This window comes from Namhaeicola litoreus (assembly GCF_042679565.1).
In the GTDB taxonomy this organism is placed as follows: domain Bacteria; phylum Bacteroidota; class Bacteroidia; order Flavobacteriales; family Flavobacteriaceae; genus Namhaeicola; species Namhaeicola litoreus.
In genome coordinates this window covers 288,358-519,043 of the sequence record NZ_JBHTMY010000003.1, presented here as the reverse complement: position 1 = coordinate 519,043, position 230,686 = coordinate 288,358, and the positions used below count along the sequence as shown (strand labels likewise).

Below are 230,686 nucleotides of genomic sequence, written 5' to 3'. Positions count from 1 at the left end.
AGTAAAGACTGATATAAGTTTGATCGGAGATTTTTCTGGTATTCAAGTACCACCCCTCATCCTCCTTACATTTGTTGAAAATTGTTTTAAACATGGGGCAAGAAACAGTGATAAGCTCAAAATAAGTATCACTTTTGAATCAAAAAAAGATACCATTTATTTTAATGTTGCTAATACAATTGATGGAACCCCAAAAAAGAAAACAAACCATGGTATTGGTCTTGAAAATGTGAAGAGAAGATTGGATCTAATTTACGGTAAAAAGTATAATTTATCGACAAAAATAGAAAATCATAAGTATATTGTAAATCTAGAATTATCTGTCATATGATTATTAAATGTATTTCGATTGATGACGAATACTTGGCAACCAAAGTATTAGAATCGCATCTCAATGAAATTCCGGATTTTAAACTGATTGCTAGTTTTAGCAATCCGTTAGAAGCGATATCAACTATTGAAAATGAAGATATTAATGTCATTTTTATTGATATCAACATGCCTAAAATGAATGGCTTAGATTTTATTAAAAGCATAAATACAAAAGCACACTTTGTAATAACCACTGCACACAGAGAGTTTGCCGCAGAAAGCTATGATTTAAATGTGGTAGATTATTTATTAAAACCGATCGCTTTTAGTCGGTTTTTGAAAGCGACCCAAAAAATAAAGAATCTATTTAAACCTGATTTCCCTCAAGATTATGGGAATTCAGAAAAAACATCCATTTTTATCAAGGTGGATAAAAAACACGTTAAGGTAAAGTTTGATGATATATTTTATGTGGAAAGCTTAAAAGACTATGTGAAAATTTTCACTAAAACAGGTAATTACCTGGTGCACAAATCACTAACAAGTCTCGAGGAAGAATTACCAACCGAAAAATTTTTAAGGATTCATAGATCTTTTCTTATTTCCCTTAATGAAGTTGAATTTATTGAAGGAAATTCTATTCAGATTAATAAGAAAAGAATTCCTATCGGTAGAAAATATGCAGAAACTACAAAGAATATTTTACTCGATATGAATGAATAAGGTTCTCTTCCGTCCTATCAAAAAAAAGTCGCTATTCTAAGAATTAGCGACTTTAATTTGCTATATTTTATTGGAATAAATAAAGTTTTTATCGAGATAAATTCTGTTCTTCTCGCGTATTTCTTACACTACCACCACTGCTTATATCAGTAATTAATCCATCTTTTACATTTACAGAAATATTTCCTCCACTTGAAGCTTTTGCATCACATTTTTCGACCTCGAACCGACTTGCCTGTATATTTCCTCCACTTGAAGCATTTACCATAAAATTATCACATTCTCCTCTTAATAAAACAGATCCACCACTGCTAGCATCTCCATTTACCTCTTTTGCAACTATTACTAAATTTAAATTACCTCCGCTTGAAGCTTTTAATTCAAGTTCTTTTGATCGTATTTCATCTTGTGTTTTAATAGCTGCCCCGCTATGTGCCATCAAGCCATTTACACCGGGCATTGAAACATAAACATTTTTTGCAGATGAACTTCTGATAAAACTTTTTACACTAAGATACAAAACACCATTTTTAACGTGGGTAGTTATAAGCTCTTGCAAGTTTTCATCTGTTTCCACTTTTACAGAAGTTCTATCTTCAATTTTGAGTATAACATTAAGGCCAGCACTGGCATCTATCTTAATAAAATCTTTTGGAATATCTCTTTGGGTGATCACAACATCTCCGTTTCCTTTTGCCCCATTTAAAAAACAGGAAATTGAAAGTTGACTCACAACGAGCAATACAATAATTTTTGATAGGGTCTTCATTAGATTCTAGATTTTAAGGTTTGGTTAAAAGTATTTTGAGATTTTCATTTTGAAAAAATCAATTGCTTGAATTGTCGAATTCTCATGTTGAATGGTAAATCTTTAAATGGAATCCTTCTCACCTTCTATTTTGATTCCATTTTTATCAATTTTGACAGTAGCCTTGCTCTCGGTATCGTCTACTATATCTATATGAACACCTTCATCATCAATTTTCATATTAAAAGATTCTGGCCGAACTGTACCATCACCGTTATCATTACCATCGCTACTCCATTCTAAATCACAATCTGTACATTTCAATCCATCTTGATGCATGACAAAGAAATGCCTCGCCATATCCTTATCATATATGTCGTAGAAATTATCAACATCATAAAGGTAGGACTCTGTTGATTTATCCAAATATATCATTTGATTTTCAGGTAAATACAAGTCTATATACAACTTTTGCTCCTTAAATTTATTCGATAAATCGGTAAGAAAATAACCGTTCAATTCTATTTTTGTTGAGTCAATCATAAATCTATAGTCAATCATTTCTGCGAATTCTCGCGCTGACTCACGGCTATTTCCCTTAGACTTTTTTCTAATCTTCATGTAAGCAGTTTCTCCATCTGCTTGATGAATATCAAACCGAATATTGGTAGAATAAACCCTATCCTCATTGTTGTAATCCGTAACCACATCATAACCCCAACTTCTGCGCAATTCACTATTTCCCAACTTCTCATGGTCGACAAATTTGATGGTCAAAGTATCGGCTGTTGAGACGAACAATTCCTTATTTTCATTCACAACACCGTCAAAAGCAGTTTGCATTACTTGCTTAGTACCAAAGAAGATACTGGTTACCAAAGCTACCAACCAAATCCCAAGTAAAGATAGATTTCCGGTTTTACCCATCGTTTTAGCCTTGCTCGAAAGAATTCTTAACCCCAGTAAAAAAAGCCAAAAAACAGGTATACCTATTAATAAAAATGATAAGATTGAAATCAACCAGATAGGCAAGCCCGAGTTATTAAAAAACAAGGAGTGATCAAAGACCCAGCCATCATGCACAAAATCAATAGAACCTAAGGTAAATACACCTATGACCAATGCCACTAAAAGAGATAATGAAACGATAATTAACAAAATACCTATAAGTTTTCCGATGACCATGAAAATAGTTCCAAAAATATTGCCAATGGCGTCAACTAGTTCTTGGGCACCAGATTTAGCCTTGTTGCCATACTTTTGGTAATCTGCGTTCTTTACTTTTTGACTAGCATCCGAAAAACCAGCTTTTATGCGCTCTCCAGCCTCATTTAATTCTTCTTTAATTTTTTTTTCGATGTTTGATATATTAACCGCTTCACCCATCATTTCAAGCTTTTCGGCAGTTGTATTCGCCTGTGGGAGCAAAATCCATAAAATAGGATATACAATAAAACCAAAACCAAATCCAAAAGCAGCAATTAACCAGGCCAATCTAATCCATATCACATCTATATTGAAATAATGTGCCATCCCAGACGAAACACCTCCAAGAAATTTATCATCTGCATCCCGATATAATTTTTTAGATTTTTTATGTGTATACGTTGTACTGTAATCCATAAAAACATCTTCATCTACAGAGTAATCTTCTGGTTTCCCCATAACTTCGATGATCTCATTTATGTCGTTCTCATTTACAACCTGCCGCACATCTTTTATTTTTTCACTGAGCAATTCACCAATGCGTGACTCTATATCAGCCAAAATTTCATCTCGCCCCTTCGGATCATCGCTTAATGAAGCTTTAACAGATTCTAAGTATTTTTTCAAAGTGAAATAGGCACTCTCGTCTATATGAAAAAAACTTCCTCCTAAATTAATATTTATAGTCTTGTTCATTTTTTGGTCGTTTTAGATTTTTTATTCTTTTTAGTTACTAGTTCAACAGCGGCAACTAAGTCTGCCCATGTTTTGTTTAATTCTTCAAGAAATATTTTCCCGTTTTCAGTCAAACCATAATACTTTCTTGGTGGTCCTGAAGTTGATTCTTCCCATCTATAACTGAGTAAGCCGGCATTTTTCAACCTGGTCAAAAGCGGGTACACTGTACCTTCGACCACTAATAATTTGGCCTCTTTTAACTGATCCAGGATTTCTGAGGTGTATGCATCTTCATCTTGTAAGATGGATAAAATGCAATACTCCAAAACCCCTTTGCGCATTTGCGCTTTTGTATTTTCTATCTTCATTTGTTCATTTTTTAGATGTGAATTAACTCATCATTGATTGAATTTGTTGGGTGATCACGATAATCACTGCAATTAAAATGGTAATCATTTTTTTAAGGTTTTTAGTTGATAAATTTTATTGTTCCGGGGTAATGAAAATCCTCCCCTTTATTTGCACTCATCACACCCAGAATAATTAATATAAACTTCGCGATGGATAAGATGACTAAAAAAACAACTAAACAAATGATGGAGAATAGTAAAAAATGATTCGCTTCATGTGCTGCCATAAAGATGGCCAATGAAATGATCATCAAAACACCGATAGTAAAATATAATGCATAACTTAAATTAAAATTCACTACACTTTTACCCTCTTTGTTCATAGATTCACTTTTCTCCTTTTGTAATTCCCAAACCACCAATGGCACTACGATTCCACCTAATGGAAAAATATAGGCACAAAGACTGCTTAAATGCATCAATAGAGAATTGTTTTTTTCGTTTGTGTTTTTCATTTTTATTTTTGTAAAATACTATCTTATACAAATATATATCTTATCTACACTACTATGCAATACAAAGTACTATAATTAACATTTTTTTAACATTTAACACCAAACATAATTATTTTATAAAATCTTACTATTGCAATAAAGAAGCTATAAAATGGTGTTTACAGTTAGTAAGGTGAATAAATTTATTATGATTAAACTGCCCTCGGCATTTTTATCAGGAGTAAGGTTGAAAGAGATCTCTGATGGGAAAGCAGTGGCATCTGTGAAATTCCAATGGATCAATCAAAATCCATTTAAGTCGATGTATTGGGCAACTCAAGGAATGGCTTCAGAACTTGCTACCGGAATTTTATTGATGAAAGGCGTTGATAATTCTCAGCAAAAATTGTCTACTTTGGTTACAGCTCAAACAGGAGAATTCTATAAGAAAGCAATCGGAAGAATAAATTTTATCTGTGATGACGGTGATAAAATAAATTCAATTATCTCAAAAGCTATTGAAACAAAAGAAGGTCAAAAAGTATTGCTAACTGCTACCGGCTATAATGAAGATCAAGAAGTTGTTTCCTATTTTACTTATACCTGGAGCATTAAACTTAAAACTTAAGTACCTCCTACTCTTCTGCTACTTTAATTTTAATGATGAAATTTTTAAGTTCCTCACCGTATTTTGAGGTTTTAATTTCAGGATTTAATGAATTATAGATACTATCCAACCATACCGTATTGGCATTAACCAAATCGGTTAGAGCAATATAGGGTGACACTTCTTTGTCTTTATGATTGATGGCGTAATTAATTGCGTATAAATATTTTCTTTTTTCTAGTGCCTTTTGTTGATTTTCAATTAAAGTAACAGAATCTGTATTCTGGCTCATTTGTGCCTGCCAATAAGCTTTTTGAAGATCTAGGTTTTGACCGTTGAACTTTTGTATAAAGTCGTAATAATCATCTAATAGATCCTGATTCTCAGATCCATCTATCAAATATTTAAAATTAAATTTTTCTAAACTTGATTTGATATAAACAGTATCTTTTTCACCAAAGAATGGGATTTTTTTATCAGATTTATCCATAGCCAAGTAATACATCTCAGGACTTTCTACAATATCTTTTAAAATAAAATTACTTTCCCCATTTACTTCTACAGAATCTACACTTACAACTAAGGAGTCTATTTGTTTTTGTAAGTAGAACTTACCTTTTCTCAAACCGGTAATATTCCCTTTAACGATCATCAGATTTTCTTCTTCTTTTGCGCAGGAATAAACGATTAATCCCATTAAAACAAGCGCTATTAACTTTTTCATATCTGTTTGTAAATTTGAGCGCAAATATCTAAATTATTTTTAAAAAATATCATCCTTGTATAGAAACTATTCGCATAAGTTCTGCGCATAAAATGGCACCATAGGTTCCTACAACATAACCAAAAACAGCCAAAAGAACTCCAACAGTTGCTAAAGATGGATGAAATGCAGCCGCAACAACAGGTGCCGACGCAGCACCACCAACATTTGCCTGACTTCCTACGGCCAAAAAGAAATAAGGTGCTTTGATGATTTTTGCCACCAAAAAAAGTAAAATCACATGAATAAGCATCCAAACAATCCCTATTAAAATAAGTCCTGGATTGTCTAAAACCATAGTCAAATCCATTTTCATACCAATGGTGGCAACTAGTATATAGATAAAAACGGATCCTATTTTACTAGCCCCTGCCCCTTCATAATTCTTGGCTTTGGTGTAAGACAATACAATTCCCAAAAAAGTAGCAATTGAAATCATCCAGAAAAATTGAGAGCCGAATGAGGAAAAAGCAGAACGACTATCTTTTACTGCTTCAAAATTATTCGTAAGAAAATCAGAAATATAATTTGCCCAAAAATGCGCTAATGCAACAGTAACAAATGCTAATGAGGCAATAATCATATAATCTGTCAGCGTCGGTATTCTTTTTACACTTTCGGAGAATTGCGATACTTTTTTTACCAATTCGTCAATGGCAGAATTATCTGCCTTTAACCATTTATCAATTTTGTCAGACTTACCAATTCCCATCAATAAAGCCGCCATTAGTATATTTGCAACGACAATATCAACCAAGACCATTCCGCCGTATAATTTAGGATTGTATTGGTAAATTTCTAGCATCGCCGCTTGATTTGCGCCACCGCCAATCCAGCTTCCTGCCAGAGTTGCTAGCCCCCGCCATGTAGCATCAAATCCAGCTCCGCCAACTGTTTCTGGTGAAAAAATTGAAATCAATAAAATCGCAATCGGTCCACCAATCACAATTCCAATCGTACCTGTAAAAAACATGATTAAGGCTTTTGGCCCAAGATTAAAGATCGCTTTTAAATCTATACTTAAAGTCATTAAAACCAAAGCAGCTGGCAACAAATATCTACTTGCAACGAAATACAAATTAGAATGAGCATCAGAAATTATTCCTAAAGAATTAAAAATAGCCGGAAGTAAATAGGCCATTAGTAGTGCGGGAACAATTTTGTAAAACTTTTGCCAAAAACCCTCTTTTTTTGAGGAGGTAAAAAAAACAAAGCCCAAACAGAGCATGATTATTCCGAAAACAATGGTATCATCAGTAATTAAAGGTACTTTCTCCATTTCAAAAAAATTTTGGCTAATATATAAATTTATGAATGCTTCGTTTATAAAAGTTAGAAAAGTATTCTTTTAATCTTTGTAAATATTCTTTGGTTTCACCTATTTTTGAATACTATTACAATTTTATGTACAAGTATTTTTTCACAATAATCTTTATTCCTCTGTGGTTACAGGGTCAGAATTTCGATCGACGATTTTCTAAAGATTTTATTGAAGAAATGACCAACACGCTTAATGTAAGATTTGGCCTTGATAATGATATAGAATCATTTGATTTTGATGAGAATGAGCTGAGCTATTCTATTGTACCTAATTTGAATTATAAAATGCGCCTTGCGGTAAATTACAGGTTTCTCTCCTTTAAATTGGGTTATACACCAACATTTTTTGCAAATGCAGACAGCGACAAGAAAGGAAAAACAAAAGTATTTAAAATAGGAGGAGATGTTTTTTTAAACAATTGGTTACAGACATTGGAATACAGTAAAACACAGGGATACTATATTTCTGATATTAAAATCGGGAATGATTATTTGCCGGGTTATGATGACTACATCATCTTACCTAAGCTTAAATCAGTGATAGTAGGATCTATTACCCGCTACAGATTTAATGAAAAGTATTCATTAAAATCACTTATTAACCAAACAGAAATTCAGCGAAAAAGTGCCGGTACTTTTATGCCGAGTTTTATTTTAAAATACAATAAGATCTCAGATTCATCAATTAATGAAACCTTTAATATTTTTGATGCGGCTATTACGGCCGGATACTATTACAATTTTGTCATCAATCAAAGGTGGTTTGTGAATGCAGGTTTTGCTCCTGGTTTGGGTTATGAATATAGCAGAAGAATAAGCGAAGCAGATATGGTAAATAAAACTACCGAAAATTCGGCATTGGTAACTATTTTACTATTAGATTTTGGCATGGGATACAACTCGAAAGATTTTTTTGGTGGATTTAATTTTAACGGGAATTTTTTGAACAGAGATGAAAATCCATTGGTTGATTTCAATACTTCTCGTTCATTCTTTCAAATGTATATCGGATATCGATTTAAAGCCCCAAATTTTTTAAAAAATGCCGTAGATAGCATCGAATATAATACACCATAATAAAAATAGATAGTTAAAAATGAAAAAAATTACTTTACTCTTTATGCTTCTAACCTCTTTGATTTTTGCACAGCAAGGTGGTATGTGGATTCCTTCCTTACTCGAAGGAATGAATGAAAAAGAAATAAATCAATTAGGCGGTAAACTTTCTGCGAAAGATATTTATGATGTGAACAATGCCAGTTTAAAAGATGCAGTTATTCATTTTAATGGAGGCTGTACAGGTGAAATAATTTCACCCCAAGGACTTATTCTCACCAATCACCATTGTGGTTATGGGGCAATTCAATCACATTCTACGGTAGAAAAAGATTTTCTAACTGATGGATTTTGGGCTGAAAAATTATCCGATGAATTACCAAACCCAGGAATGTATGTAACATTTATTAAAAGCATTGAAGATGTTAGCAGTGCTGCCTTACATGGCGTGAGTAATGATATGAATCCATCAGAAAAACAATCTCAAATTGATCAAAATATCAACCAGATTCTAGCTGATGCGAATAAAGAAGAGTGGCAAGAAGCTATGGTCAAACCCATGTATAAAGGCAATCAGTACATGCTTTTTATAACAGAAAAATTCAAAGATATTAGGATGGTGGGGGCTCCACCCTCATCCATCGGCAAATTTGGTTCTGATACAGATAATTGGATGTGGCCCAGACATACAGGAGATTTTTCGCTTTTCCGTATTTATGCAGATAAAAACAATCGTCCGGCAGAATATAGTCAAGAAAATCAACCTTATGTTCCTTTACACTTCTTACCTATTTCATTAGACGGAGTTGAGGAAGGTGATTTTACTATGGTTTTTGGATTTCCAGGAAGCACAGATGAGTATTTACCCTCCTTTGCTATTGATCAACTTGTAAAAACGATCAATCCTGCAAAAATAGAAATCAGAGATAATGCCCTAAAAATTATCGACAAATATATGCGTGCCGATAATAAAATTAAAATTCAATACGCTGCTAAATATGCTAGTACAGCAAATTATTGGAAAAAATGGATTGGCGAAACCCAAGGTCTTACAAAAACCGATGCCGTAGCCAAAAAGCAGAAACTAGAAAGTGAATTTCAAAAAAAAGTAGCCAATAACAGGTCGTATTCAGAGATCATACCGACATTTAACAATTACTATACCGAGTTAGAAGAAATTGCTCTTGCGCAAGCTTATTGGGGCGAGGTTGTAAATAGAAATATAGAATTGTTAAGGCAAACAACCCAACTTTATCAATTTGAAGAAAAAGTAACAAAGAATCCCGAATTATTTGAAATGGAGAGAGAGAAACTTCTGAATAGTTTAAAGGGTTTTTACAAAAACTACAGCGCCCAAGTTGATCAGGAGGTTTTTAAAAAAATAATGGAAATTTATGTATCGAAAAGCCCTAAAAAATATGTAATAGACGAATTAAATACTAACAGTATTGAAGAACTTACAACGCAAATTTATAGTCAATCAAATCTGTTAGATCAAAATAAAGCAACTGAATTGCTAACAGGAAATTTCGATGAAGTTTTAAAAAAATTAAATAATGATGTGGCCTATGCTTTTGGTAAGAAACTTTGTATTGAATACTATCAAAACATTCAACCTCAGTATCAAGCCATTCAACTAAAAATAAATGATTTGCAAAAAGATTATATGAAAGGTTTGATGGAAACCTTTCCTAAGGAACGTTTTTTTCCTGATGCAAATAGTACACTTAGGGTAACCTATGGACAAGTGAAAGGTTATCAGCCCAAAGATGCTGTTTATTACGAACCTGTAACCTATTTAGAAGGAGTGATGGAAAAATATGTGCCAGGAGATTATGAATTTGATCTACCAGAAAAACTGATGTCACTTTATGAGTCTAAAAACTACGGTTCCTATGCTGAAAATGGCAAGTTACCCATTAATTTCATTGGCACAAATCATACGACAGGAGGAAATTCAGGAAGTCCGGCTTTAGATGCCCAGGGAAATCTAATTGGATTAAACTTTGATCGGGTGTGGGAAGGAACAATGAGTGACTATTTTTACGATCCTTCTATTTGTAGAAATATTATGGTTGATGTTCGCTATATTTTATTTATCATAGATAAGTATGCGGGAAACCAGCGATTAATGAAAGAAATGAAATTGGTTCATCCAAAGAGTAAAAAAGGCGGAAATTAATCCGCCTTTTTTTTATTCGGAAAACGGTTCGCATCTTTCAAAACTTTGGACAACATCCACTCAATTTGACCATTGGTAGATCTAAACTCATCAGAAGCCCATTTCTCGATTGCATTTAGAACATTTTCATCAATCCGCAAAGCAAAAGCCTTTTTCTTCATTTTGTCTGTATTACAGCTTATCTTAATGATTTAATGTACCTGCATTCACAATAGGTGTAGCATCTTTATCAGAACACAAAATCACCATTAAATTACTCACCATCGCTGCTTTTCGCTCTTCATCCAGTTCTACAATTTGCTTTTTACTCAATTCGTCCAAGGCCATTTCTACCATGCTCACAGCACCTTCCACAATTTTATGACGAGCAGCGATGATAGCAGTCGCTTGTTGCCTTTTTAGCATAGCATTAGCAATTTCTTGCGCATAAGCCAAATAACCTATTCTAGCTTCTAACACCTCAATTCCTGCCATATCTAATCGTTCTGACAATTCTTTCTCCAAAGCTTCGCTTACCTCATTTACACTTGCCCTTAAAGTAATTTCCTCCTCTGCCCCATCATCCTCAAAATTATCATAAGGGTATAGACTTGCTAATTTCCTAACTGCAGCATCAGACTGAACTCTTACGAAATTTTCATAATTATCTACTTCAAAAGCTGCTTTGTATGTGTTTTTCACACGCCATACCAAAATCGTACTAATCATAATGGGATTACCTAATTTATCATTTACCTTAACTCTTTCACTATCAAAATTGCTCGCTCTTAAAGAGATGTTCTTTTTGGTATAAAAAGGATTTGCCCAAAAGAAACCATTCTCTTTTACAGTACCTATATATTTACCAAATAAAAGTAAGACTTTGGAGGTATTAGGATTTACCAAAAAGAACCCAGGCAACATAAAAAATCCAAAAACAAATAGCAGGGCTGAGAGCATCATTCCTCGAGTTATGCCAAAAACACCAATAGCAATAGCAAAAATAGTTATAGCTAAAAACATATAACCATTCTGAACTTTTATAATTTTTTCGTCTTCCATAATAAGTCTATTTATATTATTTTGATATTATAAATATATCATTTTAATTAAAAAGAAACAAAAAAAATAGCCGCTTAATTGCGGCTACCTCTTATTTATCTTCTATTTCCCTTACCAAGAGTGCTTTGATAATCCCCCGATGCGTAAAACAATTCACTACCTCCCATCTCATTTTTGCATAACTATTAATAAGATCTTCGAAATCCTGTTGCGACTTTACTGCTGTACCGATCTGTTTAATTATTTTATATTCTTTCATTTAATTTAGAATTTAATATTTCGCTAGCTCAAAGATGTGCTAAAAACAAATATAATGATACTTTCGAATGTGCATAATAAATAATTAAATAAGTTCGACTTTATACAAGAGAACATTTCAATATGCATAAAAGATCATTTTAAGGTTAATTACGACTTCTATTTTTTATAAAAAATCAAATTACAAGAAAATACAACTAGTAATTTGATTTTTTTTACTTTCATTTTTTATTCACCCTTCATTTTTAATGGGTTGTTTTTTTTAAAATAATAATAATTACACTCGTACCCCTATTTTTTTTGGGGGTTATATGATTTATTTTACTTTTACCACGACATTTTAAACAATTACTAACAAATATTTAATCTTTATGAAAAAATTATTATTCATTCTCACCGTATTAAGTACTACACTGATTAGTGCCCAAGAAGTAGATTCTACAGAGGTAAGTACAATGGAAAAAATTAAGAAGAATTTTTCTTTTTCGGGAAGTGTAGATGCCTATTTCAGACAGAACCTGAATGCACCCAACGGAGGAGAAAATTCTCAATCCCCCAATACTTCATTTGCCAACCTAAACGGATTTGCATTAGGAATGGTAAATACGATCATTTCTTATGAAGGAGAAAAAGTAGGGGCAGTTGCAGATCTAGTCTTTGGCCCTCGGGGAGCAGATGCCGTATTTTTATCTGAACCAAGTGCGAACATCGTAAATCAGTTATATGTTTATTGGAATGTTAGCGACAAGTTGACTTTTACTTTTGGTAATTTCAACACTTTTTTGGGTTATGAGGTCATCTCTCCAGTACCCAATTTCAATTACAGCACTTCATACATGTTCTCTTACGGACCCTTTTCTCATACAGGTATAAAAGCTGATTATGCTATTTCTGATAAATGGTCTGCCATGGTGGCATTCATGAATGACAATGATTGGACAGAGTACAATCCAACAAATAACTACACTTTTGGAGCTCAATTGGGCTATGACGGAACTTATTTAAATTTCTTGTTTGGACCACAGTTTCAAATTGACTTAACCACAGGTTTCGATCTAACAGACAATTTCTTTTTAGGTTTAAACAGCACTTATTACGATGATGATTTTGGAAGTTTTTATGGTGTTGCTTTGTACCCTCAACTTCAAGCAACAGACAATTTTGCAATCGGTCTAAGAGGTGAATATTTTGCTGAATCTGATGGAGGCGTAGGAGCTATTGGAGGTTACGACGAAGATGGAGATGGATCTGTATTCGCTTTTACACTTACAGGAAGTTATACTGTTGGCGACTTGATCATTAAACCAGAATTTAGATTAGATTCTACAAGTGAAGACACATTTTTAGATAGAGATCTAGATCCAACCAGCTCTTTAAGTTCATTTTTAGTAGCGGCTATTTATAAATTTTAATACAAAACTCTTATGAAAAAAATTGATGCAATTATCCGAAAGTCAAAATATTCGGAAGTGAAAAATGCCTTACATGCAAAAGGAATCACATTCTTTACCTATTGGGATGTAACCGGTGTAGGAAATGAAAAGCAAGGACACGTTTACCGCGGTATCGCATATAGTACATCCGATATCCAAAGGAGATACATCTCTATTGTTGTGAATGATGACTTTGAAGAAGTTACTATTGACACCATTTTAAAAGTAGCCTATACAGGTGAAGTAGGAGATGGAAAAATATTTGTCTCAGATGTTAAGGAAACATACAGAATTAGAACAGGAGAAAAAGGAGGAGCAACTTTAAAATAACAAAAAACATGGAAAATATATTTACAATAAATAATGTCTGGATGATGGTATCAATTTTTTTGGTCTTCGCCATGCATTTAGGCTTTGCAACATTAGAAGCAGGTCTTACGAGATCAAAAAATACTATTAATATCCTATTCAAAAATGTCATGGTTTTGTCTATTGGCTTACTGACCTATACATTTATTGGATTCAATCTAATGTACCCTGGTGAAGATTTTGCCGGAGGGTTTTTCGGATTTGCCGGATTTGGCTTAAGTCTTCCCGAAAACGGGCTTACCGCAGATTATAATCCCGGTTACACCTATTATACAGACTTTTTGTTCCAAGCTATGTTCGCTGCTACTGCCGCAACTATAGTTTCGGGAGCTGTGGCTGAACGTATCAAATTAAACGCATTTTTAATCTTTTCTGTAATCTATGTAGGCTTAGTTTACCCAATCGTTGGGATGTGGAAATGGGGCGGTGGATTTTTAGACGAACTTGGATTTTACGACTTTGCCGGCTCAACACTAGTACACTCCGTTGGAGGCTGGGCAGCCCTTGTCGCTGTTATATTATTAGGCCCTAGAATTGGCAAATACAATGGAGATACAAAAGCCATAGAAGGTCATAATATTCCACTTGTCTTAATTGGTGTTTTCCTTTTATGGTTCGGATGGTTTGGCTTTAACGGAGGATCAGTTCTTAGTGCAGATCCCGGACTAGTGTCACTCGTATTAGTCACAACTTGTATCGCCGCTGCCGCAGGTGCGGTTGGAGCATTCTTTACATCATATGCAATTTTCAAATCTTATGATATCACAATGGTTTTAAACGGTATTTTAGCCGGATTAGTAGGTATCACAGCAGGAGCGGATCTGATGAGTGTAACTGACTCATTAATAATTGGGCTAATAGCAGGTGTAATTATTGTATTAGGAGTAATCCTGCTAGATAAACTTAAACTTGATGATCCGGTTGGAGCGATTGCAGTGCACTTGGTCTGTGGCATTTGGGGAACTTTAGCGGTAGGAATTTTTGGTGATAAAGCAGGAGTGGGTCAATTTTTGGATCAATTAATCGGTGTGGCTGCTGTAGGAGCATTTTGCCTGGTTACTTCATTTATCATTCTTTTCACCATCAAAAAAACAATAGGCCTAAGAGTTTCTGAAAAAGAAGAAATTGAAGGTTTAGATTTACATGAACACGGAATGAGTGCATATCCTGATTTCCGAATGAATGAGCATTAATTTTTAGTACTTGAGTGAAGAGGGAGTCGAAAGGCTCCCTTTTTTTATTATTTTTGATCAAAATTTCTCACAAATGCAAAGATCAATTTTCACATTTTTAGTGATCTTCTTTATTCTCACCACTGTTGTTCTTGGCAAAAATGGAGATTGGGGGCCAACCGGACATAGAACAGTGGGCGAAATTGCACAAAAACATCTAAATAAAAAAGCTGAAAAAAAAGTACGAAAACTGCTAAATGGAAAAAGTTTAGCCTATGTCTCGAATTATATGGATGAGATAAAGTCAGACCGCAAATATGATCAATACAAACCTTGGCATTACGTTAATTATCCTTTTGACCAGAATTATGCTCAATCACAAAAAAGTAAAAATGGAGACATCATTGTAGCCATTGAAACCTCTATAGCAAAATTAAAAAACCCTAAAACTAGTATTGATGAACAGATCATGTATCTTAAATTTTTGATTCATTTAATTGGAGACCTACATCAACCTTTACATATTGGTCTTGAAAGCGACAAAGGTGGAAATGATTTTCAAGTTCGTTGGTTTAATAATGGAAGTAATTTACATCGCGTTTGGGATAGTGATATGATAGAATCTTTCAACATGAGTTATACAGAATTGTCTACAAATATTTTAGATGGAAAAATTTATGATAAAACCCTTGTTTTAGGCACTGCAGCCGAATGGGCGGACTCCACCCATTTATTTACTGCCACACTATATAAAGACATTCAAATTGGGGATAAACTAGGTTATAATTATAGTTATGATCACTTTCATGAAGTTCAAATGCAACTTTATTTATCGGGTATCCGATTAGCTAATATTCTTAACGAAATATACGGATAAAGTTAGTTTTATTTTTTCCCTTCTTTAATCGATTAATTGAATTGCCTCCAGACCAAGGATTATTGTCCGTGAAGTTTTTGATAATTCGTCCATATTTTCTCTTTTTTTATGATTGCTTTTAATCAATAAACAATGATATTATAAATTTAGATGAGTTGATCTTCTCTTTCATCCTAAAGATGAACTATTTATAAGTTTATTGATTTTTTATTAAAACGACCTATTAAGAATAAAATATTTAAGAAAAAACTGCGTTATTAAGTTTACTTTAACAATGCTATATGAAAATTAGGAAGTTTTTTAAATTATTAGTCTTACTTATCTTTATGAGTTTTACGACTAAAACGGAAGTGAAGAGTTTTGGACCTCCTCCATTACATAAAGATTTTGTTTATGTGGAAGATTTAATGCCCAATATCAAGATTGATTTGCGCTATTTTGGATCAAATAATTTTGTAGGCAAACCCATTGCAGGTTACAACCAACCCAGATGTATCCTTTCAAAAGAGGCGGCCGATGCACTATTAAAAGTCCAAGAAGGGCTTGAAAGACTTGGCTTCGGGTTAAAAATTTATGACGCATATCGACCTCAGTCTGCTGTAGATGAATTAGTTGAATGGGCCGATGACGAATCTGATACAGTCATGAAATCTGCTTATTATCCAAATGTAAACAAAAGTGATCTAATTCCTAAAGGATACATCGCTTCGAAATCGGGTCATAGTAGAGGAAGCACCATAGATTGCACAATTGTTTCATTAACAACAGGTAAAGAATTAAATATGGGTAGTTCATACGATCTTTTTGATGAAAAATCTCATATTGAATATCAATATATCACAAAAAATCAAAGGGCCTTAAGACTTTTATTGAGAAGAAGAATGGAGGCACAAGGTTTTAAAGGATACGACAATGAATGGTGGCATTTCACATTGGCAGATGAACCATTTCCAGATACTTATTTTGATTTCCCGATAGAGTAACCAAATTACATTATACATCAAACAAATTAGAAAGTAAAAAGGTCAAGATTAATCTTGACCTTTTTTATTTAAAACCTCTAGTAATAAAGTTTTTTTTGTTTAGCTCATCAATTCAAAGCTTCTTTTAATAAACTGTGTAAGGTCCTTACCCTGAAGCAAGTTTTGTGAAAGTTTCGCAAGATCCAAAGCCTGATTTACATATTCGGTTCGTTTAGATTTTGCACTTAAAATCTTCTTCATCAAATCATTATTGGTATTAACAACAAGATTAAACATTTCAGGGAAATTACTCATTCCCATAAAACCACCTCCACCGGTTTTCTGCATATCTTTCATTCTTCTCAGAAACTCAGGTTGTGTAATTATAAAAGGATTCGATTTTGAATCAAGCGCCTCTAATTGAACAGAATATTTTTCTTTCGGCACAATTCCTTCAATAATTTCTTTTAACTTATTCTGCTCATCCTCAGTTAATTTAGAAATTTGATTTTCTTCCTTCTGAATCAGCTTATCAATAGAATCCGCATCTACGCGACTAAATTTTACCTTTTCATTTTCTCCTTCTAATTTTTGCATTAAATGCGCTACAATCGGAGAATCCATCAACAGAACTTCATAACCTTTGGCCTGAGCCTCTTCAATAAAACTGTGTTGTTCATCTGCATCGCTTGCATAAAGTAAAACTAAATTCCCATCCTTATCTGTTTGTGCAGGTTTTAATTTTTCCTGCAGCTCATCAAACGTAAAATACTTGCCATCTACCGTTGGATAAAGGGCAAAAGACTTAGCCTTATCGAAGAATTTCTCCTCAGAAAGCATTCCGTATTCGATAACAATTTTAATATCGTTCCACTTCTTTTCGAATTCTTCTCTATTATTTTTAAATAGTGATGATAATTTTTCACCAACTTTTTTAGTGATATAAGAAGAAATCTTCTTTACAGCTCCATCGGCTTGCAAGTAACTCCGTGAAACATTCAATGGAATATCAGGTGAATCTATCACTCCTCTTAACATTTGCAAGAAGTCAGGCACAATTCCTTCCACATTATCCGTTACATATACCTGATTTTGATACAATTGAATCTTGTCTTTTTGAATATCAATATTCTGAGTTAATTTAGGGAAAAACAAAATCCCGGTTAAGTTAAAAGGATAATCCACATTTAAATGAATATTAAATAAGGGATCCTCAAATTGCATTGGATACAACTCTCTGTAAAAATCCTGATAGTCTTTTTCTTTTAACTCGCTAGGTTGCTTTGTCCAAGCTGGCGTCGTATTATTAATTATATTATCAACAGTAATCTTTTCAGGTTTAGCATCTTTGTCTGCACCTTCAGGTAACGGAAGCTCTTCCTCTCTTGTGCCGAATTTAATCGGTACAGGCATAAATTTATTGTATTTATGCAACAAATCCCCAATTCTGGCTTTTTCTAAGAACTCTAGAGAATCATCAGCGATATGAAGAATTATTTCTGTACCTCTCTCTTTCTTTTCAACGGGTTCTAATGTGAATTCTGGAGAACCATCACAGGTCCATTTTACCGCCTCATCCTCTTCTCTAAAAGATTTAGTAATAAGTTCAACTTTATCGGCTACCATAAAAGCAGAGTAAAAACCTAAGCCAAAATGACCGATAATACCAGTTTGATTTTTCTCATCCTTATACTTATCAAGGAATTCTTCTGCACCAGAAAAAGCGACATCGTTGATGTATTTTTTAACTTCCTCCTCACTCATTCCAATCCCCTGATCAATGATATGAATTTTCTTTCCTTCCTTATCTATTTTTACCTCTATTTTAACATCGTCGGTATTTCCTTTAAATTCACCCACAGATGCTAGATGCTTTAGTTTTAAAGTAGCATCTGTAGCATTAGAAATCAATTCACGCAAGAAAATCTCGTGATCAGAATACAAGAACTTCTTGATTAGGGGAAATATATTTTCCACCGAAACATTTATTTTTCCTTTTGACATAATCTTAATTTTATAATGGTTCGGGGTGCCTATTGCAAAATGAGTACCAAAAAAAACAGTTCTGTCAAGTTGTCAGAAAATGAAAATTTAAAATCCTTTCGACATTTAAAATAAACCAATTCAATATTTAACGATTTCACTATTTCTAATTGATAAAAAAATTGTTTTGATAAAAATTTCGGTCGCACTTATTTTATTGATGTTAAAATATACAGAAATGCCGCTTTGTTCGTACTTTTGCCCTGAATATCAAACACAAAACAATTCAATTATGTCTATCAAAAAACAATTTCTAAAATCAAAACCCGTTTGCAAAGTTTCTTTCAAATTAACTTCAGAAGAAGCAAAGAAAGCAGATAAAGTTCAAATCTTAGGTGATTTTAACAAATGGAAAACCTCTACGAAAGGGATGAACAAACTAAAATCAGGAGATTTCTCACAGGTAATTGAACTTGAGGCCGGTAAGGAATTTCAATTCAGATATCTAATTGACGGTGAAATTTGGGCTAATGAGCCAGAAGCCGATGGTCTTGCGCCGAATGAATTTAGCTCACATAATAGCATTATTTCTACAAAACAATAATTTAAAAAGGATTTTCGTATGAAAATCCTTTTTTGTATCACTAATCAGGGTGTTTAACAATCACTCAATATTTTGCTATCTTTGATTTATCAATAGACTTCTATTGAAAACAAATTTTTACAGCTAAACCCAAAGAAGTATGTATAACTCAAAGATAACAGGATTAGGCTTTTTTGTGCCCGATAACAAAGTAACAAACCATGATTTGACAAAAATCATGGATACCAGCGATGAATGGATTCAGGAACGCACTGGAATCAAAGAAAGACGGTGGATTGCTGAAGGCAGTGATGAAACTAGTGCAACAATGGGTGCTAAAGCTGCCAAAATCGCAATAGAGAGAGCTGGATTAACAAAAGACGATATTGATTTTATAGTTTTTGCCACACTAAGTCCTGATTATTATTTCCCTGGTTGCGGGGTTCAAATTCAGGATATGCTGGACATGCCAACTGTAGGCGCAATAGATGTTAGAAATCAATGTTCGGGATTTATTTACAGTTTAGCTACTGCTGATCAATTTATCAAAACAGGAATGTATAAAAATATTCTTGTGATCGGTTCAGAATACCACTCAAATGGCCTTGACAAAACAACGCGCGGAAGAGGTGTGTCTGTTATTTTCGGAGATGGTGCCGGGGCTTGCGTATTATCAAGATCTGAAGAGAAGGGTAAAGGAATTTTATCATCTCACTTACACAGCGAAGGGAAACATGCCGAAGAACTAACAGTAATTTCTCCAAGTATCAAACACTGGGTCCCTGAAATTATAGATTCCAAAGGAGAAGATATTAGTTATTTTCCTTACATGAATGGTACTTTTGTTTTTAAAAATGCAGTTGTGAGATTTAGCGAAGTGATTATGGAAGGATTAAAAGCAAACAATCTTCAAACTACAGATATTAATTTATTAATTCCACATCAGGCTAACTTAAGAATTTCTCAGTTTGTACAGCAGAAATTCAAACTTTCCGATGACCAGGTCTATAATAATATTATGCAATACGGGAACACAACAGCAGCGTCAATAATAATTGCACTCACAGAAGCCTGGGAAAAAGGATTGGTAAAAGACAATGATATAATTGTTTTAGCTGCTTTTGGAAGCGGCTTTACTTGGGGTAGTACGATAATTAGGTGGTAATTTAACTCCTTTTATAGGAATCATTCCAGTCAACTATATGTGGGTCCCCTAATTTGTCTTCAGATTTAGCGATCACCATAGAAACAGTTGCATCGCCAGTCACATTTACGACTGTTCTACACATATCTAACGGTCTGTCTACCGCAAAAATCAATGCCAGACCAGCTTCGGGAATTCCTGCTTGCGCGAGTACAATCACTAACATCACCATTCCGGCACCCGGAACTGCTGCAGATCCAATACTAGCTAGCGTTGCTGTAGCCACAATACCTAACTGTGTCCCAAATGAAAGATCCATACCAAAAGCCTGGGCGATAAAGACAGCAGCAACGGCTTGATATAGACTCGTACCATCCATATTGATTGTTGCACCGATGGGTAACACAAAACTTGAAACCTCCTTCTCTACTCCTAAATGCTCTGTTACTCGTTCCATTGTAACGGGCAATGTAGCTGCACTTGAACTAGTAGAAAAAGCAAGGAGTTGTGCAGGAGAAATTCCATTGATAAAAAATTTAGCAGATTTACCAGTAAATATCTTCACTAATACCATGTAGAAGATAATCATTATCACTAAACCTGTCAATACAGTTATAGAATACATACCGAGGGCTTTAAATAAATCTGCACTTGGCGCCTCGGCTACAAGTGAGCAAAGCAATGCAAAAACACCATAGGGAGCAGCCAACATAATTAAATCCACCATCTTTAAAATGACCTCATTAAATCCATCGAAAAAATCTTTTACCGGTTTCGATTTTTCATCTGGTATCAATATTAAACCTACTCCAAAAAAAATTGAAAAAAATATAACCTGAAGCATATTCTTATTGGCACTTGCGGCATCAAATATGTTTTCCGGTACTAGATCAATCAAGGCTTGTAGTGGTCCGGAAGCCTGCTGATTTGCTGCTTCATCTTTATATTGCTGGGTACTATCTGTGTAATTACTAACTAGTTCTGTCCTTGTTTCTTCGGTAATAGTATTCCCGGGCTTAATTATATTTACTAAAAAAAGACCAATGCTTACAGCGACAACGGTAGTAAATAAATACATTAACACTGTCTTGCCTCCCATTTTTGACAATTTGGCAATATCCTGCAAATCACTTACACCTTTAATTAAAGAACCCAGGATCAACGGAACCGCAATTAATTTTAGCGCGTTTATAAATATCGTTCCGAATGGTTTGATCCAGTTCTGAACAATTTCCTTTCCTCCCTCAAAATAAGTGAATATGAAGCCAGCTAAAACCCCTAAGACCATACCCAATAATATCTGCCAATGCAATGCCATTTTCTTCATACCCAAAAATTAATTTAAAACAATTTATCAAAATTAACAGTCCCAATGATTTATTCACAAAAAATTGAACGAAACGAAAATAACAAAATTAAGTCGTATTTTTAGTCAACTAACCATTAATCTAAAATTATGAGTTTATTAAACGAATTATTAAGCGGACCGATTGGCAAAGAACTAATAGAAGGTTCAAGCAAACAATTAGGTCTTAACAAAGCAAGTACTGCAGCCGCTTTTGGTGCAGCACTTCCGATGATCATGGGAGCAATGAAAAATAATGCTACAAAAAGTGAAGGAGCAGCAGGCTTATTAAAAGCACTTGCAAATAGCAATCACAGTTCCGGCGCGTTACTAGAAAATCTTTCCAGCGTTTTGGGAGGAAGCAATATAGATGATAACGTTCTTCAAGACGGAGGAAATATTTTAAATCATGTTTTTGGCGGACAGACAAATAATGCCGCAGAAGTTTTAGGAAAAACAAGTAATATCGACCCTGCTATGGCTAGCCAGATTATGAAAATGGCTGCACCGGTTGTGATGGGATATCTTGGAAAAAATGCCATGTCGAATAAAGTTTCTGATGAAAATAGTTTAAGCGGCTTATTGGGAAGTTTACTAGATGATGATGATGAATACGTTCAAACAGCGGCAAAGATTCAAGATTTTGATCATAATGACGACACAATTGATGATTTAGCAAATAAATTTAAACAAAAAGGAAACAGTCAAGGTATAATAGGGAATCTATTAAATAACCTTTTATCGTAATAAAAAAGTGAAAAATTGTATTGTCCTCAAATAGTGTCCAGCTATTTGAGGACATTTTTTTTAATTGGCAAAGTGATTTTTTTTAATCAGATAGCATTCTTACTTTTGTCAAAAATTTTGATTTGAAAAAATTTAAAGAACGCTGGAATATTCAATCGGACTTTCAGTTAGCCATAATCATTTTAGTTTTTTCCTTAAACGGTTCTCTAGCCGTTTATGTAGCGAAGCCACTATTAAATTTTATTGGACTTAACCAAGAAACAACCCATCCATTAATTTTTTGGCCTCTGCGAGTACTAATCGTTTTTTTTGTTTATCAATTTACTCTGATTATTATCGGTACCTTGTTTGGTCAAAAAGAGTTTTTCTGGAATTTTTCTAAAAAAATGTGGAGTAGATTCAATTTTATCAAATCGTAATCATGTCTTTTTACTTCTTGAAATAAAATTTATACATCCAAACCAAGGTAAAAGAAGGTATAAAATCAAAAGGTAAAATTTCTTCTACAAAAGAAAAGATACCCCCAATTTTACCCAAATTCCCTTTGTGTAATTTTGTCATCAACCAGGCTGAAAGTGGCGCCCAAACTATATCTATGGGTGGAAAAACATAGGAAATCATTCCAATTAAATCAAAAAACAAGCCCATGAAAAGAAGTTGCCGCTTAGAAAATTCTTTATCAAAATAGCCCATTTTTATTTTAATTTTGACTGATATTTTTTGACGAATTTATCCAGTTTTGGATTAATCACTGCTCTGCAATATGGTTGATCCTTATTGTTGTTATAATAATTCTGATGATAATCTTCAGCAGGGTAAAAGACATCGAAAGCGGTGATTTCAGTCACAATTTTATTATCATAAACATCTTCAGATTCTAGCTGTTTAATTATTTTTTCAGCTTCGGCCTTTTGATTTTGACTTTTGTAAAAAATTGCTGATCTATACTGAGTGCCAACATCATTTCCTTGTCTGTTCAGTGTTGTTGGATCATGCGTATAAAAAAACACTTCTAACAGTTCTCTAAAACTAATGATTTTAGGATCAAAAGTAATTTGAATTACCTCTGCGTGGCCTGTATTACCTGTACACACCTCCTTATAACTGGGGTTTTTAATTTTCCCACCAGAATAACCGGGCAGTACAGATTCAACCCCCTTTAATTGCATAAAAATAGCTTCTGTACACCAAAAGCATCCATTTCCAAAAATTGCGACTTCTTTATTATTCATAATGTTTTTATTTGTTTTCTGTGCTGTCAAATTAACTGAAATTACATAACACAGTAAAAGAAAAATTATTTTTTTCATATACATTCGTTTTGTGTCCTTGGTCGTAAACCAGCCAAAACATTACAAACTAGTTCCCCGGAAAAACTACGACACTTTCTGCTCCGTTTTCTGCTACACTTGCCACACCAAATAAATAGTTATCAATCACTAGATTTTTAAATTCATATGAAGATACTTTGCCAACATACTTACTATTCTGCCAAGTAGCATCTGTCGTTTTCCTCCAATAAACCTTATAACCTTTTAAATGTTTATCGCTGCTCATATCCCAATTGAGTTGAGCCGATGACTCTACAGCTCCTTTTATTTTTACATTTTTGGGTTGCTCTGCAGCACTTGCCAATGCAGCAAGAGTTATCGCATTTACACCTGTTAATTTCGCGGCATAATCAAAATTCACACCTTCAATAACATCGCCATAAGAAATACCATTTTCTACTCGAATATCTTGGTGTTGACGATTGTAATTCTCATGAGTTTCCATAATTCTTACCCCCGGAAAACCAATGTCATTAAAAGGTTTGTGATGCCCTCCTCTCCCAAATCTGTCTAATCTATACACCATGATTGGCTCTAGGTTTGTCATATATTTCTGGGTTAAAGAGGCGATGTAACGTGCCAATTGTCTCGAAGGCCCATCTACTTCCCCACCGTAAAATCGCATTGCACTTTTTTGTTGTTCGGTTAAATTCATAGAGATCGCTTCAGAAAAAATTCTGAAACTATTATTTTCAATAACACCATCAACGCCTTCAATATTACTAATCATATCGTTATTAAGAACCCCTATTATATCATACCCTTTCTCCTTAAAAGTTTCTGCCAGAAATTTTCCGCCGTAAAGACCCTGCTCCTCACCTGATAATCCGACAAAAATGACAGAAACAGGAAATTTATACTTAGATAAAACCCTTGCTGCTTCAATAGTTCCGGCCATACCAGAAGCATTGTCATTCGCACCCGGAGAATCGCTTGTGAAATTATTGGGATCACTTACTCTTGAATCAATATCACCCGACATAATAACATACCGATTCGGATAAAGCGTTCCTTTTTGAACAGCAAGGACGTTCACGATCCAGGTGTCTTTGGTGATTCTTCTATTATCTGCTTTTGCCAATTCTTTGTGGTAAGATACATCTAAACAATTCCCGCAATCTTTTGAAATCTGATCAAAACTCGCTTTTATAGATCTTCTCGCTGCACCAATACCACGCGTGTTTGACACGGTATCAGAAAGTGTATGTCTTGTACCAAAACTTACCAATTTCACAATATCTTTTTCAATGTTATCTGCCGAGGGTGAATTTGCGATGTCGTATAAATATTCATCTACGTTGATCTTTTGGCTATCTATTTGTGCTACCATTTCAACAACTATAAAAAATAGCAGAAATGTGAATAGGATTCTTACCGTTTTTTTATTTATCATTTTATTTATTTTAAACCTTAAATTTTTTCAATACCTGTTCCAATTTATCTAACATTTTATCAGTAAAATCTAAATGTGTAACCAACCTTAATTTCCCTTCACCCATACTTATCAGATAAATACTATGTTTATTTAAGAATTCAATAAATTCATTTTCTGAAACTGATTTATCGAGATTAAAGATAAGAATATTGGTCTCTATCTTTTCAATATTTGATACATAACTTAAACCAGATAATATCTCGCCAATTTTTTTAGCTCTTAAATGATCTTCTTTTAATCTCATAATATGGTGATCTAAGGCATAAATTCCGGCAGCGGCTAAATAACCGCATTGCCTCATGGCACCTCCAAAAAGTTTTCTAATTCTGAGCGCCTTTTTGATGTGTTCTTTAGATCCCAAAAGAACTGAACCTACAGGAGCACCCAAACCTTTTGAAAGACAAATAGAAATGGTATCAAATAATTTACCGTAGTCTTTGGGAGTTTCATTTTTTTCAACCATTGCATTAAACAAACGAGCCCCATCTAAATGATAGGCCATATTGTATTCATTACAAACATTTTTGATCTTAATCAATTCATTATAATCCCAACAAGCACCACCACCCTTATTGGTTGTATTTTCAACTGCCACCAAAGTTGTTTCAGGAATATGGATATTTTCAGGATCATGAACAGCATATTTTACTTGTTCTGCCCGAAACATCCCTCTACTCCCATCAATTAAACTACATGAAACACCAGAATTAAAAGCTGCTCCACCACCCTCATAGTTGTACACATGAGCCCATTTATCACATATTAATTGATCTGCGGGTTTGGTATGCAATTTTATGGCAGTTTGGTTGGCCATTGTTCCCGAAGGAAAAAATAAAGCATCTTGCATTCCAAACATCTTTGCCAATTTTTCTTGTAATTTGATCACAGTAGGATCTGCCATAAACACATCGTCTCCAACCTCTGCCTCCATCATAAATGAAAGCATTTCTCTGGTTGGTTTCGTGACAGTATCACTTATTAAATTTATTTCCATAACTATAATATTATTCAAATGAACCTATTGGGGAGCCATCTGGTATTTTAGGAATTTCTGTTTTGATATATTTTGATGGATCTTTTTGATATTGATTGATCATCCGTTGAAACTCTTTATAAACTTCTGCCTGATCTCCTTTAGTTTTAGTATTGCCTAAAATTCTCGAAATTTCGCCAATTTTTTGATTTACAATCGACCGTGCTCCTATGTATAAATCTTCATTTGTTGAAAGACTAAACAATTCCTCCAAGAAAACTGTATTAACAATATTTTGCAATTCATTCTCATATCCAGGATTAAAACGTTTTTTAAAACTTTCATTTATAACCTCATCTATGACATCACCCAAGCCTACTTGGTTCTCATCTAAACTTTTTTGTAAAATTAATCGATTTATACGTTCTGGATGTAATAACAAAGAGAAAGTGAAATGAGCATTCGTTGCCATTGCACCATAGGGGTCAAAGGCCAAACCTACATTACTTTTAAAGGTTTCCCTATTTCTGTTAAATCCCATTGCACGTGGAGGAAATAACTCGAGTAATTTTTTAGGTATACCCATCTCCTCAACATTTATCGTTTTTAAAATTTCTTGCAAAGCCTTTACTTGAGTTGCGGTTGGAAGAAATACTGTTCTTTCCTGCTGATTGTTTTTTACAGCATAACTATAATCCATTCCACCAATCATTTTAGCAACTGCCTCTGTTTGATATCGGTGATAAAAATATACAGGAACAAAAACATCTTCTAACAAAGAATAAGGTTGTCCGTCCCTTATATTATCCAAAGAAAACCTATCAATCGCTATTTTGCGCACTTCCAATACATTTTTCAACTCATAAACCGGGTCGCTTCCATTATCCCACAAATGGGCATATCCATGTGCACTTCCTTGAGGACGGGCATCGCTATCTGAAATGTATCTAAATCCGTTTTCAAATGCATCCTCTAATATTTTTTGTAATTGCCCCTCTTCATTATTCTCAAAAGATTGATAGGCATAAGCAACCGTCACTTTATCCCAATCCCCTATTCCTGAAGCATAGGCCTCGGTAAAATCCAGTTGATTATTTTTTACTTTGATCCAGGGATGAGGATAATCCATCACCGAGGATCTATTATTTGTACTTGCTGCAAAATTGTGTGCAAAACCAAGTGTATGCCCCACTTCATGTGCAGACAATTGACGAATTCTGGCCAATGCCATTTCCATTGCGAAATCATCATTTGTCCCATTTCCAAAAGGTGCTTGCAATCCTTGGGCAATTAGATAATCTTGACGCACCCGCAATGACCCTAAACTTACATGCCCTTTAATAATCTCACCGGTCCGAGGATCAACAATAGAACCTCCATAGCTCCATCCCCGAGTTGAGCGATGGACCCATTGTATTACGTTGTAACGTAAATCTAAAGGATCTACACCTTCAGGTAGAACCTTAACCTGAAAGGCATTTTTATAACCTATTGCTTCAAAAGCTTGATTCCACCAACTTGCTCCCTCTATCAGTGCATTTTTGATTAATTCTGGTGCACCTCTATCAACATAATAAATAATAGGCTCAACAGCCTCTGATATTGTAGAATTTGGATTTTTCTTTTCCAATCTATGTCTAGTTATAAACATTTGATTGATGGGTTCGTTAATTGGAGTTGCATAATCGAAATAAGAAATATCCCAAGAACCACATCTAGGTTCGTATTTTCGAGGTTTATAATTGTTATCCGGTAATTCTACAAAAGAATGGTGTTGAAATACCGTTATTGCTTCGGCATCAGGGCTAACGCTCCGAATTTCGTAAGATTTTGGTTTGCCTTTAAGCGTGATCATCGACTCAAACTCAACGTTTTTGGGAAAAGCTTTTGTTCTCTCTAAATTAATTGCAGACCGGCTCTTGTCTAGACTATAACTCCCTTGTTTATTTGATTCTAATCTATCTGCAACGCCGTGTGCATCTCTGATAATAAATTCCGTCAAATCGATGATCACATCTTCCTCTCTTTCCTCCAAGACCGTTGTGCCAAATAAAACAGATTTGGCAAATGCTTCTTCTACAGAATTTCTTTCCGCTTCATTTTGTGAAATCGCACGATAATTTAAATTTGGTTGCGATAACAAAACTTTATTTCCCTTTCTTATCCATTTAACCAATACGCCTCCACCGAGTTGTCCTCGATCTAAACCAATATCATTAGAACCCAATCCTTGGGCTAATGCACTGACATATAAAAATTCTTTTTCAAATTGATCTTCCTTAATGGTCAATAATACCTGATCATCATTTTCATTGTATTGAAAATCAAAGAAACCCTGAAATTGTTTTTTTTGATCTCCAGAAGATTGAGCTGTTAAGATTCCGATAGACAGAAGATAGTACAAAAATAATTTTATGTTGTGCATGCCTTATAATTTGTATAAAACTAACAAATAAGCCCAAGATTTTAAATTTGAATTCATTTTTTTTAGATTAATTTTGTGCACCTATGATCACACAAGAAAACATAAGAGATATTGCCGAAAGGGTTGATAAACTAAAAGGTTATTTACAAATCGACCAGAAAAAGATCGAAATAAGTAATGATGAAGAAAAAGCAGCCGATCCTGAATTTTGGAATAATCCAAGAGAAGCAGAATCATTTATGCGTGTATTGAGAGGGAAAAAGAAATGGGTGGAAGATTACGAAGAATTGGTTTCGCTCTCTGAAGAACTTAATATTTTTTATGAATTCTTCAAAGAGGGTGAGTCATCTGAGGTAGAAATAGAAAAGGCATACGATAAAACTTTTGATTTATTAGAAGACCTCGAGTTTAGAAATATGCTATCTGATGAAGGTGATAATCTTAGCGCCGTTATTCAGATCACTTCAGGTGCCGGAGGAACTGAAAGTTGCGATTGGGCACAAATGCTAATGAGAATGTATATCATGTGGGCAGAAAAGCACGGTTATAAAATTAAAGAACTCAATTACCAGGAAGGCGATGTGGCAGGAATTAAAACAGTTACCTTAGAAATTGATGGCGAATATGCTTTCGGATATCTCAAAAGTGAAAATGGGGTACATCGATTAGTAAGAATTTCACCTTTTGACAGTAATGCCAAACGACATACAAGTTTTGCTTCTGTCTATGTTTATCCGTTGGCCGATGATTCCATCGAAATTACGATCAACCCCGGAGATATTACTTGGGATTTTGCCCGTTCTAGTGGAGCTGGTGGACAAAATGTAAACAAAGTAGAAACAAAAGCCATCCTTAGACATAAGCCTACAGGAATCATGGTGGTGAATTCAGAAACCCGTTCTCAACTTGAAAATAGAGAAAAAGCCATGCAAATGCTTAAATCTCAATTGTATGAAATTGAATTACAAAAGCAGAGAGAAAAAAGAGATTCTATAGAGGCCAATAAAATGAAAATTGATTTTGGATCACAAATTAGAAATTATGTGATGCATCCCTATAAATTAGTCAAAGATGTGCGCACTTCCTATGAAACTGCCAATGTAGATGCCGTAATGGATGGTGGAATTGACGGATTTATCAAAGCCTTTTTGATGCAAAGTAGTGAACCCGCAGAAGACGAATTATAAAAATTCCGAGATGAGTAATACAACAATCAATACCATTGTTTTTGATTTAGGAGGAGTATTAATAGATTGGAGTCCAAGGTATTTGTATGACAAAGTTTTTAATGGAGACATTGAAAAATCTAAATGGTTTTTAGAGAACATATGTACTCCTGAATGGAATGTGGAACAGGATGCCGGAAAGCCCTTGGATCTCGCTACTTCAGAACTCATTAAAAAACACCCTGATCAAGCAGAATACATTCAAATGTATTACGATCGTTGGCAAGAAATGTTGGGAAAACCAATCAAGGAAATTGTTCATTTACTCGAACGATTTAAGTTCCAAGAAATTTATAAGTTATATGCCTTAACCAATTGGAGTGATGAGACATTTCCTGTAGCGTTAGAAAGATTTGATTTTCTCAATCTTTTTGAAGGGATTGTAGTCTCTGGTCAAGAATTGACAAGAAAACCCTTTCCAAAAATTTATCAAATTTTAATGGATCGATACGAGGTAGTTCCCCATCAATCTGTATTTATTGATGACAATTTAGAAAATGTTCTTGGTGCAAAAGACATGGGATTTCATGCATTTCAGTTTAAAAATCCAGAAAAACTTTTTAGGGATCTAAAACAATTGGGTATTCAATTTTAAGGTTTACCAATTTTGCCTAGCAAAGAATCAACAGCTTTTCTTAACTGAGGATCATCACCTTTTGCTTGACTATCAGGAAAGTCTTCAACAATAATATCCGGAACTGCCGGCGTGTATTCCATATTTCCACCACTTTCTTTTACAAACCAACCCCTAAAAGGAATGCGAACATAAGAACCATCGATCAAAGTTCTTCCTCCTGTACTGATAACAGCTCCAAATGTAGGTACCCCAACTAAATCACCTAAGTCAAGTGATTTGTAGGCATGTGAAAATATTTCGGCATTTGAATAACTAGCTTGATTACAAATGGCGACAGATGGTTTAGTCCATGAACTAAGAGGCAATCTTTCGTGAAATGGATAATGATCTCTGAATTTTTGATGATCTTTCTTTACATTTTCGGCAGCTCCACGGGGGATCGTATAAGCATGCTGTTTTACATTTAACACAGCCATCAAATAATCTGTAGTCCAACCACCACCATTGTAACGCACATCGATCACAATTCCCTCTTTCCCTTCACCTGCCACAGCTAATTCTTGCTCGAATACCTCAAAACTCTCCCAATTCATTCCTTGTATATGGATATAACCTAGTTTCCCATTTGAATAATTATCTGTCAATCGCTTTCTTTCATTTACCCAATCGAGGTATTTTTCATCTCTATCGCTTGATGTCGGCCTGATTACCACCTCTCTTTTACCGTTTTTACCAATTACATCTAAATATATTTTCTGATTATCTAAATGATTAAACAACTCATAAAAATTTTTCCCGCTTACCAATTCTATGCCATTAACGTGGGTGATGATATCACCAACAAAAAGTTTACTTGTGGTTTTATCTGCAGGCATAAGATCAGTAACTTTTTCAACTTTAACTGTACCATTTTCGAGTTGACGAACCGTGATTCCTAGTTTACCTGTAAGGTCTTTCTGAAGATCTGTTCTTTCTTCTTCACGGTACATCCCCATATGACTAGCATTTATCTGTCCAAGCATTCTATTAAAAACCTGCATAAAATCTCTTCTTGTGGAAGCTTTCATTGCTAGAGCCTTATACACTTCCTTAAGACGATTCCAATCTTGACCATGAAAGTCGGGATCATAAAATGAATGATTGATGGCAGACCAAGCTTCTTCAAAAATCTGATCCGTTTCGAGAATGTAATTGATATCCATATAACCCGAAACCGGCAATGATTCTGACTTTTGATCTTTAAGCTTTAAACTATTCAATTTACCTTTTGATGTATAAAAAAGGTAAGTATACTTATCATTTACTTTTACATTTCTCGGTTCCTTATCGCCCGAGGTCAACTCTTTTTTATCCTTTCCATCCCATTTTATTTCAAATAAATCAGAATCAATTTTAATGTTTCCCCTTGTACCATTTTCAGAATTATAATAGAATTTTTTACCATCCTGTGAGATAGCTCTTAAAAATTCGCCACCGGCAAATCCAGTTACCTGCTCTTTCCTTTCATGGATTTTTTCCAAATCAATTTGAAGTGGCATAACTGTTTCCGCTTTATCTTTCGATTCTTTATCATCATCGGCATTATCATCGGTAGATTCCATTTCCTCCCAATCTTCCTTGGTCCTTTCCCAATCTTCTTTTTTAAGCCAAATAAACCAAACGTCAAAATCTCCATTATTTCTATTTGAAGTAAAACCCAACTTAGATCCGTCATTACTCCAAATTGGGAGCATATCATTTTTTGGATGAAATGAGACATTGATAGGTTTAGAATCTGGAGCAATTTTTTGAATAAATATTTCTTCATTAAAATCCAAATTATCAGCAGAATACGCTATCCAATTTGAATCAGGAGACCAGCTCAGGCCACTGGGTTTTGACCACCCATCCAAAAGAACTAATTCATTAGAAATTTGTCCAACAGAAGATATATTTGCCACCACCAGTTTACCATTCCCTCTAATAAATGCAATTCTTTTCTTATCAGGAGAAATAATAGGATCACCTTCTTCTTCCGCGGTATTTGTTAATTGTTTCTTTTTCCTTTTTAATGTTTTAAATAAATTCTTCTCACCTGCATCATCAGAACTCAGCGCATAAATTTCATTATTTCCGCTTACATCAGAAACATAAATGAGCACTTCATCATTTAACCAAAATGGCATTCTGTCTCTGTATGCCGACTGAGTAACATTAATGGCTCTGGACTTGTCTTTATCATTCTCTGTAATAAAAATCTCGCCCCTATGCACAAATGCAGTATAATCTCCATTTGGAGAAACTGCCAATTCTTCGATATCTCCTGATACACTTTTTCGTTCAATAGGATAACTTGTAAAATCTCCTTGAATTTCAGTCTTGACTTGCTGTTTATTCTTTGAAATAGGGTCAATCAACCATACTTCATCCCCTTTAGTTAAAATAATTTTTTTGCCGTTTCCACTTAGATCAAAGGAAAAAATTCCCATATCCTGAAAGTCAGTTATCAGCTCTGAACCACCGACCTTATTACCATTTGCATCGATTTTTAATTTTCTGACATTGTACTTACCACTTTCAGAAGACTGGTAATAGATTGTTGAATTGTCAGCCCATTGAGGGTGAAAATCATTTCCCTGAAAATCAGTTAATTTTTTGTAAGTATTATTTTTAAAATGATAAATCCAAATATCTCTATTTGCCGAACCTCTGTAGGCTTCTCGCTCAATCCTGCAATGACCTTTTACAAAGGCTATCATAGATTTATCAGGGGACAATACCGCGTCGAAACCTAGCGAATTTATTCTATCCACAGGAGTGCCTCCTGCTATCGGTAAGGTTTGAATTTGGGGCTCCCTTTCAACTCGTACATTATTTCTTGAAGAATTGAATATAATCTCATTACCAACAAAATCCGTTATCAAGTCATTCGCAGAATGAAAAGTTAGTCGCTTTGGAACTCCTCCCTCAGAAGAAACAACAAAGATATCCTCATTATCATATCGATCACTTTGGAAGGCAATTAAACTTCCGTCCTCACTCCACAATGGGTTTCCATCATAACTTTCGTGTACCGTTAGTCTTTTCAAATCATTACCAGCAAGATCTGAAACCCAAATATCACCATACAAACCAAATGCAATTTTGGTCCCGTCATAATTTAGAGAAGGATTCTGGATTAAACTATTCTGCGAAAAGACAAAAGAAACAACTGATAAACAAAATAAAATGCTGTAAAAATGCTTCATAATAAAACTGAGTTTGAAGATTATTTTTCTAAAGTACAACATTTGGGAGAAGACCGAAAGAAATAAATTAATTCATTACTTAACGAGAATAAATCAGCAATTTAATAGAAAATCATGTGAAATATTTGTTATAGATAAAATCTATTTAAAATATTTTTATTGCTTATTATCAACATATTAAAATCTTTATCTAAAGTATTAGTTTATAAATAAAAAATAAATATTTTTAAACCTGTCATAAAAGAAATTAATAATGAAAAATAAAAAAACCGTCTCATAAAACATGTTGAGACGGCTTCCTAATATATATCAATACAATATTTTAGAGACCATTGATAAGCAAATCTGCAGTAGCGGGGTTAGTTGCTAAGGGAACATTATATACATCACACAAACGCATTAACATTAAAATATCTGGCTCATGAGGGTGTTTATCCAGTGGATCCCTAAAAAAGAACACCATATCTGTTTTGCCTTCTGCCACTCTTGCCGCAATTTGTGCATCACCACCTAGCGGTCCGGAAAGCAATTTTTTCACTTCAAGCCCTGCCTTTTGAACTTTTGAACCCGTGGTACCAGTAGCGATGATATTAATATTCTTAGATTCCAAAATCGCTTTATGATCCATTAAAAATTGAACCATTTCGGCTTTCTTTCCATCATGTGCGATAATGGCTATTTCCATCTATAAATTTTTTAAATGATACTCTGCCACACTATTTATTGGGTGGCGAACTATTTTACCTAATATCAAATTATACTCTTTGAGCACCTCTTCTACCTCTTCTTTTAAATAATGAGCAATGGAACCAACGAACGAAACAGGGATGACCTTACTTTCATCAAATTGCAAAATTTGATTTTCAACAAAAGTTCGTAATCCGGTTTTTATTACCCTTTGAGCGTATTCACTTTTCTTATTTTCGATAATAAACCTTCCTATATCTGCTAAGTAAGTGTTAGGATTCTCGTATTTATATAGATGTTCTTTTATAATATCAGGACTCAGATCATAGGCATCGGCGAACATTTTAGCTAAATCCTTAGGCATTTTATGAAAATAATAATCTCGAAGTAATTGTCTACCATAATAATTACCACTTGCATCATCCATTACAATATATCCCAGAGAAATTATTTTTTGATGCGTTTCTTTTCCATCGAAAAAACTACAATTAGACCCGGTTCCTAAGATACACACAATGGCAGGATCTTCAGATTGTAATGCCTTTACTGCCGCTAAGGTATCTTCCTTGATATCAATATTTGCATTGGTAAAAATCAATTGAAAGACATCTTCCAAGTATTTTACGGCCGTTTTCGTTCCACAACCCGCTCCGTAAAAAAAGACATTCGTAATCTTATCTTTGTATTCAGAAAGATCTTTATCACTCATTACTCGGTCATGTAAGGTCTGCTTTGGAAATACAGCCGGGTTTAAACCTTTTGTTTCCGATTTAAAAACTTGATTCCCCTTATTATCTAAACAAATCCAACTCGTTTTGGTTGATCCACTATCTGCAACTAGTAACATAAATTCAAAAAATTATTGATAAAAATATAAAATAAAATAGCTATTAAGGGGGAAAACAAAGGTAATTCACGAAATCGTTTACATGAATATCTTCCTAAATTAAGAAAGATTGAATTGCCAAATCGTAGCTTTTTAAGCCAAATCCGGCTATGATGCCTTTTGCATTTGGAGCAATATATGATTGATGCCTAAAACTTTCCCGTGCATGGATATTAGATATATGTACTTCGACTACTGGCGCTGGCACTGCTTTAACGGCATCGCCAATTCCTACAGAAGTATGGGTGTATGCCGCTGCATTGAGCACTATACCGTCAAAGTCAAATCCAACTTCTTGTATTTTACCTATAATCTCACCTTCTATATTCGATTGAAAATACACGAAATCAATTTGTGGATACCTTTTCTGTAACTGCTCAAAAAACTGTTCAAATGTTTCATCACCATAGATAGACGGCTCTCTCTTTCCCAAAAGATTTAAATTGGGACCGTTTAATATCAATATCTTCATAAAAAAATGGATTTTCCCCTTGTAAAGCAGATCAAATGTAACAAATTTTTATGATAACTTTGCTCTAGCAAATGACAACGAATTGGTCTCCATATCTAAAAAATTATACCGATTATCTCAAACTTGAGAGATCGATGTCAGACCATACTATTTCGAGTTATCTACACGATCTCAAAAACCTGATGAAATTCCTGACCTCTAACGAAATTGATGTTAGCCCATTAACTATTTCAGATGAAATTGTACAGCAATTCATCTATGAATCTTCAAAATTTGTAAATCCGAGAACCCAGGCCAGATCAATCTCAGGTTTAAGAAATTTTTTTGAATACTTGATTTTTGACAAAAAAAGAAAAGACAATCCAACTGATTTACTCGAATCTCCAAAAATTGGAAGAAAGCTACCTGATTTTTTAAGTTTACAAGAAATTGACCAAATTATCTCACAAATAGATTTGAGCACAATCGAAGGTGAAAGAAACAAGGTAATGATTGAAACACTTTACAGTTGCGGACTAAGAGTTTCTGAATTAATTACACTACAAATTTCTGATCTTTTTTTTGAGGAAGGATTTGTGAGAGTCATCGGAAAGGGAAATAAGCAACGATTTGTTCCGATCAGTGAAGCTACCATTAGATTGATTAACAATTACCTAAATCACGTGAGGAATAGTTTTGTGATCCAAAAAGGTTATGAAGATACTTTATTTTTAAACCGTCGTGGAAAGGGAATTTCGAGAAATATGATCTTTATGATTACCAAAGACTTAACTCAAAAGGCAGGTATAAAAAAGAATATTAGTCCGCATACTTTCAGACATTCTTTTGCCACCCATTTATTAGAAAACGGTGCTGATTTAAGAGCGATTCAACAAATGCTTGGACACGAAAGCATAACAACCACAGAGATTTACATGCATTTAGATAAAACCTTTCTCAAAGATGTGGTTGAAAAATATCATCCCAGAAAATAGTCTTACATGCTGTGAAATTGCACCAAAGTAGCTTCAAAATATTGCGGACCTAACTTATTCAATAAACCTTTAATTTCTCTTGGATCGCCTTCTACTGCCAAAGCAGAATAACCGTATTTATGCCAATTCCCTAACCTCAAGTCGACAATATTAATATTTTTTGAGGCAAGTGCAGACAATAAAATGAGTAGGACACCGGGTTGATTATTGTGTTTTGTAAGAATAACTTGATCACTTAAAGGTAGATAAAGTTGAACCCCATCCATTTCATACAAATAAACTCCTTCTCTGTAATAATTGGGCAAAGTTGTATTCTCTTGATATGAAATATTTAAGAATATATCCTGATCGGTACCCTTGATGAAATCCATGGCATTGTCAATATGCTCCTTCTCTCCTGTAATTGTTAAAAAAGCGACAGCAGTTCCATCATTATTTGATTTAAGTCTGGCTGTTTCTACATTTATTCCTTCAGAGGCCAATGAATTAAAAATAGAAGACAAAACACCTGGCTGATCTCTATGTTCAGAAAAAAGACCTTTTACTTTTTCGTTTTCGATTTTCGGAATTTGATTGCTTACGGTAATTGATTTTTCATTTTTTCTAATTCTAATGGCATTATAACTGCCCATTCCTGTTGCATTTTTATAAATATCCAGAAAATCAATGAATTTACCACCAAAAGAAAATTCGGGAATTATATTTCTGTTTACAGAATTGAGACGTTGGTTCAATAATTCAATTCCTTTATTAAGGATGGTGTATTTTACTTTTAAATCGTGGTCATCAAATACAGTTCTTTTTTCAGGAATCAATTTTGAGTAGCTCACATATTGCTGATAACCAGCCTCATAAATATATGCCAAACTCTCCTCAAAATTTTCTCCATAATATCTTACATGATGCAAATCTGTTCCCAAACACACCGGAATTTGGAGCTTATGTGCCCTTCTAAGAATAGCTTGTGTTGGATAAACTCCACAACCTTTAACTTTACCCGCCATATTTACGTCTAATGACAAATTTCTATCGGCAATGATTTCTAAAAGAGTTCTAAATTTATTTGCTAAAGGATGATCGCTGGTTTCAAAGTTTTCTAATACTTCCGGAACATCAACATTCAATTTAGGAAGGTCAATATGGCCTATAATTTGGATCATTTCTCCAAAACCCTCGATCATTTCAATCATTTCATCAAAATAACCTTCCCAATAAGCTTCTAGACTTCCTCTTAGCTTAAGGAGTTCTTGCGCCTCTTCCACAGTACCATCATATGGTAAACCTTCGGGTGCAAAATGAACAGAACCAATCACAAAATCTGCCTCTTCTGCCTGAAATATTTTAGAACGACTCCATTCCAAACCCAAACCGGATCCCATCCATTCCAATTCTACACCATATTTTATGTTGATTTTACCCGCATATTTCTCTCTCAAATTGGCAATTCTTTTTGGATAATTTAAATAAGATCGATTTCCTCTTATAAATTTAATATCGGTCTCTCTTTCGGCTGTATACCTGAAGTTTGTCAACCGAGGAGAGTGAATGATGAATGTTATGCTTGGATGATTGTGTTCAATGGCTTTATCTACAACATCCTCCAAACGGTCAATCCCGTGCTTCACATGATCTTGCTCCGTTCCTGCATGGATTCCATGTGTTTCCCAAATAAATTTGTTAAAAGGTCTCATTTATTTCTCAATATTTTTGAGGTGCAAACTTAACAATTGATTTTATGAAAATTTATCAAAAATGATACTTTTTATATCAAAACATAACAATTATTCTATTTTTATAAAAAAGCATTTACAAAACAATAAAAAACTTAACAATGATATTTACTGTTCTAACTTCATACAACTAACCCAATCGTTTTTAGTTGTGAGATATTTCTTCATTAAATCTATTGTCATACATGAATGTATCGGCAAAACATAAATTAAATCGCCCACATTAAAGTCATCAATTATTCTCTCCGGACAATAAACGATTCCGTGCTCTTGGGACAGGCTTTTCACAAACATACCATCTATTTCATCTCCCCATTTTAATCCGGAATTTTTAACTATTTTACCAAAAATCAACTGACTATTCTCTTCAATTCTGTCTTTAGATAAATGAATGCCTCCGCCATAAATTACAATCTCATTTCGATCTTTGTGAATAGCTACAACTGGGCAAGCAAGCGCAACTGCGACATCTTTTGATTCACATGAACCAATTAAACATTGTGTCACATCGTAAAAGACAAAATTACCAGGTCTAATCTCATCAAAAGCGGAAAAATCGTCTAATACACTACAACTGGGTGTATCTCCAAAGGAAAGAATCAAATTTGGAAATCTATTTAAATATCTCTTTTTTAAACCGCTCAATTCGTTTACTGCGACCATATAAATTGACTCTATTTCTTCTTTAGACCGACATGAATAGGTGTGTCCGGTATGAGTCAAAAAACCTTTGAATTGGATTTTGTCTGAAGCTGATATACAATTTAAAAGATCGTCTAAAAGTTCAATCTTTGAAACGGGTATGCCCGTTCTATGATATCCGGTATCAATTTTGACAAAACACCCAACTTTATCAAGTAATTGATTATTCAGAAATTGGACTGTTTCGACAGATTCTACCAATAAAGTTAAATGAATTTTTGTCGCTAAATCATTGATAAGGTCAATCTCCCTTAAATTTACTGGAAAAGCTACAGTAATGTCATCCCACTCTTCCGAAAAATATTGTGCCATACGAAGAGATGAAACCGTAATACAATTTACGCCAACCTCTTTAAACCATTTTCCAATTTCTAAGGATTGGTGTGTTTTAAAATGAGGACGAAAAATAACCTTTGATTCTTTGGCTTTTTTAGCCATTCTTTGAATATTCCTTTTGCAGCGATCTACATCCAATACCAAAGTCGGGCAGCTTACACTTGTTTTCATATCGAAATTTTATTTCGATTGAAAATAGTAAAAACATAATAAATGGTGCGTATTTAAAAAAGAAAAAGAAACCTTAGACTTACTACTTCATTCATCAACTAAAATAACCTTTTCCCCCGAATGATTACTTTAACAACTAAATTGTCTTAGGTTTCTTTTTAAGTGTTCTTTATTCAGAACATATGTGTTGAAAAAATCATGATCTCCTATTTCAACCTTTCCCCCGAATCATAAAACAGGAAATGATCATGATTTTTATTCAAATTAATTACTCTGCAAATTTACAATGTCAACTCTTTAATTATCATGACATTACCTGTCATATTTTAATAAATAAAAGTTAAAACATTTACAAAAAAAAACAAATCATTAATAACAAACAGACACAAGAAATCTTGGAAAATCTTCTTCATTTTCTCTCAAAAATCTAACGTTTCCCCCGATTATTAGATTTACGATATATCCAAGATTTCTTGTGCACAATTTGTGCTTGCTATTCCATTACCTGATTGTGTCTAACCAATACTTGTGCAAGCATTTCCTTTTCCTTTTCACTAAGCACTTCTCCCTTTAAACTCTCAGCAAGATTTTTCAACCTCACGAGATCCTTAACGACTATTAATTCTGAGTTAAAATCAATTTGCTCAAAAATTTTGAGTAAACTTCTAATCGCATCAAGCGCTAACTCATCCTTTATTATCGCAGACTTTATCTTTTCTTCTATCCCCAAAAGTATGTCGATAATCATGGTTGTTTCTTTTTCGAGTACAAAACTACACACAAGCCCAAGGTAATTTCACGACAGTGAATGTCCTACTAAGCCATAAGTTTGTTAATTTTTGTTATTTTTACATAACCCCCAATTAAATCGAATGAAAAAGTACGATCATTTCGGAGAGCTTTTGCTTGATTACCGATCGTTTATGCAAATTTCGCAGGCTGACTTTGCTGCACAGCTTCAAGTAGATCCCCGTACAATTCAACGATGGGAAAGAAATGAAACTTTAATAAAACCAAATAAAGAACCTGACATTGCCGAAGTAACGCTTTTTCCTTATCAGGTAATCCGAAATCTGAATTCTCCTGATCCAATACCTACTTATTACGATCTTCATTTAAGAAAATATGCCTTAAACGAGATTGGGGTAGAAATGCCAGATGCAGATTGGTTTAGAGATCAATTGGACAAAAAAACCGAAAGACTCGTTAAAATCAATTTTGAAAAAGATTTTGATTACTTACTCAGATTTATGGAGATGCACAGAACATTGACAAATACCATGAAAACTGTTATAGAAGAAGGAATCAAAATAGCGCCAGAAATCAACAATATTTTAAACGATGACTCAGGATATTATGCCGCACACAGTATTGTTCTACCTATTACACAAGAGGCTTATTTAAAACTGCGCACTAAACAAATGAAGGATGTCGATTTACAAACTTCAGATTTAGCCAATTATAAATCACAAGAATTGCCTATTTTTTTTGCTTTTGACATTACTGCAGATTGCAATGAAAATTTTTATCATATTATTAACCCAGTCATTCATTTTTTACAATCACTACCTAATCAAGAATACACCTATTGTTCAATTCCTTATCGGCACGATAATTATGAACTGTCCGAAAAAGCAGGATTGAAAATTATTTGGGAAGATGAAAAGAAAAATGTAGAGAAGAAAGGAAATTTTTCGAGACGTTTTATTGAGGGCAATTTCACTGAATTTCTCCTTTCAGGTGATTAATTATGGAACTGGATCATATCCCTTGCCACCCCAAGGATGGCAGCGAGAAATTCTTTTGATTGTTAACCAACCACCTCTTAGTAATCCATGTTTTTTGAGTGCCTCAATGCCATAATGAGAGCAAGTGGGAGAATATCTACAAGTAGAAGGAAAATAGGGAGAAATTGCTGCCTGGTAGAACCTAATTAATAAAATAAAAGGGAAAATCAATATTTTTTTAAAATCGCTCAAAGCTTTAGTTCAACGAAAAAGTTGTGCCATCTTTTCCATCTTTTAGTTGAATACCCACAGCAGCCAAATCATCTCTTACTTTATCTGACAGAGCCCAATCTTTATTGGCTCGAGCCTCTTCTCTTATCTCAATTAACATTTGAACTGTTGCTTTTATTTTGTCAGAAAAATCACCCTGCTGCTCTTTAACCCTAAGGCCCAGAACCTCAATAATAAAGCTATTCATAGTTGTCTTCAGCATTTCAAGGTCTTCCGCAAGTAGCGATAGTTTACCATCTTTTATTCCGTTAATCACTCTTACAGCATCAAAAAGGTGTGCAATTAAAATCGGGCTATTAAAATCATCATTCATAGCCTCAAAACACAAATTTCTCCATTCTGATACATCAAAATCTGAAGAACTACCAGCTCTTAATTTTTCCAATTCAACAACTGCTGACATTAAACGTTGGTATCCCTTTTCGGCAGATAAAATGGCTTCATCAGAGAAATCCAGAATACTTCTATAATGTGCCTGAAGCATAAAAAACCTAACCACATCGGCATGATAAGCCTTGCTTAAAAACGGACTATCACCTGTAAGTAACTGGCTTGGAAGTATATTATTTCCTGTTGATTTTGCCATTTTTTTACCATTTAGGGTTAACATGTTTCCATGCATCCAAAAACGAACTGGCGCAATATGATTACAGGCCTGGGCTTGTGCGATTTCACATTCGTGGTGTGGAAATTTCAGATCCATCCCACCTCCATGAATATCAAACTGCTCTCCTAAATATTTAGTACTCATTACCGTGCATTCTAAATGCCAGCCGGGAAAACCAATACCCCACGGAGAAGGCCAACGCTGAATGTGTTCTGGCTCCGCTTTTTTCCAAAGGGCAAAATCTTGCGGATTCTTTTTGTCTGATTGCCCATCTAAATCTCTGGTATTTTCTATGGTTTCTTCCAATTTTCTTTTTGAAAGAATACCATAATGCTCATTTTCATTATACTTAAGGACATCAAAATATACTGATCCATTAATTTCATAGGCTAAACCTGCATCTAAAATAGTTTTAATGGCCTCTATCTGCTCTACAATATGACCTGTAGCTGTAGGCTCTATACTTGGTGGTAAAAAATTGAATTCTGCCAAGGTCTCATGAAAATCAACCGTATATCGCTGAACTATTTCCATTGGCTCAACTTTTTCTAAACGAGCTTTAGTGGAAATTTTATCCTCGGATTGGTCATCTGTTAAATGACCGGCATCAGTAATATTCCTTACATATCTCACTTTAAAACCCAAAAACTGCAAATAACGAAATACAAGATCAAAAGACATAAATGTTCTCACATTACCCAAATGAACATTGCTATAAACCGTTGGTCCACAAACATACATACCCACATACCCTTTTTGAATGGGTGTAAATAATTCCTTTTTATTGGTGAGTGAATTATAAATATGGAGTTCTTGCATTTTTATCCTATTTTTTACTCTCCAAATATAATAACTTAAAAATAACTGAAGACTTCAATAATCCTTAATTCGTCGATTAAAAAAGGAGATTCGAAAAATTAAAAATGAAAAGCCCACCAAACTTGGTGGGCCTACAAAAAAATTAACCTGTAATTATTTGGAATATTCTTCGATGGCTTTGCGCACACTTTGATGTTTCATCAAGAGTTCTAATGCAAGATCTTCATCTATTTTTAATTCATTTTTAATCATCATCGTACCACGTTTAACCAATTTTTTATTGGTCAATTGCATATCAACCATTTTATTACCTTTTACTCTTCCCAATTTTACCATTAAAGAAGTTGTAATCATATTTAGAATCAATTTTTGTGCTGTTCCAGATTTCATTCTTGTACTGCCGGTAACAAACTCGGGTCCAACAATTGCCTCGATAGGATATTTAGCATTGGCTGCCACTTCAGATCCAGGGTTACATGTTACACAACCAGTAACAATCCCATTCTCATTCGCCTTTTGCAGTCCCCCAATCACATAAGGCGTAGTTCCTGAAGCGGCAATTCCAACTAATACGTCATTTGAATTAATATTAAACTTTAGTAAATCTTTCCATGCCTGTTCTATGTCATCTTCAGCATTTTCAACCGCCTTTCTAAATGCCTTATCTCCACCAGCTATTAACCCTATTACCCAATCATGCGGTACGCCAAAAGTTGGAGGACATTCAGAAGCATCCAGTACACCAAGTCTACCACTTGTACCAGCTCCTATATAAAAAAGTCTCCCACCCATCTCAAATTTTTCAATGATCTGCTCTACTAAAGCTTCAATTTGTGGAATTGTTTCTTCAACTGCAATTGGCACATTTTTATCCTCATGGTTAATATTGACCAATAAGTCGTGAACACTCATTTCTTCTAAGTAATCATAATTTGAGGGTTCTTCAGTTATTTTCTTTACCGACATAGTAAAAACATTTACTTTTTAATTAATAATAATCCTAGCACTGTTAAAAAAGCGTTTACAGCAATATTGATAAAACCAAAATCAAAATTAAACGCAGATGCAGTCCAAATATTTAAAATATACGTTAAAATTGGTGCCACTATACATATTAAGGGTACATATTTATCTTTAATCTGTACATGGGTAAACATACCGAATAAATATAGCCCAAGTAAGGGACCATAAGTGTATCCTGCAACCTTAAAAATTGTGCTTATCACATCTCCCCGACTTCCCGAAAATGCCATAATAATCAAGAACACGACCAAAGAGAAGCCGAAAAGAACACGGTTCTTAAGTTTTCTCCTTTGTACCCCACTTTTACTTTCCATTTCCATAAAATCATAAGTAAAAGAAGTAGTCAAGGCGGTGAGAGCAGAATCAACACTAGAAAAAGAGGCTGCAATAATCCCCAATAGAAAACTAATTCCTGCAATAACTCCAAGGTAATTAATGGCTAAATTTGGAAATAGTGTGTCTGTATCTAAAAATACACCGTTTTCTCCCATTGGTAATGATATATTATTTCTTTCGGCGTATAAATACAGCATTATCCCCAAGCCCAAAAATAAGAACTGAGTTATGGCCAAGATTAAACTAAATGTCAATGTGTTTTTTTGAGCATCCTTCAAGTTTTTGCAAGTAAGTGTTTTTTGCATCATATTCTGGTCTAATCCCATCATTGCAATTGCAATTAAAACACCTGAAATAAACTGTTTAAAAAAATTATTTCCCGATTTAGGATCCCAATTAAAAACATCAAAATACTTGTGTTTAGTGACTTCTTTTACTGACTCAACGAGATTTAAATCTAAAGAACTTATTATAGCATAAATTGTAATAATTGCAGCAAGTATTAGAAAAAAAGTTTGCAATGTGTCTGTCCAAACGATCGTCTTAATTCCGGATTTATTGGTATAAAGCCAAACCAGTGAAAGTATTATAATTACCGTAAGAAAAAAGGGAATATTCAAAGCATCAAAAAAGGCAAACTGTAAAATCTTTGCTGCTAACAATAGTCTTAGGGATGCACCAAAAGACTGAGAAATAATAAAAAATAAAGAACCGGTTTTGTAAGTCTTAAAGCCAAATCTATCTTTTAGATAAGCATAAATCGAAACTAGATTCAATTTGTAATACAGCGGAATTAATACAAAAGTGATAAATAGATATCCCACTACGTTTCCCAGGATAAACTGAAAAAAATAGAAACTGTTATTTCCAACCATACCTGGTACGGAGACAAAGGTCACTCCTGAGAGCGCTGCTCCTACCATACCAAAAGCCACTAAAAACCAAGGTGATTTTCTGTCACCAGTAAAAAAAGTATCATCACTCTGTTTCCTTGAAGTCATGTAGGATATAAACATGATCAAAGAAAAATAGGCAACTATGATGATAAAGATTAAAAGTGTACTCAAAGGTTATTTTTTTGGTGTTTTGAAATTGGCATAGACAGGGAATGGTTTCTCAAGCCATTCCCTTTGTACTACACCATCAAATAAAAACATCTGAAACAAACTATATTTTTAAATATTTCTTAAAGTGAAATAATCTGATTATTCATGTTTATGAGGCGAATATAACTGATAAATTTAAAACATGCAAATTAACGCATATTTTTTTGCGCTTTTATGCATATATAATAAAGGGTGGCAAATTTAGCCACCCTTTTCGATATATTATTACATTAACAAAGAACCTTTACACGCTATAGTACATCAAGCCCTTTTCTCATAAAGGGATAAAGCAGTGGGTCATCCGGAGATAATTCAGTGATAATTTTATGGATTTCATTTAAATCACACACAGGATAACGTTGTGTTGTATTTAATTTATCCGATGTTACTAAAGTAACTGCCATTTGTGAAGAAGCGATCATCACTCTTTTAATAAAAGAAACTTCGTAACCTACTTCTGTAATCCCCTCTTCAACATCCAAACCACTTGTACCCAAAAAGCAAATATCTGCTTTGATTTTTGACAAAACTTTTACCACATTTACTCCAACTGTTACCAATGCATCTTTATTCAATTTTCCGCCAATAATAATCACCTCTGCATTTGGATGTTCAGTTAGTTGCATCGCAATTGTCAAACTATATGTATAGATCGTAATTTTTAGATCATGAGGTATTAAGCGGGCTAGTTCAAGATTTGTAGTACCGCCACTAATAATAATTGTTTGTCCTTCTTTTATTAGGGAAATGGCCTTTTCTGCAATTGCAATTTTATTTTCCCTATTAAATACAGAACTTTCATTGTAGGAATATAGTTTCTGGTGGGTTGAAAGTGCACCACCATGTACTTTTAGAATCAAACCATTATGTGCCAATTGATTTAGATCTCTACGAATTGTATCTTCAGAAACATCTAACTCAATAGCTAATTCGTTTGATTTTACGCGGTTTAACTCCCTTAATTTCTCTAAAATATAGTTCTGTCTTTCTTCTTTAAGCATAATACTAATGATTCCAAAATTTGTAGATTATTACCGTCAACCTTGATAGAGGATTAATCTCCTTACCATTTCTTAATTTTATAGCCTTTTGTTGCGTAAAGCAATATAATCAAATAACTTGGAATCATAATCCAATATGCTTCTCTTGGCGATGATAAATCGGCAATCTTACCCCAAAGTAATGGAATAATTGCACCCCCGGAAATTGCCATGATCAACAATGCAGACCCAGTATTGATAAATTTTCCAAGTCCATGAATGGCCAATGGCCAGATAGCCGGCCAAACCAATGCATTAGCCAAACCTAATATCGCGATAAAAAACACTGAAGTAAATCCATCCGTAAAGATAGCTCCAAATGAAAAAATGATTCCTAAAATAGCAGAAGCTTGCAATGCCTTTCTTTGACTGATATATTTAGGAATGAGTATGATACCCAAAATATATCCAACTAGCATTGCCGTCAAGGTATAGGTTGTAAATACTTTCGCCACATTCAACTCGATGCCTAATGATTCTCCATAACGAATGATTGTATCACCTGCAATTACCTCAACACCAACATAAAAAAACAAGGCTATTACCCCTAAGATCAAATAGGGGAATTGAAAAACACTTGTCTTTACAATCTCTCCGGATTTTTCATTTTTAGTGTCATCATCTTCCGACTTTAGATCAGGTAAATGAATAAATCTAATTGCTAAAGCTAGTAAGAACAATACAGCAGCCATTACCATGTAAGGAACAATCACGCGCTCGGCCATTTCGTCAAGCAGTCTCAATTTCTCATCTAAAGCAATGGTTTCTAAAGTTTTAATCATTTCATCATCTCCCTCACGCACAATAAAATAGGCAAGAATTAAAGGCGCAAGTGCACCTGCAACTTTATTACAAATACCCATGATACTAATTCTCTTTGCGGCAGAATCTATTGGCCCAAGAATGGTAACATATGGATTTACAGCTGTTTGCAGCAAAGCAATCCCTGTTCCCAATATAAACAAACCTGTAAGAAAAAAAGTGTAATCTCTTGTATTGGCAGCCGGTATAAAAACTAAGGCTCCTAAAGACATGATAAACAATCCTAAACTCATTCCACTTTTGAAACCAATCTTCTTTAATATCCAAGAGGAAGGTAAGGCCATGAGTGTGAATGAAATATAAAAAGCAAAGGCTACAAACAATGCTTGGAAATTAGTCAATTCACAGGCCGTCTTTAAATAAGGTATTAAGAGTCCGTTAAGCCAAGTAATAAAACCTAAAATAAAGAAAAGTGCACCTACTATGAGAAGTGGAAAAAAGTTCGAAGATTTATTCATTTTGAAATGTATTTAATTTAAAAGTGCTGTTATTGAAACAAAAAAAAATTATTACCTAAATGTAAGATAACCTCAAGTTTTATTTTTAAAAAATTCGCTAAACAGCAAAAATTGGCATATCAATTACAAAAAAAAGTAATTTTTATGATATTTTTACATTTCATCTTGTTTTTTAGCTTGTTTAATTTCCTTTTTTTCATTTTTCGCAGTTTTTTCACTCACTTTTATGCTGTCTTTTTGCTTTTTTGTGAGTGATTTTTCTGATTCACTCTTTTTTAAACCAATTTTCTCCATAAACTCCGTAGTATTGTCAAAGTCGAATCGATAGGAAATACCAGCTCCTTGAGTATACCCTTCGCTATCTAGGTCGAATTGAATTTCATTCTGACGATTATACACCTTACCCATCAAGGTCTCTGCTTCGTTTAAGGGGACAAGTAATTCCACTTCCCCCACAACACTTGATTGCGTATTTGCCCCTACTGGGACCCCAACTTTGCCATTAACGATTACCTTATTTCCAATTCTACCCGATACCAGTATTCCCAATTGATCATCTGTTACAACATTTTCAACCCTATTTTGAGCACCTACCTCGTAATCTACACCTATTTGGAAAATATCATTTGAAGAACTGAGTACATTCGACAATATTGACGAAGCCTGCTCTGCCACAGTACCGGCAATAACAGCACCGCTGTTAAATTCTCCCTTTCTCTGATCCGTATTAAAAAACGATCCTGTGGCAAGTAATGAAAAGAACTGTGTCAGTTTTTCATCTTTATTGGCTAAAACAAAATTTAACTCAGTTGTGACATCAGAACTTGCAGTTGGTATTTCTATATCAAAATCAAATTGGGGTTGGGATAATGACCCACTTAAAGTGGTTATAAGGTTGACATCAATTTTTCTAGAGCTCGATATATCCTCCAACAATACCGATGGATTCGCTTTGGTTTTATATAATGCCTCAATATTAATGTTTGCATCTAGCGGATCTCCATTCCAAATAATCGTTCCACCATTTTGCACAGCAAAATTCTTACTCACTATGTTTTTGAACAAATACTCTCCGTTATTAATAAGCAATTCTCCATACATTTCAAATCTGCCATTCATATCAATTCCTAATCTTAGATTCCCGTCTCCACTTCCTTTAAGTAAACTTCCTGTTTTTTTGTCTATTACAATTTCTGCCACCGCATCTTTGGTAACATTCAAATTAAAATTTAAGTTTAAACCTTTCATTTTTTCTAAAGCAAATGGAATTGTCTTATCGTTTTCATCGTCCTCTTCATCTGGGTTTACAAAATGAATTAAGTTAGAGTTTCCAACCGTACTTACATCACTTAGTGGAATAACGAATTTGGTTCCAGGATTAGTTGTTGCCTCAACATCTATCAAGAGATCATCAACAGGACCATAAATAGTTGTTTCCCCTTCAATTAAAGCGGTTCCGTAGTATAAAGCTCCTTCCTGGTCTTCCGTATTTAAAGCCAATAAATTTTCGCCGGAAATGAATAAGTCAAGAAACCATTTTTTAAATCCTTCATGTTTAATTTTGCCAGAAAGCGTACCTTCAGTACCCATTTCTGTATCAGTTAAGGTTATCGATTGAAAATCGAAAGTTTGTTTGTTCAACACAATTTTAGATTGATCTGAAAAATTATAATCGACATTCAAATATGGAAAACCCATTCCGGCATTAGATAAATCAATTTCACCAGTAAAATCCGGATTATTGAGATTGCCTGTAATCATCACATTTCCAGTAGCTATTCCACGTATATTTGACAAAACATCTTTACCCAATGGGCTAAATGCTTCTAATTTAATTCTGTCCAAAAGTACTTCCGCTAAAATTACTGGTGGTTTTTGATTAAAATCTATGTTTCCTTTTGAGTTAAAAGAAACGAGGTCGTTATTTAATAACTTAATATCAAAATTATATTCTGTCAAATTTTCATCACCACTTGCAAACAGTGATAGATCTCCATAATACAAATCATTAATACTGAAATAATTAATCATTAGATCTGCCAAAGGAACAAATTTCTTATCCTTTCTTTGCAAACTGATTTGCCCATTTACTTTACCATCAAAATTTAGGCTATCAATATCAGGAGTGATGGCATCTAGGTTTACATATTCCAAGTTCATATCGATACTGGAACCTTCTCCTCCAAAAGCACCAGCTAGTTCAACTTTCTGAGTACCAGAGGCCATTGTAATCTTATCTATGGCAAAAGTTTCAAAATTATTAGAAAAGACAAGTTTATTTAGATCGTTATTATTTTCATTAATGAACCATTGATTATTTTTGAAATTGATCTCCGATTTTTTTATCCCAACAACGGAATTACCTCTTTCATCAATTGTGTGATAAAAACTTAAATCGTAATTCTCAAGTTTATTAGGGCCCCCAATAAAATCTGTGCGAACATAAAGTGTATCGTTGAGGGTTACATTAACCAAATTGAAATTAGAAGCCTCATATATACCTGTAGTGATGTTATCTATACTGAGGATCGTATTGTAGAGCGGACTTTTGCTATTAATCTGCAACTTGACCTGGTCGAATTCATTTTCGGAGATTTTTACTTTTGGTGATTTTAAAAGGAGATCTATTTTATCCTCATTTGAAATTATTTGACCTTTGACAAAAGTGTTGGCTGCCAAATTTACTTTTGGATAAAATACTTCAATTATTTTATTATAAATATTGAAATTAAAATCGAGCGTCTGATTTGGTCGAACATCTATACGCTTGTAATTTGCATACATACTACCTAAAGAATTCTGAGCAATCTTAAGAAGATCTTTATAATTGAAACGACCCTCCATTTGACCTTCTATGATATCTGTAGAATTAATGTCGATAGTTCGAATTGAATCTTTTTCAGAAGCAACGATACTGAAATTCGTAAAAATATACTCATCATTCTCATTGGTATAAGATGCATCTTCAAATTTAATTTCACCTATTAAATTATCAAATGTATTACCAGTAAAAGCGAGATCAATTTTCCCTTTTAAAATAGACTTTTCGTACTTATTATAAAGATTGAGTTGTTTAAAATCAGAATAAACTACATCTGCACTGAAATCAAATTTATTTATTTCTCCAACAAAATCTCCTATTCCCGAGAATTTCATCTGCAAATTTGGATCATTCACATTCAATTCTCCATTGAAAAGCTTATTTTCAAAAATACCGTTGACATCAATATTCTTATAAGTATAATCATTGTATTCATATTTGGAAATATTACCAACAACAGTCGTATTGATCGTATTAATCGTAAAACCGCTACCATTTACCTCTCCTTGCAAAGAAATTTTACCCATTTTAGGATCTTTTGCGAACTCTCCAATCTTAAAATTCTTAAGTTCTACAGTTCCTCTGTATCTCATCTTCTCTTTTTGAGTAAGATTTACCAATGAAATATCTGTATTTAAAATACCAAAATTCGAAGTTGTACTTAAATTCGCATTCAGTTCGTTTTTAGTAAGGTTTAAATCACCTGCAGCTTTTATAGTACCCATTTCACTCAAACTTTCGGGTAAATTTTTACCCAAAAGGTTTGGCAAAAGTCTCTTTAGATTATCATAATTTACCGCAATTTTATCTATATCTCCCTGTAATGCAAAATTTTCAGCGTCCAATACATTTTGAATACTGATGTCTCCAATAAGTTCAGATTTTCTTTCGGTATATAATTCGAGATTGTTCAATTGAAAATCGTTAATCGTACCTGTTGCTCGCGTTTTAAAATGAATAATATCTTTGGTGCCAAATTCATCGTATAATATATTTAGATCTACCAAGGCTAAATTGGCTTCAGTAAAATCTGCTATTATTTTAACTCTATTATTAAAATCAGACATATCTCCTTCACCATATTCAAAAATAATATCTGCTTCAATATTCGAATTTTCCGAATTGAAAGATGTATTCAGACACTCCATTCTTTGATCAGAATACAAAAAGTCAGTTTTAAAAAAAGTTACTGGTATCAAATGGTTTTTTGGAATCTTTACTTTTCGGATTTTCGCCTTCACTTCTGAACCAAAAATTGAGAATTCATTTAATTCTCCCGTAATTCCATAATAAAAAACAATAGGTTCATTATTTTTATTTTCGTCAATCAGAGTATATTCAATATTCTCCAACAAAAGATTTGGCGAACTCAGTTTAAAAGTAGTCTCTGATTCTTCATCAGAATGAAATGAATTAGCGAAATATGTCAGGTTGTTTATTGAATCTCCTTTATATGTTTTCATTCTTAAAAAACCTTCTGAAAGCGAGATCTTCTGCAAGGCAAATTCGCTGTGAAGAACTGCTTTTATATCTTTAAAAGCACTTTTTAAAGAATTTACATAAATCATAGAGTCTTTCCGATGGTCTAATATTAAAACATCCGTCAACTCAAATCTTTTTAGTGATGAAAGGTCTATTTTACCTATATGAATTTCCGTTCCATAACTATCATTAATTTTGGAAGTAATTTTTTTGGCTAGAAAAGTTTGGACCGAAGAAAGTGATAGCAAAAACATTAACAGCCCAATAAAAAGCGCTGCAAACAATATAAATCTTATGAATATTTTTTTGAACCGTACGATAATTAAATTCCTATTTTTGCATGTTAAAAGTACAATAATTGTAAGTACATTTTATTGATATGGATAAAAATACTATAAATATTCTAGCCATAGAATCTTCTTGCGATGACACTTCTGCTGCGGTTTTGCAGAACGATAGAGTATTGGCAAATGTTATAGCAAATCAAAAAGTACATGCCGAATATGGCGGAGTAGTTCCTGAGTTGGCCTCAAGGGCACATCAACAGAATATTGTACCGGTTATTGAAACTGCATTAAAAAGGTCTGGAATAGATAAAAGTAACCTAGATGGCATTGCATTTACAAAAGGTCCTGGCTTATTGGGGTCGTTGTTAGTGGGTACATCTTTTGCAAAATCTTTATCGTTAGGGCTGAAAATACCTCTTATTGGTGTAAATCATATGCAAGCACATGTATTGGCCCATTTTATTGATGATGAAGAGCAGAAGAAACCTCCTTTCCCTTTTATTTGTTTAACCATTAGTGGAGGTCATACGCAAATTTTAAATGTAAAAGGTCATTTCGATTTTGAAATCTTAGGCGAAACCATAGATGATGCAGTTGGCGAAACATTTGATAAAGCTGCTAAAATTATGGGGTTACCCTATCCCGGAGGACCGTTTATAGACAAGTTAGCGGCTGCAGGAAATCCTGATCGTTTTAGTTTTCCTCAACCAAAAACTCAAAATGAACTGGATTTTAGTTTTAGCGGTCTAAAAACTTCAGTTTTGTATTTTTTACAGAAAAATCAAAAAGAAAACCAAAATTTCATAGAAGAGAACAAAGAGGATATCTGTGCTTCTTTACAGAAAACAATTATTGATATCCTAATGGCAAAACTTAAACACGCTTCGAAAGTTACCGGCATCGAGCACATTGCAATCGCCGGTGGTGTTTCTGCTAATTCAGGTATTCGCCAAGCACTTAAAAATGCGGAAAAAGATTTAGGATGGACAACCTATATCCCTAAATTTGAATACACGACAGACAATGCTGCAATGATAGGTATTGTTGGTTACTTTAAATATTTAGATCAGAATTTTTCAGATCAAAAAATAAAAGCTAAAGCTAGGTTATCCGTAGAAAAGGAATAAAAAAACCGTCTGAAGACGGTTTTTTTTAGGTTAATGCTGCAGCAATTTGTTTATAAACTCCTGTTTCTAACTTTTCTCTAATTGATGAAAAAGCTTCGATGGTTTCCCTCACATTGTCTAATGTATGTGCCGCTGTCGGGATTAATCTTAACAAAATCATTCCCTTAGGAATTACAGGATAAACAACAATACTACAGAATATTTTATAATTCTCTCGTAAATCTTGAACCAATGCCATTGCCTCAGGTATTTCTCCTTCTAAAAATACTGGGGTTACACAAGTGTTTGTATTTCCAATATTGAACCCTTTTTCTACAAGACCTTCCTGTAAGGCTCGCACATTTTCCCAAAGTTTTTCGCGTAACTCCGGCATGGTTCTTATCATATCCAATCGCTTTAATGCCCCTTTAACCATTGCCATTGGAAGTGATTTGGCAAACATTTGAGAACGCATGTTGTATTGTAGATACTGAATTATATCTTTATCTGCCGCAAAAAAAGCGCCGAATCCGGCCATAGATTTAGCGAAGGTTGCAAAATACACATCAATTTCATCTTGTACGCCTTGCTCCTCTCCTGCTCCGGCACCAGTTTTTCCAAGTGTTCCAAAACCATGCGCATCATCTACCAAAAGTCTAAAGTTGTACTTTTTCTTAAGCTCAACAATTTCTTTTAGTTTTCCTTGCTCACCACGCATTCCAAACACACCTTCACTAATTACTAAAATACCACCATTTAACTCTGTTGCCATTTTAGTTGCTCTTATCAAGTTTTTTTCAAAACTCTCCATATCGTTATGACGGTAAGTAAATCTTTTACCTTGATGTAAACGCACACCATCAATGATACAAGCATGCGAATCTACGTCATATACAATAACATCATTTTTTGTAACCAGCGCATCGATAGCCGACACCATTCCTTGATATCCAAAATTCACTAAATAAGCAGCTTCCTTATTAACAAATTCTGCACATTCTTTTTCTAGCTGTTCGTGAAAAACAGTATGACCACTCATCATTCTTGCTCCCATAGGGTAAGCCATACCGTGTTCCTGAGCGGCTTCGGCATCAGCTTTTCTTACTTCAGGATGATTGGCTAATCCTAGATAATCATTTATACTCCAGGTGACTACCTCTTTACCGTTAAAATTCATCCTGTTGGCAATAGGTCCCTCCAACTTTGGAAAAACATAATAACCTTCTGCTTGTTTCGCCCATTTCCCTAAAGGACCCTTATCATTATTTATTCTTTCAAATAGATCTTTCATCTAGTTCAAATTAATTAAAACTTTTGCAAAATTACTCAAATTCTTCTTGTACACTAAATTAGTTAGGTTTTTTTAGTTTTAAAATAAAAAGGCCGATTGTTATAACAATCAGCCTAATGATGTATTATTTTATGTTTGTTAAACGTATTCAACTTCTCCTGAAGAAACTTTTTGCGAATCAAAAAATCCTTGTTCTTGCATCCACTCATCACTGTAAATTTTCTCCATATAACGAGATCCATGATCGGGCAAAACCAAAACGACCATACTATCTTTATCAAAATAGCCCTTATCTGCATATTGCATGGTAGCTTGTAAAACTGCCCCACTTGTATAGCCTGTAAATAATCCCTCCGAAACTGCCAATTCTCTCGCTCTATGGGCTGCATCTTCGTCTTTTACTTTTTCAAAAACATCGATTACTTCAAAATTTGTTGCACTAGGAATCAGATTTTTACCTAATCCTTCGATGCGATAAGGATAAAGCTCATTGGTGTCCAATTCCTTTGTTTCATGAAATTTTTTCAATAATGACCCATAGGCATCTACTCCAAGAACTTTGATATTTGGATTCTTTTCTTTCAAATATTTTCCAACACCAGAAATTGTCCCTCCTGTACCACTTGCGACTACCACATGTGTAACTTTTCCTTCAGTCTGTTCCCAAATTTCAGGCCCAGTAGATAAATAATGTGATTCTGAATTTAAGCTATTAAAATATTGATTGATATAAACAGAATCAGCTGTTTCTGCATGTAAACGTTTAGCAACTTCATAATAAGACCTAGGATCATCTGCACTAACATGAGCAGGACAAACATAAACCTTTGCACCCATTGCTTTTAACATACCAATTTTTCCCTCTGAAGCTTTAGAATTAACTGCAAGAATGCAATTGTAACCCTTAATCAAACAAACCATCGCTACACTAAAACCTGTGTTTCCCGATGTAGTTTCGATCACCGTACTTCCCTTTTTCAAAACACCGCGTCTTTCTGCCTCTTCCACAATATGTAACGCAATCCTATCCTTCATTGAATGACCAGGATTATAGCCTTCATATTTTACCAAAAATTGACCTGATAAATGTTGGGTGATTTTGTTTAATCTGATAAGCGGTGTATCTCCAATTAACTCTAGAACATTGTTAACTATCCTTTGATGCTTTTCCATAAACCTAGAACTCTTTTATAAAATTCCGTGGCAAAGTTAATTATTTTTACCTATTTCACTTATTAAAGTAACATTTTTTACACAATTATTATTAACAAAAGTTAATCTTTTAGCGGATAATTATTTGTAATACCCTCTAAATCAAGCATAAAAGCGTAGTCTTTTGCTACATCCTTTAAAGCATCAAATCTACCTGAAGCACCCCCATGTCCTGCCTCCATATCTGTATACATCAATAATAAATTGTCATCTGTTTTCATATCTCGCAATTTTGCCACCCATTTTGCAGGTTCAAAATATTGTACCTGAGAATCATGCAATCCTGTAGTAACAAATAAATTTGGATAATCCTTGGCTTCAATATTATCATAAGGTGAGTAAGAAAGCATGTATTCATAGGAATCTTTATTATTTGGATTCCCCCATTCGTCATATTCTCCTGTCGTAAGTGGGATACTATCATCTAGCATCGTAGTAACTACATCAACAAAGGGTACAGCGGCAATAATTCCATTGAATAACTCCGGACTTTGATTCATTATTGCTCCCATCAATAATCCCCCAGCAGAACCTCCTTCTGCGTATAAATGTTCTGGTGAAGTATAATTCTTAACTATCAAATGCTTGGCACAATCAATGAAATCGTTAAATGTATTTTTCTTATTAAACATTTTACCGTCTTCATACCATTCTCTACCAAGGTATTCACTACCTCGGATATGAGCGGTGGCATATACAAATCCTCTGTCTAATAAAGACAACCTCGTTGTGCTGAATCTGTCTTCTATGGTATGTCCGTAAGAACCATAACCATAGAGCAATAAAGGAGTTTCTGCACTAAGTTTTGTTTTTTTATGATAAACCAATGAAATTGGAATCAATTTACCGTCTCTCGCTTTGGCCCAAATCCGTTCACTTTTGTAATTGTTTTTGTCAAATCTCCCTCCAAGAACTTCTTGCTCCTTTTTTATTTCCTTTTCCTTCGTTTTCATATTAAAATCGATAACAGAATTTGGAGTTGTGAGTGAATTATAGCTGAACCGAATGATATCTGTATCGAATTCAGGATTTGACCATACATTCACAGAGTAAGTTTCTTCCTGAATCGGCAAATAATAGTCTTCGCTTTCATCCCATTTCTTAATTCTTATTTGAGACAAACCGTTTGTTCTTTCTTCTAAGACCAGAAAATCTTTAAAAATGGAAACATCTTCTAGTAAAGTTTCTTTTCTGTGCGGAATTACATCAACCCAATTCTCTTTAGTTGTTTGACCTACAGGAGTTTTCATCAATTTGAAATTTTTAGCCTTGTCCTTATTCGTCAAGATATAGAAGTAATCTCCATAATGATATAAGGTATATTCCAATTCTCTTTCTCTAGGCTGAATAATCTTAAACTCCTCATTTGGTTTATGTGCAGAAACTACACGATACTCGGTAGACAAAGTATTATAACATGCAATAATGATATATTCTTTTGATTTTGATTTATAAACTGATGTACCGAAAGTTTCATCTTTTTCTTCAAAAACTAACACATCTTCAGAAACATCAGTTCCTAAAACGTGCCTAAAAATTTGATTACTTCTTAGCGTTACAGGATCTTTCTTCGTATAAAAAACAGTTTTATTGTCGTTTGCCCAAGCAGAGCCACCCGTTGTATTTGGTATATTTTCGCTCAAAATCTCACCTGAGACCAAATTCTTAAAATGAAGGTTATACTGCCTTCTGCTAATTGTGTCCACACCAAAAGCGACCATCTTATTATCATCACTTACATTTAAACCTACCAATGCATAATAATCATGGCCCATTGCCATTTCATTTACATTAAATATAATTTCATCCGGCGCTTCGAGTCTTTCTTTCCTTCGAGTATGAATAGGGTATTGTTCTCCAATATTGTATTTCGTAATATAAAAATATCCGTTATCCTTGTAAGGAACTGACTCATCATCTTCCTTGATCCTTCCCTTCATTTCTTGAAATAATTCTTCTTGAAATTGCTTGGTATGGACCGTTATCTGATCGTAATATTCATTTTCGGCTTTCAGATAATCTATAACTTTTGGATTATCTCTATCATTTAACCAATAATAGGGATCTATACGCGTATCACCATGAATTTCCAACTTCTTTTCAATTTTCTCAGCTATTGGGGCCAGAACCATTTTTTTTTCTTCCATTAATTCCTTTTTACAAGATGTGGCAAAAATAAGAGGAATTAATAAAGTGGCGACTATATTCTTTTTCATTTGGTTTAATTTTGATCGTTGGATTTTATTTAAATTTGTCCAAAGTTAAAAATAGTTGAGATATGTTTGGAGATATGCAAGGAATGATGGCCAAATTAAAAGAGGCACAGGCGAAAATTGAAGAAACAAAAAAAAGATTAGACACCGTATTGGTAAATAGCGAAAGTGGTAATGGCGCCGTAAAAATGACAATGACAGCCAATAGAACAGTAAAATCGATCGAAATTTCTGATGAAGTTTTAGAGGATACTGAGGTATTGGAAGATTATTTAATTTTGGCGTTCAATAAAGCATTAGAAAAAGCGAACAGCATCAACGAATTTGAAATGGCTAAGGCAGCAAAAGACGGGATGCCAAATATTCCTGGTTTAGACATGTTTAAATAAGTACCAACTCCTCGACTTTGTCTTTCAAATATAAATAAATATAGTATTGTGCGATGACGTAAGTTATCATAATCAAACTTGGAAAAAACTCATTAGGTTGATGAAAATTTTGAAATGCTATTAAACTATCTGATAGGATAAATAGCAAAGCACCTATAAATAAAACCAAACTCAACTTACTTCTTTTTTGCAAATAGGTTAGAAATGCGGTTATGCCAAAAAGGGAGATTACAGAGCCGTAAATCATAACCGGAATTAGAAATTCACCTAAATTTTGTTTTAATATTGTTATCAAGGCAAAATAGTACAGCACAAAAGGCAATACAGCAATTAGCTTTTGTTTTGAATTAGTTTTCGTCAACTCTTTTGACAAAATATATACAAACAGTATTTGCGTGACTAAAAATGCAGCGATTCCTTGTAAAAACATATCATTTTTATCCAATAAAAAAACATCCCCTAAAAAGGAAAAAGACAAGGCTAACAAATACCAATTGTTCGGCTTTTCTGTGCCAAAAAAATAGGCTGCCATCAAACTTAAAATGATCATAGGTTTAAATATGGCTTGCATTAGGGCATTATTCAAAATTACCCCTATAATATCTAAGATTGAAACCAAAAAGAATACTGTTATAAAGAGTTTTGCCGGGAGAATATTTTTCATCATTTCGATTTAAAGGGTAAAATACATCTTTCATCTAAATTTTTCAAAGAATTTTTAAGACCATTTTTAAGTAGACCCTTTATTTGCTCTGTTTCCGGTTGGTGACATTGCAAACAAGCTCCAACAGTTAACAAACTTTTTTGTTCATCAACAGAGAATGGCTTAAAATCTGTTCTTGTAGAAAATGTTTTTGCTGACGGATTTTTCAAAAATGGAATCCAGGCATCTTCGGGTAGACCATCATTTTCATTCAATGCATACGCAGGATCAAAGTGCCAATTTCCTTTGCCATTTGTTACATTATAAGTTAATTTTCCTTTACCATAGCCCAAGGCAACCGGATTGGCATGACAAGAAATACACGATCTAGATTTTGCGCTGGTTGTATGGGGCGAGTTTGGTGCATAAAGTCGGTGAAAAGAATTTATCTTTTCGTCATCAAAACTTTGATGATCAATCGTCATAATCATACCAGGAATAGCCGGTTCAATTTTTCTTTCATCTATCGTTGTTCTCACACCCAAGGCGGGCATGTCGGTTTCAAACTCAAAAACATGCTCAATCCATTGTCCTTTGACAAATTTTTTATCCAATAAATCATATCCTTGAGGATCATTTGGATCAAAGGAATTATGACAGCCTATACACTTCGGTGCCCACTGTGCATGGCAAGTACTGCAACTCATATTTTGATGCGATAGGTCATTGGCACATATGGAAGGTTGTTTGTTTATTGGAAATAGTTTTCCATTTTCTTTTCCTATCAAAAAAGCCTTTTTCTCATCATCTAAAAATGTATTGATCAAAGGCTCGCCTCCTTTTCTTTTCTTAAGCATTTTTTTATCCTTGTGCTGGTATTCTCTGTGCATCCAAACAAAATAAGACTCCGTGTCTAACTCTGCATAAGTGACAGTTTGTGGTTCATCTTTAAAATGACAATCGGCACATTCTATTTTTACTGCATTTTCTTCGTGTAAATAGGTTTTCCCATCTCCCATTACCTCATGTGAGGTATGACAGTCTATACAAAGCATACCTCCCTTGTGATGCACATCCTCTCCTTGAAATGAATATATTCGCCCATCTTGATTTCTCTTGAAATTTTGATTTTCTATTTGTGGTATATTCTCCAATAAAGTCTCATGCCAGCCTTCATAATTTGTTGAAATTCTGCTTGAGCGACTATGGCAACCATAGCAGTGGTTGTTAGACATTTTTACATCGATAGAAGGGTGAATTTTCGGTAAATTTTCACTATTACTTAAATAGTTGTCTAAGGCTTTTTCTGCTTCTTGACTATAATTTAAATGACATGCAACGCAGCCTCCTCCTCTACTCAATTGATCAATTTTACCAAATTCAGATTTTGGAGCACCCAAATGGCAATTGGCGCACAAGTCTCTCAAATGTTTATCAGCTGCAGAAAACTGAAGTTCTTTAATATGGTAAGTTAAATCGGGACTATCTGCTTCACCAAAAATAAATTTATCTACCGCAACGATACCACTATTGGTTGTCATCAAAGATTGATTTACTTTTTCCATTTCCTTTACATGACATTTTCCACAAGTGTTTTCTACATCACTTAAATTTCCGGGTATCAAAACCATATTTTGATGAGCAATATCTTTGTCCGCGCTTTCGATGTTCCCTAAATGACAACTCGCACAACCTATTTTTTTAGGATCATGAAATGGTGAAAACCCCGTCATTACATTATGACAATTCAGACAACTTTCCTTTACTTCTAATTGAGAGTATTCTGAATTGTCAGGATCAACAATCACCGAATTTTGTGTAATAAAATAAATGAAAACTAACCCTACCAAAAATATAAATACGGCAAAAAGCAGTGAAAAATAGGATTTTACAGTTCTTTTCATAAGAAAGAAATTCTTAACAAAGCTAATTTTTTTAACCTGTTAAACAACCTTTAGATAATTAAATAAGATCGCTAAAATTCAAATGGTAACCCAGGTAACATAGGTAATATTTCATGATTTAAATCAGGATTCCATTGAAATGACCAGTCTAACTTTGTCCGTAAATATGTCTAAAATTAAAAATTTCATTTCATAAAAATTCGAAAAATATGCGCAGTTCAAGAAGGTCTTTTATAAAAATATCGGCGTTTACTGCTGGCGGACTCGCTTTATATAATCCTCTTCAAACGATCGGATCATCTTTAACCCAAAATAATGTTTTGGCGAATTCAGCAAAAAAGTTAAATCGCACTGCAACCTATTGTGAAGTTTGTTTTTGGAAGTGTGCCGCTTGGGCTTATACCGATGAAGATAACCAGATTATAAAACTAATCGGGAATTCAGAAGATCCACATTGTTATGGTCGACTATGCCCAAGAGGAACTGGTGGGGTTGGCATGTATGCAGACGAGGACAGACTTAAAACCCCTTTGATTAGAACCAAAATAGAGGGAGAAGATGTTTTCCGTGAAGCGACTTGGGACGAAGCGCTCAACTTGATTGCAGAAAAAATGACTACAATCAAAGAGCAATATGGCCCCGAGAGTTTTGCCCTACTTAAGCACGGATCCCCTGGAAGTCATTTTGAACATTTATTCAGATCCTATGGTTCTGATACAGTTGGCGAACCAGCCTATGCGCAATGTCGCGGACCAAGGGAAACTGGGTTTGGACTCACTTTTGGCTCTTGGGTTGGCTCTCCTGAACCAACTGATATTAGAGATACAAAATGCCTCGTTCTGATTGGATCTCATATTGGTGAAAACATGCATAATTCTCAGGTCCAGGAAATGTCGGATTGTATTGACAATGGTGCTACCATTATTACAGTAGACCCCCGATTTTCGACGGCAGCCAGCAAATCACAACATTGGCTTGCCATAAAACCAGCAACAGACATTGCATTATTGCTCGCTTGGATGAATGTTTTAATCTATGAAAATTTGTACGATACAGCATATGTTGATCTTTATGGAAAAGGGTTTGAAGAACTAAAGGAACATGTCCAATCTTTTACTCCCGAATGGGCCTATGGAATTACAACCATTAAACCCGAGGAAATTAGAAAAACCGCCAGAATTATGGCAGCGGCAGCTCCTTCAGTTATTGTTCACCCAGGCAGGCATGTCACTTGGTATGGTGATGACTCTCAAAGAGCTAGAGCCGTGGCTATTTTAAACGGACTTTTAGGTTCTTGGGGAAGAAGAGGTGGTTTTTATTTCAAAGAATCAATTAAAGTTCCTACTTATCCTCATCCTGAGTTTCCAGAACCAAAATGGAGTTGGAAAGAAATTGGCGAGAAATATCCATTTGCTCAAATGGGTATTACGAATGAATTAATTAGAGCAACCATTCCTTCTGAAGAAAATAAGCATCAAATTAAAGCTTGGCTGGTAGCAGGAACAAATTTAACCTCCACAATTCCTCAAAAAGAATTGCTAGAAAAAGCGATGGAAAGCTTAGACTTCATGGTTGTTGTAGACACAATGCCCATGGAAATAACAGGATTTGCCGATGTTGTTTTACCTGAATGCACCTATTTGGAAAGATATGATGGTATAAGGTCTGCAACAAACAGAGAACCATCAATTGCCTTAAGAGCTCCTGCAGCTCCACCGAAATACGAATCAAAACCTGCTTGGTGGATTGCAAAAGAAATAGGAGAAAGACTTGGGCTGTATGACTATTTTAAATACAACGATTTTGAGGAAGTAATTGCTTGGCAGCTAGAACAAATGGGAACTTCTTTGGATGAAATGAAAAAAATAGGTGTAAAAATGTTCCCAAGAAAATCAGGTTCACTTTATCTAAAAGAAGGTCAATCTTATGAATTTGGCACTCCAAGTGGTAAAATAGAATTCTTTTCAGATGCCTTATTAGCCAAAGGATTTGACCCAATGCCGGTCTACAAAACACATAGTGAACCGAATCAAGGATTTTACCGATTAAATTACGGAAGATCTCCAATGCATACTTTTAGCAGAACCATCAACAATCCAAATTTAAATGATCTAAAAGATGAAAATAAATTGTGGGTTAATCCAAAAGTGGCAAAAATTGAAGGTTTGAGAACCAATCAAGAAGTTTGGCTAGAAAATCAAGATGGAATTATCTCAACTTTCTCAATTAAAGTGAGAGTAACCGAAAGAATTCGTTGGGATTCTGTCTATATGTATCATGGCTTCGGACACAACAATAAGAAACTTTCAAGAGCTTTCGGTAAGGGAATCAGTGATACAGAGTTAATTACAAAAGTTTCGATAGATCCACTTATGGGTGGAACTGGAATGAGAGGAAATTTTGTAAAAATATTAAAAGAAAATCCACGTAAAGAAGCTGTTTTATGAGATATGCAATGGTTATAGACACATTAAAATGTGTTGGTTGTAGTGATTGTGTTGTTGCCTGTCAAACAGAAAACAATGTTCCAATTGGTTATTGTAGAGATTGGATTACTGAAACAGTAAACGGTGCCTATCCTCAAGTAGAACTAGAGTTAAAATCTGAGCGATGTAACCATTGCGAGAACGCACCATGCGTAAGATGTTGCCCAACAGGTGCAAGTCATATGGTAGAGGGAGGAATTGTTTTGGTAACACCCAATGAATGCATTGGTTGCGGCGCATGTATAGAATCTTGCCCTTATGACGCTAGATTCCAACATCCTGATGGATATGTTGATAAATGTACATTCTGCCATCATCGATTAAAGAAAGGAGAACAACCTGCGTGTGTTGAAGTATGCCCAACAAAATGCATGTATTTTGGAGATTTAGATGACCCTACAAGTCATGTGTCTAAACTTTTAGAGACCCGAAAATATAAAGTATTGGCTCCGGAAGCCGGTACAAAACCTCATGTTTATTATCTAATTAAATAAAGTATCCCATGCAAGAAGAAATTTTCATCAGCGGTAGAGATATTCCCAAAATAGATCCAAATTTAGAAATCTGGCATTTTCCAATATCACTCTACTTATTTTTAGGAGGCCTTGCTGCCGGAATCATATTTTTCGCTGCATTATTTACCTTATTAAATAAAGACAAAGAGTATCCGGCTGTAGTAAAATATGCCATGCTTATCCCGCCCGTAGCTTTAACAGTTGGTTTAATTGCACTTTTTTACGATTTAACGCACAAATTATATGTTTGGCAATTGTATACAACAGTTCGAATAGAATCTCCAATGTCATGGGGGGCGTGGGTTTTACTGATCATTACCCCTCTTACTTTTTTATGGGTTTTCAGTTATTTGACGGAGTTCTTTCCCAATTTAAACTGGAAATGGAATTGGGTTGAAAAATTTGATCAATTTGTGAAAAACAATCGACGAAACATTGCGATTGTTCTATTACCTCTATCTATTATTTTAGGTATTTATACCGGAATTTTACTTTCAGCATTTAACGCTAGACCCCTTTGGAATAACGCAATTTTAGGCCCGCTGTTCCTAACTTCCGGATTATCTACAGGAGCCGCAGCAATCTTGTTAATGTCTAAATCACATACAGAAAAAGCACTCTTTAGTAAAATTGATTTGGCTCTTATTACTATAGAAATATTCCTAATCATCCATATGATTATGGGTATGTATGCCGGTTCAGCTGTTCAACTCGAGGCCCTTGAAATTTTGATGAATGGTGAATTTACAGTAATGTTTTTTGTTTTTGTGATATTCCTTGGATTATTAGTGCCAGCCATTTTAGAGACTATCGAAGTACTTGGACATAAAGTACCTGTTGTTGTACCTGCTGTTTTGGTTTTAATCGGTGGTCTAATCTTCAGAATGGTAATGGTTGAAGCTGGTCAATTAACTCGTTATTTATACTAATAAAATGAAAAAAGAAGATCAATTTAAGTCGAGAATTTATTGGAATCCGTATTTCGGAGGTTTCCTATTGGGGCTTCTGATTATATTCACTTTTTATATCACAGGAAGAGGTTTGGGTGCAAGTGGTGCTTTGAAAAGCGTTGTCGTAACGGCAACAGATACTTTTGCACCAGAACATGCACATAGCAATGCTTATTATTCCCAATTTTTGGATGATGAAGATTCTCCAATGAATAACTGGTTAGTTTACGAAGCCCTTGGAATGCTATTGGGCGCATTTATTTCCGGGGCCATAGCAGGCAGATTAAAATTGAAGGTAGAACATTCTCCAAAAATAACTAGCAAAAGACGATTGCTATTTGCGCTTATTGGAGGTACCCTGTTTGGATTAGGTGCACAGATCGCCAGAGGCTGTACAAGTGGAGCGGCTTTAAGTGGCATAAGCGTTTTATCTACAGGTGGTTTTATTACCATGCTTTCCATTTTTGGTACGGGCTTTTTAGCGGCATATTTCTTTAAAAAAAATTGGATATAAAAATTTAAACTATGGGACCATTAATTCCTAACGGACTAATTCCAACAGAATGGAATTTTGTAATCGCAATACTCATCGGATTTGCTTTTGGCTATATATTAGAAGCTTCAGGATTTTCTTCATCTCGAAAATTAGTCGGAGTTTTTTACGGATATGATTTTGCTGTATTAAAAGTGTTTTTTACTGCCGCTGCTGTAGCCGTCATTGGATTGTATTATATGGATTATTTGAATTGGTTAGATGTTTCACAACTATATGTTCAGCCAACCTATGTTTGGGCCGCTATCATCGGTGGAATTATTATGGGTACGGGATTTGTATCTGGAGGCTATTGCCCGGGGACAAGTATCACAGGAGTAGCGATAGGAAAAATTGATGCTATTGTTTTTACCATTGGTCTGATGATCGGAATTTTTGGATTTTCTGAGTTTTATGAAACCTTAGAACCTCTATTCGCACGAACCTATTTAGGCGATCCAACCCTTACGGAATCACTAGGAATATCACCTAATATGATCATACTAGTTTTTTCAATTATTGCTGTTATTGCCTTTTATATCTCAGATAAGGTTCGCGCAAAAGTTAAAAAGGTTATTTATTAAAAAGTTTAAGAAATGTCTACAGATTATAAATTTAAAAAATTCCTAACAAGAAGATATCAACTATTGGCCGGAGTGTTGGTGTTATTAGCAGCGGGACTCGTTCTATTGCCAGAACATCCAAAAAATGAAGGAATATCTCCAGAACTATTTGTAAATAATGTACTTAGTGATGAACGATTTATTTCAAGCGATGAATTGGTAGATCGGATCATCAACAAAGACCCCTCTATGATTCTCGTAGATGTTCGTACAGATAGTGAATTTAAAAAATTCACTTTACCTGGTTCGGTTAACATACCCCTCGAAAGTTTTTTGAATGAAGAATATGCCTCTTATTTTGATCAAAACATTTACGATATTATTCTTTTTTCTAATGATAATTTTATGGCCAACGAAGCTTGGTTGTTAGGTAATAGAATGGGATTTAATAATTTATACGTTTTAAAAGGTGGTCTAAACGATTGGTTTGAAACAATTTTTAATCCAACCATGCCACCTGAAACTGCCAGTAAAGAAGCTTTTGATCTTTATGACTTTAGAAAAGCCGCAGCCTTGTATTTTGGGATTGGTGGATATGAAAAAGAAATAAAACCAGTGGTAAAGAAAATTTCCCAGACACCAAAAAAAGTAAGCCCGGCTCCGAAAAAGAAAAAAGCAGTACCCGAAGGCGGTTGTTAAGCCTCAAGAAAAAATTGTTCCGATAAAAATATTTAAAAATGAAAGAGCTAGAAAAAACAAAGAGAATCTCAATTTCAGCAGTAATTTTTCTTTTAGTTTTAGTTATTGCCCTCCTTACCTATAAAAAGCCAAAATATACCTTCCTAAAAAGTTCTCACGAAACTTTACAAGAAATGGTACAAAAAAATTACCTGTTGGATCAACAAGATTTAGTGAAAGACACGGCTGGATATGCGCTTATAGATACCAGAGACTTATATGAATTCAATAAAAGTCATCTACTAAACGCTGAAAATATTCCTTTAAAAGATGTTTTTGAAGATAGTTCTTTAGATTACTTTGAAATGTTAAATAGACAACAAAAAACAGCTGTCTTATACGGCAGTAATCCTTCTGAAGTTGTTTCAATATGGATGACTTTGTATCAAATGGGTTACGAAAATGTAAGTGTATTATCCATTTCTGCTACTAATGAACGAAACAATCTACTGGTTAAAGATTATACATTAGAAAAAGCTAACGTAGATTACAGAAAAACCTTAGATTCTTTACGCTCGCTAAAAACAAAAATAGAAACAGTAAAACCAAAAACTGAAAAGAAACCTGCACCAAAAAAAGTTGTTCCGGCTCCAAAAAAGAAAAAAGCGGTTCCAGAGGGTGGCTGCTAGATCAAATTGTAATATTATTTTTCTCTGGTGATATTTTTCTACTTTTGGATTTAAAATCCAATCTATGAAAATATCACCTTTCCTATTTCTATTCTTTCTATCTTTTATTTCTTTTTCTCAAAACCAAACGCGTACTAAATATCAAATTTCATTTGAAAATGCCAAACATCATGAAGCGCATATACAAATAGAATTTGACCAAATCACAGATTCTATTTTTGAATTAAGAATGAGCAGAACGTCTCCGGGAAGATATGCTATACATGAATTTGCAAAAAATGTTTATGATGTGTTTGCCTTCAATGAAAATGGCGACACTTTAAAAATTGTAAGACCCAACCCGCATCAATGGAATATTTTAAATCCTTCTAAAAAAATACTTGTTCATTATAAGCTTTTTGCAGATAGAGCCGATGGCACTTTTAGTCAGATAAACGAAGGCCATGCCCATCTTAATATTCCTGCTACTTTTATGTTTGCCCCGAAAAGAATGAGTGAACCCCTAAAGGTCGATATAGTGCCACGAGTTGATCTGAAATGGCAAATTGCCACACAGCTAAAGCCAATTGCTGAAAATTTATTTTTCGCTCCAAATGTGCAGTACTTTATGGATAGCCCTATCGAGCTCAGCAATTTTACTAAAAGAAGTTTTGAAATAGATTCAAACGGCAAAGATTACACAATCAACTTTATCCTACATCACAACGGAACAGAAATTGAAACAGATACATATTTTGAACAGGTCAAAAAAATTGTAGCGCAGGAAATGCTTGTCTTTGGTGAATTACCCAACTTTGATTTTAATGAATATTATTTTTTGGCTTGTTATTTGCCTTACGTCTCTGGTGACGGCATGGAACACAGAAATTCAACTATCTTGACAGATATTGAAAGTCTGAGCGAAGGTGGAATGAAAAATAATATTGGCACTGTAGCTCATGAGTTTTTTCATTCTTGGAATGTAGAAAGAATTAGACCTAGATCATTGGAGCCTTTTGATTTTACCGATGCAAATATGAGCGGCGAATTGTGGTTTGCAGAAGGATTTACTACATACTACACAAATTTGATTTTATGCAGAGCAGGAATTATTACTGACAAACAATATGTTGAGGGATTGGCAAGAACATTTAATTATGTTTGGAATTCTCCCGGTACAGATTTTTTTAATCCAATCGAAATGAGTTATCAAGCATCATTTGTTGACGCTGCTACTTTTTTGGATCCTACTAGTAGGCACAACACCTTTATTTCTTATTATTCTTATGGCAGTGTATTAGGATTAGCCTTAGATCTCTCGCTACGAGAAACATTTAAAGAAAAAAATTTAGATGGATTTATGGCTTTGACCTATCAAAAATATGGTAAAAAAGAAATCCCATATACAATTACTGATTTAGAAGAAACTTTATGTGAATATACAAATGAGGATTTTGGCAAATCATTTTTCAAGCATTTTATTTATGACTCCAAAATGCCAGATTATAAGACCTTATTCCGATCTGTTGGAGTAAATTTAAGTCAAGATAACTCAGAAAAAATATTTTTGGGTGCAGATCTTGAATGGAAAAACGGTAAACTAATTCTATCTTCTTATCCTGTAAAAAACAGCCCATTCTATAATGCCGGGCTTACAAATGGAGATATTTTAATTTCAATAAATAGAAAGGATGTTTTCAAGGATTTTTTTGATAAGTATCAATTCAAACCTCAAGATAAATTAAACATTGTTTTCAAACGTTATGGAGTTCGAAAAGAAACTGAGATTATAACCGCCTCTGATCCAAGTTATACAACGAAATTATCAGATTCAAGCAACGAAAAAATACTAAAAAACAGAAAAGATTGGTTAGGTGCCAAATAAAAAAGTCACGTAAAATTTACGTGACTTTTCAATCAAAGGATATTTATGAAAAACTAAAGTGTTTTAGAATTCAAGATCTACAACTAAATCAAATTCGTCGTAAATTACTTTATCTTTTAAATCATCGAAAAAACTGGCAGATCCATATTTTACATTGTATGCAGATCTATCTATTTTAACGGTGGCATTTGCCTTACTTCCGTAAATTGCCATATCAAAAGTTACAGATTTAGTAATACCTTTTACAGTAAGATCTCCGGTAACCTCATATGAATTTTTTCCAACTGGCTTCACCTTAGTAAACACTAATGTTGCTGTAGGAAATTTTTCTACTCCAAAAAAGTCATCAGATTTTAAGTGTCCTTCTAGCTTACCTTTATATTCTCCTTCTAAGTCTTCACTTGTAATGGATGTTAAATCGGCAACAAACTCACCTCCTACTAAAGCATCGTTGTCAAAAACTAAATTTCCAGATTTAATGTCAACAGATCCATAGTGAGATCCAGTCATTTTATATCCTTTCCAGGTAATCTTACTTTTATCTGTCTTGACAGTTTTTACCTCTTTTTCTATGCCGGTAAAAGATAGCATTCCAACAGCCAAAAAGGCTATCATCACGTTTAAAGCTAATTTTCTCATTTTAATCGTTATTTAAGGGTTATAATATAATTTTTCTTTAATAATTTTTCCTTCTTTCCATTCTTGAACCGCTACATATGTTTCCCTTCTATCTCCGTCAGTTTTGTGTTTAAAATCATATAACCATTCAACCATGGTTATACCTTCACCAATAGAAACTTTGAGAGGTTGGGCCGAACGCCATTCTGATATTCCGTCAAGGAAATGTTCCTTATTTTTTCTGTTTTCTGTTTTACCTTGAATGGCAAAATCTTGAGTGAACTGGATGTGCACTTCATCGTGGTAATATGCATCAAAAGCTTCTAAAACTTTACCCTGAATAATTAAATCATTCAAGTCTCCTATTTTTTCAATTAATGTCGAATACATTTTTTCCATTTCTGATGGTACAAAGATGCAACAGAAGATAGATTTTTAACGATGAAGTAGTTTATAAAAGAATATTAAACTAGTTTAACATTATTGCTCTAGAATAAGCTGACTCTTAATTTTACTAAGAAATTCTTTGGTAATACCTAGGTAGGAAGCAATCATGTATTGTGGAATACGACTGTCAATTTCCGGATAGAGGCTTTTAAAAGCCAAATATCTTTCCTTTGCAGTCAGACTAAAATTTCTAATAATTCTTTTTTGAGCCGCTACAAGGGCTTTCTCTAAAAGAATTCTAAAAAAGACATTTAATTTTGGCACTTCTTGATAAAGAAGTTGAAGATTTTCATAAGTAAATTGTATGACTTCAGTTGGTTCCATACACTGAATATGATAGTCTGCCGGATTTCGCGAAACAAAACTACCTAAGTCTGATGTCCACCAGTTTTCTATTGAAAACATGATGATATGCTCTTGCCCCTCTTCGTCAATAACGAATGTCTTGGTACACCCTGAAATAATAAAATTTGTAGTATTACAAAAGTCACCCTGTTGCACGATATACTGACCTTTCAAGTATTTTCTCAATACAGTGCGCCTATCTATCAGAGATATTTCATCTTCTGTTAAATCAATTGTACTTCGAAAACTTTTTAATAATGGTTCTATATGTAACATCGCCTATTTATGTATCAGCGAAAATAATAAAAACTCAGTCTACTGAACAACGAAACTAGAAGAATTAAGCGGAATTTTTTACCTCTAATCGCAAAGTTTTTTTCTTGTAAAATCAATAAAATGGTAAAATAAACTGCCTTACTTAATCTTTAATTGTGATAAAAAATTACCCCACACTTAAAACCTTGTAAGTCTGTAGGTTATAAATTTTTTACTCTGTTACAAAAGTTACATTTAACTGTTAAAATGGATACTGAATAGAATAAAAACATATTAGACAAACTTGATAAATGTCATAAAAATCAATCTTTTCTGCTTTTACTTTTACGTCAATATTTAATCTCAAATTATTGTTTATTAAACAGTTATAACATGAAAAATCTATTTTTATACACAGTTTTATTCTTTTTACCCCTGGCGATTTTGACATCTAGTTTTACAGGTAAAAACGAAACACCACTCCCACAGGATTTTAGTGATAATTTCGAAACTGAACAACTCATTCAGTATTTAGAATCAAACGGAAACTTTATTAATTCTACAGCTTCTGGAGCAATTATTTCTGCTGATGAGGTTAAAAAGAACTTGAAAAATGAAAAATATCATTTGATTGATATTAGAACAGACACTTGGTTTGCATATGGACATATCAAAGGTGCAAATAATGTTTTGGCACCAGATCTACTGGATTATTTTCAAAATAAAATCAATCCTAGTGATTTTGATAAAGTAATTCTTATTTGTTATTCTGGTCAATCAGCTGCCTTTTACACTTCTTATTTAAGATTGGCAGGATATGGCAATGTTTATTCTATGAAATGGGGTATGAGCTCTTGGAGACAAGATTTTGCCGAGAACTCATGGCTAAAAAATATTTCAGATGACCATGTAAGTGATTTGGAAACTACAGCAAATAATAAACCAGCCAAAGGCTCCTTGCCTATTATTTCAACAGGAAAAAGTAGTCCTGAAGAAATTCTAAAAGAACGTCTTCAAGTTGCTTTTGAAAAACCATATAAAGATTTCGCAGTTACTGCTGCAGATGTATTTGCAAATCCGCAACAGTATTTCATTTTGAACTATAGCTCAGCAAAGAATTACGAATTGGGTCATATCAAAGGTGCAGTCCAATACGAACCTTTCGGCTCTTTATCAACTGCAACAGAATTAACAACCTTACCAACGGATAAAAAAATTGTAGTCTATGATGAGAACGGTCAAACTGCAGCAGCTGTTGCTGCATACCTAAATATCATCGGATACGACGCAGCAAATTTAGCCTATGGCAGCAATGGTTTTATGAACAAAGAAATGAGCAAAAAAGGTTTAGACGCCTTTACTGCTAAAGAAATAAACATGTTCCCAGTGGTAGAATAAAATTTGAATTAGAAAACTTAAAAACTCAGTATTATGAAAAAAGTATTTTATATTGTTTATTTATTGCTCTTCGTCCCAGCACTATTGTTACAGTCTTGTGACAGAGGAGATGATCCGGGGGAAGAAATAGCAACACCTGCATTTAGTTTGATGAAAGATTATATGGTTTCCAATAACTTGGATATTGATAAAATTCTTACTAGTCCTAGTGGGGCCAAATTTGTTGCTCCTCCTCCAGCTGATGCAGACCTAGCTTCCTTTTTAGTTAAATATTATATGATGGACATCAGATCGGCTGCAGATTTTGCTAAGGGTCATATTGAAGGGGCTAAAAATGTTGCTTTTGGCAATATTCTTACAGAAGCAGCTAATTCTAACGGAAAACCCATTTTAATGATTTGTTATACCGGACAAACTGCTTGTTATGGAACTGCCCTACTTAGATTATATGGTTATAGTGAAGCTCAAGCTTTGAAATGGGGAATGTCTGGATGGAATTCTACAACCGCCGGATCTTGGAATAATAACATAGGAAATGAGGCCAACGGCCATGCAAACTGGTCATACAGTGCTGCACCAGCTAATCAAGTTTATAAAGACCCTATCATCAATAGTTTTTCACAAGATGGTGCTGCTATTTTAAAAGCTCGTGTTGAACAAGTTGTAAGTGAAGGATTTAAAACAGTAAAGGGTACTGATGTATTAAATTCACCCAGTAACTATTTTATCAACAATTATTTTAGTGATGCAGATTATAGCGCATTCGGTCATATTGCCGACGCTAATAAAATATTACCGTGGGTTCTCGCGGATAATTCCTATTTAGCCTTTGATCCTGATACGAATGCAAAAATTGCCACCTATTGTTATACCGGTCAAACATCGGCTGTTCTCACTGCTTGTATGAGAGTCCTTGGTTATGATGCATATAGTTTGACTTTCGGAATGAATGGTTTGTACAATAGCAATTCGGCATGGACATCTAATAAGTGGTCAGAATCAGTTCCCAAAAACTTACCATTAGTAAACTAAATAGCTATGAAAAAAATAATTTTAGTAATAATTGTAATGTTTACATTACAAATGGGAGTCTCGTATGCCCAAGGTTGTGATGCCGATATGCCAGGAGCCACAAGTGATTCTACGAATGCTGCCATTAAAATATTTGGATATATTCAACCTGAATACGACTACACTTTTTCAGATCCCTCTGTAAATACTTTCACATTCAGACGTGCTCGAATTGGTGTAAGAGGAAAAGTTCTAAACGATTTTTCATACTACATGATGATTGAAGCAAGTCCGTTTATTGGAGGGGAAGGAAAAGCATATCTTATGGATGCATTTGTAGCATGGGAAAAATATAACTGGGCCAGAATTGCGATGGGCTCTTACAAGCAACCTTTCAGTTTGGAATTATATACTCCTTGTTTTGCCTTGACTACCATTGATCGATCTATCGTTGTCGATCAATTGGTAGCCCCCCAACGTGATTACGGAATCATGCTTTTGGGTGGTAATCAATATAACAGACTCAATTATTGGGTTGCCGTCATGAATGGTAGGGGTTTATTGGTAAAAGATAACAATGCAAAAAAAGATATCATTACAAGAGTTACCTATAAGCCATTTCAATTTATGCAAATTGGAGGTAGCTTTAGATACGGATATCCAAATAATGATGATGACACAAGAACTACCTATGGTGGTGAAGTGCTTTTTAATTTCGGAAACTGGCATATTCAAGGCGAATATATTTATGACGAAGGAGAATACAACCGAGCTGCAGGAGGTGGTTGTGGTTCTGAACCGGTAGAACTAGGAGAAGAAAGAGATGGTGCTTATGGAATGATTTGGTATGATCTTAAAGGAGGTTTTCAACCAGTGTTTAAATATGAATTCTTTGATCCTAGCCATGAAGTAAAGGAAATCGGTTACCAAGAAAGAATGACAATTGGTCTAAACTATTTCTTTAATGATTACATCAGAGTTCAATTGAACTATCAAGCAAATATCGAAACTTACATCAACCAAGACAACGACAGATTCTTAGCACAAATTCAAGTTAAGTTTTAAATCATTTTTCATTTGAATTAGTAGTTAGATTAATTGGAAAAAACTCTCTATGCTTTTTTTAGAGAGTTTTTTTAGTTTTCACTACATTTACCCTAAAATACGAGTAAAATGACTACACAAGAATTGATGATTAGAGAAAAATTAGATGAATATTTTACTGGAATTTTCGAAAAAGAATTAATTGATGAAATTGTTCAGGTAGGCTTTGCTGATAAATTCAAAAGTGGTGATATAATGGTTGATATTGGGGAAAAAATGACTCATATCCCGCTAATTTTATCAGGTGCCGTAAAGATCATCAGGCAAGAGAAAAAAGGAGAGGAATTGGTTGTATACCATCTAGAAAAAGGAGACACCTGTGCCATTTCATTTATTAATTGCATCAATAGGAAGGAAAGTATTTTTAGAGGCGAAGTAGAAATGGATACTGAGGCAATTTTCTTACCTGTTGATAAAATTGATGATTGGTTGGCTAATTATAAGTCATGGAGGAATTATATCATAGACAGCTATCATTTTAGACTTTTGGAATTGGTAGAATCTATAGATGGTCTCGCCTTCATGAATATGACTGAGCGGATTTACAAATACCTTTATGATTTATCCAAAATTAAACGAAATGAGGAGCTCGAAATTACCCATCAAGAACTTGCAAACGACTTAAACACCTCCCGCGTTGTGGTAACAAGAATTATCAAACAATTACACGATAATGGAAAAATTTATTCTACAAGAAATAAAATTCGAGTTTTAGAAGAATCTTAATTCTCTTGTACCATTTTAATATAATCCTGTTCAGAAATTATAGGTACCCCAAGAGAATTGGCTTTTTCAAATTTCGCAGGCCCCATATTGGCTCCAGCAACAACATAATTTGTTTTTTTAGAAATAGAACTTCCAACTTTTCCACCGTTTGCTTCAATAGATTGTTTGAGCTCTTCTCTCGAAAAAATCTCAAACACACCAGAAACAACAAAAATTTTATCCTTTAATTTTTCAGATATCTTTTCCTCTTCTTCAATTTCAAATTGAAGACCGTATTCTATTAATCTACCAACGAGTGAACGATTGTATGTGTTATTAAAAAAATCAATAATACTCGCTGCAATTCTTTCTCCTATTTCGTCTACCCCTATTAAATCTTCGTAGGATGCCGTCATAAGATGATCAATATTTTTAAAGTGCTGAGCCAATTTCTTGGCAACTGTTTCTCCCACATATCTTATTCCCAAAGCAAAGAGAACTTTTTCAAATGGAACATTTTTAGAGGCCTCTATTCCTTTAATCATATTTTCTGCAGATTTCTGAGCCATCCTTTCCAACGGAATAATTTGCGCCACGTTTAAATCATATAAATCCGCATAATTTTCGATTAAACCTTCTCTATATAACAATTCGACTGTTTCGACACCCAATCCATCAATATCCATTGCTTTTCTACTAATAAAGTGAATAATCTTACCCGTAATTTGTGTAGGACATCCAAAATCATTAGGACAATAATGCTTAGCATCCCCCTCATTTCTTACCAGTTCTGTATTGCAATCCGGACAATGGGTAATATAAGTTGTCGCCACAGAATTATTTGGTCTTAAACTCAATTCCACACCAACAATCTTAGGGATTATTTCTCCTCCTTTTTCTACATAAACAGCGTCTCCAACACGTACATCTAATTTTTCTATCTGATCGGCATTGTGTAAAGAAGCTCGTTTTACGGTGGTTCCCGCAAGTTCCACAGGTTCTAAGTTAGCCACGGGTGTAATCGCTCCCGTCCTACCAACTTGATAAGTAATTTTGTTCAAAACAGTTAGGGCCTGCTCTGCTTTAAACTTATAGGCCAATGCCCACCTTGGCGATTTTGAAGTAAACCCTAATTCATCCTGAAACCTCAATTCGTTTACTTTAATCACAATCCCATCGGTTTCATACGGTAAGGTATGTCTGTTTTTATCCCAATAATTGATGAAATCTATAATATCATTTACGTTTTCACAAACTTTTATTGTTTTAGGGATTTTAAAACCAATCTTTGAAGCGAATTGCAGCGCCTCCTGATGCGTAGAAAACGGCATTCTCTCTGACACGACCTGATAGAGCAAACAGTCTAAAGGTCTTGCGGCCACCTCACTGCTATCCTGCAATTTTAGACTACCACTAGCCGTATTCCTAGGATTTCTGTATGGATCCTCTCCGGCACCAATTCTTTCCCTATTCATTTTTTCAAATCCCTCAAGGGGAAGTATAACTTCTCCTCTAATTTCAAATTCGGGTAAATCTTGAGCATCAACAATTAGTGGAATAGATTTGATCGTTTTGATATTCGCTGTGACTTCATCTCCCTGAATTCCATCTCCTCTTGTAGTCGCCGACAACAATTTTCCATTTGCATATAAAAGATTGATTGAAGCGCCATCGTACTTTAATTCACATGTGTAACTGATCTCATCTTCTCCAAGAATTTTATGATTTCTCTTTTCCCAATCTATAATGTCTTCTTTCGAATACGAATTATCCAAAGAATACATCGGAAATTTATGCTTTCTAGCTTCAAAAACTTTCGTAACCTCCCCGCCCACTCTTTTCGAGGGTGAATTAGGGTCATCATACGCTGGATTTTCTTTTTCTAGACGCAAAAGTTCTTGAAGTAATTTGTCAAATTCATAATCACTTATAATAGGCTCATCTAGAACATAGTAGTTATGATTATGTTCCCTAATTAGCTCCCTTAATTCAAGGATTCTTTGTAAAATATTATTCATAAATAAATTCTAAATGTAACTTAAGTTACTGAAAATAGACACTTTACACACAATAACATGATTAATATCACCTTCTATAGATAATCGGTGTCCTAACTTTGTCCATATCTAATAACGCATAAAAATAGTAAATTAATCATGAAAAAATTAGTCATATTAGGAGCGGGAACAGCGGGAACGATGATGCTCAACAAACTATATAAAGTGCTAGACAGGGAAGAATGGGAATTGACCATTGTCGACCAATATAAAACACATTATTATCAACCAGGTTTTTTATTCATTCCATTTGGTATTTATAAAAAGGATGATGTAATTAAACCTAAAAGCAATTTTTTTCCTCCAGGCACCAATGTGATCTTTTCACCCATCGATAGAATTGTTGCTAAAGAAAACAAAGTCTTATTAGAAGGAGGCAAAGTTTTAAACTACGATTATTTAATTGTGGCTACAGGAACCGAAACAAGACCAAGTGAAACCGAAGGGTTAAAAGACAAATTATGGTATAAAGATATTTTTGATTTCTATACGATAGAAGGTGCACTAGAATTACACAAACGATTTAAAGACTGGGAAGGTGGTGATTTAGTGATGTGTATTCCCGAATTACCATATAAATGCCCTGTAGCTCCGTTAGAATTTGTATTTCTTGCAGATGATTACTTTACTAAGAAAGGAATAAGAGACAAAGTAAATATTAAGTATGTCACTTTAATGTCTGGAGCATTTACAAAGCCCGTTGCTTCAAAAATGCTAGGGGAATTATTGGCAGAAAAGAATATTGAAGTAATACCTGATTTTTATTTAAGTAGTGTAGATAACGATGAGAAAAAGATTGTTTCTTATGACGAACGAGAAATCCCGTTTGATATTCTCACCATTGTACCCGTAAACATGGGATCCGATATGATAGAAAGAAGTGGTTTAGGTGATGATATGAATTACATTCCTACAAACAAACACACCCTACAATCAGATGCTTTCGAAAACATTTTTGTAATTGGAGATGCAGCTAATATTCCAACGTCAAAAGCTGGTTCTGTTGCGCATTTTGCCGCAGAAATACTTACTGAAAATCTATTATCTGCCATAGAAGGAAGACCCTTAGATGCGAAATTCGACGGACATGCCAATTGTTATATTGAAACAGGACAGGGAAAAGGTGCATTAATTGATTTCAATTACGAAACAGAGCCCCTTCCTGGAACATTCCCACTTCCGGGGATAGGTCCTTTTGGATTGTTGAAAAACACAAAAATTAATCATTACGGAAAAGTAATGTTTAGATGGATTTATTGGCATATTCTATTAAAAGGTAGAGAATTACCGATTGAAGCAGATATGTCTATGGCAGGAAAATACAGAGTTTAATTTTTAAAAGTGCATATCATGCAAGAAGAAATTCTAAATAAAAGAATAGACGCGCTAGATAGAAAGTTAGACTTGCTTCTCGCCCATGTCCAGGAACAAAAACTAAATACTGAAATGGTAAGTGATTTGGTAAGTGATTTTCAAATTATCGGAAAAGATGCTTATGATTCTACTGTAGCAGAATTAGACAAAAGACAGATCGAGTTACACCCAAATGAAATGACAGATTTGGCTGTTACTTTTCTAAGAAATATCGGCAATATCCGAAAAGTAATGGAAATGTTAGAAATGGGTATGGACTTTGCCAATGACATAGGCCCAATCGCCAATGAGACCATCATTGATTTTACCAAAAAAATGTCAGAATTCGAGCAAAAGGGATATTTCGAGTTTGCCAAAGAAATAATACCTATCGCCGACAATATTGTCAAAGGATTTAAACCGGAAGATGTAAGAGAACTGGCAAACAGTATTGTTTCTATTTTAACTACATTAAAACAAATGACTCAACCGGATGTTTTAAATACCATGAACAATGCCGTAAAAGTTTTCAATAGCATTGAAACAGAGAATGTACCCTCCTATTCATTATGGAAATTTATGAGAGAAATGAATAGTCCGGAAATGAGAAAATCATTGGGAGTTGCTGTAACATTCCTCAAAAATTTATCAAAAACAAGTTAATTATATATCGAACAACTAAAATTTTATATTATGCCAGTAAAAACAATCGCAGGAAAACAAGTAAATGTTTCTGATGATGGATATCTAGAAGATATGAACCAGTGGAACGAAGAAATTGCAAAAGAAATTGCAAAAGAAGTTGGGATAGAATTAAGTCCAAAGCATTTTGAGGTATTAAACTATTTAAGAGAAAAGCAATCTGCCGGAGAAGCTTTGACTATAAGAAAAGTTGGAAAATCAGGTATTGTCGACATCAAAGAGTTATATGTCCTATTTCCAAAAGGTCCATTAAAATTCTCATCCCAAATCGCAGGAATTCCAAAACCAACAAGTTGTGTTTAATTCACAAATTTAAACCAAATAATTATGGAGAAAACAGAGAAAAAACCTTTAGAAAAGGTATGCATAATCTGCGCCAAGGGTAGCTTAGAAGATGTTTATGCCACATTGGTTATGGCAAATGGTGCTGTAATGGAAGGAATCGAAACTAATGTATTCTTTACTTTTTTCGGATTGGACGGAATTACAAAGGAAAGAATGAATCATTTGCACACCGCGACAACTGGAAACCCTGCAATGAGAATGCCCGGAGGAATTCCATTTCCAACTATGTTAGGTGGATTACCCGGAGTTGAAACAGCAGTTTCAAGTATGATGAGAAAACAAATGGAGGAATTAGATATGCCTCCAGTAGATGAGTTTTTAGAAATGATTACTGCAGGTGGGGGTATGATTTACGCGTGTAAATTAGCCGTTGACATGTTCAAGTTAGAAATGAAAGATTTATCTGATGAAGTTTCTGATATCATCACCATTGGTCAATTTTATGAATTGTGCGATGGAGACCGAACACAAATCATTTTCACTTAAAAACATTTAGAAATAAAAAAAGGCTGTTTAACAGCCTTTTTTTATTATTTATTTTTTCTTTCCTCACGTTCTAATTTCCGCTGTAACTTTTTTTCCTCTTTTCTAAGCTGAATTTCTTCTTTGGTTAAGTAAAGGTCAGGAATTTGACCCGTATAAACAGCTTCTTGACTTTCTACAACTGCTGATTCTAAACCCTCTCTTTCCGCCTTTTGAATGGCGTATCTTTCTTTTTCATTTCGAGTGATCCAACCACCACCCAAAACTTTGTACAAATTAATATATGAACGCAATACAAGATTATAGTTTTGTGAATAGCCCAATTTTGCCTCAAATTCTTGTCTTTGAGTTTCAAGTACCTCCAGATAACTGGTAACACCTTTATCATATCTCATTTCAGATAATTCCCTAGCACTTTGGGCAGCCACAACACCTTCTTCTCTAGCTTTCAACTCTTCTTTATAAGTCTGAATGGAAATCAACCCATCCTGAACTTCTCTGAACGCATTGATCACAGAGAATTCATATTGATATAAACTCTGCTTTGCTTTCTCTCTTTCAATATCAACACGCCTTACATTCTTTCCCCATTCAAATAATGGACCCATCAAGGATACTCCCGCTCCCCAACCTAATCCATTGGAAACCACATCAGATAATTCCGTACTTCCTATACCTAATAACCCGGTTAAACTAATCGCCGGTAATCTCATCGCCTGTGCCACACCTATTCTAGCATTTTGGGCTTTATACAATTCTTCATATCCTGCAATATCTGGTCTTCGCCTTAAGAGCTGTGAAGGAATTCCTACAGGTATAGAATCAGGTATCGACTGATTTAATAAATTAGTCTGTATATCTATCACATCAGGGTTCTTTCCAAGTAATACACTTAAATTATGTTCTGATTGTGCAATTAATCGCTTGTATTGTGGTATGGCGGCTTGAGCAATACTTCTTTGAACTTGAGATTGATTGACATCTATTAAAGGTATAATCCCCTTCTCATATCTCAATTCAATAATGGTAAGTGCACTATCTCTTGAAGCAAAAGTTTGTTCTGATATATTTAACCTAGCTCTGTAATCTAGAATGTCAAAATAATTTGAAGCTATTTCGCTGATTAAACTTAGCTCTATTGCCCTTTTGGCATAAAAAGTAGAAAGTAATTCGGCTCTAGCCGCCTCGTTAGCTCTTCTTATCTTACCCCAAAAATCGAGCTCCCAATACAAATTTGTGTTTCCAGAATACAAACTAACTGCTTCTTCTTGCTTTAAACCCTGAAAAAAATTAGTGTTTCCAGCCACACCTTCCACCCCAATTTTGGGTCCAAAATCAGCCTTATTAAAGCCAACATTGGCTCTAGCTTGCTCAATTCTACTAAGCGCAACTAAAACATTTTTATTATTTGATAAACCCTCATGAATCAAAGATTCTAAAACTGGATCATTAAAAATTGTCCACCATACAAGGTTTACTAAAGTATCTTGATTCTCATTTTGATATCTAAATATTTCTGGGTTCTCTACAATTGGTTTTTGATATTTGGGACCAACCGCACAAGAAAGCAAACTTGTTGCGACAATAACAGAAGCTAGGTAGTATAAATATCTTTTCATTCTTCTGATACTTTATTAGGTTCTGATCCGATTGATTGCAATTTATCTCTTTTCTTTTCGTAACCCGCGATTTTACCAATAAACACAAATAACAAAGGATATAGAAAAACGCCTAAAAAAGTGGCCAATGTCATCCCACCAAGCAAAGCCATACCCATCACTTTCCTTGATTCTGCTCCAGAACCTGAGGCAACTACTAATGGGAACACTCCCAAAATAAAGGAAAATGCTGTCATTAAGATAGGTCTGAATCGTGATTGTGCTGCTGTAAGAGCAGCATCAATCAGGCTTTTTCCATTATTAAATTCATCATTGGCAAATTCCACTATTAAAATGGCATTTTTTGCTGCCATACCAATCAACATAACAAAAGATACTTGTGCAAAAATGTTATTCTCGAAAGTAGGACTAAATAACCTTGCTATCCATAATGAAAAAAGGGCACCAAAAATAGCAAATGGAGTACCTAACAAAATACTGAATGGTAAGGACCAACTTTCGTATTGCGCAGAAAGTATCAAAAAAACAAATATTAAAGAAAAACTCAATATTATCATTAAAGATCCTGAGGCCTTATCTTCCTGAAAAGACATGGCATTCCATGAATAGCTCATATCCTGTGGCAATACTTCATTTGCAACTTCAACCAATGCCTTTCTCGCTTCCTCTGAAGTAAAACCGGGGGCCGGGCTACCAGTAACCTCAACAGATCTGTAAAGATTGAATCTATTGGTAAAATCAGGACCTGAAATAGGTCTTATCGTTGCCAATGTAGCCAATGGAACCATTTGATTAGAGCTGTTTTTTAAAAAGAAATTGCTTATCTGCGATTCATCGGCTCTATATTCTGGCTCCGCCTGAATATAGGTTTTATACAATCTTCCAAATCTTGTAAAATCATTGACATATGCCCCGCCCATAAAAGCTCCAACAGTTGTGTACAAATCATTTAGCTTGACACCCATTTTCAATGCTTTTTCCTTATCGATGTCCAAAAATCTTTGTGGAACATTTGCCTGAAATGAAGAAAATGCTCCTTGTATTTCCTCCCTATCATTAACGGCTTTAATAAATTTCATTGTATTGTTGGCTAAATAATTTGCATCGTTACCTCCTTTATCTTGGATCATGATACTAAATCCAGCTCCATTGCCTAAACCTGGAAGGGCTGGTGGACCAAATGCAAAGGCCTGAGCATCTTTAACTTGCCTGATTAATTCAATGTTGACCTTTTGAATAATTTCTTCAGCTGTAAGGTCCCTTTCAGCCCAATCTTTTAAAGAAATAAACAAAAAGCCCGTATTTGAGGTCATGGCACCTGAAAGAATACTATATCCTGTAGCTGTTGTAACATATTCAATCTCTTCAAAACCCAACATAATTTCCTCAATCTGTTTCGTAACCACATCAGATCTTTGAAGAGAAGCTGCATTGGGTAACTGAACATTAACGAAAAAATAACCCATGTCCTCCTCGGGTATAAATCCACCCGGTACAAGTTTACCAAAGAGTGCAGATCCCAAAGCCATAATTAGGATAAAAATGATTCCTCTCTTTAATTTTCTAGTGACAATTCTTGTGAAACTCATGTAACCTGCTGTGCTCTTGTCAATAAAACTATTAAACGTGTCAAAAAATATACCCAAAAAACCACTGTAGGGTTTTGGCTCTTTTAAAAGAAGGGAACACAATGCAGGACTGAGCGAAAGTGCATTTACTGATGATACGATCACCGAAACAACAATAGTTATAGCGAACTGTTGATATAACAATCCAGTAATTCCTGCCATTCTTGCAACTGGAATAAAAACACCAATCAGAACCAATGTTGTTGCTATTACCGGAGCTGTTACCTTTGTCATAGCATCGACAGTGGCTTCTTTAGCATTCATTCCTTTGGCAATATTTACCTGTACTGCCTCTACTACAACAATCGCATCATCCACAACAATCCCTATAGCCAAAACAAGTCCCAGCAGAGATAAAACATTGATTGTAAAACCGAGCATCGGAAAGAAGATAAATGCTCCTATTAAAGAAACAGGTATAGCTAATGTTGGAATTAAAGTCGCTCTCCAGTCTTGGATAAAAATAAAAACCACCAAAACAACCAAGACAAGGGCAATAACCAATGTGACAACTATATCCTTTAAGCCGGCCTTAATTGGTGCAGTAGAGTCTAGTGATACTTCGTACTTCATGCTTTCAGGAAAACTTTTCGACAGTCTATCCATTTCAGCAATCACATTTTCTGCTAATTCAACTGCATTTGATCCCGGTGCCTGATAGAGGGCTACAATTGCCGATGTTTCTCCATTTACTCTGGGAATCATACTATACGTCTCAACGCCAAGATCAATTGTTGAGATATCTTTCAGCTTTATTTGTGAACCATCAGAAAGGGTTCGCACAACAATTTCACCAAATGCTTCCGGAGAATTAAATCGATCTGGTAAACGAACAGTATACGTGAATTCTGTACCTATCGGAGCCGGTTCTGCCCCAAATTTACCTCCAGGGACAATTAAATTTTGTTCATTTATCGCATTATTTATTTCAGGTATGGTTAAACCCATATGAGCTAACTTGTCTGGTTTTATCCAAATTCGCATGGAATAATCCGACGCGCCAAGGACATCTACCCTACCGATCCCTTTAATCCTCGCAAGTTGATCCTTGATATTGATCAAGCCATAATTACCTAAAAAATCCTGGTCATACCGACCATCAGAGGTCAGAGCTACGAGCATTAAGATATTTGGCAAAGATTTTTTTGTAGTTACACCTAGTTTTGTGACTGCTGGAGGTAATTTTGCTGAAGCTGCCGAAACCCTATTTTGCGTTAAAACAGTATTCATGTCCGGATCTGTTCCAACATCAAATGACACCTCAATTACCATTGAACCATCATTGGCATTGGTAGATTTCATATAAATCATATTATCAACACCATTGATCTCTTGTTCCAATGGTGTAGCAACTGATTCTTCTACACTTATTGCATTAGCTCCTGTATAGTTGGCCCTTACTTCAACGACAGGAGGAGTTAAATTTGGATATTGCTCAATGGGCAAGCCGATCATTGAAATTGTTCCTATAATAACAATTACTATCGCTATTACAATTGCTACAATGGGTCGATGAACAAAAAAATTACCTCTATTATCAGCCATTTTCGAAAATTAAAATTTTTTCTGATTTTCAAATTCGACAATAACAGGTTCTATTACCATACCGGCTCCTACTTTTTGCAATCCTTCCAAGATTACTTTTTCATTTTCTTTCAATCCCTTTTTGACGACAAAATAATCGTCATATTTATTCCCTATTTCAATTTGTCTGGCTTCAATCTTATTTTCCTTGTTAACGATAAATACCGAATAATTTCCCTGTAATTCAGACACGCAACGCTGAGGCACAATTAATTCATTCATATCATCACTGCTTTTTATTCTTACACGTGCAAACTGACCTGGTCTTAAAATCATTTCTGTATTAGGAAAAGTAGCCTCCACCAAAATAGTTCCTGTAGCGGGATCTACACCTCTATCAATAAAATTGAGAAGACCCTTGTGGTTATGCTCAGAACCATCAGATAATATTAGAGATAATTCTAATTTTTTATTCGGCTTATTAGATTGATCCGTATCTAAATACTTTTTTGCTGCAGCGAGATACTCCGACTCTGTCAAAAAAAACTGCACCCTAATCGTTTCTATCTGAGAAATCGTAGTTAAAATGACCGGATTAGGACTTCTTCCCACATACTCTCCTTCTCGCGCCATCGTTTTACCAATTATACCTGAAATAGGTGCGTAAATTTTACAATAATCTAAATCAATTTGAGCTATTTTTAAACTTGCTTCTGCGGCACTAACTTCGGCCTCAGATGCTTTCTTTCTTGCAATTGCACCGTCTAGATCGCTTTTACTGACAGCATTCATTTCTGCCAAGGGCTTTATCCTGTCGTATTCACTACTTGCAAATGCCAATCCTGTATTAGCTTCAGAGACTATGCTTCTTTTTAGTGCTAAATTTGCTTCAAATGGCTGAGGATCTATTGAGTATAACAGTGTGCCCTTTTCTATTTGTCTGCCTTCCTTAAAATATACTCCCTGCAAAAATCCATCAACTCGCGCTCTAATGGGGATATCACGAATACCATAAATTTGCCCAACATAATCTGAAAATGTGGGTACATTTTCGGATCTTACTTTAATTACGTTGATTTTTGGAATATTTGTACTATTTTGATTTTTATCTTCCCCACAAGAAAAAACAAAAATTAGGGATAACATGAAGATGTAACAAGTTCTCATTCACTTCTCTATTTATTAGCTAAAATAAAAAAACCAAATGGATTCATTTGGTTTTTTTTAACAATTTAATGCTTATTCATGGGCTGTTTTGTCACTATTCCCTGAGTCGGACATATCCATATGTTCCGTTTTGTTTTAGGATCAAAACATTGATATATTCTTTACTTTGGTAATAGCGCAAGAGCTCTTCCACCTCCTCTTCAGATTGAATTTTTTGATCTTCAATTGCCAAAATCATATCTCCATTTTCAATGCCATATTTAGAATAAAGAGTTTTGTTATTCAGTGAGGTAATCTCCATGCCGTAATCCAAATCAAATTTCTGGGCATTCTTTGAACTCAACGGTTTTAAATCACCTATTAAACTTTTTGAAAAATCATTAGCACCGAAACTTTCCTTGCCAAATTGATTTTTGAGGACTAAGTCTACTTGCTTATTCTGATTATCTCTTAAAACAGTCACTTTGACTTTATCCCCTGGTCTTTTAGATCCTAAAAAACCCTGTAAATCAGCGAATTTATTAATTTTTACATTGTCCATTTTCACGATCACGTCGTTGTCCTTAAGTCCGGCTTCACTTGCTGCACCTTTGTCTGCAACTCTCGTAATAATAACACCTTGGGACGTAGAAACACCATATTTTTCTGCCTTTTCACTATCCAATTCATCATAATTAATACCTAAATAAGCCCTCTGAACATTACCAAATTCTAAAATATCTTCAATTACTTTTTTAGCAATATTTGAAGGTACGGCAAAGCTGTACCCAACATAACTTCCTGTTTGTGAAGATATTGCTGTGTTTATACCGATTAACTCACCTCTAACATTTACAAGTGCACCCCCGCTATTTCCTGGATTAACAGCTGCATCTGTTTGAATAAATGATTCTATTTGACTGTTATTTCCATTCATTCTAATATCTCTAGCTTTGGCACTAACGATTCCGGCTGTAACAGTGGAGGTCAAATTATAGGGATTCCCTACTGCCAAAACCCACTCGCCTACTTTAAGATTATCAGAATCTCCAAAACCCAATGAGGGAAGTTCTCCTGCATTAATTTTCAATAAGGCAATATCTGTTGTTTTGTCAACGCCAACAATTTCAGCGTCATATGTTTTTTTATTGTTTAAAGTAACCTCAACTTTTTTTGCACCATTAATCACATGATTGTTTGTGATGATATATCCATCTGGAGATATAATTACCCCGGAACCTGTACCAACAATCATTTGTCCACCTTGCGCTGAACTACCATAAAAGAATTCCATCAAAGGATTTGTAGGTGCTATTGATACATTTTTTACGTGGACTACAGCATTTACACTTGATTCTGCTATAACCGTGAAATCTGTTTCTTCAGCGGCCTCTGCCCTCGGCAAATTTGAATATACAGCAGGAATTACATCTACATTTTTATTTGAAGAAAGGCCATTATTATCATCCAACATTTCTTTCTGAGGAAAGATTAAAAAATAACAACCTAAAGTGAACATTCCCCCTAAAACTGAGGCGAGTAATAATTGAAATGTGTTTCTCATCATTTTATATTTTAAACAAATTTAATTTTTTAAATTTTACCATATCTGCATTTAACTTTACTTTAACGGCGATTTGAAACGACTTAATAGTTAAATTTGCACCATGGAAATTAATTTTTACAAATACCAAGGAACTGGAAATGATTTCATTCTGATAGACAATCGGGAATTACAATTTCCATCCACTGATTATGACTTAGTTCAAAAGTTATGCCACCGACAATTTGGCATAGGTGCTGATGGATTAATGCTTTTAGAACGTTCAGATAGAGCAGATTTTAAAATGATTTATTATAATGCAGATGGAAAAATTGGTAGTATGTGTGGCAACGGAGGAAGGTGTATTGTTGCTTTTGCCCATCAACTTGGCTTAATTGAGAATAACACCTGTTTTGAAGCGCCGGATGGGCTACACCAAGCACAGATAAAAAATAATTGGGTCACTCTAGAAATGTCTGATGTAGATGAAATTAAGGTCTTTAATGATTACGTTTTTTTGGATACAGGTTCCCCGCATCATGTATGCTTTAAAATGAATTTGGAAGAGACCGATGTATATCAGGAAGGAAAACTAATAAGAAATGGTGCTCCTTATTTTGAAAAAGGGACAAATGTTAATTTTGTAGAAATTATTAGCGAGAATGAATTAAAAGTGCGCACCTATGAGCGAGGTGTCGAAAACGAAACTTTAAGTTGTGGCACGGGAGTTACAGCTTCCGCCATTTCGGCGGCACATCTCAATCATACCAAAAAACTCCCCTTAAAAATTCAAACCTTGGGTGGCAATTTGGAAATCAACTTTTTCCAAGATAAAGAGCAAAGTCTGTATAAAAATATAACCCTTTCCGGACCTGCCACTTTTGTGTTTAAAGGAGTTTATTCTTTATAAAATGATGAAATTAGAAAATGACACTGTTTATTTAAGAGCCTTAGAACCAGAGGATTTGGATTTCTTATTCGAAGTAGAGAATGATATTAGTCTTTGGGAGATAAGCACTACTCAAAAACCGTTTTCAAGAAAAGATTTAAAAGACTATTTGGCGAATTCTGATAGAGATATTTATGAAGTCAAGCAATTAAGACTAGTGATTGAGAGAAAATCTGACAATGCCCCAATAGGCCTCATTGATCTCTTTGACTTTGATCCATTCAACAAAAGAGCCGGTTTAGGAATTTTAATTAAAAAAGAATATCAAAACAAGGGTTTTGGATCGAGTTCAATAAAATTATTGAATGAATATGCCTTCCGGTATTTAGATCTCAATCAGCTTTATGCACATGTACCTTCAAACAATAAAGCGAGCATTTCACTGTTTGATCATTTGGGTTTTCTAAAAACCGGAAACCTCAAACATTGGCTTAAAACAGAAAAGGGTTTTACCGATGTGTTGGTTTATCAAATTTTTAAAAATCAATGAAAAAAACATATATCATAGGGCTTCTAGTTTTAGCATTACTGCTTGGTCTATCTATAACCGGTTATCGATATTACAGCAAAATAAAAAAACCTAATGTGGAGGTTACTTCAGACTTATACATTCCAACGGGAGCTGATTTTGAACATGTTAAAGAATTGATCACTCCTTATCTCAATGACCTAGATGGTTTTATCTGGGTAGCAAATAAAAAGAATTATCCGAATAAAATACGGTCCGGAAAATTTAAGATTGAAGAAGGAATGAGTAATGAAGCACTTGTAAATTATTTGAGAGGTGGAGAACCTGAAACAATTCTATTGACTTTTAACAATCAAGATTCTTACGAAAAATTAGCGGGTAGAATTTCGCTGCAAATTGAAGCTGATTCCATTACCCTAGTAAAGACCATGACTGAAAAGCAATTTTTAGAACTGAATGGTTTAGATGAAAATACAGGTTTATCTATTTATATACCTAATACTTACGAATTTTACTGGAATACTACAGCGGAAGAATTTCGGGAAAGAATGTTAGCTGAGTATAAAAAGTTTTGGACAGCAGAACGCATCGAAAAAGCAAAAAATCAGGGTCTCAACCCAATTCAGGCCACTACATTGGCTTCTATTGTTCAAAAAGAAACCAGTACCATAAATGAAAGGCCAATTGTTGCTGGCCTGTATTTAAATAGATTAAAAGATAACTGGCCACTTCAAGCAGACCCCACGGTTATATATGCCTTACATCAAAAATACGGACAAGATAGTATTATAAAAAGAGTATTGAGCAAAGATCTTCAGATAAATTCTCCCTATAATACCTATAAGATTTTAGGATTACCTCCAGGCCCTATCGGAATGCCAGACATATCTTCATTAGAAGCTGTTTTAAACCCCGCTAAGCACAATTACTACTATATGTGCGCAAGCGTCGATAGAATAGGTGAACATGAGTTTACCCATAGTTTAAGACAGCACAATATAAATGCGCGAAAATACCAACAATGGGTTAACGAACAAGGTATTTTGAGATGATTTCTACTGCGATCAAAAAAAGACTAAACTGCAGTTTTATTCTGTTGTTCTTTTCATGGTTGTTGATCGCCCAACAAAAAAATGATTTTTTTAAGGCGTCAGATACTTTAAATATAAAAAGAAGAAATGCTGTTTATATAACAGAGGGAGCTGGTGCCGGTATAGCACTTCTCGGGTTAAATCAGTTGTGGTATGCTGATTATGAAAGATCTAGTTTTCATTTTTTTAACGATAATAGCGCATGGCTACAAATGGATAAATTCGGTCATACTTTTAGCAGTTATTATATTGGAAAAATGGGTATGGATGCGCTTTCATGGGCCGGTGAAACACAAAAAAATCAACTTTTATATGGCTCGACACTCGGCTTTACCTTTTTAACAGCCGTCGAAATATTGGATGGATTTTCTGAAGAATGGGGCTTTTCTGTGGGTGATATGGCTGCCAATGCCTTAGGTACAGGACTTTTAGTGGGACAAGAATTATTGTGGAATGAACAGCGTTTTCAGATGAAATTTTCCTTTCAAACCACAAATTATCCAGACCTCGATCCTAACCTTGGCACGAATACTTTAGAACAAATACTGAAAGATTATAATGGACAAACCTATTGGTTATCTGCCAATATTTGGTCATTTTTTAAAGATAGCAAGATACCAAAATGGTTAAATATTTCTTTTGGATATGGTGCAGAAGACCTTCCAAAAGAGGTCGAAACTTCGTCCGGAGAAGTGATTTTGCAAAATCCTTATAGGCAATTTTATACTAGTTTAGACATAGATTTAACAAAAATTAACACAAAATCATCTTTTTTAAAGACCACATTTAACGTGCTTAATTTTATTAAAATTCCTTCTCCAACCCTTGAAATTACTAGTAAGGGCGACATCATTTTTCATCCCATATTTTTTTAAAAACCTGCTTTTCAAAGTATTAATTAATTGTTAATTGTTAATGGAAACGATTTTTTGCCTTATCTTTGCCCGGCAAATTAAAAGGTTTAGTATTTCATCAACCAATGAAACCTAAATCAGAAATGAAAAAGATGAAAAGTTACTTTATTACGATTTCCGTATTTGTAACATTTTGCTTTGTGCTTTTTGAGCAAGTGAGATATGAGCAAAAGAACCATTACAGCGATTGGCAGGATTATTTTAATGAAACGGCCATCACCACGGTAAAAAAGGATATTCAACCATTCAAAGTTGTTTACACTCCAACAATTGACAAGTCATTTATCGGTTTTAGAGAAGCTTTAGCTTTTAAAGAATCTCAAGGGAAGTATCAGGTAGTGAATGAATTAGGCTACATGGGAAAATACCAATTCGGAAAATCTACCCTTCAGAGACTAAAAATTAATGACACAAATGAGTTTATGGAGAATCCAGAACTACAAGAAAAGGCATTCATTGCTTTGTGTTCTTTGAATAAGTGGATATTAAAAAGAGATATTGACAGAAGCGTTGGTAAAAAAATCAATGGCGTTGTGATTACTGAATCTGGGATTTTAGCAGCCGCACACCTTGCTGGTGCCGGAAATGTTAAAAAATTCTTGAGGAGTAATGGAACCGATGTTTTTAGTGATGCTAATGGAGTGAATGTTCAATTTTATATGAAAAAGTTCTCCGGATATGATACTTCATTTATAAAACCTGATAAAAGCCCACAAATCGTTTAATTACATTTGGTGAAAAATAAAGATGGCTGGACGTTTGTGCAAATCTATAGGCACAGATTTCCAGTCTTTTACTTTTAGTGTTTTTATAAATTCTGTTCCCAAAGTAATATCAGCAGCAATACACAAATAAGTTTCAGGATGTAAACTTTGTTTTAAATCATCGAATAAACCATTGTTTCTGTATGGTGTTTCGATAAATATCTGACTTTGATTTTTTGCTTTTGACAATCTTTCAAAATCTTTTATTGCAAATTTCTTTTCGGATTTATCAACAGGTAAATAACCGTTAAATGCAAAATTTTGACCGTTCAAACCAGAACTCATCATCGCTAAAATAACAGAGGACGGTCCAACAAGCGGAACTACCTTAATCCCTTTTCTATGCGCTAATAGCACAACATTGGCTCCTGGATCAGCTATGCCGGGTACTCCAGCTTCAGAAATTAATCCGATAGAAGTCCCTTGTTCACAAATATCTAAAAAAGAATTAGATTCTTGTTCAGTTGTACGTTTATCCAAAGTATAGAGAATTAACTCACTTTGAACTTTTTCAGGGCAAATATTTTTAATAAATCTTCTGGCCGTTTTATTATTCTCAACAATAAAATGATCTAATTTTTCAATGATCGACTTTACCGTAACAGGTAAAACGAGATCAGGTTGAATATCGCCAAGTGTGGTTGGAATTAAATATAAAGTGCCGTTATTTTTCATTTAAAAGATTGTTGGCAATTTGATCACATGCCTCATTAAGCAATTGAAATACAAAATCAAAACCTTGTTCACCTCCGTAATACGGATCCGGTACTTCTCTGTATTTGGTACCCTTTACAACATCAAGGATTAAATGAACCTTATCTCGCTGTTCTTTGGTCAAAGCCATCGATTGAACCGCCTTTAAATTCTCTTTATCCATTACATAAATCAGATCAAATGAATCAAAATCGTCCTCAGAAAATTGTCTTGCTCTTTGATAGGTAATATCAATTCCATTCCTTTTTGCAACCTCAATCGATCTTTTATCAGGTAAATGTCCAACATGCCATGCCCCTGTTCCGGCCGAATCCAAAAAAATCTTATCAGAATCTACTTTAGAGCGCAAAATACCTTCGGCCAATGGCGACCTACAAATATTTCCTAGGCAAACCATTAAGACTTTAATCATAAGAATCTATTAAAAAGTAAGTTTCTTTGTAATTTCTTCTACGTATTTTTTAAATTGTTTGTCTGTTTCCAAAAGGTTATCTACTGTTTTACAAGCATGTAGTACTGTTGCATGGTCACGACTTCCAATTTGTGAGCCAATACTCGCCAATGAAGCTTTCGTCATTCTTTTAGAAAAATACATAGCCAATTGCCTTGCCTGAACGATATGACGCTTACGTGTTTTGGACTGAAGAGTGGTCACATCCATTTCAAAATATTTTGAAATCACTTTTTGGATGTAATCAATAGAAACTTCTTTCTTGGTGTTTTTAACAAATTTATCTACAATCTGTTTAGTGAGTTGCAAAGTAAATTCTTTGTGATTAAAAGAAGCTTGGGCGATAAGAGAGATTAAAACCCCTTCTAATTCTCTTACGTTTGTTTTTATATTTTTAGCGATATATTCTACTATTTCATCGGGAATATCTACGCCATCTCTAAACATTTTATTCTTGAGTATCGAAACTCTGGTTTCGAATTCAGGTGATACCAATTCGGCAGAAAGCCCCCATTTAAATCTCGATAAAAGCCTTTGTTCAATGTCTTGCATATCAACCGGTGCTTTATCACTTGTTAAAATAACTTGTTTACCGTTTTGATGAAGGTGATTAAAAATGTGGAAAAATACATCTTGGGTTCCTGCTTTTCCCGATAAAAACTGAACGTCATCCACAATTAAAACATCTATCATTTGATAAAAATGAATAAAATCATTTCGGGTGTTTCCTTTAATAGAATCTATAAATTGTTGCGTAAATTTTTCGGCTGAAATATATAATACAGTTCTTTCTGGATACTTATCTTTTATTCTAACACCAATAGCTTGTGCCAAATGTGTTTTTCCTAAACCAACTCCTCCATAAATTAATAAAGGGTTAAATGAAGTTCCACCGGGCTTATTAGACACAGCTAATCCTGCAGATCTCGCCAATCGATTTGATTCTCCTTCAATAAAATTATCGAAACTGTAATTGGGATTTAACTGAGATTCTATTTTTACTTTTTGGATTCCTGGTATGACGAATGGATTTTTCAATTCGTGTTTATCAATTTCCAAAGGAACAGTAACTCCTTGTGAATTAAACGGTTTTCTGTTTGAACTTGGAAACTTTACGGTATGTGGCTTTTTACTACTGTAAGAATTTTCCATTTTAACATCATAAACAAGTTTGGCATTTTCTCCAAGTTCCTTAACCAAGGCAACCCTTAATAATTTGATATAATGTTCTTCTAACCATTCAAAGAAAAATTTACTTGGAACCTGTATAGTCAACACGTCATTCGTAACCTTCATTGGTTTGATAGGTTCAAACCACGTCTTATATGCCTGTGGTTTTATGTTATCCTTAATAAATAATAGACAATTGCTCCAGACAGATTCTGCTGTTTGTTTCATTAAATTAATTAGATTTCAAAATTTTACTTTAACTCTTTTTCAAAGAATTTTTCCCCCTTAATCTCATGTACAAAAGTGTGAATAAAGTTTATTATAAAAAAACCAAATGGGTATTGATTTTTATTTTTTTTTTCACTACACTCCTCTGCAAATTACAAAAAAATGTTGAACCACAAAACAAAAATTAGAGTGAGATATGGAGAAACCGATCAGATGGGTTATGTCTATTACGGTAACTACGCACAATATCTCGAAGTGGGCAGAGTAGAATGGCTTAGAAACCTTGGAGTTAGCTACAAAAGCCTTGAAGAATCAGGAATTATGCTGCCTGTACTCGAGATGAAAATTCGCTACTTTAATCCGGCAAAATATGATGACCTACTTACCATAGAGACTATCTTAACTAAGATTCCAAGCGCAAAAATTGAATTTGATTTTAACGTTTATAACGAAAATGAACAACTTTTATCTCGGGCAACAGTTCAACTTGTATTTGTCGACATGAAAAAAAATCGGCCAACAAAAGCACCGTCCTTTATTTTGGAAAAAATTAATTCCCTTATTCAATCATCCTAATTTGACCAATTCTCAAGTCCGAAAAATTTTCAATTATTTCTTGGGTAAGACTTTTACGTACTTCAAGTAAAAATACACACGACAGTTGCATGTCTTGTTTAAGAATAGAGAGTTGGTAATCCTTGATCATTTTCATCACTTTATTCAAATCTGCATAATCAAATTTTAATTCAATTATATCATCTATCGTTTTTTCAACTTTTTCAGAAGATTCTAAGGCCATATTCGCCGCCGATCTATAAGCACTAATTAATCCCCCAACACCTAATTTTACTCCCCCAAAATACCTCACCACAACTACGAGAACATTCGTAAGGTTGTGAGACAAAATTTGTCCATAAATAGGCATACCGGCACTATTCGATGGTTCTCCGTCATCATTAACCCGATAAACAAAAGGCTCACCACCTATTTTATAGGCATAACAGTAATGTCTTGCTTTATGATGGATTGCTTTTATTTTTTGAATTTCAACATCAATCTCATCTTCATGCGAAACCGGAATAGCATAGCCATAAAATTTGCTCCCTTTATCTTTAAAAAGAACCTCAACTGTAGGATATGCGATGGTTTGAAAAGTATCGTTCTGTTCTAAAGGACTCAAACTGTTTTATTTTGCGATGTAATTACTCTTATTTTTAAGCACTAAAACATCATCATCCATAATGTTAAAAGATAATACCAAGTCACCTAAAATTTTAGGAGCTTCAGTACCCTTACCAAAAATTGATTTTCCCTTTATCATAATTGCCTCATCCCATAGACTTTTTTGAATAAATCCACCTAAAGTTTGTGCTCCACCTTCTATGATTAAAGATTGAATGCCTTTTTGATATAACTCCTTCAAAACTTGCTCTTCCAAAGGCTCTTTAAAATCTAGCTCTACATATTCAATATTAGTTAAATGCTCATTCTTCTTAAAAAAAGAATCACAAAAAACCAAGGTATTCACTTCACCATTATATATATGAGAATCTTTAGATAGCGATAAATCGCGATCGATTAAAACTCGGAGCGGATTATTCCCAGCGTAGCTTCTCACATCTAGTTTGGGATTATCCAAAATGGCTGTCCTTACGCCAACTAAAATACTTTGCTCCTCAGCCCTTAATTTATGCACAAAACTTCTAGAATATACATTTGAAATCCAATAGGGTTTCCTGTGCTTTATTTTTTCATTATCAACCTCATCAAAGCGATCAGGACTTAAATAGCCATCAAATGATTCAGCCCATTTCAAAACCACAAATGGTCTCCTTTTTAAATGAAAAGTAAAAAACCGTTTGTTTAATTCTTTGCATCTCTCTTCTAATAAACCCACAACAACCTCACAACCGGCCAACTTCAATTTTTCAATGCCACGACCACAAACCTTTTCATTAAAATCAAGAGATCCAACTACCACTTTTTTAATTCCCTTTTCAATAATCAAATCTGCACAAGGTGGCGTTTTACCAAAATGTGAACAAGGCTCAAGATTGACATAAAGGGTAGCGTTTTTTAATAAACTTTGGTCTTTTACCGATTGAATGGCCAATACCTCTGCATGCGCTTCGCCTGATTTTCTGTGCCATCCTTCGCCTATAATTAAATCGTCGTGAACCACCACAGAACCGACCAATGGATTAGGATAGGTTGTTCCTAAACCATTTGCTGCCAATTGCAAACATCTGTTCATATAAAATTCATCCCGGCTCATGCTTTTTAACAAAAGTTTTATCGATTATATTTACTTTTAACCAATTTTTAAGGAACAAAGATATGAATGATACCTTAATAATAAGACGCATTTTACCTACAGACAACACAGAGGTCTCCAGAATCATAAAGTCCGTTCTTGTGGAGCATGATGCCGCAAGAGAAGGTACAGCCTATATGGATAAAGAAACTGATGCCATGTATCAAGCGTATCAAGATAATAATGAGGCCTATTTTGTAGCCATCTTAGATAATAAAATTGTTGGGGGAGCCGGGATTAAACATTTGAGCCAAAGTGAAGATAATATTTGTGAATTGCAAAAGATGTATATTTTACCTGAGGCAAGAAACAGGAAAGTGGGAAAAGAACTGATCTTAAAATGTCTCGAATTTGCAAAATACTGCAACTACGAAAAATGTTATTTGGAAACTTTTCCACAGATGCAAGCAGCCATCAATTTGTATGTGAGAAATGGTTTTACACAGATCAATCAGGCACTGGGTAACACGTCTCACTATGCATGCAATGTATGGATGATTAAGAATTTAGAACAAACTAAATGACCTTTAAACAAAATCAACTTCGCTTTTTAAGAGATTTAGAATCAAAATATACCAAAGAAGAAATTCTTTTCTTTTTTAGAGTTTTATGTGAGGATTTTTTTGATTTGCCCAGACATAAATTAGCCCTTCAATTAGAACAAGAACTTCTAACAGAGCAACAAACTAAACTCAATAATGCCCTTCTAAAATTACAACAAGAGTATCCTCTGCAATATATCATTGGTCATACCGAGTTTTATGGATTGAAATTCGAGGTCAACTCCAGCATATTAATTCCAAGGCCAGAAACGGAAGAATTGGTGAATTGGATCATCTCCTCAACAGACAAAAATAATAGAACAAAAATTTTAGATATAGGCACAGGTTCTGGTTGCATCGCCATTTCATTGGCCAAAAATCTACCAAAATCCAAGGTTTCCGCATTAGACATATCAGTTGAGGCACTGCATACAGCGAAAAAGAATGCCTTAATCAATAATGTTTCGGTAGAATTTATTGAAGGTGACGTTTTAAAGGGTTTGGATATAAATGAAACTTTTGACATCATCGTTTCCAACCCGCCCTATGTTCTTGAATCAGAGAAAGAAAGGATGAAAAAAAACGTACTGGATTTTGAACCTGAAACAGCCTTGTTTGTAAAAGATCATGATGCACTGCTATTTTATCGAAAAATTATATCGCTTTCTGAGACAAAATTGAGTTCTGATGGATTTTTATTTTTTGAAATCAATGAAACAAAAGGAAATCAAACCAAAGAACTTCTTGAGCAGTACGATTATACCCATATTGAAATCAAAAAAGACTACCAACAGAAAGATCGAATGATCAAAGCACAAAAGACCCACAGTTTAAATGAGAAATAAACTTTAATTTTGCGCCATGCGAATCGATATTATTTCTGTTTCTCCTGAATTAATCAAAAGTCCTTTTGAACATTCTATTTTAAAAAGGGCCATTGACAAAAAGATTACTGAAATTCATTTTCACAATTTACGTGATTATGCCCTTAATCGCTATGGTAAAATTGATGATTATCAATTTGGTGGAGGTGCAGGTATGGTATTGATGATTGAACCCATAGATAAATGCCTCTCAGAGCTTTTTGCAGAAAGAGTTTACGACGAGGTAATTTATATGACACCAGATGCGCCCACCTTAAATCAGCAGACAGCAAATCAGCTATCATCTTGTCAAAATATAATTATTATTACGGGTCATTATAAAGGAATAGACCAAAGAATTAGAGATAAATTTGTTACAAAAGAAATATCGATTGGCGATTATGTATTATCAGGAGGTGAACTCGCTGCTGCAGTTCTGTGCGATGCGGTAATCCGATTGATACCAGGAGTTCTAGGCGATGAAACTTCTGCTCTCACCGATTCATTTCAAGATAATTTATTAGCGCCACCGGTTTTTACCCGACCAGCAGAATATAAAGGTATGAAAGTACCCGACATACTTTTGTCTGGTAATTTTCCAAAAATAGATGAATGGAGACATGAGCAGGCTATAGAAAGAACGAAACGAATCCGACCAGACCTTTTAAATAAAGAAAGAAATCGTGAAGGTTAAAGCTTTAATTATCGCACTACTAGTTGTATTCAAACTAAATGCTCAAATAGATTCTACTGCTGTTTATTTGCCAAAAACTGATCAAAAAAATTCTTTTTTAAAAAGTTCGATCATACCCTTTTCCATCATTGGAGTAGGTTTATATGTGAATTATTCCAATGGAAACCTCGGCAAGGTAAACCTTCAAAATGAAATTCAAAATGGATTAAATGATTTTGAAACAAGTTTAGATGATTTTTTGTTCGTGACTCCGTCTTTAGTTATGTATGGAGCTGATCTTCTAAAAATTGAAAGTAAAAATGATGCATTTACTCAAACTAAATTTTTGGGCATTGCACTATTGGCCAATGGAGCGATAACGTATACACTTAAAAAAATAACGAATGAGGTAAGACCAAATGGTGAAGCGGATAGCTTCCCCTCCGGACATACGTCAATGGCTTTTGTGATGGCCACAGTTTTGCATCGTGAATTCAATGATACGAATAAATGGGTGGCATATTCTGGATATTTTTTAGCAACAGGAACAGCTGTCTTGCGCGTTTTGAATAATGAACATTGGGTATCGGATGTATTGGTTGGCGCCGGGATTGGAATGATTGTGGCAGATCTGGTTTATCGAATTGAACCGCTAAAAAATTGGCAACCACTTAAAAAGAAGCAATGGAAAGTAATGCTAAGCCCAACCTTTGAGAATAACACGATGGGAATCTATGCTAACTTACAGTTTTAAAGGCATTTACAAACATAAAAAAGGCAGAATTATTTATTCTTTCTTCTTTTATTTATCAAAAAAATATTTCTAAATTTGCAATCTCAAAATTAACCTCTGACGAAAATCGTGAATGTTGATTGTTGAATAACAATTTATTATTGAAAAATGGAAAATTTAGTAAAGTTTGTTCAAGACGAATTTGTGAACAAAAATGAATTACCTTCATTCTCTACAGGAGATACAATTACTGTTTATTATGAAATTACGGAAGGTAAAAAAACACGTACTCAGTTTTTTAGAGGTGTGGTAATCCAAAAAAGAGGTTCAGGAGCTACTGAAACTTTTACAATCAGAAAAATGTCTGGTACTGTTGGCGTTGAGCGTATCTTCCCAATGAATTTGCCCGCTATCTCAAAAATCGAGGTTAACAAACGAGGTAAAGTAAGAAGAGCAAGAATTTTCTATTATAGAGAATTGACTGGTAAAAAAGCTCAAATTAAAGAAAAAAGAGTTTAGTAAAAATAGAAGTTTTAGCTTTCAAAAGTCCTGTATTTTACAGGACTTTTTTTATCCCCAATTGTTCATATCTCGTGAGGATAAGTTGTGCATAATATAAATTTGATTTTTTTGGCTTAAACTGTTATCTAGAGTATATTTATAAAACAATTTTAGAAGGAAATTTTTAAACACTTGTTTTACTCGGGGATAAAAATTGAGTTTTAAAGTTGTATGAGTTGGTTCTTTTAGAGTTAACTTTAGGTTTAGGAAATTTTGCTGAGTATTTAGCACGAATCATTTGGTAAAAACATTTTCCGAAAACCTCAGTTCACAGAAAACAATAAAGCAATAGTTTTAGAATTTGAAGTGAACTTGACGAAACTGTTATAAATGATTTGAATTTTATTCGAACAATTTGTAAAAGTTTCTGAAAAGGCCATAAAAAGGTTAAAATCTTTTTATGGCTTTTGTTTTTTTATGATTTTATACACAATTGTTTATAAGATTTGTTTACAAACTGTTTGTAAAATAAAATTTCTAAAACAGTTTAACTGATTGACAAAGATTAAATTTGATCGAGTCTTTTCATTAAGAGATGCATTCCCTTGCTATTGTTATGAAATTGGATGTATCGCAATCAATTGACTCAAAATAGTTTTTCAACTTTATTTCAAAGTGTTTAGCGCATAAAGAGAAATGGAAATGAAAAACATCATGGAGTTATCTCCCTAAAAAGTCACACAATTCATTGTGTAAACTTTCTCAATTGAAGCCATACATTTTTGTATGGCTTCTTTGTTTTTAAAGGGAGTTTTTATTATTCCTGTTTTAATTCGTTTTTAATAGTGAAACTTTTAATTGTTTTTTATATTTGCAACATTTTAAACTAAAGTAAACAATAATGACCAAAATTAATGTTGCAAATCCTGTTGTTGAGCTTGATGGCGATGAGATGACAAGAATCATATGGAAATTCATCAAAGAGCAGTTGATTTTACCGTATTTAAATGTAGATATCAAATATTTCGATTTAGGTGTAGAACATCGAGATGAAACCAGCGACCAGGTAACAATAGATGCTGCTGAGGCAATAAAAAAATACAATGTTGGTATTAAATGTGCTACGATTACTCCGGATGAAGACCGAGTAAAAGAATTTAGCTTGAAGAAAATGTGGAGATCTCCAAATGGCACAATCAGAAACATCGTAGGTGGAACTATTTTTAGAGAGCCAATCATCATGAAAAATGTACCTAGGTATGTTCAAGGTTGGACCAAACCAATTTGTATTGGTAGACATGCTTTTGGAGATCAATATAAAGCAACTGATTTTGTAACGAAAGGAAAAGGGAAACTGACATTGACTTTCAAACCTGAAAACGGAGATCCGGAACAGACTTTTGAAGTGTATAATTTTCAAGAGGATGGAGTAGCATTGGCCATGTACAATATAGATTCTTCTATCTATGGGTTTGCAAGATCAAGTTTTAATCAGGCATTGACAAAAGGTTGGCCATTGTATATGAGTACGAAAAACACGATCCTAAAAGCTTATGACGGAAGATTCAAAGATATTTTTGAAGAAGTGTATCAGAATGAATTCAAAGATAAATTTGAGAAAGCCGGTATTACTTATGAGCATAGATTGATTGATGATATGGTGGCTTCTGCAATGAAATGGTCTGGTGGTTTTGTTTGGGCTTGTAAAAATTATGATGGTGATGTTCAGTCAGATACTGTTGCCCAAGGATTTGGTTCTTTAGGATTAATGACCTCAGTTCTTGTTACTCCAGATGGAAAAACAGTTGAAGCAGAGGCGGCGCATGGTACAGTAACACGTCATTATAGACAACATCAATTAGGCAAAAAAACATCTACTAATCCAATTGCATCAATTTTTGCATGGACAAGAGGTTTGGAACACAGAGGGAAATTAGATAACAATCAAGATTTGATCAACTTCTGTCATCAATTGGAAAAAGTTTGTATCGATACAGTGGAAAGCGGTAAAATGACCAAAGACCTTGCTCTTTTAATCCACGGAGATAAATTGACTTCAAAAGATTACCTCAACACTGAGGACTTTTTGGAAATTTTAAAAGTAAATTTAGAAAAGGCCTTAGCTTAATTTTAATTTTCAGTGTAAAACTCCAATATTTTTACCAAGATATTGGAGTTTTTTTATACCCTTACTTTGAAAATGATTATTTTAGTCTAAACCTTTGATCATGTCCAAATCAAGAAAATTGAAATCCAATCCATTATTAATGAAAGGGTTCAAATATTTGGCGGTTGCCTTGCCGCTGTTATTCCTATCCCCTATCATCATTACGATGGGTTTCAAATTAATCAATAAAAACGGTTCGGTATTCCTGCTAATTTTGGGAATAGTATTGGCCATATTTACAATTTTGTTAGTTACTCAGGGCATCAGAGTACTCCTCAAAGCACTTTTTGAACATGGGTCTTAAAACATTTTTTATTAAGACAACCCAATGGGAATATTGGCCCAGCTATTTATATTATCTACCTCTTTTTCCTTTCTTTCTAAAAAAAACAATCGCAGCTAAAAGTTTGGTGTATTTTTCTGCTACAAATCCTGGTATTTTTTATTCGGGCAACGGTACAGAGAGTAAATACCAAACCCTCATGCTACTGCCCAAGGAGTATAGACCGAAAAGTATATTCATAAAAAAAAATGAAAATCTAGACAAAGTTTTAATCGAATGCAAAGCTGAGAACATTAACTTTCCGTGTATTTTAAAACCCGACATTGGTTTTAGAGGTTATATGGTTAAAAAAATAGAAAATGAAAAGATGTTCAAAAATTATCTGTCTACATTTCCATTTGATGTCATACTTCAAGATTTTATTGATTATAAAAATGAAATTGGTGTTTTTTACTATAGAATGCCTACCTCTCAAAAAGGAAAAATCACTTCCATTACCATTAAAAAATATTTAAAAATTTTTGGAGATGGCCAAAGCACGCTTGAAGAACTAATTTTAAAAGATTCGAGAGCATCTTTATATTTAGATTTGCTCAAAAACATCCAACACCAAAATCTTCAAAAAATTTATCCAAAAAACGAAGAGATTCTATTGTCAGAAATCGGAAATCATTCAAAGGGAACACAATTTCTTAATGGAAATCATTTGATTAACGAAAAACTAACGGCCTTAATAGACAAAATCAGCTTTCAAACAGAAGGTTGGTATTATGGCAGATTGGATTTGAAATATGATAATTTTGACGATCTTCTAAATGGCAAAAATTTTAAAATAATTGAAATAAATGGAATTATTTCTGAACCCACTCATATTTATGATGCCACACATCCGGAAGCCAGCTATCTAGAAGCCATTGAAACAATCAAACAACACTGGTTAATTATTGATGAAATTGCGAAGATGAATACCGCCAATAATGAAATTAAATTACCTACTTTAAAGGAATACATAAACAATTTAAAGTTCTTACGTAACTACTCGAAAGAACTCAAGCGTATTAATCAAATTAATTTAAATTTTTAGAATTTACTTCTGCTCTTGGCGTAGTTGGATTATAACCAAAATCAGCATCGGGTAAGGAAATACCCAATTGATGAATGATATAGCCGATACTGGCAAAATGATGTATGGCATGGCTATGGGCCTGAATTAAAATCGCAGCGAGAGTATATTGAGCCTCTAATTTACCTAAACCTAAATCATCATGAACAGAAACCATTACTTCCAATTCTTGATCTGAAAGATCAGACAATTTATCATGGATACGGTTAAAATAACTAATGCAAAGTTCTTTATCCTGTTCTACCAAAACATTGCGTTTTCTATGGGTTAGATCAATATTTCCGGAAGGTAAACCGTCAAAAATACAGTCAAAAACATCTAATACATGTCGCATATGGATGCCGATACTCGAAAAATACGGAGCCACAGAATTATCATTAAATTGTGCATCGTCTACTTCTACCACAAGCTTCTTTCCTCTTTCAAGATTTTGTAAAATGGCATCAATCATTCCAAACTTTTAATATTTTCGTGAATTTAATAATTAATTATTGAATATATTAATCAAAGTAAAAATTGCTAAAAAAAAGAATAATATACTCAACAAGTAATTCAAATTTCTGGCAATATATTTTGCTCTTTTTATTAAGACATCTGAAAGTAATACGAATAAAGTAAATAGGGCAAATGCGCCAAAAAATGCGCCAAAAACAAAGAATAAAATATAATTTCTCTCTAAGATCAATATATCTCTTGATTCTAATAATGTACTATAAACCAAGTAATAGGGAATTGCAAGCATGTTTAATGCAGACATAATCATTCCCATAAAAAAGAAATTGCTACTTTGAATTTTACTTTCCTTCGAATTCTTTTTTCTAGCCAACCAAAAGAAAAAACCACTCAATAAAAACAGTACAATAACACCCAAAAAAGAGATGTTTTCGATGATTTCAGGATGCTTTGCAAAATAATTGGCAAAATATAGCGCAATAAAAGCCTGCGGAATAACAATAAGTGCGGCCCCCAAGGAGAATAAAAAACCTGCCTTCTTATCTACTGCTACGGCGGTTTTCATTGCTGTCATATTTAGCATACCCGGTGGAAGTAAACCTGCAAAAGCCATTATAAAACCAATGACAAAATGTTGAAAAAAATCCAAATTAGGTTCTTTTTAAAAGATGTCTAAACCATTTCTCAAATTCAAGAGACAGTTTAAATTTAAGTATTAAAACACTATAAACTAACACAATAAAAATAGATTTAAATGCAATATTAAAAAAAGGATTTTCAAAAACCTCAACCCTTTCAAATATAAAATATAATATAGCTAAAAAAAGAATGAGTAATACAATCTTAAGGTCAAAAGGCTGCATTTTCATTTTAATCTGAACATAGATCACTCTAAGTAAACTAAAAACAGCCACAACAATTAAAGTAGAAATGGCTGCCCCATTGATTCCCATTTTTTCTATAAGTATTTTATTCAGAAAAATAACACTTACTGCCATGCCAATAGAGAAGTAAAAAAAACTTTTGTAATACTTCGAATTTGTTAAAATTGCACCATTTGTACCAATAGATAGTTTAATCATTTCTGCTATAGAAACAATCAATACAACCAAAATACCCGCACTAAATTGAGGCTTATTTATAATTCGATATAAATCTTCAACATTGCAATTAATGAGTAAAAACAGTAACCCGCCAAAAACCAATAATGTGGATGCGCTTTTCTTATACAAACTACTCACTTCCTGTAGATTATTATTTTGAATTTCCTTTGCTGTTATAGGGTTTATGATTTGCTGCATAGCTCTGGAAGGTATACTAATAACTGAAGCGATATAAACCCCAACCGAATAATATGCAACCTTGGCTATTTGCTCCATTTGAGGAATCATAAACTTATCTATTTCCAATAAAATCGTACCTGCAGAACCGGCTAAAATAATGTAAAAAGAAAAAGAGAGTATTTCTTTTACGTTATAAGGCCACGCCCACTTAAAACTTTTGGGCTTATAAACATGAAAGGCATAAATCATCATAATGATCATTCTAATGAAATAAACAAGAACGACAGCCAAAATAAATTGTTCCTCATCTATGACTTTTAAATACACTAGAAATAATAAAATCATGACGGCCAAGCGCGCAAATATTTCTTTGATAAAATTTCCATAAACCGATTTTAAATGAACCCTACACCAAGAATAGAATACTTCAAAATAACCCATACAGACCGCCACAATAAAAATAAGCACTGTATAATCTCTGATAATCGCATTTTCTTTACTAATCCATTCAGCAATTTTATCATAAAATACAGAAGCGAAAAAACCTAAAGGAAGTATTATAAACAGAGGAAGTACAAGGGTCATTAATAAAAACTGATCTCGGTCTTTCTCCTTATCATAACTATAAAAAAATTTAACAATGGTATTTTGCATACCCAGCACCAATACAGGCATTAACAAGTTTGCAGTAGAAAGTAAAAATGTTACTAAGCCGTAGTAATCATCACTCAAAAAATGGGTAAATAGAAAAAGTACGTTAATCCCACCAATAAAAAACCCCAAGAATATAATGAGCGTATTTTTATATGTTTGATTGAGTACTACACCCATAAATTCTCAAGAATTTTGATGAATTAATTTCTTCGAAAGGTAGTTAAATCGCAAAAATAAAAAAACTGCTGAAGCTGTTAATCCTACCAATAAACCTATCCAGATTCCTTGGGAACCAAAATCCAATTTTTTACCTAATAAATAACTAACTGGTAGTCCGATAACCCAATAGGCAATAAATGTAATGTAAGTCGGAATTTTAACATCTTGCATCCCCCTAAGTGCGCCTAAAACAACAACTTGTATACCATCCGATAATTGAAACAAACCTGCAATAAGTAATAGGGAAGCTGCAGTTTCAATCACTTCCTTATTTTCGATGTAGGCCACAGGCAAAATATTCTTAAGTAGAAAAAACAAGATGGCAAATATAAATTCAATGATAAAAATTTGAAGAAAAATAGAAAAGCTAATTCTTCTCAAATTATTGAAATCTTTAAGTCCCTTTTGATTTCCCACACGAATTGTGGCTGTGACACCCAATCCAACGGCAATCATAAATGTCATGGAAGCTAAATTTAATGCTATCTGATTTGCCGCCTGATCTATTGTACCTAAAGTTCCAGCCAGCCATATGGCCGCTGTAAAAATTCCAACCTCAAATAACATTTGCATGGCCGAAGGAAATCCTAAATTAATAATCTTACTCATAGCGGGTTTGGAGATCTTAATTTTCCTCAAGTTATCAATATAGGGTCGAAACTTTATTTTTGAATGAACAATATACATCATGAAGAACATCATTGCGAACCTTGAAAAAAGAGTTCCCAATGCAGCACCATTTACCTCCATTCTTGGAAAAATCCAAAAACCATAAATCAGCACAAAATTCAACACTACATTCACAACATTCGAAACCAAGGTTGCATTCATACCATGCTTGGTTTGGGACAAGCCATCAGTAAACTGCTTGTATGCTTGAAAGACCATCAATGGGATCATCGAAAAAGCCACAATATACAGATAAGGCACGGCTAATTCTACAACTTCGGGCGGTTGATCCATATACCTGAGCAATGGTGCTGACATAATTAACAATAGAAACATCACGACCCCTAAGATCAAGCACATGATCAAACCATTTTGAAAATAAAGTCGAGCCCTCAAAGTATTTTTTTCACCATCCGCTTCGGCAATCAAGGGGGTTATAGCCAAAGAAAATCCAATTCCAAGGGCAAAGGCAACAAAAACAAAACTGTTACCCAAAGATACTGCGGCCAAAGGTGCAGGACCCAGCCTACCCACCATCACATTATCTGCCAAACCCACTAGAATATGACCTAAATGACCAAGCATAACCGGATAAGCTAATTTTAAATTATATCTGAATTCTGATGTATATGACTTTAGATTCAATTAGTTAGTTGTTATAACGCTTTTTCGACATGAACAAAGTAAGTAATTTAATTACTAATCAATTATGGATAGCCAAATATTTGAAAAAATTCAATCCTATTGACGCTGATTAAAAAAATAAAAATTGTTTATCTTTGGTACGATTCATGTTCTAACCAAAACATATCTTATTACTTTATGAAAATATTTCAAAAATTCTTATTCCCTATCCTACTTTTTTGCTTTGTATCTGTTTCTGGACAGGACGTAACGACTATCGAAGCGGCAAACGCAGATATTAGCGACAATTTAGATTTGGAAGCAGTAGCTTCAATATTTGGTGAGTCAAAAGATATTGAGGATTTTGAGCGACGTTTGAACGATCCTAAAATACAAATTAATAACCTCGACTTAAACAATGATGGAGAGGTAGATTACCTTAGGGTCATGGAAACTGCGAGTGGTAATGTTCATACTTTGTCTATAGAATCTGTGTTGGCAAAAGACCAGTACCAACAAGTAGCAACAATTGATGTGGTAAAAGATAAAAGTAATAAAACCCAAGTTCAGGTTGTGGGAAATGTAGATATGTACGGTCCTAATTATTATATCAACCCTGTTTATCCTGTGGTTCCCGTATTTTTTACTTTTTTTTGGATGGCAACTTATAGGCCGTGGTATTCTCCTTGGTATTGGGGCTACCATCCTCCCTATTGGAATCCATGGAGACCTTATTCTCCCTATGCTTATCGCAGTAATGTGCATGTCCATATCAATATTCACAATACCTACAATTATAATAATGTTCGAATAAATAATTCTAGAAATACGATCAATAACAATAATAATTCTTACTTCAGAAATAATCCGAACCAGAGCTTTGATAAACGTAATCCGGGTGTTTCCAATAGAGCGGCATTAGCAGACAACAGAAAACAAGCCGCCAATAGGGCAGGAATTAATAACAAGTCAGACCTGGAACGAGTAGCGAGGGATAAAGGCGTTACGAGTAGAGATGACTTAAAGACAAGAGATTATCAAAGTACAGGTAGACCTGTTACAAAACCAAATAATCCTTCTTCCCAACCTGCAACGAGACCCTCAACAAGTCAACCGTCTGCTCGTCCAAGTACTGGGAAACCCACAACAAATCAACCTTCGGCTAGACCAGCAACGAGACCTAGTACCAATCAACCAAGTGCAAGGCCTAGTACTCCATCATATCAGAAACCGACAAGCTCAAGACCGAGTTATTCAAGGCCAAAGTCTGCGCAGGCTAGGCCTGCTCCCCGACCTCAAACCACAAGAGCTGCAACACCTAAAGGATCTTATAGAAGAAGATAATATCAAAATAATCATTTACCTATGAATATTGAAAATTTAATGACCGAGTTAAGTCATTTTGTAATAACCTATGGCCCAAAATTAATTGGGGCAATACTTGTTTGGTTTATTGGTTCATTTGTGATTCGTAAAATAACTCGGGCACTTCATACAATAATGGATAAGAGAGATCTTGATGCATCTTTAAAACCATTTTTAAAGAGTTTATCCGGAATCATCTTAAAACTTTTACTCATTATTACGGTATTGAGTATGTTAGGAGTAGAAATGACCTCATTTATTGCTATTCTTGGAGCAGCAGGTTTAGCAGTTGGATTGGCTTTACAGGGATCTCTTCAAAACTTTGCCGGCGGAGTGATCATTTTACTTTTCAAACCATATAAAGTTGGAGATTTTATAGAAACCCAAGGTTATCTTGGAACGGTTAAAGAAATACTGATTTTTCACACAACACTAAAAACAGCAGATAACAAAATTGTCATCATCCCAAACGGTAATCTGTCTAATGGATCTTTAATTAATTATTCGAAAGAGGAAAACAGGAGAGTTGATTTTACATTTGGTATAGCTTATGGTGAAAGTGTAGAACAGGCGAGAAAATTAATCATTGATATTTTTAATCAAGATGATAGAATACTTCATGAGCCGGCAGAACCCTTTGTCGCTCTTTCGACCTTGGCCGACAGCTCTGTAAACTTGACAGCGAGGGTATGGGTAAAAGGAGAAAACTATTGGCCTGTTTTTTTTGAGACCAACGAAAAGGTTTACAAGGCAATGAACGAAGCGGGAATTAGTATTCCATTCCCACAAATGGATGTTCATTTAATTGGAAATAAGAAGTAAAAAAAGACACACAATTTAGGAAAGGTCTTTTCTTTTGATAAAACTCAGAACAATTAGGCTGACAAAAAAGAATAGGGTAATTAGTAAAATAGATACTCTCATTGATTCTGTGATCGCCAGAACCAAACCAAATACAAAAGTTCCCCACACGATAGCCAGTTTTTCTGTCACGTCAAAAAAACTAAAATAGGTGGTATTGTCTTTAGTTTCAGGAAGTAATTTAGAATAGGTAGATCTTGAAAGAGTTTGAATAGCTCCTAAAACCAAACCAATAAAAAAACCTAAACCAAAAAATTTATACGTTACAAAGGGATCTTCAGGCTGGAGTAAATAGGCTCCATAACATGTTGCACACCAAATAAGTATAGTAATTTTTAGTGTAGAAACATTCCCTATTTTTCCTGATAATCTCGAAAATAAATACGCTCCGGCAATCCCTACAATTTGAATCATGATGATGGTGAGTATCAAACTACTGGTACTCAAACCTATTTCTGTTTTACCGTAAATAGTTGCTACCAAAATTACAGTTTGCACACCAATGCTATACAAAAAGAAGGAGGCCAAAAAATTGAGTAAGACAGGTTGATCATACAATTCATTTACAACTTTTCGAAGCTCTCTATACCCTTTAAAAACCAAATTTTTATCATTTCGTTTTGCATTATAATTCCCTTCAGGTAAATTTTTAAACGTGACTTGAGCAAATCCTATCCACCAAAGTCCTACAAGCAAAAAGGAAATTCTTGGGGCTAAAGTGCTACTTGTAATTCCATACCACTCGGGTTTCATGACCATCGACAAATTGAAAATCAATAAGAGTACAGATCCTAAATAACCATAGATAAAGCCCTTTGCACTTACCTTATCTTGCTGATCCTTGTAGGCAATTTCGGGTAAATAAGCGTTGTAAAAAACCAAACTTCCCCAAAAGCCAATACTCGCCAAAATAGAGAACAAAAGTCCCACCCAAAGTGTATCCAAACTATTAAAAAAGTACAACATCATCACAGAAATACTTCCCAAATAGCAAAACCCTTTTAAGTAACTCTTTTTATTGCCAACATAATCAGCAATTCCTGATAACAGCGGTGAAATCAAAGCAACAATCAAAAAGGAAATTGATAAAGAATAGGTATAAAGTGTTGTATTATTAAATTGAGTTCCAAAAAAATTGACCAACCCACTTTCAGTTTGTGTGACACTTTCGTAATAAATTGGAAAGATTGCGGTACTTATAACTAAAGAATAGACAGAATTAGCCCAATCATAAAAAGCCCAACTATTAAGTAGTTTTTTATCTCCTTTTTCTAAATTCACTTTTGTTTTTGCGGTGAAATTACAAATTTCCTAAAGATAATAATAACTTTACCCCTATTTCGAAGAAATACCCTTAAGTAATCAAATAAACATGAATCAAAAAAATGTCGATAAAATAAAAAATCAAGCGTTCAAAATACCTAAACCATTGATTTACATCGGAAAAACCTTAGAGTTGATCTCCCCAAAACTATCTGCCTTTTATTTATCTAAGATTTTTGAAACGCCACCAAAATTTAAAGTTCCTGAGCGCGAATTGATATTTAGGAAAAGTGCCAAAAATGAAATTGTACAAATACCGGGTACAGGGCAAGAAATAATGGTTTATTCCTATGGTTTTTCTAAGACAAAGGTACTCTTGCTTCACGGTTGGGCCGGTAGGGGAAGTCAGCTGCATCATTTAGCAGATAAATTACTCGAAAATCGTATGATGGTGATAAGCCCGGATGCACCCGCACATGGTTTATCTAGCGGTAAAATAACAAATATGCTCGAGTATGTGGATACAATAAATGCATTAGATAAAAAATATGGACCTTTTGATTTTGCGATTGGGCACTCATGGGGTGCCATGGCTTTATTGAATAGCATTTCACGAGGTTTAAAGGTAAAAAAGGCCGTAACCATTGGTGCTGACGATCGGATTATTGATGTACTTACAAGCTTCGTTCAGAAATTTGAAGTGAAAGATGAAATAGCTGAGATTATCTTGAACTATTATGCTAAGAAATTCAACATTGGCATTCACGATTTTGATTCAACTGTAGCTGCGACTGAAATAAAAATTCCTATCCTGGTTATTCATGATACAGCAGATGCTTTTGTACCTGTAAGGAGTGCAATTACATTGCGTCAAAAACTTGAAAAAGGTTCTTTACTTATTACGAATAACTTAGGACATCATAAAATTTTTAAAGATCCTTTTGTGTTAAAACGTATCATACAATTTATTCAAGAAAAATGACAAAAGTATATGTAGTAGGATTATTCATTATCCTTCAAAGTCTAACCCTTTCAGCACAAAATAACATGGAAAACAAACAACGTAAAGTAAACAAAACAGAGGATGAATGGAAAAAAATCCTCACTCCGGAGCAATATTATATTTTAAGGGAGAAAGGGACCGACAGACCAGGAGATTACGGTTACACCAATCATTTTGAAAAAGGAACCTATTTTTGCACGGCCTGCAATGCACAATTGTTCGAGTCTAATTCTAAATTTCAGAGTCATTGTGGTTGGCCTAGTTTTGACGATGCAATAGAAGGAGCTGTGGAATATAAAATCGATAAAAGTCACGGAATGATTAGAACTGAAATTCTTTGTAATTCTTGCGGAGGGCATCTCGGACATATCTTTGACGATGGACCTCAAGACACTACGGGCAAAAGGTATTGTGTTAATAGTACCTCCATTACATTTAAAAAAGGCTCATAGTCTTTCGTTTTTGTAGAAAACATCTTTTTTCGGGGTTTGAAGCTTCCTCATTATTGTTATCTTTGCAGCCTAAATATAATTTACAGGTATGTTTAATAATTTAAGCGACAAACTTGACAAGGCGTTTCATGTTTTAAAAGGACATGGGAGCATTACTGAAATTAATGTAGCAGAAACGCTTAAAGAAGTCCGTAGAGCACTTCTCGATGCCGATGTTAACTACAAAATTGCCAAAGATTTTACTGCGAAAGTAAAGGACGAAGCCATTGGTCAGGATGTATTGACAACCCTTAATCCTGGACAATTAATGGTGAAAATTGTCAAGGATGAATTAGCTCAATTGATGGGCGGTGAGGCTTCAGGTATTAATTTATCTGGCAACCCTTCAATTATTTTGATGTCGGGTTTACAAGGTTCTGGTAAAACGACTTTCTCTGGCAAACTTGCACTCTTCTTAAAGAATAAAAAATCAAAACAACCTTTACTCGTTGCCTGTGATGTATATCGTCCTGCCGCGATCAACCAGTTGAAAGTTGTCGGTGAGCAAATTGGTGTTGAGGTATATACCGAAGAAGACAATAAAAATCCGGTAGAAATTGCTCAAAACGCAATCAAATATGCCAAGGCAAACGGAAAAAATACGGTCATTATAGATACTGCAGGTCGTTTAGCCGTGGATGAAGAAATGATGAATGAAATTTCTAATATCCACAAGGCCATTCAACCTCAAGAAACCCTATTTGTAGTTGACTCGATGACGGGGCAGGATGCCGTTAATACAGCAAAAGCTTTTAATGACATACTAAATTTCGACGGAGTAATTCTCACAAAATTAGACGGTGATACCCGTGGTGGAGCTGCTTTATCTATCAAATCTGTCGTCAATAAACCGATTAAATTTATTGGTACTGGAGAAAAAATGGAAGCCATCGATATCTTCTATCCAGAAAGGATGGCAGAAAGGATCCTAGGGATGGGTGATGTGATTTCTTTGGTTGAAAGAGCGCAAGAACAATACGATGAAGAAGAGGCCAGAAAATTACAAAAGAAAATTGCCAAAGATGAATTTGGTTTTGATGATTTCTTAAAGCAAATTCAGCAGATCAAAAAAATGGGTAATATGAAAGACCTGGTTGGAATGATTCCAGGAGCTGGGAAAATGATGAAAGATGTTGATATTGATGATGATGCCTTTAAAGGAATCGAAGCGATGATCCATTCTATGACACCCCAAGAAAGATCCAATCCGGCTTTGATAAATGGCTCCAGAAAGAAAAGAATTGCCAAAGGTTCCGGAAACCAAGTACAAGAAGTAAATCAATTGCTCAAACAATTTTCTCAAATGAGCAAGATGATGAAAATGATGCAAGGCGGAGGTGCAAAAAAAATGATGCAGATGATGAAAGGAATGAGATAATCGCCATAAAAATTCTATACAATGATATTACTCGACGGGAAAAAGACTTCAGAAGATATTAAAAGTGAAATAGCAGAAGCCGTTGCTCAAAGAAAAACTGATGGAAAAAAAATCCCCCATTTGGCTGCTATTATTGTGGGGAATGACGGGGCAAGTATGACTTATGTAAGTAGTAAAGTAAAAGCTTGTGCCAGAGTTGGGTTTAATTCTACTTTGATCGATTTGCCCGAAGATACGACCGAAGAACAATTGTTAGACGAAATCGCTATTTTAAATAAAGACCAAGATATAGACGGTTTTATAGTTCAATTACCCCTACCAAAACATATAGATGAAGACAAGATATTGTTGGCTGTAGATCCAAATAAAGATGTAGATGGGTTTCATCCTGTAAACGTGGGTAAAATGTGTTTGGAGTTACCTACTTTTTTACCTGCCACACCTTTCGGAATTATGGAATTATTAGAGCGGTATAATATTGAAACATCGGGCAAAAATGTAGTTGTCTTAGGCAGAAGTAATATTGTTGGAAGACCCATGAGTATTTTGTTAAGTCAAAAACGCAAATGTGGTAATGCAACGGTTACACTCGCCCATAGTAGAACTAAAAATCTAAAAGAAATTACCAGTCAGGCTGATATCATTGTTGCGGCCATTGGGATTCCAGAATTTCTCACAGGTGATATGGTCAAAGATGGTGTTTCAGTGATTGATGTGGGTATCACAAGATTACCTGATGCCTCGAAAAAGAATGGATTTAGATTGGCCGGTGATGTTCATTTTGAGTCGGTAAAAGAAAAATCTTCCTTTATCACACCGGTTCCTGGCGGCGTTGGACCAATGACCATTGCCATGTTGCTTAAAAATACTTTATTGGCTTGTTCTAGAAAAGATTGAACTAATTATTGTATTTTGTAATGAGTTTTTGAACTCTGGGACTCGCATAAAAATCAGGAAACAGTTCTTGTAAAATAACCTGATAAGCATAATTGATAGAAAGGGCTCTTTCCAGATAATAAAAAGACCTTTCTTTATTTCCCAATAAAAAATGTAGTCCCGCTATCCTGAAGAGGATTTCTGCATCCGACTTAAAAATTTCTTTTGCCTCTTTTAATACGAGTAAAGCTTCACTCTCCTCTTTTGAGATCAGTAAAACATCAGCAAGTGAGAGATGCACTTCTAATTGTTCAGGATCTAAAGTGATACTCTTTTGAAATGATCCTGCAGCAGCTTCCAACTGATTCAAACGAACATAAATCTCACCGAGTTTATTCCAATAATCTGGCACTTCCTCATCAATCCCTAATGCTTTTTTAATATTCTTTAAGGCTTGGTCTAGTTTACCCTTTTTCATGTAAATATCGGTTAATGCCAACCAGCCTTTATCCAATAAAGGATCTTCATTTACCGTTTTGTTATAATATTCTAACGCCTGATTTAAGTCGCCCAATCCTTCATAACACTTCCCTATGCGGAGAAATGCAAAAGGGGTTTCGGTATCCAACTCCATGGTGAGCCTATAATATTCAATTGCCTCCTCTAACCTATTCAGTTCTTCAAGTGTTTTGGCCTTTTCGAGATGTGCACCTATAAATATATCATCAATTAAAATGGCATATTCAAAAGCCTCCAAGGCCTTTTCATAATTCTCTAAGACGAAATACTGCCTGCCCAATTGATGCCATGCAACTTCGCTATATGGATCTTTGTCTATATAATTTTTGAGATAATCAACTGCTTCTTGATGTTGGTCTGTCATGTCAAAACAATAAATGACATTATATAGGGTAGAGTAATTATCAAATTCTACATCCAAGCATTTTGCAAAGTTCTCTCGGGCAGTTTCAAATTCATCTAAATAGAGGTACTCCATACCGATCATGGAGTAAATCTCACTTGGATCTTCGCTGTATTCTAAGGCAATTTTCAAATAGGCAATCGCCTTCTTATGAACACCTTTTTTTGAATAAATAGTCGCTTTTTGAATGTAGATATCTTCGTTTGCAGGCTCTATTTCTTGAAGTTCATTCAAGATTTTTTCTGCATTCTCCAATTTTTCCTCGAGTACCAATAATTCTGCATGAACCAACTTGAGATCTACCGACAAGGGGTGTTGTCTTAAACCAAGTTGAACTGCTTTATTCGCGAGAGAGAACTTTCCATTATCTATATAGTATAGGATGATTTCTTCAAATTCATTTGCATCAAAAAAATAAACGCTATTGGTTTTCAGCATGAACTCAAATTTCGATAACGGTAATCCCCCAAAGTCGTCGAAAAATTGTTGATTCATATTCACAATTTCTTTCAAACTAAATTACAATTTCATCTTTCCAACTCACATCCATGTGCTTATTTTTCTTAACAATTTAATTAACATAAAATATTTTTCTATTCGCACACAAAAAAATGTAAATTTGCTAAACACTTATGCACTGTGCCCGGTATGACAAAAAAGACCTTACTTAATGCAAAAGAGATAGAAATCATCCTCCACCGTTTGGCTTGTCAACTTATCGAAAACCATTTAGATTTTTCAGAAACCATCTTGGTTGGCTTGCAACCCAGAGGTGTTTTTCTTTGCAATCGATTGGTCAACATTTTGGAAGAAGAGTACAATATCAAAAAGATCTTAAAGGGAAAATTAGACATCACTTTTTATAGAGACGATTTTAGAAGAAGAGATGCTCCCATTGAAGCCAACAGAACAGAAATCGACTTTTTAGTTGAAGATAAAAAGATCGTTTTTATTGATGATGTGCTCTATTCAGGCAGAAGTACCCGCGCTGCTCTCACAGCGATCCAGGCCTTTGGCAGGCCCAAGAAGATTGAATTATTGGTGTTGATCGATAGGCGTTTTAGCAGACATTTGCCTATTCAACCCGATTACCGAGGACGACAAGTAGATGTGATAAACAATGAACAAGTACGGGTAGACTGGAAAGAAAATGGACAAACAGATGCTGTTTATTTGGAAGAAAAATTGTCAATTATTAAATAGAAAAAGTAGAACCCGAAAAAAATGAATAAGCTTAGCGTAGACCATCTTTTGGGAATTAAACACCTCAACAAAAACGACATCGATCTTATCTTTAAAACAGCAGATCATTTCAAATCAGTCATTAACCGTCCCATTAAAAAAGTACCGTCTTTACGCGATATTACCATTGCGAATTTATTTTTCGAGAATAGTACAAGAACGCGTTTGTCATTCGAGTTGGCAGAAAAAAGACTTTCTGCAGACGTCGTGAATTTTTCTGCAGCGCAATCCAGTGTAAAAAAAGGAGAAACATTAATAGATACGGCAAATAATATTCTATCCATGAAAGTGGATATGATCGTAATGCGTCATCCTAATGAAGGGGCTGCCTATTTTTTATCTAAAAACGTCAATGCCAAAATCATCAACGCAGGTGATGGCGCACACGAACACCCTACCCAGGCATTGTTAGATTCTTATTCCATACGTGGAAAATTGGGAGGTGTTGAAGGTAAAAAAGTGGTCATCATTGGCGATATCTTACACTCAAGGGTAGCCCTATCCAATATTTATGCGCTCAAATTACAAGGAGCTGAAGTGATGTTATGTGGTCCAACTACCCTTATTCCAAAACACATTAGCGCCTTGGGCGTTAGCTATGAAAAATCTTTGATCAAAGCTTTGGAGTGGTGCGATGTTGCCAACGTACTCAGGGTACAACACGAAAGAATGGATATAAAATATTTCCCTTCCATTAGAGAGTATGTGCAACTTTTTGGAATCAATAAAAAGATTTTGGATTCATTAAACAAAGAAATTGTCATTATGCACCCCGGTCCCATCAATCGAGGAGTTGAATTGACAAGTGATGTGGCAGACTCAAAACAATCTATTATATTAAATCAGGTAGAAAATGGTGTGGCCATAAGAATGGCCGTAATTTATTTATTGGCAGAACAAATTAAACATGAATAAATGATGGGTTCAGAAATGGTGATAAAAAGAGCAAAAGGTATTTGCACAATTAAACCAAAATCAGCAAAATGGTTGAAAGATTCTAATAACAAATTATCTTTCTTTGAAGATTTTTTTCTAAATTATCCCAAGATTAAGGATGAAAATATCATTTTAGATATTTCAGGACAAGAAAATATTGATGTTCAAGAAATCTTGTTATTTTCGTCGCTGATTAAAGAACACAGAAAAAATAAAAAATCATTTGTGATTGTATCTGATCTAATAGAAACGGAAGACTTGGTGGAAGATATCTTTATTACACCTACTTGGAAGGAAGCGAAAGATGTAATCGAATTTGAAGAAATTGAAAGAGATCTAGGATTTTAAAGCGTATATATGGTAAAAAAACTACTCGTAATTTTCTTTTTAACTTTTCTCTTCTCTCAAACGACCATTGCACAAAGCGATGATATTCGTGATAAGGAAATTTTGGAAGCTGCGGAGACAGTTATTCACGATGTGATGGCTTCTCCCAATCCATTTAGTGTTTCTACCCGAATAAGGTTTTTTGCTGATGAGGAAATTGAACTGGAATTCTTTGTTAAAGATCTTCTGGGAAATACCATATTTGTACAAAAATTGAAATCGAAAAAGGGCGCAAATACCATTACTTTTTATCGGGATGATCTCGCACCCGGAATTTACATCTATTCGATTAAAACCGAAAACAAGATTATTTCCAAAAGAATAGTGATCAAATGAGTATCCAGCTCACCATATTGGGCTGCCATTCTGCTACCCCAAGAAGTGATGCACACCCTACATCTCAATACTTAGAAATAAATAACAGACATTTTTTGATCGATTGCGGCGAGGGAACGCAAATGCAACTCCGCAAAAACAAAATAAAGTTTTCGCGGATCAAACATGTCTTTATATCCCATTTGCACGGTGACCATTTCTTTGGCTTAATTGGGTTGATCTCTACTTTTGGTTTATTGAACCGTCCTCACGAATTACATATTTACGGACCAAAAGATCTTAAAGTAATCATAGAAACACAGTTACGGCTCACCAAATCTTGGGTAGATTTCCCATTACATTTTCATTTACTTTCGAGCGACAAGAGCGAATTGATCTTTGAAGATAAACAGGTATCTGTGTATACCATTCCGCTCAACCACAGAATTTACACCAATGGGTTTTTGTTTAAGGAAAAAAGAAAAGACAGAAAATTGGCCTTGGATAAAATAAAATCCTATCCCGATATTTACATTTGTGATTACCACAAAATAAAGAAAGGATTTGATTTTGTTCGTGAAAATGGAGAGATCATATCCAATGACTTACTGACAGAGAGCCCGCATGAACCTTTGAGTTATGCTTTTTGCAGCGATACATCTTATCACGAATCTATTATACCTATCATAAAGGAGGTTGATTTGCTTTACCACGAAGCTACTTTTTTAGAAGACAACAAAGAATTGGCGGAAAAAACCAAACATAGCACGGCCAAAGAGGCGGCAACCATTGCAAAGAAAGCCATGGTAAAACGACTCATTATCGGTCATTTCTCAAATCGCTATAAAGATGAACAAAGGTTCTTAAAAGAAGCCTCTGAAGTTTTTGCAGAAGTAAAACTAGCAGAAACCGATAAGGTGTTCACGATCATCAACAAGGATTAGTTATCCGTGCACTAGCGCCTGTTTGCCTTGAAGTTTCATGTATTCAGCTTCATAATCCAAAAAGTCAGACCATTTTTTATCCACAATCTCTCTGTCCTCAAATTTCCGTGCAAAACCTAAGAACAAAGTATAATGTCCTGCCTCAGATGCCAAAAGGTCTTTAAAGAAATCAGCGAGTTCTTTGTCTTCTAAGTTTTCCGACAATACTTTAAATCGTTCACAGCTTCTTGCTTCGATCACTGCAGAGATCAACAACCGATTAATTAAATTGGTCTTTCTGTCTTTTCCTTTAGGGAAGAATTTTATCAAATGCTTTGCATATGCACTATTTTGATCTATGCCCAAGACCATTCCGCGAGAAACCATGATCTCATGTACCCGTTGGAAATGCTCCAATTCTTCGATTGCAATTTCTGTCATGGCCTTTACCAATTCAGTCTCTTCAGAAAAATTAATGATCAAAGAAACAGCCGAAGCCGAAGCTTTCTGCTCTGCAAATGCGTGATCTGTTAACAACTGTGGTAAATTCTGTTCAGCAATCTTGGCCCATGAGGCTGGCGTGTCAAATTTTAATCCGAGCATAACATCTAATTTTCGGCAAAGTTCGCAAAATGTAGAACGAATAAAAAATCATTGTCATAGAAAAAACATTTCATGTTGAATTGTCTTGAAAATCAGGCATAAACTGACAGCCTGACATAAGAATATAGAAAAACATGCCAAAACCCCACTAATTTCCGAATGGCACAAAGATTGACTTAAGCAGAGAAAATAATTTTGAACAACTAATAAAAAATATATAATTATGAGTAAAATAATTGGAATAGACTTAGGAACAACCAACTCATGTGTTTCTGTGATGGAAGGAAGTGAACCGGTAGTAATTCCTAACGCTGAAGGAAAAAGAACTACACCCTCTATCGTAGCATTTGTAGAAGGTGGAGAACGCAAGGTTGGTGATCCTGCAAAACGTCAGGCTGTTACCAATCCAAAAAAGACTATATACTCTATCAAAAGATTCATGGGTAATAAATACTCAGAATGTAAAAAAGAAGCTGAAAGAGTACCTTATACTGTTGTAAAAGGAGATAATGATACACCAAGGGTAGATATTGACGGTCGTTTGTACACGCCTCAAGAGATATCTGCCATGATCTTGCAGAAAATGAAAAAGACTGCTGAAGATTATTTGGGCCACGAAGTAAAAGAAGCTGTTGTTACTGTTCCGGCATACTTTAATGATGCACAAAGACAAGCAACAAAAGAAGCCGGAGAAATTGCCGGATTAAAAATTAGCAGGATCATCAATGAGCCTACTGCTGCTGCCTTAGCTTATGGTTTAGACAAATCTGGTCACGACAAGAAAATTGCCGTATACGATTTAGGTGGAGGTACTTTTGATATCTCTATCTTAGAAATTGGCGACGGTGTTTTTGAAGTACTTTCTACAAACGGAGATACACACTTAGGTGGTGATGACTTTGACCAAGTAATTATAGACTGGTTAGCTGAAGAATTCAATAAAGAAGAAGGTATCGACTTGAGAAAAGATCCGATGGCTTTACAAAGATTGAAAGAAGCTGCTGAAAAGGCAAAAATTGAATTGTCTTCTAGTACACAAACAGAAATCAATTTACCTTATGTGACTGCAACCGCTTCAGGTCCTAAGCACTTGGTAAAAACATTGACCAGATCTCATTTCGAAAAACTATCTGATTCTTTGATCAAAAGATCGATGGCTCCGGTAAGCGCCGCATTAAAAGATGCTGATTTGAGTACTTCTGATATAGACGAAGTAATCTTGGTGGGTGGTTCTACACGTATGCCTAGAATCCAGGAAGAAGTAGAAAAATTCTTTGGTAAAAAACCTTCAAAAGGTGTAAACCCGGATGAAGTTGTAGCGATTGGTGCTGCCATTCAAGGAGGTGTATTAACCGGAGATGTAAAAGATGTTCTTTTATTAGACGTTACTCCTCTTTCTTTAGGTATCGAAACCATGGGTAATGTGATGACCAAATTAATTGAGTCTAACACAACCATCCCGACTAAAAAATCACAGGTATTCTCTACGGCTGCCGACAACCAGCCTTCTGTAGAAATTCATGTGTTGCAAGGTGAAAGAGCCATGGCCGCAGATAACAAGACCATTGGTAGATTCCATTTAGACGGTATTCCACCTGCACCGAGAGGCGTACCTCAGATCGAAGTTACTTTTGACATTGACGCGAACGGTATCATCAATGTATCGGCCAAAGATAAAGGAACAGGCAAAGAACACAACATCAGAATTGAAGCTTCATCAGGATTGTCTGAAGATGAGATCAAGAAAATGAAAGCTGATGCTGAGGCAAATGCTGAATCTGATAAGAAAGCCAGAGAAATTGCTGATAAGATCAACGGAGCTGACTCTATGATCTTCCAAACTGAGAGTCAGTTAAAAGAATTCGGCGATAAATTATCTGCAGATAAAAAAGAGCCTATCGAAGCTGCCTTGGCAGAGTTGAAAAAGGCACATGAGTCTAAAGACATCGCGCAGATAGACACAGCCATGGAGAAAATTAATGAGGCTTGGAAAGTAGCTTCTGAAGAAATGTACAAAGCACAACAAGGAGCCGGTGAACCAACAGGTGCACCTCAAGAAGAACCCGCTAATGCAGGTGGCCAAGATGATGTGGAAGATGTAGATTTTGAAGAAGTAAAATAAGCATCAAAATAGATATCATGAAAAACGCTCGGGTTTACCTGAGCGTTTTTTTTTTGTTAATTGTTATCAATTGTCTCTTCAACTATTTTCTCGTATTTTTACCGTAGCAGCTTATACCACAACTTATTGCTTATGAGACTTTTTATACTATGGATTTCAATACTTTTTTTTCTGCACACTGCTGTAGCCCAAACAGAGGAAAAACCGCTAGACTCCGTGGAACTGACCATCATACCTTATGGTAGCTTTAGAGGGCATTTTGCCTTTTATAATAAGGAGGTAGAGTTTCAGGAAAATGCATCGCGCATAGGTTTTCAGATGAGGGTTAACAAAAATGGATATGCATTTTTCACGGGCATAGAATTAGGTATGAATTTGTTTAAGAGCAATTCACAGTTCAATGCGGATGGAAATTCTGCAGGCGGATTTATCATTGCTGAAAGAGATCAGGTCAACCAAGTCTTTTCTTCCAGATTGGGATATTTAGGAGTTGATTTTGGCAAGTGGGGAACGCTTTCTTTCGGAAAACAATGGAGTGTTTATTATGACGTAACTTCGTACACAGATAATTTTAATGTATTTGGAGGGCAGGGTTCGGCTACCTATACGGCCGGGACAGATGGAGGCGGTCTGGGAACAGGACGAGCAGATCAATCTGTGATTTATAGGAATATCATCGGCAATTTTGCCTTTGGAATTCAGGCTCAGGCAAGAACAACCTTGAACAATGAGTGGGTAGATGGTATTGGCTTGAGTGCACAATATGAAATTTTAAAAGGTCTTAAAGTCGGCGCAGCCTTCAATAAGTCGTTTTTTAATGATAGACTTATTGAACAAAGTAATGTATTAGGCCTTGATGACAATCCCACTTTTTATAGCGGAGGTATATCCTATCGGTCAAAGAATTTAGATCTCGGTATTGTCTTTTCTAACCAAAGCAATGGTGATCTGACCGAGGGGTTTATTATTGTTCCTGATGCCGGGGAGGTTTTTCCTACGGTTGTTTTTGATGCCAAGGGATTCGAAATTTTCAGCAAATATAGATGGGAAGAGTTTGCTTTTTTGGCAGGCTATAACTACTACGATCCAGACACAGAAGATATTCGCGGACCCTATGACAAGAAGGTGATCAGTGATAAATTTGGTGTGAAAAATTTTATTCTTGGCATGGAATATAAACCCTTCCATATCGCTTACTTTTATGCCGAGGTAAGACTTGCCGAGGGCTATAATTCTTTGGGTATTAAAAATGACGATGTAGTTACCATGGGTCTCAGAATTCAATTAGATCATCGTTTTAATAAAACAATTCGATTTTAATTATCAAGCAATTTCAAAGATGAAATTGACATACCTATCTCAAATTTTTGACAAAGGTATCTCGAATATTTGACCAAGGTATCTCGATTTACCGACAAAGGTATCTCAATCAACTTTTGTTATTATAATAGGTTGTGCTATATAATAAGTAGCATTGCAACTTACTTCATCAGCGCTCGATATTATTCAATGTTTGGCATCACTCGAGCTGACAAGGACGCTTCTGCCAACAGTCTGTTTGTGAATTTTTTCAATTCGAGTGGATTTTACGCATAACAAATAAGTGAAATTTGTATCGAGAATCAAATATTTTTTAACTTCATGACCTTTTGTTATGTATACATGAATAAGTTAAATCATATATATCCGCCTACGTATATCTTTTTTCGGGTGTTCTCTTAATATTGTTCAATAGGTTAAAAAAAAGTAGATGAACCTGTAATTTCTTAGTATTCTCATGATTGGATCGTTTTTTTTATCGCTGCATTTGTAAAGTACCTTAGAAGTACATAAAAACTTTATCTCTTTTAGGCTTTTAAGAATTTCTCAGACGAATAGAAAGGCAAGCTAAAATTTACGTAATTTCGAAACTTAGAAAAACCTCATGGAAAACAACCTAAACCTTGCTGTCTTAATTGATGGCGATAACATCCCTTCTGATTGTATCAAAGAAATGATGGAAGAAATTGCCAAATACGGTAATCCCACCATCAAAAGAATTTATGGAGACTGGACCAAGCCGCATTTATCTAAATGGAAACAACTTTTGTTAGAAAATGCCATTACTCCCATTCAACAATACGGTTACACCTCCGGAAAGAACGCCACAGACTCTGCCATGATCATTGATGCGATGGACATTCTGTATTCTGAAAAAGTAAACGGCTTTTGTATTGTGTCTAGCGATAGCGATTTTACAAGGCTGGCCACCCGACTGAGAGAAGCCGGAATGCAAGTGATCGGCATAGGAGAAAAGAAAACACCCAACCCTTTTATTGTGGCCTGCGATAAATTTATTTATGTGGAGATCTTGCGAAATCAATCGAAGGTGAGTGAATCGGGAGGTCAAAAAGAATCCGACAAAAACACGGTGGATAAGATCACCCAAAAAGACATCAACTTGATTGCGACTTCTATCAACGACCTGTCGGATGATGACGGCTGGGCTTTTTTAGGCGATGTAGGTAGTTTATTGCAAAAGAAGCAACCCAACTTTGATCCCAGGAATTTTGGTTTTCAAAAGCTTACACCGCTTATCAAATCTATAGATCAATTTGACATAGAGCAAAGAGAAAGTGCCAAAAGCAGGCATAAATTGATTTATGTTCGAAATAAAGAAAAACAAGCAAAGGGCAGAAATACTCAGCCTAGAAAGTAATTTATAAGCCACTATGTTCTATTCTAAACGATAATTCATTACTTTCATTAAGTTAGTAAAACAATGGATTTAATAAGCGAACTAGTAAATTTCTATTTTCACCAAATATGAATCATATTTTTATACACCACATAATTTACAGGGGTTGCCATTAATTATTTAGCATTTATTTGTTTACACCCCCTATTTTTAGTTATTCAATCATAATTTATATATAAAAAACGATATTTTTATACATTATTTCCAAAGATAATAGTTCAAATTATTTAAGCATATGAATGAGAAAAGTAAAAAAATATTAGATCTATATAGGATGGATGTGGGACATTTTGATGAGGTCTTCAAAATGGAACATGAACCATTTTCTCATTATGAAAATGTTTTGGATCGATTTAAGAAATTTAGTCTTGTTGATTTTGAAAGAATTAATAACGAGGTTAAAACTGCATTTTTTAATCAAGGTATCACATTTGCTGTATACAACGAAAACAAAAAAGCTGATGAACGCATTTTCCCTTTTGACCTCTTCCCTAGGATCATACCAAATGAAGAATGGAATAAACTTGAAACAGGAGTGATTCAAAGAAACAAAGCGATCAACCTTTTTTTAGACGATATCTATCACGATAAAAAGATTTTAAAAGATAAAATTGTCCCTGCCGACCTTATTTTTTCATCAAAGAATTATTTGAAAGAAATGGAAGGTTTTAGACCAGAGGGAGGAATATACACACATATTTCTGGCACAGACCTTATTAAACACTCAGATGGCGAGTATTATATTTTAGAGGATAATTTAAGATGCCCATCTGGTGTGAGTTATGTTCTATCTAACAGAATGGCATTAAAAAAATCGTTCTTTGATCTGTTTAACAAGTTAAAAACGAAAACAGTCTATCAATATCCGGAAGAGTTATTGGAAATACTAAAAACCGTAAAACCAAAGAATACAGATAATCCTACGGTAGTAGTTGTTACACCGGGCATGTACAATTCTGCTTATTTCGAACATTCCTTTCTGGCTCAAAAAATGGGCGTTACCCTGGTAGAAGGAAGAGATCTTTTTGTAGAAAAAGACATCGTCTATATGAAAACGATTTATGGTCCTAAAAAAGTAGATGTGATCTACCGTCGTGTTGACGATGAATTTATTGATCCTTTGGTATTCAGAAAAGATTCTATGCTAGGCATTCCTGGTGTCATGAGTGCTTATCGTGCCGGAAATGTAACGTTGGCTAACGCACCGGGTACAGGGGTAGCCGATGACAAAGCTGTGTATCACTATGTACCCGATATCATTAAATATTATCTGGGAGAAGAACCTATTTTGAATAACGTGCAAACCTATCATTGCGAAAAAGACAGTGATTTTAAATATGTACTCGAAAACGTAAATAAACTAGTGGTAAAACCTGTAGATGAATCCGGAGGCTATGGGATTTCTATTGGAACCAGATTGACCAAAGAGGAAATAGAAGAAGTTAAAACCAGAATAAAATCTGATCGACGAAAATATATTGCCCAACCAATCATGAGTCTTTCGGTGCATCCTACATTCGTAGAAGAAACAAAAGAATTTGAACCCCGGCATATAGATTTGAGAACTTTTAGTTTAATGGGGAAAAATAAAAACTACACATTAAAAGGAGGTTTAACAAGGGTCGCACTAAAAAGAGGAAACCTCATTGTCAATTCTTCGCAAGGTGGAGGGTCAAAAGACACTTGGGTATTAGATTAGCAATTTTATTTCAAAAAGAAAACTATGTTATCAAGAGTAGCAAATAATTTATATTGGATGGGGCGCTATATTGAAAGAGCCGAACATATTGCAAGATACAGTCGCGAGATCTATTTTTCCTCATTGGACGCACCCATTCTGGAAACGTATGATAGAAAATTCGTTCTAGATTCTATGCTTTATATGGCCGGTATCTTTGATATGGAATATAAAAAAGAAGAAGATGTCTTATATAAAGTAGGTCTGGATCCCGATAATTCTAACTCGATATTGAGTAATATTACTTTTGCAAGAGAAAATGCAAGGGGGGCAAGAAATGCCATTTCAACAGGATTATGGGAAAATCTCAATAGATTTTACCACCTCGTGAATGATTATCCCGTTGAAAAGTATCTAACTACGGGCTTTTATGAATTCTCGCAGATGGTTTTAGATCAGGCTTCTATTTTACGTGTTAAAATTTATGATTCACTCTTACATGATGAAGAATGGGCTGTAATTCTTTTAGGTATGTACATCGAAAGAGTTTTACAAATTATTAGGATCATCAATGCGAAGTTACATGATATATACAAAATAGAGCAATCTGGCATTGCGGTTACCGAACTCAGTTTTGAATGGACAACCCTACTTCGCTGTACCGAATCATTTGATATGAATAGGAAGTTATATGCCAAAACACCTAATTGTAAACAGGTGCTTGAATTTTTAATTGTCAACCCTAATTGCCCAAGATCCATCGCTTTTTCATTAAACGGAATAAGAAAGTACATCAAAAAGCTCAGCCGAAATGAAAGTGCAAATCCGAATTCTATCAGTTTTAAAATTGGTAAAATTAATGAGCAGTACAACTATCTTACTTACGATGATTATAAAGATGATATTTACGGACTACTCAACGATACACAAGAAAAAATAACCATTATTAGTTCTGAAATTGAAAAGAAATACCTTAGCTACTAATGGAAGTATATAAGCTTGTCTACCAAATTAAAACTACTTATAACGCTCCTGTAAAAAAAGCAAATTTTCAGTTATTAGTGATTCCCTTTTCGAATGCTGAACAAATCGTTGAAGACTTAGAAATAGAATGTTCCATTGATCAAGATGCACATATCTCAAAAAATTCTTTCGGTTTTGATCTGATTCATTACTACGCCAAACAATCTGTTTCTGAATTTTGGTTTCATCTATCTGCTGTTGTAAAAAAAGAAAAAAAGAATCCATTTCCTATTAGCAGTTTGACTTCAGAACAAGAGTTTGAATTATTGAATTCTTTAGATTTTAAAATTGATCATCACAGATTTTTGCTTGCCACAGACCTAACCAAAATGCCAGTCCATTCTCCTATTTCGTTTCCTGTATATTCAAGTGAAAAAATATTACTCGAATATCTTTTGGAACTAAATATGTTTATATTTGAGCTCTTAGAATATTCACCCAATAGCACAGATGTGAATACGGCTATAGAACAGGTACTCTACCTTAAAAAAGGAGTGTGCCAGGATTACGCTCATCTTTTCATTTCAGTTTGTCGTCAAAATAAGATTCCTGCGAGATATGTAAGTGGATATCTGGACCAAGGTGAAGGGTCTATTGACACGAGTCAGTTACATGCCTGGGTAGAAGCATTTATTCCGGAGGCAGGATGGGTAGGGTTTGATGCAACTAATCATTTGCTAGCAGACCATCATTATATAAAAATTGCACATGGTTGTGATTTCCGGGATTGTAGTCCAATCGTTGGAATCTTAGAAACAATCGGAATGCAAAAAAGTATTCATGCAGTGACAATAACGAATCAGTAAATATGACATTTTGTGTAGCTATTAAAAGTAAGGCGGGAGTAGTTGCCTTATCAGATACGCGTATCAGCAGTGGTTTAGGGGTATCGACTTCGAAAAAAATTCAGACCTTCCAGAATGGAAAATATTCCTTTTTTATTATGTCGTCTGGTCTGCGATCGATCAGAGATAAAGTAATCCATTTATTTGAAGACGAACTCGCCTCTCAGAAGGTAGATAAATTATATCAGGTTGCCAATCTCCTCGGAAAAATGGTCAAGCAAGTGAGGGCCGAAGATCTGGAGTCGTTGCAAGAAAGTAAATTTATTTTCGATGCACATTTTATTATTGGCGGTCAATGTATAAAAGATAAGCGTTCCAGCATATTTTTAATTTTTCCAGAAGGGAATTGGGTAGAAGCTTCGGATGAATCTCCGTATACGGTGATTGGAAATACCGGTTTTGGAAAATCTATTTTGAGACGGCTTTTACATGAAGAAATAACCTTTGATTTAGCTATTAAAGTGGCCTTTCTATCATTCGATGCTACCTTTAAAAATGCTAGTGATGTAGATTTTCCTCTAGATTTTGCTTTATACCGCAATGGTACTTTTGAAATCCAGGAGTTTCGAAAAGTAGAAGACGAATTAAAAACGACCTCAGTTCAATGGAACCAAATGTTAATTGATGCTGCGAATGATCTTCCCGACTTTTTACATGTAGAGGAAGAATAAGTGCTATTTTTTCAACTTGTATTTTCTGATATCAAAAGTATGTGGGTATTCAGGATCAGGCTCTATAAACTTTGGAGTTAGGACAACGCGCTCACCTGTATTCACTTCCTTTTCAAGTATATATCGCTTTACCTCCGTGCTCATATCTGCCGGAACATATACACTCTGTGTATGATTCTCACTGTAAAAACGAGACTCTCGCCTACCCTCCGCTTCAAAACTATTGACAGGGAAGGAATCATAAGCTCTTCCGCCCGGATGGAAAACGTGATAGGTACATCCGGCAACAGATTTACCCACCCAAAGGTCAAAAATATCGAACACCAAGGGTGTATCCACTTCCAAATTAGGATGCAATGCAGAAGGTGGCTGCCAGGCTCTATACCTCACTGAAGCAACAAATTCTCCTTTAGTGCCAGTATTCGTCATTGGAATACGCATACCATTGCAAAGAATCACATATCGTTCACTTGTAAGTCCCGTAGCTTTTACTTCTATGCGTTCAACGGATGAATCCACAAATCTGGCCGTACCGGAGCTCGACATCTCTTCTCCTAATACATTCCATGGCTCAATTGCGGTACGTAAACTAAGTTCTACTTCTTTAAATTTCACCCTTCCTACATGTGGAAAACGAAATTCAAAGAAAGGTTCTAACCAATTGATATCAAAAGGATAGCCAGCTTCATTTAACTGATCTACAACGTCTTTGAGATCTTCACGAACAAAATGATGTGTCATAAACTTATCGTGCAGTTCTGTTCCCCATCTCACAAGTTTTCCTTTGTATGGTTTTTCCCAAAACCATGACACAAGCGTCCTGATTAGCAATAACTGAACAAGACACATCTGTTTATTGGGTGGCATATCAAAACCGCGCAATTCCAGTATACCCAATCTTCCCGTTGATGAATCCGGAGAATATAGTTTATCAATACAAAATTCAGCTCTATGAGTATTACCAGTAAGGTCGATAAGTAAATTTCTCAATAATCTATCTACCAGCCAAAAAGGAATCTCTCCTTCTCCTGGTTCTGGAATTTGATCAAAGGCAATTTCGAGTTCGTATAACATTTCCTGTCGACCTTCATCAACCCTTGGACTTTGACTTGTAGGACCAATAAAGGCCGTTGAGAATAAATAACTTAAACCGGGATGATGCTGCCAAAAAGTAATCATACTTCTCAAAAGATCGGGTCTGCGCAACAAAGGTGAATCTGAAGGTGATTCTCCACCTATTGTAATATGATTTCCACCACCAGTTCCTGTATGTTTTCCATCTAACATAAACTTTTCGGAACCCAGTCTACTTTGCAGAGCTGATTCAAATAATTGATTATAATTATACTCGATTTCTTTCCAAGATTTAGCAGGATGGACATTCACTTCTATTACTCCGGGATCTGGTGTGACCATCAATTTTTCTATGCGATTATCTTTGGGCGGAGCATATCCTTCAATCACTATTGACAGTTGTAATTCCTCCGCTGTTAATTCAATAGCAGCCAACATGTCCAAGTAATGTTCAATATAATCTACAGGAGGCAGAAACAAATGAATTTTTCCGTTTCTAATTTCTGAAACAAGTGCTGTTTTTATCGTAAAAGACTCAAATTCAGGCTCAAAATCGTCCTTTTCTTTTTCTTTCTCCTGAAACGGTAAACGTTTTTCTTTTTTTTCCTCTTCTAAGGGTGCTTCAAACACTGTTGGCGACAACATCTCATCAGGAATGGAGTAATCTGTTTTTCCTTGCGACCTACTATTTACCAACTGATGAAAATCTCCTAGAGGAGCTTCTTTCTCAAACAGACTTCGCTCAACAGGTTTTGGTCTTTTCTTTTCTGGGATATAAGGAAGTGACTCTAATGGTAAACGATATCCCATTTGAGAATTCCCCGGAATCAACATTAATTTTTCTCCTCTAAATTCCCATGGATAACTGATCCATCCTTCTTTTTGATAGGCCCATTCTATAGGTAAGACAAAACCTGCAGGATCCTGTAAACCGCGATCTAACTGCTCCATTAAGGTCCTTCGTTCTAGAGAATCATTTAGATTGATGCGCAAAGGATCAATATTTTTAGGCAGCTTTCTTTCTGTCCATAAATAGTAAAAAGCATCTTCGTATCCGGGCATCACATTATTCTCATCCACACCGAGCTTTTTGGTAAGTCGAACCATAAAACGCTGTGCATCTTTATAATTTAATTTGCCCTCCTCACTAAAGTCAGCAAGTAAATCTTTGTTTTTCCAAATAGGCTTACCATCCTTTCTCCAGTACAATGCCATTTGCCATCGCGGTGTAGGTTCTCCCGGATACCATTTTCCCTGTCCGTAATGAAACAATCCACCATCACCAAAACTTTTACTTAAATGATGGATTAGGCGATTAGATAGTTTTTGTTTTTCCTTTCCATCTGCAGCTGTATTCCACTGTTCAGATTCCATATCATCAATCGACACAAAAGTTGGTTCACCACCCATGGTAAGTCTAACATCTCCTTCTTCCAATTTCCTATCAACCAATTCGCCTAAGCCCATGATTTCTGCCCATTGCTGATCACTGTAGGGTTTAGTAACCCTAGGATCCTCATGGATACGAATCACCTCATTCTGATGAAAAAATTCCACCTCACAAGGATCAAGTGTTCCAGAAATTGGTGCAGCACTTGAAGGAGAAGGTGTACAGCAAAGTGGGATGTGTCCTTCACCGGCCAACAATCCCGATGTAGGATCGAGACCTATCCACCCCGCTCCCGGCACATATACTTCACACCAGGCGTGTAAATCAGTAAAATCTTTATCGGTTCCGGAAGGACCGTCGAGTGCCTTTTGGTCGGCTTTTAACTGAACGAGATATCCCGAAACAAACCTCGCTGCCAAACCTAAATGGCGCATCGTCTGTACCAATAGCCAAGAAGAGTCTCTACAAGAACCCAATTGTTTTTTGAGCGATTCTTCGCAAGTAAAAACGCCGGGTTCCATTCTCACGGTATAGTTAACTTCTTTATTCAATTCTCGATTGATGGAAACAAGAAAATCTACAATCGAACTCCCCTTAAACCGTTCCATTTTTTTAACCCATTCCTTTAGCAGAGGACCGTCTTCGACAATTTCCAAATAAGGCGCTAACTCTTTTCTATCTTGGGTTGTATATTGAAAGGGAAATTTCTCTGCATATTCTTCAACAAAAAAATCAAAAGGATTGATTACCGTCATTTCTGCAACAACCTCTACCTCTACCTTAAATTCTTTTACCTTCTCTTGCATAACAACCCTGGCCAAATAGTTTCCAAATGAATCTTGTTGCCAATTGATGAAATGCTCTTTGGGCTCAATATTTAGAGAATAGGAGTGAATCTTGGTTCTGCTATGTGGCGCCGGCTTTAACCTGATCACATGGGAACCCATGTTGATCAAACGATCATAACGATAATAAGTATCGTGTTTAATTGCTACGATAATTGCCATACTATACTTTTAAGGAATCAATCAAAATAAATAGTGGTAATAAGAACACCAAAAGTAAAGGTTTGTCCTCAGACTTGACCAAGCCGGACTCATTTATACGGATAAATCAATAATTGACACGAATTCTTATGAAAATTGATTTTTTACAATCTAATTTATCAGAATTTAACGGAAACAAATGTACCGAACAAACGAAAAAGGTATTATTGAGGGAACAAAGCTATTACATTTAACCTTATTCCCCAATCTGGATTAAAGGAATTGTTACCATAATATACTTTTGGTCCGCCACCTACTTGTAACATCTGTTTACCAACATTAACTACTTTTGCATAATACGCTCCGATAAAACCTCCAAAAATATCATTACTCCAGTTTTGAGAATTTTCTGATGCTATGGTATATGAAGCGCCCTGAGGCGTTGCAAAGGTAACAAAAGGTTGAAAAAAGCTCGTATTGATATTTGTATCACCGCTCCCTGCAAAATCCCACATATGATTTGCCAAACCACCATATGTCCAGGGTCCTGCAATTTTTAAAACAACAGCGTTTGGTCCAACAGCCCATTTATCAGCTCCCAAACGATTCTCAGTAGCCGTTGGCAACAAAAATATAGGTCCAGCCCCCCAAATTAAACCACCTTTGGTTGGAGCTTTTGGAGAAAAGAAAACACTTTGTGCGATATCACCTAATCCTGTCTCACTTGAGCCATCATAAAAAACATCATTTTGAGAAATTATGGGTACAATCGTCCTACTGATCATGTTCCAATTTTCATTTAACGAAATTGGAATTACCGGTTGAATATTGAGGTTATATCGAGATCCATCACCATCGGGTCCCAATCCAAAATCAAAATTATTCTGAAACGGTACACTGATTAATGATGCCACAGGATTTGCCAATGCCATTGCCATTTCTTCTGCAGATCGGGAAGTTCCTTCCTGGGCTCTTAAACCAAAGCCCACTAAAAATAAGATCAAAATTAATTTACTAGTATGCCTCATAATTTATTCTCTAAAAGAGTTTTGCAATGCCCAAACCTAAATTAAAACTATTATAGGCATCGATGTTAAAATCAAAATTAGCAGTGGCAAATGCTTCCCATCCAAACTTTTCTATAATAGGAACATCCACCCCCAAGCGTATGAGCGCAAAGTTTTCTTCACTTGAAAATTCACCTCCAGCTCCAAATAATAAAATCAAATGATGATGAACTTCATACATGCCCATTAATGCCAAAGAAAATGGTTTATTTCTTTCTATCGTTTCAATGGATAGTTCTTCCACATCCTCCAAGCTTCTTGGGGCAGCTATTTCAAAAACTTCCAAGAGTAGTTCAGAATGGATGCCTAAACCCCATTTTTCATTAATAGCATAATTATAATGCAAACCAAAAGAAGGAATAGTAATCCATTCATTATCTTTTCCATCTTTTACCGCGGTACTGATATGGGCATGTCCCATAACAAAAGAAACAGAATGTTTGGATTCTTCTTCCTCTTTATGATACTTTTCAAATTTTGAGTTGTGAAGTTCTTCCTCTTTTAATTGTTCATTTTCCTGTGCCAGCAAATAATTAGTAGAGGAAAACAAGAAAACAAAAAGACAAATAATGCCATAATTTTTCATAATAGATTGGATAGGTTAAGTTGATAAATTTATATTTTACATTGGTTTTTGTTTACTATTCGAAGATAATCAATAATTTAATTAAATCCATCATGAACAAAAAATCAAAATATTTACTCTAAAAATCACATAATATTAGGTATTCATTTTATCCGTAAAAGGAATTCTATTTATCTCTGTTTTTAATTATTAAATATTATTTTTGCGGATGCAACACAAAGTACTTATTTTAGATTTTGGCTCTCAGTATACACAACTGATAGCACGTAGAGTGAGAGAACTCAACATTTTCTGTGAAATTTTTCCTTACAACCATATTCCCGAAGATGTAGCCGATTTTAAAGCGGTTATATTATCTGGAAGTCCTTTTTCTGTGCATCAAGAAGATGCGCCACATCCTGATCTGTCACAAATCAAAGGTAAAATTCCCTTATTGGGCGTCTGCTATGGAGCGCAGTATATGGCACAGAATTTTGGTGGAAAAGTGGAACCCTCAAAAGTGAGAGAATACGGACGTGCCAACTTGTCCTATATTAAAGAAAATGAAACCCTTTTTGAAGATATTCACGAAGGTTCTCAAGTTTGGATGAGTCATGGTGATACCATTACTTCTTTGCCAAATCATTTTCAAAAGATCGCAAGTACACATGATGTACTCAATGCTGCTTATAAAATTGATGGAGAAACAACCTATGCCATACAGTTTCATCCGGAAGTTTATCACAGCAGTGACGGTATGAAATTGCTAAAAAACTTTTTGGTAAGCATCGCTAAAGTTGAACAAGACTGGACACCTGATTCGTTTGTAGAATCGACGGTTGCTGAGTTAAAAGAAAAACTTGGTAATGACAAAGTTGTTTTAGGTTTGAGTGGCGGCGTCGACTCAACCGTTGCAGCCGTTTTGTTAGATAAGGCCATTGGAGATAATCTCTATTGTATTTTTGTAAATAACGGTTTATTGCGCAAGCACGAATTTGAAAATGTTTTAGACCAATACAAGCATATGGGCCTAAATGTAAAAGGTGTGGATGCTGGTGATAGATTTTTAGATAAACTTAAAGGAAAATCAGATCCTGAAGAAAAAAGAAAGGCCATTGGAAATACGTTTATTGATGTTTTTGACGATGAAGCCCATCGGATAGAAAATGTAACATGGTTAGGACAAGGAACCATTTACCCAGATGTGATTGAGTCTGTTTCTGTTAAAGGCCCATCGGCGACAATTAAATCTCATCATAATGTAGGTGGACTGCCGGACTTCATGAAATTAAAAATTGTGGAACCACTTCGTATGCTTTTTAAAGATGAGGTGCGAAGAGTAGGTAGATCCATGGGTATTGATGATGAATTGTTAGGGAGACATCCCTTCCCAGGCCCAGGTTTGGCCATAAGAATCTTAGGCGATATCACTGCTGAAAAAGTTCGAATTTTGCAAGAAGTCGATTTTATTTTTATAGAGGGTTTAAAAAAATGGGGGTTATACAACGATGTATGGCAAGCTGGAGCGATTTTGTTGCCTGTAAATTCGGTAGGTGTGATGGGAGATGAAAGAACTTATGAAAAAGTGGTTGCCTTGCGCGCAGTTAGCTCAACTGATGGTATGACAGCAGACTGGGTAGATTTACCTTATAAATTCTTGCAAGAAACATCAAATAAAATAATTAATCAGGTGAAAGGTGTAAATAGAGTAGTCTATGATATCAGCTCAAAACCACCTGCCACTATTGAATGGGAATAATAAACCAATTTAAATCTTAAAGTCAAATATGAAATTTTTTCGCATCATTCTTCTTTTTACCCTCTTAACGAGTACCCTTTTTGCACAACAGAAAAAGTTTACAACCTATAAGGTAAAGAACGGAGAATCTATTGAAAGTATTTCCAAAACGTTGGGTATAGATAAAGCTGAGATATTAAATCTAAATCCTGATGTAACGGGTAAACTCGTCACAAATCAGGTACTGGTTGTGCCGAATAAGGCCTACAATGCCCAAAAAGATGTGCGGAATTTTGACACAGAGGTAGTTACGCAAAAAGACATTGTAGTTGATGGTTTTGTCTATCATGAGGTTTTACCCAAAGAAACCCTCTACGGTATAAGTAGTCAGTTTAAAATATCGACAAGTTCTTTAAAAAACAACAATCCTTTTCTTATTTCAGAAGGATTGCAAATTGGGCAAATTTTAAAAATTCCTTTAGCAAAAGTAGAGAACCCAGTTGCTGTAGAAAGTTCTAAGCCTTATTTAGTGAGACCAAAAGATACAAAGTTTAGTATCGCCAAACAGAACAATATAAGTATAGAGGAATTAGAAAAACTCAATCCAAATATTGTCGATGGGCTAAAAATAGACGACATCATTTATATACCGTCCAGTTTACAAGGTGATGATATAGATGGTTTTGCAGTTCATGAAGTGAAAAAAGGAGAAACTATTTTCAGCATTTCTAAACTTTATGGTATTCCGCAAGCAACATTATTAAATGAAAATCCAGAGTTGGCTGAGGGCTTAAAAGAAGGCATCCTGATTAAAATTACGCCCATGACCCGTGTGGTCAATAGCAATCAGTTTGTAGAACCTGATTTAAATGGAAAAAAGAAGAAAATTGCCTTTTTATTCCCTTTTATGCATAAAAAAGATAGTCTGAGCTTTGAAACAGACCGATTGATGAATGCCACGACCGATTTTTATTTCGGTGCATTACTTGCCTTAGATTCTCTTAAAAGTAAAGGAATGAACATTGAGGCCTTTGCATTTGATACAGAAAAGAGTGTACCTGTGAGCAAAAAAATTGTAGAGAGAAATAATTTGAAAAGTTTTGACCTATTAATTGGCCCCATGTATCTGAATGTTATGGAGGCCGTTGCCAATGAGATGAATGGTGACAGTGTTTGGTTGGCATCTCCTTTGTCAGAAAAAAGTCATGCACATATAAAAAATTCGCACCTCATTCAAGCCACTCCGCAAATTGAACAGTTTGAAAAGGAAATGATCGATTTTATCAAACAAAAATATTCGGGGCAAAAAGTAGTTTTAATTCATGATGAAACCAATACAGAGCATTTGAATTATGTTGTTAATCAACTTCGCGGTAAAATTCCTCAGGATAAAATAAAGATAATTCAATCTCAAAAAGGATATATTACGAGCCAGAGATTGAAGGAAGGCATAGTTCCAGAAGAAGAAGTTTGGTTTGTCTTAGTAACGCAAAATGAAGTATTAACTGCAGATGTTGTTCAAAACATTGGCGTATTGCCTGAAGAAATCAATCTTACTTTTTTTGCTTTTGATAAAGGGAAAGTATATGAGAAAATAGACAATAAAAAGTTAGCAAGAATTAAATTTCATTACCCATCCTATGCCTATCAAAATTACGATGACGGCTTGTTTAAAATATTTTCTAAAAAATACCTGGAAAAATATAAAGGACTACCGACCGAATTTAGCATTAAAGGTTTTGACATCACATACGACTTATTGGTCAGATTATCTGAAGACTTTTTAGAAATAAAAGACCAAGGATATTCTGAAAGGATTTGGAATAAATTTAATTATGCCAACAATCCAAGTGGTGGTATCGAAAATCATGGCATATTTATACTTGCCTACGATGGTTTAAGTTTGAAAAATGTCTCGAACTAAAACAGAAATGATTATAAATACTTAACTCATAAAAAAAAGCCTGACAAAATTGTCAGGCTTTTTTTATTGAAAATTATACTTCATCACAATAACATTGTAATTGGGTTTTCAATATATCCTTTAAGTGTTTGTAAAAACAATGCGCCCGTTGCCCCATCTACCGTTCTGTGATCACAGGCCAAAGTTAACTTCATCGTATTACCCACTACTATTTTTCCTTCTTTTACTACAGGTTTTTCTACAATAGCACCTACAGAAAGAATTGCCGAATTAGGCTGATTTATGATGGAAGTAAAATCTGTGATACCAAACATACCCAAATTCGAAATTGTGAAAGTACTTCCTTCCATCTCATTCGGAGCGAGCTTCTTATTTCTTGCTCTTCCCGCAAAGTCTTTTACAGAAGATCCTATTTGAGTTAATGATTGTTCATCTGCAAATTTCAAAACAGGCACTAAAAGGCCATCTTCTACGGCTACAGCCACACCAATATGTACGTGGTGATTAATCTTCATTCTATCATCAAACCACTGAGAATTTACTTGCGGATGTTGTTTTAAAGCCATCGCTGTCGCCTTAATTACAATATCATTAAATGAGATTTTGGTATCAGGCAATGAGTTGTACTGATTTCTAAATGAAATGGCATTATCCATATCAAATTCTACATTCAAATAATAATGCGGTGCCGTAAATTTAGATTCTGCTAATCTTCTGGCGATTACCTTACGCATTTGAGAATTGGTAATTTCTTCAAAACTCTCCTGCCCTCTTGGAACAAATGGTTTGTTGGATACCGGAGAACCTGTCTCGACATAATTCTCTACATCTCTTTTAATAATTCGACCACCTTCGCCACTACCTTGTACTCTTTCGAGATTGATATTTTTTTCTAGGGCTAATTTTTTCGCCAAAGGAGAAGCAACAACTCTACCATTAGATTCCTTCTTAACCACAGTTTGCATTTCTACCGGGCTTAGCTGAGTACTTGAAATAACTTTATCCGAAGTTGATTTTGAGTTTTCTTTTTGCGCTTTTGGTTTCACGCTTGTTGCAGCAGGACGTTTAAAAGATTCGATCAATCCACTAATATCCGTACCTTCCTTACCAATAACAGCTAAAACACTATCTACCTTAGCCGATTCACCTTCGGAAATACCAATATACAATAATGAACCTTGATAGAATGATTCAAACTCCATTGTCGCTTTGTCTGATTCGATCTCGGCCAAAATATCTCCTTCAGAAACTTTATCTCCAACTTTCTTTAACCACTTAGCCACGGTGCCTTCAGTCATGGTATCACTCAGCTTTGGCATGGTAATTACCTCAACACCCTCTGGAGTTTCTACTTGAATAGCCTCTTCTTCTATAACCACCTCTACCGGAGCTTCAGCTCTTTCTTCTTCCTTCTTTTCTTCTTCTACTATCTTCTGTTCCAAAAGTGATTTATACTCTTCACCTGATTCCCCAATAATAGCGATAATTGAATCGACCGGAGCAGTTTTTCCTTCCTCTATTCCTATATATAGTAACTCACCATTATGGAAAGATTCAAATTCCATCGTTGCTTTATCCGTTTCTATTTCGGCTAAGATATCTCCTTCACTTACTTTATCACCCACTTTTTTAAGCCATTTTGCAACAACTCCTTCGGTCATTGTATCGCTTAAACGGGGCATGGTTATAATTTCGGCCATAATTGAATTTTCTTAATTATTTTGATCTGCTTAGCTATATTGTTAGAGTCTATGTTTCAAAAAAGGATAATCCTTTTGCTCATAAACCATATCATACATTTGTTGCTTTTCGGGATAGGGAGATTCCTCAGCAAATTTTTCACATTCATTGACTAAATCTCTCACTTCGTCATCAATTGCTTTGATTTCCTTATCTGTCAGGTATTTTTTCTCTTTAATAACATCTAAAACCTGTGTAATTGGATCTATCTTTTTGTATTCTGCAACTTCGTCTTTTGTACGATATTTCTGCGCATCACTCATAGAGTGTCCGCGATAACGATAAGTTTTCATTTCTAAGAAACTTGGGCCATTTCCTTTTCTCGCATGAGAAATAGCTTTATCCATCGCTTCTGCCACTTTTACAGGATTCATACCGTCAACAGGTTCACTTGGCATTTCATAGGCCAAACCTAATTTCCAAATATCAGGGTGGTTAGCAGTTCTGCTTACTGAAGTACCCATGGCATAACCATTGTTTTCTACAACAAATACAACAGGAAGTTTCCAGGCCATTGCCATGTTAAACGTTTCATGTAATGAGCCTTGGCGAGCAGCACCGTCACCAAAATAAGTAATTGTCACTCCATCTCTACCAAAATATTTATCAGCAAAGGCAATTCCCGCACCTAGTGGAATTTGCCCTCCAACTATACCGTGACCACCATAAAACCCTTTTTCTTTTGAGAAAATATGCATAGAACCTCCCATACCATATGAAGTACCTGTTGCTTTACCATACAGCTCAGCCATAATTCTTTTAGGATCTACGCCCATACCGATAGGTTGAACGTGATTTCTATAAGCGGTAATCATTTTATCTTTTGACAAATCCATTACATGCAAGGCTCCGGCCAAAACCGCTTCTTGACCGTTATATAAATGCAAAAACCCTCTTACCTTTTGTTGGATATAAACTGCTGCTAATTTATCTTCAAATTTCCTCCAAAAAAGCATGTCTTTATACCAATTGATATAAGTTTCTTTTGTTATTTTCTTCATCAGATGTAAGTGTTTTAAAAGAGATGCAAAAATACAATTTTCACCCTAATCAAAATATAAAATTTGCCAAAATTTTATAAATGTTAGGTCCAATTATTTTATTTTGTTTAAAGAATTACTCAAAAAAGTTCTAAATTTCTTAAAATCAATCATATCTGTTACGATTAGAACAACCAACAAACAGTTATTCCGCTAAAATTCATAAAAAAAGCGAGTTTCCTCGCTTTTAAAAATCAATATATTTTTGTTAAACTGTTTCCTCCATATAGTCCTCTATAGGATTACAAGTACAGATTAAATTTCTATCGCCATGGGCCTCATTTGCTCTTCTCACTCTTGGCCAATATTTATTTAGAGAAACAAAGTCAAGCGGATAAGCTGCTTCTTTTCTCGAATAACTGTAAGGCCATTCATCTGACGTAATCATTTGAAGCGTATGTGGTGCATTTTTCAAAACAGAATCACCTTCCTCATAGTCATCGATTTCTTTTCTAATCTGAATCATTGAGGCAACAAATTTATCCAGCTCCATTTTATTCTCGCTCTCGGTAGGCTCAATCATCAAAGTACCTGCAACAGGAAAAGAAACAGTTGGGGCATGAAAACCGAAATCCATTAAACGTTTGGCTACATCGGTCACTTCAATTCCCTTTTCTTTGAATTGTCTTAAATCTATAATCATTTCATGTGCGGCAAATCCATTTTCACCCGTGTACAAAATAGGATAATATTTTTCTAACCGAGCTTTTAAATAATTTGCATTTAATATCGCTGTTTCTGTTGCTCTCTGCAAACCATCTCTTCCTAACATTTTGATATATCCGTAAGAGATTAAGTCAACCAGAGCAGAACCAAAAGGTGCAGATGAAATAGCAGTTATCGCATTCTTACCGCCAGTCTTGACAATTGGATTCGAAGGTAAAAATTCTGCCAAATGGGCTGCCACACAAATTGGACCAACGCCAGGACCACCACCTCCGTGAGGTATAGCAAACGTTTTATGTAAATTTAAGTGGCAAACATCCGCCCCAATACGTGCAGGATTAGTTAACCCAACCTGAGCATTCATATTTGCCCCATCCATATAAACCTGTCCGCCATTTTCGTGGATCATTGCCGTAATTTGTCTAATTTCAGATTCAAATACACCATGGGTAGATGGATAGGTCACCATAAGGGCAGCCAAATTATCTTTATACTTTTCTGCTTTTAGCTTGAGATCTTCAAGATCTATATTTCCGTTTTCAGATGTCTTAGTGACAACAACTTCCATACCGGCCATCACCGCAGAAGCAGGATTTGTTCCGTGAGCCGACGCAGGAATTAAACAAATATTTCTATGAGAATCTCCCCTTGATTCATGATAAGCTCTGATCACCATTAAGCCGGCATATTCACCTTGTGCACCACTGTTTGGTTGTAAAGAAGTTGCAGCAAAACCGGTGATTACATTCAATTGTTTTTCTAAAGCCAGTAACATTTCTCTATAGCCATTCGCTTGATCTACAGGTACAAATGGATGAATAGCATTCCAATTGGGCATACTTAAAGGCAACATTTCTGTGGCAGCGTTTAACTTCATAGTACAAGAACCCAATGAAATCATTGAATCTGTCAAGGAAATATCTTTGCGTTCTAACCTTTTGATATAGCGCATCATTTCCGTTTCTGAATGATAGGTATTAAAAACCTCATTCTCCAAAAAAGATGAATTTCTTATTAAATTGTCAGGAAGTGTCACTTTTACAGGACAATCATTTACGGCAAAATCATAAATATTTTCTGCATGTGCCAAGATAGAGATTACCTGATTGATATCTTGTAAATCCGTATTTTCATTAATAGATATACTCAAAGTGTTTTCATCAATATAATTGAAGTTCACACCATTTTCTTCTGCAATTTCTTTTACCTTAACCGTACTACTCACTTTGATACAAAGTGTATCAAAGAAGTACTCATTTTCTTGTTTCAACCCTAATTTAGAAAGCGCTTCATTCAAACTGTTTGTCAAGGAATGAATTTTTTTTGCGATATACTCAATCCCCTTGGGTCCGTGATAAACAGCATACATCCCAGCCATCACAGCCAATAATACCTGCGCTGTACAAATATTTGAAGTAGCTTTTTCTCTTTTGATATGTTGCTCTCTAGTCTGAAGTGCCATTCTCAATGCACGATTCCCATCCATATCAATGGTAACACCAATAATTCGCCCTGGTATATTTCTTTTGAATTCGTCTATGGTAGCGAAGAAACCTGCATGAGGGCCACCGAAGCCTAATGGAATTCCAAAACGTTGACTGGTACCTACAGCGACATCAGCTCCCATTTCGCCTGGAGATTTAAGCATGGTAAGGCTCAATAAATCCGCTGCTACCACTACTTTTATATCCTTCTGGTGAGCATTTTTTATAAACTCAGTGTAATCATAAATCATCCCGTGTTTTGCAGGGTACTGTACAATAGCACCAAAATAAGATGAATCAAATTCTATTTTTTCGTGATTCCCTACAACAAGTTCAATATGTAAAGGGGTAGATCTCGTTTTTAATATATCCAGTGTTTGTGGTAAAATTTCTTCTGACACAAAAAATTTAAGCGCATTGCTCCTTTTTTGTTCACGCGTTCTACCACTATACAGCATCAACATCGCTTCACCCGCAGCGGTCCCCTCGTCTAGTAAAGACGAATTAGCAATAGGCAAACCGGTTAAATCAGAAATAACTGTTTGAAAATTAAGAAGTGCTTCCAGCCTACCCTGAGATATTTCTGCCTGATAAGGGGTATAGGATGTATACCAACTTGGATTTTCAAAGATATTTCTTTGAATAACCGCAGGAAGAGATGTAGGATGGTAACCTAAACCAATATAAGATTTATACAATTTATTTTTATTTCCTAATTCTCTAATATGAGATGAAAACTCATTTTCAGAAATCCCCTCAGGCAAATTCAATGCTTGTGAAAGTCTTATATCAGCAGGAATGGTTTTATTGATTAATTCAGAAAGACTTTCAACACCAATGGTTTCTAGCATTTCTTTTGTCTGCTCCTCATTAGGACCAATGTGGCGTAAAACAAATGAATCTGTTTGCATATGTCGTTTTATTTGAAGTGCAAAAATAAATATTTGTGCGCTCTTTATTCACCTGAATATCATTTAATTTTGACAAATTTAACAGTCTAATCAATCAAAATATTTTTATCTAAACATCATATTTCATTTACTGAAATTCTTCTAATAAACACATTAAAAAGCTTCTATTTAATTCACTTTTTTAACATAAAAATTAATGCAACTGTTTTACATTGTGTGATTAAAAAAAGAATTGAACTTTGCTTAGATCATTAAAATAGCCATTGACTCAGACAAAAAACATACTTGACTTTTATATTCGTTCAAATATTCATGTGGGAATTTCTGCCGGAAGTCTAGCATGGATTACTTTACAAAATTTTGAATTAAGCAATCTAAAACTCATTATTTTCGTCATCGCTAGCACCATATTAGCGTACCATTTTATTCGAATAAAAAGAAAAAGCGAATTAGAAATTACATACCAAAATTGGATGGATCATCATCGGAGGTCCTTATTTTTTGTCAATCTTTTCTGTGCTGTTCTGGTGGTAACTATATCCTTTCATTTAAGACTAAATGCGTTTTTGATTCTAATCCCCTCTGCCATAATCACCTATTTCTATGTGTCAAAAATATCAGGAAAATACGGATTCTCACTTCGGGAGGTTTCAGGAATTAAAATAGTAACAATCGCCTTGATATGGGCTGTAGTGACAGTCATTTTCCCATTAATACAAGAAGGATTTGAGCTCAATTGCATTGTTTGGATCATTTTTTTTCAACGGGTATTATTTGTATTTTCGATAACAATTCCATTCGATATTAGAGATTTACATATTGATAATGAAAAGATTAGAACCATACCCTCTTTTTTTGGCGTTACAACATCAAAAAGAATTGGTCAAATTGCGCTACTTTTTTTTGTTGTGCTTGAATTTTTCAAATCAAATGATTTCAGACAACCCATCTTAATTCTATCAATAGCAATTCTAGCAATCATACTTTTAGAAAAAAGCAGAATTGACAGCAAGCCCTTCTTTATCTCATTCTGGATTGAAGGAATTCCCATTTTATGGTTATTACTAGAAATTGCTTTTTAGAATAATTTATTTTCAAGAATTAAAAGATCTGTGTTTTTCTCTCTCCAATGGTCTGTCATATTTTTGGGTACAGGCGTAAATGTATAGGTAAAAGAGCTTAATATAATATCTAGATCTCCATCTTTATCAATATCTCCTTTGTCTAACAGGAACCACCTGCTATCTATTGATTCTTGGATAATCGCAGGTGAAAAAGTAAATGTATTGCTATCCGTATTTTCCAGGTATACAAAAGAATATTCAGGATATTTTTCGTAATCAGGAAAAGTGGAAATGATTCCAAAATCAAAATCACCGTCTTGATCAAAATCGTCTACAGTGAACCTTGTGGCGCCATTGAGTGGATAAAAATATTTTTCTTCAAAATGATTATTTCCATCATTGAGGTGAATCCTCAATCCGTGATAGGGTTTATGTACAAAAGTTTTATCAGCATTGTCTCCATTCACGGTAACAATATCTAAATCACCATCTTTATCATAATCTATCAGTTCAAACCAACTACTGCCGTAAATCGGACTAAACCGAAGTACCTTTTCAGGAATAAAAGAATGATCCTCTTGTTGATATAGCACCGTAATTGTTTCATCTCCTTGCGAAGTAAGCGCAACAATATCTAGTCTATTATCTCGATTCAAATCAACTACTTCAACCTTAATGGTACCTGGCTGCGGCAATAAGGTTGTTTTTTTAAACTGCTCATCAAAAGGATGCTCTACCAATGACAATTGACCGGTCAGGTTTCCAAACTCACTGATGATGAACTCGGGTTCGTTGTCACCAGTCAGGTCTTTGACATACATATTAACGGGTCTATGAAACAACTCTTTAGCAGGTCTCAAAGAATCATTCTCCAACAAAATGATCTGTCCGGAGGCAATATCTGAGGGATCTAATTTACCAACTGCAGTGATATATGACTTTCCATCATACTGATAAAAATCTACAACAGCAGAATTCGCTTGAAGCCTCGTTTTTGGTTTTATATCGCCATACATAAAAGAAAACAAATTACCCTGCAAATCTCCTATCCACATTGTATCATTTCTACATTCAAAATAAGTGACAAAATTACCAGGGTTTTCATCTAATGAAATGGATACTGCTCTAAACTGCTGCAATGTACTAGCACTATGTGGCTCATTAATTGAAGGTAGAGAATCCGGTGCCATTTCCAAAATATAGGACTTCAACAAACTCCAGTCTTCGCTACTCATAATTGGTGCAGCCGGATATATTCCAGATTTTATAATGGACTCAGCTTCTTTAAAAGGAAGGCCTTTTAGTGGATTATATCCATTGTCTACTATTCCCATCCTTGCCGCCATATCTGGCAACAATTTTTCTTCCCAAATCTGTCTGGGTAAAACATCCGGACTTGGTAAAATATGACAACTGGCGCAATAGGATTCGTATAACCTTACCTGCTTTTCACGTTTAGACTCTGCACATCCTAAAAATAAAAAAATGGATGGTAAACATAATACCATCCATTTTAAATATTGTTTTGTTCTATTTTTTAACCTCACTTTAATCCTTTTGGTATTGAGGGCTCAAATTACAACAAATCTCTATGTTAAGAAATCAAATTATCTATTTTTTGTTTTTCTTCAGCGGCCAATTCTGCATCTATTAAAATTCTTCCGCTATGCTCATCCGTAATGATCTTTTTGCGCGAAGCAATTTCTACCTGACGCTGAGGTGGAATTGTAAAGAAAGATCCTCCTGAAGCACCTCTATCGATAGCTACTACAGCCAAACCATTTCTAACGCTTGACCTGATTTTCTTATAAGCTTTTAATAGACGCTCATCGATTAGTTCGCTAAATTCAATTGATTTTTTAGCCAAAAGTTTTTCTTCTTTCTCTGTTTCAGCCAAAAGACCATCCAATTCTGCCTTTTTATGTTTAAGGTGATTCTCTTTTTCTGCCAATCGCTCTTTAGCAGTAGCAATGATTTCCTTTTTCTGTTCAATTTTAACTTTAGCCTCTCCAATTTTCTTTTCAGCTAACTGAATTTCAAGGCCTTGGTATTCAATTTCTTTTGTTAAAGAGTCATATTCGCGATTATTTCGCACGTTTTTTTGTTGCTCTTCATATTTTTTCATCAACGCCTTTGCATCATCAATAGCATTTTTCTTATTGGCAATACTCGTTTCATGATTTTCGATGTCGGTATTGAGATTTTCTAACCTCGTTTTAAGTCCTTCAACCTCGTCTTCAAGATCTTTCACTTCTAAGGGTAATTCACCGCGCATGTTTGCGATTTCATCAATTCTTGAATCAATTAATTGAAGGTCGTATAAAGTTCTCAATTTAGATTCAACAGTCACTTCTTTATTTGCCATTGCTAATAATAGTTGATTGGATTTGTATTATTTTCTGATAAAATGATTGCAAAATTAGTGATTTTTTTTGATAAGAGCTCAACCAAAAGATTTTTTGTAAACTGTTCACTTTCATAATGCCCAATATCGGCCAATACAATTTTACCTTCTGCCTGAAAAAAGTCGTGGTATTTTAGATCCGCCGTGACATATATATCTGCTCCTGCAGAAATAGCATTCTTGATCGCAAAACTACCTGATCCACCTAAAACAGCAACTTTTTTTATCTTTTTTTGTAGTGAATCAGAATGTCTGACCATCTTTAAATGAAAGGTTTCTTTTAATTGATTTAAAAAATCAGGAACCGTTTTTTCTTCGTCCAACTCACCTATTATTCCCATACCAATCTTTTGATGAACATTGTCTAGGGTTACTACTTCATAAGCTACTTCTTCATATGGATGATTTTCTCTCATGGCTTGAAGAATTTTATTCTCCAAATGGTGTTCAAAAATAACCTGTATGCACATTTCTTCCTCCATATGATCTTGTCCTATTTCTCCTATTGCAGGATTGGATACATCATTACCTCTAAAAGTACCTACTCCCTGCCAATTAAAACTGCAATGATCATAATTTCCTATCTGCCCGGCTCCCACTTCAAAAAGTGCATTTCTCAACTCCTCTCCATACTTTACAGGTACATAGGTTGTAAGTTTTTTGATCTGACCACTTTTGGGTATCAAAATTTTTGTTTTGTTTAAACCTAATTTTTCTGCCATTTTTGCTGAAACTCCCATCGAATGATTATCCAGTGCAGTGTGTATGGCATAGATATGAATATCGTGCTTAATAGCTTTTAGGACGACTTTTTCTACATAACTCTTTCCAACAATCTTAGTTAATCCTTTAAAAATAATGGGATGGAAGCTGACAATTAAATTACAGTTTTTCTCTATGGCCTCATCAACGGTAGTTTCCAATGTGTCTAAGGAAACCAAAACACCTTTCACCTCTGCCTCTGCATTCCCTACAATCAAACCTACATTATCAAAACTTTCTGCATAATGCAATGGGGCAAAGTCTTCAATAATTTTTATAACTTCTTTTACTTTCATTTCTTCAATTCAATTTTTATCTTCCTGCAGTATGGGAATGTATCGTTCAATTTCATCCATTGATTTCACCACAGTTTTAGGTGGTTTAAAGCGATACCCTATAAACAACATAACAGAGGTATAATTATTTCGAATCGTTAGATCATCTCTGTTCGCGGTTCTCGCTCCGTTAGAGGATAGATTTACTCCGCCGTAATACTTCGGACCCGAATACCCTGCAGTTATACCCATTTTCAAATTTACGATGAGGTCTGTACCTTTTTGCTGTTCTTTTATTCCAGAATCAAATTCATTCAATCGGTAAAAGTCAATCCCCGCACCGGGTTGAACAAAACCACTCGCATACCAATATTTTTGATAGACATAAGTATAATAATAACCACCTATAAACCCTGTATAGAAACCTGAGTTATCTTTATATGCATCCCTCTTAATTTCATTTCCTTCCCTATCTATTAATGTATGTGCACCGGTATAACTGTAAAATGTATAGTCGATTCCTGCCATAAAAGTACCGGCACTTTTAATCTGAATCTCTGTTTGTGTTTCAATTGCTCTTAAGGAAAAATTAGGGTTAAATTTATACAATGACTCTCCGGTTAAAAAACTCGATTTGAGATCCGGAAATTGGATATATTTTCCATTAACTGCCCTCGCTAAATCAATATTTTGTGAATTTTCGGCATAGAAACCTTTGAAATAAAAATAATCTATATAATGTGCCCAATTATTGTAAAGGAACTTGAACTTTAAAGTAAAAACATCTGATTCTCCTTTTTTAGCTGCACTATTCTCAGAAACAGAGGGTCTAAAGCCAATTCGAACCGACCCAAATCGGTAGTTTAATCCAATTCCATAACGGTAAGTTAGATTGGGAACGATCTTGGCAAAGGAATCTTCATAAGAAATTTTAAGTTTTTCATTTTGATTTTGCATTTCTAATCGAACATTGAGTTGGTGGTGATAGTTTTCTATATACTCCGACTGAATCAAAGAGTCCTTTTCATTGTTTTGAGCAAAAAGAAAACATGAAAATAGTAACTGCAAGAGTATAAGAGATTTAGATTTACTCCACCACTTTGTTCTTTTCATAAAACTCTATAATTAAAGGTTCAGAAGCGCTTGTCTTATATCCTCTGTACATTCCTGCAGAGTTAAATTCCCAGGCAATTTTTCCTTTTTTATCTATACCAATCATTCCTCCATCTCCGCCCAAACTATCTATCGCCTGATGGATAACCTGATTCATAGCGCTTTCAATATCCAATCCTTTGTACAGCATCAAACTTGACACTTGATTTGCCGCCACGGTTCTAATAAAAAATTCACCCCAACCTGTACAAGAAATCCCGCAAGAGGCATTGTTGGCGTAAGTTCCGGCACCAATAATTGGCACATCGCCAATTCTACCAAATTTTTTATTGGTCATACCGCCAGTTGAAGTTCCTGCTGCCAGGTTGCCGAATTTATCTAGGGCAACTGCTCCAACGGTTCCTTTTTTATGCTCATCAATAAATGTTTCTAGATTGATCATAGCAGACTGCTTTGGCAGAATACCTTTTTCCTCTTCTTGGGCTTTTAGTAAACTATTGTACCTGTTTTCGTCGTAGAAATAATCCTCATTTTCTAAGACAATACCAAAAGGCTTAACAAAATCTTCTGCCCTGTCTCCAGAAAGCATAACATGACCGATACTATCCATTACTAACCGTGCTGCATTGATTGGATTTTTTATATGATGAACTCCTGCAATGGCACCTGCATTTAAAGTCTTTCCGTCCATGATAGAGGCATCCATTTCTTGTTTTCCTTCACTATTAAAAACAGAACCCTTGCCGGCATTAAATAAAGGTGAGTCCTCTAAAATATTAATAGCGGCTTGTATTGCATCTAATGAGGTACCTCCTTTTTCAAGAATACTATATCCAGTCTGAATAGATTCTTGCATTTTTTCTTTATAGGCTTTCTCACGTTCAGGAGTCATGTACTCCTTCTTGATCGTTCCTGCCCCGCCATGAACCACAATGGCAAAAGGGGTCTCCTCTACTACCGTTTCAATCGATTCAACAACATCTTTCTTTTCAACCTTCTGACAAGAGATGAGTAACAGACAAAAAACAAAGCCTAAAACAATTTTCATAATATAAATTTAGGCTAAAAATAAAAAATAAGACTGGTCTAAAGAAATATATGCTTATTTCTTTTGAAGTTGAATTATTTAAAATTCTTTTTAGATGCCTCCCAGTAAACATCCATTTCGGCAAGGCTCATTTCAGAAAGTGATTTTCCTTCTTTTTTTGCTTCTTCTTCGAGAAATTGAAAGCGTTTAATAAACTTTTGATTGGTCCTTTCCAAAGCGCTTTCAGGATCCACATCAATAAATCTGGCATAGTTTACCAATGAAAATAACACATCACCAAACTCTTTTTCAGTATTAATTTTATCACCAGAAAGAACCTCAACTTGTAATTCAAGGATTTCTTCTTTCACTTTTTCAAAAACCTGCTCAGATTTTTCCCAGTCAAAACCGGCAGAAGAAGCCTTATCCTGAATTCGGGAAGATTTGACCAAAGCTGGTAAAGATTGGGGTACTCCTTCTAAAATAGATTTTTTGCCTTCCTTTAGTTTGAGTTTCTCCCAATTTTTCGCTACTTCTTCTTCGCTTTGAACTTTTACATCACCAAATACATGAGGATGTCTATGAATCAGTTTTTCATTGATTCCTTCTAACACATCTGATATATCAAAGGCATTTTGTTCAGAAGCAATTTTAGCATAGAAAACCAAATGAAGCATGAGGTCGCCTAGCTCCTTTTTGATCTCGGTCAGATCATTATTTAAAATAGCGTCACCCAACTCGTAGGTCTCTTCTATGGTTAAATGACGCAAAGACTGTATGGTTTGTTTTTGATCCCAAGGACATTTCTCACGAATTTCATCCATGATATCCAACAATTGCTCAAAAGCCTTTAGTTGTTTTTGTCTCTTGGTCATAAACAACAATTAAGATTCTCCTTCTTCTTTGTTTTCTTCCTCAACTTCTTTTACTGATTCGAAATCAAATCCGGCATCCACCAATAAATTATACCATTGCACAACTTTTTTGATATTTGAAGGATAGACTCTTTCCTCATCAAAATTTGGAAGTACTTCTGAAAAATAAGACGTTAATTCCTCTTTATCAGTAATTTTTACATTGGTTTTTGCTCCATTTTCCTTTTTGTAAATCGAATAGAATACCTCTCTTAAAGGAACTTCTTCTTCATAAGTATAAATGGCAATATCACTTAATGCACTTATATTCTGCAAATTTGTAATTGGTAATCTTTTTTTATCGGCGAGCGACTCAACAATCAGGCTGTTTTTTCCTTGAGAAAGCACTAAAAACAAACCGGGTTTTCCTGCAATAGAAACAATTTTTTCAATTTTCATAAACAAAAGCAATATTTAATCTTTATTTTAACTTTGGGAATTTCATTCTGTAAGAAACATCTACTTGTCCCTTAGAAATATTATCTAATCTTTTTTTGAGTAATCTGCGTTTTAATGTCGAGAGTTTATCTGTAAACAATACGCCCTCAATGTGGTCGTATTCGTGTTGAATAATTCTAGCCGCCAATCCTGAAAATATTTCTTTATGAGGTACAAAATTTTCATCGACATATTCCAGGGTCAATGTCTCATTTCTAACCACATCTTCATTGATATTCGGAATACTCAAGCAACCCTCATTAAATGGCCATTCTTTACCTGTTTCTTCAATGATTTTAGCATTGATAAAAATCTTATTGAAGACCTTTAGGTAGGCCCTTTCTTCTTCATCCAAGTCTTCATCTTCCGCAAAAGGTGAAGCATCTATCACAAATAATCTAATTGCTTTTCCAATTTGTGGTGCAGCCAATCCAACACCATTTGCCCCATGCATGGTTTCGACCATGTTCGTGATCAATTCTTTTAATTTGGGATAATCTTGATCTATTTCTTCGCAAACTTTCCTTAACACGGGATCGCCATAAGCGACAATCGGTAATATCATTTTCTCTTTTTTTCTAAATAATCCTGTAAAATAATCGTGGCACTAATTTGATCAATCAAAGCCTTATCTTGTCTTTTCTTTTTACTCAATCCTCCATCGATCATGGCTTTCACTGCCATTTTAGAGGTAAAACGTTCATCAATTCTTTCTATGGGAATTGAGGGATATTTTTGGTTTAGATGTTTTAAAAATGTTTGAATATAAACCTCACTTTCTGAAGGAGTATTATTCATTTGTCGGGGTTCTCCAACCAAAAACAATTCCACCTTGTTCTCGGTGAGATATTTATCTAAAAAATCAAATATTTGATCTGATTGAACTGTAGTTAGGCCAGAAGCAATCAGTTGCAAATCATCTGTTTCAGCGATTCCAATTCTTTTTGTTCCATAATCAAAAGCCACTACACGCCCCATTCACAGATTTTTTGCAAATGTAATTATTTTATTCTGTTCAATGCAGTTTTACTACTTACATTGATTTCCCATCCATTTTTCTATTTTTACAACCTCAAATAAAAACTATAAAAAAATACGGCATGCAATCATTACAACAAATTATAGAAGAGGCGTGGGAAAATCGCGATTTACTAAAAGAGATAAAAACACAAAAAGCGATTCGCGAAGTAATAGAATTACTTGACAGTGGAATTTTACGGGTCGCTGAACCCACAGAAACGGGGTGGCAGGTAAACGAATGGGTCAAAAAGGGAGTTGTGCTCTATTTCCCGATTCAAAAAATGGAAACTTTAGAAGCGGGCGTATTAGAATTTCATGATAAAATTCCTCTTAAAACAGGATATAAAGAAAAAGGAATCCGCGTTGTACCGCATGCTGTAGCCAGAAAAGGAGCCTACATCTCAAGTGGTACAATTTTAATGCCGAGTTATGTAAACATAGGCGCCTACGTAGATGAAGGAACCATGGTAGATACATGGGCCACAGTTGGTAGTTGCGCGCAAATTGGAAAAAATGTTCATTTGAGCGGTGGTGTTGGTATAGGAGGAGTACTCGAACCTCTTCAAGCGGCGCCTGTTATTATTGAAGATAATGTTTTCGTGGGCTCTAGATGTATTGTGGTGGAAGGAGTTCATGTAGAGAAAGAAGCTGTTTTAGGCGCGAATGTCGTTTTAACAGCCTCAACCAAAATAATTGATGTCACTGGAGAGAGTCCTCTAGAAATGAAAGGAAAAGTACCTGCCAGATCTGTCGTTATCCCAGGAAGTTATACTAAAAAGTTTCCAGCTGGAGAATTTCAAGTCCCTTGTGCTTTAATCATAGGAAAAAGGAAAGAAAGCACAGAGAAAAAGACTTCTTTGAATGATGCTTTAAGAGAATATGATGTAGCCGTATAATGTATTTCTCGTAAAATTTTGGTTTGGATATTCAGTAAAATACTCAATAAGTCATTTTGAGTAAAGCTTTTGAGATGGATAGTAAAGAAAGAATAAGTGCCTTACTGATCACCAAAAATGAAGGTGAAAATTTACCTCCTCTTCTTAAAAACATTGAATTTGCTGATGAAATAATTGTGGTAGATTCTTTTAGTTCGGACCAGACAGTTGAAGTAATCAAACAATTTCCAAAGGTGAAATTTTACCAGAAGGAATTTAAAAATTTTTCTGATCAGAGAAATTTTGCTTTAGGTAAGGCAAATAATAATTGGGTGCTTTTTATTGATGCAGACGAAAGAATTTCGGAAAAATTAAAATTTGAAATCTTAACAACCGATCTCTCAAAGACAGAATTTGTTGCATTTAAGATGAAGCGACAAATGTATTTTGATGAGCAAAAAATAAGGTTCAGCGGGTTTCAAACGGATAAAGTGTATCGCCTATTCAATAAAAACTTTGTTTATTTTGACAAAAAGACCTTGGTACATGAAAAATTGATCGTGAGTGGTAAATATGCTGTGTTAAAAGAAAAACTGGACCACTATTCATACAGAGATAAAGATTCTTATCAAAATAAACTGGACCAGTATGCACAATTGAGGGCGAAAGAATTACTGGCTAAAAACCTGCATCCAAATATATTTCATTTTTACCTCAAACCACTTTACCGTTTTTTGAACCATTATTTTATCCGATTAGGTTTTTTGGACGGAACCATGGGATTAACATTAGCACGTTTACATGCCCAAAGTGTAAAAAAAAGGTATGTTTATTTAAAACAACTGATGAAGTAGAATTCTTTATTTCCCTAAATATTTCTTTTTCAAAGCTTTTTTCCGGTTGTATTTTTCACGAAACTCAGAAGTATACTGCCACATTTTATCGAATACAATTTGATAAGTATTGCCCGATAGCTTTGCGTATTCGTCGCTCATAATCTCTACCATCTCTTTTTTCGGGGTTAACCGATCGAAATTCTTCATCCTCTCTTCAAAAGTCAACTTTCGAAATTCCATTCGGTTTAAGTCTACCAAATAAAACTCATACCTACCAGATTGGTTCACAATTAAAGTATTTCCGGGAGAATGATCTTTAAACAAAACTTCTTTTTCGTGCATTTTAAAAGTAAACCTGGTAAATTCTCTTAAGATCCGCTCATGATCCGGGTAATGAGGTTCATCGATCAAAGTTCTGTAGGTCAGGTTATACGTTAGTTGTTGGCTAAAATAATAACTGTCTTTAAGAAAAAGTCCCTCCTTATTTTCTACATAGGCAACAGGCTTAGGAGTACCTATATCTTTTGAAAGCAAAGTTTCAGCATGTTCAAAAGACCTTTTAGCTTTTGATTTCCTTACCCATCTGTAGGCCAACTGATTGATGAAGTGAGGTACTTTAAATGCCTTTACATTTAGATTGTTTCCCGCAATTTCAATTTCTTTTACTGTATTCCGACTACCATCATAAATTACTTTTCCCTGATTTTCAAAATCAGAAATTAGTTTGGAAAACTGCTTTTGATAAGCTCTAAAAGGTTCAGAAATGAAGTAAGTATAGGCCATTTAATTAATTAGGTCTTGGGCATTTGCCAATTTTTCAATGCCAAATGGTGTCTTAATTACTTTCTGTTCTTTGGTATGTTTCCTTATAGCCAAGTTTCTATCTAAAGATTCTTGATTTTTATAACCTCTGGCATGATCTAAATGCAAGCATATCGCCTTATGCCTAATTTGTACACCTCTAATTCCGTAATTCTCAAGTCGTTCTCCTAATTCTCTATCCGGGCCGCCGTACTGCATTCTTTCATCATAACCGTTAATTGCGATAAGATCAGACTTCCATGCTGATGAATTACAATTATTAAATGTAGCACCAGTAGGGGTAAAATTATCGAGTAAGGTTTCTAAGGTTCCTGTTGAGGTTAACTTTAACTTATTGGATAAACTCAAATTTTCATGTTCAGAAAGCCATTTATAATCAAAACATCGGCCACTTAAAATATCTTCTTTGGTAATTTTTTTGCTCAAATCCATTCCCAATTTACAATAGCCACCAGAAAGAAATTTACCTTTTTTGAGATGCTTTGCATGCACTGCAACAAAATCATTTTTCGGTATACAATCGCCGTCCGTCATAATAACATAGTCACCTTCACATTTTATAATGGCAGTATTAAGAATTTCTTGTCGGCGATAACCCTTGTCTTCATGCCATAAATGCGATAACGGGACGGGATAATCCTTTTTAAACCGATCTATCAATTCTTTTGTAGAATCACGAGATCCATCATCAGCAACAATAACTTCAAAGTTTTTATAGGTTTGCACGCTGTAGCCCCAGAGTACTTTTTCTAACCATTCTTCGGCATTATAGGTACTTACAACAACCGAAATTTTTACATTTTCCATGGGATATAAATTTGAGCGTAACAATTAAAGTATAGCAAAAATAGGATATTTATTTATTTTTGCCGATTCTAAGCAGTCTAAGATTAAACGGATTCATGATGAATTTTGAAGAGAATTTACAAAGTGCACTTGAAGCACTTGCAAAAGGCGGGACAATAGCCTATCCCACTGATACTATCTGGGGATTGGGTTGTGATGCGACAAATGAATCGGCGATCAAACAAATTTACATCCTGAAACAGCGAGAAGAAAGTAAAAGTCTGATCATTATGGTTTCCTCCGTAGAGATGTTAAAAACAATTGTTCCAACTTTCGACGAAAATATTTTATCATTTTTAAAACAACAAGAAAGACCAACAACGGTTATTTATAGTAATCCAAAGGGCTTGGCAAAAAATGTTCTCGCGGTTGATGGGACGGTAGGTATCCGTTGGGTTCATGAACCTTTTTGTCAACAATTGATAGAGCGATTTGGTAAACCCATCGTATCAACTTCTGCAAATATAAGTGGAGAACCTAGTCCGACTTGTTTTGATGATATCGACAAAACTCTTTTGGATAAAGTAGATTATGTAGTAAATTTGCACCTCGATAAAAAAAGTGGACAATCCTCTATTATCGTGAGATGGCAAACAAATGAAGAAATTGAGTACATTAGAAAATAAAATAGACATATTGAAAGAACGAGATGCCATAAAAAATCCCATTTTTGAAATTATTGCTGAAGCTTCCAAAAGTCTTAAAACTGAAAGTTATGTCATTGGGGGTTATGTAAGAGATTTTTTACTCGACCGCAAAAAGTCTAAAGATATTGACGTAGTTACTTTAGATGATGGTATTGAACTTGCCCATAAAGTGGCTGAAATGTTACCCGGCAATCCTCAGGTTCAATTCTTTAAAAATTTTGGCACAGCCATGATTAGATACAAAACCATAGAATTGGAATTTGTTGGCGCCAGAAAGGAATCTTATTCACAAGACAGTAGAAATCCAGAGGTAAGCAAGGGGACCCTTACAGATGACCAAAAAAGAAGAGATTTTACCATTAATGCACTGGCAATAAGTCTGAATGAAAAGAATTATGGCGAATTGATTGATCCGTTTAACGGACAAGAAGATCTGAAAAAGGGTATCATCAAAACACCTCTAGATCCAGATATCACCTATTCCGACGATCCCTTGCGAATGATGCGCGCCATTCGTTTCGCTTCTCAACTTCACTTCAAAATCGAAGAAAAATCTCTAGACTCTATTAAAAAAAATTCAGACCGAATCAAAATCATTTCCAATGAAAGGATCGTAGATGAACTCAACAAAATATTGCTCACAGATAAGCCTTCAATTGGTTTACGGTTGCTTTTTGAAACAGGGTTATTAGCTTATATTTTACCAGAATTAACGGCACTTTCTGGGGTGGAACAAATAAAAGGGCAAAAACATAAAGACAATTTTTACCATACACTCCAAGTTGTGGATAATATTTCTGAACATACTGATAATTTATGGTTGCGATGGGCTGCACTTTTGCATGATATTGGTAAAGCGCCAACAAAGAAATTCGATAAAAAGTTGGGCTGGACATTTCACGGACATGAATTCATGGGCTCGAAGATGGTAAAGAAAATTTTTAAAAGATTGCATATGCCATTAAACGAAAAAATGAAATATGTAGAAAAGATTGTCTTATTGAGTTCTAGACCTGTGATTCTCGCTGAAGACGTAACGGATTCTGCCGTGCGAAGGTTAATTTTTGATGCAGGTGAAGTGATAGACGATTTGATGACACATTGCGAAGCTGATATCACAACACAGAATAAAGCACGCGAAAAGAAGTTCAAACAAAATTTCGCTCTGGTTCGTCAAAAAATAAAAGAAGTAGAAGAGCGTGATCAGGTGCGCAATTTTCAACCACCTGTAACCGGTGAAGTGATTATGGAAACATTTAATTTGAAACCTTGTCGAGAAATTGGCCAAATTAAAGAAGCCATTAAAGAAGCCATTCTCGAAGGAGAAATTGAGAACAATTACGAAGATGCATTTAATTTTATGCTAGTGAAAGCCAAAAGTCTTGGTCTAAAGGTTTCAAAAAACTAAACTACTATTTCAAAATATTCCTCGAAATAACTAACTTTTGAATTTCTGTTGTCCCCTCACCTATCGTGCATAATTTGGCATCTCTATAAAATTTCTCTACAGGAAAATCTTTGGTATATCCATATCCGCCATGGATCTGAACTGCTTCATTGGCTATTTTCACACTAATTTCTGATGCATACATTTTCGCCATTGCACCTATTTTCGTCACTTTTTCTCCTTTGTTCTTGAGATAAGCTGCCTTATGCAATAATAATTCAGCCGCTTCGATCTCTGTTGCCATATCAGCCAGTTTAAAGCCGATAGCTTGAAATTGAGAGATAGGTTTTCCGAATTGCTCTCTTTCTTTTGAATATTTGACAGAAGCTTCAAAAGCTCCTTTTGCAATACCAAGAGCTAGTGCGCCAATAGAAATTCTACCTCCATCTAACACTTTTAAAGCCTGAATGAACCCGTCCCCTTCTTCGCCTAGCATTTGGTCTTTATGTACACGACAATCCTGAAAAATCATTTCTGCTGTTTCAGAAGCCCGCATTCCCAATTTATTCTCCTTTTTACCTGAAGAAAAACCAGGGGTTCCTCTTTCGATCACAAAAGCACTCATACCGTGAGAATCTCCTTTGGCGCCAGTTCTTACCATAACAACTGCTACATCACCAGAAATTCCGTGTGTTGTGAAATTTTTAGCCCCATTTATAACGTAATAATCGCCATCTTTAACCGCAGTTGTACTCATTCCTCCTGCATCAGAACCGGTATTATGCTCTGTTAAACCCCAAGCACCTATCCATTCTCCATGGGCTAATTTTGGTAGCCATTTTTGTTTTTGTTCTTCGTTTCCAAATTCCAAAATATGATTGGTACATAAGGAATTATGTGCAGCAACAGACAATCCTATAGAACCGTCAACTTTTGAAATTTCTTCTATGACCGTAATATATTCGTGGTAACTCATCTCCGCACCACCGTATTTATGAGGCACTAGCACACCCATAAAACCCATTTGCCCTAATTCATGGAAAAGATCGATGGGAAATGTCTGCTTTTCATCCCAATCCATCATATGAGGCAAAATATGTTTTTTGTTAAAATCCTTTATTGAATGGGCAATTATCCTCTGAGTTTCAGAATATTCAAAATTCATCAATGATGTTTTAGAAAAACAAAAAAGCTCAAAATTGAGCCTGTTTTTAATTAGCTTCCAAATATAAGGCTATTCTGTCAAATTTATCCAAAGGAAAAGAGTCAATTTTTTGTAATTCTTCGAGGCTTTCGAAACGTAAAAAACGATCTTTATGCTGAAATATTTTCTTGGTCAATGAATAATCAATATACGGTAAATCCAGTATTTCCTTAAAAGTGGCCTCATTTATATTTAACTTTTTTATTACCGGTTTTGATTTTACGGCATAAACCTTTAAGACTTCATCAGCTATTTCTTTATTCAAATAATACACCTCATATAATTGGTCTTCGAAATAAAACCCATTAAGCAATTGTCTATAAGCTAAAATTCTTTCGGCCAATTTCTCCCCAATCCCATTGAACTTCATCAATTCTGATTTGGTTATATGATTTAAATCACCTTTTTCTTCAATGCTCAGATCTTTAACAATAGTCTGACTTTTAGACTGCCTTTTTACAAAATCAGGAAATTTGAATAAGGGCTCTAAAGCATGTAATAAACTGTCACTGACTTTCGTGATCTTCTGAAATTCTTCTGGGGAGTTAACAAACTTTCCACTTTTTCTAAAAGATAACAGTCGGTCTATTTCTTGTGCAGACATCCCCAACAAATACCCCTTGTAATCTGTAATAAAATTTGGATTAAAGGGTTGGGTAATTTCTGAGTCCTCAGAAACTATTTGTGCCGAGTCTATTTTTAATTGCAATCTTGCAATTTCTTCTTTGTTAGATGGAAGAGATTCATTGTATGAAAAATCAACGTAGAAATAAATTAGCTGTAGACAAAGGATAATAACAGCCAAAAAGAAAATCCCATTTCGTTCCTTTTTATTAAAATCGAAATGGGATTTAAGATTTTTCATTTTAAAAACAATACTTAGATATGGTCTGTAAAGTCTGTTGCTCCGTCTTCAATTGCTACATCCTTTTTATTGATCGCATTCATATATCTTTTTAATTCTTTACCAACAACAGGAGTAAGTAATACCACACCAATGATGTTTGGAACTACCATGGCGAAGATCATCGCATCAGAAAAATCTATGACCGCACCTAAGCTGATAGAAGCACCAATCACCACAAAAATCAAGAATAAAACTTTGTAAACTAAATCTGTGTATTTTCCTTTACCAAAAAGGTACACCCAACCTTGCATGCCGTAATAAGACCAAGAAATCATCGTTGAAAAGGCAAATAAAATAACGGCAATGGTTAATATGACAGAAAAATGTGGAATAACACTATCAAAGGCCACGGCTGTTAACTCAACACCTTGTTTGATCTCTACCCCATACTCCATAAATTGACCATCGAAATTCGTAATTATAATAACCAAGGCGGTCATGGTACAAATCACAACGGTATCCACAAAAGGCTCTAATAGCGCAACAATTCCCTCACTTGCAGGATATCTCGTTACAACCGCCGAGTGGGCAATCGCTGCAGATCCCACACCTGCTTCATTTGAGAAAGCTCCTCGTCTCACACCTTGAATCATTACACCAATTAAACCACCTGCAATTCCTAATCCTGAAAAGGCTCCTTCGAAAATCAACATAAAAGCATCGCCAATATGCCTGTAATTCACCCCCAAAATAATCAAGGCTGCCAAAACATAAATCCCTGCCATAAAAGGAACCACCTTTTCGGTTACTTTTGCTATACGTTTTATTCCTCCAATAATCACGATAGCCACCAACACAGCCATAACCAAACCAAAGTAGAAAGCAGCATTACCCCCTTCCAAATTGAATAATTTCACGAATTGAGCTGCCGCTTGATTGGCCTGAAACATATTGCCTCCTCCAAATGACCCGCCAATGACAAAAATTGCAAATACTACTGCAAGAAACTTACCTAATCCTGCTAATTTCTTTTCACCTAAACCCTTTTTTAGGTAATACATCGGACCACCATATACAGTTCCATCTTCCCCTACATCTCGATATTTCACCCCTAAAGTACATTCAGCAAACTTAGAAGCCATACCTAGCAGACCTGCCAGAATCATCCAAAATGTTGCTCCGGGTCCACCAATAGAAAGTGCTACAGCTACTCCTGCAATGTTACCCAAGCCAACTGTAGCCGATAAGGCAGCCGTTAATGCTTGAAAATGCGACACCTCGCCATCGGCACTATCATCTCTTAAAGTTTCGATTATATTTTCATGTACATTAGGCGTTGCGTCTCCATATAAAGTATCTGCTCCGTGCTTTTCGATATCTTCATATTTCCCCCTTACCACTTGGATTGCTGTCTTGAAACCGGTGATATTGATAAACTTAAAATATATAGTGAAATAAACTGCTCCTCCAACTAGAACAATAAGTACCCATGGAATTTGAAAACTTTCTGAAAATGGTATTTCATAAAAAATAGCATCTACAAACCACCCGGTATATTTCTTAAATTCAGTATCTATTTTTTCCGTTGTACTCTGTTCTTGTGCAAATGTTGCCAAAGAATAGGCAAATAAAATTAAGGTAAGTATTTTGTTCTTCATTCTGGCTTAACTATTTTAAATTAGCATGGCGCAATATCATAAAAAATACTGCTCCACACAAAAATTGATAATTATTTATTTTAATCCGCATCCAAATAAGCTTTTAAATAATGGTTAAGTTTGCACTGTATACTTAAATTTAGTTTAGTTGTAAGTAATCATTAATGAAAAAAACTTTAGTTCTAGGTGCTTCCAAACGTCAAAACAGCTATGCCTATTTGGCTTTACTTCAGTTAGCGAAAAACAATATTGACACTATTGGCATAGGATTGGAAAAGGGTGAAATTGCGAATATCAGCATTCTCACCGGAACTCCTCAACTAAGCGATATTCATACCATTACACTTTACCTGAATCCAAAAAGACAAGTTGCATTGTTAGATTATATGATCTCGTTAAAACCCAAAAGAGTCATTTTTAATCCAGGAACAGAGAATCCTGAAGCCTATGAAAAATTGCGAAAAGCCGGAATAGAGGTCGAAATAGCTTGTACCTTAGTCCTGCTTGCCACAGGTCAATATTAATTTTCGTTAACTTTGTAGGCTCAAAGCCCAGTACATGACAAATAATGACCCAATCATTGCCTTGGCAACTCCTTCAGGTGTTGGTGCAATTGCTGTAATTCGCATTTCAGGTAACGAATCGATTCGCTTGGTTTCTCCTTTTTTTAAATCGAAATCAGGCAAAATTTTATTGGATCAAAAATCACACACACTTCATCTTGGTCATATTTACGACGGTGAAAGGATACTAGATGAAGTATTGATAAGTGTTTTTAAAAATCCATATTCTTACACCGGCGAAGATGTTGTTGAAATTTCTTGCCATGGATCCGTTTATATTCAACAAGAAATCATACAGCTTTTTATCAAAAATGGCATCCGACATGCCTCTCCCGGAGAATTTACCCTACGTGCCTTTTTAAATGGAAAAATGGATTTAAGTCAGGCCGAAGCAGTTGCTGATTTGATTGCATCTGATTCATCTACCTCACATCAAATAGCCATACAACAAATGAGGGGAGGGTTTTCGAATGAAATTGAAGAATTGAGAACCCAACTTTTAAATTTTGCTTCTCTCATTGAATTGGAACTCGATTTTTCGGAGGAAGATGTAGAATTTGCTGATCGAAGAGAATTCAAAGCTCTAATTCAGAAGATCAATTCCGTTTTAAAAAGATTGATCGATTCATTTGCTTTAGGAAATGTTATCAAAAATGGGATTCCCGTCGCCATTGTAGGTGAACCCAATGCCGGAAAATCAACGCTTTTGAACGCTTTGCTCAATGAAGAAAAAGCGATTGTCTCCAATATTGCCGGTACAACAAGAGATGCCATAGAAGATGAAATTGTGATTGGCGGTGTTACTTTTAGGTTTATTGATACGGCTGGGATACGCGAAACAAAAGATGAAATAGAAACCGTAGGGATACAAAAGACATTTCAAAAAATAGAACAGGCACAATTGGTTATCTACCTAATAGACGGCACCACATTAAAGAGTGAATCTCAATTAGAAAAACATCTGAGTGAAATTAAAAGAATAGAGGAGAGATCGACACAAAAGAAAATCTTGGTACTTTTAAACAAAACAGATCAAATAAGTGAGAAGAAGATAAAAGAGATTCTACATTTTTTAAATAAAAATATCACCGAAGAAGTTCTGTCTATTTCAGCAAAAGATAAAACCGGATTAGAAAATCTTACTGCCCATTTACAAAACTTGCTTAACAAAGGTGCTCTTAGCAACAACCAAACGATTGTGAGTAATGCCCGACATTTTGACGCTTTGCACAATGCACTTAAATCGACAAAAGATATCGTTTCTGGCCTTGACAAAGGTATTTCTTCAGATCTGATTGCGATAGATATTAGGCAAGCACTTTTTCATTTAGGTGAGATCACTGGACAGATTACTACCGATGATCTTTTAGGAAACATATTTGCTAATTTCTGTATCGGAAAGTAATGTTAAATAGTCTAATACAAGTAAAACTAAATACACGCTTCAATCGGAATTCCACTACCTTCATGTTAAACATAAGATGTTTAAAACCATTGTAGCTCAAAAATAGATTATTTTTGTAAAACAATGTACCTATCCTTTAGAACTAGGATTTGAAAAGTTTTATTTATGAAAGGAATAATATTATTTAGCCTTTTTTGTTGCTTAACTATTTATCATCTTAAAGCACAAAACAACTTAAATAGCATCGAAATTGAACTTATAAATAAAGGATTAGAAAAGAGTTATGCATTAAAGAAATCAATTTACGAGCTCGAAATTGACAGTATACAAACGAGATCTATTCGGCAAAATTTTATCCCTACTTTAGAACTTGATGCCTTGTACGGATACGGTGCAAGCAAAATAAATATTGATATTCCTACAGTGCAAATGCCAATTACTGGGATTGAATTATTTGAAGGAGAATCTGAATTTGATACCCAAGGGCAAGTGGTAAATACTAATTTAACCGCAAAAGCTTTACTTTTCTCGGGCATGCAAGTAAAATACGGATCTAAAGCATCTGAAGAGAAAATAAGAGCGAAAAACTTTTTATTAATTGCAGAAAGGGCTGAAATTATAAAGGATATCATTGACACTTTTGACAAAATTGAGTTGCTTAAGCATTCAGAAATTGTCATATCAAAAAGTGAAGATCGGTTGGCAAAAGAAAAAGCAAGAGTGATCAATGCCATAGACAACGGATTAGCAATTCCGTATGACAGGGATAAAATAACGGTTGCAGAATTAAATTTATCTTCAGTTAAACTAGAACTATACGGTAACCTGCGCTTGTTATATTTAAAATTGTCGATGTTAACAGGTGTGGACCTCTCGACCTTAGAAAAATACAGTTTCAATTTAACCCCTTGGAAACTTGAAGAGGACAACAATACTTTTAATGATCGGCCAGAATTAAAAGCTTTAGATGCATCAGTAAAAGCTTATGATTACAAATTAAAAATGAATCAAAATTCGTTTTTGCCAAAAATTCAGGCACAGGCCTCTCTTTCCTATTCTAATCTTTTCAATGCCAACTTAGAAACACCCTTCAGTTTACCCGGTGGTGAAAATGTAAATTTGGAATTAAATAAGTTTCAACTATTCCCTACCTATTTTGTTGGTGTGGGTATGCATTGGGATTTATTTGATGGATTAAAGAATTCAAATGAAACACATAAAACTCAAATTGAAAAAAGCATTGCGGAAGAGGAAAAAACTGATGCTGAGGAAAAATTAATGCTTTTTTCTAAAAAAATGCAGGTAAATTATGAGGTGAAAAATCAACAACTCATTATCAAAGAACAAGAAATGTTGGCCGCAGAAAACAGCCTTAATTTAGCCATTAAAAGTTATCGTGAGGGATTAATATCTGTTACAGAACGCTTACAAACAGAAACAGAGTACCAAAATGCTGTTTTAAATTACTACAAATTTGTAGCGCAGCAAAGAATGGCAGCCTTAGATTTACTAATCTCAACAGGAAGTTTAGAAATAGAGAATATTAAAAATTAGAAAGATCCTATGAATAACAAAAAACAAATAATCATTTTGATCATTCCTATACTCATCATTGTTTTTGGAATTTTCTTGTTGTTGCTTCTAAAACCAGACGAAAACGAAAATCGTGTATTTGTTGGCCTTTTCGAAACGACAGAAATACGGGTCGCTTCTGAAATTCCAGGGCGAATTGAAAAAATCTATGTCAAGTTAGGTGATCAAGTAGAAAAAGGTCAATTATTGGCAACCATAGAAAGTGATATTTTAGAAGCAAAAGTCCAGCAAGCTGAAGGCATGTTTGATGCAGCGAAATCATTGAATCAAAAAGCCAATGTAGGAGCAAGAAATCAAGAAATATTAGCTGCAGAAGAAAAATATAAAATGTCTCAAAGCCAATACAGTTTCGCTGAAAAATCATTTATAAGGTTAGAAGCAATGGCGAAAGACAGCTTAATATCCCAACAACAAATGGATGAAATTACATTTAAACGTGACGCAGCCTTTGAACAAATGAATGCTGCTAAATACATGTTTGAAATGGCGAAGGAAGGTGCGAGAATAGAGGATATAAAAGCTTCTGAAGGGCAGATGAATGCCGCAGGAGGCATGGTTAGTGAAGCCAAAGCCTATTATAAAGAATTAGAAATTTATGCTCCTGTTTCTGGTGAGGTTTCGTCAAAACTTGCACAAGAAAGTGAAGTCATGCCAGCAGGCTACCCTTTGTTTACAATTCAGAAACTAGAAGAAATTCATGCTGTCATTCATGTTAGAGAAGATTTTTTAAAGAATTTCCTACCAAACGCCGTGGTATTCGGAAAACTACCTGCCTTTGATAATGCGACTCAAAAATTCAAAGTAACCTACGTTGCACCAATGGCTGATTTCGCAGACTGGATACCGACAGCTGATAAAGGTAGATTGGACATGAAAACTTTTGAAATTCATCTCAGCCCAGTAGAAAAAATTGAAGGATTAAGACCAGGGATGAGCTTAAATGTACAACTGTGAAAACCATCCTTAAAATAGTAGGCAGGGAGTTCCAAAGACTTCAAAAAAGACCAGCTGCTTGGGTACTTTTGTTGGTCATTCCTTTCGGGATTTTCTTTTATTTGGGTGCCATCTATGAGGAAGGAGGCATAGAAAAAGTTTCTATTGGTATTTTAGATCTGGATCATTCTGAATTAAGCAGAAAAATCATAAGTAATGTAGAGGCTTCTCCCAAATTAAACATTGTCAAATTTTTAAATTCTAATGATCCTTTAGATCAAGTCTTTATAAACAATCCCGAGATTAAAGGATTCTATGTGATTCCGAAGAATTTTCAGAAAAATGTTTTTAATGGAAGACAAGAAAAATTGCTCGTCTATACCAATTCATCGAATATTATTTATGGTAATCTTATATTTAAAGAAGCAGCCACGTTTATCAATACACTGTCTGCAGGCATTAGTTTAAATAAATTTAAACTTAGCGGTATTCCTCATGAAAAAGCGATAAAAATGGTCATGCCTGTTAAGGTAATCGCAAAACCCCTTTACAATTCTTATTATAATTATTTGTACTATCTAATTCCTGGACTAACTACTGTATTATTACAAATGATCGTTTTTCTTTTAGCAGCGCGATCTATTAATTCTGAGTATACCAACCATACATATAATAAATTGTTAGACCTAGCCGGAGGAAGTATTATTAAGGTCATTTTCGGTAAATTATTAGCCTATACCATTCTTGGTTTAGTAGTAGCAATTTTTATTTTTTCGATCGTTCATCCACTACTGGGTATTCCATCTAAGGTAAGTACATTGCCATTTTTAGGGGTCGTTTTAATTTTTGTTATGGCAAATGCAATGCTCGGTATTATGATCTCTACTATTTTTAAAAATGAAGCCATTGCCATGGATGTTTCTTTTGTTTACAATTCACCTGCCTTTGTCTTTAGTGGCTTTACTTTTCCTATTATGGCAATGCCTGCTTTTAATGCTTGGTATGCACAATTGATACCCTATACACACTTTTTAAATGCTTTTTTGAAAGGGGTTGAAATGGATACGCCATTTTCTTTTTTAGTTCAACCAACAATCAATTTGTTGTTTTTCTTTTTGGTGAGTTATATCGTTACGATCAGCCTGTTTATCTATCGAAATAAAGAAGTAGCGGTTTGAAAAAGTGGTTCTCTATTTTTAAAAGTGAATTATCTTTAATTCTTGAAGACAAAAGTATACTGCTTACTATTTTGTTAGCACCGTTTCTCTATGCATTTTTTATTGGGTCTATTTATTCTGAAAAAGAAGTATCCGAAATTCCTGTCGCTGTAGTAGATTTAGATCATAGTAATTTATCCAGAAAAGTAACTCAACTCATTCATACTTCGGAAAAAATTTCTGTAGAAGGCCACTATTCTTCATTAAGTGATGCAATGTTTAGCTTTAACGATTTAAAAACTCAGGGTATCGTTATTCTGCCTAAAAATTTTCAAAACAATACAATGAACCTAGAGGGTTCTCATGTAGAATTGATCTTAAATAACACCAAGTTTTTAACCTCAAATGAAATAAATAAATCGATTCAAGAGGTTATCCTAACTGTAGCAGGTGGGGTAAGAATGCAATATTTTATATCTAATAAAATTCCTGTAGAATTGGCAAAGCAACAGGCACAACCTATAATGCCCGTGGTTAAATCAATCTATAATTCAACAAATAATTATGGCGATTATTTATTGCCCGTACTGTTAATCCTAATCCTTCAGCAAACATTAATTATTGGTTTTGGACAAAGTGTAGTGCACGAATTTAATCATGGAGTACTGCTCTCTCTGGATAAGCTAAACTTTTTTGATTTCGTTCAAGTGCTTACGGCAAAAAGCTTTTATTATATCCTACTATATTTGGCCTACTTTTTTGTATTCTACAAGCTCATATTTCCCCACTTTTCATTAAGCTTTAATGGTTCCATATTTTTACACCTTTTTTTGGCCATATTGTTTATTTCTGCCGTAATTTTATATACTTCCTTGTTTGCTTCTTTTTTTAAAACAACGATTGGCTGGACAGAGATTCTAGCCTTTTCTACCTATCCACTATTTTTGGTTTCAGGGTATTCATGGCCAATAGATGCAATGCCAATAGGACTGCAAATTTTTGCAAATATATTACCCTCTACACCCTATTTTAGTATATTTAATTCTCTTGCCAAAGAAGGCGCAGATTTACATCATATTATGAATGGATTTGTACATCTGCTTATATTAAATTTAGTTGGGTACTTTTTTTTGTACATTAGATTTTTGTTCATCAAGAAAAGGGCATTTCCTCTTAAATTAGATCAATCAACTTAGGCTTCCTAAGAAAGGAAAAATATTTTTTTGATCATTTAGGCCTAATTGAGTTTCAGTTCAAATAAATTCTTTTTTTAATAATCATCACATTTTTCTTTATACACCTATTAACTTCTTATGAGTGAAAAAAGAAAGAAAATATTCTTATTTTTAATAATTCTAAATTAGAATTATTATTTACCTTTGTTTTATGATAAACAGATCTTTTTAATTGATTTTGGCTATGGACTTTGACACTGCTGCGCCAAATAACACTTATCTTTTTGATTATAATTTTTCTGAAGAATGTTGGAAAAAAAAGATCAAATGCTGCAAGAGATATAAAAAAAAGGGGCAATTAAATTGCGAAAATTGTCCAAAAAAATAGCTTTTCTTCTATCGAGATCGTTTTAAAATTATATCCTGATCTATTGCTCTATTTTTTCATGCCTTAAAATTTCTTATTTTTATAAAATACTTAAGGATTAAAAAATTATGGCAAACTTTGTTTTAAATGTCAATGGTAAAAAGCATGAGGTTGAGGTAGATCCTTCAACCCCCATTTTATGGGTGCTTCGCGATCATCTTAATTTAGTGGGTACAAAATATGGCTGCGGAATCGCTGCCTGCGGTTCTTGTACAATTCATTTAAATGGAGTTGCTGTTAGATCTTGCCAATTATCTGTATCAACGATTGGAAATCAAGAAATTACAACTATAGAAGGTCTTTCAGAAAAAGGCGATCATCCGGTTCAGCAAGCTTGGTTAGCACATGATGTTCCTCAGTGCGGTTACTGTCAGGCGGGTCAAATTATGACGGCCGCTGCTTTTCTAAAGAACAACCCAAATCCTAGTGATGAAGCGATTGAAGCAGCCATGGATGGTAATATTTGCCGATGCGGAACTTATACTAGAATTAAAGCTGCAATAAAAACCGCATCAAAAGCCTAACAATCTATCCGTCATAATTCTTTCTTTTTCACCCAATAAAAAACATACGAAATGACTTTAGTAAAAACAACCTTTGGCCGACGTTCCTTTTTAAAAAGCACTGTCCTTGCAGGTGGCGGAATGATGCTTGGTTTTAGCTGGCTTGCCTCGTGTAACCCAACCGCGGAACAAATTAAAAAAATGCCAAAAGAATGGTTTAACATCAATGGCTTTTTAAAAATTGGTGAAAATGGCTTAGTGACGATTATGTCTCCTAACCCAGAAATTGGACAAAATGTAAAAACATCTATGCCCATGCTTGTAGCGGAGGAATTAGATATAGATTGGAATGATGTGATAGTTGAGCAAGCGCCACTTAATACCGATATATTTACAAGACAATTAGCAGGAGGAAGTCAGGCGATTAGACACGGTTGGCAAGGTTTGCGTATGGCCGGAGCTACAGCGAGAAGAATGCTTCAAGAAGCTGCAGCCCAGGTATGGAATGTGCCGGCAGATGAAATCATGACGGAAAAAGGAGTGTTAATACATAAAGAAAGTGGTCATTCTGCAGGTTATGGTGAAATGGCCTCTGCCGCGGCAAAAATTCCAGTACCTAAAGAGGTTGAACTAAAAGATATTAAAGATTTTATAATAATTGGTACATCGCGTAAGAACGTAGACGCAAAAAAAATTGTTACCGGACAGCCTCTCTATGGACTAGACTATAAAAAAGATGGGATGTATGTGGCGATGATCACACAGCCCCCGGCCTTTGGTATGAAATTAAAATCTTATAATGATTCAATCGCCAAATCCATGCCCGGTATTAAAGATGTATTTACGATCAACACCTACAGTGAGGATTATGATCAACAGTGGTCTGATACGAGTGCCTTTACAGAATTAGTTGTTGTTGTGGGTAATTCTACTTGGGAAGTCATGAATGCGAAAAAATCGTTGACCTTTGAATGGGAACCCATTTCAGAATCATCTACCGAGATAGATTTTTTTGGAAATAAAATGAATATTCATACTCCATCAGGGCTTGAAAATACAACTACCCATAAAGAATTGATGTCTCAATTCGGAGCTAAAGCTGGGAAAGTATTGCGCAAAGATGGAGATCCTGAAAAAGCTTTTAAAGAGGCAACCACCATCATTGAGAGAACTTATTCAGCTCCCTTTTTGGCACACAATACCATGGAACCCATGAATTTCTTTGCAGATGTAACGGCGGATAAAGCAGAACTTGTCGGTCCGATTCAAACGCCCGAATTCATGGAAAAAACCGTTGCAGCAAGGTTGGGATTGCCCCTTGAAAAAGTAGATATTATGATGACAAGAATGGGTGGTGGATTTGGGAGACGATTGTACGGACATTTTTTGGTTGAAGCGGCAGTGATTTCTCAAAAGATTCAAGCCCCGGTTAAATTGGTTTATACCAGAGAAGACGATATGACCAATGGAGTATATCGCCCGGCTTACCATGCAACTTATCGTGCCGCACTCGATGCAGAAAATAACCTGATCGGATTTCATGTCAGAGCCGGAGGTATTCCAGAAAGCCCGATTGCCGCTAATAGATTTCCGGCCGGAGCTGTAGAAAATTATCTCGCCGAAGAATGGACGATCAACTCAAATATTACCGTAGGTGCTTTTAGAGCGCCCAGATCTAATTTTATTGCCGGAGCAGAGCAATCTTTTTTAGATGAATTAGCAGAAGTTGTAGGTAAAGATCCTATTGATTTTCGCCTTGAACTTTTAGCACTTGCTAAAAAAAATCCCATTGGAGAGAATAACGACTACGATGCGGACAGATACGCTGGAGTATTGGAGTTGGTAAGAGATAAATCTGGCTGGGGTAAAGAACAAACAAGTCAGTCTCGAGGTGTATCTGCCTATTTCTGTCACAATAGCTATGTAGCCCAGGTGCTCGATCTTCAAATGGAAGCAGGAAAACCTGTTATTAACAAAGTTTATTGCGCCATTGATTGTGGTATCGTCGTTAATCCGGATGCGGCTACTAATCTGGCAGAAGGTGGTATTGTAGATGGGATAGGGCATGCATTATTTAGTTCGCAAACTTTTAACAATGGCATACCCGAAAAAAGTAATTTTGATAAATACCGTCTTATTCGTCATAGTGAAGCGCCCAAATCTATAGAAGTGCACTTTGTGAAAAATGAAATTGATCCTACAGGACTTGGAGAACCCCCCTTTCCTCCTATCATGGGAGCCGTGGCAAATGCTTTATACAAAGCCACAGGAAAAAGGTTTTATAACCAACCCTTGATGGAAAATATACAGAGTGTATTAGGTTAACGCATAGAGGCAGATATTTTATTGAAAAAGCAAAAACATATCTTTTATATTAAATTTTATACTGATGTAATTAGTTGTTTATAAGCAACTTAATAAGCAGCAGAAATCAAAGAAAAAATCATCTAGAGGAGTTGAACAAATGATCTAGATGATTTTTAACTACTTAATTAGTAGCTAAAACTAAAGCAGTAACTAACTTTATTCTGTTATAGAAATTATGTAGGATTCAGTGGTAGATTTCGAACAGGTTGGATCTTCTCCAAAAGTAACAGATACCGTTATATTGATTCTAAAACTTCCTGCCTCGGTTGGAATACCTAAAATATCAAGCTTATTGCGATATACCTCCCCATAAAGACCTTTAGGTAAATTACCTTCTATGAAAAAATTGTAAGGATAGTCATCATCTCCGGGCTCATTTTTCACACTCGCTTTAATACTATCTACATAATTAACGTTTACTTTTCCAACCCTTAGTTGCTTCTTCTCAAGAACGGCATCTTTTGGGCCACAATTAATGGCATCGTCGATAATAGCTTCACAAGAAAGAAAGGGCAACAAAAAACCTATGATAAGTGCATATTTTCTCATATACTAGAACAAAGTTAAGTTCAAGATAAAAAAAAATTCAAACTAAACAGACTTTATTTCAATCATTTACGGAAATAATCACTCATACAAACTCTTGTATTTCTGCGATAGCTTTGCAAAAGCTAAATAAACCCAAAACAGTTGTACTTAATAATCTATGTTTTGATTAATCCGATTTAAACCATTTGAATTATAGTATAATTGTATATCTTAAATATTCTCTTCCATCAAGATGTCATCAAAAATCTTTATAATTCCATGTTCCTCGATAAGGTCTGTCTAAAAGCATATTCGCCATATCATCCCCAATAAATTTTTCAGTTTCTGGATTATAATTTAATGGCCTTTGTAATTCATAGGCAATGTTTATGATATTACACACAGCAGATGTTGAATGTCCTATAGCCACATCTGAAACTGGTTTTGAGCGTTTTTTAATCGCATCAATCCAATCTTGGTAATGATTATCACTAAAATAGACTCTTTTGTCTGTTTTTTTGATGTCTTGTTTTGCCAAATCTTTATTTGGAAATGTGCGAAGAAACCTTCTGCTCACCTCAATTCTACCCTCGGTACCTATAAATTGTACGGCGTTATCGTCACCTTTACCACCCCACAACTTATGATTTACAATTACACCATTGCTATATGCCATACTTAATCCATGTGTTTGCGCAGGCATATCTGGTGGAATAAATTTAATTGGTGCAGATTCATCCATATCTAAAGCCCACTGCGCAATATCAAACATATGTGCTCCCCAATCTGTAATTAAACCACCACCAAAGTCGCGATAACCTCTCCACCATGCCCAAGGGTCATCAACACTTGCCGGAGCAAGAATGGCATTAAAACCTCGATATGGAGAAGGACCAACCCACTCGTTCCAATCTAATCCTTCAGGAGTTGGTTCTGTTGGAAGGTCGCATTGCTTAACTGGCTCTCCAACACTAATGTTCACTTCTTTGATATCTCCGATATATCCATTTCTGACTAGCTCTACAGCATGCCTAAAATCTCTCCAAGAACGCTGCATATTTCCGGTTTGAAATACACGATTATATTTTCTTGTGGCATCAACCATGGCTCTTCCCTCAGAAACTGTCAAGGCCAAAGGTTTTTCACAATAGATATCTTTCCCAGATTTGGCCGCATCAACGGCCATTTGCGCGTGCCAATGATCAGGACTTCCTATAACAACAGCGTCTATATCTTTTCTATCTAACAATTCTCTATAAAAATGATATCCATCCACTTTTGCATTGATTTCTTTTTTGGCATTCTCGGCCAATGCTGCCTTAACAAATTGATCTAATTTACTTTTATACACATCAGAAGCAGCCAGAACGACTGTTTCTTTACAAGCACCAATATTTTTGAGTAGGGTGTAAATTTGTTTTCCTGTACCTATATAACCCAATTGAATTTTGTCATTCGCCGCAATAAATCCGTTACCGCCCATAACATGTCTGGGAATGATGGTAAAAGCTACTGCACTTGCCGCTGTTTTTCCAATAAAATTTCTTCTGTTCATGTGTTGATTTTATTTAATTAATTTTAGGATATAATAATTTAATGATCTGCGATCATGCCCAAATTGAATTTATTCAATGAGGAAAAATTAATAATTATTTTTCATAAAATATTTAAAATCAAGAACATTCTGCAAAAAACATATAGTAACGTGCTTGATGCGCTGAAAATTAACCAATTTCATTTCTAACTAAGTTACTCGTCAAAAGATTTTACTAAAAGCTGTTCACAAACCTTTGAACTTAAAACTTCTTTTTGCTTTTCTCCTATTTTTACGGTCATGCTACCATCATAGGGTTCTGTTTTCAAGACTCTAATTTCTATACCTAACTCGATGTTTTTCCCATTCAAATACTTAAGAAAATCTATAGAAGAATTAGTAAGACCCGCAAACCTCAAGATTTCCCCAATACTCGCATCCTTCAATCTTCTTAAAGGGTGATACTCAATTACTCCTTCCTTATCAGGAATTGGAGATCCATGCGGATCTGCCGATGGAAAACCTAATAATTCATCCATTCTATCAAAAAACAAGGGTGATTGGATGTGTTCTACTTGTTCCGCAATTTCATGTACTTCCTCCCAGCTAAACCCCATTTTTTCAACTAAAAACATCTCTGTTAATCGATGTTTTCTTACAACAAGTCCAGCTAATTTTTCACCTTTTTTTGTTAAGGACAATGGCTTATATTTTTCATAATTCAACCAGCCATTTTTCTGAAGATTCTTGACCATACTATTGACGGTTGGCTTGCTGACCTTGAGAAATATGCTAAGATCTGAAATGCTTACTTCACTGTTTTGATCTGCCAATTTAAAAATTGCTTTGAGATAATTTTCCTCGGTGAATGATGCCATAAGAATAGATTTCTATACAATATTAAACAATTTACCTTAGAAATATTGTTAGAGTAGTCTAACTTATTATATTTGCATTTCTAATATATGTTTTGTGTTAATAAAAAAATATCATATAATCTGTTTCTGTATTTTTATTTTAACGATTCCTTTGTTTGGGCAAAAAGGTAGTATCTCTGGAATTGTTTCTTTTCAAAACCAACCTCAACCTTATGCAAATATTTATGTAAACGAAATAAATAAAGGCTCCGTTTCTGATGAAAATGGAGTATTTGAAATACCTAATATACCTTACGGACTTTACACTATTAGTGTTTCAATACTTGGTTTTAAAACAATTAAAAGAGAGATTGAAATTAAAAATGATGAAATTTATCTCGATTTTAAATTAGAAGAAATACCGAGTTCTCTAGATGAAATTGTTCTTTCTGGTACGATGAAACCAGTAACTAAACTAGAAAGTCCGATTCCTGTAGATGTTTACAGTACTTCATTTTTTCTAAAAAACCCAACACCGAGTATTTTTGAGTCTTTACAAAATGTAAACGGTGTAAGACCTCAACTCAACTGTAATGTGTGTAATACAGGCGATATTCACATCAATGGTTTAGAAGGTCCTTACACCATGGTTCTGATTGATGGTATGCCAATAGTAAGTGGATTATCAACCGTTTACGGTTTAACGGGTATTCCTCAATCGCTTATCGAACGGGTTGAAGTCGTCAAGGGACCTGCATCTACTTTGTATGGTTCTGAGGCTGTCGGTGGACTCATAAATATCATCACAAAAAACACCTTGTCTGCACCTTCTGTTTCGGCAGATATTTTTGCATCAGGTTGGGGAGAACTAAATACCGATATAGGACTAAAATACAATTTAGGATCTTCGGCACAAGGATTACTAGGTGTGAATTACTTTAATTACCAAAATCCTATTGACAACAATGAAGACGGATTTACTGATCTAACGCTTCAAAATAGAATTTCAATTTTTAATAAGTTCAACTTTGAGAGAAAAAATAACCGCATATTTTCATTGGCTGCTCGTTACATATATGAAAATCGTTGGGGTGGGCAAATGATTTGGAGCCCGGAGGACAGAGGTAGTGATGAGATTTACGGAGAAAGTATTTATACCAATCGGTGGGAAACTTTTGGGATTTACCAAATTCCGTCGAGCGAGCAAATTCTATTTCAGTTTAGTTTTAACGGACATAAACAGGATTCTTATTATGGAGACACTCCATTTATGGCGGATCAAATCATCGGTTTTGGACAACTCACATGGAGCAAATTAATCCGTAAGCATGATTTATTGCTAGGCACTTCTTACCGATATACATTTTATGATGACAATACTACTGCTACTTTTAACAACCAAGAAAACAAAAATATGCCCTCAATAATTCAACTGCCGGGAGTATTCCTGCAAGACGAAATAAGATTAAACCATCAAAATAAATTAGTTCTAGCAGCAAGGTATGACTATAATTCTATTCATGGAAACATATTTACCCCAAGATTCAATTATAAATGGAATTCTGAAAATCAAAAAAATATTTTAAGAATAAGCATGGGTAACGGATTTAGAATTGCCAATGTTTTTACCGAAGATCATGCTGCCCTAACAGGAGCTAGAGATGTAGTTTTTGAAGAAGATCTCGATCCTGAGACCTCTTACAACGTAAATGTAAACTTTGTGAAAAAAATATTTACTTCTCGCAATGCATTTATTGGATTGGATGCTAGTGCTTTCTATACCTATTTTAACAACAGGATTTTACCCGACTATGAAACCAATCCTAACCAAATTATTTATGCCAATTTAGACGGCTATTCTGTGTCAAAAGGAGTTTCAGGAAATGCTGACATCACCTTTTCAAGTGGATTAAAAATACTCACCGGATTTACCCTTATGGATGTTTCTGTAAATGAAAATGGTGAGAGCTATAAACAACTACTTACAGAATCGTTTCAGGGAGTTTGGAGCGTTTCATATCCAATTCCGAATTGGGGTGTAAATTTAGACTATACAGGAAATCTTTTCGGTCCTATGCGCCTGCCCCTACTCGGGGAATTAGATGATCGGGACGAATACTCCCCTTGGTTCAGTATTCAAAATATTCAAATTACAAAGTTTATTGGGTCATATTGGCAATTATATGGCGGTGTTAAAAATCTTTTAAACTTTGTACCACCAGCCAACAGTATCGCAAGGGCTTTTGATCCTTTTGACAAAGATGTCATTTTTGATGAAAATGGTCAAGTTGTTCCAACTCCTAACAATCCAAATGCGCTCACTTTTGATCCTACATATGTCTATGCATCCAATCAAGGAATCCGTGCTTTTTTTGGAATAAGGTATACCTTAAGATAGTAGTTAACCTATTGATTACTAGATTTTACTCTATAAAAACAACATAAGATCGATTTTATCGTTCTCTTTTTTAGTACCTTTGTGATTCGTGAAACAAATAATCGCCATATCGCTCTCATTGATCATGTTGTCATCCCAATTGGGAATTGCCATGAATACCCACTTTTGTGGAGATATTGCGGTAAAATCTGCCCTGACTTTCGGTGAAAAGCATTTAGACTGTGGCATGGCAAATATGGATTCAGCATGTGAATTGAAGGATATAGATCATGACAACATAACTTCTCAAACCTGTTGTAAGAACCTACATCAACTCCTCAATTCCGATGAAAACTTTAAGAATCAAGTCAGCGAAGCTCAGTTTTCTACAAGTTTTTTTGTTGCGTTTGTACATACCTTCATCAATGGGTTTTCAGTCAACCAAGAAGAAAAAATAAAATTCTACTATGAGCCACCGCCTCCGGTGGCAATCGACATTCAGGTGTTGTACCAAACATTTCTCATTTGATTTTATAGCATGATCACATCAATGACGGTGTGAGGCATTTTGCCTTTGAACAAAACCTTTCGTTCAATCCTTTTTTAATTTGTTATGCTAAATAAAATCATTCGTTTTCTAATTGAAAACAAACTTGTTGCAGTACTTTTACTCTTCATTTTTATTGGTTGGGGAACTGTAAATGCGCCTTTCAATTGGGATACAAGATTTCTCCCCAAACATCCTGTGTCTGTTGATGCCATTCCAGATATCGGTGAAAACCAGCAAATTGTCTTCACTAAATGGGATGGTAGATCTCCACAAGATATTGAAGATCAAATCACTTATCCCTTAACCACCTCTTTATTAGGAATTCCTGGAGTTAAAACTATTCGTAGCTCTTCCATGTTTGGTGTTTCCAGCATTTACATCATTTTTGAAGAAAACATCGAGTTTTACTGGAGCAGAAGCCGCATCCTTGAAAAACTCAATTCTTTGCCAAACAACTTATTACCGGAGGGTATCAATCCTACTTTGGGTCCTGATGCAACTGCCTTAGGTCAAATTTTTTGGTACACCTTGGAAGGTCGCGACGAAAATGGCCATGTAACCGGTAGTTGGGATTTGCAAGAATTGAGAAGTATACAAGATTATTATATAAAATATGCCCTTTCTTCGGTAAGTGGTGTTTCGGAGGTAGCTTCGATTGGAGGACATGTGATGGAGTATCAAGTTGATGTGAATCCTGAACTTTTACGCCAATATAATATTGCCCTGGAAAAAGTTGTAAAAGCGGTAAAAGATAACAATCAAGATATTGGGGCTCAAACCATTGAAATTAATCGTGCAGAATATTTGGTTCGAGCTTTGGGCTATATAAAATCAATTGAAGATATTGAAAATGCAGTTGTAAGCTCAGAAAATTATATACCCATCAGAATTAAAGATGTGGCAAAAGTATCGATGGGACCTGCAACAAGAAGAGGCATACTAGATAAGGAAGGTGCAGAAGTTGTGGGTGGCGTAGTCGTAGCCAGATATGGCTCCAATCCTTTGGAAGTGATCAATGGTGTCAAGGAAAAAATAGTAGAAATTAGTGCAGGTTTGCCTTCAAAAGTATTAGCAGACGGAAGAACATCTCAACTCACCATTGTTCCATTTTATGACAGAACAGAACTTATCCAGGAAACCCTTGGAACATTGAACGAAGCACTTACGTTAGAAGTACTTATCACTATTTTGGTAATAGTTGTTATGGTATTTAATCTTAGAGCCTCTATTCTCATTTCAGGTCTTTTACCCGTAGCCATTTTAATGGTTTTTATCGCGATGAAATTCTTTGGTGTAGATGCAAATATTGTGGCCTTATCCGGAATTGCAATTGCCATTGGAACCATGGTCGATGTCGGCGTAATTCTATCAGAAAATATCATCAGACACATGGGTGAAGACAAAAAAAATCTACCTATCAATACCATTGTATATAACGCTACTGCCGAAGTTTCTGGCGCCATTGTCACAGCTGTCATGACAACCGTAATCAGTTTTATTCCCGTTTTTACTTTAATAGGTCCCGAAGGTAAATTATTTAGGCCCTTGGCTTTTACAAAAACATTTGCCCTCATTGCTGCACTTGTTATTGCCCTGTTTTTAATTCCGCCATTTGCTGCTTCAATCTTCAAAAGAATTAATTTGAGGAAAACAACAATCTATTTATTGAATGGTGGTTTGGCAATTCTTGGGCTTTATACAATGTTTCAAGGGTTTTGGGTTGGACTTATTTTAATTGGTTTTGCCGCTGTAGCCTTTTTAAGGGCCAATCAAAAAATATCGGTGAAAAGAGCAAATATTGTCAATATCTTCATCACAGTATGCACTATTGTTTTTCTGTTGGCAGAACATTGGAGACCTTTGGGTTTTGACAAAAGCATCTTACTCAACCTTATTTTTGTTGGATTGATCTGTTTCGGATTGTTGGGAATATTTTTGTTGTTCCAAAGAAACTATATTTCCATCCTAAAATGGGCTTTAGACCGCAGGTTTTTGTTTTTGATCATACCTACCTCCCTTGTAGTTTTTGGCTTTTTCATTATGAAAAATACCGGTAAAGAGTTTATGCCCTCTTTGAATGAAGGATCCTTTTTATTGATGCCAACCTCGATGCCGCATTCCGGTATAGAAGAAAATAAAGACATTTTACAACGACTCGATATGGCTGTAGCGAGCATTCCTGAAATTGAAACAGTTGTAGGCAAGGCAGGAAGAACGGAATCGGCCTTAGACCCTGCGCCTATTTTTATGTATGAAAATATTATTCAGTATAAACCTGAATATATGAATAATGCAGACGGTGTGCGCCAACGCTATAAAACAAACAAGGATGGTTTATTTATCTTAAAAGATGGTCGCTTGGTTTCCAATCCTAACCATACAGAAGAAGTTCAAGCAGTTTCATTTTCAAGTGACTTTTCCACAATAAAAAATAGTCAGTTGATCGAAGATAAAGACGGTGAGTTCTATAGAAATTGGCGACCAAGTATAAAGTCTCCGGACGACATTTGGAATGAAATTATCAAGGTGACCAAGATTCCAGGCGTAACATCAGCACCAAAACTACAACCTATCGAGACGAGATTAGTCATGCTTCAAACAGGGATGCGAGCACCTATGGGTATCAAAGTAAAAGGTCAAGATCTTTCTCAAATTGAAGCCTTTGGAATTCAATTGGAAAGCATATTACAAAAGGTAGAAGGAGTTAAAAAAGAAGCTGTTTTCGCCGATAGAATTGTGGGTAAGCCATACATGTTAATAGATATTGATAGAGAAAAAATTGCTCGTTATGGTATCTCGATTAACGACGTACAAAATACATTGAAAGTCGCTGTTGGTGGAATGGTGCTAACACAAACTGTTGAAGGAAGGGAGAGGTATGGCATTCGCGTTAGATACCCACGAGAATTGCGTTCTAGCCCTGAAGATTTAAACCAAATCTATATTCCTGTGGAAAAAGGCACACCTGTTCCATTGAGCGAATTGGCTACAATACGATATGAGAAAGGTCCGCAGGTGATTAAAAGTGAAGATACATTTTTAGTAGGCTATGTATTGTTTGATAAACTGGATGGTTTTGCAGAAGTAAATGTAGTAGAAACTGCGCAAGAAATAATTCAAGATAAAATTGATTCAGGCGATTTAATAGTTCCAGAAGGTATAAGTTACAAATTTACAGGCACCTATGAAAATCAACTTAGGGCAGAAAAAACTCTTTCTGTAGTGATTCCTTTGGCACTAATCATTATATTTTTAATTCTTTATTTCCAGTTTCGATCTGTCACTACTTCTCTTATGATCTTTACTGGAATTACCGTCGCATTCGCAGGTGGATTTATCATGATATGGTTGTATGATCAGGATTGGTTTCTAAATTTCAATCTATTCGGTGAAAATCTGAGAGATATTTTTAATGTAAAAACCATAAATTTAAGTGTCGCTGTTTGGGTTGGATTTATAGCATTGTTTGGCATTGCAACAGATGATGGCGTTGTTATGGCTACCTACCTCACTCAAACCTTCTCAAAAGAGAATCCCACCGATAAACAAGCAATTCGCTCAGCTACAATAGAAGCTGCGGGTAAACGCATTAGACCTTGCTTAATGACAACTGTGACAACTGTTTTAGCACTGCTTCCTGTACTGACTTCTACAGGTAGAGGAAGTGATATCATGATACCGATGGCCATCCCCATTTTTGGAGGAATGATCATCGATATCACTTCTTATTTTATTGTTCCGGTCTTATTTAGCTGGAACAAAGAGTTTCAACTTAAAAAAATGAAAAAATGAAAAGATTTTTGATACTTGTCGGACTTTTGATTTTCAATGTTGGCTTTGCTCAAGAAATGGAAACACTGATTGAAATTGCTTTAGAAAATAGCCCTGAAATTGAAAAATTCGAGCTTCAACATGAAATAGTTAAAGAAAAAGTGAATGAGGTTAATAACATTCCCAATACCGAAGTGGGCTTTGGTTATTTTATAAGTGAACCTGAAACGAGAACCGGAGCCCAGCGTTATAAAGTTTCAGTGAAACAAATGTTACCCTGGTTTGGTTCTATTACCGCTCGAGAGAATTATGTTGGTTCCTTGGCAGATGCTCAGTATGAAGACCTCATCATCGCGAAGAGAAAATTGATTGCTTCGGTTTCTCAATCTTATTATAATTTAAATGCCCTCAAAGCACAGAAAGCTGTTTTAATAGAGAATATGGAACTCCTGAACACCTTTGAAAACTTGGCTTTAACATACGTTGAAGTAGGTAAAAGCTCAGCTGTTGATGTCCTAAAATTACAAATGCGTCAAAATGAATTAAAACAATTGCATAGTATTTTAGAATTTAATTATCTGGCTGAACAAACTAATTTGAATAAACTATTAAACCGTGATAAAGATACTCCAATAGAAATTTCGGACAATTTGATTATACCAGAATCTAGTGAGGTTTCATCCCAAAAAAATATAGAATTACATCCCGAAATTTTAAAGTTTGACAAACTTTATCAATCAGTTGTTCAATCCGAATTACTAAATCAAAAGGAAAAAAATCCAATGATAGGTTTCGGTATAGACTATATCAACGTTGAAGAGAGAACAGATATGGATTTTAGTGATAATGGAAAAGATATACTCATGCCCATGGTAGCATTGACTATTCCTATTTTTAATAAAAAATATAAGTCGCAAACCAGGCAGAACGAATTGCAACAACAAGAAATTATTGCACAAAAGCAAGAGCGCACCAATACCCTTGAAGCTGCTTTAGACAAAGCTATCAATGATCGATATTCTGCCATTATAAGTTTTGAAACACAGCAAAAAAATTTGATCCAGGCAAAAAATGCAGAAGAAATTCTAATAAAGAATTATGAAACCGGCACCATTGATTTTAAGGATGTTTTAGATATTCAAGAGTTACAAATCAAATTTCAATTAGCACAGATAGATGCAGTAAAAAGCTATTATGTGCAAAGTTCTATCATTAATTATTTGAGCCTCTAAAATATGCGACAAACTTATCACATTCGCGGAATGACTTGCAATGGTTGTAGAAATCATGTGGAAGAATTGCTTTTAAAAATTAAAGGGATTACAACCGCTCATGTAGATCTAGAAAAGGAAGAAGCCACTATTGAAATGGAAGACCAAATTCCAATTGAAACTATTCAAGAAACTTTTAATGATGACGGTGGACGATATCACATTCATAGACAAGGTGAACATCTCCAAGAATCAGAACTAATAAAAGAACAAATACAAAAAGGGAAAGGTACAGGCTTTTTTTATTGCCCTATGCATTGTGAAGGGCAGAAAACCTATGACAAAGCTGGAGATTGTCCGATCTGTGGGATGGATCTTGTGGAAGAGCAAAATTTATCTACTGGAACCGTATATCAATGGACATGCCCAATGCATCCAGAAATTATAAACAAGGAATCGGGTACATGCCCCATCTGCGGTATGAACTTAGTATCAATGGATACTGAAATATCTTCTGAAAAAAAACATTATCAAGGTTTATTGAAGAAATTTTGGATTGCCGTGGTATTTACAATTCCTATTTTTCTTATAGCGATGTCCGACATGGCAAGCGATAATCCTTTGTATAAAGTTGCAGAACAAAAATATTGGAATTGGATTCAATTTGCATTGTCAATTCCGGTAGTATTCTATTCCGGTTGGATGTTTTTTAAACGTGCTTGGACCTCCATAAAAACAATGAACTTAAATATGTTTACGCTGATTGGAATTGGTTCGGGTATTGCATGGATATTTAGTGTATTCGCCCTATTATTTCCTAAAATATTTCCTGAAAACTTTAAATCTGCTGAGGGTAATGTTTATATTTATTTTGAAGCGACAACTGTTATTCTAACATTAGTCCTTTTAGGTCAGATTTTAGAGGCCAAAGCACACAGCAAAACCAGCGGAGCAATCAAAGAATTACTAAAATTAGTACCTTCCACCGCAACCTTAGTGGAAAATGGGGAAGAAAAAACTATAGCGATCGATCAAATTGAAAAAGGTTTTTTATTGCGCATTAAACCTGGAGAAAAAATACCTGTAGACGGCTATATAGTTGAAGGCAGCAGCAGTGTTGATCAATCTATGATTACTGGCGAACCTATTCCTTTAGATAAAAGCATTAATGATCAAGTAAGTTCTGGAACATTAAACAGTACAGGATCCTTTGTAATGAAAGCCGAAAAAGTGGGATCAGAAACCTTGCTTTCTCAAATCATTGAATTGGTAAATACGGCAAGTCGTTCTAAAGCACCTATTCAAAAATTAGCGGACAGAATCTCTAAATACTTTGTGCCAATTGTGATTGGGGTTTCCATCATCACATTTATGATATGGGCCGCTTTTGGTCCAGAACCTGCCTATGTCTTTGCCTTCGTTAATGCCATAGCCGTTTTAATCATTGCATGTCCTTGCGCACTTGGGCTGGCCACTCCAATGTCTGTGATGGTTGGGATTGGTAGAGGTGCTCAATCGGGGGTAATGATTAAAAATGCGGAGGCATTAGAAAAAATGAATATAGTTGATACACTCATTGTTGATAAAACAGGAACCCTAACAGAAGGTAAACCGTCTGTAGAACAAGTAATTGCCACAAATCCTTCAGATGAAAAAATTTTAATACAATATATTACTTCATTAAATCAGTACAGTGAACATCCTCTAGCCAAAGCAATTGTACACTACGGAATATCAACGAATACTTCTATTATTAAAATCGATGATTTTGAAGCAATAGCAGGTAAAGGAGTGATAGGAACTTTTCAAGGTAAAAAAATTGCATTGGGAAATGACAAACTATTGAAACAGCAATCGATTTTTATTTCAGAAGATTTAAAGACCAAAGTGATTGCCGAACAAGAACATGGCAAAACGGTGTCTTATATAGCCATAGATAAAGAGGCGGTTGGATACGTTTCCATTTTTGACGCAATTAAAAAAACAAGTCAGAAAGCAATTGAAGATTTACAAAGAATTGGTATAGAAGTCATTATGTTAACAGGGGATAATGAAAATACTGCCAAAGCAGTTGCCAAACAATTGAACCTCGACCGCTATAAATCAGAATGTCTACCCGAAGACAAATTAAACGAAATAAAGAAATTACAAGAGAAAGGTAGAGTTGTCGCAATGGCCGGTGACGGTATAAATGATGCACCGGCTTTGGCTCAATCTGATGTGGGTATTGCCATGGGAACAGGAACCGATATAGCCATAGAAAGCGCATCGATAACTCTGGTCAAAGGCGATTTGGCAGGTATTGTGAAAGCTAAAAAATTAAGTCATGGCGTTATTAAAAATATCAAACAAAACCTCTTTTTTGCTTTTTTTTACAATGTATTGGGTGTGCCCCTGGCAGCAGGAATACTTTATCCCTTTTTTGGTATTCTACTCTCACCCATGATTGCGGCTTTAGCCATGAGTTTTAGCTCGGTATCTGTTATAACGAATTCTCTTAGATTAAGAAAAATAAAACTTTAAAAATAATGTTACACAGGCATACAGCATTAAAAATTCGAAAGACACATAGGTATTTAGGCTTATTTATAGGAATCCAATTCTTGTTTTGGACGATCAGTGGTTTATACTTTAGTTGGACGAAAATTGATGAAATTCATGGAGATCAATTTAAGAATCTATCTTTCCAACCAAAGGTTTTTGCTGATCTAATTAGTCCTTCCCAACTCAATGTTCCTGAGGGTATTGGTACAATCGAATTAAGAGATATAAATAACGTGCCCTACTATTGGGTGAACAACAGGCAATTGTACAATGCTTTAAATGGTAAACCTAAAAACTATATCTCAGAAGAGGAAGCCTTGTATGTTGCGAAAAACTATGTAAAAAATGAACTCGAAGTAGCCACTATAGAACAAATCGATGCTGTCGACAAACATCATGAATACAGAGAAAAACTATTACCGGCCTATGTTATTTCATATAAAAATGACCACGCCTTAAAAGCTTATATATCAATAAAAGATGGAAAATTTCAAACGGTTAGGCATCGGGCATGGCGATGGTTTGATTTTTTATGGATGACCCACACCATGGATTATGACGGTAGAGATAACTTCAACACATTTGTGTTGAGAATATTTTCTTTATTAGGTTTAATTACTGTTTTAAGCGGATTTGCATTGTGGTTTACCTCGTCTCTTTCAATTCGAAAAATATCAACACATCTAAAAAAGTAAAAATGAAAAATTACATTATTTATATCGGAATATTATTGGCAGGCCTACTATTAGGATGGCTTATTTTTGGTAATTCATCAAAAAATAATGATGCTCATGAACATAGCGAAATAGTAAATAACGAACAAATGTGGACCTGTGCTATGCATCCACAGATTATGAAAACTGAACCTGGCGATTGCCCAATTTGTGGCATGGATCTTATACCTGCCGAAATTGGCGCAGACGGATTATCGGCAGACCAATTCAAACTGACAGAAAATGCTTTGGTTTTGGCAAATGTTCAAACTACAATAGTAGGAATGGGCTCAGAGGAAAACGGTATCATTAAACTTACAGGAAAAATTATCGAAAATGAATCATTAGAGGAAATTCAAGTAAGTTTTTTTTCAGGTAGGATCGAAAATCTGAACGTAAATTATACTGGAGAAAAAGTAAACAAGGGGCAGTTATTGGCCACTATTTATTCCTCAGAATTGTATGCTGCACAGCAAGAATTAATTACGGCATCAAATTTAAAGGAATCACAAAAACCGCTGTACGCCGCAGTTCGGAATAAATTAAAATTGTGGAAATTATCGGATAAACAGATTGATCAAATTGAAAAAACAGGGAAACCTATAGAAAATTTTCCGGTTTATGCGACCGTTTCCGGAACTGTAACAGAAAAGTTAGTTGCTAAAGGTGACTATGTGGCACAAGGACAAGCCTTATTTAAAATTGCCAATTTAAATTCTGTTTGGGCCAATTTTGATATTTATGAAAACCAAATAGGTCTTTTCAAAAAAGGGCAAATAATCCAAATCACAACAAATGCATATCCCGATAAATCTTTTACTGCCAGAACAGATTTTATAGATCCAATTTTAAACAATCAAACGCGGACAGTAAAACTAAGAGCAGTTTTGCCAAACAATGAAGGGATTTTCAAACCGGGGATGTTTGTCGAGGGTAAAGTGGCAAATTCCCATTCCGATCAGGAGCGTCTGCTTATACCAGCATCGGCCATTTTATGGACGGGTAAAAGATCTGTTATTTACCTCAAACCGATTTCAAATGAGCCAATTTTTGAAATGCGCGAAGTTGTTCTGGGAAATAGAATAAATGATCTATACGAAGTTTTAGAGGGATTAAATGTGGGAGATGAAATTGTCACAAATGGCACTTTTACTCTTGATGCTGCAGCACAACTAAAAGGTAAAAAATCCATGATGAATCAATCGGGCGGGAAAACAAATACTGGTCATGAGGACCATCTTGGAATATCAGGTCCGGAGAAAAGAACTAGCCGGGCGATTATAAATAGTAGAAAAGTAGAATCTCCTGTTTTTCAAGAACGACTGAGTATTGTGTTTAATTCGTATTTCGACTTAAAAGATGCCTTGGTAAATGATGATTCAGCACTCGCACTTCAAAATACTCAAAAAATGGCAACTTCTCTAAAAAGTATTGATCATTCATTAATAAATGAGGACAATCATGAAAATTGGACGAAGACCTCAAAAGAGCTAAGCGAATCGTTACTCAGGTTGTCGAAACAAAAAGATCTGGAAAGCATTCGACAAGAATTTATTATTGTTTCAAATCAAATGATTCTGATGGCTAAGAACTTTGATGCCTCAGATCGTCCTATGTTCATACAACATTGCCCCATGGCAAATACAAGTAAAGGTGCGGACTGGCTAAGTTTAAATGAGGTGATAAAAAACCCTTACTTTGGCTCTTCTATGTTGAGCTGCGGTGAAATAACTGATACAATTAAATAGTCTTTTGTAAAAGTTATAATAATATAAAAATATTTTTGAAAGCATATCACTAGTGAAACTGTGAAAAATACTTCGGATATTTGTACAGTATTTTTTCGCCATGACTCAACAATCCAAACAACGCATTGCACTTAGCGTGTATTTTTTTTTAGTAGGTTTTTGCTTTGCTTCTTGGGCCTCCAGAATTCCATCAATTAAAACCAATTTTGGTTTGAATGAAGCTGAATTGGGAAATCTTCTTTTAGCCATGCCCATCAGTTCACTTATCGGGTTGCCCATATCCGGATGGTTGGTAAGTAAATTCAATAGTAGAAATCCTATGTTCCTTGCTTATATTTTACATATATTTTCGTTGATTCTTATCGGTTTCGCAGACAAAATAGGCTGGCTATTTCTCGCGGTAAGTTTGTTCTCATTTGCGATGCGAATTGTAAATATTTCAATGAATACGCAGTCATTAATGGTTCAGAAAAACTATACCAAAAAGATTAATGGTTCATTTCACGGATTATGGAGTTTGGGCGGATTAGTGGGTGTATTATTTTCTACTTTTTTAGTTAAAAACCATATTCCAATGAAAGAACATTTTATGTATGTTGCTACTGTCGGATTAATTATGGGCATAATCGCCTATCCCTTTTTGATCAGAAACGACAAGGTTAGCACTGGGAATAAATTGATCTTTGGAAAACCGGATAAATTCATTTTATATTTAGGTTTAATGGTTTTTTTCGCTGCACTTTGTGAAGGTGGTATGTTCGATTGGAGTGGCGTTTATTTTAAAGAAGTGGTAGGCGCTGAAGTATTTACATTGGGCTACTTAATTTTTATGACATTTATGGCGCTTTCCAGGTTCTTTTCAGATAAGGTGGTAGATCATATTGGTATGAAAAAAACATATTTGATAGGAGCATCAATTGTCGCCATTGGTGTGCTCATTGTTATAATCTTCCCCTATTTCTGGCCTGTCTTATTTGGATTTTCAATTGTAGGGATCGGCGTTGCCGCTGTTTTTCCAATGACCTTTACTTTGGCCGGAAATTCAAAAAAATATTCTCCGGGAATGGCCCTTTCGATTATCTCTACCTATGGAATTGTAGGAATGCTTATTGGCCCACCTTTGGTTGGATATTTGGCTCATTTATTCAATCTGAAATACGCATTTATTTTGTTTATTTTTTCAGGATTGATGCTCATTCCTTTGTCACAATTGCTTTTTAAAGAACTTGAAAAGCAATAATTCATCAAATTATTGCCCTTTCCCTGTAACATTTTAATCAATTCGATGTCCATGAAATGAATTGATCAACTCCAAAATTGGAGCCAAACCTAAATTATAAATTTAATTATCGATCTTTATAAAAACTTTATCCCATGAATAGAATCAATAAATTTTTGACCTGTATAATGCTTTTTGGAGTTTCTGTTGCATTCGCACAAATTAAAACCATAACCGTTCAGCCTTTTTCAAAAGTCATTGTCAGTCCGCATATAGAAGTTGTTTTTCAAGAAGGAAATAAAGAAGAAGTGGTTGTTCAAAGCCTAAGTGTTTCTGAAGAAAAGTTTAATATCGAATCTTCAGGTAAAACGATGCACCTCTATTTGGAGGGTGCAAAAACGATCACTAAAAATGAAAAAGTAGAAAATGAAGAATGGGAAGGTAAAAAACCTATTTATCAAGGAACTGTAGCTACAGTAGTAGTCACTTATAAAAACTTGGAAGAATTGTCTTTGAGAGGTGAAGAAGAATTTGTTTGCAAAGATCAGTTAAAAGGAACTAAATTTGTGCTTAGCCTCTATGGAGAAACTGAAATTATGCTGAACGACGTAAAATTGGAAGAGATGAAATCTGTACTTTACGGCGAAAATGAATTGACTTTTAAATCTGGTTCTATAGAAGATCATAGAATTATTTCTTACGGTGAAAGCGAAATTGATGCCATGGAAGTAGAAAGTGAAACGGCAAAAATAACCTCGTATGGTGAAGCTGAATTTAGACTTTTTGTCAATAAAGAAATTAAATTAACGGCTTACGGTGAATCCAATTTGGAATACAAAGGGCAACCTTTGATCAAAAAAGGTATTGTGATTGGCGAGACTAGAGTAAGACAAATTAATAACTGATATATGAAGCAAATTAACGCTCTTCTTTTTTTATTTTTACTTTTGTCCATCTCATGTTCAAGTCAAGAGTCTGATCAAAATTTACAAGAACAAAATCAATTGAAGTCCTATTTAGCATTAGGTGATAGTTATACCATTGGTGAAAGTGTGGCAATTTCTGATCGATTTCCTATGATTTTAGTGAATGATTTGAATGAACAAGGCTACAACTTTCAAGAACCAAAAATTGTAGCTAAAACCGGTTGGACAACGGACGAGTTAAAAGCTGCTATTGTAAATGAAGGCTTGGCTAAAAATTATGATTTAGTTACGCTTTTGATTGGTGTAAATAATCAATATAGAGGGAGAGACGTCGAAAATTTTAGAATTGAATTTGCAGATTTACTCAATATAGCCATCGGATTTGCAAATGGCAAGCCTGAAAATGTTATAGTAGTCTCAATTCCGGATTGGGGAGTAAGTCCTTTTGGGTCCAGTCGTGATCAGAAAAAAATAGCTAAAGAAATTGATCTTTACAATAAAGTGAAAAAAGAAGAAACACTTAAGATAAATGTAACTTTTGTTGATATTACGGAAGTCTCGAGATCAGGGCTGGGAAATCCAGAATACTTCGCGAAAGACGGACTTCATTTCTCTGGCAAAATGCATCAATTATGGGTAGATGAAATCATCAGCCAATATTTTGATAAAAATATGAGTAAATGAATCGAGAAGAATTCAGAAAACAGGCTTTGGCCTTCGATAAGAAAGATTCTTTAGCAAAATTCAGAGACCTATTTGTATCTGATGATCACGTGATTTACCTCGATGGAAATTCTTTGGGTAAACTGCCTAAAGCGACCATATCTCATTTGCAACATGTCGTTAAAGAAGAGTGGGGAAATCGTCTTATCAGAAGTTGGAATGAAAAGTGGATAGATCTTTCTAAAAAAAATGCTTCTAAAATTGCAAAAATTGTAGGTGCAAAAGAGGATGAAATTTTTGTAGGGGATTCAACCTCGTTGAACCTTTACAAATTGTCCTATGCAGCTTTAAAATATAATAAAAGCCGAAATGAGATTCTTACAGATCAATTAAACTTTCCAACTGATTTATATATTCTTCAAGGATTAATAAAGGAACATTTTCAAAATCATAAACTTCTCTTTATAGAAAGTAAAGATCAAATCACAACGACTAAAGAAGAAATCATTTCCAAAATTTCAGAAAATACTTCATTGCTCACTTTGAGCCATGTAACTTATAAAAGTTCTTTTTTGTACCCTATGAAAGAAATCAACGAAATTGCCCATAAAAAAGGCAGCTTAGTGCTTTGGGATCTTTCACATGCCGTAGGTGCAGTACCCATTAAATTGAATGATTGGAATGCAGATTTGGCTGTAGGGTGTACCTACAAATATTTGAATGGCGGACCCGGTGCACCGGCTTTTTTGTATGTGAATAAAAAGCTACAAGAGAAAATGGAAAACCCTGTTTGGTCTTGGTTTGGGCATGACCGACCGTTTGATTTCTCGAATGATTTCTTACCTTCTAAAAGTATCCAAAAATTTGGGGTTGGCACGCCTACTATCTTATCACTTTCTGCCATGGAAAAAGGTTTGGAAATAATGGTGGATGCCGGAGTTTCTCAGTTGAGAGAAAAAAGTAAAAGCCTAACGGAGTTTATGATGAGTATGATAGAAACTTGGCTTATTCCTCTAGGGTTTTCGGTTGCTTCTCCTAAAAATGCAGAAAACAGAGGTTCACATATTTCTATTCAACATGAAAACGCTTACGCCATAAATTGTGCGATGATTGAACCCTCAAAAGATCACAAAAGTATTATTCCGGATTTCAGACCGCCAAACAATATTCGTTTGGGTATTGCTCCCTTGTATATTTCGTTTTTGGATTTGTATGAGAGCGTAATCAGAATCGCAGAAATTGTAGAAAATAAGGAATATCTGAAATTCAAGAATGATAAGAATCTGGTTCCCTAATGAAGGATTGAAAAGTTGATTTACTTCTTCAATACATCTTTTTGATCAATTATTTTTCTAAAAATTCCTTGTAATCTTCAAATTCAAACCTTCTCCCGAAATAAAGAATTGATTTCGCTATTATATTTTTTGCGCGTTCTTCAGAACATCCTAGCCCAATGGCATATTTATGAATTAGTTTTGCTTCAGGTTCATCTATTTCATGATCGATATAGATCATTTGAAACAGGTCAAAAATATGTTGTAATCGCTGCTCTTTTGTATGCGTTACGTCACTGGGGAATTTTGAAGGATCGGATATAACTTTTTCAAATTCTTCGGTATGAACATCTAATTTTTTAGCGAATTTTTTCAACAGATTTAATTCAGGCTCATTCATTTCGCCATCTATTACAGCCATTTTTACAATTGCCGCAAAGTGAATCAGGTTGTTTTTTTTGGTACCTGACGCAAATAATTCTGAAAAGGACATATGCTTTTTTTAAGTGTGTGTTTTAATCCTAAATGCTTAGTGAAGATACGAAATAGTTTATTATGTATTTGAAAATTTCTTATCGTCAACAAAAGGCAATAACAATCACTTATGTGATCCTTTAGGTTTTTTTGGTCAATTCACCACTTTCTAAAGCTTTGGTCAAATCGGCTCTTACTGTATTATATGTTTTAAAGAATTTCTTTCCATCTGTTCTTTGTAAAACTACTTCTTGAGAACCATCCTTTTTCTCAACAATTTTTACAACATGAACTTCATTGGCGTAAATATTATCATAATTTACAATCCCTCCTCTTTTAATGATAAAATTATCCTTAGGAAAATAGATATGTTTAAAACTTGGCGTTGAGGGTTTTTGAATAATTAATGCATCACCTACTTGAACATTTGAATTATTCATCTCCTGCGCATTTGTTTGTAAAGCAAACAAAACAAAAGCAAAAATTATAAATATTTTTTTCATAACTATTGATTTATTATACTTTTTTAATTCATCTAATAATGCAAATATACCAATATCTCACATTTTCAGCAAGCCTATATTGACGATTTATTAATTATTTAAGATTTATTTGGTTTTATTGCAATTTACTTGGTTTTTTGAGAATTATATAAAATCTTTGTTCCTACTGCCTTCTATTGGCCAATAAAGGTGGCGGTTCTCCTGTAAAAGGATTCCATCTACTAATACTTTTTGCTCCCATCCCGGAAGCTCTTATTACGGCTCTATCGCCAAATCGCTCCCGCATTTTATCCATAGCATGATATAAGTTCAATATCTTTTCATCATCTTCAAACATATTTATTTGATGTCCGCCACTCACCAAATGACTAAACCTTACACCTACTAACCTTACAAGCAACCTTCTTTGATACAGTGTTTTATACAAATCCATTACAATAGGTAAAATAATATGGTCTGCCGAACTATATGGAATCATTTTTTGCTTGGTATAAGTCTGAAAATCTGAGTACCTGATCTTAAATGTCACACAGGCCGTAAGTTTATTTCCTCTTCTTAGTTGATAGATCAAATTTTCTGTCATTGCTGTAATAATTCCTTTTAACTTATAAACATCGATGGTGTCTTTATCAAAAGTTCGCTCGGTAGAAATAGATTTGCGCTCATGATAAGGAACAATAGGCGAATTATCTACACCATTGGCTTTTTTCCAAAGCGTAATCCCGTGTTTACCAAATACGCGTTCCATCATATTCACGGGCATTTCCTGAACCGTTTTAATTCGCTTAATTCCTAAATCACACAAAGCATTATAGGTTTTCTCACCCACCATCGGGATTTTTCTAACCGAAAGTGGTGCTAAAAACCCTTTTTCTAAGCCTGAATCAACCTTTAGCTGATTATTGGGTTTTGCTTCTCCTGTAGCAATTTTGGAAACTGTTTTATTTACAGACAAACCAAAAGAAATAGGCAAACCTGTTTCTTTCATAATTTTTGTTCTGAGTTCTGTAGCGAGTTGATGACAACCAAAAAAACGATCCATTCCTGTAAGATCTATATAAAATTCATCGATAGAAGATTTTTCATACAGAGGAACTGTCTCTTGAATTACATCTGTGACCTCTTTAGAGAATTTTGTGTAAACACCGGAGTTTCCGCGTAAAACAATGGCTTCCGGACATAATTGTTTTGCCATACGCATAGGCATGGCCGAGTGTACGCCAAATTTTCGCGCTTCATAACTACAGGAGGCTACTACTCCCCTGTCGGAAGTTCCTCCGATCAAGACAGGCATATTGTTTAAACGACTGTCTATTCGTCTTTCGCAGGATACAAAAAATGTATCGAGATCCATATGTACAATTGAGCGTTCTTGTGTCATACTTTTAGCTTTTTTTCTCTTCTGCATACCTAGGATCTTGTACAATGGCTAACTTTTCCATGTCATCAACTTCAATAGTCACACAGTCAAATTCTTCTGTTACTTTTCCTGTTAAACGATAAATTCCCCTTCCTCTAAACAAATTTTTTCGGGCAGCTTGCGGAAAATGAACGGTGTCTATATGGTCTCCTTTTTCATCCACGAAAGTGCCAAAATACATCAAGTCGCCCTTAGAGGTAACCGTCTTTTTTACGGTTACATAATAACCGTATACAGTCACATTTTTACCTACATATTGATAGAGATCTTTGGCAAAAATTTCTGTTTGTACAGGCTCTGCCAAAAGCATAAAAGGATCGCAAAGGGGGAAATCTAAATATTGGATCTCATCAAAAGCATCTTCTAACATAGAACTTGTTAGAACAGGCGTTTTATAATTTACTTTTTCTGATTTGAATAAGGTTTGAATGTGTTCTTCCATCTCAATTTTATGTACTTTCATATACGCTTCCCACAAAAGTTCTCGCTTGTTTGGATTGCAAAACCGAAAAGCATTCACCTTGATCAACAAAATAAGTTGCTCTAAACCTATCGGAACGCGATCGATAAAGTCATCGAGATTTAAAAACAAGCCGTTTCTTTCTCTTTCCCGAATGATCTTTTTTGCATTCTGAGATTCAAAAGCATGCAGCATCATAAAACCCAAATAAATATGCTTTCCTTCAATAAAATTTTGCGCATAAGACTTATTAATATCGGGAGGATGAATAATGCCTCCATGCATACGCGCTTCGTGTAAATAATATTCAGGTCTGTAAAATCCTCCCGAATTATTGATGGTTGCCACCATATACTCCAAAGGATAATAGGCCTTTAAAAACAAACTCTGATAACTCTCTACAGCATATGAAGCCGAGTGCCCCTTGGCAAAAGCATAGCCGGCAAAACTCTCTATTTGTCGCCAGATCTCGGCAGTCAAAGCATCATCTTTTCCGCTGCTCTTACAGTTCTCAAAAAATTGATTTTTTACTTTCAAAAACTCCTCTCTAGATCTAAACTTCCCACTCATACCCCTTCGCAACATATCCGCTTCACCAAGGGTAAGTCCGCCAAAATAATGCGCCACTTTGATCACATCTTCCTGGTACACCATTACCCCATAGGTTTCCGGCATAATATCGAGCATGGTTGGGTGCGCATCTTTTCTTCTAGACGGATTTCGATAACGCAAAATATACTCGCGCATCATTCCCGATTTGGCCACTCCCGGACGAATCACAGAACTCGCAGCAACCAAGCCTATATAATTATCTACCTGTAATTTTTTGAGCAGCATACGCATAGCGGGCGACTCTACATAGAAGCAACCAATGGCTTTTGCATTTCTGAGTAAATGTTTGATCTTTTCATCTTCTTTGAATCGTTTGATATCGTGAATATCAATGTCAGGATGATCAGGATGGTTGTATTTTACTATATCTATCGCTTCTTTTATTTTTCCCAAACCGCGCTGACTCAGTACGTCAAATTTATAGAGTCCTACATCTTCTGCTACATGCATATCAAACATGGTAGTAGAAAACCCTTTGGGAGGTAAAAATGTAGCCGTATAGTATTGAATTGGTTTTTCGGCGATTAAAATTCCTCCTGCATGTATACCCAAATAATTCGGAAAACCTTGTATTAACTTGCTGTAAACCAGAACCAATCGAGACATTTTATCGAGCTTTTCTTGAATGTATTGTCCAGAAGAAAGTTTATCGATCTCTTCTTTAGGCAAACCAAATACTTTTCCGATTTCTCTGACCGATGCGCGAAATTTAAAGGTATTGTACACCGCAATTAAGGCCGTATGCGGAAAGCGTTTAAAAATGAATTGAATGATATCATCCCGATCTCGCCAGGAAAAATCGATATCAAAATCAGGTGGATTTGCCCGATATAAATTGATGAATCGCTCAAAATACAGATCCAATTCTATCGGGTCAACATCTGTAATACGGAGTAAATAAGCTACCAAACTATTTGCTCCACTTCCTCTTCCCACATAAAAATAGCCTTTGCTGCGCGCGTATTTCAACACCTTCCAATTGATCAAAAAATAAGACACAAACTGCTTTTCTTTGATGATTGTCAATTCTTTTTCCAAACGCTCAAATACCCTTTCACCTATTTTTTTATAGCGATAATGCAAGCCCTTATAAGCTAGCTTTCTGAGCAATTTAAAATCGAGTTCCTCACTCTTCGTATAAGTCTTTTGGTTTTTAGGAACATTTCCTGAAAAATCAAAAACGATATGACAGACATCCAACAATCTCTGGGTATTCTCGATCAATTGCGGATAAGCCTTGAAAATTTCTTTGAGTAAAACTTCAGGGAACATTACATCTACGTGATTTCCTTGTTCAGAAGCAGGAAGCTTGCTCAACAACGTATTGTTGTCTATCGCCCTTAGCAAACGATGTGCATTAAACCCTTTTTTATCGCCAAAAGAAACCGTTTTAAGTATGACCAATTTGCTTAGATGATCTTGCCAAGCCGAAAATTTTAACTGATTGAGATCTGAAGGTTTTATACCGATAAATTCATTTTCTTCGAGTATTCTTAAATCCGATTGAAAAGGATAAATCACAAAAGTATCTTTGAGTTCTTTTGCTTTTTTGGGTACGACAAACTTCTCTTGATGCAAAAATTCTGACAAATAGGTATTGATACGATAAAAACCCTCATTATTCTTTGCCAACATGACAAATTGCTGCTGCACACCATTGCGAAAATCAACTCCCAATACAGGTTTTATTTTATATTTTGTAGCTAAACGCACAAATTCAAGACTAGCAGAAGTACTGTTGATATCAGTTAAAGCAAAAGCCGGGATACCTAATTGTTCTGCCTGCTGCAAAAGTGTTTCGGGTGCTACAGTGCCGTAGCGTAAGCTGTAAAAGCTGTGCGTATTCAGATACATTTTTTAGAAATAATTTTACGGAAACTATTTTTTTGCTAAATTAGCTCAAAATATTAGCAGATATTGCTCAAGATTTTAGCATTATGAATTATTTAGCACATAACATCAAACACATAAGGTCTTTAAAAGGGCTTACGCAAGAGCAGTTTGCCGAAGACCTGCATGTATCTCGTTCAAGAATAAGCTCTTACGAAGAAAACAGAGCTATTCCTCCGGTAGATTTTTTGGTAGATTTATCAAACTACTTTAAATTACCTATCGATATTCTCGTCAAAAAAGATTTATCGAAAGCCACGAATAGTTCTTTTATAGAAGTGGGAAATCGAAGGGTTTTATTTCCTATTACCGTAAATGGTGCTGATGAAGACCTGATCGAGGTGATTCCTATAGAAGCTTCGGCTGGTTATTTAAGAGGTTATGATGACCCTGAATACATCGAGCACCTCAACAAAATAAAATTGCCTTTTTTACCCACCGGAAAACACAGGGCTTTTCCTATCAAAGGAGATTCTATGCTCCCGGTAAAAAGTGGCTCTTATATCGTGGCGCGATTTGTGGAGGATATCAGAGATATAAAAAACGGTAAAACCTATATTGTACTTACTTTAAATGATGGTATTGTTTACAAAAGGGTGTATGATAAAATCAAAGAGCACCAAATGTTGCTGCTAGCCTCAGATAATAAAAAATACGATCCATATTATGTACCTGTAGAAGACGTTTTGGAACTATGGGAATTTACCTGCTGTATCAACACGCAAGAATACGAAGAACACGAACTCAAGATCAGCAGTATTGCAGGTATGTTAAATGAGTTGGGGGTAGAGTTAAAATCACTAAAAAAGCTGATGAACTAGTGTATGCCGTTGTCGACATAGAAACCACAGGTTACGGTTCGAAAATAACCGAGATCTCGATTTTTTTACACGATGGGAAAAGGGTGATCGACGAGTTTACCACTTTGGTCAACCCGGAAGCCAACATCCCTCCTTTTATTACCAATCTCACAGGAATTAGCAATGCCATGGTGTACAATGCACCAAAATTCTATGAGATCGCCAAGAAAGTAGAAGAGATTACCAAAGATGCTATTTTTGTGGCGCACAGCGTCAATTTTGATTATAACATCATCCAAAAAGAATTCAAAGATCTTGGATTTGAATTTAAGCGAAAAAAACTTTGTACTGTTCGCTTATCGAGAAAATTAATTCCCGGATTAAAATCTTATAGCCTCGGTACTTTGTGCAGCTCACAAGGTATTTCCATTTCTGACAGGCACCGTGCCAGAGGTGATGCAGAAGCCACTGTCATCCTTTTTGAAAAGCTTCTTAAATTAGACGATCAAAACGTTTTTTTTACCTTTTTACATCCGAGGTCGAAACACGCCACATTACCTCCTCTTTTACCCAAAAGTGCTTTGGATAAATTACCTGAAACCTCGGGAGTTTATTATTTCAAAAATGAAAAAAAAGAAGTGATCTATGTGGGAAAAGCAAAAAATATCAAACAACGTGTGCTCAGTCATTTTTACGACAAGGCTAAAAAAGAAGTGAACATGTGCCTAGAAACGGCAGATGTCTCTTTTACAGAAACTGGCAGCGAGCTTATTGCACTCTTATTGGAATCTGCAGAGATCAAAAAGATCTATCCTAAATTCAATCGGGCACAAAGACGTGCGCAAGAAAGTTTGGCACTATTTAGTTATGAAGACAGAAATGGCATTATACACCTGGCTTACAACAGGTTAAAATTTGTCAACAAACCTTTGGTAAAATTTCACAATACCACAGAAGCTAGATCATTTCTGGAAAAGCTCTGCGAAAAATATGCGCTTTGCCCAAAGTATTGTCATTTACAGAGTAATGTAACCCACTGCTTTCATTATCAAATCAAAAAATGTAATGGAATTTGCAGAAATGAGGAAAGTATAGCGTTATATAATTCTAGGGTAGAACAAGCCATATTGGATCTGCAATTTGACAGCAAAAATTTTGTCATCAAAGAAAAGGGGAGAAAAAAGAAAGAATTTGCTTTTGTTCTTGTTTTAAACGGAATCTATAAAGGCTTTGGTTATGCTTCTCAAAAACAATCTTTTGAAACAGTACAAGATTATTATGATATCATCATCAATCAAAAAGACAACCGCGATACCAAAAGAATTTTAAATGCTTACCTCGAAAAAAACAACGAAAACGTAGAAGTAATTAACAACAATTTTATTTTAAAAAATGAACCTTTATTACTGTTTTAAGTATTTGCCTTCTCTTCTTTTATTTTGTTTATTTCATCCCAACCTGTTACGCCACCTGAAACAATAAATTTCATAACCTCAGCAGGATTCACATCTAGTTTTTTGACTTGATCTCTAGGAACAATAAATAACTCACCCGAAAAATTATAGGAATGCGGAAAGTACACCGCCACTTTATCTAATTCTCCCAGTCTTGATAAATCTTTTGCTGTTAAAAACCCCAATTTTTCCAAATTGGAAACAGGATTTACAAGTACCAATACCGGCTTATTAAATTTCTTTTCCTTTCCTACAAAGGCAGAAAAAAGATCGTTCAAAGAGGTGTAAATCAGCTTCAGTATAGGAGCCCTATCCATAATTTTATTAAAAAACTTCTGAAAGGGTCTGGCAATAATGGTTTGCCCGATGATTCCAACCAAGATCAAAGTAATAAAAATGATCAGAATTCCCAAACCCGGAAAATCAATTCCCCAGATCTCTTTAATTCGATCCTTGAGTAGACCGTCAGCAAAAGAAAAGACCAGATAAATGATATAAATTGTTCCTCCAATGGGGGCCAAGTATAGTAATCCTTGTAAAAAATAATTGATAAGTTTTTTCATCTTTAAAAAACTATTTAACTGTTACTTCGGCTGCTAAAACTTTAGCAGCTCCTAATATTGCACTGCGGTGGTCGGGTTGAGAACCTCCCACAAACAATTTGAATTTCCCTTTTTCCAAAACTTTTTCACCTTTATCATTGACCAATTTGAGCATTTCCGGACTAACGACAAAAGTAACCTCTTTTTTTTCTCCAGACTTTAAATAAACTCTTTGAAAATCTTTTAAACTATGATTAGGGACAACGACGGAGGCATCCAAATCTTTTATATACAATTGTACAACTTCTTCCGCATCCTGATCTCCTTTATTTTGCACCGTAAAACTAACATTAACCGACTCTTCCTTTTTGATTGTTTTTTTATCTAATTGTAAATTTTCATATACAAAAGGAACATAACTCAAACCAAAACCAAAGGGAAACAAAGGTTCTTTTGTGAGATAACGATAGGTTCTATTGGTTAAACTATAATCTTCATAAGGTGGCAAATCCGTTGTTCTCTGAGGCACTGTTACCGGTAATCTTCCCGAAGGAACCACATCGCCAAATAAGACATCTGCTACGGCATTCCCACCCTGTTCACCAGGGTACCAAACATAGACCAAAGCATCAGCTAAATCGTACACCTCAGGCATAGAAATAGCACTTCCTCCAGTAACAACCACAACCAGTTTCTTCGAAGTTTTCCGCATTTTTTTAAGAAACTCTATTTGATTCTGTGGCAAACCAATATCATCTCTATCTCCTTTGAATCTCGAAGCAATAGACTCTCCTTCCTCGCCCTCTATAAGCTGAGAAATCCCTACACAAGCAATCGTGACATCTGTTCCATTGGCCTCGCCAGAAAACCAATCCATCGGATTTCTATTGTCCTCATCTAACAAAGCACCTTGACTATAGGTTACCGAGGTTCCTGAACTCACTTTACCAACAATACCTTCCAAAATTGTTTTTAAATCTTCGCTTACCCCGTAATAATTCGCCAATAAAGCTTGTGCATGTGTAGCCGTTGGTCCAACCACGTAAACCGCATTTATATCTTTTGAAATAGGAAGTACATCCATTTCATTTTTAAGGAGTACTATACTTTTTGCTGCGGCTTCTCTCGCTAAAGCCAAATGATTTGGATGACGGATGACATTACTGCTTATTGTATCAAAAGGATTTTTTCCGACAGGGTCAAACAAACCAAGTTTAAATCGGGTTGGCAACAATTCTTTTAAATTTTTATGAATTTCCTTTTCAGTCGTCAGACCTTGCTCGAGTGATTTAATAAGTTCCGGATAAGTTGATCCGCAATTCAAATTGCAACCGGCATTGAGTGCCATGGCGGCAGCTTCGGCCGCAGTACCCACCACTTTATGACCTGCATAAAAATCTACAATCGCCCAACAATCAGAAACAAAATATCCTTTAAAACCCCATTGTTTGCGCAATACTTCGCCCATTAAATAAGGATGTGCGCTACACGGATAACCGTTCACTCTGTTATACGCCCCCATAATTCCCTCTACATTCCCTTCTTTTACCATTGCTTCAAAGGCCGGCAAATAGGTTTCCCAAAGATCCTTTTGACTTACTTTTGCATCGAACTCATGTCTTAAACCTTCAGGACCGTTATGCACAGCATAATGTTTTGCCATTCCTGCCGCCTTCAGATATGTAGGATGATTTCCTTGTAATCCTTTTACATAAGCAACGCCTATTTTGGCCGTTAGCAAAGGATCTTCGCCATAAGTTTCTTGACCTCTTCCCCAACGTGGATCTCTAAAAATATTTACATTCGGACTCCAAAAAGTTAAGCCTTGATACTGACCACGCATCCCTTTTTTGGAAAACTCATTAAACTTTGCACGCGCTTCTGTAGAAATTGCATCTCCAATCTCTTCAATTAATTTTGTGTCGAAAGTGGCAGCCAAACCTATGGCCTGAGGAAAAACCGTTGCCCTTCCTGCTCTGGCAACTCCGTGTAAACTCTCGTTCCACCAGTTGTATTCCGGAACACCCAATCTTTCGATAGCCGGAGTGTTATAAGACAATTGACCAATTTTTTCTTCTATCGTCATCTGATCAATGAGATCATCAACTCTTTCACTAACAGATAAACTTGGATCTAAAAATTTGAAATTATCATTTTTTTGAGCTTTCATTTGGAAGGATAGTAAACATAAAATTAGGAAGGTGAAAGATTTTTTCATCATGAGAAAGTTAATATTAAGAAAGGGTTAATTTACGAAAGAATGATCATTTTTATTGTTGAGCATGAGAAAAAGATGAAGTAAAATTGCGTCTATAGAAAGTGATCTTTTTTGTCTTAGGAAAATGAAATTTATAGGCAAAAAAAAAGCAGAGCAATAAAATTGCCCTGCTTTTCACATTAACTTCTATAATTATGACTAGTAACCAGGATTTTGTTGAAGTGTACCTACACTTCCATCAATTGCATTTAATGGAATTGGGCACAAATCGTGTTTAGGCTGGTAATCTGCCATTGTAAATGAGGTGATCGCTCTTTTTTCGTTTACCTTATAAGTATTCATTACTTGAGCTGCAACTCCCCATCTTCTCAAGTCAAATAATCTATGACCCTCAGTCGCTAATTCTAAACGACGCTCAAATCTTACCGCTTTGATCGCATAATCTTGACTTGGAAATGATGGATATGGTTCAACCTTGTAGTTCGCAGCTGGAGAATTACCTCCAACTGGAGTCATATTCTTCGCTCTGTTTCTCACTTGGTTCACCCAATCCAATGCTTCTGTTAATTTTCCTGTTTCTGCAGCAGCTTCAGCAGCCATTAACAAGACATCAGAATATCTCATAAAATGGTAATTGATTCCTGAACGTTGCTCACCCCAACCACCTGTACCGCGGTTAGCATCATCACCAACCCAGTAAAAGTTCTTTTTCGTTAAGTATGGTCCTGAAATGTCACCAAATTCTGCACGAATCCAATCTTTACCAGGCATTACTCCCCAACCGTTAAAATCAATTCCTCTTCTACCGATGGTGTAGTCGATCCTAGGATCTAACAATCCAGTTTCTGGCGTAAAAGGCTGTGCAGATGTAATACCGTAGTCATTCTTTATGTCACTTTTGTTATAATCATCTAACAAGGGTAATCCATTTGCATCTACTTTGTACGCATTGGCTAAATCTTGTGTTGGTTGACCAAATCCACAACATGACCCAATAGGACCACCTGAAGGGAAATTCAAAGTCGAACCTCTGTTTCCATTGAACGATAATCCTGCATCAGCCACAAATTGAATAGCAAATACTGATTCTGCACTATTCTCTCCAGAAGCTCTGAAGCTATCTACAAATTCTTCATTTAAACTCCATTTACCAATCAATGTTACCAAAATATCATAGGCCGCTTGGAACTCACTTTGGTATAAATGAGCTTTGGCTAAAAATGCCTGAGCTGTCTTTTTACTTGGCTTACCAACTAAGCTTTGGCTATCTGGCAAATTATCAGCAGCATAGGATAAATCTGCTTCAATTTGATCCCAAATTGGCCCGGAATTAGGCTGATTAAATTCAAATGACGCAAAGTTCTCTTCTGAAATATAAGGTACATTACCCCAAATTTTCTGAAGTTCAAAATTGAACAAACCTCTTAAAAATCTGGCTTCTGCAAGCTGTGCAGAAAAATCACCTTCAGTTACCAAAGAAATTTGGTTGATGACAGCATTCGCTCTGTTTGTAGCTGCATATAAAGATCTCCATTTCTGAGAGATATATGGATTAGCGGTTTGCCAATCGTAGGTTTCTAATAGAAACAAATCTGCCTGGTCACTATTGGTAGATCCTTTGTGCATGTCATCAGCCATCACATCAAACCACCAGTTGTCTCCGGTCTTTTCCCAATCAGCACCGCCTGTATCGGTCATTCCGTCTAATCCTGAATAAGCACCAACAAGTAATAACTCAATTCCCTGCGCATTCTTTAAGGATTCATCACTTAACGAACCAAATGCTGTTTGCTCCGTAAATTCGTCGCTGCAAGACCATATGGTAGCGAGCAACGCCATTAAATATACTATCTTACTTTTCATTTCTAATTAAAATTTAATATTAAATCCTATCGTATAAATTTGTGAGAATGGATAGTTTTGCCAATCCACTCCTAATGTCAAATTACCACCTCGCACTACTTCAGGGTCTATACCAGTATAATCGGTAATCGTAAAAATATTTGTTCCCTGAACATATACCCTAAATGAATCCATTCCCATTTTCTTTACTGCATTATCAGGAATAGTATATCCTACTTGTAAATTCTTTAAACGGAAAAAAGAACCGTCCTCTACAAAGAATGAGTTAGGATTCGTTTCTGAATTCTGGATTGTTGCACTTAATGCAGGAATCTTTGTGTCAGTATTGGTTGGTGTCCAAGAGTTTAACAATCTTGTAGACCTGTTACCGTTCACAAATGTTGGGAAATCAGTATAAATCCTGTTATAGTTATATATTTCATTTCCTTCAGATCCTGTAAAGAATGCAGATACATCAAATCCTGCAAAGCCTACTCTTGCATTGATACCATAAGTAAAATCAGGAAGAGGACTTCCAATATAGGTACGGTCATTGTCATCAATGGTTCCATTTCCATCAACATCTTTGTATACAAATCTACCATTGTCATCTAGACCTTCTACAACTCTACCGTAGAATTCTGATAAAGACCTTCCTTCTTCAGTTCTTGTAATGGCACCACCTCTAAATCCGCCGTCTCCAGAATAAAATGGGGATGCCAGATCAACTACTTCATTTTTATATTTAGAAAGATTAAAATCTAATCCATATGAAAAACCAGAGTCTGTCACATCAGAAAAACCTAATGCAAAATCTATACCAGTATTTTTAAATTCTCCAATATTAACAAATGGTGCCCCTGCATCAGGACCCGTTGATGGAATAATGGTAAAATCTTGTGCAATAAGATCAGAAGTCACAATGGTATACCACTCTATAGAAGCGTATAACTTATCTTGGAAAAAGCCCAATTCCGCTCCTATGTTGGTAGTTTTAGACGTTTCCCATTTCAAATCTGGGTTACCAATAGAGTTGATCTTAGCACCAGTTGAAATAGCAGATCCATTTAAGGCGTAATTTGCAAATTGTTCTGATAACACAGACTCATTGATTGTTGGATTTCCACCAACTTCCTGGTTACCTAATTCACCATAAGAAGCTTTAAATTTTAATCTGCTCATAAAGAAATCAGTTGGCCAAAAATCTTCTGCACTTACCAACCATCCTGCACTAAAGCTCGGAAACCAATCCGTCTTATTATCGCCTCTAAATTTTGAGGAAGTATCTTGTCTTAACGTAGCTGTTAAGAAATATTTACTTGCATAACTATAATTCACAGAACCAAAAACAGAGTATAAAGAACTTTCATATTCGTAAGCATACTCTACGTTTGGTGCACCTGAACCATTTGAAAGATTGTAAAAATCTGGTGTTTCAAATAAATAACCTGTTCTAGTGATTCTTTTACCTGAACCTGTATTTTTTACAGATTCGATACCTAATAATGCATTTACATTGTGATTACCAAATGTTTTCGCATAATTCAAAGTATTTGTCCATGTCCAGTCAAAGCTATATTGATCAGTTACACCCAAAGTATTTGTTGCTAATGGCTCAGAATGCTCAGGATCTAAAGCTTGAAAGTTCCTGGCATCAAACTGATTTGTTGATATACCAAAACTTGTTTTAGCAGTTAAACCATCAATAATTTCATAAGCGGCGTACACATCACCAAATACGCGTAGCGATTTATTGAAATCATGTCTACCTCTGTATAATTGAGCATAACCACTTCTGGTATTCCCTAAACCATCAGCATCACCACCAAAGGTTCCAGCCAAATTTCCGTCATTATCAAAAACCGGTACAACAGGAGACATTCTCAAAGCGTTTTCAAAAGCTTCTGCGTTTCCAGAGGTACCATCAGACCAGGCGATATTTAAGTGCTCTCCAACGGTCAAACGTTCCTTGATTTTAAATTCAGAATTTAAACGAGTGGTATATCTTTCGAAACCAGTATATTTCAAAATACCGTCTCTGTTCAAATAACCCACAGACATAAAGTATTTTCCTGAATCATTTCCACCTTGTAATGAAAGGTTCACATTAGTTGTCGGTGCATTACGTGTTAATTCTTCAGCCCATTTTGTACCTCCTGGTATGACTGAAGCATCAACACCTCTTGTGTTATATACTGTATTGGATAATCTCCAATCAGCTGGCGTATAGACATAATCGTTAGGTCTTTGATCAACGTACTGTGGGTGATATAATCTAGTCCCATCATTGATCAAAGTTTGCAATAGCATGTCTTTGTGTTGCTCGTGATTCATTAAATCAGGCAAATTGGTAGGTGTTGAGAATCCAGAATAAACATCTAGAGATAAAGTAGCTTTTTGTTGCGCATAACTACCACTTTTTGTTGTAACGATAATAACACCGTTTGCAGCTCTTGCACCATAGATAGAAGCTGCACCATCTTTTAATACGTTCATCTGAGCAATATCACCCGGATCGATACTGTTCAAAATATTCGGGTCAGTTGTCTGAACCCCGTCGATAATGTAAAGTGGATCTGTACTGTTATAAGTACCAAAACCACGAATTGTAATTTTTGGCGCTGCACCAGGCGCTCCACTAGTTACTACATTTACACCGGTAACCCTACCCTGCAATGCCTCAGCTGCGTTCGCAACCGGAACTTTCAAAGCTTCATCCAGGTCTACTGAAGATACGGAACCCGTAATGTCTCCTCTCGTTTGACTGGTGTAACCTACTACGACTACTTCTTCCAATTGGTTAGCGTCTTCTGACAAGGTTGCATTGATCACCGATTGACCATTGACATTAATGTCTAAAGTTGCATAACCCACAAAACTAAATTCTAGAACTGCATTTGAATCAACACCTTCTAAGGCATAATTTCCATCAAAATCAGTTACAACCCCATTGGACGTTCCCTTCACGAGCACATTTGCTCCAGGTAACGGGCCATTTGCATCAGATACTTTTCCCGTTACACTTTGCGCTTGTATAAAACCGCAAAGCATAAAAGCTCCAAGAAAAATTAATTTCCTAATTAAATAATTGTTTTTCATAAAATAATTCATAATTAAAAGTTAATTGAGTTAGTTAATAAACTCCAATCTGAAAGGCCTAATTGAATCTGTTCTATAGGTGGTGCAACTAAATAAGAAACGGGTGATTTGGGACTTTTACAGATTGTTTTTTAAAAACGTATTTTAAAATTCCCAAGTAACAACAGTTACCAAGAATTTCTATATTTACAAATCTATTCGACTTGTTAAACAAATGTTAATAGTATATTGTCATTTTCTGATACTTTTTTAGAAACGCCAAAATCTTATGATGCAGAACAAATATCACAGAGAAATAACCCAACTAACCCCCGAGGATTGTTTTATTATTTTTGATCGTGTAAAAGACAAATTTGATTTTCCAATCCATTTTCACCCGGATTATGAACTGAATTTTATTCATAATGGAAAAGGCGTGCGAAGAATAGTGGGCGATCATATTAGTGAAATAGATGATTTCGAACTTGTTTTTTTAGGTAAAAACTTGGTACATTGTTGGGAAATACATAATTGTAAAAACACCGAAATAAGAGAAATATGTATTCACCTGCAAAGCAATTTGTTAGATGATAATTTATTAAACAGAGAAGTCTTTAAACCGATAAAAGACATGTTTAATCGGTCTAAAAATGGCATCCTTTTTTCAAAAGAAACAACCAAAGCTATCATGCCGAGATTAATTAATTTATCCAAATCAAGTGGGATAGATAATTTTTTAAATTTCATTTCGATATTATATGATCTGGCTGTTTCAAGAGAACAAAGAATACTTTCCACCTCCTTGCCGGAGAAAGATGATTATGAAAATAGCTCAAGAATTAAGATTGTTCATGATTATATACAGAACCACTATGATAAAAAAATCTCTTTAGATGAAATCTCCAATCTTGTGAATATGACTCCTGTTTCTTTTAATCGTTTTATAAAAAAAAGAACCGGACGAACATTTATCACCTATGTAAATGATATTAGAATAAGTATGGCGGCGAGACTTCTATTGGAGTCTGAATTTACCATAGGAGAAATTAGCTATAAATGCGGATTTAACAATATTGCCAATTTCAATAGAATCTTTAAGCAGACCAAAAAGATTACGCCCAGTGAATACAGGAACGAATTTAACAAAGTACATCAGGGAAAGAAAATATTATAAATTACACTAAACTAACTAAAAAGTGCAGAGATGAGACTAACCGTGATAAAGCCCACAAGAGATAGAATTGTGGTCATGACAGTCCAGCTTTTAAAAGTTTCTTTTTCATTAAGACCGAGGTATTTACTCACCAACCAAAACCCACTATCATTTACATGGGAAAGAATAGATGCACCACTGGCAATCGCAATAACCAATAACGCCTTATCAATTTCTGTCACATCACTTAGCAATAAAGGAGAGGTAATACCTGCCGAAGTAATCATGGCTACTGTGGCAGATCCTTGCATAATCCTGATCAGTGCAGCTGCAATAAAGGCGAATAATAAGACACTAATACCCGCAGAGGCAAAATAGTTTGCAATCATTTCTCCGGTACCTGTATTTACCAACATTTCTTTAAACACTCCTCCCGCACCCGTTAAGAGAATTATTACGCCCGCCGGGCCCATAGATTTTGTGGTAATATCAAATAACTTCTCTCTGCTAAATCCACGTCGAATACCAAGAAAATACCAAGCCATTAGGTTGGCAATAATGAGTGCTGTAAAGGGATGTCCGATCATCTTAATCCATGTCCTTGCTGTTTCTGATAAAAAATCTCCAGGAATTAAAGGGCTAGAAAGCAAGGTGTTTAATACAATTAAATTAATGGGAATTGCTATAATCGAAAGAACCAAACCTACTCCCGGAAAATTTCCATTCACCAATACATCTTCCTTCACCTCCGGGGCATTTACAAAAATCTTACTTGCAATATATTTTCCAAAAACAGGTCCACTAAGTATCGCTGTTGGCACACCCACAATAAATCCAAATAGAATAACCCAACCTAAATCTGCTTTTAAGATATCTGCAACAGCAACAGGGCCTGGCGTTGGCGGAATAAATGCGTGGGTGATTGCCAAACCGGCTAATAAGGGGATAGCATACAGTAACAAAGATTTACCCGACTTTCTTTGAAGCGAGTAAATAATAGGTATGAGAATAATAAAGGCAACATCAAAAAATACTGGTATGGCAACAAAAAAACCAGTGATCATTAGGGCCCAGGAAGCATTCTTTTCTCCGAATTTATCAAGCATGTATTTTCCTAGTGCTTCTGCACCACCTGAATGCTCTAAAATGGCGCCAAACATAGAGCCAAGACCTACAACCACCGCTACAAAACCCAAGGTATTACCCATCCCTGTTTGTATGGTTTGAATAATTTTCATGGGTTCCATTCCGGCAATCAGACCTACCACTATACTGGCAATCAACAAAGAAATAAAAGCCTGGATGCGCACAAAAAGAATAAGAATCAATAAGAGACCTACTCCAACAAAAACAGCTAACAACAATTGGTAATCAATCATCTACACCCCAATTTGAATGAAAATATTGATTTTCAGGTTGATCAATTCTTTGGAATGTATGAGCGCCAAAATAATCTCTTTGGGCCTGAATCATATTAGCTGTAGATTGTTGGGTTGTCATGGAGATCCAATAATCAAAAGCCGTACTAAATGAATTCAAAGAAATCCTTTTTTCCAAAGCAAAATGTAAAACTTCTTTTGTCGAAGATTCTAAAGAACTCAGTAAATCAATGATTTCTTCAAGATCAAATAAGTTCTTCTCTCTTTTAAAATAATCAACACATTCTTCCATTAATGCTGATTTGATGATACATCCATTTGTCCATATTCTGGATATTTCCGACAAATTTAGTTGCCATTTTTTATCTTCAGAGTATGCTTTTATCAAGGCAAAACCTTGCTGATGATTGATCCATTTTACAAATAAGTATGCGTTTTTTAGTTTGTCGATGTTCGGTAATTCCGTTGTTATAGAAACGGCTATTTTTTGTGATAAGTTCGATCGTTCACTTTTAAAAGATGAGATATATCTTGCAAACAAAGCCGAAGTCATCACTGTTGTAGGTTGACCCAATTCTAGCGCCGCAATACTCGACCAACAACCCGTTCCTTTGTTTCCCGCCTGATCCAAAACTAGATCCAACAAATAGTCTTTACCCTCCTTCTTTTTCAATATTTTAGCACTGATATCTAACAAATAACTAGACAATTCTCCCTTTTGCCAATCTTCAAAAACCTCGGAAATTTCATCATTGGTCATTGTGGTTCTTAACAGACCATAAATCTCTGATAAAAATTGCATCTCAGCATACTCCATACCATTATGAATCATTTTTACAAAATGACCAGATCCATCCGGACCCATATAAGTACAACAAGGGTTATTGGATTTGTCTTTGGCAGATATCGCTTCTAAAACCTCTGCAATTTTAGCATATCCTTCTTTTGAACCTCCGGGCATTATAGAAGGGCCTTTTCTCGCTCCTTCTTCACCGCCTGAAATTCCTGAACCAACAAAGTGAATACCTTTACTCGATAAAAATTGATATCGCTTTAAGGTATCGGAAAAATGAGAATTACCACCATCTATCAAAACATCTCCCTCATTTAAATGTGGTAATAACTGTTCGATTACATCGTCTAAGGCCTTACCCGCCTTAATCATAATTAATATTTTCCTGGGCGTTTCCAAAGAATCTACAAAACCATTTATTTTAGTAAATCCGCTAATTCTTTTGTTTTTATTCTTAACTAAAAACTCTTCTACGATTTTCTCTTCTCCCTCGACAGCACGATTATACACAGAAAGTGAAAAGTTATTGTCTGCGATATTTAGGGCAAGGCTTTGACCCATGACTCCTAAACCGATGATTCCAAAAAAAGATTTCTCGCTTAGATTTAACTTATTCATAATTTTTTTGACGATTGATGCAGGTTCTTCCTTAATGTCTATATGGATACCATAATCAGGGATTTCCAATGTGTCAAATTGACTTTTTAACAGATCGGATTTCATATAATGTCCAGCTCTATTTTCTAACCTGCTCTTGATCAAATCAAAATCACCATTTAAATAAACCCAGTGAATATTCTTGATTGTCTGATTAAAAACTTTTCTGTACATCTCTTTTAGCGCTGAGCAAGCCAATACCGCCCCTTTCTCCTTATCCCAACTTCTCATTTCCTCAGCAATCGATTCTAACCATGGCCGCCTGTCTTCATCCGTCAATGGAATCGCACTTTGCATTTTTTTAATATTCAATTCAGAATGAAAATCATCTGCATCAAAGTAAGGTAAACCTAATTTTGTCGCCAAATTTTTTCCAACGGTGGTTTTACCACAACCACTCACTCCCATTACTACAACAATCATATCTCAATCAATTAATTCGAAAGAAGCTTGTAGCCCTTCTGCTGAATTTTTACCAATCCACAGGTTGAATTTACCATTTTCCGAACGACGTATCCCCTCATTATTCACAAATTCTAAATCCTTTGCTCTAATGTTAAACTTTACTTCTACTTCTTTTCCTTTTGGTAAAAACACACGTTTAAAACCTTTTAACTCTTTTACAGGACGGGTTATGCTGCCGGTAATATCCTGAATGTAAAGTTGAACTACTTCCTCTCCATCTCTCTCACCCATATTCTTGACAGAAACAACTACCTCAATTTCATTTTCTCTTGTCAATTGTTCGCTAGAAACTTTCAGACTATCATAGGTAAAATAAGTATAACCCAAGCCAAATCCAAAAGGAAATCTCGGTGAAAAACCGGCATCTAAGTAATGTGATTGATTACCCAGTGAACTTTGCCAGGCTCCAACGGGAATGCTATCCATTCCAACAAATGATTTAGCATCAGCTGGTCTTCCTGTATTTTTATGGTTATAAAAAAGGGGTAATTGTCCACTAGTTTTTGGCCATGTCACAGGAAGTCTTCCTCCCGGCTCAGCTACTCCAAAAATCATTTTATAAAGGGCTGGACCCCCCATCGTACCGGGGTGCCAAACCATTAAAACTGCATCAACATGACTTATGATTTTTTCAATTGTTATTGGTCTGCCAGCCATGATTACTAAGATCAAGGGTTTTCCTGTTTCTTTCAATTCTTTTATCAATTTCTCCTGAGCCCCAGGCAAATTTATTTCAGCTCGACTGTGTGCTTCCCCCGAAAGTATGGCCTCTTCACCACCAATAAAAAGAATCACATCAGATTTTTTGGCAGCTTCGATTGCCTTTTTAAAGTCTAATTCGGATTTGTCTCGACTAAATTTAAGTGTTTCCTGAAAGTCTACATTAACTTTTTGGGATCTAAATTCCTGCAAAGGTGTTACTGATCTTTCGCCTTCACCATCAAAAGTCCAGGTTCCCAGCTGCTCTCTTCCTTTATTTGATAACGGACCGATTAGGGCAATCTTTGTTTCCTTTTTTAATGGCAACAAACCATTATTCTTTAACAATACGCTACTTTTTATAGCTGCCTTTTCGGCCTCATCAAGATGTTCCGGACTATAAAAGTTATTCCTTTTAGAAATGTTATTATAGGGATCATCAAAAAGTCCTAATCTGAATTTGACCCTTAGGATATTTCTGACCAAATCATCTAGCTGTGATTCTGAAATCTTTTGTTCCTCTAACAAGTTTTTAATATGATCTTCATAGGATGTACTTGTCATTTCCATATCAAGTCCGGCGTTAACACCAAGTTCTGCCGCATGTTTTTGATCTTCTGCATAGCCATGATTGATCATTTCTGTGACAGAGTTCCAATCACTCACCACTAAACCATCAAATTTTAATTGATCGCGTAAAATATTTTTTAAAATAAATTTATTTCCAGAAGCGGGCACACCATTCAATTCGTTAAAAGAAGTCATAACGGTCTGAGCTCCAGCTTTTATCCCAGCTTCAAAAGGAGGAATATAAAGATTTTGCAATGTCGCATTATCTATTATTGCTGTATTGTAATCTCTACCGCCGATGGCGGCACCATAACCGATAAAATGCTTAAGACTTACGGCTAAACTCGATGGATCTGACAGATCAGTTCCTTGAAATCCTTTTACGTAAGCCTCGGCTAGTATACTGGCCAAATAAGGATCTTCTCCCGGTGATTCTGCAATTCTACCCCATCGGGTATCTTGTGCAATATCTAGCATAGGGGCAAACGTCCAACGTATACCAATTGATGAGGCTTCTATGGCTGCAATTCTGGCACTTTGTTCCACTATTTCAGCATCCCAAGAAGCTGCAAGCCCAAGAGGTATCGGAAAAATAGTTTTAAAACCGTGAATGACATCTCGAGAAAACAGCAAGGGGATGTTATGAGGACTTTCTTCTATGGCAATTTTTTGCAATTCATCGATAAACTCAGGTCTCATGACATTTAACATAGCCCCAACTCTGCCTTCTCTGACAGCTTGTTTAAGTGATTCAGGTAGAGCTCCTTTGACTCTGCTGGAAGTACCTCGCAAGGATGTTTGCCCAATTTTCTCTTCAAGGCTTAACTTAGCCAACAATGCTTCTATTTCTCTTTCAAAATTGTTCTGACTATAAACAACGGATAGTTGAAAAAAACCGAATAAAACAAGTAGTAGGTTTAATTTTTTAATGTTCATTTATTGATTTAATGCAAGATTAATTTTTATTCACCTTTTTTAAAAAATGTGCTTTTTACCCCCTTAACACCAGGTTTGGCTACAAATAATGAACCCGCCAATGGAAATTTCTTCTTTTCCGTTTCGGTCATATCTATACTTGCAGAGGTAATATAAAGCATCTCTAAATTCTCTCCGCCAAAAGCACATGAGGTAACATTATGAGCAGGAACTTCTATTCTGTCGATAACCTTGCCAGAAATTGGATCAAAACAAAGTACAGCATTTCCATTCCACATACCCACCCATAAGTGATCATTTTCATCAATTGCCATACCATCCGGAAATCCTAATTTTTCATCAACTTCCACCGCAACTCTTTCGTTGGATATGGTTTGTGCCTCCACATCGAAATCGTAAGCCATTATTTTTTTAGTCGGGGTATCTATGTAGTACATCGTTTTTTTATCGCTCGACCAGACAATGCCATTGGATATTGTTACATTCTCCAACATTGTTGTAGCATTTCCCTGACTGTCTATTTTGTACAGTTTAGCCTTTCCTTTCTCTTGGTTAAGGTGCATAGAGCCAACCCATAAATTACCGGCAGGATCACATTTCCCATCATTAAAACGGTTGTCAGTTAAGGTGGATTCTATATCTGAAAATCTAAAAATATGATTATTAGACAAATCAACCTCGTAAATTCCGTCTTCAAGGGCAACTACAACCTTATTCTTTTCTATGGGTACAACCGTTCCTATTCTGGATGGCATTTCTATAAAATTATCTTTACTTGTTTTAGGATTGAAATAATGCAGCTGTTTCCCTTCAATATCTACCCAAAAAAATATTTGGTTTTGATAATCCCAAAAAGCTCCCTCACCCAGTTGTGCTTGAGTCTGATAAAGTAATTCTGCCTTTTTTACCTCGGTGCTTCGGTTATTTGCTGTTTTCAAATTTATAAATGAGAATAATGCTAGAACAATAATTAAATAAACTATCCGCAAAACATTTGTTTTGAAGTAACTTTTCATATGAATAATCTCCAGTTAGGTTTAGAGGCTTTAAAATTAAAAGTAAATGACAGGACTGTTTGATATAAAATTGTCAAAAAATAATTGAATAAATATTTTCTATTAATACTTTTCAATCAAGACAATTTGCAAATTGAAATATTTACCTCTTAACTATACCTATATAATCTAAGGCAAGTTTTTTATTTCCAAAACTTTTAAAATAGTATTCTGGAAAGAAAACATACTCACCATAATTTAAATCGTAGTTTGGCAATGTAATATGATAAGCATTATTCTTAGGATCTTTTTTGTCTTCATAAACCAATTCAATCGTTAGCAACTCATTTGATCCATTTCCCTTTGTTGTCCATTCGAATTGGTTATTCTTAATTTCTGCTTTAACCACCGCATCATAGGTTCCAATCTCTCCTGTATTGTTATAATAATATTGACCCTCTATGGGGTTTTTTCCAAAATTTGCATAAAGCATTAAAAGGTTTGGTTTTTCTTGTATTTGATTCTCACCAAATATTTTGATGTAATTTACCTCGAAACCGTCCTTTTCTAATTCTGCAATATTATTAGTAAAAAACTTCTCATTATCCAGTATAAAAAAATTCTCAGGTTGCTGTACATCAATTTCTAATGTAAATGAATCTACCCCACTCCCGTTTTTTACCTTTTGAGTCACTGAATAAGTTGTAGCCTCCAAAAATTGAATGGCCTTATACTTATCAACAAAAACAAAATCACCTCCTTCTACTTCATAAGAAATATCGGAAGCCTCTTGGGATTTATTGATTATCTCTACCTCTATCCATTGATGAACAACCTCTGAACCAAATTTAAATGCAGCCTTTGGCTCATTTTGGCTATCGGAAGAACAACTGATGTAGCAAAGAATGACACTAACTAAAAATGCCTTTTTTAAACTTTTGAGCATCTAGGATTTTTTGTAAAAATATAAAAAATGTTGATAAGCTACTGTTTATCAACAAACTTTATCTTTTCGATCTAGGCATATTGTCTGGAACAACTACGTAATAATCTGCCCGTTCCCTTTTTTCGTTCTCATCCATTTTGTCCCAATCACTTTTATTGACCGTTGTAATTGACATGATGTCATAGCCCGGTTTAATCTTATTAATCCACCATATGATGCCCTGATCGTTATCAGAATGGTAAGATCCATTATAGTGTAAAAAAACGTGTTTTTTTTCGTAGCTATTAATTATAAAATGCGCCATTGTCGCATCTTTTGAGGCTTGTGAAATTTGAATGTTCAACATGTTAGGAGGAACATGGCCCCCCATTTGATCTTTCATCTCTGCATATGCTTTCACGGTGGGATCGAAATATTTTTTAAGCTCAGGACCAATCATTCTTTTTGCTTCAGGACTAAGTTGGTCTAACGCCTCGATACCTCCTTTATAGATCATAGAAGCATATCTACGTGGAATATTCGTAGCGATAAAAGGAATTTTATTTTCTTTCGCGAATTGAACTAAGGCCCTATAATCGGTTTCATAATTTGACCATAACTGTGTGACCTCTGGCATCATTTTATCTTCTTCGTAAAAGCCTGATAAGTATTCGTTTAAAACTAATTGATTACCATTTTCGAACATTTCTGCTCCCAATATGAGTTTCCCTTTCGTTTTTTCGAACAAGCCCTGTGTTACCTCTAATTCCAACCAATGTGAAATAGGATTATCGTGGTGTTCTCCAAAAAAGACCATATCCGATTTAGCCAGTTCTTTAAGCATCTCATTGTACTCCGTCTGCTTGCCTTTAAAATCAAAAATTTGATATGCTGGATTTTGTTGTGCCATTAAAGGAATGAATAGGGCCAAATTAAGAAATGTTAAAACAATATTTTTCATCAATAAAATGTATTTTGTGTTATGTGTTTTGCAAATTAAGCAATATTTATTCAGTTAAATAGGACCGGAATTTTACCAAAGTTGCTAAATTTGTTTTTCAACCAACATAAAACCGATGAAAAATATCTATCTAGTTCTAGTTTCTATCATTTTATTTGTCAACTGTTCATCTTATCAATCTATTGAAAGTTTTTACGACAATCATAAAAATGATCCGAACGCTTCATCTTTTCAATTACCTACCTTTTTGAAAAATGCTGTAAAAAATGTTTCTCCAGAACTCAGTGAAATTGTAGGGGATGTGGATGATTTCCGATCTATCTCATTTAAGGATTGCAGTGTAGGTCAGGATCAACAGATTACACAAGAGTTAAACTCGATTACTAAAAACTATAAAGATGTTGTCAGAAAAAATGAGAATGGAAAGAATATATCAGTATCTGTGAAGGAAAAAGGAAATGTAATTAAAGAAGTTATTCTTCACAGCCATAAAGAAAATGATCATTATGTGATGTATTTAAAAGGGAATTTTGACACCGAAAAAATCAATCGCTTAGCTGAAACTGAAGACTTTGAATCTTTAGGTAGATAAATGATTGAACATACAGAATGAAGAAATTAATACTTTCCTTGCTAACAATTTTTAGCGCACCTCTTTTTTCACAAGTTATTGACATAGAACACATGCGATTAGACACAGAAAACCAAGGTTTTGCAGGTTCTATTGGTCTCAATTTGAAAATGACAAAAAACACCAAGAACATTTTTGCATTTGGAAGTACGGCTTATATTCAATTTAGAAAAAACGATCACCTCATTTTTTTTATTAATAATCTCGCTTATCAGAAAGTAGATGATTCTGAAAATATTAATAATGGTACAAACCATTTTAGATACAACTATTACTGGAAACCAAAAATTATTCTTGAAGCGTTTTTTCAATCGCAATACAATTCTATCGCTTTAATTGATCAAAGACAGCTAACAGGGGCTGGACCCAGATTTGTATTGAAAGAGGAAGATAAATTCAAGTCGTATTTAGGTACCATCATCATGTTTGAGCATGAAAAAATAAAAGATGTTCAGCCTATTTATAACGATGATTGGAGATTTAGTTTTTACTTAGCTTTGAGATATTTACCCACAGATAATATTGCTTTGGCCAGCACAACATTTTATCAACCCAGAATTGATGCTTTTTCAGATTATCGAATTTATAGCCATAATTCTGCTACGATAAAAATTTTTGAAAAATTGAATTTTGTAATTACCTATATTCTAGATTATGATATAGCACCTGCAATTGGTATTCCTAATACTCAATATCAATTACTCAATGGGATAAGTTATTCCTTTGATTAAAGTATATGGTCAATTTTTACGTTAAACTCCTATAAATCAATTATCCCCTTTTCAGTTTTCATTTAGTTTAAAAAATGAATGAAAAAAAAACCGTTATTTTCTGTTTTTTCAACAATATAAAAAAGCTATTGTCGTTTTATAATCTCAGAAGTTTTTATTTAATAAAACTTGGGAAAATTGTTATTGTTAAAGAAGAAAAACTCTCCTTTGGGAGAGTTTTTTGATTTAACAATATTTTTATAAATTTTTTACTTCAAGGCTTCTTCTATAACATCGCCCTCGTTTCCATTTGGATAAGAGATTTTCAGTAAATTCGATATAGTGGGCGCGATATCAACAATAGGAATGAACCTCCTGCTTTTTCCTTTTTTAATTCCCTTACCATAAAACAAAATAGGTACGTGCGTATCATACGTAAATCCTGAACCATGCGTCGTACCTTTCCTTGCATGCGAAATTGTTGCAGGTTTAGGAATCAACATGACATCACCCGATAATTTCTGATTACACCCATTCTTTAGAAATTGCATTAATCTGTCTTGGTAAAGATTATTTTGAAGATTTTTTGCATCGACAACTCTTAAAACCCAATTAAATTCAATTACAAAATCAGCTAAAATTTGACTCACTTCATTTTGATCTAATTTCAGTCGCTTCAATTCCTCTTTATTAAGAAATATTTGAAAATTACTAAAATCCTCAATCAAATGATCTGAACCGAACCTTGTCTTACAAAAATCTTCAACCTCTTTTTTAAACTCTGCCGAATTAATATATCCACTCGGGATTTTTAAAGAACTGAGGTAAGCTGGAACTTGTACGGCAGCGTGATCTGCTGTTAAGAATAACGTATAATTATCACCTATTTGCTTATCTAAAAATCTTAAAAAATCTCCTAATTCTTTATCTAACCTGATATATGTATCCTCTACCTCTTTGGAATCTACTCCAAATTGATGGCCAATATAATCAGGACTAGAAAAACTGATCGCTAAAAAGTCGGTTACATTATTTTTTCCCAACTTTTCACTTTCTATCGCAGCCTTTGCAAAATCAATCAAAATAGAATTTCCAAAAGGTGTTGCTTTGATCATATTGTTTCCACCATTAGCCTCTTGCAAAGATCTAAGATCATAGGGAAAAACAGGCTTTTCTTGGCCATTATATGGTTGCTCAAACTCATTATCATCTGCAATGCTTTCAGTGTATTGTTTGATTGGATAAAGTGTTTCCCATTTTCCTTTTAAATATTTTTGCGCAAAATCCTTTTTATTAAAAGATTCAACCCATTTAGGTAACTCACTCATATAATAAGTACTGGTAATGAATTTATTTTCGAACCAATAAGCAGCATTTGCCATATGACCTCCAGGTAGAATAGCCGACCTGTCTTTTAAACTGATTGAAATAACTTTTCCGCCTTTCATTTGCGTCAACTGCAATTCATCTGTTACCGTAGTAGTTAATAATCTGACAGGAGATTTATTACCTCCTGAGTCCCCTCCAACAGTTGTGTAATTTTCATCGTCTACACAATAAATTGATTTTTTAGCCGATTTATCATACCAATTGTTGCCGATAATTCCGTTTACGCTTGGTGTACTCCCTGTATAAATGGCACTATGACCGACGGCTGTATAGGTAGGAATGTAGTTAAAATGTGCATTCTCACAATTAAAACCATCATTCATCAAACGTTTAAATCCATCATCACCAAATTTATCATAATATCTTGTGAGATAGTCATACCGCATTTGGTCAACAACAATCCCTACTACTAATTTTGGTCGTTGGTCTACGAGACTAACTTGACCAAAAGACATTGTAGCACAAAACAAGAGCAAGCCAATAATAACATTCTTCATTTTACATTAAATTTTCTGCAAATATACCTAGACAAATTTTTATTATTTTAAAAAATGAGATACTTCTTTATGCCTGCTCTTTTTTTAATATTTTAGCTGTTTAAATCAGCAATGAATTATCTACACAACATAGGAAAATATTTTATTATGCTTGGCCAGGTTTTTAAGAGACCTCAAAAAGCATCTATTTTTAGAGAAAACCTATTTAGAGAAATTGAAGAGCTTGGATTAAAATCATTAGGAATAGTCGCTTTTATTTCTTTTTTTGTAGGTGGAGTTGTGGCAATACAAACAGGATTAAATGTAGATAACCCCTGGATTCCAAAGTATTTAATTGGCTTTGCCACAAAAAGGTCGATAATTCTTGAATTTGCTCCTACATTTATGTCGATAATTTTGGCCGGAAAAGTAGGCTCTTACATCACCTCAAGCATCGGAACAATGCGCGTAACTGAACAAATTGACGCCTTAGAAGTTATGGGAGTAAATACGCTAAACCATTTAGTTTTACCCAAAATTATTGCGGCTGTTAGTTTTTATCCTTTTTTGGTGGTTTTAGCGATGATACTTGGAATTTTTGGTGGATATGTTTCAGGTTTAGTAACAGGTCTGTTCTCTGTAAGCGATTATGTAGAGGGAATTCGGTTAGATTTTAAGCCTTATTTAATTCGGTATGCGTTAACAAAAACCATGTTTTTTGCCTTTATTATCGCTACAATACCCTCCTATTTTGGCTACTATGTAAAAGGTGGATCTATTGAAGTGGGAAAAGCAAGTACACAGGCAGTAGTTTGGACCAGTGTGGTCATTATTGTTTTTAATTATTTCTTAACTCAAATGTTGCTTGGCTAATGATAGAAGTAAAAAATTTATTCAAATCATTTGATGATAACCATGTTTTAAAAGGCATAAGTGCTACTTTTAATCAAGGTGAAACAAGTCTTATTATTGGTGCAAGTGGCTCGGGAAAAACAGTTTTTTTAAAGTGTTTATTAGGTCTTTTTGAACCGGACCAGGGAGACATCTCTTACGATGGAAGGTCTTATATTGAAATGGATATTAGTAAGAAAAGAGAATTGAGAAAGGAAATGGGGATGGTTTTTCAAAGTGGAGCGTTATTTGACTCTGAAACAATTGAAGACAATATTATGTTTCCTCTAAAAATGTTTACAGATCAAAGCAAAGAGGAGATGTTAGAACGAGTTAATTTCGTGCTAAAAAGAGTGAACCTAGAAAATGTAAATAAAAAATATCCGGCAGAATTATCCGGAGGCATGCAAAAAAGAGTCGCCATTGCCAGAGCTATTGTTATGAATCCAAAATACTTATTTTGCGATGAACCCAATTCAGGCTTAGACCCTAGAACTGCCATTATTATAGACAACTTAATTAAGGAAATTACTGATGAATATCAAATGATTACAGTAATAAATACCCACGACATGAACTCTGTGATGGAAATTGGTGAAAAAATCATCTTCTTGAAAGATGGCTTAAAAGTTTGGGAAGGTTCGGATCAAACTATCTTTAAAACTGATAATAAAGCCGTAACCAATTTTGTTTATTCTTCAAATTTATTTAAAAAAGTACGTGAAGTCTATATGAAGGAGAATTAATCCATTCTTCTAACCTCAACAGATTTCAATCTCAATCTAGATTCCATCCAAGCCTTTATTCTTTGGTCATATTCATCCTTTTGCTTTTTACTGAGCTTATCATCCCAGTTCACATAGAAAATATTAAGGGTATCTGTTTTTTCGAAATTAGTTTTTAATTCTCGGGCAAATCCAATTTCTTCCAAATTTTCGTAATTGATTTTGATTTCAGAAACTACCTGATCAAATAAGATTTCATTATCATAATACTTTCGCAGATCAGCTTCCAACTCCCTAATTCTCCTGTCTTTTTCATATAGACTTTCATCTTTTGTAGACAATATTTTCGTCGTATTGATATACAAATTTTTAATTTCATCTATATCATTTCTAATTCCTTTGTCTTCTTGATTTTGGTAAACCGATAATTTTGTATCAGACAAATTATATTGCTCCAGCATTTTGTTCCAACGTTCTATATCCGACTGCTGATACGTTTTTCCAAAAACATATAGCTTAATTTCTTTATTGGCATAATCAATATTGTCTTTGTCTTCGCCAATAATATTTACACCTTCAATTTTAAGTGTGTTGATAAAACTATTTGCTCTAGAATTGAACTGATTTTGCAAAAAAAGCTGATAAAATAAATAAATACTAAAGGAAAAAATAACAAAAGCCAAGATGGAAGCCATTTGAGAAATTCTCTTTTGCTTCGCTTGATTGATGTATTTAATCATTGGAAAATTCAAGTACTTTACTACAACAAATGTAGCCAATGCAATAAATATCGAATTGATCGTAAACAAAAACATAGCTCCTCCAAAATAATTGAATTGCCTGGTACCGAGACCAAATCCAGCCGTACATAAGGGAGGCATCAGAGCAGTTGCAATAGCAACACCCGCAACCGTATTGAACAATGGTTTAGGTCTAGAAATAGCCACGATCAAGGCTAAACCACCTGCGACTGCAATAAGTACATCGCGAACATCTGGTTTCGTTCTTGCCAAAAGTTCGGGAGTTGCATCTTGAAAAATAGGTATGCTAAAAAACAAAAATGAAGTAATCAAACTCAAACCTACCATGATACCCAAATTGATAAGAGATTTGCGTAACATATTGATATCATTTACCGAAATTGAGAAACCTATTCCAAGAATGGGCCCCATCAACGGAGATATAAGCATCGCACCGATAACAACTGCAGTTGAGCTTACATTTAAACCAATAGAAGCTATGAGGATTGAAAAGATCAAAATCCAGGCGGTATGACCTTTCATTGAAATGCCTTCATTGATTCTCTCATGTGTAGCATCTAAATCAGTGTTGTGCTTTAAATCTAACACATCCAGGAAAAATAATCTTAAATTATTGAATATACCCGTTAAATCAGATTTGATCCTTTCATCCTCCGATTTTACTTTTTTATCATCATCCTGAGCTTCTTGCATAGAGCATTTCTAAATATAAAAATTCAAAGTTATCAAAAAAACAATCACTATTTAGTTTGATTCACCTTAGCTGAAATTTCTTTTATATCCTGTTCATTTTCTTTTGGCAAGATAAGTAAAGTATTTTCAGTATCTACAATGATATAATTGTCTAGTCCTTTAACCACAACCTTTTTTCCTGATGCTGTGCTGATCATATTTTTAGCGGCATTCTCCGCATAAACCCTGGCATTTACAACAGCATTTTCCGATTGATCTTTTTCTAATTTGTCGTAAAGCGCTCCCCATGTACCCAAATCATTCCAGCCAAAATCTACGGGTAAAACAAAAACATTTTTTGCACTTTCCATGATGCCATAATCGATTGAGACATTCTCCGCCAAACCATAATTTTGTTCAATAAAGCTCTCTTCTTTTGAAGAATTATACAAAGAATTCCCTTTTTCAAAAAGTTTATACATTTTAGGTAAACTAACTTCGAACGCAGTCAAAACACTTTCTACACTCCAAACGAAAATCCCGGCATTCCACAAATAATCTCCTTGCTTAATAAATTCCTTCGCAGTTTCCAAATCTGGTTTTTCTGTAAAATTGATCACCTTTTTTATTTCATTTTTCGAATTTTCAAATCGAATATAGCCATAACCAGTATTCGGATTTGAAGGTTCAATTCCCAAAGTCATTAAGATATCATTCTCTTCACAGGCTTTAAAAGCTGTAATTACATTTGAAGCAAAGGTTTCTTCATTCTCTATATGATGATCTGATGGAGCTACAATCATCACTGCATCTTTGTTCAACGATTTAATTTTTAAGGCACTGTACAAAATGCAAGGAGCCGTATTCCTCATGGCTGGCTCAGCTAAGATTTGCCCATCTTTGATCTGAGGCAAATGTTCCTTTACCAAAGCTGTGTACATTTTATTTGTAGCGATCAAAATATTCTCTGCGGGAATAATTTTTGACAAACGATCAAAAGTTTGTTGGAGCAATGATCTACCAGTACCCAACATATCGTGAAATTGCTTTGGATTTTCTTTTGTACTAACAGGCCAAAATCTGGAACCGATTCCACCGGCCATTATTAAAGCATAATAATTTTTATTCATTGTGAAAATATTTTTTAACTCTCTTGAATTTTAACTAAAGCATTATGATGGAACAAATATTTCTTTTTAGATTTTAACTCAACACATTCAAATCTTGTCCTTCTTTTATTTCCTTTTTGATACGCCACATTTCTGTAAAAGAAAGTAGCATTTGTGGGGATTTCATGAATATAACTTCCCTCCTTCTCATCATCATACTTTTTTAGGGATAATGAAAGCTGAATATCGGCATCAGTACTTGCCTTGGGATTTTTTAAATACTTTGCCAAGTGTATTAAAATGTCATGTGGATAAATATCTGGTTGAAGAAAGGGTAACATTAACCTTTGAAAATTGGTCTTCCACTCTATTCCATGCGGCTTGCTTTTAGGTTTTTCTTTAAACGTTAGCAAATGTGCCATTTCATGAATTAAGGTAAGTAAAAAACGATATTTGTTCAAATCATTGTTAATAGTAATCTGGTAATCACCATTTCTTAGCCTTCTAAAATCTCCGTGTTTAGTTTTCCTTTTTGAGACTATTACAAAATGAAAATGGTAAATATCAAAAAGTTCATCCACCATATTTACCGCAGCACTGGGTAAATATTTAGCTAAAATCTCAACTCTTTTTTCCAATCTGACACATTAATAGATCACAAACATACAAAGAATATGAAGATCTAATATCTATTTTCAGGGTGTAGAATTTGAGACTTCAATTACTTTACCGTTAAATAAATGCCCTTGCTCCAAAGAAAAATCTAAAATATATTTAGCCATATCTGACGGTGTAACACTTGCTTTAAAACCTGGAAAAGCATTGGCCAACATTTCTGTTTGAACAGCTCCTAGAGCCAATACATTAAAATTTATTCCTATAGAAGCGTATTCTTCGGCCAACAATTCAAACAAAGTAATTACTGCACCTTTAGATGAGGAGTACGCCGATAAACCCGCAAATTTCCTACTACCTTGAATTCCTCCCATACTGCTTATGGCAACAACATGTCCACCCTTTTTCATCAAGGGCAAGATGATTTTTGTTAACTCTGCAACAGCGAACACATTAACTTTATAAACCTCTATAAAGTCTTCCAATGAAGTTTTAAAGAAAGGTTTGTGTATCAAAGCCCCGGCATTATGAATTACAACATCCACCTTTTTCCACAACGAAAAAAGAAAATCTTTGAACGCCTTTAAATCTTTCTTTTGAGTAATTTCCATTTCTAAAACGGTGATATTTTTATGCGTTTTTTGCAATTTGATCATCGAATCTTTATTTCGAGTTATGGCCAAAACATGATGATCGTGTTCACTCAAAAGTTTCACTAATTCAAAACCTATACCTCTGCTCGCTCCAGTTACTACAATATTCTTAGATTCCATTTTATTAATTTGTTTAGCACTGTAAATTTAGTCTATTTTATTTTTTTATCTTGGCGAATAAATCCACAATTATGCGACTATTTGTAATAACGTTATTTTTCTTTGTTTATTTAATTTCAACCGCACAAAATACTTATTTGCATTGTGGAAAGTTAATCGATGTTGAGCAAAAAAAAGTTCAAACGGAAATGACTGTTGTGATTAGCGAAAATATGATCAAGACTGTGGTAAAGGGATATCAAAATCCATCTTCCAATGCAGACCATGTAATCGATTTGAAAAACAAAACAGTTTTACCAGGACTTATTGATATGCACGTTCATTTAGAGTCCGAACAAAGTGCTTCTACATACTTAAACCGATTTACTATGAACGAAGCCGATATCGCTTTCGAAACTGCAAAAAATGCCAAGACTACTTTATTGGCAGGATTTACAACGGTGCGAGATCTGGGTGGCACTGGTGTTAATACTGCTTTGAGAAACGCTATAGACAAAGGAGTGGCGGAGGGACCAAGAATTTATTCTTGCGGTAAGGCGATAGGTACTACAGGCGGGCATGCAGATCCGTCTAATGGTATAAAAAAAGATCTAGCAGAAAATCCAGGCCCCTTGCAAGGCGTCATTAATGGACCAGACGAAGCAAGAGCAGCGGTGCGCCAACGTTATAAAAATGGAGCAGATGTGATAAAAATTACGGCAACAGGTGGCGTTTTAAGTGTTGCGAAGAATGGTCAGAATCCACAGTTTACATTAGAAGAAATAAAAGCAATTTGCGAAACAGCAAAAGACTACGATATGCACGTTGCCGCCCATGCTCATGGTGATGAAGGAATGCAAAGAGCAATTCTGGGTGGAGTAAAAACCATTGAGCATGGAACATTAATGAGCGAAAAAACGATGGGTTTAATGATAGAATATGATGTTTTCTATGTTCCCACAATTACCGCTGGTAAGGAAGTTAGTGACAAAGCAAAAATTAAAGGGTTTTATCCTGAGATCATCGTTCCTAAAGCGGCAGAAATAGGACCTAAAATTCAAGGAACATTTCAAACAGCCTATAAAAAAGGTGTACCTATTGCTTTTGGAACTGATGCCGGCGTTTTTCCTCATGGATTGAACGGAAAAGAATTTGCCTATATGACAGAGGCTGGTATGCCACCAATAGAAACAATAATTTGTGCTACCTCTACCAATGCAAAACTTTTAAAAAATGACAAAATTGGCGTGTTAAAAGCGGGGAAATTAGCAGATATTATCGCTGTTGAGGACGATCCGACTAAAAACATAAAAACCATGGAAAAAGTTGTTTTTGTAATGAAAGACGGCAAAGTATATAAGAATGAATAAATCTTAAGTCAATTAAGTAGCTAGGCTTCTTAAGAGGTAAAATAGGATAGTAAAAATATTAAATGAATTAAAATCTTGTGTACTATTGGGTGTCTTCAGCATATTGATATGCACCCGCATCCGGACTTACCCTTCTGTCATTGCCCAATAAATCAAAAGGTACTTCTTGTGCCTTCAATTGATCCGCTAGGTCTATGGCTTCTGAATCTTCCCCAATAAGAAAATTATTCTGAGAAATCCCTAGAAAATCTGAATTTCCAGTAAAAATATTATTGAGATAATAAATTGGATTATTAAAATCGTATAAAGGCTCTGATCCACTATTATCTGAGAACTGAATCAAATTATTTTGAAAAAAATAATTAAAATCTGCGCCATCCATTCTTTCTAAAACCATTTCTGCATTTTGATTCCCATCAATAATACAATTGATAAAATTAGCTTGAACTAAATTATTCGCTAAAGCCGTCATCTCCCCATTCGAAGACAAAACAAAATTATTAATATACAATGTTGGAAATTGTCTAATACTTTTATTCCAAAAATTTGCTAAAGTGCTGTGTATAAACTCATATTTTCCTCCAAAAGTGCAAGCCACTGAGGCATTCCCGTTATTTGCCACAACCACATTTTCTGCTTTGATATGTGCATTTCTACCCAAAATTCCAAAGGATGAAGTGTTGTAAATTTGTACATTTTTAAGTGTTAATCCTGCATCGATTTGAGAAATTAAGGAATCCGTTACTATCCCAATATCATTATTTTTTATGATAACATTCTCAAAACGATTGTCAACACTACCTGCTCTTAACCATATTGTAGACCATTGACCGGGATTATCTTTATAAAGTTGTTCTAAACGATCTCCTTGCAAAACAACCTCTTCACCAATCTCTCCTGTCATTTCTAGACTCCCACCCTTTTCAATGATCAATCCCGAGTTTTGATGAAAATAAATTTGTGTCCCTTTCGAAATCTGAAGTGAATTTCCTGATGATACTCCGGCAAAACCATAGATCACATATGGCTTATCATTTGTCCATTGCTGACTTCCTGAAAGGTAAAAACCATCTACAACAATAGAGTTCCCTTCCTCATCTATCCCGATTTCTAAGGTTTCCTTGATTCCTTCACTGTTTTTTTGTGGAAATAAAAAATGTGCATCTTGAACCAAAGTTACCAGCTCAACTTTTTGTGGTTCATTTTCAGATGAAAAAACAATTTGATCAATATATAAAGGGTCCGAAACTTGATTAAAATCGATTGTGACTTCTACAAAAATAAACAAGCTATCCTTTGCCAGAATATCTATATTCTCAACTCTTTTACCAGAAACACCGTCTACGTTAAGCCTGTAAAAAGAAGAATTTCCTCGCTCTAAATAAACAGAAGGAATAGATAAGTTTTGATTGCTTTTATTATAAACTTTAAGTGTTCTTGTACTAGAACTAGTATTTGTAAAAACGGTGTCTAGATATAAGGTGTCTTTCGAAAAAGTTAGCGAACCTTTATTTATGGTTGTATCAAAATCACTGCTTAAACAAGCGGAGAACAATATCGATATTACAATAGAAACAAAGGCATATTTCATTCCTTTATTTTTTGACTAATTTGATTTCAAATACCTTATTCCATTTTTTACCGGTAACAAATAATCGGTCGTTGGCCTCATCGTAAGCAATCCCATTCAGTACATTATCATCCCCTTGTTGACCGGCTTCATTTTGTAAACCTTTTAAGTTAGCAATTCCTTCTATAGCGCCCTTTTCAGGATCTATGATTAGAATAGAATTTTGTTGCCAGATATTGGCGTAAATTTTTCCCTTGACAAATTCAAGTTCATTTAATTTTTCAGCCTTTCTTTGATCTGTATAAGCTTCAATAAAAGATTTCTCACTTAAATCATTGCTATCTAAAAACCAAATGCGTTCTGTTCCGTCTGATTTAATTAATTGATCATTATTATGCGTGAGACCCCAGCCCTCTTTACTTTGGTTGTATTTAAAAGTGTCAATTACTTTTAAAGTGGCCAAATCATACACAAAACCAATTCCCTTTTGCCAGGTTAATTGATAAATTTTATCATTTTTAATAGTCAAGCCTTCCGCAAAATATTGCTTATCGACGATCACCTTTTCCAAAACTTTTCCAGTTTCCAATTCAACTTTTCTCAAACTCGATTGTCCGTACTGACCTGTACTTTCATAAATATAACCATCGTGATATTCAAAACCTTGGGTAAATGCGAGTTGGTCGTGCGGAAATTCTTTTACAATCTCATAGTTATAAATCAATGGAGGGTGAGCCGCCATAAAGTAAACCGTATTGGTTAGTATCTTTTTTTCACCGTCGAAATAAACGGTTGCAGTAAGCGCCTGTTTACCCAATTTCATTTGAGATATATCTGCCGGTAAATCCTTTAATTCCTGTCCATTTAAAAAGTATTGAACAGAATCGATTTTATTCTGATTTTTCTCTACCACTTCAAGAGACAATTTTTTATCTATTTGGATTGTGCTTGGCGACTTAAGTTCGAGCTTATATTTGTTGCTGCAGGAAGAGAAAATTACGAGAATACAAAAAACAAGAAAGGACTTTGTAAAATTCATAGGAAATAAAAATTCAAATAATACAAATAATTGTTTGAGAATTAAAAATTATGCTTAAATTTGCAAGCCAAAAATAGCAATAGCTGTTTTCATTTTTTAATGAAGCGAAAGTATAAAATTAAAATGAAATTACGATGAGAAAAGGAATTCATCCCGAAAATTATAGATTAGTTGCCTTCAAAGATATGTCTAATGAAGAAGTATTTATCACGAAGTCAACTGTAGATGTGAAAGAAACAATTGATATTGACGGAGTAGAATATCCATTGGTGAAATTGGAAATTTCAAGAACTTCTCACCCATATTATACTGGTAAGATGAAATTAGTTGATACCGCTGGTAGAATCGATAAATTTAGATCTAAATACGATAAATTCAAGAAGTAAGCTTGAATGTCAAGATATTATATGTGTTAAAATCCTCCTAAATCATAGGAGGATTTTTTTTAGAACATTTTTTTTTATACTTTTACATATTAACCATTCCCCCCTACAAAATATATCCCCTCATAATGCGTTTTAATTAATATGCCTATTGGCTTAATTAATCTATTTATGTTGACAAACGAGGTGACTATAAAAAGGGAATTTTTTCTTTCTTGCTTATTTATTGAAGATATGATTTCAAACTACATCCAAGAGATGTTTGGCGAAACAATCACAAAAAAAGTAATAGGTAAGGAAAAATTGTTTTCCACTTTCAATGAAAAAATTGAATTCTTAATGGAAGTTGGTAATTTTTCTATCATAGATAATAGTAAATTATCCGTTTTCAAAGAAATTCGGAGAGAATTATTAGTGAGTGATGATGCTGAATCTTTGGAAGACAGTTTTACATCTCCAGATAATAATGATGATTTTCTGTTAATTCTTTATCCACAAGGTGACTACTTACCTAGAAATGAAAAATTAACCGTAGCTTGTTACAAATTACTAGACGACGTATCTCAATTGGTTTCAAGTTTTACTTCTAAAAAAGAGATAAAACTTCATTCAGAAAATAATATAGCAACAAGAGTGAAATCGAGCGCCGGCAGATTCAGCAGAGTGGCCATGTTTTTCTCCTTGTTTTTGTTTAAATAAAACATTTATTTTACAATATTAAAGATCGCAATTGCGATCTTTTTTTTTTATTTTAGATTATGGCAAAAATTTTCCGTCAAGCTGTAATGGCAGTCATTTTAAATGATGAAGGCAAAGTATTGATAGGTTATTCTCCAAGAGATAGAAGTTATAAATTCCCACAAGGAGGATT

At 34.9% G+C, this 230,686-nt stretch carries 204 protein-coding genes (2 of these 204 running past the window's edge); 105 read left to right on the top strand and 99 right to left on the bottom strand.

Annotation, left to right across the window (positions count from 1 at the left end):
• Nucleotides 1-331, top strand: the final stretch of a protein-coding gene (locus ACFQ39_RS09615) for a sensor histidine kinase (RefSeq protein ID WP_377178463.1). It extends 698 nt beyond the left edge of the window; the window shows 331 of its 1,029 coding nt (coding positions 699-1,029); its start codon lies off the left edge, out of view; the stop codon is at nt 329-331.
• Nucleotides 328-1,035, top strand: coding sequence for a LytR/AlgR family response regulator transcription factor (locus ACFQ39_RS09610; protein ID WP_377178461.1), 708 nt, complete (start codon nt 328-330; stop codon nt 1,033-1,035). The genes ACFQ39_RS09615 and ACFQ39_RS09610 overlap by 4 nt, the downstream gene beginning before the upstream one ends.
• Nucleotides 1,036-1,123: 88 nt before the next feature.
• Here ACFQ39_RS09610 and ACFQ39_RS09605 read toward each other — a convergent pair whose 3' ends face one another.
• From ACFQ39_RS09605 to ACFQ39_RS09590, 4 genes are all read right to left on the bottom strand, one after another.
• Complete coding sequence (locus tag ACFQ39_RS09605; RefSeq protein ID WP_377178459.1) at nt 1,124-1,804, bottom strand: head GIN domain-containing protein; 681 nt, start codon at nt 1,802-1,804, stop codon at nt 1,124-1,126.
• A 102-nt stretch (nt 1,805-1,906) separates the two neighbouring features.
• Nucleotides 1,907-3,685: a PspC domain-containing protein gene (locus ACFQ39_RS09600; RefSeq protein ID WP_377178457.1), complete on the bottom strand. Its 1,779-nt coding sequence runs from the start codon at nt 3,683-3,685 to the stop codon at nt 1,907-1,909.
• A complete protein-coding gene (locus ACFQ39_RS09595; RefSeq protein ID WP_377178455.1) occupies nt 3,682-4,035 on the bottom strand; it encodes a PadR family transcriptional regulator in 354 nt (117 codons plus the stop codon). The genes ACFQ39_RS09600 and ACFQ39_RS09595 overlap by 4 nt, the downstream gene beginning before the upstream one ends.
• A 101-nt stretch (nt 4,036-4,136) precedes the next feature.
• Nucleotides 4,137-4,532: a DUF4870 domain-containing protein gene (locus tag ACFQ39_RS09590; protein WP_377178453.1), complete on the bottom strand. Its 396-nt coding sequence runs from the start codon at nt 4,530-4,532 to the stop codon at nt 4,137-4,139.
• A gap of 151 nt (nt 4,533-4,683) precedes the next feature.
• Here ACFQ39_RS09590 and ACFQ39_RS09585 point away from each other — a divergent pair, with 151 nt between their 5' ends.
• Nucleotides 4,684-5,139: a DUF4442 domain-containing protein gene (locus ACFQ39_RS09585; RefSeq protein WP_377178451.1), complete on the top strand. Its 456-nt coding sequence runs from the start codon at nt 4,684-4,686 to the stop codon at nt 5,137-5,139.
• Between the two features lie 7 nt (nt 5,140-5,146).
• On the opposite strand, the gene ACFQ39_RS09580 is transcribed toward ACFQ39_RS09585, so the two are convergent.
• Both ACFQ39_RS09580 and ACFQ39_RS09575 read right to left on the bottom strand, forming a co-directional pair.
• Nucleotides 5,147-5,842 carry a DUF4369 domain-containing protein gene (locus tag ACFQ39_RS09580; protein ID WP_377178449.1) on the bottom strand — a complete coding sequence of 232 codons (696 nt, stop codon included), beginning with the start codon at nt 5,840-5,842 and terminating at the stop codon, nt 5,147-5,149.
• 49 nt (nt 5,843-5,891) lie between these two features.
• Nucleotides 5,892-7,160: a DUF819 family protein gene (locus ACFQ39_RS09575; protein ID WP_377178447.1), complete on the bottom strand. Its 1,269-nt coding sequence runs from the start codon at nt 7,158-7,160 to the stop codon at nt 5,892-5,894.
• 125 nt (nt 7,161-7,285) lie between these two features.
• On the opposite strand from ACFQ39_RS09575, the gene ACFQ39_RS09570 reads away from it, so the two are divergent.
• Entirely contained in the window at nt 7,286-8,278 is a 993-nt protein-coding gene (locus ACFQ39_RS09570; protein ID WP_377178445.1) for a DUF4421 family protein, read from the top strand.
• Between the two features lie 19 nt (nt 8,279-8,297).
• Entirely contained in the window at nt 8,298-10,439 is a 2,142-nt protein-coding gene (locus tag ACFQ39_RS09565) for a S46 family peptidase (protein WP_377178443.1), read from the top strand.
• On the opposite strand, the gene ACFQ39_RS09560 is transcribed toward ACFQ39_RS09565, so the two are convergent.
• From ACFQ39_RS09560 to ACFQ39_RS09550, 3 genes are all read right to left on the bottom strand, one after another.
• Nucleotides 10,436-10,600, bottom strand: coding sequence for an Arc family DNA binding domain-containing protein (locus tag ACFQ39_RS09560; protein ID WP_377178441.1), 165 nt, complete (start codon nt 10,598-10,600; stop codon nt 10,436-10,438). The genes ACFQ39_RS09565 and ACFQ39_RS09560 overlap by 4 nt on opposite strands.
• Nucleotides 10,601-10,622: 22 nt before the next feature.
• Nucleotides 10,623-11,480 carry an SPFH domain-containing protein gene (locus tag ACFQ39_RS09555; RefSeq protein ID WP_377178439.1) on the bottom strand — a complete coding sequence of 286 codons (858 nt, stop codon included), beginning with the start codon at nt 11,478-11,480 and terminating at the stop codon, nt 10,623-10,625.
• A 91-nt stretch (nt 11,481-11,571) separates the two neighbouring features.
• The gene (locus ACFQ39_RS09550; protein WP_377178437.1) at nt 11,572-11,739 is read right to left on the bottom strand and encodes a hypothetical protein; all 168 of its coding nucleotides are present in this window, start codon (nt 11,737-11,739) and stop codon (nt 11,572-11,574) included.
• Nucleotides 11,740-12,109: 370 nt separating this feature from the next.
• Between ACFQ39_RS09550 and ACFQ39_RS09545 the strand changes: the two genes are divergently transcribed.
• From ACFQ39_RS09545 to ACFQ39_RS09525, 5 genes are all read left to right on the top strand, one after another.
• A complete protein-coding gene (locus tag ACFQ39_RS09545; RefSeq protein WP_377178435.1) occupies nt 12,110-13,150 on the top strand; it encodes a porin in 1,041 nt (346 codons plus the stop codon).
• A gap of 12 nt (nt 13,151-13,162) precedes the next feature.
• The gene (locus ACFQ39_RS09540; protein ID WP_377178434.1) at nt 13,163-13,501 is read left to right on the top strand and encodes a P-II family nitrogen regulator; all 339 of its coding nucleotides are present in this window, start codon (nt 13,163-13,165) and stop codon (nt 13,499-13,501) included.
• 41 nt (nt 13,502-13,542) lie between these two features.
• On the top strand, nt 13,543-14,733 hold the full coding sequence (locus tag ACFQ39_RS09535; RefSeq protein WP_377178432.1) for an ammonium transporter: 1,191 nt from the start codon (nt 13,543-13,545) through the stop codon (nt 14,731-14,733).
• Between the two features lie 73 nt (nt 14,734-14,806).
• Nucleotides 14,807-15,589, top strand: coding sequence for a S1/P1 nuclease (locus ACFQ39_RS09530; RefSeq protein WP_377178430.1), 783 nt, complete (start codon nt 14,807-14,809; stop codon nt 15,587-15,589).
• 281 nt (nt 15,590-15,870) lie between these two features.
• On the top strand, nt 15,871-16,572 hold the full coding sequence (locus ACFQ39_RS09525) for a M15 family metallopeptidase (RefSeq protein WP_377178428.1): 702 nt from the start codon (nt 15,871-15,873) through the stop codon (nt 16,570-16,572).
• 99 nt (nt 16,573-16,671) lie between these two features.
• On the opposite strand, the gene htpG is transcribed toward ACFQ39_RS09525, so the two are convergent.
• A complete protein-coding gene (gene htpG / locus ACFQ39_RS09520) occupies nt 16,672-18,555 on the bottom strand; it encodes a molecular chaperone HtpG (RefSeq protein WP_377178426.1) in 1,884 nt (627 codons plus the stop codon).
• 271 nt (nt 18,556-18,826) lie between these two features.
• Here htpG and ACFQ39_RS09515 point away from each other — a divergent pair, with 271 nt between their 5' ends.
• Both ACFQ39_RS09515 and ACFQ39_RS09510 read left to right on the top strand, forming a co-directional pair.
• Nucleotides 18,827-19,138 carry an isoamylase early set domain-containing protein gene (locus ACFQ39_RS09515; protein ID WP_377178424.1) on the top strand — a complete coding sequence of 104 codons (312 nt, stop codon included), beginning with the start codon at nt 18,827-18,829 and terminating at the stop codon, nt 19,136-19,138.
• 139 nt (nt 19,139-19,277) lie between these two features.
• Nucleotides 19,278-20,282, top strand: a complete 1,005-nt coding sequence (locus ACFQ39_RS09510; protein WP_377178422.1) for a 3-oxoacyl-ACP synthase III family protein — start codon at nt 19,278-19,280, stop codon at nt 20,280-20,282.
• 1 nt (nt 20,283) lies between these two features.
• Here the strand turns inward: ACFQ39_RS09510 and ACFQ39_RS09505 are convergent, their stop codons facing one another.
• Nucleotides 20,284-21,588, bottom strand: coding sequence for a dicarboxylate/amino acid:cation symporter (locus tag ACFQ39_RS09505; protein WP_377178420.1), 1,305 nt, complete (start codon nt 21,586-21,588; stop codon nt 20,284-20,286).
• 129 nt (nt 21,589-21,717) lie between these two features.
• On the opposite strand from ACFQ39_RS09505, the gene ACFQ39_RS09500 reads away from it, so the two are divergent.
• On the top strand, nt 21,718-22,353 hold the full coding sequence (locus tag ACFQ39_RS09500) for a DUF937 domain-containing protein (protein ID WP_377178418.1): 636 nt from the start codon (nt 21,718-21,720) through the stop codon (nt 22,351-22,353).
• A gap of 122 nt (nt 22,354-22,475) precedes the next feature.
• Entirely contained in the window at nt 22,476-22,772 is a 297-nt protein-coding gene (locus tag ACFQ39_RS09495) for a DUF6787 family protein (RefSeq protein ID WP_377178416.1), read from the top strand.
• 10 nt (nt 22,773-22,782) lie between these two features.
• Here the strand turns inward: ACFQ39_RS09495 and ACFQ39_RS09490 are convergent, their stop codons facing one another.
• The 5 genes from ACFQ39_RS09490 to ACFQ39_RS09470 are packed head-to-tail and all read right to left on the bottom strand — an operon-like array spanning nt 22,783 to nt 28,517.
• On the bottom strand, nt 22,783-23,046 hold the full coding sequence (locus ACFQ39_RS09490) for a hypothetical protein (protein WP_377178414.1): 264 nt from the start codon (nt 23,044-23,046) through the stop codon (nt 22,783-22,785).
• A 2-nt stretch (nt 23,047-23,048) separates the two neighbouring features.
• Entirely contained in the window at nt 23,049-23,663 is a 615-nt protein-coding gene (msrA, locus tag ACFQ39_RS09485) for a peptide-methionine (S)-S-oxide reductase MsrA (RefSeq protein WP_377178412.1), read from the bottom strand.
• 49 nt (nt 23,664-23,712) lie between these two features.
• Nucleotides 23,713-25,077 (bottom strand): M28 family peptidase, encoded by a 1,365-nt coding sequence (locus ACFQ39_RS09480; RefSeq protein WP_377178410.1) that lies wholly within the window; start codon nt 25,075-25,077, stop codon nt 23,713-23,715.
• Between the two features lie 10 nt (nt 25,078-25,087).
• Complete coding sequence (locus ACFQ39_RS09475; RefSeq protein ID WP_377178408.1) at nt 25,088-26,113, bottom strand: threonine aldolase family protein; 1,026 nt, start codon at nt 26,111-26,113, stop codon at nt 25,088-25,090.
• A gap of 10 nt (nt 26,114-26,123) precedes the next feature.
• Nucleotides 26,124-28,517 carry a zinc-dependent metalloprotease gene (locus tag ACFQ39_RS09470; protein WP_377178406.1) on the bottom strand — a complete coding sequence of 798 codons (2,394 nt, stop codon included), beginning with the start codon at nt 28,515-28,517 and terminating at the stop codon, nt 26,124-26,126.
• 83 nt (nt 28,518-28,600) lie between these two features.
• Between ACFQ39_RS09470 and prfB the strand changes: the two genes are divergently transcribed.
• Together prfB and ACFQ39_RS09460 are read left to right on the top strand one after the other, a co-directional pair.
• Nucleotides 28,601-29,704 carry a peptide chain release factor 2 gene (gene prfB, locus ACFQ39_RS09465; protein WP_377178404.1) on the top strand — a complete coding sequence of 368 codons (1,104 nt, stop codon included), beginning with the start codon at nt 28,601-28,603 and terminating at the stop codon, nt 29,702-29,704.
• A gap of 10 nt (nt 29,705-29,714) precedes the next feature.
• The gene (locus tag ACFQ39_RS09460) at nt 29,715-30,338 is read left to right on the top strand and encodes an HAD family hydrolase (protein WP_377178402.1); all 624 of its coding nucleotides are present in this window, start codon (nt 29,715-29,717) and stop codon (nt 30,336-30,338) included.
• On the opposite strand, the gene ACFQ39_RS09455 is transcribed toward ACFQ39_RS09460, so the two are convergent.
• The 4 genes from ACFQ39_RS09455 to aroQ form a co-directional block, all read right to left on the bottom strand.
• Complete coding sequence (locus ACFQ39_RS09455; RefSeq protein WP_377178400.1) at nt 30,335-33,547, bottom strand: S41 family peptidase; 3,213 nt, start codon at nt 33,545-33,547, stop codon at nt 30,335-30,337. The two genes, ACFQ39_RS09460 and ACFQ39_RS09455, sit on opposite strands and share 4 nt — an antisense overlap.
• Nucleotides 33,548-33,869: 322 nt before the next feature.
• Nucleotides 33,870-34,232 carry a methylglyoxal synthase gene (locus ACFQ39_RS09450; protein ID WP_377178398.1) on the bottom strand — a complete coding sequence of 121 codons (363 nt, stop codon included), beginning with the start codon at nt 34,230-34,232 and terminating at the stop codon, nt 33,870-33,872.
• On the bottom strand, nt 34,233-35,081 hold the full coding sequence (locus ACFQ39_RS09445) for an N-acetylglucosamine kinase (RefSeq protein ID WP_377178396.1): 849 nt from the start codon (nt 35,079-35,081) through the stop codon (nt 34,233-34,235).
• Between the two features lie 94 nt (nt 35,082-35,175).
• Nucleotides 35,176-35,592, bottom strand: coding sequence for a type II 3-dehydroquinate dehydratase (gene aroQ / locus ACFQ39_RS09440; protein ID WP_377178394.1), 417 nt, complete (start codon nt 35,590-35,592; stop codon nt 35,176-35,178).
• A 71-nt stretch (nt 35,593-35,663) separates the two neighbouring features.
• Between aroQ and xerD the strand changes: the two genes are divergently transcribed.
• Nucleotides 35,664-36,566, top strand: coding sequence for a site-specific tyrosine recombinase XerD (xerD, locus tag ACFQ39_RS09435; RefSeq protein ID WP_377178392.1), 903 nt, complete (start codon nt 35,664-35,666; stop codon nt 36,564-36,566).
• 2 nt (nt 36,567-36,568) lie between these two features.
• On the opposite strand, the gene ACFQ39_RS09430 is transcribed toward xerD, so the two are convergent.
• The 3 genes from ACFQ39_RS09430 to ACFQ39_RS09420 all read right to left on the bottom strand — a co-directional run bounded on the left by ACFQ39_RS09430 (nt 36,569) and on the right by ACFQ39_RS09420 (nt 40,253).
• A complete protein-coding gene (locus tag ACFQ39_RS09430) occupies nt 36,569-38,257 on the bottom strand; it encodes a histidinol-phosphatase HisJ family protein (RefSeq protein ID WP_377178390.1) in 1,689 nt (562 codons plus the stop codon).
• Nucleotides 38,258-38,404: 147 nt separating this feature from the next.
• The gene (locus tag ACFQ39_RS09425; RefSeq protein ID WP_377178388.1) at nt 38,405-39,505 is read right to left on the bottom strand and encodes an alanine racemase; all 1,101 of its coding nucleotides are present in this window, start codon (nt 39,503-39,505) and stop codon (nt 38,405-38,407) included.
• A gap of 493 nt (nt 39,506-39,998) precedes the next feature.
• Nucleotides 39,999-40,253, bottom strand: coding sequence for a hypothetical protein (locus tag ACFQ39_RS09420; RefSeq protein ID WP_377178386.1), 255 nt, complete (start codon nt 40,251-40,253; stop codon nt 39,999-40,001).
• A 124-nt stretch (nt 40,254-40,377) separates the two neighbouring features.
• Here ACFQ39_RS09420 and ACFQ39_RS09415 point away from each other — a divergent pair, with 124 nt between their 5' ends.
• Nucleotides 40,378-41,253, top strand: coding sequence for a helix-turn-helix domain-containing protein (locus ACFQ39_RS09415; RefSeq protein ID WP_377178384.1), 876 nt, complete (start codon nt 40,378-40,380; stop codon nt 41,251-41,253).
• Here the strand turns inward: ACFQ39_RS09415 and yidD are convergent, their stop codons facing one another.
• The 7 genes from yidD to ACFQ39_RS09380 form a co-directional block, all read right to left on the bottom strand.
• Complete coding sequence (gene yidD, locus ACFQ39_RS09410; RefSeq protein WP_377178382.1) at nt 41,254-41,484, bottom strand: membrane protein insertion efficiency factor YidD; 231 nt, start codon at nt 41,482-41,484, stop codon at nt 41,254-41,256.
• 4 nt (nt 41,485-41,488) lie between these two features.
• Nucleotides 41,489-42,949: a cysteine--tRNA ligase gene (gene cysS, locus ACFQ39_RS09405; RefSeq protein WP_377178380.1), complete on the bottom strand. Its 1,461-nt coding sequence runs from the start codon at nt 42,947-42,949 to the stop codon at nt 41,489-41,491.
• A gap of 153 nt (nt 42,950-43,102) precedes the next feature.
• Nucleotides 43,103-43,915, bottom strand: coding sequence for an N-acetylmuramic acid 6-phosphate etherase (gene murQ / locus ACFQ39_RS09400; RefSeq protein ID WP_377178378.1), 813 nt, complete (start codon nt 43,913-43,915; stop codon nt 43,103-43,105).
• An 11-nt stretch (nt 43,916-43,926) separates the two neighbouring features.
• The gene (locus ACFQ39_RS09395; RefSeq protein ID WP_377178377.1) at nt 43,927-45,375 is read right to left on the bottom strand and encodes a sodium:solute symporter; all 1,449 of its coding nucleotides are present in this window, start codon (nt 45,373-45,375) and stop codon (nt 43,927-43,929) included.
• Nucleotides 45,376-45,665: 290 nt separating this feature from the next.
• Nucleotides 45,666-46,415 (bottom strand): DeoR/GlpR family DNA-binding transcription regulator, encoded by a 750-nt coding sequence (locus ACFQ39_RS09390; protein ID WP_377178375.1) that lies wholly within the window; start codon nt 46,413-46,415, stop codon nt 45,666-45,668.
• 62 nt (nt 46,416-46,477) lie between these two features.
• A complete protein-coding gene (locus ACFQ39_RS09385) occupies nt 46,478-47,734 on the bottom strand; it encodes a sugar MFS transporter (RefSeq protein ID WP_377178373.1) in 1,257 nt (418 codons plus the stop codon).
• Nucleotides 47,735-47,887: 153 nt separating this feature from the next.
• Complete coding sequence (locus ACFQ39_RS09380) at nt 47,888-52,291, bottom strand: translocation/assembly module TamB domain-containing protein (protein WP_377178371.1); 4,404 nt, start codon at nt 52,289-52,291, stop codon at nt 47,888-47,890.
• A gap of 125 nt (nt 52,292-52,416) precedes the next feature.
• Between ACFQ39_RS09380 and tsaD the strand changes: the two genes are divergently transcribed.
• Entirely contained in the window at nt 52,417-53,451 is a 1,035-nt protein-coding gene (gene tsaD, locus ACFQ39_RS09375; RefSeq protein WP_377178369.1) for a tRNA (adenosine(37)-N6)-threonylcarbamoyltransferase complex transferase subunit TsaD, read from the top strand.
• 25 nt (nt 53,452-53,476) lie between these two features.
• Here tsaD and ACFQ39_RS09370 read toward each other — a convergent pair whose 3' ends face one another.
• The 3 genes from ACFQ39_RS09370 to ACFQ39_RS09360 all read right to left on the bottom strand — a co-directional run bounded on the left by ACFQ39_RS09370 (nt 53,477) and on the right by ACFQ39_RS09360 (nt 58,149).
• Nucleotides 53,477-54,721 carry an aminotransferase class I/II-fold pyridoxal phosphate-dependent enzyme gene (locus tag ACFQ39_RS09370; protein ID WP_377178367.1) on the bottom strand — a complete coding sequence of 415 codons (1,245 nt, stop codon included), beginning with the start codon at nt 54,719-54,721 and terminating at the stop codon, nt 53,477-53,479.
• A gap of 138 nt (nt 54,722-54,859) precedes the next feature.
• Nucleotides 54,860-55,894: a PLP-dependent cysteine synthase family protein gene (locus ACFQ39_RS09365; protein ID WP_377178365.1), complete on the bottom strand. Its 1,035-nt coding sequence runs from the start codon at nt 55,892-55,894 to the stop codon at nt 54,860-54,862.
• A gap of 101 nt (nt 55,895-55,995) precedes the next feature.
• Nucleotides 55,996-58,149, bottom strand: coding sequence for a S9 family peptidase (locus ACFQ39_RS09360; protein ID WP_377178363.1), 2,154 nt, complete (start codon nt 58,147-58,149; stop codon nt 55,996-55,998).
• A 62-nt stretch (nt 58,150-58,211) separates the two neighbouring features.
• Here ACFQ39_RS09360 and ACFQ39_RS09355 point away from each other — a divergent pair, with 62 nt between their 5' ends.
• Nucleotides 58,212-58,535, top strand: a complete 324-nt coding sequence (locus ACFQ39_RS09355) for a YbaB/EbfC family nucleoid-associated protein (protein WP_377178361.1) — start codon at nt 58,212-58,214, stop codon at nt 58,533-58,535.
• Here ACFQ39_RS09355 and ACFQ39_RS09350 read toward each other — a convergent pair.
• Entirely contained in the window at nt 58,528-59,199 is a 672-nt protein-coding gene (locus tag ACFQ39_RS09350) for a lysoplasmalogenase (protein ID WP_377178359.1), read from the bottom strand. The genes ACFQ39_RS09355 and ACFQ39_RS09350 overlap by 8 nt on opposite strands.
• Nucleotides 59,199-61,082 carry a hypothetical protein gene (locus ACFQ39_RS09345; RefSeq protein ID WP_377178357.1) on the bottom strand — a complete coding sequence of 628 codons (1,884 nt, stop codon included), beginning with the start codon at nt 61,080-61,082 and terminating at the stop codon, nt 59,199-59,201. Before ACFQ39_RS09345 ends, ACFQ39_RS09350 begins: the two co-directional genes overlap by 1 nt.
• Before the next feature lie 209 nt (nt 61,083-61,291).
• Between ACFQ39_RS09345 and ACFQ39_RS09340 the strand changes: the two genes are divergently transcribed.
• The 8 genes from ACFQ39_RS09340 to ACFQ39_RS09305 all read left to right on the top strand — a co-directional run bounded on the left by ACFQ39_RS09340 (nt 61,292) and on the right by ACFQ39_RS09305 (nt 69,359).
• Complete coding sequence (locus ACFQ39_RS09340; RefSeq protein ID WP_377178355.1) at nt 61,292-63,529, top strand: molybdopterin-containing oxidoreductase family protein; 2,238 nt, start codon at nt 61,292-61,294, stop codon at nt 63,527-63,529.
• On the top strand, nt 63,526-64,062 hold the full coding sequence (locus ACFQ39_RS09335) for a 4Fe-4S dicluster domain-containing protein (protein WP_377178353.1): 537 nt from the start codon (nt 63,526-63,528) through the stop codon (nt 64,060-64,062). The genes ACFQ39_RS09340 and ACFQ39_RS09335 overlap by 4 nt, the downstream gene beginning before the upstream one ends.
• An 8-nt stretch (nt 64,063-64,070) precedes the next feature.
• On the top strand, nt 64,071-65,012 hold the full coding sequence (gene nrfD, locus ACFQ39_RS09330; protein ID WP_377178351.1) for an NrfD/PsrC family molybdoenzyme membrane anchor subunit: 942 nt from the start codon (nt 64,071-64,073) through the stop codon (nt 65,010-65,012).
• 4 nt (nt 65,013-65,016) lie between these two features.
• Nucleotides 65,017-65,547 (top strand): YeeE/YedE thiosulfate transporter family protein, encoded by a 531-nt coding sequence (locus ACFQ39_RS09325; RefSeq protein ID WP_377178349.1) that lies wholly within the window; start codon nt 65,017-65,019, stop codon nt 65,545-65,547.
• A gap of 11 nt (nt 65,548-65,558) precedes the next feature.
• Entirely contained in the window at nt 65,559-66,149 is a 591-nt protein-coding gene (locus ACFQ39_RS09320) for a YeeE/YedE thiosulfate transporter family protein (protein ID WP_377178347.1), read from the top strand.
• 12 nt (nt 66,150-66,161) lie between these two features.
• Nucleotides 66,162-66,827 carry a rhodanese-like domain-containing protein gene (locus tag ACFQ39_RS09315; RefSeq protein ID WP_377178345.1) on the top strand — a complete coding sequence of 222 codons (666 nt, stop codon included), beginning with the start codon at nt 66,162-66,164 and terminating at the stop codon, nt 66,825-66,827.
• 38 nt (nt 66,828-66,865) lie between these two features.
• The gene (locus ACFQ39_RS09310; RefSeq protein ID WP_377178343.1) at nt 66,866-67,495 is read left to right on the top strand and encodes a rhodanese-like domain-containing protein; all 630 of its coding nucleotides are present in this window, start codon (nt 66,866-66,868) and stop codon (nt 67,493-67,495) included.
• Nucleotides 67,496-67,559: 64 nt separating this feature from the next.
• Nucleotides 67,560-69,359: a M61 family metallopeptidase gene (locus ACFQ39_RS09305; protein WP_377178341.1), complete on the top strand. Its 1,800-nt coding sequence runs from the start codon at nt 67,560-67,562 to the stop codon at nt 69,357-69,359.
• A 63-nt stretch (nt 69,360-69,422) separates the two neighbouring features.
• Here ACFQ39_RS09305 and ACFQ39_RS09300 read toward each other — a convergent pair whose 3' ends face one another.
• From ACFQ39_RS09300 to ACFQ39_RS09290, 3 genes are all read right to left on the bottom strand, one after another.
• Nucleotides 69,423-69,998 carry a YceI family protein gene (locus ACFQ39_RS09300; RefSeq protein WP_377178339.1) on the bottom strand — a complete coding sequence of 192 codons (576 nt, stop codon included), beginning with the start codon at nt 69,996-69,998 and terminating at the stop codon, nt 69,423-69,425.
• Between the two features lie 12 nt (nt 69,999-70,010).
• Complete coding sequence (locus ACFQ39_RS09295) at nt 70,011-70,367, bottom strand: hypothetical protein (RefSeq protein ID WP_377178337.1); 357 nt, start codon at nt 70,365-70,367, stop codon at nt 70,011-70,013.
• A gap of 90 nt (nt 70,368-70,457) precedes the next feature.
• Nucleotides 70,458-71,045 (bottom strand): Crp/Fnr family transcriptional regulator, encoded by a 588-nt coding sequence (locus ACFQ39_RS09290; protein ID WP_377178335.1) that lies wholly within the window; start codon nt 71,043-71,045, stop codon nt 70,458-70,460.
• A 372-nt stretch (nt 71,046-71,417) separates the two neighbouring features.
• On the opposite strand from ACFQ39_RS09290, the gene ACFQ39_RS09285 reads away from it, so the two are divergent.
• The 4 genes from ACFQ39_RS09285 (at nt 71,418) to ACFQ39_RS09270 (ending at nt 75,263) form a co-directional block, all read left to right on the top strand.
• Entirely contained in the window at nt 71,418-72,422 is a 1,005-nt protein-coding gene (locus ACFQ39_RS09285; protein WP_377178333.1) for a rhodanese-like domain-containing protein, read from the top strand.
• A 33-nt stretch (nt 72,423-72,455) separates the two neighbouring features.
• On the top strand, nt 72,456-73,454 hold the full coding sequence (locus ACFQ39_RS09280; RefSeq protein WP_377178331.1) for a rhodanese-like domain-containing protein: 999 nt from the start codon (nt 72,456-72,458) through the stop codon (nt 73,452-73,454).
• A gap of 6 nt (nt 73,455-73,460) precedes the next feature.
• Nucleotides 73,461-74,498 (top strand): porin, encoded by a 1,038-nt coding sequence (locus ACFQ39_RS09275; RefSeq protein ID WP_377178329.1) that lies wholly within the window; start codon nt 73,461-73,463, stop codon nt 74,496-74,498.
• Nucleotides 74,499-74,606: 108 nt separating this feature from the next.
• Nucleotides 74,607-75,263: a Crp/Fnr family transcriptional regulator gene (locus ACFQ39_RS09270; RefSeq protein WP_377178327.1), complete on the top strand. Its 657-nt coding sequence runs from the start codon at nt 74,607-74,609 to the stop codon at nt 75,261-75,263.
• Here the strand turns inward: ACFQ39_RS09270 and ligA are convergent.
• Nucleotides 75,260-77,260: an NAD-dependent DNA ligase LigA gene (ligA, locus tag ACFQ39_RS09265; RefSeq protein WP_377178325.1), complete on the bottom strand. Its 2,001-nt coding sequence runs from the start codon at nt 77,258-77,260 to the stop codon at nt 75,260-75,262. The two genes, ACFQ39_RS09270 and ligA, sit on opposite strands and share 4 nt — an antisense overlap.
• 138 nt (nt 77,261-77,398) lie before the next feature.
• Between ligA and sqr the strand changes: the two genes are divergently transcribed.
• From sqr to ACFQ39_RS09245, 4 genes are read left to right on the top strand one after another with little or no spacing between them, the layout of a single operon-like run.
• On the top strand, nt 77,399-78,631 hold the full coding sequence (gene sqr, locus ACFQ39_RS09260) for a type III sulfide quinone reductase, selenoprotein subtype (protein WP_377178323.1): 1,233 nt from the start codon (nt 77,399-77,401) through the stop codon (nt 78,629-78,631).
• Nucleotides 78,632-78,649: 18 nt separating this feature from the next.
• Complete coding sequence (locus tag ACFQ39_RS09255) at nt 78,650-79,315, top strand: DUF1641 domain-containing protein (RefSeq protein ID WP_377178321.1); 666 nt, start codon at nt 78,650-78,652, stop codon at nt 79,313-79,315.
• 30 nt (nt 79,316-79,345) lie between these two features.
• On the top strand, nt 79,346-79,657 hold the full coding sequence (locus ACFQ39_RS09250; RefSeq protein WP_377178319.1) for a TusE/DsrC/DsvC family sulfur relay protein: 312 nt from the start codon (nt 79,346-79,348) through the stop codon (nt 79,655-79,657).
• Between the two features lie 24 nt (nt 79,658-79,681).
• Nucleotides 79,682-80,185, top strand: coding sequence for a DsrE/DsrF/DrsH-like family protein (locus tag ACFQ39_RS09245; RefSeq protein ID WP_377178317.1), 504 nt, complete (start codon nt 79,682-79,684; stop codon nt 80,183-80,185).
• Between the two features lie 44 nt (nt 80,186-80,229).
• Here the strand turns inward: ACFQ39_RS09245 and ACFQ39_RS09240 are convergent, their stop codons facing one another.
• The 4 genes from ACFQ39_RS09240 to ACFQ39_RS09225 all read right to left on the bottom strand — a co-directional run bounded on the left by ACFQ39_RS09240 (nt 80,230) and on the right by ACFQ39_RS09225 (nt 87,663).
• Nucleotides 80,230-81,801: an efflux transporter outer membrane subunit gene (locus ACFQ39_RS09240; RefSeq protein WP_377178315.1), complete on the bottom strand. Its 1,572-nt coding sequence runs from the start codon at nt 81,799-81,801 to the stop codon at nt 80,230-80,232.
• Nucleotides 81,798-84,974, bottom strand: coding sequence for an efflux RND transporter permease subunit (locus ACFQ39_RS09235; RefSeq protein ID WP_377178313.1), 3,177 nt, complete (start codon nt 84,972-84,974; stop codon nt 81,798-81,800). The genes ACFQ39_RS09240 and ACFQ39_RS09235 overlap by 4 nt, the downstream gene beginning before the upstream one ends.
• A 9-nt stretch (nt 84,975-84,983) precedes the next feature.
• Nucleotides 84,984-86,099: an efflux RND transporter periplasmic adaptor subunit gene (locus ACFQ39_RS09230; RefSeq protein WP_377178311.1), complete on the bottom strand. Its 1,116-nt coding sequence runs from the start codon at nt 86,097-86,099 to the stop codon at nt 84,984-84,986.
• A gap of 115 nt (nt 86,100-86,214) precedes the next feature.
• Nucleotides 86,215-87,663 carry a S1C family serine protease gene (locus tag ACFQ39_RS09225; RefSeq protein WP_377178309.1) on the bottom strand — a complete coding sequence of 483 codons (1,449 nt, stop codon included), beginning with the start codon at nt 87,661-87,663 and terminating at the stop codon, nt 86,215-86,217.
• 103 nt (nt 87,664-87,766) lie between these two features.
• On the opposite strand from ACFQ39_RS09225, the gene dapF reads away from it, so the two are divergent.
• The 5 genes from dapF (at nt 87,767) to ACFQ39_RS09200 (ending at nt 91,790) form a co-directional block, all read left to right on the top strand.
• Nucleotides 87,767-88,552 carry a diaminopimelate epimerase gene (gene dapF, locus ACFQ39_RS09220; protein ID WP_377178307.1) on the top strand — a complete coding sequence of 262 codons (786 nt, stop codon included), beginning with the start codon at nt 87,767-87,769 and terminating at the stop codon, nt 88,550-88,552.
• Nucleotide 88,553: 1 nt separating this feature from the next.
• Complete coding sequence (locus tag ACFQ39_RS09215; protein ID WP_377178305.1) at nt 88,554-89,081, top strand: GNAT family N-acetyltransferase; 528 nt, start codon at nt 88,554-88,556, stop codon at nt 89,079-89,081.
• Entirely contained in the window at nt 89,078-90,112 is a 1,035-nt protein-coding gene (mltG, locus tag ACFQ39_RS09210) for an endolytic transglycosylase MltG (protein WP_377178303.1), read from the top strand. The genes ACFQ39_RS09215 and mltG overlap by 4 nt, the downstream gene beginning before the upstream one ends.
• Entirely contained in the window at nt 90,109-91,026 is a 918-nt protein-coding gene (locus tag ACFQ39_RS09205) for a DUF2279 domain-containing protein (RefSeq protein ID WP_377178301.1), read from the top strand. Before mltG ends, ACFQ39_RS09205 begins: the two co-directional genes overlap by 4 nt.
• Nucleotides 91,027-91,157: 131 nt before the next feature.
• Nucleotides 91,158-91,790 carry a peptidoglycan-binding protein LysM gene (locus tag ACFQ39_RS09200; RefSeq protein WP_377178300.1) on the top strand — a complete coding sequence of 211 codons (633 nt, stop codon included), beginning with the start codon at nt 91,158-91,160 and terminating at the stop codon, nt 91,788-91,790.
• Here the strand turns inward: ACFQ39_RS09200 and ACFQ39_RS09195 are convergent, their stop codons facing one another.
• The 3 genes from ACFQ39_RS09195 to dnaA are packed head-to-tail and all read right to left on the bottom strand — an operon-like array spanning nt 91,791 to nt 94,392.
• A complete protein-coding gene (locus ACFQ39_RS09195) occupies nt 91,791-92,504 on the bottom strand; it encodes an SAM-dependent methyltransferase (protein ID WP_377178298.1) in 714 nt (237 codons plus the stop codon). It lies immediately after the preceding gene.
• Nucleotides 92,494-92,955 (bottom strand): low molecular weight protein-tyrosine-phosphatase, encoded by a 462-nt coding sequence (locus ACFQ39_RS09190; RefSeq protein ID WP_377178296.1) that lies wholly within the window; start codon nt 92,953-92,955, stop codon nt 92,494-92,496. Before ACFQ39_RS09190 ends, ACFQ39_RS09195 begins: the two co-directional genes overlap by 11 nt.
• 9 nt (nt 92,956-92,964) lie before the next feature.
• Entirely contained in the window at nt 92,965-94,392 is a 1,428-nt protein-coding gene (dnaA, locus tag ACFQ39_RS09185) for a chromosomal replication initiator protein DnaA (RefSeq protein ID WP_377178294.1), read from the bottom strand.
• A gap of 162 nt (nt 94,393-94,554) precedes the next feature.
• Between dnaA and ACFQ39_RS09180 the strand changes: the two genes are divergently transcribed.
• Nucleotides 94,555-94,968: an acyl-CoA thioesterase gene (locus tag ACFQ39_RS09180; protein WP_377178292.1), complete on the top strand. Its 414-nt coding sequence runs from the start codon at nt 94,555-94,557 to the stop codon at nt 94,966-94,968.
• Here ACFQ39_RS09180 and ACFQ39_RS09175 read toward each other — a convergent pair.
• Both ACFQ39_RS09175 and ribD read right to left on the bottom strand, forming a co-directional pair.
• On the bottom strand, nt 94,952-95,572 hold the full coding sequence (locus ACFQ39_RS09175) for an IMPACT family protein (protein WP_377178290.1): 621 nt from the start codon (nt 95,570-95,572) through the stop codon (nt 94,952-94,954). The two genes, ACFQ39_RS09180 and ACFQ39_RS09175, sit on opposite strands and share 17 nt — an antisense overlap.
• A 6-nt stretch (nt 95,573-95,578) precedes the next feature.
• Nucleotides 95,579-96,667, bottom strand: coding sequence for a bifunctional diaminohydroxyphosphoribosylaminopyrimidine deaminase/5-amino-6-(5-phosphoribosylamino)uracil reductase RibD (ribD, locus tag ACFQ39_RS09170; protein WP_377178288.1), 1,089 nt, complete (start codon nt 96,665-96,667; stop codon nt 95,579-95,581).
• 62 nt (nt 96,668-96,729) lie between these two features.
• Between ribD and ACFQ39_RS09165 the strand changes: the two genes are divergently transcribed.
• From ACFQ39_RS09165 to ACFQ39_RS09130, 8 genes are all read left to right on the top strand, one after another.
• Nucleotides 96,730-97,230 carry a GNAT family N-acetyltransferase gene (locus ACFQ39_RS09165; protein ID WP_377178286.1) on the top strand — a complete coding sequence of 167 codons (501 nt, stop codon included), beginning with the start codon at nt 96,730-96,732 and terminating at the stop codon, nt 97,228-97,230.
• Nucleotides 97,227-98,093, top strand: a complete 867-nt coding sequence (gene prmC, locus ACFQ39_RS09160) for a peptide chain release factor N(5)-glutamine methyltransferase (protein ID WP_377178284.1) — start codon at nt 97,227-97,229, stop codon at nt 98,091-98,093. The genes ACFQ39_RS09165 and prmC overlap by 4 nt, the downstream gene beginning before the upstream one ends.
• A 16-nt stretch (nt 98,094-98,109) precedes the next feature.
• Entirely contained in the window at nt 98,110-98,805 is a 696-nt protein-coding gene (gene trmD / locus ACFQ39_RS09155; RefSeq protein WP_377178282.1) for a tRNA (guanosine(37)-N1)-methyltransferase TrmD, read from the top strand.
• The gene (locus ACFQ39_RS09150; protein ID WP_377178280.1) at nt 98,795-99,538 is read left to right on the top strand and encodes a phosphatase PAP2 family protein; all 744 of its coding nucleotides are present in this window, start codon (nt 98,795-98,797) and stop codon (nt 99,536-99,538) included. The genes trmD and ACFQ39_RS09150 overlap by 11 nt, the downstream gene beginning before the upstream one ends.
• 147 nt (nt 99,539-99,685) lie before the next feature.
• Nucleotides 99,686-100,036 carry a 50S ribosomal protein L19 gene (gene rplS, locus ACFQ39_RS09145; RefSeq protein ID WP_377178278.1) on the top strand — a complete coding sequence of 117 codons (351 nt, stop codon included), beginning with the start codon at nt 99,686-99,688 and terminating at the stop codon, nt 100,034-100,036.
• Nucleotides 100,037-100,919: 883 nt separating this feature from the next.
• Nucleotides 100,920-102,146 (top strand): NADP-dependent isocitrate dehydrogenase, encoded by a 1,227-nt coding sequence (locus tag ACFQ39_RS09140; RefSeq protein ID WP_377178276.1) that lies wholly within the window; start codon nt 100,920-100,922, stop codon nt 102,144-102,146.
• 100 nt (nt 102,147-102,246) lie between these two features.
• Nucleotides 102,247-102,489: a DUF6095 family protein gene (locus tag ACFQ39_RS09135; protein ID WP_377178274.1), complete on the top strand. Its 243-nt coding sequence runs from the start codon at nt 102,247-102,249 to the stop codon at nt 102,487-102,489.
• Entirely contained in the window at nt 102,479-103,552 is a 1,074-nt protein-coding gene (locus tag ACFQ39_RS09130) for a D-alanine--D-alanine ligase (protein ID WP_377178272.1), read from the top strand. The genes ACFQ39_RS09135 and ACFQ39_RS09130 overlap by 11 nt, the downstream gene beginning before the upstream one ends.
• On the opposite strand, the gene ACFQ39_RS09125 is transcribed toward ACFQ39_RS09130, so the two are convergent.
• From ACFQ39_RS09125 to ACFQ39_RS09110, 4 genes are read right to left on the bottom strand one after another with little or no spacing between them, the layout of a single operon-like run.
• The gene (locus ACFQ39_RS09125) at nt 103,536-104,042 is read right to left on the bottom strand and encodes a DinB family protein (protein WP_377178270.1); all 507 of its coding nucleotides are present in this window, start codon (nt 104,040-104,042) and stop codon (nt 103,536-103,538) included. The genes ACFQ39_RS09130 and ACFQ39_RS09125 overlap by 17 nt on opposite strands.
• Nucleotides 104,043-104,075: 33 nt before the next feature.
• A complete protein-coding gene (locus tag ACFQ39_RS09120; RefSeq protein WP_377178268.1) occupies nt 104,076-104,693 on the bottom strand; it encodes a LysE family transporter in 618 nt (205 codons plus the stop codon).
• 1 nt (nt 104,694) lies between these two features.
• Nucleotides 104,695-106,158, bottom strand: coding sequence for an oligosaccharide flippase family protein (locus tag ACFQ39_RS09115; protein WP_377178266.1), 1,464 nt, complete (start codon nt 106,156-106,158; stop codon nt 104,695-104,697).
• 6 nt (nt 106,159-106,164) lie between these two features.
• On the bottom strand, nt 106,165-107,514 hold the full coding sequence (locus ACFQ39_RS09110) for an MATE family efflux transporter (RefSeq protein WP_377178264.1): 1,350 nt from the start codon (nt 107,512-107,514) through the stop codon (nt 106,165-106,167).
• 177 nt (nt 107,515-107,691) lie between these two features.
• On the opposite strand from ACFQ39_RS09110, the gene ACFQ39_RS09105 reads away from it, so the two are divergent.
• Both ACFQ39_RS09105 and ACFQ39_RS09100 read left to right on the top strand, forming a co-directional pair.
• Nucleotides 107,692-108,837: a hypothetical protein gene (locus tag ACFQ39_RS09105; RefSeq protein ID WP_377178262.1), complete on the top strand. Its 1,146-nt coding sequence runs from the start codon at nt 107,692-107,694 to the stop codon at nt 108,835-108,837.
• Nucleotides 108,838-108,858: 21 nt separating this feature from the next.
• Entirely contained in the window at nt 108,859-109,680 is an 822-nt protein-coding gene (locus ACFQ39_RS09100) for a mechanosensitive ion channel family protein (protein ID WP_377178260.1), read from the top strand.
• A 15-nt stretch (nt 109,681-109,695) separates the two neighbouring features.
• Here ACFQ39_RS09100 and ACFQ39_RS09095 read toward each other — a convergent pair whose 3' ends face one another.
• Nucleotides 109,696-111,000 (bottom strand): MFS transporter, encoded by a 1,305-nt coding sequence (locus ACFQ39_RS09095; RefSeq protein ID WP_377178258.1) that lies wholly within the window; start codon nt 110,998-111,000, stop codon nt 109,696-109,698.
• 91 nt (nt 111,001-111,091) lie between these two features.
• On the opposite strand from ACFQ39_RS09095, the gene ACFQ39_RS09090 reads away from it, so the two are divergent.
• The 4 genes from ACFQ39_RS09090 to folD all read left to right on the top strand — a co-directional run bounded on the left by ACFQ39_RS09090 (nt 111,092) and on the right by folD (nt 114,751).
• Entirely contained in the window at nt 111,092-111,964 is an 873-nt protein-coding gene (locus ACFQ39_RS09090) for an alpha/beta fold hydrolase (RefSeq protein ID WP_377178256.1), read from the top strand.
• Nucleotides 111,965-112,029: 65 nt separating this feature from the next.
• Complete coding sequence (msrB, locus tag ACFQ39_RS09085) at nt 112,030-112,437, top strand: peptide-methionine (R)-S-oxide reductase MsrB (protein WP_377179984.1); 408 nt, start codon at nt 112,030-112,032, stop codon at nt 112,435-112,437.
• An 88-nt stretch (nt 112,438-112,525) separates the two neighbouring features.
• Nucleotides 112,526-113,854, top strand: a complete 1,329-nt coding sequence (gene ffh / locus ACFQ39_RS09080) for a signal recognition particle protein (protein WP_377178254.1) — start codon at nt 112,526-112,528, stop codon at nt 113,852-113,854.
• Between the two features lie 21 nt (nt 113,855-113,875).
• Nucleotides 113,876-114,751: a bifunctional methylenetetrahydrofolate dehydrogenase/methenyltetrahydrofolate cyclohydrolase FolD gene (gene folD, locus ACFQ39_RS09075; RefSeq protein ID WP_377178252.1), complete on the top strand. Its 876-nt coding sequence runs from the start codon at nt 113,876-113,878 to the stop codon at nt 114,749-114,751.
• A gap of 1 nt (nt 114,752) precedes the next feature.
• On the opposite strand, the gene ACFQ39_RS09070 is transcribed toward folD, so the two are convergent.
• Nucleotides 114,753-116,090: a tetratricopeptide repeat protein gene (locus ACFQ39_RS09070; protein ID WP_377178250.1), complete on the bottom strand. Its 1,338-nt coding sequence runs from the start codon at nt 116,088-116,090 to the stop codon at nt 114,753-114,755.
• Nucleotides 116,091-116,300: 210 nt separating this feature from the next.
• Between ACFQ39_RS09070 and pyrR the strand changes: the two genes are divergently transcribed.
• Genes pyrR through ACFQ39_RS09045 form a run of 5 tightly spaced genes read left to right on the top strand, consistent with a single transcriptional unit; the run spans nt 116,301 to nt 119,476 of the window.
• Nucleotides 116,301-116,855 (top strand): bifunctional pyr operon transcriptional regulator/uracil phosphoribosyltransferase PyrR, encoded by a 555-nt coding sequence (gene pyrR / locus ACFQ39_RS09065; RefSeq protein ID WP_377178248.1) that lies wholly within the window; start codon nt 116,301-116,303, stop codon nt 116,853-116,855.
• Nucleotides 116,856-116,876: 21 nt separating this feature from the next.
• Nucleotides 116,877-117,809: an aspartate carbamoyltransferase catalytic subunit gene (locus ACFQ39_RS09060; protein WP_377178246.1), complete on the top strand. Its 933-nt coding sequence runs from the start codon at nt 116,877-116,879 to the stop codon at nt 117,807-117,809.
• Nucleotides 117,810-118,178 carry a ribonuclease Z gene (locus ACFQ39_RS09055; protein WP_377178244.1) on the top strand — a complete coding sequence of 123 codons (369 nt, stop codon included), beginning with the start codon at nt 117,810-117,812 and terminating at the stop codon, nt 118,176-118,178.
• A 9-nt stretch (nt 118,179-118,187) separates the two neighbouring features.
• Nucleotides 118,188-118,553 carry a T9SS type A sorting domain-containing protein gene (locus tag ACFQ39_RS09050; RefSeq protein WP_377178242.1) on the top strand — a complete coding sequence of 122 codons (366 nt, stop codon included), beginning with the start codon at nt 118,188-118,190 and terminating at the stop codon, nt 118,551-118,553.
• Nucleotides 118,550-119,476, top strand: a complete 927-nt coding sequence (locus ACFQ39_RS09045; protein WP_377178240.1) for a ribonuclease Z — start codon at nt 118,550-118,552, stop codon at nt 119,474-119,476. Before ACFQ39_RS09050 ends, ACFQ39_RS09045 begins: the two co-directional genes overlap by 4 nt.
• On the opposite strand, the gene miaE is transcribed toward ACFQ39_RS09045, so the two are convergent.
• On the bottom strand, nt 119,477-120,058 hold the full coding sequence (gene miaE / locus ACFQ39_RS09040) for a tRNA-(ms[2]io[6]A)-hydroxylase (protein WP_377178239.1): 582 nt from the start codon (nt 120,056-120,058) through the stop codon (nt 119,477-119,479).
• A gap of 223 nt (nt 120,059-120,281) precedes the next feature.
• On the opposite strand from miaE, the gene dnaK reads away from it, so the two are divergent.
• The 7 genes from dnaK to ACFQ39_RS09005 all read left to right on the top strand — a co-directional run bounded on the left by dnaK (nt 120,282) and on the right by ACFQ39_RS09005 (nt 129,134).
• Complete coding sequence (gene dnaK, locus ACFQ39_RS09035; protein ID WP_377178237.1) at nt 120,282-122,180, top strand: molecular chaperone DnaK; 1,899 nt, start codon at nt 120,282-120,284, stop codon at nt 122,178-122,180.
• Nucleotides 122,181-122,312: 132 nt separating this feature from the next.
• A complete protein-coding gene (locus ACFQ39_RS09030) occupies nt 122,313-123,500 on the top strand; it encodes a porin (RefSeq protein ID WP_377178235.1) in 1,188 nt (395 codons plus the stop codon).
• Nucleotides 123,501-124,104: 604 nt separating this feature from the next.
• Nucleotides 124,105-124,878, top strand: a complete 774-nt coding sequence (locus ACFQ39_RS09025; RefSeq protein ID WP_377178233.1) for an NYN domain-containing protein — start codon at nt 124,105-124,107, stop codon at nt 124,876-124,878.
• A 274-nt stretch (nt 124,879-125,152) separates the two neighbouring features.
• Entirely contained in the window at nt 125,153-126,616 is a 1,464-nt protein-coding gene (locus ACFQ39_RS09020; protein ID WP_377178231.1) for a circularly permuted type 2 ATP-grasp protein, read from the top strand.
• A gap of 24 nt (nt 126,617-126,640) precedes the next feature.
• Entirely contained in the window at nt 126,641-127,579 is a 939-nt protein-coding gene (locus tag ACFQ39_RS09015; RefSeq protein WP_377178229.1) for an alpha-E domain-containing protein, read from the top strand.
• Nucleotides 127,579-128,424, top strand: a complete 846-nt coding sequence (locus ACFQ39_RS09010; RefSeq protein WP_377178227.1) for a transglutaminase-like domain-containing protein — start codon at nt 127,579-127,581, stop codon at nt 128,422-128,424. The genes ACFQ39_RS09015 and ACFQ39_RS09010 overlap by 1 nt, the downstream gene beginning before the upstream one ends.
• Nucleotides 128,425-128,426: 2 nt before the next feature.
• On the top strand, nt 128,427-129,134 hold the full coding sequence (locus tag ACFQ39_RS09005; RefSeq protein WP_377178225.1) for a hypothetical protein: 708 nt from the start codon (nt 128,427-128,429) through the stop codon (nt 129,132-129,134).
• Nucleotides 129,135-129,137: 3 nt separating this feature from the next.
• Here ACFQ39_RS09005 and ACFQ39_RS09000 read toward each other — a convergent pair whose 3' ends face one another.
• From ACFQ39_RS09000 to ACFQ39_RS08990, 3 genes are all read right to left on the bottom strand, one after another.
• Entirely contained in the window at nt 129,138-132,605 is a 3,468-nt protein-coding gene (locus ACFQ39_RS09000) for a transglutaminase family protein (protein WP_377178223.1), read from the bottom strand.
• Between the two features lie 203 nt (nt 132,606-132,808).
• On the bottom strand, nt 132,809-133,612 hold the full coding sequence (locus ACFQ39_RS08995; protein ID WP_377178221.1) for a hypothetical protein: 804 nt from the start codon (nt 133,610-133,612) through the stop codon (nt 132,809-132,811).
• 10 nt (nt 133,613-133,622) lie between these two features.
• Nucleotides 133,623-134,237 carry a hypothetical protein gene (locus tag ACFQ39_RS08990; RefSeq protein ID WP_377178219.1) on the bottom strand — a complete coding sequence of 205 codons (615 nt, stop codon included), beginning with the start codon at nt 134,235-134,237 and terminating at the stop codon, nt 133,623-133,625.
• A 208-nt stretch (nt 134,238-134,445) separates the two neighbouring features.
• On the opposite strand from ACFQ39_RS08990, the gene guaA reads away from it, so the two are divergent.
• Together guaA and ACFQ39_RS08980 are read left to right on the top strand one after the other, a co-directional pair.
• Nucleotides 134,446-135,975 (top strand): glutamine-hydrolyzing GMP synthase, encoded by a 1,530-nt coding sequence (gene guaA / locus ACFQ39_RS08985; RefSeq protein ID WP_377178217.1) that lies wholly within the window; start codon nt 134,446-134,448, stop codon nt 135,973-135,975.
• A gap of 28 nt (nt 135,976-136,003) precedes the next feature.
• Nucleotides 136,004-137,878 carry a LysM peptidoglycan-binding domain-containing protein gene (locus ACFQ39_RS08980; protein WP_377178215.1) on the top strand — a complete coding sequence of 625 codons (1,875 nt, stop codon included), beginning with the start codon at nt 136,004-136,006 and terminating at the stop codon, nt 137,876-137,878.
• A gap of 83 nt (nt 137,879-137,961) precedes the next feature.
• Here ACFQ39_RS08980 and ACFQ39_RS08975 read toward each other — a convergent pair whose 3' ends face one another.
• From ACFQ39_RS08975 to gcvP, 3 genes are all read right to left on the bottom strand, one after another.
• Nucleotides 137,962-139,578: a pyruvate dehydrogenase complex dihydrolipoamide acetyltransferase gene (locus ACFQ39_RS08975; RefSeq protein WP_377178213.1), complete on the bottom strand. Its 1,617-nt coding sequence runs from the start codon at nt 139,576-139,578 to the stop codon at nt 137,962-137,964.
• A gap of 42 nt (nt 139,579-139,620) precedes the next feature.
• Nucleotides 139,621-140,619 (bottom strand): pyruvate dehydrogenase (acetyl-transferring) E1 component subunit alpha, encoded by a 999-nt coding sequence (pdhA, locus tag ACFQ39_RS08970; protein ID WP_377178211.1) that lies wholly within the window; start codon nt 140,617-140,619, stop codon nt 139,621-139,623.
• Nucleotides 140,620-140,866: 247 nt separating this feature from the next.
• On the bottom strand, nt 140,867-143,719 hold the full coding sequence (gene gcvP, locus ACFQ39_RS08965; RefSeq protein ID WP_377178209.1) for an aminomethyl-transferring glycine dehydrogenase: 2,853 nt from the start codon (nt 143,717-143,719) through the stop codon (nt 140,867-140,869).
• A 263-nt stretch (nt 143,720-143,982) separates the two neighbouring features.
• On the opposite strand from gcvP, the gene ACFQ39_RS08960 reads away from it, so the two are divergent.
• The gene (locus ACFQ39_RS08960) at nt 143,983-144,801 is read left to right on the top strand and encodes a hypothetical protein (RefSeq protein WP_377178207.1); all 819 of its coding nucleotides are present in this window, start codon (nt 143,983-143,985) and stop codon (nt 144,799-144,801) included.
• On the opposite strand, the gene ACFQ39_RS08955 is transcribed toward ACFQ39_RS08960, so the two are convergent.
• From ACFQ39_RS08955 to ruvX, 9 genes are all read right to left on the bottom strand, one after another.
• Nucleotides 144,798-146,291, bottom strand: a complete 1,494-nt coding sequence (locus ACFQ39_RS08955; protein WP_377178205.1) for an FG-GAP repeat domain-containing protein — start codon at nt 146,289-146,291, stop codon at nt 144,798-144,800. The genes ACFQ39_RS08960 and ACFQ39_RS08955 overlap by 4 nt on opposite strands.
• Before the next feature lie 86 nt (nt 146,292-146,377).
• On the bottom strand, nt 146,378-147,148 hold the full coding sequence (locus tag ACFQ39_RS08950; RefSeq protein WP_377178203.1) for a zinc ribbon domain-containing protein: 771 nt from the start codon (nt 147,146-147,148) through the stop codon (nt 146,378-146,380).
• A 2-nt stretch (nt 147,149-147,150) separates the two neighbouring features.
• Nucleotides 147,151-148,245 carry a Nif3-like dinuclear metal center hexameric protein gene (locus tag ACFQ39_RS08945; protein ID WP_377178201.1) on the bottom strand — a complete coding sequence of 365 codons (1,095 nt, stop codon included), beginning with the start codon at nt 148,243-148,245 and terminating at the stop codon, nt 147,151-147,153.
• Between the two features lie 9 nt (nt 148,246-148,254).
• Nucleotides 148,255-149,337 carry a DUF4421 family protein gene (locus ACFQ39_RS08940; RefSeq protein ID WP_377178199.1) on the bottom strand — a complete coding sequence of 361 codons (1,083 nt, stop codon included), beginning with the start codon at nt 149,335-149,337 and terminating at the stop codon, nt 148,255-148,257.
• Nucleotides 149,312-150,385 carry an isoaspartyl peptidase/L-asparaginase family protein gene (locus ACFQ39_RS08935; RefSeq protein ID WP_377178197.1) on the bottom strand — a complete coding sequence of 358 codons (1,074 nt, stop codon included), beginning with the start codon at nt 150,383-150,385 and terminating at the stop codon, nt 149,312-149,314. Before ACFQ39_RS08935 ends, ACFQ39_RS08940 begins: the two co-directional genes overlap by 26 nt.
• 74 nt (nt 150,386-150,459) lie before the next feature.
• Nucleotides 150,460-151,239, bottom strand: coding sequence for a nucleoside triphosphate pyrophosphohydrolase (gene mazG, locus ACFQ39_RS08930; protein ID WP_377178195.1), 780 nt, complete (start codon nt 151,237-151,239; stop codon nt 150,460-150,462).
• A gap of 9 nt (nt 151,240-151,248) precedes the next feature.
• Nucleotides 151,249-151,677, bottom strand: a complete 429-nt coding sequence (locus tag ACFQ39_RS08925; RefSeq protein ID WP_377178193.1) for a DUF5606 family protein — start codon at nt 151,675-151,677, stop codon at nt 151,249-151,251.
• A 22-nt stretch (nt 151,678-151,699) separates the two neighbouring features.
• Nucleotides 151,700-152,281 carry a peptide deformylase gene (gene def, locus ACFQ39_RS08920; protein ID WP_377178191.1) on the bottom strand — a complete coding sequence of 194 codons (582 nt, stop codon included), beginning with the start codon at nt 152,279-152,281 and terminating at the stop codon, nt 151,700-151,702.
• Nucleotides 152,278-152,694, bottom strand: coding sequence for a Holliday junction resolvase RuvX (gene ruvX, locus ACFQ39_RS08915; RefSeq protein ID WP_377178189.1), 417 nt, complete (start codon nt 152,692-152,694; stop codon nt 152,278-152,280). Before ruvX ends, def begins: the two co-directional genes overlap by 4 nt.
• 122 nt (nt 152,695-152,816) lie before the next feature.
• On the opposite strand from ruvX, the gene ACFQ39_RS08910 reads away from it, so the two are divergent.
• Nucleotides 152,817-153,632 carry a 2,3,4,5-tetrahydropyridine-2,6-dicarboxylate N-succinyltransferase gene (locus tag ACFQ39_RS08910; protein ID WP_377178187.1) on the top strand — a complete coding sequence of 272 codons (816 nt, stop codon included), beginning with the start codon at nt 152,817-152,819 and terminating at the stop codon, nt 153,630-153,632.
• A gap of 74 nt (nt 153,633-153,706) precedes the next feature.
• Nucleotides 153,707-154,465: a glycosyltransferase family 2 protein gene (locus tag ACFQ39_RS08905; protein WP_377178185.1), complete on the top strand. Its 759-nt coding sequence runs from the start codon at nt 153,707-153,709 to the stop codon at nt 154,463-154,465.
• Between the two features lie 6 nt (nt 154,466-154,471).
• Here ACFQ39_RS08905 and ACFQ39_RS08900 read toward each other — a convergent pair whose 3' ends face one another.
• Together ACFQ39_RS08900 and ACFQ39_RS08895 are read right to left on the bottom strand one after the other, a co-directional pair.
• Nucleotides 154,472-155,230 carry a lipopolysaccharide kinase InaA family protein gene (locus tag ACFQ39_RS08900; protein ID WP_377178183.1) on the bottom strand — a complete coding sequence of 253 codons (759 nt, stop codon included), beginning with the start codon at nt 155,228-155,230 and terminating at the stop codon, nt 154,472-154,474.
• On the bottom strand, nt 155,231-156,076 hold the full coding sequence (locus tag ACFQ39_RS08895) for a glycosyltransferase family 2 protein (RefSeq protein ID WP_377178181.1): 846 nt from the start codon (nt 156,074-156,076) through the stop codon (nt 155,231-155,233).
• A gap of 95 nt (nt 156,077-156,171) precedes the next feature.
• Here ACFQ39_RS08895 and ACFQ39_RS08890 point away from each other — a divergent pair, with 95 nt between their 5' ends.
• Both ACFQ39_RS08890 and ACFQ39_RS08885 read left to right on the top strand, forming a co-directional pair.
• A complete protein-coding gene (locus ACFQ39_RS08890) occupies nt 156,172-156,741 on the top strand; it encodes an L-threonylcarbamoyladenylate synthase (protein ID WP_377178179.1) in 570 nt (189 codons plus the stop codon).
• The gene (locus tag ACFQ39_RS08885) at nt 156,713-158,170 is read left to right on the top strand and encodes a CCA tRNA nucleotidyltransferase (protein ID WP_377178177.1); all 1,458 of its coding nucleotides are present in this window, start codon (nt 156,713-156,715) and stop codon (nt 158,168-158,170) included. The genes ACFQ39_RS08890 and ACFQ39_RS08885 overlap by 29 nt, the downstream gene beginning before the upstream one ends.
• Nucleotides 158,171-158,174: 4 nt before the next feature.
• Here ACFQ39_RS08885 and ACFQ39_RS08880 read toward each other — a convergent pair whose 3' ends face one another.
• The 3 genes from ACFQ39_RS08880 to ACFQ39_RS08870 are packed head-to-tail and all read right to left on the bottom strand — an operon-like array spanning nt 158,175 to nt 161,858.
• Entirely contained in the window at nt 158,175-159,314 is a 1,140-nt protein-coding gene (locus ACFQ39_RS08880) for an acyl-CoA dehydrogenase family protein (RefSeq protein WP_377178175.1), read from the bottom strand.
• 46 nt (nt 159,315-159,360) lie between these two features.
• On the bottom strand, nt 159,361-160,218 hold the full coding sequence (locus ACFQ39_RS08875; protein WP_377178173.1) for a ComEA family DNA-binding protein: 858 nt from the start codon (nt 160,216-160,218) through the stop codon (nt 159,361-159,363).
• 14 nt (nt 160,219-160,232) lie between these two features.
• Complete coding sequence (locus ACFQ39_RS08870; RefSeq protein WP_377178171.1) at nt 160,233-161,858, bottom strand: alanine/glycine:cation symporter family protein; 1,626 nt, start codon at nt 161,856-161,858, stop codon at nt 160,233-160,235.
• A gap of 164 nt (nt 161,859-162,022) precedes the next feature.
• Here ACFQ39_RS08870 and ACFQ39_RS08865 point away from each other — a divergent pair, with 164 nt between their 5' ends.
• The 8 genes from ACFQ39_RS08865 (at nt 162,023) to ACFQ39_RS08830 (ending at nt 171,939) form a co-directional block, all read left to right on the top strand.
• Nucleotides 162,023-162,382: a CoA-binding protein gene (locus ACFQ39_RS08865; protein WP_377178169.1), complete on the top strand. Its 360-nt coding sequence runs from the start codon at nt 162,023-162,025 to the stop codon at nt 162,380-162,382.
• Nucleotides 162,383-162,416: 34 nt separating this feature from the next.
• The gene (gene mnmE, locus ACFQ39_RS08860) at nt 162,417-163,826 is read left to right on the top strand and encodes a tRNA uridine-5-carboxymethylaminomethyl(34) synthesis GTPase MnmE (RefSeq protein ID WP_377178167.1); all 1,410 of its coding nucleotides are present in this window, start codon (nt 162,417-162,419) and stop codon (nt 163,824-163,826) included.
• Nucleotides 163,827-163,991: 165 nt separating this feature from the next.
• Nucleotides 163,992-165,380, top strand: coding sequence for a TolC family protein (locus tag ACFQ39_RS08855; protein ID WP_377178165.1), 1,389 nt, complete (start codon nt 163,992-163,994; stop codon nt 165,378-165,380).
• 9 nt (nt 165,381-165,389) lie between these two features.
• Nucleotides 165,390-166,373, top strand: coding sequence for an HlyD family secretion protein (locus tag ACFQ39_RS08850; RefSeq protein ID WP_377178163.1), 984 nt, complete (start codon nt 165,390-165,392; stop codon nt 166,371-166,373).
• A complete protein-coding gene (locus tag ACFQ39_RS08845; RefSeq protein ID WP_377178161.1) occupies nt 166,370-167,530 on the top strand; it encodes an ABC transporter permease in 1,161 nt (386 codons plus the stop codon). The genes ACFQ39_RS08850 and ACFQ39_RS08845 overlap by 4 nt, the downstream gene beginning before the upstream one ends.
• Nucleotides 167,527-168,705: an ABC transporter permease gene (locus ACFQ39_RS08840; protein ID WP_377178159.1), complete on the top strand. Its 1,179-nt coding sequence runs from the start codon at nt 167,527-167,529 to the stop codon at nt 168,703-168,705. Before ACFQ39_RS08845 ends, ACFQ39_RS08840 begins: the two co-directional genes overlap by 4 nt.
• A 474-nt stretch (nt 168,706-169,179) precedes the next feature.
• Entirely contained in the window at nt 169,180-169,635 is a 456-nt protein-coding gene (locus tag ACFQ39_RS08835; protein WP_377178157.1) for a (2Fe-2S)-binding protein, read from the top strand.
• Between the two features lie 51 nt (nt 169,636-169,686).
• Nucleotides 169,687-171,939, top strand: coding sequence for a xanthine dehydrogenase family protein molybdopterin-binding subunit (locus ACFQ39_RS08830; RefSeq protein WP_377178155.1), 2,253 nt, complete (start codon nt 169,687-169,689; stop codon nt 171,937-171,939).
• Between the two features lie 198 nt (nt 171,940-172,137).
• Here ACFQ39_RS08830 and ACFQ39_RS08825 read toward each other — a convergent pair whose 3' ends face one another.
• The 3 genes from ACFQ39_RS08825 to ACFQ39_RS08815 form a co-directional block, all read right to left on the bottom strand.
• Nucleotides 172,138-172,530: a hypothetical protein gene (locus ACFQ39_RS08825; RefSeq protein WP_377178153.1), complete on the bottom strand. Its 393-nt coding sequence runs from the start codon at nt 172,528-172,530 to the stop codon at nt 172,138-172,140.
• 238 nt (nt 172,531-172,768) lie between these two features.
• Nucleotides 172,769-174,064, bottom strand: a complete 1,296-nt coding sequence (locus tag ACFQ39_RS08820; RefSeq protein ID WP_377178151.1) for a Gfo/Idh/MocA family protein — start codon at nt 174,062-174,064, stop codon at nt 172,769-172,771.
• Between the two features lie 194 nt (nt 174,065-174,258).
• Complete coding sequence (locus ACFQ39_RS08815; RefSeq protein ID WP_377178149.1) at nt 174,259-174,921, bottom strand: metal-dependent transcriptional regulator; 663 nt, start codon at nt 174,919-174,921, stop codon at nt 174,259-174,261.
• Between the two features lie 151 nt (nt 174,922-175,072).
• Here ACFQ39_RS08815 and ACFQ39_RS08810 point away from each other — a divergent pair, with 151 nt between their 5' ends.
• The 11 genes from ACFQ39_RS08810 to kynU all read left to right on the top strand — a co-directional run bounded on the left by ACFQ39_RS08810 (nt 175,073) and on the right by kynU (nt 191,917).
• Nucleotides 175,073-177,298 (top strand): TonB-dependent receptor, encoded by a 2,226-nt coding sequence (locus tag ACFQ39_RS08810; RefSeq protein ID WP_377178147.1) that lies wholly within the window; start codon nt 175,073-175,075, stop codon nt 177,296-177,298.
• Nucleotides 177,299-177,386: 88 nt separating this feature from the next.
• A complete protein-coding gene (locus ACFQ39_RS08805; protein ID WP_377178145.1) occupies nt 177,387-177,806 on the top strand; it encodes an HYC_CC_PP family protein in 420 nt (139 codons plus the stop codon).
• 84 nt (nt 177,807-177,890) lie between these two features.
• The gene (locus tag ACFQ39_RS08800) at nt 177,891-181,619 is read left to right on the top strand and encodes an efflux RND transporter permease subunit (protein ID WP_377178143.1); all 3,729 of its coding nucleotides are present in this window, start codon (nt 177,891-177,893) and stop codon (nt 181,617-181,619) included.
• On the top strand, nt 181,616-182,830 hold the full coding sequence (locus ACFQ39_RS08795; protein WP_377178141.1) for a TolC family protein: 1,215 nt from the start codon (nt 181,616-181,618) through the stop codon (nt 182,828-182,830). Before ACFQ39_RS08800 ends, ACFQ39_RS08795 begins: the two co-directional genes overlap by 4 nt.
• Nucleotides 182,831-182,833: 3 nt before the next feature.
• Nucleotides 182,834-185,332, top strand: coding sequence for a heavy metal translocating P-type ATPase (locus ACFQ39_RS08790; protein WP_377178140.1), 2,499 nt, complete (start codon nt 182,834-182,836; stop codon nt 185,330-185,332).
• A gap of 5 nt (nt 185,333-185,337) precedes the next feature.
• Nucleotides 185,338-186,048, top strand: coding sequence for a PepSY domain-containing protein (locus tag ACFQ39_RS08785; RefSeq protein ID WP_377178138.1), 711 nt, complete (start codon nt 185,338-185,340; stop codon nt 186,046-186,048).
• 2 nt (nt 186,049-186,050) lie between these two features.
• The gene (locus ACFQ39_RS08780; RefSeq protein WP_377178136.1) at nt 186,051-187,814 is read left to right on the top strand and encodes an efflux RND transporter periplasmic adaptor subunit; all 1,764 of its coding nucleotides are present in this window, start codon (nt 186,051-186,053) and stop codon (nt 187,812-187,814) included.
• Nucleotides 187,815-187,914: 100 nt separating this feature from the next.
• Entirely contained in the window at nt 187,915-189,054 is a 1,140-nt protein-coding gene (locus ACFQ39_RS08775; protein ID WP_377178134.1) for an MFS transporter, read from the top strand.
• Nucleotides 189,055-189,188: 134 nt separating this feature from the next.
• Nucleotides 189,189-189,938: a head GIN domain-containing protein gene (locus ACFQ39_RS08770; RefSeq protein WP_377178132.1), complete on the top strand. Its 750-nt coding sequence runs from the start codon at nt 189,189-189,191 to the stop codon at nt 189,936-189,938.
• Nucleotides 189,939-189,941: 3 nt separating this feature from the next.
• Nucleotides 189,942-190,643 (top strand): SGNH/GDSL hydrolase family protein, encoded by a 702-nt coding sequence (locus ACFQ39_RS08765; protein ID WP_377178130.1) that lies wholly within the window; start codon nt 189,942-189,944, stop codon nt 190,641-190,643.
• Entirely contained in the window at nt 190,640-191,917 is a 1,278-nt protein-coding gene (gene kynU, locus ACFQ39_RS08760; RefSeq protein ID WP_377178128.1) for a kynureninase, read from the top strand. The genes ACFQ39_RS08765 and kynU overlap by 4 nt, the downstream gene beginning before the upstream one ends.
• A 49-nt stretch (nt 191,918-191,966) precedes the next feature.
• Here kynU and ACFQ39_RS08755 read toward each other — a convergent pair whose 3' ends face one another.
• The 4 genes from ACFQ39_RS08755 to ACFQ39_RS08740 all read right to left on the bottom strand — a co-directional run bounded on the left by ACFQ39_RS08755 (nt 191,967) and on the right by ACFQ39_RS08740 (nt 197,219).
• Entirely contained in the window at nt 191,967-192,389 is a 423-nt protein-coding gene (locus ACFQ39_RS08755; RefSeq protein ID WP_377178126.1) for a tellurite resistance TerB family protein, read from the bottom strand.
• Between the two features lie 121 nt (nt 192,390-192,510).
• Nucleotides 192,511-192,873, bottom strand: coding sequence for a hypothetical protein (locus tag ACFQ39_RS08750; protein WP_377178124.1), 363 nt, complete (start codon nt 192,871-192,873; stop codon nt 192,511-192,513).
• A 163-nt stretch (nt 192,874-193,036) separates the two neighbouring features.
• Nucleotides 193,037-194,281: a DNA polymerase IV gene (gene dinB / locus ACFQ39_RS08745; RefSeq protein ID WP_377178122.1), complete on the bottom strand. Its 1,245-nt coding sequence runs from the start codon at nt 194,279-194,281 to the stop codon at nt 193,037-193,039.
• The gene (locus tag ACFQ39_RS08740; protein WP_377178120.1) at nt 194,259-197,219 is read right to left on the bottom strand and encodes a DNA polymerase III subunit alpha; all 2,961 of its coding nucleotides are present in this window, start codon (nt 197,217-197,219) and stop codon (nt 194,259-194,261) included. Before ACFQ39_RS08740 ends, dinB begins: the two co-directional genes overlap by 23 nt.
• Nucleotides 197,220-197,302: 83 nt before the next feature.
• Here ACFQ39_RS08740 and ACFQ39_RS08735 point away from each other — a divergent pair, with 83 nt between their 5' ends.
• Nucleotides 197,303-198,076, top strand: coding sequence for an XRE family transcriptional regulator (locus ACFQ39_RS08735; RefSeq protein ID WP_377178118.1), 774 nt, complete (start codon nt 197,303-197,305; stop codon nt 198,074-198,076).
• Nucleotides 198,076-199,470, top strand: coding sequence for an exonuclease domain-containing protein (locus ACFQ39_RS08730; protein ID WP_377178116.1), 1,395 nt, complete (start codon nt 198,076-198,078; stop codon nt 199,468-199,470). The genes ACFQ39_RS08735 and ACFQ39_RS08730 overlap by 1 nt, the downstream gene beginning before the upstream one ends.
• Here ACFQ39_RS08730 and ACFQ39_RS08725 read toward each other — a convergent pair.
• The 4 genes from ACFQ39_RS08725 to ACFQ39_RS08710 all read right to left on the bottom strand — a co-directional run bounded on the left by ACFQ39_RS08725 (nt 199,467) and on the right by ACFQ39_RS08710 (nt 207,210).
• Nucleotides 199,467-200,072: a DUF502 domain-containing protein gene (locus ACFQ39_RS08725; protein WP_377178114.1), complete on the bottom strand. Its 606-nt coding sequence runs from the start codon at nt 200,070-200,072 to the stop codon at nt 199,467-199,469. The two genes, ACFQ39_RS08730 and ACFQ39_RS08725, sit on opposite strands and share 4 nt — an antisense overlap.
• 10 nt (nt 200,073-200,082) lie before the next feature.
• Entirely contained in the window at nt 200,083-202,221 is a 2,139-nt protein-coding gene (locus tag ACFQ39_RS08720; protein ID WP_377178112.1) for a glycoside hydrolase family 3 C-terminal domain-containing protein, read from the bottom strand.
• A gap of 246 nt (nt 202,222-202,467) precedes the next feature.
• On the bottom strand, nt 202,468-204,132 hold the full coding sequence (locus ACFQ39_RS08715; protein ID WP_377178110.1) for a RagB/SusD family nutrient uptake outer membrane protein: 1,665 nt from the start codon (nt 204,130-204,132) through the stop codon (nt 202,468-202,470).
• A 6-nt stretch (nt 204,133-204,138) separates the two neighbouring features.
• Complete coding sequence (locus ACFQ39_RS08710) at nt 204,139-207,210, bottom strand: SusC/RagA family TonB-linked outer membrane protein (RefSeq protein ID WP_377178108.1); 3,072 nt, start codon at nt 207,208-207,210, stop codon at nt 204,139-204,141.
• 268 nt (nt 207,211-207,478) lie between these two features.
• Here ACFQ39_RS08710 and ACFQ39_RS08705 point away from each other — a divergent pair, with 268 nt between their 5' ends.
• Nucleotides 207,479-208,363: an AraC family transcriptional regulator gene (locus tag ACFQ39_RS08705; protein ID WP_377178106.1), complete on the top strand. Its 885-nt coding sequence runs from the start codon at nt 207,479-207,481 to the stop codon at nt 208,361-208,363.
• An 11-nt stretch (nt 208,364-208,374) separates the two neighbouring features.
• Here the strand turns inward: ACFQ39_RS08705 and ACFQ39_RS08700 are convergent, their stop codons facing one another.
• The 6 genes from ACFQ39_RS08700 to ACFQ39_RS08675 form a co-directional block, all read right to left on the bottom strand.
• Nucleotides 208,375-209,721, bottom strand: coding sequence for a GntP family permease (locus tag ACFQ39_RS08700; protein WP_377178104.1), 1,347 nt, complete (start codon nt 209,719-209,721; stop codon nt 208,375-208,377).
• Entirely contained in the window at nt 209,714-211,594 is a 1,881-nt protein-coding gene (gene gndA, locus ACFQ39_RS08695) for an NADP-dependent phosphogluconate dehydrogenase (protein WP_377178102.1), read from the bottom strand. The genes ACFQ39_RS08700 and gndA overlap by 8 nt, the downstream gene beginning before the upstream one ends.
• Nucleotides 211,595-211,597: 3 nt before the next feature.
• The gene (locus tag ACFQ39_RS08690) at nt 211,598-213,841 is read right to left on the bottom strand and encodes a glycoside hydrolase family 3 N-terminal domain-containing protein (RefSeq protein WP_377178100.1); all 2,244 of its coding nucleotides are present in this window, start codon (nt 213,839-213,841) and stop codon (nt 211,598-211,600) included.
• Between the two features lie 26 nt (nt 213,842-213,867).
• Nucleotides 213,868-214,779 carry an SMP-30/gluconolactonase/LRE family protein gene (locus ACFQ39_RS08685; protein WP_377178098.1) on the bottom strand — a complete coding sequence of 304 codons (912 nt, stop codon included), beginning with the start codon at nt 214,777-214,779 and terminating at the stop codon, nt 213,868-213,870.
• A 220-nt stretch (nt 214,780-214,999) separates the two neighbouring features.
• Nucleotides 215,000-215,782 carry a hypothetical protein gene (locus ACFQ39_RS08680; protein ID WP_377178096.1) on the bottom strand — a complete coding sequence of 261 codons (783 nt, stop codon included), beginning with the start codon at nt 215,780-215,782 and terminating at the stop codon, nt 215,000-215,002.
• A 58-nt stretch (nt 215,783-215,840) separates the two neighbouring features.
• Nucleotides 215,841-216,722 (bottom strand): ChaN family lipoprotein, encoded by an 882-nt coding sequence (locus ACFQ39_RS08675; RefSeq protein WP_377178094.1) that lies wholly within the window; start codon nt 216,720-216,722, stop codon nt 215,841-215,843.
• A gap of 115 nt (nt 216,723-216,837) precedes the next feature.
• Here ACFQ39_RS08675 and ACFQ39_RS08670 point away from each other — a divergent pair, with 115 nt between their 5' ends.
• Both ACFQ39_RS08670 and ACFQ39_RS08665 read left to right on the top strand, forming a co-directional pair.
• Complete coding sequence (locus ACFQ39_RS08670) at nt 216,838-217,314, top strand: DUF4252 domain-containing protein (RefSeq protein WP_377178092.1); 477 nt, start codon at nt 216,838-216,840, stop codon at nt 217,312-217,314.
• A 17-nt stretch (nt 217,315-217,331) separates the two neighbouring features.
• Nucleotides 217,332-218,084, top strand: a complete 753-nt coding sequence (locus ACFQ39_RS08665; protein WP_377178090.1) for a DUF481 domain-containing protein — start codon at nt 217,332-217,334, stop codon at nt 218,082-218,084.
• Nucleotides 218,085-218,332: 248 nt separating this feature from the next.
• Here ACFQ39_RS08665 and pafA read toward each other — a convergent pair whose 3' ends face one another.
• Nucleotides 218,333-219,949: an alkaline phosphatase PafA gene (pafA, locus tag ACFQ39_RS08660; protein ID WP_377178088.1), complete on the bottom strand. Its 1,617-nt coding sequence runs from the start codon at nt 219,947-219,949 to the stop codon at nt 218,333-218,335.
• Nucleotides 219,950-220,060: 111 nt separating this feature from the next.
• Between pafA and ACFQ39_RS08655 the strand changes: the two genes are divergently transcribed.
• Together ACFQ39_RS08655 and ACFQ39_RS08650 are read left to right on the top strand one after the other, a co-directional pair.
• Entirely contained in the window at nt 220,061-220,801 is a 741-nt protein-coding gene (locus tag ACFQ39_RS08655; RefSeq protein ID WP_377178086.1) for an MlaE family ABC transporter permease, read from the top strand.
• Complete coding sequence (locus ACFQ39_RS08650) at nt 220,801-221,565, top strand: ABC transporter ATP-binding protein (RefSeq protein WP_377178084.1); 765 nt, start codon at nt 220,801-220,803, stop codon at nt 221,563-221,565. The genes ACFQ39_RS08655 and ACFQ39_RS08650 overlap by 1 nt, the downstream gene beginning before the upstream one ends.
• Here the strand turns inward: ACFQ39_RS08650 and ACFQ39_RS08645 are convergent.
• The 4 genes from ACFQ39_RS08645 to ACFQ39_RS08630 are packed head-to-tail and all read right to left on the bottom strand — an operon-like array spanning nt 221,562 to nt 225,474.
• Nucleotides 221,562-222,998, bottom strand: coding sequence for a DUF389 domain-containing protein (locus tag ACFQ39_RS08645; RefSeq protein WP_377178082.1), 1,437 nt, complete (start codon nt 222,996-222,998; stop codon nt 221,562-221,564). The genes ACFQ39_RS08650 and ACFQ39_RS08645 overlap by 4 nt on opposite strands.
• A 47-nt stretch (nt 222,999-223,045) precedes the next feature.
• The gene (locus ACFQ39_RS08640) at nt 223,046-224,107 is read right to left on the bottom strand and encodes a mannose-1-phosphate guanylyltransferase (RefSeq protein ID WP_377178080.1); all 1,062 of its coding nucleotides are present in this window, start codon (nt 224,105-224,107) and stop codon (nt 223,046-223,048) included.
• Between the two features lie 14 nt (nt 224,108-224,121).
• Entirely contained in the window at nt 224,122-224,724 is a 603-nt protein-coding gene (locus tag ACFQ39_RS08635; protein ID WP_377178078.1) for a SprT-like domain-containing protein, read from the bottom strand.
• Nucleotides 224,725-224,781: 57 nt separating this feature from the next.
• Nucleotides 224,782-225,474: an SDR family NAD(P)-dependent oxidoreductase gene (locus ACFQ39_RS08630; RefSeq protein WP_377178076.1), complete on the bottom strand. Its 693-nt coding sequence runs from the start codon at nt 225,472-225,474 to the stop codon at nt 224,782-224,784.
• A 71-nt stretch (nt 225,475-225,545) separates the two neighbouring features.
• On the opposite strand from ACFQ39_RS08630, the gene ACFQ39_RS08625 reads away from it, so the two are divergent.
• On the top strand, nt 225,546-226,823 hold the full coding sequence (locus ACFQ39_RS08625; protein ID WP_377178074.1) for a metal-dependent hydrolase family protein: 1,278 nt from the start codon (nt 225,546-225,548) through the stop codon (nt 226,821-226,823).
• Nucleotides 226,824-226,905: 82 nt separating this feature from the next.
• On the opposite strand, the gene ACFQ39_RS08620 is transcribed toward ACFQ39_RS08625, so the two are convergent.
• Together ACFQ39_RS08620 and ACFQ39_RS08615 are read right to left on the bottom strand one after the other, a co-directional pair.
• Complete coding sequence (locus ACFQ39_RS08620) at nt 226,906-228,414, bottom strand: hypothetical protein (RefSeq protein WP_377178072.1); 1,509 nt, start codon at nt 228,412-228,414, stop codon at nt 226,906-226,908.
• A gap of 4 nt (nt 228,415-228,418) precedes the next feature.
• Nucleotides 228,419-229,318 carry a glutaminyl-peptide cyclotransferase gene (locus tag ACFQ39_RS08615; protein WP_377178070.1) on the bottom strand — a complete coding sequence of 300 codons (900 nt, stop codon included), beginning with the start codon at nt 229,316-229,318 and terminating at the stop codon, nt 228,419-228,421.
• A gap of 248 nt (nt 229,319-229,566) precedes the next feature.
• Between ACFQ39_RS08615 and ACFQ39_RS08610 the strand changes: the two genes are divergently transcribed.
• The 3 genes from ACFQ39_RS08610 to ACFQ39_RS08600 all read left to right on the top strand — a co-directional run.
• Nucleotides 229,567-229,818, top strand: a complete 252-nt coding sequence (locus tag ACFQ39_RS08610; protein ID WP_377178068.1) for a type B 50S ribosomal protein L31 — start codon at nt 229,567-229,569, stop codon at nt 229,816-229,818.
• Between the two features lie 168 nt (nt 229,819-229,986).
• On the top strand, nt 229,987-230,514 hold the full coding sequence (locus ACFQ39_RS08605; protein WP_377178066.1) for a hypothetical protein: 528 nt from the start codon (nt 229,987-229,989) through the stop codon (nt 230,512-230,514).
• A 59-nt stretch (nt 230,515-230,573) separates the two neighbouring features.
• Nucleotides 230,574-230,686, top strand: partial view of an NUDIX domain-containing protein gene (locus ACFQ39_RS08600; protein WP_377178064.1) — the 5' portion only. 319 nt of this gene lie beyond the right edge of the window; the window shows 113 of its 432 coding nt (coding positions 1-113); its start codon is at nt 230,574-230,576; the stop codon falls past the right edge of the window.

Bases quoted from the DNA above. Each gene is read 5' to 3' on its own strand.
- ACFQ39_RS09610 (WP_377178461.1), top strand. From the start codon at position 328: ATGATTATTAAATGTATTTCGATTGATGACGAATACTTGGCAACCAAA.
- ACFQ39_RS09605 (WP_377178459.1), bottom strand. From the start codon at position 1,804: ATGAAGACCCTATCAAAAATTATTGTATTGCTCGTTGTGAGTCAACTT.
- ACFQ39_RS09600 (WP_377178457.1), bottom strand. From the start codon at position 3,685: ATGAACAAGACTATAAATATTAATTTAGGAGGAAGTTTTTTTCATATA.
- ACFQ39_RS09595 (WP_377178455.1), bottom strand. From the start codon at position 4,035: ATGAAGATAGAAAATACAAAAGCGCAAATGCGCAAAGGGGTTTTGGAG.
- ACFQ39_RS09590 (WP_377178453.1), bottom strand. From the start codon at position 4,532: ATGAAAAACACAAACGAAAAAAACAATTCTCTATTGATGCATTTAAGC.
- ACFQ39_RS09585 (WP_377178451.1), top strand. From the start codon at position 4,684: ATGGTGTTTACAGTTAGTAAGGTGAATAAATTTATTATGATTAAACTG.
- ACFQ39_RS09580 (WP_377178449.1), bottom strand. From the start codon at position 5,842: ATGAAAAAGTTAATAGCGCTTGTTTTAATGGGATTAATCGTTTATTCC.
- ACFQ39_RS09575 (WP_377178447.1), bottom strand. From the start codon at position 7,160: ATGGAGAAAGTACCTTTAATTACTGATGATACCATTGTTTTCGGAATA.
- ACFQ39_RS09570 (WP_377178445.1), top strand. From the start codon at position 7,286: ATGTACAAGTATTTTTTCACAATAATCTTTATTCCTCTGTGGTTACAG.
- ACFQ39_RS09565 (WP_377178443.1), top strand. From the start codon at position 8,298: ATGAAAAAAATTACTTTACTCTTTATGCTTCTAACCTCTTTGATTTTT.
- ACFQ39_RS09560 (WP_377178441.1), bottom strand. From the start codon at position 10,600: ATGAAGAAAAAGGCTTTTGCTTTGCGGATTGATGAAAATGTTCTAAAT.
- ACFQ39_RS09555 (WP_377178439.1), bottom strand. From the start codon at position 11,480: ATGGAAGACGAAAAAATTATAAAAGTTCAGAATGGTTATATGTTTTTA.
- ACFQ39_RS09550 (WP_377178437.1), bottom strand. From the start codon at position 11,739: ATGAAAGAATATAAAATAATTAAACAGATCGGTACAGCAGTAAAGTCG.
- ACFQ39_RS09545 (WP_377178435.1), top strand. From the start codon at position 12,110: ATGAAAAAATTATTATTCATTCTCACCGTATTAAGTACTACACTGATT.
- ACFQ39_RS09540 (WP_377178434.1), top strand. From the start codon at position 13,163: ATGAAAAAAATTGATGCAATTATCCGAAAGTCAAAATATTCGGAAGTG.
- ACFQ39_RS09535 (WP_377178432.1), top strand. From the start codon at position 13,543: ATGATGGTATCAATTTTTTTGGTCTTCGCCATGCATTTAGGCTTTGCA.
- ACFQ39_RS09530 (WP_377178430.1), top strand. From the start codon at position 14,807: ATGCAAAGATCAATTTTCACATTTTTAGTGATCTTCTTTATTCTCACC.
- ACFQ39_RS09525 (WP_377178428.1), top strand. From the start codon at position 15,871: ATGAAAATTAGGAAGTTTTTTAAATTATTAGTCTTACTTATCTTTATG.
- htpG (WP_377178426.1), bottom strand. From the start codon at position 18,555: ATGTCAAAAGGAAAAATAAATGTTTCGGTGGAAAATATATTTCCCCTA.
- ACFQ39_RS09515 (WP_377178424.1), top strand. From the start codon at position 18,827: ATGTCTATCAAAAAACAATTTCTAAAATCAAAACCCGTTTGCAAAGTT.
- ACFQ39_RS09510 (WP_377178422.1), top strand. From the start codon at position 19,278: ATGTATAACTCAAAGATAACAGGATTAGGCTTTTTTGTGCCCGATAAC.
- ACFQ39_RS09505 (WP_377178420.1), bottom strand. From the start codon at position 21,588: ATGAAGAAAATGGCATTGCATTGGCAGATATTATTGGGTATGGTCTTA.
- ACFQ39_RS09500 (WP_377178418.1), top strand. From the start codon at position 21,718: ATGAGTTTATTAAACGAATTATTAAGCGGACCGATTGGCAAAGAACTA.
- ACFQ39_RS09490 (WP_377178414.1), bottom strand. From the start codon at position 23,046: ATGGGCTATTTTGATAAAGAATTTTCTAAGCGGCAACTTCTTTTCATG.
- msrA (WP_377178412.1), bottom strand. From the start codon at position 23,663: ATGAAAAAAATAATTTTTCTTTTACTGTGTTATGTAATTTCAGTTAAT.
- ACFQ39_RS09480 (WP_377178410.1), bottom strand. From the start codon at position 25,077: ATGATAAATAAAAAAACGGTAAGAATCCTATTCACATTTCTGCTATTT.
- ACFQ39_RS09475 (WP_377178408.1), bottom strand. From the start codon at position 26,113: ATGGAAATAAATTTAATAAGTGATACTGTCACGAAACCAACCAGAGAA.
- ACFQ39_RS09470 (WP_377178406.1), bottom strand. From the start codon at position 28,517: ATGCACAACATAAAATTATTTTTGTACTATCTTCTGTCTATCGGAATC.
- prfB (WP_377178404.1), top strand. From the start codon at position 28,601: ATGATCACACAAGAAAACATAAGAGATATTGCCGAAAGGGTTGATAAA.
- ACFQ39_RS09460 (WP_377178402.1), top strand. From the start codon at position 29,715: ATGAGTAATACAACAATCAATACCATTGTTTTTGATTTAGGAGGAGTA.
- ACFQ39_RS09455 (WP_377178400.1), bottom strand. From the start codon at position 33,547: ATGAAGCATTTTTACAGCATTTTATTTTGTTTATCAGTTGTTTCTTTT.
- ACFQ39_RS09450 (WP_377178398.1), bottom strand. From the start codon at position 34,232: ATGGAAATAGCCATTATCGCACATGATGGAAAGAAAGCCGAAATGGTT.
- ACFQ39_RS09445 (WP_377178396.1), bottom strand. From the start codon at position 35,081: ATGTTACTAGTTGCAGATAGTGGATCAACCAAAACGAGTTGGATTTGT.
- aroQ (WP_377178394.1), bottom strand. From the start codon at position 35,592: ATGAAGATATTGATATTAAACGGTCCCAATTTAAATCTTTTGGGAAAG.
- xerD (WP_377178392.1), top strand. From the start codon at position 35,664: ATGACAACGAATTGGTCTCCATATCTAAAAAATTATACCGATTATCTC.
- ACFQ39_RS09430 (WP_377178390.1), bottom strand. From the start codon at position 38,257: ATGAGACCTTTTAACAAATTTATTTGGGAAACACATGGAATCCATGCA.
- ACFQ39_RS09425 (WP_377178388.1), bottom strand. From the start codon at position 39,505: ATGAAAACAAGTGTAAGCTGCCCGACTTTGGTATTGGATGTAGATCGC.
- ACFQ39_RS09420 (WP_377178386.1), bottom strand. From the start codon at position 40,253: ATGATTATCGACATACTTTTGGGGATAGAAGAAAAGATAAAGTCTGCG.
- ACFQ39_RS09415 (WP_377178384.1), top strand. From the start codon at position 40,378: ATGAAAAAGTACGATCATTTCGGAGAGCTTTTGCTTGATTACCGATCG.
- cysS (WP_377178380.1), bottom strand. From the start codon at position 42,949: ATGCAAGAACTCCATATTTATAATTCACTCACCAATAAAAAGGAATTA.
- murQ (WP_377178378.1), bottom strand. From the start codon at position 43,915: ATGTCGGTAAAGAAAATAACTGAAGAACCCTCAAATTATGATTACTTA.
- ACFQ39_RS09390 (WP_377178375.1), bottom strand. From the start codon at position 46,415: ATGCTTAAAGAAGAAAGACAGAACTATATTTTAGAGAAATTAAGGGAG.
- ACFQ39_RS09385 (WP_377178373.1), bottom strand. From the start codon at position 47,734: ATGAATAAATCTTCGAACTTTTTTCCACTTCTCATAGTAGGTGCACTT.
- ACFQ39_RS09380 (WP_377178371.1), bottom strand. From the start codon at position 52,291: ATGTTTTTGCTATCACTTTCTTCGGTCCAAACTTTTCTAGCCAAAAAA.
- tsaD (WP_377178369.1), top strand. From the start codon at position 52,417: ATGGATAAAAATACTATAAATATTCTAGCCATAGAATCTTCTTGCGAT.
- ACFQ39_RS09370 (WP_377178367.1), bottom strand. From the start codon at position 54,721: ATGAAAGATCTATTTGAAAGAATAAATAATGATAAGGGTCCTTTAGGG.
- ACFQ39_RS09365 (WP_377178365.1), bottom strand. From the start codon at position 55,894: ATGGAAAAGCATCAAAGGATAGTTAACAATGTTCTAGAGTTAATTGGA.
- ACFQ39_RS09360 (WP_377178363.1), bottom strand. From the start codon at position 58,149: ATGAAAAAGAATATAGTCGCCACTTTATTAATTCCTCTTATTTTTGCC.
- ACFQ39_RS09355 (WP_377178361.1), top strand. From the start codon at position 58,212: ATGTTTGGAGATATGCAAGGAATGATGGCCAAATTAAAAGAGGCACAG.
- ACFQ39_RS09350 (WP_377178359.1), bottom strand. From the start codon at position 59,199: ATGAAAAATATTCTCCCGGCAAAACTCTTTATAACAGTATTCTTTTTG.
- ACFQ39_RS09345 (WP_377178357.1), bottom strand. From the start codon at position 61,082: ATGAAAAGAACTGTAAAATCCTATTTTTCACTGCTTTTTGCCGTATTT.
- ACFQ39_RS09340 (WP_377178355.1), top strand. From the start codon at position 61,292: ATGCGCAGTTCAAGAAGGTCTTTTATAAAAATATCGGCGTTTACTGCT.
- ACFQ39_RS09335 (WP_377178353.1), top strand. From the start codon at position 63,526: ATGAGATATGCAATGGTTATAGACACATTAAAATGTGTTGGTTGTAGT.
- nrfD (WP_377178351.1), top strand. From the start codon at position 64,071: ATGCAAGAAGAAATTTTCATCAGCGGTAGAGATATTCCCAAAATAGAT.
- ACFQ39_RS09325 (WP_377178349.1), top strand. From the start codon at position 65,017: ATGAAAAAAGAAGATCAATTTAAGTCGAGAATTTATTGGAATCCGTAT.
- ACFQ39_RS09320 (WP_377178347.1), top strand. From the start codon at position 65,559: ATGGGACCATTAATTCCTAACGGACTAATTCCAACAGAATGGAATTTT.
- ACFQ39_RS09315 (WP_377178345.1), top strand. From the start codon at position 66,162: ATGTCTACAGATTATAAATTTAAAAAATTCCTAACAAGAAGATATCAA.
- ACFQ39_RS09310 (WP_377178343.1), top strand. From the start codon at position 66,866: ATGAAAGAGCTAGAAAAAACAAAGAGAATCTCAATTTCAGCAGTAATT.
- ACFQ39_RS09305 (WP_377178341.1), top strand. From the start codon at position 67,560: ATGAAAATATCACCTTTCCTATTTCTATTCTTTCTATCTTTTATTTCT.
- ACFQ39_RS09300 (WP_377178339.1), bottom strand. From the start codon at position 69,998: ATGAGAAAATTAGCTTTAAACGTGATGATAGCCTTTTTGGCTGTTGGA.
- ACFQ39_RS09295 (WP_377178337.1), bottom strand. From the start codon at position 70,367: ATGTATTCGACATTAATTGAAAAAATAGGAGACTTGAATGATTTAATT.
- ACFQ39_RS09290 (WP_377178335.1), bottom strand. From the start codon at position 71,045: ATGTTACATATAGAACCATTATTAAAAAGTTTTCGAAGTACAATTGAT.
- ACFQ39_RS09285 (WP_377178333.1), top strand. From the start codon at position 71,418: ATGAAAAATCTATTTTTATACACAGTTTTATTCTTTTTACCCCTGGCG.
- ACFQ39_RS09280 (WP_377178331.1), top strand. From the start codon at position 72,456: ATGAAAAAAGTATTTTATATTGTTTATTTATTGCTCTTCGTCCCAGCA.
- ACFQ39_RS09275 (WP_377178329.1), top strand. From the start codon at position 73,461: ATGAAAAAAATAATTTTAGTAATAATTGTAATGTTTACATTACAAATG.
- ACFQ39_RS09270 (WP_377178327.1), top strand. From the start codon at position 74,607: ATGACTACACAAGAATTGATGATTAGAGAAAAATTAGATGAATATTTT.
- ligA (WP_377178325.1), bottom strand. From the start codon at position 77,260: ATGAATAATATTTTACAAAGAATCCTTGAATTAAGGGAGCTAATTAGG.
- sqr (WP_377178323.1), top strand. From the start codon at position 77,399: ATGAAAAAATTAGTCATATTAGGAGCGGGAACAGCGGGAACGATGATG.
- ACFQ39_RS09255 (WP_377178321.1), top strand. From the start codon at position 78,650: ATGCAAGAAGAAATTCTAAATAAAAGAATAGACGCGCTAGATAGAAAG.
- ACFQ39_RS09250 (WP_377178319.1), top strand. From the start codon at position 79,346: ATGCCAGTAAAAACAATCGCAGGAAAACAAGTAAATGTTTCTGATGAT.
- ACFQ39_RS09245 (WP_377178317.1), top strand. From the start codon at position 79,682: ATGGAGAAAACAGAGAAAAAACCTTTAGAAAAGGTATGCATAATCTGC.
- ACFQ39_RS09240 (WP_377178315.1), bottom strand. From the start codon at position 81,801: ATGAAAAGATATTTATACTACCTAGCTTCTGTTATTGTCGCAACAAGT.
- ACFQ39_RS09235 (WP_377178313.1), bottom strand. From the start codon at position 84,974: ATGGCTGATAATAGAGGTAATTTTTTTGTTCATCGACCCATTGTAGCA.
- ACFQ39_RS09230 (WP_377178311.1), bottom strand. From the start codon at position 86,099: ATGTTATCCCTAATTTTTGTTTTTTCTTGTGGGGAAGATAAAAATCAA.
- ACFQ39_RS09225 (WP_377178309.1), bottom strand. From the start codon at position 87,663: ATGAGAAACACATTTCAATTATTACTCGCCTCAGTTTTAGGGGGAATG.
- dapF (WP_377178307.1), top strand. From the start codon at position 87,767: ATGGAAATTAATTTTTACAAATACCAAGGAACTGGAAATGATTTCATT.
- ACFQ39_RS09215 (WP_377178305.1), top strand. From the start codon at position 88,554: ATGATGAAATTAGAAAATGACACTGTTTATTTAAGAGCCTTAGAACCA.
- mltG (WP_377178303.1), top strand. From the start codon at position 89,078: ATGAAAAAAACATATATCATAGGGCTTCTAGTTTTAGCATTACTGCTT.
- ACFQ39_RS09205 (WP_377178301.1), top strand. From the start codon at position 90,109: ATGATTTCTACTGCGATCAAAAAAAGACTAAACTGCAGTTTTATTCTG.
- ACFQ39_RS09200 (WP_377178300.1), top strand. From the start codon at position 91,158: ATGAAAAGTTACTTTATTACGATTTCCGTATTTGTAACATTTTGCTTT.
- ACFQ39_RS09195 (WP_377178298.1), bottom strand. From the start codon at position 92,504: ATGAAAAATAACGGCACTTTATATTTAATTCCAACCACACTTGGCGAT.
- ACFQ39_RS09190 (WP_377178296.1), bottom strand. From the start codon at position 92,955: ATGATTAAAGTCTTAATGGTTTGCCTAGGAAATATTTGTAGGTCGCCA.
- dnaA (WP_377178294.1), bottom strand. From the start codon at position 94,392: ATGAAACAAACAGCAGAATCTGTCTGGAGCAATTGTCTATTATTTATT.
- ACFQ39_RS09180 (WP_377178292.1), top strand. From the start codon at position 94,555: ATGTTGAACCACAAAACAAAAATTAGAGTGAGATATGGAGAAACCGAT.
- ribD (WP_377178288.1), bottom strand. From the start codon at position 96,667: ATGAGCCGGGATGAATTTTATATGAACAGATGTTTGCAATTGGCAGCA.
- ACFQ39_RS09165 (WP_377178286.1), top strand. From the start codon at position 96,730: ATGAATGATACCTTAATAATAAGACGCATTTTACCTACAGACAACACA.
- prmC (WP_377178284.1), top strand. From the start codon at position 97,227: ATGACCTTTAAACAAAATCAACTTCGCTTTTTAAGAGATTTAGAATCA.
- trmD (WP_377178282.1), top strand. From the start codon at position 98,110: ATGCGAATCGATATTATTTCTGTTTCTCCTGAATTAATCAAAAGTCCT.
- rplS (WP_377178278.1), top strand. From the start codon at position 99,686: ATGGAAAATTTAGTAAAGTTTGTTCAAGACGAATTTGTGAACAAAAAT.
- ACFQ39_RS09140 (WP_377178276.1), top strand. From the start codon at position 100,920: ATGACCAAAATTAATGTTGCAAATCCTGTTGTTGAGCTTGATGGCGAT.
- ACFQ39_RS09135 (WP_377178274.1), top strand. From the start codon at position 102,247: ATGTCCAAATCAAGAAAATTGAAATCCAATCCATTATTAATGAAAGGG.
- ACFQ39_RS09130 (WP_377178272.1), top strand. From the start codon at position 102,479: ATGGGTCTTAAAACATTTTTTATTAAGACAACCCAATGGGAATATTGG.
- ACFQ39_RS09125 (WP_377178270.1), bottom strand. From the start codon at position 104,042: ATGATTGATGCCATTTTACAAAATCTTGAAAGAGGAAAGAAGCTTGTG.
- ACFQ39_RS09115 (WP_377178266.1), bottom strand. From the start codon at position 106,158: ATGGGTGTAGTACTCAATCAAACATATAAAAATACGCTCATTATATTC.
- ACFQ39_RS09105 (WP_377178262.1), top strand. From the start codon at position 107,692: ATGAAAATATTTCAAAAATTCTTATTCCCTATCCTACTTTTTTGCTTT.
- ACFQ39_RS09100 (WP_377178260.1), top strand. From the start codon at position 108,859: ATGAATATTGAAAATTTAATGACCGAGTTAAGTCATTTTGTAATAACC.
- ACFQ39_RS09090 (WP_377178256.1), top strand. From the start codon at position 111,092: ATGAATCAAAAAAATGTCGATAAAATAAAAAATCAAGCGTTCAAAATA.
- msrB (WP_377179984.1), top strand. From the start codon at position 112,030: ATGGAAAACAAACAACGTAAAGTAAACAAAACAGAGGATGAATGGAAA.
- ffh (WP_377178254.1), top strand. From the start codon at position 112,526: ATGTTTAATAATTTAAGCGACAAACTTGACAAGGCGTTTCATGTTTTA.
- folD (WP_377178252.1), top strand. From the start codon at position 113,876: ATGATATTACTCGACGGGAAAAAGACTTCAGAAGATATTAAAAGTGAA.
- ACFQ39_RS09070 (WP_377178250.1), bottom strand. From the start codon at position 116,090: ATGCTGAAAACCAATAGCGTTTATTTTTTTGATGCAAATGAATTTGAA.
- pyrR (WP_377178248.1), top strand. From the start codon at position 116,301: ATGACAAAAAAGACCTTACTTAATGCAAAAGAGATAGAAATCATCCTC.
- ACFQ39_RS09060 (WP_377178246.1), top strand. From the start codon at position 116,877: ATGAATAAGCTTAGCGTAGACCATCTTTTGGGAATTAAACACCTCAAC.
- ACFQ39_RS09055 (WP_377178244.1), top strand. From the start codon at position 117,810: ATGATGGGTTCAGAAATGGTGATAAAAAGAGCAAAAGGTATTTGCACA.
- ACFQ39_RS09050 (WP_377178242.1), top strand. From the start codon at position 118,188: ATGGTAAAAAAACTACTCGTAATTTTCTTTTTAACTTTTCTCTTCTCT.
- ACFQ39_RS09045 (WP_377178240.1), top strand. From the start codon at position 118,550: ATGAGTATCCAGCTCACCATATTGGGCTGCCATTCTGCTACCCCAAGA.
- miaE (WP_377178239.1), bottom strand. From the start codon at position 120,058: ATGCTCGGATTAAAATTTGACACGCCAGCCTCATGGGCCAAGATTGCT.
- dnaK (WP_377178237.1), top strand. From the start codon at position 120,282: ATGAGTAAAATAATTGGAATAGACTTAGGAACAACCAACTCATGTGTT.
- ACFQ39_RS09030 (WP_377178235.1), top strand. From the start codon at position 122,313: ATGAGACTTTTTATACTATGGATTTCAATACTTTTTTTTCTGCACACT.
- ACFQ39_RS09025 (WP_377178233.1), top strand. From the start codon at position 124,105: ATGGAAAACAACCTAAACCTTGCTGTCTTAATTGATGGCGATAACATC.
- ACFQ39_RS09020 (WP_377178231.1), top strand. From the start codon at position 125,153: ATGAATGAGAAAAGTAAAAAAATATTAGATCTATATAGGATGGATGTG.
- ACFQ39_RS09015 (WP_377178229.1), top strand. From the start codon at position 126,641: ATGTTATCAAGAGTAGCAAATAATTTATATTGGATGGGGCGCTATATT.
- ACFQ39_RS09010 (WP_377178227.1), top strand. From the start codon at position 127,579: ATGGAAGTATATAAGCTTGTCTACCAAATTAAAACTACTTATAACGCT.
- ACFQ39_RS09005 (WP_377178225.1), top strand. From the start codon at position 128,427: ATGACATTTTGTGTAGCTATTAAAAGTAAGGCGGGAGTAGTTGCCTTA.
- ACFQ39_RS09000 (WP_377178223.1), bottom strand. From the start codon at position 132,605: ATGGCAATTATCGTAGCAATTAAACACGATACTTATTATCGTTATGAT.
- ACFQ39_RS08995 (WP_377178221.1), bottom strand. From the start codon at position 133,612: ATGAGGCATACTAGTAAATTAATTTTGATCTTATTTTTAGTGGGCTTT.
- ACFQ39_RS08990 (WP_377178219.1), bottom strand. From the start codon at position 134,237: ATGAAAAATTATGGCATTATTTGTCTTTTTGTTTTCTTGTTTTCCTCT.
- guaA (WP_377178217.1), top strand. From the start codon at position 134,446: ATGCAACACAAAGTACTTATTTTAGATTTTGGCTCTCAGTATACACAA.
- ACFQ39_RS08980 (WP_377178215.1), top strand. From the start codon at position 136,004: ATGAAATTTTTTCGCATCATTCTTCTTTTTACCCTCTTAACGAGTACC.
- ACFQ39_RS08975 (WP_377178213.1), bottom strand. From the start codon at position 139,578: ATGGCCGAAATTATAACCATGCCCCGTTTAAGCGATACAATGACCGAA.
- pdhA (WP_377178211.1), bottom strand. From the start codon at position 140,619: ATGAAGAAAATAACAAAAGAAACTTATATCAATTGGTATAAAGACATG.
- gcvP (WP_377178209.1), bottom strand. From the start codon at position 143,719: ATGCAAACAGATTCATTTGTTTTACGCCACATTGGTCCTAATGAGGAG.
- ACFQ39_RS08955 (WP_377178205.1), bottom strand. From the start codon at position 146,291: ATGGTATTATGTTTACCATCCATTTTTTTATTTTTAGGATGTGCAGAG.
- ACFQ39_RS08950 (WP_377178203.1), bottom strand. From the start codon at position 147,148: ATGGCAAATAAAGAAGTGACTGTTGAATCTAAATTGAGAACTTTATAC.
- ACFQ39_RS08945 (WP_377178201.1), bottom strand. From the start codon at position 148,245: ATGAAAGTAAAAGAAGTTATAAAAATTATTGAAGACTTTGCCCCATTG.
- ACFQ39_RS08940 (WP_377178199.1), bottom strand. From the start codon at position 149,337: ATGAAAAGAACAAAGTGGTGGAGTAAATCTAAATCTCTTATACTCTTG.
- ACFQ39_RS08935 (WP_377178197.1), bottom strand. From the start codon at position 150,385: ATGAAAATTGTTTTAGGCTTTGTTTTTTGTCTGTTACTCATCTCTTGT.
- mazG (WP_377178195.1), bottom strand. From the start codon at position 151,239: ATGACCAAGAGACAAAAACAACTAAAGGCTTTTGAGCAATTGTTGGAT.
- ACFQ39_RS08925 (WP_377178193.1), bottom strand. From the start codon at position 151,677: ATGAAAATTGAAAAAATTGTTTCTATTGCAGGAAAACCCGGTTTGTTT.
- def (WP_377178191.1), bottom strand. From the start codon at position 152,281: ATGATATTACCGATTGTCGCTTATGGCGATCCCGTGTTAAGGAAAGTT.
- ruvX (WP_377178189.1), bottom strand. From the start codon at position 152,694: ATGGGGCGTGTAGTGGCTTTTGATTATGGAACAAAAAGAATTGGAATC.
- ACFQ39_RS08910 (WP_377178187.1), top strand. From the start codon at position 152,817: ATGCAATCATTACAACAAATTATAGAAGAGGCGTGGGAAAATCGCGAT.
- ACFQ39_RS08905 (WP_377178185.1), top strand. From the start codon at position 153,707: ATGGATAGTAAAGAAAGAATAAGTGCCTTACTGATCACCAAAAATGAA.
- ACFQ39_RS08900 (WP_377178183.1), bottom strand. From the start codon at position 155,230: ATGGCCTATACTTACTTCATTTCTGAACCTTTTAGAGCTTATCAAAAG.
- ACFQ39_RS08895 (WP_377178181.1), bottom strand. From the start codon at position 156,076: ATGGAAAATGTAAAAATTTCGGTTGTTGTAAGTACCTATAATGCCGAA.
- ACFQ39_RS08890 (WP_377178179.1), top strand. From the start codon at position 156,172: ATGATGAATTTTGAAGAGAATTTACAAAGTGCACTTGAAGCACTTGCA.
- ACFQ39_RS08885 (WP_377178177.1), top strand. From the start codon at position 156,713: ATGAAGAAATTGAGTACATTAGAAAATAAAATAGACATATTGAAAGAA.
- ACFQ39_RS08880 (WP_377178175.1), bottom strand. From the start codon at position 159,314: ATGAATTTTGAATATTCTGAAACTCAGAGGATAATTGCCCATTCAATA.
- ACFQ39_RS08875 (WP_377178173.1), bottom strand. From the start codon at position 160,218: ATGAAAAATCTTAAATCCCATTTCGATTTTAATAAAAAGGAACGAAAT.
- ACFQ39_RS08870 (WP_377178171.1), bottom strand. From the start codon at position 161,858: ATGAAGAACAAAATACTTACCTTAATTTTATTTGCCTATTCTTTGGCA.
- ACFQ39_RS08865 (WP_377178169.1), top strand. From the start codon at position 162,023: ATGAAAAAAACTTTAGTTCTAGGTGCTTCCAAACGTCAAAACAGCTAT.
- mnmE (WP_377178167.1), top strand. From the start codon at position 162,417: ATGACAAATAATGACCCAATCATTGCCTTGGCAACTCCTTCAGGTGTT.
- ACFQ39_RS08855 (WP_377178165.1), top strand. From the start codon at position 163,992: ATGAAAGGAATAATATTATTTAGCCTTTTTTGTTGCTTAACTATTTAT.
- ACFQ39_RS08850 (WP_377178163.1), top strand. From the start codon at position 165,390: ATGAATAACAAAAAACAAATAATCATTTTGATCATTCCTATACTCATC.
- ACFQ39_RS08835 (WP_377178157.1), top strand. From the start codon at position 169,180: ATGGCAAACTTTGTTTTAAATGTCAATGGTAAAAAGCATGAGGTTGAG.
- ACFQ39_RS08830 (WP_377178155.1), top strand. From the start codon at position 169,687: ATGACTTTAGTAAAAACAACCTTTGGCCGACGTTCCTTTTTAAAAAGC.
- ACFQ39_RS08825 (WP_377178153.1), bottom strand. From the start codon at position 172,530: ATGAGAAAATATGCACTTATCATAGGTTTTTTGTTGCCCTTTCTTTCT.
- ACFQ39_RS08820 (WP_377178151.1), bottom strand. From the start codon at position 174,064: ATGAACAGAAGAAATTTTATTGGAAAAACAGCGGCAAGTGCAGTAGCT.
- ACFQ39_RS08815 (WP_377178149.1), bottom strand. From the start codon at position 174,921: ATGGCATCATTCACCGAGGAAAATTATCTCAAAGCAATTTTTAAATTG.
- ACFQ39_RS08800 (WP_377178143.1), top strand. From the start codon at position 177,891: ATGCTAAATAAAATCATTCGTTTTCTAATTGAAAACAAACTTGTTGCA.
- ACFQ39_RS08795 (WP_377178141.1), top strand. From the start codon at position 181,616: ATGAAAAGATTTTTGATACTTGTCGGACTTTTGATTTTCAATGTTGGC.
- ACFQ39_RS08790 (WP_377178140.1), top strand. From the start codon at position 182,834: ATGCGACAAACTTATCACATTCGCGGAATGACTTGCAATGGTTGTAGA.
- ACFQ39_RS08785 (WP_377178138.1), top strand. From the start codon at position 185,338: ATGTTACACAGGCATACAGCATTAAAAATTCGAAAGACACATAGGTAT.
- ACFQ39_RS08780 (WP_377178136.1), top strand. From the start codon at position 186,051: ATGAAAAATTACATTATTTATATCGGAATATTATTGGCAGGCCTACTA.
- ACFQ39_RS08775 (WP_377178134.1), top strand. From the start codon at position 187,915: ATGACTCAACAATCCAAACAACGCATTGCACTTAGCGTGTATTTTTTT.
- ACFQ39_RS08770 (WP_377178132.1), top strand. From the start codon at position 189,189: ATGAATAGAATCAATAAATTTTTGACCTGTATAATGCTTTTTGGAGTT.
- ACFQ39_RS08765 (WP_377178130.1), top strand. From the start codon at position 189,942: ATGAAGCAAATTAACGCTCTTCTTTTTTTATTTTTACTTTTGTCCATC.
- kynU (WP_377178128.1), top strand. From the start codon at position 190,640: ATGAATCGAGAAGAATTCAGAAAACAGGCTTTGGCCTTCGATAAGAAA.
- ACFQ39_RS08755 (WP_377178126.1), bottom strand. From the start codon at position 192,389: ATGTCCTTTTCAGAATTATTTGCGTCAGGTACCAAAAAAAACAACCTG.
- ACFQ39_RS08750 (WP_377178124.1), bottom strand. From the start codon at position 192,873: ATGAAAAAAATATTTATAATTTTTGCTTTTGTTTTGTTTGCTTTACAA.
- dinB (WP_377178122.1), bottom strand. From the start codon at position 194,281: ATGCAGAAGAGAAAAAAAGCTAAAAGTATGACACAAGAACGCTCAATT.
- ACFQ39_RS08740 (WP_377178120.1), bottom strand. From the start codon at position 197,219: ATGTATCTGAATACGCACAGCTTTTACAGCTTACGCTACGGCACTGTA.
- ACFQ39_RS08735 (WP_377178118.1), top strand. From the start codon at position 197,303: ATGAATTATTTAGCACATAACATCAAACACATAAGGTCTTTAAAAGGG.
- ACFQ39_RS08725 (WP_377178114.1), bottom strand. From the start codon at position 200,072: ATGAAAAAACTTATCAATTATTTTTTACAAGGATTACTATACTTGGCC.
- ACFQ39_RS08720 (WP_377178112.1), bottom strand. From the start codon at position 202,221: ATGAAAGCTCAAAAAAATGATAATTTCAAATTTTTAGATCCAAGTTTA.
- ACFQ39_RS08715 (WP_377178110.1), bottom strand. From the start codon at position 204,132: ATGAAAAGTAAGATAGTATATTTAATGGCGTTGCTCGCTACCATATGG.
- ACFQ39_RS08710 (WP_377178108.1), bottom strand. From the start codon at position 207,210: ATGAAAAACAATTATTTAATTAGGAAATTAATTTTTCTTGGAGCTTTT.
- ACFQ39_RS08705 (WP_377178106.1), top strand. From the start codon at position 207,479: ATGATGCAGAACAAATATCACAGAGAAATAACCCAACTAACCCCCGAG.
- ACFQ39_RS08700 (WP_377178104.1), bottom strand. From the start codon at position 209,721: ATGATTGATTACCAATTGTTGTTAGCTGTTTTTGTTGGAGTAGGTCTC.
- gndA (WP_377178102.1), bottom strand. From the start codon at position 211,594: ATGATTGTTGTAGTAATGGGAGTGAGTGGTTGTGGTAAAACCACCGTT.
- ACFQ39_RS08690 (WP_377178100.1), bottom strand. From the start codon at position 213,841: ATGAACATTAAAAAATTAAACCTACTACTTGTTTTATTCGGTTTTTTT.
- ACFQ39_RS08680 (WP_377178096.1), bottom strand. From the start codon at position 215,782: ATGCTCAAAAGTTTAAAAAAGGCATTTTTAGTTAGTGTCATTCTTTGC.
- ACFQ39_RS08675 (WP_377178094.1), bottom strand. From the start codon at position 216,722: ATGAAAAATATTGTTTTAACATTTCTTAATTTGGCCCTATTCATTCCT.
- ACFQ39_RS08670 (WP_377178092.1), top strand. From the start codon at position 216,838: ATGAAAAATATCTATCTAGTTCTAGTTTCTATCATTTTATTTGTCAAC.
- ACFQ39_RS08665 (WP_377178090.1), top strand. From the start codon at position 217,332: ATGAAGAAATTAATACTTTCCTTGCTAACAATTTTTAGCGCACCTCTT.
- pafA (WP_377178088.1), bottom strand. From the start codon at position 219,949: ATGAAGAATGTTATTATTGGCTTGCTCTTGTTTTGTGCTACAATGTCT.
- ACFQ39_RS08655 (WP_377178086.1), top strand. From the start codon at position 220,061: ATGAATTATCTACACAACATAGGAAAATATTTTATTATGCTTGGCCAG.
- ACFQ39_RS08650 (WP_377178084.1), top strand. From the start codon at position 220,801: ATGATAGAAGTAAAAAATTTATTCAAATCATTTGATGATAACCATGTT.
- ACFQ39_RS08645 (WP_377178082.1), bottom strand. From the start codon at position 222,998: ATGCAAGAAGCTCAGGATGATGATAAAAAAGTAAAATCGGAGGATGAA.
- ACFQ39_RS08640 (WP_377178080.1), bottom strand. From the start codon at position 224,107: ATGAATAAAAATTATTATGCTTTAATAATGGCCGGTGGAATCGGTTCC.
- ACFQ39_RS08630 (WP_377178076.1), bottom strand. From the start codon at position 225,474: ATGGAATCTAAGAATATTGTAGTAACTGGAGCGAGCAGAGGTATAGGT.
- ACFQ39_RS08625 (WP_377178074.1), top strand. From the start codon at position 225,546: ATGCGACTATTTGTAATAACGTTATTTTTCTTTGTTTATTTAATTTCA.
- ACFQ39_RS08620 (WP_377178072.1), bottom strand. From the start codon at position 228,414: ATGAAATATGCCTTTGTTTCTATTGTAATATCGATATTGTTCTCCGCT.
- ACFQ39_RS08610 (WP_377178068.1), top strand. From the start codon at position 229,567: ATGAGAAAAGGAATTCATCCCGAAAATTATAGATTAGTTGCCTTCAAA.
- ACFQ39_RS08605 (WP_377178066.1), top strand. From the start codon at position 229,987: ATGTTGACAAACGAGGTGACTATAAAAAGGGAATTTTTTCTTTCTTGC.